We start from the raw sequence: 225,396 nt of genomic DNA, 5'->3' as shown, positions 1-225,396 counted from the left end.
AGATCTCCCTGCTCACCGGTATGGCCGCGGCACGGCTCATGATCGACGGCGGCAGCGGGATCCTGCGGACGATGCCGCCGGCCGAGCCCCGCGCGATCGAGCGCTTCCGCCTGCAGGGCGAGGCGCTCGGGGTGACCTGGCCGGAGGGGATGCCCTATGGCGAGTTCCTGCGCACCCTGGACTGGCGCGAGGGACGCCACCTGGCGCTGCTGAACCAGGCGTCCTCCCTGTTCCGCGGCGCCTCCTACGCGGCGTTCCGCAGCGCGGAGGAGCTGCCCGAGGATCCGGTGCAGTCCGCGATCGCCGCTCCCTACGCGCATGCGACGGCGCCGCTGCGCCGGCTGGTGGACCGCTTCGTGCTGCTGATGTGCCTGGCCCACTCGCGCGGCGAGGAGCCGGATGCGGCGCTGCTCGCCGCGCTCCCGCAGATCCCGGAGGCGATGCAGGCCACGGCGGCGCGCGCCGGGGCGCTGGAGCGTGCCGCGATCGATCTGGTCGAGGCGGAGGCCCTGCGCGCCCATGTCGGCGAGGAGCTCGAGGCGACCGTCATCGACCGGCGCGAGGCCGGGGAGTCCTCGCCGCTGCGCGTGGAGGTGCAGCTCTCGCAGCCGCCGGTGACGGGATGGGTCGAGGCCGATGCGCAGCTCGGCGAGGTGCTGCGCGTGCGTCCCGAGGCCGCCGACGCCTCTGCCGCGCCCCGCCTGGTGGCGGTGGGTCGCCCGTGAGCGAGGCCTTCCCCGACCTCTCCCCGCAGATCCCCCGCGACCTGGTCCCGCTGCCGCGGGCGGCGTCCCTGCTGCTGTGGGCCGGGGCGTACCTCCGCGGCGACGTCGGCCCGGACGACGCGGTCTCGATCGCCCACGGCGCCGGGCACCGCCAGCGCACTGCCGACGGCGAGGACCTGTTCGACTGGATGACGCAGCTGCGCCGTCTGCCCCTGGCCCAGGCCCGCCTGGTGCTGCCCCAGCCCGGCCGGATCGCCGGGCTCATCGGCCCTCCGGCCGCGATCACCCGCGCGGTGATGGCCGAGCAGGCGATCGTCGTCACCGCGGCGGGGCTGGGAGAGCACACCCTGGTGCCGGAGGTCGACGAGCTCGGCGCCGACGGCGCCCGCGGTGTCGAGGTGACCTGGAGCCGGATCCCCGGCACCGCCGCCCAGGTGGTGCCGCCGGCGAACTCCTCGGGGGCGCGGGAGGAGCTGCTGCGGGCGCTGCGCCGGGCGGCCGACGGCTCCGCCCACCTGGATCTCGTCCCGGAGGAGCCGATCCCCCAGGCCACCCTGCCCGCCGGATGGACGGCGGCGGGCCTGCCCCGCCACGTCCCCGGGCCCGCCCGGCATCTGCTGACCCTCGCGGCCCGGACCCTGCTTCTGACCCGCACCGAGCTCGCCGCGGAAACCGCCGCCCCGTCCCTGTCCGGGGCGAGCCGGCGCGAGCAGATCCTGCGCGAGCTGGCCGATGCCTCCCGGGAGGCCCTGGTGGACCAGGTCACCGCCGTGGTCGCCGCCGAGATGCCCTGACCCGGTCGCCGTGCCCGCGCACCACCCCGCCGGAGGTCATTCTGCGTCGCTTGAACGGGTGTTCAAGCGACGCAGAATGACCTCCGGCGGGCATCGTGACGCCTGACGGGCACCGCAGGCACCGAGCCCGCGGGAAGCGCCGTGACGTGCCGGGGCCCGGCGGTGCGGCGACCGCCGGGCCCCGGGACCACGGGACGCTCAGGCGTCGAGCACCGTGCGGTAGACCTCCAGGGTGCGCTGCGCGATCGAGGTCCAGGAGAAGTGGTCGGCCGCGCGGCGCCGCGAGGCCTCGCCCATCTCCCGGGCGCGCTCGGGGGCGGAGACGGCGCGGGTGAGCGCCGCGGCGAGGTCGGCCACGAAGATCTCCGGCTCGAGGGGGGTGCCGGTGCCGTCGTCGGCCTGGGCCAGGGGCACCAGGTACCCGGTCTCCCCGTCGACGACCACCTCGGGGATGCCGCCGGTCGCGGAGCCGACCACGGGGGTGCCGCAGGCCATGGCCTCGAGGTTCACGATGCCCAGGGGCTCGTAGATGCTCGGGCACACGAAGGTGGTGGCGTGGGTGAGGATCTGGGTGAGCTGGTCCCGCGGGAGCATGTCGGAGATGAGGTGGACGCCCTGGCGGCTGCGCTGCAGCTCCGCGACGAGCGTCTCGACCTCGTGCGCGATCTCCGGGGTGTCGGGTGCTCCGGCGCAGAGCACGACCTGCACGCCCTCGGGCAGATCGCGCACCGCGCGCAGGAAGTACGGGAGGCCCTTCTGGCGGGTGATCCGGCCGACGAACACGATGGTGGGGGCCTCGGGGTCGATGCCCCGGGAGGTGAGCACGTCGGTGGCGCGGTTGGGCGACCACTCCTCGATGTCGATGCCGTTGTGGACCACGTGCACCCGCGCCGGGTCCACCGCCGGGTAGGAGCGCAGGATGTCCTCGCGCATGCCTCCGGAGACGGCGATGATGCCGGCCGCCGCCTCGTAGGCGGTCCGCTCGGCGAAGGAGCTCAGCGCGTATCCGCCACCCAGCTGCTCGGCCTTCCAGGGGCGCAGCGGCTCGAGCGAGTGCGCCGAGAGCACGTGGGGGGCGCCGTGGAGGAGCTGCGCGAGGTGGCCGGCGAAGTTCGCGTACCAGGTGTGGGAGTGCACCAGGTCCGCGCCCGCGCAGTCCGAGGCCATCGGCAGGTCGGTCCCCAGGGTCACCAGGGCGGAGTTCGCCCCCGCGAGCTCGACGGGCGCCCGGTAGGCGGTGACGCCCTGCTCGTGGCGGTCCGCGCCGAAGCATCGGACCCTCACGTCGATCAGGGGGCGCAGCACCCGGGTGAGCTCGGCGACATGGACGCCGGCGCCTCCGTACACCTCGGGCGGGTACTCCTTCGTGAGCAGATCGACGCGCATGTTTCCTCCCAGGACGTGGTCGTATGCAGGCACGGACCGCTCCCCGGGACGGGGCCCGCGGTCCGGATGTGGGACCGTGACGTGATCCGGCCCACAGAGGCATTATCCTTCAGCCATGTCGAAAAAGGTCCTCGCCATCGTCCTCGCCGGCGGAGAGGGGAAGCGGCTCATGCCCCTGACCCTCGACCGGGCGAAGCCTGCCGTCCCGTTCGGCGGCATCTACCGCTTGATCGACTTCGCGCTGTCGAACATCGTGAACTCCGGGTTCCTCCGGATCGTGGTGCTCACCCAGTACAAGTCGCACTCCCTGGACAAGCACATCGCCCAGACGTGGCGCATGAGCTCGCTCCTGGGCAACTACGTCGCCCCGGTGCCCGCGCAGCAGCGCATGGGCAAGCACTGGTACCGCGGCAGCGCCGATGCCATCTACCAATCCCTCAACCTCATCCGCGACGAGAAGCCGGACTACGTCGTCGTGGTCGGTGCGGACAACATCTACCGCATGGACTTCTCGCAGATGGTCGATGCCCACGTCGAATCCGGCAAGTCCTGCACCGTCGCAGCGATCCGCCAGCCCATCGAGGAGTCCGACCAGTTCGGCGTCATCGAGACCGTCGAGAACGACCCCACCAGCATCGCCCGCTTCGTCGAGAAGCCCAAGGAGACGCAGGGCCTGGCCGATGACCCCAGCCAGATCCTCGCCTCGATGGGCAACTACGTCTTCGACGCGGACGCCCTCGTCGAGGCCGTCACGCGCGACGGCGCGAACGACGACTCGGCGCACGACATGGGCGGCGACATCGTCCCCTACTTCGTCGAGCGGGGCGACGCGGCGGTGTACGACTTCATCCGCAACGATGTCCCCGGCTCCACCGACCGCGACCGCGACTACTGGAGGGACGTCGGCACCATCGACGCCTTCTACGAGGCCCATATGGACCTCATCTCCATCCATCCGGTCTTCAACCTCTACAACGAGCAGTGGCCGACCTTCGCCGGGGTGCGCAACGTGCCGCCCGCGAAGTTCGTCCATGCCGGTCCCGGCCGTGTCGGCTCGGCGGTCGACTCGATCGTCTCGCCCGGCGTCGTCGTCTCCGGCGCGCAGGTGTCCAACTCCGTGCTCTCGCCGGGCACGCGCTGCCATTCGTGGTCGCACGTGTCCGACTCCGTGGTGATGGACAATGTGACGGTGGGACGACACAGCCAGATCCATCGCGCCATCATCGACAAGGACGTGGTGATCCCTCCGCGCACCCAGATCGGCCTGGACGCGGAGAAGGACCGCGCCCGGGGCTTCGTGGTGACGCCCTCGGGGATCACCGTGATCGGCAAGGGAACGGTCATCACCCCCGGATGAGCAGCGCACCCCTTCCCCGCATCGAATCCGATCACGGGACGGGAGCGGCCCCGGCGACCGCTCCCGTCACCGGGATCCTCGTCTCCGACGTCGACTCGACCTTCCTCACCCAGGAGGTCATCGAGCTCGTCGCCGACCATGCCGGCACCCGCGAGCAGGTCGAGGAGGTCACCACCCGTGCCATGCGCGGGGAGCTGGACTTCGCGGACTCTCTGCATGCGCGCGTGGCGACCCTGGCCGGCCTGTCCGAGGAGGCCCTGGCGCAGGTCCGCTCCTCCCTCGTCCCGACCCCGGGGGCTGTCGAGCTCTTCGCGGCGGCGCGGTCGCGGGGCTGGGTGACGGCGCTGGTCTCCGGCGGCTTCCACGAGGCGATCGACGAGCTCGCCGCCGCGGCGGGCGTCGACGTGGTCGTCGCCAACCGCTTCGAGGTCGCCGACGGCCGCCTGACCGGCCGGGTGTCCGGCCCGGTGGTGACCGCCGAGCGCAAGGAGCAGGTCCTGCGGGAGCTCGCCGCGCGCCACGGGGTCCCGCTCTCCCGGACGGTCGCCATCGGCGACGGCGCCAACGACGCGCTGATGGTCCGCGCGGCCGGGACCGGCATCGCCTTCTGCGGCAAGCCGGCCCTGCGGGAGGTGGCCGATGTCGAGCTCGAGGGGCCCAGCCTGCTCGATGCCCTGCCCTACCTGGAGGAGGCGGCCGCGCGCGGCTGATCCTCCCTGCACAGCAGTCGGCGCCCGCCCCGGATCCGGGGCGGGCGCCGACTGCAGGAGGCGCGCGGTGCGTCGTGCGGCGGGGCCGCGGGCGATGCCCGCCGGCGGCGGTCAGCTGCGCACGATGGTGTGCAGCGTCATCGAGGCCTCCCGGACCTCGGACCAGTCGTCCTGCCGGCCCGTCAGCACGCTCATCGCGCCGGTGGGCAGGCCGATCCGGGCCTGCGCGACCGAGGACGGATCCGAGGAGTCGTCATCGGCCAGGAAGCTGCTGAGCGTGGACATGGTGGGCTCGTGACCGATCACCATCACCACGTGGTGCTTGGGCTTGCGACCGCCGATGAGGGCGAGGACCTCCGCCGGGCCGCCATGGTAGATGTCCTCGTGGAAGGTGACGCGGCCGTCGAAGCCGGGCATCGTCTCCAGGACGCTCTGCCAGGTCTCCCGGGTGCGCAGCGCATCGGAGACCAGCACCCGGGAGGGGCGCACGCCCTGCGACTCGAGGTACTCCCCGATCATGCGCGCCTGGGCGCGGCCCTTGTCGTGGAGCGGGCGATCATGATCGCTGTCCGCGGCGGCGTCGGCCTTCCCGTGGCGCATGAGCAGCAGGAGGCGACTGTCAGGGTCGGAGGATGCCATGCGGCGAGATCACACCTTCATCGTGGTCCGGGACACGGGGGCGGTCCGGGACCGGTTCGCGCGGGGCGCCGCCGGGATCGGCGGCGCGGAGTCGGGCATCAGTGTCCCATGCCGAGGCCGCCGTCGACGGGGATCACGGCGCCCGAGATGTAGGACGCATCGTCCCCGGCGAGGAAGGCCACGACGCGGGCCACCTCGGAGGGATCGGCGAAGCGCGCGGCGGGGATCGCCTTGAGGTACTGGGACTTCAGCTCCTCGGGCAGGCCGTCGGTCATCTCCGTGGCGATGTAGCCGGGGGCCACGACGTTCGCCGTGATGCCGCGGCTGCCCAGCTCCCGGGTCAGCGAGCGGGCGATGCCGACCAGGCCGGACTTCGAGGCGGCGTAGTTGACCTGCCCGGGCGAGCCGTACAGGCCCACCACCGAGCTGATCAGGATGATGCGCCCCTTCTTCTTGCGCATCATGCCCTTGATGGAGCGCTTGACGGTCCGGAAGGAGCCGGTGAGGTTCGTGTCGACGACGGACTCGAAGGAGGCGTCGTCCATGCGCAGCAGCAGCTGGTCGTCGGTGATGCCGGCGTTGGCGACGAGCACCTCGACCGGTCCGTGCGCCGCCTCGATCTCCGCGAAGGCGGCGTCCAGCGAGGCGCCGTCGGTGATGTCCGCGGCCACGGTGAGCGCGCCCTCGGGGCCTCCCTGGCCCGAGCGGCTGGTGACGGCGACCTTGTCTCCGCGACGGACGAACTCCTCCGCGATCGCGCGTCCGATGCCGCGATTGCCGCCGGTGATCAGCACGCTGCGGGGCTCGGGGGCGGTCGTGTCCATGAAGGGCTCCTCGGGGTCGGATGGCGGGTCCCGCGCGGGCGACGGGACGTGTGCTCTACGATACGGGGCGAGTGCTGTGCCGCTGGGTCGCCTCCTGGGCGACCGCGGCGCCGCCCCGTTCAGACGATGGAAGGTAGCAGGCACATGGCCTACCGCTTCAACCCGCCGCCCAACTGGCCGATCGACGATCCGGCCTGGACGCCGCCGCCGGGATGGCAGCCCGATCCGTCGTGGGGACCCGCGCCGCAGGGATGGAACTTCTGGGTGGAGGGTTCCGAGGCCCCGGCCGTCGACGACGACGCGACCCGGCTCTCCACCACGGAGCCGACCGGTGCGACCCCGGAGCCGACCGCCGCGGCGCCGCAGCAGACGGCACCGGCGGAGCATGCTCCGGACGCCGCCGCTCCCGCAGGGTCCGCGGCGGACGCCTCCGCGCAGCAGGATGGCTCGGTGCAGCACGATGCCTTCGCGCAGCACGATGGCTCGGTGCAGCACGATGGCTCGGCGCAGCACGATGCGGACGCGACGCACGTCGCCGATGCCCCCGCTCCCCAGGACCCCGACGCGACCCATGTGGCCGGCGCTCCGGCCGCGGCGTCGGCCGCCGCCCCCGCGGTCGCAGCCGAGGCCGCGACGGAGGCTCCGGTCGTCGCCGGGACCCCTGGCGCTCCGGGCTCCGACCCCCTCGCCGCCGGCACCGAGGCCGACGCGCCCGCCGCGGACCAGGGCCTCCCCGCCGCTGCCGAGGCGGCGCCCGCGACCGGCGCTCCTGCCGCCCACGGCGCGCAGGCGCCGGCGGCATCCTTCGGAGCGGACGCCCCCGAGGCTCCCGCGAGCACCGAGGAGCCGTTCGGGGACGATGCCCCGGCCGCCTCCAGCGACGCCGAGCAGATCCTCGAGGGCCAGGGCGGCTCCGCCGAGGCCGCCCAGGCGGCCCCGGCGCAGGACGCCGCTGCCGCCCCCTCCGAGGCGCCGGCCTCCGCTCCGGCGCCGGCACCGGGACAGGACTCCTCGGCGGGCGCCGGCCCGTCGGCCGGGGCGGACCACGAGCTCCCTCCGACGGCTCCCCATGACCCGCAGGCCGACTCGGCGGAGACCGCCGAGTACGACGGCCCGAACCTCGAGGCGGACCTCCAGCAGGCCACGCCCTACGAGGACGCGGAGCCCGCAGCCGATCAGGCCGCCGGATCCGACTCCTCGGGCGCTCCGGTCGCCGGCGCAGCGGCCATCGGCGGGGTCGGCGCGGCGGCCGCCTATGGAGCCACCAGCTCGGAGCAGGCCCCCTCGGCCCCGCAGTACGGCCAGGATCAGCAGTACGGCCAGGACGCCCAGCAGCCGTCCGCAGAGCCTGCGGCTGCGGCCGCGTCGGGCCAGGCCGCCTACGGAGAGGCCTCCTCGGCCGCCGCCCCCGGACAGGATCCGTCGGCGGCCGGCTACGGGCAGGACCCCGCGGCGGCGTACGGGCAGGCCTCCCCCGCCTCCGGCTACGGCCAGGGCTCCTCGGCCGCCGGCTACGGCCAGGCATCCCCCTCGGCGGGATATGGGCAGGGCTCCCCCGCCGCCGGCTACGGCCAGGCATCCCCCTCGGCCGGCTACGGCCAGGCATCTCCGGCCGCCGGCTACGGCTCCCCCGCGGCCTTCGGCTCGGCCTCGGATCCCGCCACGGGCGGTTCCGGTGCGCAGTGGGCCACCGCCGAGGGCGCGGGCCAGGGCCCGAAGAAGGGGCTGTTCGCCCGCTTCTGGTGGGTCGGATGCATCGTCCTGGTGCTCGTCTTCGGGCTGATCGCGCTGCTCATCGGCGGCATCGTCCTGTTCAACCGCAGCGGCGGCGGCGACCCGACCTCCGCCCCCACCACCTCCCAGAGCACGGAGGAGACGACCGAGGCCACCGAGCCCAGCGAGGATCCGACGGAGGAGGAGACCTTCGAGGAGCCCACCGCGGTCACCCCCTCGGTGCTGCCCACCGTGGATCCCGCCGCCACCCCGGTCGACGTCATCTCCTCCGACGGCAAGGGACAGGTCACCGTGTCCATGGAGTGGCTGCCGGCGGACAAGCTCCCCAGCACCTACGGCGGCACCGTCACGCCCGGGCAGTTCCCCGAGTTCCTCGTGGTCACGGCCAAGGTGACGGTCACCGACGGCACGATGGACTTCCGCGGCTACATGTTCTCCGTGGTGACGCCCTACGGCGGCACGGTGAACGAGGCGCTCAGCACCTACGAGCTGGCCGATGCGGGAACCGACATCGACGCCCCGGACACGTTCTCCGCCGGGGACGAGTACACCATCAAGACGATCTTCGACGTCTCCCGCAGCGGCGGCCTGAAGCTCGTCTACGACAACTACAGCGACCAGTACACCTGGGACGTGCCTGCGTGACGAAGGTCTTCAATCCGCCGCCCGCCTGGCCGGAGCCCCCGCATGACGGATGGGCTCCGCCGGCCGGGTGGCGGCCTGAGCTGCAGTGGGGTCCCGTCCCTGCCGGGTGGCGGACCTGGGTGCCCGCCGAGCAGGTCCACGACGTCGGCGGGCCGCTGCTGGAGTCCGAGGACGTCCCCGCCAGCGGCGCCCGACCGCGGCCCAGGGTCCAGGACTACCCTGTCACGGTGCTCAACCCAGGAATGTGGTCCCAGAACCATCTCGAGGCCGAGGACTTCGGCTTCGGACCGGAGAAGGAGCGCCGCGAGCGCCCGCGGCTGCGGCTGGCGGTGACGATCACCGTGACCGCCCTCGGATTCCTGCTGGCCGCCGCGACGGCGGTCCTGTTCGTCCGCCTGGCGGACTTCGCGGTCCATGACCTGCCCAGCCGCTCCAGCGCCGATGCGGCCTTCAGCGCACCGGCAGCGCCCGTCCCGGCGATCGACGCCGTGCACGGAGCATGACGCCCCGGGACGACTCCCCGCGCAGTCCGCTCCGTGATGCGATCCTCGCGGTCACCGCGATCCTCGTGGCTGTCGCGCTGTGCATCGGCCTCGGGGTGTGGCAGTGGCATCGCTTCGAGAGCAAGCGCGAGGTCGCCGCGACGATCCGCGCCAACTACGACGCCCCGCCGGCTCAGCTGCGCGATCTGCTCCCCGCGCCCGACTCCCAGCTCACCGCGGCCCAGGACTGGACCCCCGTCGAGCTGACCGGCCATTACTGCACCGAACCGGGCTGCGTGCTCTACGTCCGCAACCGCCCTCTGGGCGCCGCCGTGGGCTTCTGGCAGCTGGTGCCCTTCGAGACGGCCGACGGCACGGTGCTGATCGTGCGCGGGTGGGTGGACTCCGACGAGGTCGAGTCGGCCCCGGCCGAGGAGCCCGAGATTCCCGAGGGCGAGATCACCGTGGTCGCCCACCTGCGCCCCGAGGAGCCCGTGCTGGGCGATCGCACCAACCCGGCCGGTCAGGTGCAGTCCGTCAACCCCGCCCAGTTCGCCGACCAGCTGCCCGTGGACGGCCCCGTCCACACCGGGGCCTACGGCGATCTCGTCTCGGAGTCACCCACCGACATCGCCCGGCCCCGGCCTCTGGAGAAGCCCGAGACGAGCCTGGGCCCGCACCTGTCCTATGCATTCCAGTGGTGGATCTTCGCGCTGTTCTTCCCGGCGGCCCTCGTCGTCCGGGCCCGTCGGGCGCGACGGGACCGCCTCGAGGCGGAGGCCGCGGAGCGTGCGGCGACCGCGACCGTCGCAGCCGATGGGGAGGATCCGGCCGACGTGCCGCCGCACGGCCCCCGGGATCCCGGCGCACCCGGCGCGGCGCCGGCCGGCAGCCGCATCCCGAGGTCGCGCGGGGGCCGGCCGGCCCCGGCGCGCCGGTCCCGCGCCCGCACCCGAGACGAGGAGGAAGAGGATGCGCTCCTGGACGAGCACGACCGCTGACCCGCCGGCGCGCGCCGGCGCACCGGGGACCGCCTCGCGGTTCCTGCCGGGCGCGAGGCCGCGCCTGATCGCCCATCGGGGCCTGGCCCGGGACGGGGCCGAGAACACGATGCGCGCCTTCCATGACGCGATCGCCGCCGGCGCCACCATGCTGGAGACCGACACCCGCGCCACGGCCGACGGCGTCGCCCTCGCGGTCCACGACGCGACGCTCGAGCGCGTCGCCGGGGACCATCGGCACGTGGACACCCTGCGCATCACCGACCTGCCGGGGATCCGGGTGGCCGGGATCGAGCCGATCGCCCTGCTGGAGGACGTCCTGGGGTCCTTCGGCGACGTGCCCGTGAACATCGACGTCAAGGACCGTCGCGGCATCGTCCCCGCGGTCGGCGCCGTCGCCCGCACCCGCTCCGCGGACCGGATCTGCGTGACCAGCTTCGACGCCTCGATCGCGCGCCGCACCGTCGCAGGGATCCGGGCGACCACCGGGCGCACCCCGGCCCGCAGCCCCTCCCGCTCGGGCATCGCGGCCTTCCTCGCCGCCAGCGCCCTGGAGGCGCCGCGCGGAGCGGTGCGCCGGGTCCTGTCGCCCTACGGGGCGATCCAGGTCCCGCCGACCTACCGGGGAGTGCCCGTCGTCACCGCGCGCACCGTCGCCGCCGCCCACGGGGCCGGCTGCGAGGTGCACGTGTGGACCATCGACGACCGCCGGACGATGCGCGACCTGCTGCGCCTCGGCGTGGATGGTATTATCACCAATCGCGTCGATGTGCTCGCCGAGCTCCTGGAATCCGCGCCCCCGCCCCGCTCATGATCCGTCCCGGATCCGGTGGTGCATGCCGTCGGCACGACCGGCGGACGAGGGCCGCGCCACCCCCGGGAACAGGGCTGGAGCACAGGGCGTTGTGAAGGAGCGTGCGCTCCCCCGCTGCTCGGCGGGGTGCGGTGCACGGATCCTACCGTCGGGAGGAAGCGAGAGAGCATGAACAGCCGAAGCCTGCGAGGTACCCGCCTGGGGTCGCTCAGCATGGAGACCGATGACGGCGTGCTGGCCGCGCCCCGTCAGGAGGCCAACTACGACTGCCCGAACGGGCACACCATCGTGCTGCCGTTCTCCGTCGAGGCGGACGTGCCGCCGGTGTGGGAGTGCCGCTGCGGCGCGACCGCCGTGCTGCGCGACCACGAGAAGCCCGAGGAGAAGCCGGGCAAGCCGCAGCGCACGCACTGGGACATGCTCCTGGAGCGTCGCAGCGAGGAGGAGCTGCAGGTGCTCCTGGACCAGCGTCTGGCGCTGCTGCGCTCGGGCAAGCTCCACCAGAGCTCCAGCCGCACGCTCTGACGCCCCGGGCCCTGCCCTGGACGACGAAGCGCCCCGACCGATCCGGTCGGGGCGCTTCGTCGTCCGGGGCGTCCTCACCCCTGGGTGATGGTGGGCGGTGCGTCCTCGCCGGGCCGGGACGGGGACTGCGGCGAGGAGTCCTGGGCGTCGATGATGATCTCGCCCTGGATGACGCCGCTGCTGGTGCGCCGGTACAGGACCTTGCGGGCCGCATCGGATCCGCTGCCCAGGCCCACGGCGCGCACGGCCCGCCGCTGCACGGGGGTCAGCAGCAGCACCAGGGCGATCAGGTCCGTGATCAGGCCCGGGAAGAAGAACAGCATCGCCGCCAGCAGCGTGAAGGCGGGCCGGCTGAGATGGTCCTTGACGTCCCCGCTGCCGCGGACGGCGCGCACCAGCGACCTCAGGCGGACGAAGGACTGCTGGCCTGCGGCGACGAGCAGGGCGACGCCGATCACCCAGCCGACCACGATCACGAGCACCGACCACCACAGGGAGGTGTTCACGCCGATCGCCACGAGGATCGCGATCTCGGCCAGGCCCAGCACCAGGATGGCGATCGGCACGAGGATGCCGCGCACGGAACGGCGCGCACGGGGGTCCTGCGAGGTTCCGTTCTGCTGCGAGGTCATGGGCTCACTCTCCTGCCGGTGCCGCGGCGCCGACGCCGCGGCGGGTGTCACCGTCCACGGTAGCCGAGCACCCTGGAGAGCTGCCGTGCCCGGCGCTGCACGCCCCACTGGGTGACCCGCAGCAGCGCCTCGCCCACGATCGAGGAGTCCATCTTGCTGGTCCCCTCGCGCCGTTCGTCGAAGTCGATGGGCACCTCCCGGATCACCGCTCCCGCCTCGCGGCTGCGGCGTGTCATGTCGACCTGGAAGCAGTAGCCGTGGCTGGCCACATCGGCCTCCAGCAGCTCCCGCAGGAGATCGGCGCGGTAGGCCCGGAAGCCGGCGGTGGCGTCGTGCACGCCCAGGCCCAGCAGCACCCGCGCATACATGTTGGCGCCCCGCGAGAGGACCTCGCGGTGGCGGGCCCAGTCGTGCACGGCGCCGCCGCGCACCCAGCGGGACCCGATCGCGAGATCGGCGCCGCGGCGCACCGCCTCCAGCAGCCCGGGCAGCTGCTCGGGCCGATGGGAGGCATCGGCGTCCATCTCCACGAGGACGTCGTAGCCGTGCTCGAAGCCCCAGCGGAACCCGGCGATGTAGGCGGGGCCCAGGCCTTCCTTGCCGGCACGGTGCAGCACGTGCACGTGCGGGTCCTGCGCGGCGAGGGCGTCGGCCAGCTCGCCGGTGCCGTCCGGGGAGGCGTCGTCGGCGATGAGGACGTGCGCCTCGGGGACGGCGGCTCGCAGCCGTGCGAGGGTCCCCGGCAGGGCCTCGATCTCGTTGTAGGTGGGGATGATGACGAGCGTGCTCAGGGGTCTCTCCTCGGATGCGGCCGATGGGCTCGGCGCAGGGCGGGCGGGATCAGCGACGCCCGGGCGGGGCGATCGCGCGGTCCTTCCGGGTCAGGGCGGCCGCGACGCCGGCCAGGCCCAGGGCGCTGATGATCAGCGGGGTCCACCAGCCGGCGGCGACGGCGGGGGTGATTCCGGTGCGCAGGGGGACGTCCGCGACCACGGCGCCCTGCTCCCAGTGGCCGGTGCGGGCGAGCTCGCGGCCCTCGGGACCGTAGATCGCCGACTCCCCCACCGTGGAGACGTGGACGACGCTGCGCCCGCTGACGACGGCCAGCACCTTGGCCTCGGCGACCTGCTGGACCGCCTCGTGGGACTCGCCGAACAGGGCGTTGTTGGACTGGACGACGATCATCTGGGCGCCGTCGTCGACGACGTCGCGCACGAGGTTGTCGTAGGCGATCTCGAAGCAGATCAGCACGCCGATCGGCGGGCCGACGACGTCGGTCACCCCGACCTCCTCGCCGGCGATCATGTCCGAGGAGACCATGTCGACCTTGTCGGTGATCGCCCGGAAGAAGCTCCGCGCGGGGATGTACTCGCCGAAGGGCACCGGGTGGCGCTTGGCGTACTGGTAGACGACCTGGCCGTCGGGGGCGTACACCAGCGAGTAGTTGTAGCGGCGGCCGTCCTCGGTGGGGGTCTGGGTGCCGATCATGACGGGGGCGTCGGCCTGCCCGGAGAGGTCCACGATGGCCTGCTCGCGGTAGGGGTCGTCGCGCGGGTCCCAGCTGGTGGAGTCCTCGGGCCAGACGACGAGGTCGAGGTCCGTCCCCTCGCTCCGCAGGACCTCGTGGCTCATCGCGAGGTGGTTCTCGAACACGCCCTCGGGCATGGTCAGGGCCACCGGATCGATGGGGTCCATGTTCCCCTGGATGCCGGCCACGCGCAGGGTGCTCTGCTGCGCCGGGGCCGGGTTCGGCGGGTACGGGACCAGCAGGCAGGCGGCGACGACCGTGATCGAGACGGCGATCGGCAGCAGGCCCGCGATCCCGCCGAGCCCGCGGCGGCTGCGGCCGGTCAGGGCGAGCACTCCCCGCAGGACCCCGAGGCCCAGCAGGGCGCACAGCAGGGCCAGGCCCGCGGTACCGATCCACGGGCCGAGGTTCAGCAGCGGCGAGTCGGCCAGGGCGAAGGCGGAGGCGCCCCAGGGCAGCCCTCCCCAGGGGGCGTGGGACCGCAGCGTCTCCACGGCCACCCACAGCGCCGCGACGACCAGCGCGCTGCCCGGGCCGAGGCCCCGGCGCACGAGCACCGCCCGCGCCGGCACGGCGAACAGGACGGCGAACAGCGCCTGGAAGACGCCGAGGGCCAGCCACGGCATCGCGCCCGCATAGGTCGCCGCCCAGTGGGTCAGCGGCACGAAGAACCCCAGCCCCCAGGCGAAGGAGGCGAGCACGGTCGCGGTCGCGGTGCGGGTCAGGGCCGTCGCGCTCAGGGCCCCGATCGCCAGCGGCAGCAGGAACCAGAGGTCGTACGGCGGGAAGGCGGCGACGGCGGCGAGCCCGCCGGCCGCGCCGACCAGCACGGCCACGGCCCCGGGGACGGGGCGCAGCGCCTCCTCCCGGTGGGGCGGGCGGGATCCGCGCGCCCCCGCGGCCGAGCGGCCCCGCGAGCGGTCAGCGGCGCCGGAGCCGCGCGAGCGGGTGCTCGTCGCGCCGGACCGCCCGGTGCCGCCGCTGCTCATGCGGGCTCCGGCAGGCGGTCGTGGACGACGCGGCCGGAGACCACGGTGCGCAGGGCCTGCGGGGAGCCGTCGGTGAGGTCCGGGAGCATGGGGGTGCGGGAGCGCGGGTCCGTGGACCAGGTCTGGATGCGCTCGTCCTGCCCGCGCACGGTGAGGTCCCACGGCTCCCAGACCACGAAGGTCGCCTCCGTGCCGGGGTTCAGGGACCCGGGGTGGGGGGCGCCGGCCAGGCGCCGGCCGCCGCGGGTCGCGGCGAGGAAGGCGGCGCGGTCGCTGATGCGCTGCTCGAGCGGCCCCTCATGGGCGAGGGCGCGCACCCAGGTCCAGGGGTCGGCGGCGTCGGCACGGCCCCCTGAGCCGAGGGCGAGGGCGGTCCCCTCTCGGGTCAGGTCGAGGTAGGGGGCGCTCTGCACCGCGGGGGCCAGCACCGTGACGCCGTCGCGGGGGCCCAGGGGGCCGGGGACCGCCGCGGTGATGCCGCGTGCGAGCGCCTGCTCGAGCCAGCCGGCCTCGGGCTCGGAGCCATCGGCCGTGGGGGCGGCGTCGACGAAGGACGGGGTCACCAGGCAGCCCTCGGCGCGGATGCGCCGGGCCTGCGGGTGCAGCACGAGGGCGGAGTCCTCCGGACCGATCCACGCGACGGTGCCGTCCGCGACCAGCATCGCCGAGGCCTCCGGGTCCTGCGTGCTGTACAGCACGATCCCGGTGTAGAGGACGGGGAGGGAGGCGGTCTCGGTCATGATGCGGGGGTGTCCTTCACGAGGTGGGGCGGTGCTCATCTGTCGAACTCCTGGGCGACCAGGCCGCGGCGCACCGCCCGCACCGACTCGCGGGCCGTCGCCGCGACGCCGTCGACGGCGGCGAGCTGCTCGAGCATGTCGACGACCTGACGGCAGTGCCGCACGAAGTCCCCGGCGGTCATCCCGGAGTCGGCGATGGCGGCCGCGAAGTGCCGGCCCTGCGCCCAGCGGTGCACGATCGCGCTGGCTGCGGCATCGGGCGGAGTGGTGAGGTCGACGTCGTGGCGGGCCTGGGCCGCCCGCAACCGGTCGCCGATCGCCTCGGTCCGGGCCAGGACGTGCGCGAAACGGCTCGAGGCCGGCAGCTCCGGGGACCCGGCGTCGTCGCGCCGGGAGTCGTGGACCGCGGCGGAGACGATCGCGGCCAGCTCCGCGGGATCGAGATCCGCCCAGGCGCCCTGGTCGAGGCATTCGGCGATGAGCAGGTCGCGGTCGCTGAACAGGTGGCGCAGCCGCAGCCCTCGCGGCGTCGGCACCGGCGAGGCCTGCCGGTCCGCGGCGCCCGCCGGGTCCGGCTCCGGGTCCTCGATCAGCTCGAGATAGCCGAGCTCGAGGAGGAGATCCACGAGGTGGTCGAACTGCCGGGCGAGGGACGAGGTGCGCCCCTGGATGCGGCGCTCGTCCCGCTCGAGCTGGGCGGAGGCCTTGCGCCAGCGACCGGCCCAGCGCAGATGCGCCTCGATCTCCGGGCAGTCATGGCAGGGATGCTCGCGCAGCTGCTCGCGCAGCCGCAGCAGGGCATCGTCCTGGGCGGCGGTCGACGGGGTGCGCGGGGCGCGGGAGCGGACCTCGCGGCGGGGGTCGGGATCGTGCCCGGACAGCAGCTGGCGCAGGGCGCTGGCGGTGTCACGGCGCACCTTGGCGCTGCCCAGCCGCTCGGGCCGCGGCAGCTTCAGGGAGTCGATGACGGCCGGGGCCGAGGGCAGGTCGCCGGGATGCACGGCCCGCACCCGGGCGTCGGGGGTCAGCACCTCGACGCGGATGCCCTCGAGCACCTGCCGGTCCACGTCCAGCACCACGCCGTACCCGTTGCGCTTCCCGCCGGGCATGGCGACCACGTCCCCGCGCCGCAGGGAGCGCAGGGTGGAGCGGGTGCGGTCGCGGTCGGCGGCGGAGCGCTGCTGGGCGAGAGCCTTCTCGCGGGCGGCGATCTGCTCGGTCAGCTGCACGTACTCCAGCACGTCCCCGCGCTCGCAGTGCAGGGCCTCGCGGTAGGAGCGGACGGTGTCCTCGGTCTCGCGGGCCTTGCGGGCCAGCCCCACCACGGAGCGGTCCGCCTGGAACTGGGCGAAGCTCATCTCGAGCGTCTCCCGTGCCCGCTGCAGGTCGAAGCGGTCCAGCAGGTTCACCGCCATGTTGGGGGTGGGCCGGAACGCGGAGCGCAGCGGGTAGGTGCGGCGCGAGGCGAGGGAGGCGACCGCGTCCGCGTCGAAGCGCGGTCCGGCCACGACCACGGCATGGCCCTCGGTGTCGATGCCGCGGCGGCCCGCACGGCCGGTCAGCTGCGTGTACTCCCCCGGGGTCAGGTCGGCGTGCTCGGTGCCGTTGAACTTCACGAGCTTCTCGAGGACCACCGAGCGGGCCGGCATGTTGATGCCCAGCGCCAGGGTCTCGGTGGCGAACACGGCCTTGATCAGCCCCTGGGAGAACAGCTCCTCGACGAGGACCTTGAGCAGCGGGAGCATCCCCGCGTGGTGGGAGGCGACGCCGTTGATCGCGGCGCGTCGGAAGGCCGGCAGGTCCAGGATCTGCTCGTCCTCGTGGCCGATGACCGCGAGGCGCTCGGCGAGCACCGCGCGGATGCGGCGCTGCTCCTCCGGGGTCGTGAGCGTCAGGTGCGCCTGGGCGCACTGCCGGACGGCGGCGTCGCAGCCGGCGCGCGAGAAGATGAAGAAGATGCCGGGGAGCAGGGCGTGCTGGTCCAGGAGGGCGACGACGTCGGGGCGGCGCATCGGCCGCGAGCCCAGGCGAGGACCGCGACCGGCCCCGTGCTCGCCCGGGTCGGGCCGGCGATCGGAGCCGCCCCGGTGATCGGGCGGGCCGCTGCGGGAGCCGCGCAGCCGGTGGCGCCCCTGGGTGCCGTGACCGCGCCCTCGGCCGCGCCCGCCGTGCCGGCCGCGTCCGCCGCGACCGCCCCGGCCCTCGTCCTCGTCGCGGATCCGGGAGGTGCTCGTGCTTCCGGTCTGCGCAAGCGCCGGGTTGACGGTGCGCTCCCGGGCGGCGCCCGGACCGTGCGAGACCACGGGGCTGCCGGAGTCGTCGACGAAGAGGTCCAGCAGATCGTCCCCGGCGATGACGTGCTGCCACAGCGGCACGGGACGGGTCTCGGAGACGATCACGCGCACGGTCCCGCGGACCTCGTCGATCCAGGCGCCGAACTCCTCCGCGTTGGAGACGGTCGCGGACAGCGCGACCAGGCGCACGCTCTCGTCGAGGTGGATGATCACCTCCTCCCAGACCGGGCCGCGCAGGCGGTCGGCGAGGTAGTGCACCTCGTCCATCACGACGAAGCCCAGCCCGTCCAGGAGGGACGAGCCGGCGTACAGCATGTTGCGCAGGACCTCGGTGGTCATGACGACCACATCGGCATCGGGCCGCACGGAGGTATCCCCGGTGAGCAGTCCCACCCGGTCGTGGCCCAGCCACGCCGAGAGCTCCTCGTGCTTCTGGTTGGACAGGGCCTTGATGGGGGCGGTGTAGAAGACCTTGCGCCCCGTCTCCAGGGCCAGGTGCACCGCGAACTCGCCCACGACCGTCTTGCCGGCGCCGGTGGGCGCGGCCACCAGCACGGACTCGCCCTCCTGCAGGGCCTCGCAGCCGCGGATCTGGAAGGGGTCCAGGTCGAAGGGATAGCGCGCCTGGAAGCTGCCCAGAGGGGTGCGGCTGCGGCGGCGCTCCGCATCGAACTGGGCATAGCGCTCGGAGGGGGAGCTCACGCCGGTTCTCCTCGCAGTCGGTCGAGATCGGCCAGGATCCGCACGGCCCCCGGAGCGATGCGGACGGTCACCGGCAGCAGGCCGCGCGCCTCGCCGTCGGCGTAGGCGCGCACGTCGCGCCCGTGGCGCAGGCCGACGGTCACCTCCCGCACCCGCCGGGTGGAGAAGGCGGGATGGCAGACGTGGGTGCCCCGGTGCAGGCGCGGCATCATGCGCAGCAGGTCGCGGCGACCGGCGCCGGCCACGGTCGCCAGCTCCAGCAGGCCGTCGTCGACGATGCTGTCCGGGACGAAGCGGATGCCCCCGCCGAAGACTCCGGTGTTGGCGACCGTCAGCAGCGTGGCGTCGACCTCGTAGCGCTCCTCGCCGTCGACCTCCACCCAGTACGGCAGCGGGGAGAAGGCGGGCAGCTCGCGCAGCAGGGCGACGGAGTACCGCGACCCGAGGCCCCGCCCGGCGCTGTTGGCGCGGGCGTTGACCAGGGCGTCGAAGCCGAGGGAGACGTTCCCGAGCGCCAGGGAGCGGTGCGAGGGCAGGTTCTGGCTGCTGCTGACCTCCATCGCGTCGATCGCGGTGACGGGCCGGGACAGCGCATGCAGCAGCAGGCGCACGGACTCCTCCGGGGAGCCGACGGGCAGCTCCAGGGCGCGGGCGAAGTCGTTGCCGCTGCCGGCGGGGACGACGCCCAGGCGCACCGGGGTGTGGGCCACCAGGGAGGCGCCCAGGGATACCGTGCCGTCACCGCCGACGACGACGAGGGCGGTGAGGGTGTCGATGACCTCCTCGGCACGGGCCCGTGCGACGCGGGCGCTGGGGCCGGAGACGTCCACCACGGACAGACCGGCCAGGCGCAGCAGGTGCGCGACCTGGCGCCCCGTCCGGTGCGCCGCCCCCCGGGCCGCCGTCGGGTTCGACAGCAGCCCCACGCGTAGTCGGCTCACGAACGCCTCGTGCGGCGCGGTGCGTCCTCGTCGTCGTCGAGCGACGAGGGACCGTCGACGTCCTCGGGGGCGTCGTCGATGACGCTCGCCTCGTCGTCGGCGAGGCCGTCGTCCTCGGTCTCCTTCCTCCGCTTGTCGCGGATGATGCCGATGAGCACCGCGGCGAAGTACAGGCCGACCATCGGCAGCGCCATGAAGATCATGGTGAAGGGATCCGGGGTGGGGACCATGACGGCGGTGAAGCAGAAGCACAGGAAGGTGACCCAGCGCCATGCCTTGAGCATGGTCTTGCCCGGCAGAATGCCCAGGAAGTTGAGCAGAACGAGCACGACGGGCATCAGGAAGGCGATGCCGAAGGCCAGCATCGTCTTGATCCACAGTCGCAGATAATCGGCGAAATCGATGACGTTCGAGGCCTCTGCCGGAGTGAACGACAGAAGAATGGGGACGGCCTTGAGCATCACCCAGTAGCCGGCAGCGGTTCCGACGAAGAACAGGGGGATGGCGGCTCCGAAGAAGCCCAGCGCGTACCGACGCTCGTTCTTGTGGAGCCCGGGCATGACGAACGACCACACCTGGTAGAGGAACATGGGAGCGGACAGGATGAGCCCGATGTATGCCGAGATCTGGAGCTTGACGTTCAGCGGCGCCCCGGCAGACTTGAAGTTGACCGAGAGGTTCTCGAGGCCGTACTCCTCTTTCGCGAGCTGGATCGGCGCCTGGAGGTGACCGAGAACCCACTCATAGAGGAACCAGCCGACGATGGACATGACGAGCACGGTGCCCGCGCACCACATCAGCCGGTTGCGGAGCTCAGCCAGATGCTCCCCGAGCGCCATGCGGCCCTCGGGGTCCCTCTTCCGGCGCTTGGTCTTCGCCGAGTCCTTCGGTTGCGATGAGCTCGCCACGTGCGGTCTTCCTTCGTCCGCGAGAGGTCCGGGCGACTGCACCCGGACCTCTCAAGGTCAGATGATGTGCCCGGAGGGCTCAGTCGCGACGGTAGTCGTCGTCGCGCCGGGGATCGACGGGCTGGCCCTCGGCGCGGGGCTCCTCGCGGGGATCGAACTCGCGCGCCGGGCGGGTGTCGCGGTCCTCGACGCGGCGACGGGGACGATCGTCCTCATCGTCCTCGTCCGGCTTGTCGTCCCCTCGCAGCTCCTCGACCTCCGTCTTGAAGATGCGCATGGACTTGCCCAGGTTGCGCGCGAGGCTCGGGAGCTTGCCCGCGCCGAACAGCAGCAGCACGAGAAGCACGAGAACGACGATGTGCCAGGGCTTGAGTGCACCCATGGAGATGGTCCTTTCGACAGGGCCGGGAAGTCACGGCCTCAGCATGGTCCCACAGCGACCTGGAAGGCGGCCGACGGCACGCGATGCGGACACCGGTGCCGCGCCCGCCCGGGCGCGGGAGGCGGGGATCAGCCTATCGCCTCGACGCCGGTGTGACGCGCACCGGCCTGCTCGGCTGTGGTCACGATCAGGTCTCTCAGCGATGCCGGGGCGAGCACCTCGGCGGCGCCGGCCGCCTCCATCACCGCGTCCACGAGAGCGCCCAGCACCGGCGTCGCGAGACGGGCGAGGGTCCCGCCGCCCGGGGCATCGCGCAGCTCGGCGGCCGCGAACGCCTCGGCGATCCACATGGCCGGTCCCTCCAGCCGCACCCAGGCGTCCTCCTCGAGGCGCCCGCCGCTGCCCCGGGCCTCGGATCCGGGCCGGCTCCCGGGGCCGGGATCCGCGTCGGCGGCGGCGCCGTCGTCCCGATGCTGGGGCGTCCCCTCCGGCAGGATCTCGGCGATCCGGTCCAGGCGGAACAGCCGCTCGTCCTGCGCGAGGGCGCAGTCCGCCCTGAGGTACGAGCGCCCGGCGGAGGACTCCACCTGCCGCGGCGCGACGCTGCGGACGGAGGTTCCCGAACGATCCGGCGGCGAGTAGCGGATGACGACCGGGCGGTCCTCCCGGATCGCCCGGTGCAGCGCGTCGAGGATCTGCTCGCTGCGGGAGAGCTCGACCTTCGGGGCGCCGTCGGAGGCGCCGTCGGCCGCCGGATCCGTGACGGGGGACGCGGCGGCATCGGTCGGCGGCTCCGCCTCGTCCTCCCCCGGGGCCGCGGTGCCCAGTCGCGCGAGGAGCTTGGCGCGGGCCGAGGCGACCAGCTCCGCCTCCTCCCCGGCGACCGGTTCGAGGGCCGCGAGCCCGGCCAGCAGGGCCGTGGCCTCCGCGGCGGTGAGGCTGAGCGCGCGACGCAGGGCGTCGGCGTTGCGGACCCGCACGAAGCCGTCCTCCCAGGTGACCTCGATGAGGTCCTGCTCCCAGCCGGTCGCGAAGTCTCCGCAGACGAACAGGATCTGCAGGTCGGCGATGAGCTCCTTCTGCGAGATGCCGAAATCCTCCGCGAGCTGGGAGACCTCGACCTCCCCGCGCGAGAGCACGTAGGAGGCGAGGCTGACCAGGCGCGAGAGGTGGTCGGCGCCGCTGGTGGAGCGACGGATCGCGGCGGGCCTGCGCACGGGCGCGTCCTCGATCCTCGCGAGGTCGGCCTGCCCGGTGTGCAGCCGGGCGATCTCCGCATAGGCGGAGGCCAGCGCGTCCCGCCAGGCAGGAGGGTCGACCAGGGTGATCCAGCGGGCGTTGGCGCGCACCTGCCGCAGCGCCGCGGAGCGCGGCATGGCCGGCAGCTCGACCTCGCGGGCCCGCAGCGAGGCGCCGGCGGCATCGCGCAGGGCCAGCGCCTTGTACGGCTCGATCCGCAGGCGGGCTCGAGCCCGGTCCTCGTGCGCGGTCATGCCGGCCAGCGCCGTCTCCAGGGTCATCCCCTCCTCGCGGGGATGGCTGATCGGCCCGCCGATCCGCGGGAACGACTCGATGCGCGAGGCCTTGAACACGCGGGTCCCCTCGCGGGCCAGGTCGTGGCCCAGCACGTACCAGTGCCCCTCGTGCACGCCGACGACCCACGGCTCGACCGTGCGATCGGTGCGCTCCCCGCGGGCGGAGCGGTACGCGAAGGAGACGCGGCTGCCGGTGCTGACCGCCTCCAGCAGCGGGGTGAGCACGGGCAGGGACTCGACGGAGCCGCGGGGCGTGCGCCGCAGCAGGTCCGTGTCGGCGTCCAGGCCCTGGCTCAGGAGCTTCGAGCGCACCCGGCGGGCCGCTCCCCCGGCGGCCGCATCGTCCCAGGCGCGGCTGGCGGCGAGCAGCACCGTGTACTCGCCCTCGCTGAGGTGCAGGTCGTCGCCGCCGGCATCCGTGTCCAGCCGGTAGTGGACGATGTTCTCGTCCCACAGATCGTGCCGCTCGGTGCGCAGCGGCAGCCCGAGCTCGCGGATCGCGGTCTTGTCGCGCTCGAACATCTTCTCCGCGGCGTCCTGGGTCGCGGCGGCCGCGTACTCCGGGATCGCCTCGAAGAGGGTCGCGCGGTCGATCCCGCGCCGGGGGCGCGAGCCGATGGTCATGATGACGTTGAGCAGTCGTTCGACATTGCGAGAGGCCACCGCCTCAGCTTAGCCACGCGGAGGGCCGCCGGGCGTCGCGACCTGCAGACCGGGCCTCAGGGAGGTGGCCTACTCTGACGGCATGCTGCGCTGGGAGAGTGGACGTGTGATCGCCCATCGGAGGGGCTGGCCCGGAGTGGCCTCCCTCCAGGTCGAGGTGACGGGGGCCGATGGCGCCCCGGAGACCCTGCGCGCCCTGGCGTACACCGAGCTGGTGGGGACCCCGCAGGTCGGCGAGACGGTCGACCTGAACACCAACGCGCTGCGGCGCGGGCTGGGCACCGGCGGCGACGCGATCGTCGTCTCCCGCCGGGACGACTCCCCCGACGCCGCGGAGATCGCCGGCCACATGATGAAGCTGCGCTACACGCCGATGCAGACGATGGTCGACGCCCTGGACGATCCGGCGAGCCCGCACTATGCCCGGATCTCCCATGCCCGCGACGTCGAGGGCATGCCGGTGGTGGTCGCGGATCTGCACTCCTCGCTCGCCCCGATCGTCGCGGGGATCCGTGCGGAGGCGCCCTCGGCCCGGATCGTCTACGTGATGACCGACGGCGCGGCGCTGCCGGCGGCCTACTCGCGCACCCTCGCCGCACTGCGCGAGCGCGGCCTGGTCACGGCTTCCGTCACCGCCGGGCAGGCCTTCGGCGGGGATCTCGAGGCGGTGACCGTGCACTCGGCGCTGCTGGGGGCCCGGCATGTGCTCGAGGCCGATGTCGCCGTGGTCATCCAGGGCCCGGGCAACCTGGGCACCGGCACCGGCTGGGGCTTCTCCGGCGTCCAGGCCGGGGACGTGCTCAACGCCGCCGGCGTCCTGGGCGGGGCGCCGATCGGCGCCCTGCGGGTCTCCGAGGCCGACGAGCGGGCCCGGCACCGCGGCCTGTCCCACCACAGCGCGACGGCCTACGGGCGGATGACCCTGGTCCCCGCGCGGTTCCCCGTGCTCGCGCCGCGCCGTGCCGGGGACTGGGTCTTCCACGCCCAGGTGACGGCGCAGGTCGAGCAGCTCATCATCGAGCAGGCCGCGCGCCGGGGCCTCGTCCACGAGCTGGTGGAGGTCCCCGACGACGGGCTGCTGGCGGCGCTGCAGGCCCTGCCGGTGCGCCTGTCCACGATGGGGCGCGGGCTCGAGGAGGATCCGGCCTCGTTCGTGTACGGCGCGCTGGCCGGTCGAGCGGCGGCATCGCTCATCGTCTGAGGAGTCCCGCTCCCGGGCCCCGCGCAACCTCGGCGCCCGACGAGCCCCCGGCGGCCTGCGGCCTGCCGAGGCCCATCGGCCTCAGAGCGCCGGCGGCTCCTGCGAGGGGTGGGCCTCGCCGCGCTCGCGCACCAGCCGGGCCAGCAGCCGGGCATCGGCCAGGGCGCGCTCCCCGTCCGAGCGCTGGATCGCCATCGTCGCCAGGGTGTCGCCGTCGGCGAGGTCGAGATGCGCCCAGGGGTCGCCGGCCGGGAAGCTGACGCCGATCACCTCGGCCCATTCCAGGGTGCGCACGCTGAGCAGGTTCCGCACCACCAGCCGGTCGGGCTCGGCGACGACCTTCACGATCGCCTCGCGCCAGCAGAACCAGAACACCGCCAGCCCGAAGGCGACGAACATGATCCGGTTGGGCAGGTCGAAGCTCCCCACCAGCAGCGCGCTGCCGACGCTGACGGCGAGCACCAGGCCGCCGATCGCGAAGCCGGCGATGCGGGCCAGCCGGGGGCGCAGCACGATCGTGCCCTCGGGTCCGACCTCCGGCGCGGCCTGCGTCATCGGCTCAGACCCGGCAGGCCTGGATGGCCGTGACGAGGATGGCGCGCGCCCCGGCGTCGTAGAGGTCGTCCAGCACGCGGTTGACCTGCTTGCGCTCGACCATGGAGCGCACGGCGGACCAGGATCCGTTGTGCAGCGGGGAGACCGTCGGCGCCTGGAAGCCGGGGGTGATCGCGACGGCGGCCTCCAGCTTCTCCTGCGGGATGTCGTAGTCGATGAGCACGTACTCGCGGGCCACCAGCACGCTGCGCACGCGGCGGATCAGCACGTCCAGGGTGCGGCGGGCGTCGTCCTCGAGCTCCATGCCGGGGCGGGAGAACAGCACCGCCTGGCTGGTCATGATCGGGTCCCCGAAGGTCTCCAGCCCGGCCTGGCGCAGGGTGGTGCCGGTCTCCACGACGTCGGCGATGACCTCGGCCACGCCGAGGCGGATGCTCGACTCGACGGCGCCGTCCAGGTGCACGACCTCGGCGTCGATGCCCTTCTGGGCGAGGTGGTCCTCGACGAGATTCTCGTAGCTGGTGGCGATGCGGGCGCCGGCCAGGGAGGCCAGGTCGCGCTGCTGGCCGGAGGGGGCGGCGAAGCGGAAGGTCGAGCGGGCGAAGCCCAGCTCGAGCAGCTCGTCGGCCGGGGTGCGGGAGTCCAGCAGCATGTCCTGGCCGGTGATGCCGACGTCCACGGTGCCCGAGCCGACGTACACGGCGATGTCGCGCGGGCGCAGGAAGAACAGCTCGACGCCGTTGTCCTCGTCCACCAGCACGAGCTCCTTGAGATGGCCGCGGCGACGGTACCCGGCCTCGTACAGGAGGTCCGATGCGGGCTCGGAGAGGGCGCCCTTGTTGGGCACGGCGATACGCAGCACAGCTGCTCCTTCGGGAGTTGCCGGACGGTCAGGTCGCGGGCGGGGGTCCGATGCTGAGGGGGCCGGGTCGGGGCCGATGCGGAGGAGTCCGGGACGGGAGGGCGGACGCGGTGGCGGTTCGCGGGCGGCGCTCAGAGCTTGCGGTAGACGTCCTCGAGGGAGATGCCCTTGGCGACCATCATCACCTGCGTGTGGTACAGCAGCTGGGAGATCTCCAGCGCGGCGTCGTCATGGGTCTCGTGCTCGCAGGCCATCCAGACCTCGGCAGCCTCCTCGACGATCTTCTTGCCGATGCCGTGCACCCCGGAGTCCAGCTCGGCGACCGTCCCGGATCCCTCCGGTCGGGTGCGGGCCTTCTCGGTGAGCTCGGCGTACAGCGTCTCGAAATCCTTCACCCGGTCAGCCTAGCGGTCCGCGAGGGGCCGTGCCGCATCGGACCGGCCCGTGAGCGGCGCATCCCTCTCCCGGCGCGCGAGCCCGTGATCGCGGCGGGCGGTCAGTCCCGCCGGACGGTGGGGTCCAGGTGCGCCGTCTCGACGCGCACCCTCTCGCCCTCCTGCCGGGCCCGCACCCGCCACCACACGAAGAAGCCCGTCAGGGTGAAGATCCCGTAGAACACGTACATGAACGCGCTCGCGTAGTAGCCGGCGCTCAGCAGCAGCGGCACCCCGACGATGTCCACGGCCACCCAGATCAGCCAGAACTCGACCCAGCCCTTGGCCATGCCGAAGGTCGCCAGCAGCGAGCCCATGAAGATCCAGGCGTCCGACCACACCGGCTCGTAGGAGCCCAGCGCCCGGAAGATCGGGGTCAGCAGCGCGGTGCCGCCGACCAGCGCCACCAGCAGCAGCACGCGCGTGCTCCAGGACGCCCAGTGCGGCTCGACCGCCGTCCCGCCCTCGGTCCTCGCCTGGCGCCAGCGCACCCACCCGTACACGGAGGTGGCGATGAACATGATCTGGCGGCCGGCCTGGCCGTACAGGTCGATGGCGTTGGGGGTGCCGAAGACCGTGCCCAGGAACACCGTCAGCAGCAGCACGTTCCCCACGATGCCGATGGGCCACGCCCACACCTTGCGCCGCATCCCGCCCAGGGCGCTGAGCAGCCCGAAGACGTTGCCCAGCACCTCGCGCCAGAGGATGAACTGGCCGCCGGAGAACTCCAGACGGGCATCGAAGAGCCACTGCAGGGCGTCCAGGATCACGAGGGTGCCCTCAGTGACGGTGCGCGGCGGCGAGATCGCGCAGCACCGCGATCTCCTCGACGCTGTCGGGGGCCTTGTAGATCGCCGAGCCGGCCACGAACACGTTCGCGCCGGCATCGGCCGCCCGCTCGATCGTCTCGCGGCTGACCCCGCCGTCGACCTGGATCGAGACCTCGAGGTTCGCCTCGCTGATCGCGGCGCGGGCGCGGCGGATCTTGGGCAGCATGCCCTCGAGGAAGCTCTGCCCGCCGAAGCCGGGCTCCACGGTCATGATCAGCAGCATGTCGAACTCGCCGATCACGTCCAGCAGCGGCTCGATCGGGGTGGCGGGGCGCAGCGCGACGCCCACGGCGACGTTCTTGCGCCGCAGCTCCCGGGCCAGGCGCACGGGGGCCTTGGCCGCCTCGAGGTGGAAGGTCACCGAATCGGCCCCGGCCTCCGCGAAGACGGGGGCATGACGGTCGGCCTCCTCGATCATGAGGTGCGCGTCCACCGGGATCGGGCTGCGCGAGACGATCTGCTCGACCATGTCGGCGCCGAAGGTGAGGTTGGGGACGAAATGGTTGTCCATGACGTCGACATGGGCGGCATCGGCCGTGCCGATGCGGTCCAGCTCCTCGCCGATGCGCATGAAGTCGGCGTTGAGGATGCTGGGGTGGATGAAGTCACGGTCCGTCGAGTACGGCATGGCGGGGGATCCTCCGGTTCTCAGGGGGCGGGGGTGCGGCGCAGGAGCGCGATGAACATGGCGTCGGTGCCGTGGACGTGCGGCCACAGCTGGACGCCGGGGCCGGCGCCGAGCTCGACGTCCTGGGCCGCGGGCAGCAGCCCGGCGCGCACCGCGGGACGGGCGTCGAGCTGCTCGACGTCGTCACGGCGTCGCACCACGTCCTGGACGATGAGGAGGGTCTCGGCCAGGTGGGGCGAGCAGGTGACGTAGGCGACCACTCCCCCGGGCGCGGTGGCGTCCAGGGCGCTGCGCAGCAGGTCCCGCTGGATCCCGCCGAGCTGGCCCACATCGGCCGCGGTGCGCCGCCAGCGGGACTCGGGGCGCCGGCGCAGCGCTCCCAGGCCCGAGCAGGGGACGTCGGCGAGGACGCGTGAGAACGTCGCCGGCATCTCGGCTCCGATGTCGCGGCCGTCGGCGGTGCGCGTGGTGACCTCGGCGCCGGCCTCGACGAGCGTCGCCACGGCCCGGTCGACCAGGCGGGCGCGGTGCTCCTGCAGCTCGACGGCCAGCAGCTCGGCGTCATGGTCGACGGTCAGCCCCGCCAGCAGGGCGGTCTTCCCGCCCGGGCCGGCGCACAGGTCCAGCCAGCGGCCGTTCTCCTCGAGCACGAGGTCGTCCGCCCCGAGGGCGAGGGCCAGGGCCATCAGCTGGCTGCCCTCGTCCTGCACGGCGGCGCGGCCCTCGCGCACCGGGTCGGTGCCGCCGGGATCCCCGGACGGCCACGACGCCGCGAACAGGGACAGGCGGCCGGCGCTCGCCCCGTTGTCGATGAGCTCGTCCAGGTCCGTCAGCCCGGGCCGCATCACCAGGGACACGGCCGGGGCCGCGTTCTGGGCGGCCAGCAGCGCGTCGATCTCGGAGCGGTCCCGGCCGTGGGCGGCCAGCGCGTCCGAGAGCGCCCGCACGATCCACTCGGGATGCGAGTGGGCGATGGCCAGGTGCCCGACCTCGTCCTCCTCGCGGGCCGGGGCGACCTCCTGGATCCAGGAGTCGAGGTCGCGCTCGCCGACCCGGCGCAGCACCGCGTTGACGAAGCCTCCCGCCCCGTGCCCGGCGACCTCGCGGGCCAGCGCCACCGTCTCCGAGGTCGCCGCATGCGGGGCGACGCTCATGTCCAGCAGCTGGTAGGCGCCCAGGCGCAGCACGTCGAGCACGTCGCCCTCGATGTCGTCGAGCCCGCGGTCCACGCAGGCCGCGATGATCGCGTCCAGGCGGCCCTGGGCGCGCAGCGAGCCGTAGAACAGCTCGGTGGCGAAGGCGGCGTCCCGACCGGAGACGCGCGAGCGGCGCAGCAGACCGGGCAGGACCAGGTTGGCGTAGGCGTCGTCCTCCCGCACCGTGCGCAGCGCCTCGAAGGCGACGCTGCGCGAGGAGGTCGATCGGCGGGAGCGCTCCGAGGGACGGCTCTCGGACCAGCCGCGTCGCGGCCCGCCCTGGCCGCGGGAGCCGGAGCGCTCGCGTCCCTTGGCGTCGCGGCCGCCCCGACGTTCGCCGGTGCCGCGGCGCTCGTCCCGGTCGTCCCTCCGCGGGCCGCGGTCCTCTCCGCGGGTGCCCCGGTCGTCGCGACGGGGGCGATCGCCGTCGCCGCGACGGGGTCCGCGTCGGTCCTCGCGCCCGGCGCGATCATCCCGGCGGGGTCCGCGCCGGTCCTCGCGTCCGCGGTCGTCGCGTCCGCGGTCGTCGCGTCCGCGGTCGTCGCGCCCGCGGCCGTCGCCGCTGCGGTGTCCCTCGCTCATCGTGCCTCCTCGGCATCCTGGATCCGGGCCGCGTCGAAGGCGGTCCCCTCGGTCAGAGCGGCGCCGCGCGCCCAGTCCGCGGCGCGCATCGCCTTCTTCCCCGCCGCGGCGACGGTGCCCAGGGCGAGGGGCCGGGTGGCCGTGCCGGCGAAGACGCTGCGGCGGGTGGCGTGCAGCTGCCCGGGCGCGAGCACGAGATCCTCCGGGGCCTGCGCCGCCTCGACGCCGAGGACCTTGAAGCGCTCCCCCCGCAGCTGCGTCCAGGCGCCCGGGTCGGGGCTCATGCCGCGGATGTGGGCGCTCACCGCCTCCGCCGGGGCGTTCCAGTCGATCTGCGCCTCCTGAGAGGTGAGCTTCGCGGCGTGCGTCGCCTCGCCCTCCTGCGGCGTGGCCACGGCGGTGCCGGCGGCCAGCTCGTCCAGGGTCTGCACCAGCAGCTGCGCACCCTCGACCGCGAGACGATCCAACAGCTCCCCGGAGGTCTCCAGCGGGCCGATCCGGGCGCCGCGCATCCCGAGCACGTCCCCGGTGTCCAGCCCGGCGTCGATGCGGAAGGTCGACATGCCGGTCTCGGTCTCGCCCGCGAGCACGGCCCGCTGCACCGGGGCGGCGCCCCGCCAGGCCGGCAGCAGGGAGAAATGCAGGTTGATCCACCCGTGGCGCGGGATGTCCAGCGCCGCCGGGGGGATGAGGTTCCCGTAGGCGACCACGGGTGCGGCCTCGGGCGCGAGCTCCCGCAGCTGCGCCTGCACCTCGGCGTCGCGCAGGGTGCGCGGGGTCAGGACCGGCACGCCCGCCTCGTCGGCGACGGCGCGCACGGGAGAGGGCCGCAGCGTGCGGCCGCGCCCGGTGGGGGCGTCGGGCCGGGTGAGGACGGCGACCACCTCGTGGTCGCTGCCGAGCAGGGCCTGCAGGGAAGGGACGGCGGCGGCGGGTGTGCCCGCGAAGAGGACTCGCATGATGTGCGCCATTGTAGGGCGGCAGGGGCGCCCGCACCCGGCCCGCCGTGCCTGCGCCGTGACCCCTCTCGCGCTCCTGCGTGCGGACGGCCTCATGCGGGTCGTCCGGGGCGGGGCCGGTGACAGGTCCCCCGGTCGCGGTGATCGCTCCGGCACCCGGGGCCGGCGCCGGGGGCGTCCGCCGATCAGAAGACGTCGGGCGGGTCCAGGCGCACGCGCAGGCTGCCGGGGCGCTTGCGGGCGCTGCGGGCGGCGACGCCGGCGCGCAGCGCCTCGGTGAGCTCGCGGGAGCGCTGCGGCTCCAGGCGCAGCACGGCGCGGGCGCCGCGGGCATCGGCCCCCTCCTCGAGATCGACGGGGCCGAACACGCTGGTGCCGTCGGGCAGGTCGGTCTCCTCGAGGAAGGTACGCACGGCCGCGCGGTCCCCGGTGACCTCGGCGATCCTGCGGAACGGCGGCAGGTCCAGCTGGCGGCGGTCCTCGAGCACCCGGTCCAGGAACACGCGGGAGCGGTGGGCCACCAGGTCGCGGATCGCCGGGAGGGTCGCCGTGCCGACCACGAGGACCTCTCCCCCGTCCCGGGCCGTGCGCACCAGGGCGATGGCGTTGGTCCAGCGGCGCACGGCCTCGACATCGGCGTCGAAGGAGGCGCGCGCCAGCATGGCGTCGCAGTCCAGCAGCACGGCGGCGGCGTAGTCGCCCTCGGGGGCGGGCTCCGCCCCCGGGGTCGCCACCACGATGGCGCCCTCGGGCACGGCATCGTCGGGGACGGGGCCGTGCGCCCCGCCGGCGACCACCAGCGGAGCCTCGGGGAAGGCGCGGCGCAGCTCCTCGGCGGTGCGGGTGGAGCCGATCACGACGGCGCGCACGCCGGTGCGGTGGCATTCCGGGCAGCGGTAGCCGTCCTCGACCCGGCCGCAGACCGTGCACTGGAGGCCGTGGTCGCGGCTGCGCAGGGTCAGCGGGGCGGAGCAGGTGGGGCACAGGCAGCGGGTGCCGCAGAAGGTGCAGGCGATCGCGGGGACGTAGCCGCTGCGGGGCACCTGCACCAGCACGCTCCCCCGGCCCAGGCCCTCCCGGATCACGCGCATGGCGGCCTGCGGCAGGCGGGAGCGGCCGCTGGGGCCCTCCCGCTCGCGCAGGTGATCGTCCATGGCGACGATCCGGGGCCGCACGGCGTTCAGAGGCGCCCCGGCGGGCTCGAGCAGGCGCAGGTACCCCTGTCCGGCGAGCATCGCCTCGGTGGTGGAGCACGAGGTCGACAGCAGCAGCAGGGCGGCGCGCTCCTCGTGGGAGCGGCACTGGAGGACGGTGCGGGTGTGCGGGTAGGGGGCGCGGGGTTCGACGAGCAGGTCGTCGGCCGCGTCCCAGCAGACGATGAGCGCGAGGTCGCGCACGGGGGCGAAGGCGGCGGACCGGGAGCCGATCACGATCCGGCTGGCCCCGCGCAGGATCCGCCGGAAGGCGCGGTAGCGCTTCTCGGGCCCGTCGGCGCTGCCGAGGACCTCGTGGGGGATGCCGCGGGCCTCCAGGACCCGGTGCAGCCGGTCCACGTCGCGCATGTCGGGGGCGACGACGAGGGCTCCCCGGCCCGGGGCCAGGCGGGAGATCGCGGCGGCGGTGACCTGGGTCCAGGCATCCGCGGGCTCCAGCACGATGCCCGCGCGCGGGACGGGGCCCTCCGCGGAGCCGGCGCGATCGACCAGGGCCTGCAGGCCGATGTACCGGCCGATGATCCGGGCATCGTCCTCTCCGGCCTCGCCGGCGCCCTCGACCCCCTCGGCCGTCCCGCCCTCGTCGGACTCCTCGGGCCCGTCGGCCTCATCGGCTGCGGGGACGTCCTCCTGCTCGGCCTGCTCCGCGGTCCGGTCGGCCTTCTCGGCGCGGGCGTGGCGCGGCGGGATCGCCAGGCGCAGCACGTCGCCGAGGGTGCCGGCGCAGCGTTCGGCGACCTCGGCGCACACGCGCAGCATCGTCGGGGAGATCACCACGTCCTCGGAGACGAGGCGGGCGATGGGCCCCAGCGGGCGGTCGGTCGCGGGGGTGTCCGTGCGCTCCAGGACGATGCCGTCCATCTCGCGCCCGGCCAGGCGCACCTTGACGCGCATTCCGGGGCCCGCGGCGGCGGCATCGGCCGGGACGGCGTAGTCGAAGGGCCGGTCCAGGTGCGGCAGGGCACCGATCAGCTGGACGCGGGCGACGGGCTCGTGCTCGGCGAGGTCGAAACCGGCGGTGGTGCGCAGGCGGCCGGGCCGGGTCGCGGCGCGGTCCGGCTCCGGAACGGGAGCGGCGGGGGCAGGGGGCTCGAAGAGCCCGTCCTGCGTCCCCGCCGCGATCGGCTCGGGCATGCTCAGCGCTGGTGGACGGCCACCAGGTCGCACACGAACACGAGGGCCTCGTTCGGGGCGATCACGGGCGGAGCGCCGCGGTCGCCGTAGGCGAGGCGGGAGGGGATCTCGAGGCGGCGGCGGCCGCCGACCTTCATGCCCTGGACGCCCTGGTCCCAGCCGCTGATGACCTGGCCGACGCCGAGCTGGAAGCGCAGCGGCTCGCCGCGGTTCCAGGAGGCGTCGAACTCCTCGCCGGTGGAGTGGGACACGCCCACGTAGTGCACGTCGACGACGTCGCCGCGGCCGGCCTCGGGGCCCTCGCCCTCGAGCTCGTCGATGATGACGAGGTCGGTGGGGGCGTCGCCCTCGGGACGGTCGATCTCGGGCTTGCTGCTCATGGTGCTCCTCGGGGTGGGGTGTTGCGGATGGATGGTTCTCAGGCGCTGCGGGGGCCGCGGGCGAGGACGTCCACGACGAAGATGAGGGTCTTCCCGGCGAGCTCGTGCTGGGACTCGCCCTCCTGGCCGTAGGCCTCGGCCGGCGGGATGACCAGCATGACCTGGCTCCCCACCGGCAGGCCCAGCAGGTTCTCGTCCCAGCCGGTGATGACCCGGCCCTCGCCCTGGACGAAGCCGAAGGGGGCGCCGCGCTCCCAGGACGAGTCGAACTGGGAGCCGTCCTCCCAGTTCCAGCCGGTGTACTGCATGACGAGGTAGTCGCCCTCGGCGGTCGCCTCGCCGGTGCCGGTGATGAGCACCTCGCGGACGGTCGCGCTGGGCGGCTCCCCCTCGCCCGGGCCGGAGATGGCGGGGGCGCCGTCGTCCCCGAGGGTGACGGCCGGGTAGGTGCCCGAGGGCGCCTCGGCGGTGCCCTCGGCGCGCAGGGGGCTGACCACGGAGTCGATGTCGGCGACCTGGACCAGGGAGACCATCTGTCCGTTGGAGTCCTTCTGCCAGCCGGACATGGCCACGCGGCTGCCGACGGTGACGGTGGTGAGGAACTGCGCGGCCGCCTCGCCGATGCCGTCGCTGCTCACGGTGACGCCCCCGGCGGGAGCGCCCTGCCACCAGGACTGCAGCGTCTCCCCGCTGGCCCCGGCGACGTACAGGGAGCGCCACAGCAGGGTGTCGCCCTCGGCGATCGCGGCGCCGTCCCCGGGGACGACGACGATCGAGTCGGCCCGGTCCACCGACAGCGGCGGGGTGAACTCGACGACGGGCTCGGCCGCGAGGTCCTCGCTGATGCTCACCGCGGAGAGCACCTCGCCGCCTCCGTCCGAGGCACCGCCGGTGGCCTCCGGGTCCCCGGAGTCGTCGGTGCAGGCTGCCAGGCCGATGGCGGCGGTGGCGGCGATGGCGGAGCCCAGGAGGGCGCGGCGTCGGATCACGAGGTGACCTTTCACGTTCGGGTGCTGCGGGCGGGGTGCGGCCCGGTCGGAGCCAGGGTACGGGCTCCGCCTGGGGGACGGCGGGGCGATGGGGACGGCGCCGGCGACGGGGGTCTCAGACGGGGTCGGGCCGCGCGGTCCCGGCGGCGCGGATCTGCGCGAGCAGGGCGTCGACCTCGTCGGACTGCGTGGCGAAGGGGTCCAGGACGGTGACGGGCATCGCCCCGGGACGCACCAGGCGCATCGTGGTCCAGTCCACGACGTGGTCGACGCCGTGGGCGATGGCCTCGGTGACGACCTGTCCGCGCAGGTGGGCGCGGGTGGTGGTGGGAGCCGTGGTGCGCGCCGCCTCGATCCGCGCATCCTCGAGCACGCGCGGGGCGCGCCCGGCCTGCTGGAGGCGGGAGAACAGACCGCGCTCGGGGTCGATGTCGTGGTAGGCGAGGTCCAGCCGCTCGATCTGGGGACTGTCCAGGCCGATGCCGCGCCGGGCGCCGACCTCCTCGAACAGGGCCTCCTTGATGGCCCAGTCCAGGCGGGTGCGCGCCCAGGAGCGGTCCCCGGTGCGCACGGCGTCCAGGGACCGCTGCCAGGTCTCCAGGACGATCTGCTCGCTCTCGTCGGCCAGCGGGGCCACCAGGTCGAGGTAGCGCTGCTGGATCTCCAGGGAGCTCATCGCCGCCCCGGACTCGAGCTCGACGGGCTGGGATCCGCGCAGGTCGCGGGCCACGGCGCGGATCGCGGCGATGTCGTCGGCCAGCTTCAGCTCCGGCAGCACCTGCCCGCTCTCGATGAGGCGCAGCACCAGGTCGGTGGTGGCGAAGCGCAGCCAGGTCGAGGTCTCCGACATGGTCGAGTCGCCGACGATCACGTGCAGGCGCCGGTAGCGGGTGGCGTCCCCGTGGGGCTCGTCGCGGGTGTTGATGATGGGCCGGGTGCGGGTGGTCGCGGAGGACACCGACTCCCACATGTGGTCGCTGCGGCGGGAGAAGACGAAGCGGGCGCCGCCGTCGGCCTCGCGCACCACGCCGCCGGCACCGGTCATGATCTGGCGGGTGACCAGGAACGGCAGCAGCGCACCGGGCAGGCGGGTGAACTCGCCGCGTCGGTCCACGAGGAAGTTCTCGTGGCTGCCGAAGGCGTTGCCGGCGGAGTCGACGTTGTTCTTGAGCAGGTGGATGCGGGCGTCCTCGCCCTGCTCGGCCAGGCGCGCGTTCGCGGTGGAGACGAGGTCCGCGAGGATCCTCTCCCCCGCCCGGTCCTGGGCGACCAGGTCCCACCAGTCGTCGCATTCGGCGGTGGCGATCTCCGGGTGGGAGCCCACGTCGAGGTAGAGCCGTGCGGCGTTGCCGAGGAACACGTTCGAGGAGCGGCCGAGCGCGACGACGGGCCGGAACAGCTCGCGGGCGGCGGCCTCCGGCTCGAGGGCGCGGGTGCCGTCGGCGCGCACGCACACCAGCCCGTACTCGGTCTCGAGACCTCCGACGCGGCGCTTCATCGGTGCGCCCGATCGCGCGTCGGCACGGCGGTCACTGGCCGCCCTTCTGCACGAAGGAGCGCACGAAGGTCTCGGCGTTGGACTCGAGGACCTCGTCGATCTCGTCGAGCAGCGAGTCGGCGGCCTGGGCGGAGGCGAAGGTCTGGCCGCCGACGGCGGTCTCCTCGCCCTGCTCGTCGTCGCCGGCGCCGCCGCTGCTGCTGAAGGTCTGCTGGCTCATGGCGTGGTTCCTCCGGTGTGCTGGGCCCCGGTCCGGGGCGGGGGTGTGTCGGTCAGCGCGCGCAGGGCGGCGAGGATCTCGTCGATGTCGGCCGTGGGGTCGATGCCGTGCGCGTCCTGCCATGATCGCGCACCGAGGCGCGGATCGGCGCAGCGCAGGGTCAGCCCGCCGTCCGCGTCGCCGGCCAGGGTGATCACGTCCCAGCCGGCGCTCGTGACGTGGCGCGGATGCTCGCGGATCAGGCGCCCGCGCAGATGGGCGCGGGTCGAGGCAGGAGGCTCGACCGCGGCGCGGGCCGCCTCCTCCTCGGTGACCAGCGTCCGCACCCTCCCGGCGGCGCGCAGCTTCCCGTACAGGCTGCGGGCGGGACGCAGGTCCGCGAACTGCAGGTCGATCATGCGCAGGCGCGGATCGCCCCAGGCGAGCCCGTGCCGAGCCCGGTAGCCCTCGAGCAGCTGCAGCTTGGCGACCCACTCGATGCGGTCGGCGGCGGCCTCGCGGTCCTCCGCCAGCAGCGTGAGCAGCTCGCCCCACTGGGCATGGACGTCCGCGCTCTCGGCATCGGACGCATCCAGCACGGAGCCGACGGCGGACCAGCAGGCGCGCTGGATCTCGAGCGCCGTGGTGGTCCCGCCGTCCGCCAGCGGCAGCGGCGCGGTGAGGGACAGGTCGTGGCTGATGGTGCGGACCGCGGCGACCGGGTCCGCGAGGGAGATCCGCGGCAGGATCCGCTCCCCCGTGGCATGCTCGCGCTCGAGCGCGGCGAGCACCAGCGAGGTCATGCCGAGCTTGAGGTAGGTCGGTGTCTCCAGCAGGTTCGCGTCCCCGATGATCACGTGCAGGCGCCGGAAGCGCGAGGCATCGGCGTGGGGCTCGTCGCGGGTGTTGACGATGGGACGGTTCAGCGTCGTCTCCAGGCCGACCTCCGCCTCGAAGAAGTCCGCGCGCGAGGAGATCTGGAAGCCCTCGTCCTGGCCGCGGGTGCCGATGCCCACGCGGCCCGCGCCCACCACGATCGCCCGGCTGGCCAGGAACGGCACCAGCGCGGCGACGACCCGGTCGAAGGGCACCGCCCGGTCCAGCAGGAAGTTCTCGTGGGTGCCGTAGGACGCGCCCTTGCCGTCGGTGTTGTTCTTGTACAGGGCGACGTCCGGGACGCCCTCGGCGGCGGCGAGGATCTCCATGGTGCGCTGGGCGACGACCTCCCCGGCGCGATCCACGAGCACCCCCTCCCGGGCCCGCAGGACCTCGGGCGAGGAGTACTCGGGGTGGGCGTGGTCGACGTACCAGCGGGCGCCGCCGGTGAGGACGGCGTTGCTGATCGAGCGGCGCAGGGCCCAGTCCAGGATCTCGGCGTCCTCGCCCTCGGGGGCGACCTCGGCGGCGGCCAGGGGGACGTCCATGTCGATGCTCGGCACGTGCGCGTCGCGCACGGCGTCGGTGAGCTGGGTGGGGTGGGCGGCGGCGCGCTGGATCTCGAAGCCGCGCGCGTCCCGCAGCGGGGACTCGTCGCCGTAGTCCCAGCGCACCCGGTGGCCGCGCGGGCCCTGCTCGGGGGCCAGCAGCGCATAGGCCCCGACCACGAGATGGGAGAGCATGATCGAGCTGGAGGCGCCGACGTCCCCGCGCTCGGCGGGGTCGGCGTGGGCGATCCCGAACTCGGTCTCGATGCCCATCGGCCGCTCGGTGGTGATCCCGGGGGCGGTCTCAGGCATCATCGGCCTCCTCCAGGACGATGTCGCGGCGCAGCGGGACCACCCGGTCGACCCGGCGGCCGCGGCGGCCGGAGATGCGGGCCCAGTCCTCGGCGTGCGCGCCGGCGGGCAGGTCCTCGTTCTCGGAGAACTCGGCGTCCACGGCGAGCTCGATGTGCTCGAGCGACAGCCCGGCCGCGCCGAAGGCCATGTGGTCCTTGACGGCGTACTTCTTGGCGCGGTCGACGATGTTGCGCAGCACCGCGCCGGAGACGAAGTCCCGCAGGTGCAGGGTCTCCTCGCCGCCGTCGGAGTAGACCAGGCGCACGAACTCGGTGGCCGGCCCCTCGGCGTAGATCAGCTCGACGGCCCGCTCCAGCAGGTGCTCGCGCACGGCGCGCACCGGGACGGAGGAGTCGAGGTAGATGCCGAGGATCTCGCGAGCGGCCTCGGCGTCGGGACGGCGCACCCGGATCTTCACGTCCAGGCGGCCGGGGCGCAGGATGGCCGGGTCGATCATGTCCTCGCGGTTGGAGGCGCCGATGACGATCACGTTCTCGAGGGACTCGACGCCGTCGATCTCCGCCAGCAGCTGCGGCACGATGGTGGTCTCCACGTCGCTGGACACGCCGGTGCCGCGGGTGCGGAACAGCGACTCCATCTCGTCGAAGAAGACCACCACGGGGTGGCCGGAGCTGGCGCGCTCCCGGGCCCGCTCGAAGACCAGGCGGATCGACCGCTCCGTCTCGCCGACGTACTTGTTCAGCAGCTCGGGGCCCTTGACGTTGAGGAAGGAGGACTGCGCGAGCGCCTCCTCGATGCTCACCCCGGCGGCCTCCGCGGAGCGCAGCGCCAGCTCGTGGGCGACGGCCCGGGCGATCATCGTCTTGCCGCAGCCGGGGGGCCCGTACAGCAGCACGCCCTTGGGCGGGCGCAGGCCGTACTCGCGGAACAGGTCCTGCTGGAGGAAGGGCAGCTCGACGGCGTCGCGGATCGTCTCGATCTGGTCGCGCAGCCCGCCGATCTGCTCGAAGGAGGTGTCCGGGACCTGCTCCAGCACGAGGTCGGTGATCTCGGCGCGGTCGATCCGTTCGCGCACCAGCGCCGCCTTCAGGTCGACCAGCACGTGGTCGCCGGGGTGGAGGATCTCCTCCTCCAGCCCGCCGGCGCGCCCCAGGACCCGGGAGTCGTCCTGGGTGACCTGGACGATCACGCGGCCGTCGGCCAGGGCCTCCTGGACCACCACGAGGCTGCCGCTGTCCTCGGCGTCCGCGACGTGCTCGACCGCGGCCAGCGCCTCGTTCAGCCGCAGCAGCGCCCCGGGGCGCAGGGCCTCGAGATCCAGGCTCGCGCTCGTGGCCACGCGCAGCCGCCGCCCGTTGTGCAGCACGTCGACGGTGGTGCCCTCGGTGCGGCGCAGGAAGGTGGCATAGGCGTTGGGCGGGTCCCCGACGCGCTCGAGGTCCGTCTTGAGCTGGACGATCTGCGCGCGGGCGGCCCGCAGGCCGGCCTCGAGCCGGTCGTTGCGGGTGGCGAGCTGCTCGAGCTCGGTGCTCATCTCCTGGTACGTCTTCATCCCCACCGGGGTGTCCTCCTCACGGATGGCGCACGGGGCGCCGGGTCAGCGGTCGCGGCCCTGACGGATGTCCCGCAGCGCCCGCTTGATCTTGCGCGGGGCGACGCCGCGCTCCCCGAGGTCCTGGGCGGACCAGTCGGCATCGCTGCCGCCGAATCCCTCGTTGTCGGGGTGGGTGAGCTCCTCGATGTCCTGCGAGCCGGGAGCGGGGCGACGCGCACGGCTCAGCGCCTGCGTGCCGTGGGCGGTGCGCCGCGCGGTGAGCAGGAACCCCGTGTGGGCGTTCATGCGGTGCTCCGGGCGCACGGCCAGGCCCTCGAGGTGCCAGGGCCGCACGAAGCTCTCCCAGGCGTAGGGCTCGGTGAACTCGCCGTGGGCGCGCAGCGCCTCCGCGGTGCGGGAGAGCTGGGTGACCGTCGCGACGTAGGCGAGGAACACGCCCCCGGAGACCAGCGCACCGGCCGCGGCCTCGATGCACTCCCAGGGGGCGAGCATGTCCAGCACCACGCGGTCCACCACGGGCCCCTCGGAGGACAGCTGCACGGCGACGTCCTGGAAATCGCCGACGGTGAGCTGCCAGGCGGGGTGCGGGCCGCCGAAATAGGTCTCCACGTTCTCGGTGGCGACCTCCGCGAAGTCCTCGCGGCGCTCGATCGAGTGGACCGAGCCCTCCGGGCCGACGGCGCGCAGCAGCGCGGTGGTCAGCCCGCCGGAGCCGACGCCCGCCTCGAGCACCCGCGCCCCGGGGAAGATGTCGCCCCACATGAGGATCTGCGCGGAGTCCTTGGGATAGATGATCGCGGCGCCGCGGGGCATGGAGAGCATGTAGTCGGCATACAGCGGGCGCAGCGCCTGGTAGGCGGTGCCGTTCGAGTCCTGCACGACCACGCCGTCCTCCGCGCCGATCAGCGTGTCGTGACGCAGCACGCCGCGGTGGCTGTGGAACTCGCCGCCCTCCTTGAGGGTGATCGTGTTCATGCGGTTCTTGGCGTCGGCGAGCTGGACCTTGTCGCCCGCCTCGAAGGGGCCGGTGCGGTCCAGGCGCCGGCGCGGGGCGCGCGGCGCCGGGGCGGCGGCGGTCCGGGCGGTCTCGGGCGATTCATCCATGCTCGTCAGTCTAGGTGCGCCCGGCCCGCACGGGACCCGGCGTCCGCCCGCAGGCGGGCCGCTCCGGCCGATGTCACAGCGCCGGGCGGCCCCCGGGCTCAGGCCGCCGGCGCCGATCGGCCGCGCAGATGGGCGTTGACGTCCCTCGAGGCGACGGTCCCGATCGGCTCGCCGGCGGCCGAGCGCACCAGGTACACCGGGTAGGGGCGCGCGAGCATCGCGGTGATCAGCGCGGAGCCCTCCAGGGGCAGGCGCAGCTCCGCCTGCGGCGGCAGCGGGGTCGACACCGCCCGCACCGGGGTGCTCCCCTGGGCGCCGACGGGCACGGCGGCCAGGGCCCGCGGGTCGATCAGGGCGAATCCGATCGTCTCGTCCCCCACCAGCAGGGTCGAGGGGTCGAGCCCGGCCAGCCCGGACACCGGGGCGTCGGCGTCGATCCGGCGGGCGGGGCGCACGAAGCGGGCGAGGTCGGCCCGGGCGACGGCCTCGTCCAGGCGCGCGGTGCGCAGCGCGGAGCTCGCGCCCTGCCACAGCATGGAGGCGATGAGCACGGCCCACAGCATGACCAGCAGCCCCGATCCGTCCATCGACCCGACCGTGCGCCACAGCGCGTAGGCCACCACCAGCACGGCGATGCCGCGGCCGATCCAGGCGGTGATCTGCGTGGCCAGCGCCTGGCGCCGGGTGAGCACGGCGAGCAGGCCCTCGAGGGCGCGGCCGCCGTCCATCGGCAGTCCGGGCAGCAGGTTGAAGACCGCCAGGGCGTAGTTGAGCGTCGAGGCGAAGAAGAGGAAGGCCGCGGCGGCGGAGCCGTCGGGCACGAGCGGATCGGCCAGCGCCGCGCCCGCCCCGAGGACCGCGTTGCTCAGCGGACCCACCACGGAGATGACGATCGAGTGCCAGGAGCGCAGGCGCCCGCCGCTGTACTGGGTGTGGCCGCCCCACAGGGTCAGCGCGATGTGATCGACCTTCGCCCCGAAGGCGAGGGCGGCGACGGTGTGCGCGAGCTCGTGGACGGCGACCGAGAGGATCATGAACAGGCCGATGCCGACGGCGACCGCCAGCGCCGTCCCGGGCGAGATCCCCTCGACCCGGGCCACCGCGGGGTGCACCAGCAGCGCCAGCACGGCGACGGTGACGAGCGTCCCCAGCGAGATCCGGATGGGCGGCAGCGCTCCCAGGCGCAGTTCGGGCTGCTTCACTCTCGTGGTCTCCTCCGTCGTCCGGGCCCCGGCACCCGCGGTCCGCCCACCGAGCATATCGGCGCGCCCCCGAGGGGCTCCTGGAGACCTATGATCGGACGATGACCCGCATCGCTGTGACCGCCTTCGGCGGCTGGAACGATGCCGGGGAGGCCGCGACCGGCGTGATCGAGCACCTGCTCTCCGTGTGGCCCTCCCGGCGGCTCGCGCTCATCGACGCGGAGGACTACACCGACTTCCAGGTCAGCCGGCCCTCGATCCGCACCTCCGAGGAGGGGCTGCGGGAGATCGAGTGGCCGGACACGGCCGTCGACCTCGTCACCCCGCAGCGCGGCGGCGAGCTGGTGCTCGTCCACGGTCCGGAGCCGTCGCTGCGCTGGAAGTCCTACTGCGCCGAGGTGCTCGCGCAGATCGACGCCGCCGGCGCGACCGCCCTCGTCTCCCTGGGGGCGCTGCTGGCCGATGCCCCGCACACCCGGCCGCTGCCGGTGAGCTCCCGGGTCGAGCCCGGCACCCACGAGCGCGCCGCGGAGGACGCCTACGAGGGACCGATCGGGATCCCCGGCGTGCTGGGCCGCCTGGCGGTGGCCCGCGGTCTGCGCACCACCTCGCTGTGGGTGCAGGTGCCGCACTACGTGGCCCAGAATCCGGCCCCGAAGGCCGTGCTGAGCCTCATCTCGGAGCTCCAGTCCGTGGTCACCGCCCCGATCCCGCTGGGCGACCTCGAGGAGGACGCCGCCGCCTGGGTGCGCGGCGTCGACGAGCTGTGCCGCACCGACCCGGAGGTCGCCGACTACGTGCAGCGCCTGGAGCGGGCGCAGGACGCCACGGACCTGCCCGAGGCCAGCGGCGATGCGATCGCCCGCGAGTTCGAGCAGTTCCTGCGCCGCCGCGAGGAGGAGTAGCGGGCGGCGCAGCGCCCGCCCCGTCTCACAGGGCGATGCCGAGCAGGGCGTCCAGGGCGGCCGGAACATCCGCGGGGCGCTGCGCGCCGGGGACCGCCGCCGGCGCCGCGTCGCGGCCCGGGGAGGCGCCGCCGGCCCACCGGTCCAGCACGCGCAGGGCGCGCTCGGTGTCGAGGTCCTCGCGCAGCGCGTCGCGCAGGGCGGCGACCACGTCGGAGTCGTCGGCCCCCTCGCGGGCGGCGGCGCGGTAGGCGGCCAGACGCTGCTGCGCCCGGGCGAGCTCGGCGTCGGTCCACTCCCAGTCGCTGCGGTAGTGGTGGGCCATGAGGACCAGGCGGATCGCCGCCGGGTCCACGCCCTGGCGCACCAGCTCGGAGACGAACACGAGGTTGCCCAGGGACTTGCTCATCTTCTCGCCCTGGTAGGCGACCATCCCCACGTGCGGGTACACGGACGCGAAGCCCTCGCCCAGCGCCGCCGCGTGGGAGGCGCTCATGTCGTGGTGGGGGAAGATGAGGTCCCTTCCGCCGGTCTGCACGTCGAAGGGCAGGCCCAGGCCGCCCTCCGCGATCGCGACGCACTCCACGTGCCAGCCGGGGCGGCCCCGGCCCAGGCTCCCGGCGTCCCAGGCGGGCTCGCCGGGGCGCTCGGCGCGCCACAGCAGAGGATCGAAGGTCCCCCGCTTGCCCGCGCGGTCCGGGTCCCCGCCGCGCTCGGCGAAGACCTCGAGCATCTGGGCGGCGTCCCAGCCGCTGACGCCGCCGAGGGCGCCGTCCTGCGCGAGGTCCAGGTACCAGTCCTCGCCGTCGGAGTCGGGGGTGGGCACCTGATAGGCGCGGCCGGCCGCGACCAGCCGCTGGACCAGGGCGATGATCTCGTCCATCGCCTCGCTCACGGAGAGGTAGGTCTGCGGGGGGATGATCCGCAGGGCCTCCATGTCGCCGGAGAAGCGGTCGGTCTCGCGCTGGGCCAGCTCGCGCCAGTCCATGCCGTCGCGGTCGGCGCGCTCCAGGAGCGGGTCGTCGACGTCGGTGACGTTCTGGGCGACCTCGACCTCGAAGCCGGCGTCGAGCAGGGCGCGGCGCATGAGGTCGGCGGCGTGGTACGTCGCGGCATGGCCGAGGTGGGTCGAGTCGTACGGGGTGATCCCGCAGACGTACAGCCGGGCCCTGCCGGGCTGGGCGGGCCGGACCTCCTGGATCAGACCGCTGCGCGTGTCATGCAGCCGCGGTGCCTCACCGCTCGCGGGAAGGGGCGTGATCTGCGGTGTTCTCCAGGCTCGCACCCGTCGATCATACGCACGCGGGCCTGGGCGACGGCTCCGGGATCAGGCCCCGCCGGCCAGGGGATGGATCACACCGGTGCCCAGCAGGAGCAGCAGGACGACGCCCGCGCCGACGCGGTAGAGGACGAAGGGCAGGTAGCTGCGGTTCTCGATGAGCCGCATGAACCACACGATCACCACGTACCCGACGGCGAAGGAGACGACGGTCGCGATGAGGATCGCCAGCAGGCTGGGCTCCCCCGCGGCCATGGCCGCCGCCCGCCCGTCGGCGCTCAGCAGCGGGGGGACCTCCTTGGCGGCCTTGTACAGGCCGGAGGCGAACACCGCGGGGACGGCCAGGAGGAAGGCGTAGCGCGCGGCGGCCTGGCGGGTGTAGCCCATCAGCAGGCCCGCCGTGATGGTTCCGCCGGAGCGCGAGACCCCGGGGATCAGCGCCAGCGCCTGGGCGCCGCCGTAGATCAGGCCGTCCTTGATGGTGAGGTCCTTGAGCTCCTTGCGCTGCGGGGCGATGCGGTCCGCGACGCCGAGGAAGAGGCCGAAGCCGATGAGCATCGCGGCGGTGATGTAGAGGTTCCGCAGGGAGTGGTCGATCTGGTCCTCGAACAGCAGGCCCAGCACGCCGATCGGGATCGAGCCGATGATCACCAGCCAGCCCATGCGCACGTCCGGATCGGACTGGGGCACCTTCCCGGCGAGGGCGCGGAACCAGCGGCCGATGATCCGCGTGATGTCCTTCCAGAAGTAGAGCAGCACGGCCGTCTCGGTGCCCAGCTGGATGATCGCGGTGAAGGCGGCGCCGGGCTCGCGGCCGGGCATGAGGAACTCGCCGACGACACGGAGATGGGCGCTCGAGGACACGGGGAGGAACTCGGTCAGCCCCTGCACGATGCCCAGGATGATCGCATCGATGAAGCTCACGGACTCTCCTGGAGGGAACGGGGGCGCGCAGGAAGCGGCCCGATGACGGTGAGGAGGGCACGGCCGCCTCCGCGGCATCCGGCCGCGGGGCGGCGCCGGCGGACTGCGCCCGCCGGGGCCCCGTGACACAGTACGCGGCGCCCGGTGCAGGACCGGGCGCCGCGCAGCGGATCAGCGGTGAAGATTCCGTGCAGGAGCGGAAGGAGGCGCTCAGCGCTCCTGGTCGTCCTCGCCGTCCTCCTCGTAGTCGTCATCCTCGTCCTCGTCGTCGTCCTCGTCGTCGTCGAGGTCGTCGAAGTCATCGAAGTCGTCGTCATCGTCCTCGTCGTCGCCGTCGAAGACGATCAGCGGGGTGGCGATGTCGTAAGCCTCGAAGAGGGCGTCGTCGTAGGCGTCGAAGGCGGTGGTCAGACCGTCGGTGGCGGCATCCAGGGCGGGGTCGTCGTCGCCGTGCGAGGCTGCCGCCGCCTCGTAGTGGCGCTCCAGGGCTGCGATGAGAGCGGCGAGTGCTGCACGCGGATCCGTGTTCATGGTTGGACCGTACCGTGTTCAGCGGCACAATGGACAGTCCTGTTCCCCACCTCGTCCCGACCGCTCCCCGTCCTCTCCCCTCGGGTCCGGAGCCCGGACCCGCCCCGCGTGAAACGGAGGTCCCTGTGGCCCGCAGAACGGCGCGCAGCACGCATCCCTCGATCCGCATCCAGCCCACCGGCTCGGCCGGCGACCTGCCCCTGGAACCGGGACGGAGACCCGAGGACTACGAGTTCCAGATCGTCACCATCCCGCGCGGGGTGTCGATCTCGGCGGCGCGCTCCTCGGTCACCGAGGAGGCGGAGTACGGCCGCTGGGAGCTCGCCCGCACCCGGATGTACATCGGCGGGGCGCAGAAGGTGTGGATGCGCCGGCGCATCCTCAGGGTGCGCTCGACCCTGCAGCGCTGAGGGCGGCTCCGGCCCCCGCACGGCAGCGCTCGGCGCCGTCGTCCACAGCCCCGCCCGGGCCCGGCCGGGTTCTGCTGGAATAGGCCCATGCCCTCCCCCGAGCTCCCTGCGCTGTGCGTGCTGCTGCTGGTGTTCTGTCCGCAGGCGGTCGCGCTCGCCTGGATCGACGGGCGCGAGCATCGCCTGCCCAACCGGCGGGTGGCCCTCCTCACCGGCTCCACGGCGGCGGCGCTCGGCCTGCTCGCCGTGCTCCGGCCGGACCTGAGGTCACCGCTGGGCACCGCCGCCGTGCTCGCGCTGGTCTGCGCCGTCGCCGGCATCGGCGTGGCGCTGCTGGCCCCGCAGCTGATCGGGATGGGCGACGCCAAGACCGCGCCGGTCGTCGTGCTCATGTCCGCGACCCTCGGCCCGTACGTGCTGGTCGCGGCCGTGCTGGGGGTCCTCCTGCTGGCGGGAGCGGCCGGCGCCGCGGCCTGGGCGGTGACCCGCAGGGCCGATGCCCGCTTCGCCGTCGGCCCGGTGCTGCTGGCGGGCCCGTTCCTGGGTCTGCTCGCGAGCCCGCTGGTGGCGGTCGCCCTGGGCTCCTCCGCGGCATGACCCGCACGCCCGCCCCCTGACCTCGGATCCGCCCTCCGACGAGAGGACCCCGCCCATGCGCATCACCACCCTGACCGATCCCGCCGCCCCGGATCGCACCAATGAGGACGCGGTCGCGCTGGGGCCCGATCTCGCGGTCGTCGTGGACGGCGCCGGCCTGGACAAGGCGATGCGCCGCGGCTGCTCGCACTCGGTCTCCTGGTACTCCCGCACCCTCGCCCACGAGTTCGCGCTGCGCCTCGCGGAAGGGCCGGAGGAGCACGATGAGGACGCGCCCGCGGCCTCCCCGGGCGCGGTGCCGGCGGCCGGAGGGGGCGCGGTGCCGGCGGCCGTCGAGGTCGGGGTCCCGGCGGCTGCCGAGGGCGGGGGCCCGGAGGCTGCCGGTCGTCGGCTGGGCATGCGGGAGGCCCTGGGCGGGGCGATCGCGGCCGTGCGGGATCGGCACGCGAGGACCTGCGACCTCGCCGCCGGTAGCCCGAGCGGCACGGTGGCCGCCTGGCGGGTGCGCGATAGGACCCTCGAGACCCTCGTGCTCTGCGACGCGGCCATCATCGTGGCGCGCACCGACGCCGAGGGGTCGGTGGCCCGCGCCGATCTCACCACCGATCTGCGCGTCCACGATGCCGTCGCGGCGAAGCGCCGCGAGCTCGCGGCCCGGGAGGAGGCGGCGCCGGTGGGCTCTGCGGCGCGCGAGGAGATCCCTCTGCGCTTCCGTGCGCTGGACGCGGCACGCAACGTGGAGGACGGGTTCTGGTGCGCGCACCACGATCCCGCGGCGGCCGAGCACGCGATCGTCCAGCAGCTCCCGTGGTCCGACGAGCTGTGCGTCATCGCCGCGAGCGACGGCGCGGTCCGCGCGATCCTGGAGCTCGGCACGCATACCGTCGAAGAATTCGCCGATGCCTGCGCGCACGGCGGCGAGGACGTGCTCGCCTCGGACATCCGCGCGGAGGAAGACCGTCAGCTCGACCGGTACCGAGCCCGGGGCGCGAAGGTCCACGACGATCTGACCCTGGCGATCGGGCGTCCTTGACCAGCACCGATGATCCTGGAAGCGCGATCGGCCGTGGCGCCACGGGAACAATGGATCCGCCGTGATCGTCCTGTGATAGCACTTCGCCTCACGAAGGAAGCGGCTTACCGATTCACAAGAATTCCAGAAGCCATGATCACGAACAGATGACGACGAAATCCCCCTGTGTCTTGCGCCACATGTCGGCGTGTGCTTAGGGTCGAGCCCGGGCACGAGCTCGACGGCAGAGATCCATCACGACCAGAGGACCTGATCACCATAACCGAGACCAACGGCAGCGGACAGTTCGGCAGCGACGACGAGACGCAGGGCCGGTTCCAGGGCTCCTCCGACGAGCACGGCTACGGCAACGACGAGAGCTCGGAGCAGGACGGCTACGGCCAGTCGGAGGGACAGTCCTCCCAGGGCGGCTACGGCCAGTCGGAGGGACAGTCCTCCCAGGGCGGCTACGGCCAGTCGGAGGGACAGTCCTCCGCGGGCGGCTACAGCAGCGGCGGGGAGTCCTCCGAGGGCGGCTACAGCAGCGGCGGGGAGTCCTCCGAGGGCGACGGCTACGGCCGGTCTTCCGAAGACTCGTTCTCCCAGGGCGGCTACGGCGGCGGCGACTCCGCCGTGGTCGGCGATGACGACCAGCTCTCCGGAGGCGGCTCCTCCCAGGGCGGCTACGACGGCGGCGACACCTCGGAGGGCGGCGGCCTCGGCCGGTCCTCCCAGGGCGAGACGTCCGAGAGCGGGTACGGCGGCGGCTCCTCCGAGGGCGGCTACAGCGGCGGGGAGACCTCCGAAGGAGACTCCTCCGAGGGCGGCTTCGGCGAGGACCGCTGAGCCACGATCCGGAGCCCCCGCCCAGGGCGGCGGGCTCGCACCGGTCCGGACGGCAGGACGCCGAGGTCGCCTGAGACGCCGACGCCCCCCGGATACGCGAAGGGCCCCGACGCATCTGCGTCGGGGCCCTTCCGATGTCCTGCGACATCGTCGGTGTCCGAGGGGGGACTTGAACCCCCACGCCCTAATACGGGCACTAGCACCTCAAGCTAGCGCGTCTGCCAATTCCGCCACCCGGACAGGTGATCTTCCGCGGCTCCCACCGCGAAGGCAACGAGTAAACAGTAGCACGAGCCGAGGGGCGTCCATGACGCTGTGACCACCACAGACGCTGTTCGTGAAGACAATCACGCTCGGGCGGCGCCCGTGCCCGTGCCTTCTGCCGGCCGGAGGCGACGTGGGAGGATCCCGGCATGGTCCACGTCATCTTCCACGAGCCCCGCATCGCCGGGAACACCGGCAATGCGATCCGCCTGGCCGCCGTCACCGGAGCGCGCCTGCATCTCGTCGAGCCGCTCGGCTTCGACTTCGAGGACGCCAAGCTGCGCCGCGCGGGACTGGACTACCACGATCTCGCCGAGGTGCGGATCCACCCCGACATCGACACGGCGCTCGCGACGCTGCCCGGATCGCGGGTCTTCGCGTTCACTGCACGGACCGAGACGTCCTTCGCGGACGTCGAGTACCGCCGGGACGACGTCCTGCTGTTCGGCGCCGAGCCGACGGGCCTGCCCGAGCACGTGCTCGCGCACCCGCGGGTGACGGCGCATCTGCGGATCCCGATGCTCCCGGCGCGCCGCAGCCTCAATCTCGCCAACTCGGCATCGATCGCGGTGTACGAGGCGTGGCGGCAACTCGGGTACGAGGGATCCGCCGCTCCGGGCGAGAGCGCCTGAGAGCTCCCCCGAGCGGCACGGCCCGGCTCCGATCCGGCAGGACGCGGTGCCTCAGGCCTCGTCGGCGCGGCGGGCCAGCTCCTCGAGAGCCGCCTGCATCATCGGCGCGACGGGCCCCTCGTCCACGCCGAGCATGGACTCGACCTGCCGGGCGGCCTGGTGCACGAGCATCTCGAGACCGCTGGCGACCGCTCCCCCGCGCTCGGCGAGGAGCTCGGTGAGCGGACTGGGCCACGGATCGTAGAGGACGTCGAGGAAGACCGCCGGGACGGGGAGGCTCCCGGCGGACTCCCATGCGGTGCGCAGCGGCGGGGAGCCGGGGGCCGCGATCGCGCTGACCACGGCGTCGGCGGAGAGCACGGTGCGGCTCTCGGACCAGTCCACCACGCGACCGGCGGCACCGCGCTCGGCGGCGTGGGCGAGCAGCGGCGCGAGCTTCTCGGGCGCGCGGGCGCTGAACAGGATCTCCTGCGCACCCATCTCGGCCAGCGCATCGGTCGCGGACAGGGCCGTCGCGCCGGAGCCCAGCACCCCGCCCCGGGTGATCCCCCGCAGCCCGTGGTCGGCGAAGGTGGCGACGATCCCGTGGACGTCGTGGTTCTCGGCCCGCCAGCTGCCATCGTCCGCGCGCACGAGCGTGTTCGAGATGCGCAGGCGCGCGCTCACCGCATCGTGGTGCGCCGCGAGCGCGAACGCCTCGGGCTTGCCGGGCATCGTCACGCTCAGCCCGCGCAGGTCGCGCCCCGGCCCGTCGGCGAGGAACTGCCGCAGCCGGCCGGCCGGCACCTCGAAGGCGTCGTACGTGGGGCCGTCCAGCCCCAGCGCCCGGTAGGCGGCGCGGTGCAGCACCGGGGACAGGGAATGGCCGATGGGGCTGCCGACCACGGCGAAGCGTCCGTTCGACGTCGCGTGCCCGGGCTCAGCCATCCTTGGCCGCCGCCCATTCCTGCCATTCGCGGACGTTGGCGTCATGCTCCGCCTTGGTGGTCGCGAACTTGGTCTCGCCCGTGTCGGTGTTGACGGTCACCCAGTACAGCCAGTCGCCCTCCGGCGGGTCGAGCACGGCGTCGATGGTCGCCGCGCCGGGGTTGGCGATCGGGCCGACGGGGAGGCCGGCGCGCATATAGGTGTTGTACGGGCTGTCCACGGCCCGCTCCTCCGGGGTGGTGGAGACGGCCTTGCGGCCCGAGACGTAGGCGACGGTGGAGTCCAGCTGCAGCTTCATCGGCCGGCCGCCGGCCTCGCCGACTCCCGCCAGGCGGTTGTCGATGGTCCGGGCCACCTTGCCGTAGTCCTCGGGGGTGCGCGCCTCCTTCTCGGCGATCGAGGCGATGGTGAGCGTGGAGTGCCACTGGTCCGGCGGGATCTCGCGCGCCTCGAGCTCGGACTTCATGCGCTCCCACATCATCGTGAGCACCTGCTGGGCGGTGGCGTCCTCGGGGATGTCGTAGCGGCCGGGCCACAGGTACCCCTCGATGCTCCCGGCGGGGTTCTCCGGGACCCCGATGGCGGCCGGATCGCCGGTGAGCGCCTCGAAGTCCTCGACGGGGATGCCCGTCGCCTCCGAGAGCCGCGGGTAGATGTCGCTCAGGCGCAGTCCCTCCGGGATCGTCACCCGGAATCCGGCCAGGCTCGCCGGGTCCAGCAGCATCGTGAGCGCCGCGGAGGAGGACATCTGCGTCCTGAGCCGGTAGGTGCCCGGCGTGATCGAGGCGGCCTCCGGCGTGTTGGCGAACAGGGAGATGAACGGGCCGGTGGAGAGGATGACGTCGTTCTCGACGAGCGTCTTGGCGATGTCGGTTCCGGTGTCGCCCTGCTTGACCTCGATCACGACCTCGCCGGTGCCGGGCCCCTCGTAGTCGGTCGGCTCGGCCTGGCCGATGTTCACCGCGCCGGTGAGCCACTGGTACCCGTACACGCCGCCGACGCCGAGGCCGCCGATCGCGAGGAGGACGACGAGCACGGGCAGCACTCGGCGCAGCGGGCTGCGGCGCGGAGCACGTCGACGGCCGGTGAGCGGCTTCTTGACCACGGCGCCGCCCTCCGCCTCGGACGAGGGCTCGCCGCTCTGGGAGTCGGCGATCTCGTCGAAGGAGCTGCGCTTGTTCATCAGGGTTCCTTCCGCGCCGGTGAGGAGGGCGGGACCTCGCCGTCGGGCGGGGTCCCGTCGGGGAGGGCGGGCTCGACCAGCTCGCCGGCCCGCGCTCCCGTGCTGCGCTCCGTCTCCAGGGCGCTCTGCAGGATCATCACGGCCGCGACCTGGTCCACCACGGTGCGGTGCTTGCGTCCCTTGCGGCCCGCGGAGTGCAGGGCCTTGTGGGCATCGACCGTGGTGAGCCGTTCGTCGACCAGTCTGACCTCGACGTCCTGGCCCGCCGCGAGGAGGGCGGCCGTGAGCTCCGCGCAGAAGTCGCGGGCCTTCCGGGCCGCCGGGCCCTCGCTGCCGTCCAGTCGTCGGGGCAGCCCGACCATGATGGCACGCGGCTCCATCTCCCGGACATGATCCAGCACCGTCGCGGCGGCGGTGTCGCGGGCCAGCGTGTCGATCGGGGTCGCGATCAGGCCGTCCAGGTCGCTGCGGGCCAGTCCGACGCGGACGTCGCCGACGTCCACGCCGAACCGGATGCCGCGCGGAACGCCGCCGCCCTGCCCGGTCATGCGGACGCGGCGACCGTGACCGCGGCGGCGACCGCGTCCAGCGCCTGGGCGGTCCGGGCGCTGTCGCCGCCGCCTCCCTGCGCAAGGTCGTCCTTGCCGCCTCCGCGCCCGCCCATGGCCTCCGCCCCGGCGCGCAGCAGCGCCCCGGCCCGGAGCCCCTTCTCCCGGGCGCTCGCATTGGTCGCGACGACCAGGGCGGCCTTCCCGTCGACCGAGCCGGTGACCGCGACGACGCTCGGAGCGTCCTCGCCGAGGCGGGAGCGGAGGTCCGTGACCAGCGTGCGCAGGTCTCCCGCGGCGACGCCCTCCCCCGCATCGTGCACGAGCAGGCGCACCCCACCCGCGTCGCGGGCGCTGCCGGCGAGCTCCCCGGCCTGGGCCTGCAGCTGGGCGCCGCGCAGGGCGGCGAGCTGCTTCTCCATGTCCTTCACCCGCTGGGCGAGGCCGCGGACCCGCTCCGGGAGATCCTCGGCGGAGCCGACCTTCAGCAGCTCGGTGAGCTGGGAGACGAGCGCGTGCTCCTTGGCCTGGAAGCGGTATGCCGACAGGCCCACCAGCGCGTCGACGCGGCGCACCCCGGACCCGATCGAGGACTCGCCCATGAGCTGGACGGTGCCGATCGCTCCGGTGGTGGCGACGTGCGTCCCGGCGCACAGCTCCTTGGACCAGTCCCCGCCGATGGAGACGACCCGGACGATCTCCGGGTACTTCTCGCCGAACAGGGCCATCGCGCCGGCGGCGCGGGCCTCCTCCAGGGGCATCTGCTGGTCGGTGACCAGCAGCTCCTGCTGCAGCTGCGTGTTGACCCGCCCCTCGATCTGCTCCAGGGAGCTCCTGGGCACCCCCTGGCCGTACCGGAAGTCGAAGCGCATGCGGCCCGGGGAGTTCTCCGAGCCCGCCTGGGTGGCGCCGTCGCCGAGCTCCTCGCGCAGCGCCTGGTGGACCATGTGGGTCGCGGTGTGGGCGCGCGCGATCGCGCCGCGGCGCTCGAGGTCGATCTCGGCGATCGCGCCGACGCCGGCCGCCGCCGTGCCCTCGACCAGGCGTCCGCGATGCACGATGAGGCCCTTCACCGGGGACTGCACGTCGTCGACCTCGACGATGCCGCCGTTGTTCAGCGCGATGCGGCCCTGATCGGCCAGCTGACCGCCCATCTCCGCGTAGAACGGGGTGGCGGCGAGGACGATCTCGACCTCGGCCGGGGCGTCGACCGCGTCGACGAGGGCGCCGTCCACGAGCACGGACTCGACGGTGGTGGAGACGGTGTGGTCGGTGTAGCCGAGGAACGGCACGGCCTCGCCGCGCTCGCCCAGGAGGCGGTTGTAGACGGCCGTGTCCGCATGGCCGCCCTTCTTCGCGGCCGCATCCGCCCGCGCCCGCTCGCGTTGCTCCTGCATGGCGGAGCGGAAGCCGCCCTCGTCCACGGACAGCCCGACCTCCTGGGCCATCTCCAGGGTCAGGTCGATCGGGAAGCCGTAGGTGTCATGCAGCCGGAACGCGTCGGCGCCGGAGACGCTGCGGCCGCCCGAGGCCCGCACCTCCTCGGCGACCTGGTCGAAGATCGCGCTCCCGGTGACCAGGGTGCGGCGGAAGGCGTCCTCCTCCGCGTAGATGACCTCGCGGATGCGCTCGGCGTCGGCCTCGAGGGAGGGGTAGGCCTCCTGCATCGCTGTCAGCGACACGGGAAGCAGCTCCGGCATCGCGGGCCGGTCGTAGCCGAGCAGGCGCACGGAGCGTACCGCACGGCGGATCAGGCGCCGCATGACGTAGCCGCGGCCCTCGTTGCCGGGGCGCACGCCGTCCGAGGCGAGCATCATCGCGCTGCGGACGTGGTCGGCGACCACGCGCATGCGCACGTCGTCCTCCGCATCGGCGCCGTAGGTGCGGCCCGTGAGCTGCTGGGTGCGCTCGATGACGGGGAAGACCTGGTCGGTCTCGTACATGTTCTGCTTGTCCTGCAGCAGGTAGGCCAGGCGCTCGACGCCGAGCCCGGTGTCGATGGCCTTGTCGTCCAGCTCGCCGAGCAGCTCGTAGTCCTTGCCCGCGCCGGGACCGCGCAGGAACTGGTCGAACACGAGGTTCCAGATCTCGAGGTAGCGGTCCTCGGCGCGCTCGTCGCCGGGCCACTGCGCCTGCCGGCCCGAGGGGGCGTCGGGCCCGTAGTCGGGGCCGCGGTCGTAGTACCACTCGCCGGTGGAGCCGGCGGGGCCGGGCTGGCCGGTGTCCCAGCAGCTCTCCTCCCAGGGCAGCTGCACGATGCGGGCGGGATCCAGGCCGATCACCTCGGTGAGATGGGTGTAGGACTCCTGGTCCTCCTCCCACAGGGTGATCCACAGCCGCTGCGGGTCCAGGCCGAACCCGCCCTCGTCCTGCGAGGAGGTGAGGAGCTCCCAGGAGAAGTCGATCGCCCCGGCCTTGAAGTAGTCGCCGAAGGAGAAGTTCCCGGCCATCTGGAAGAAGGTGCCGTGCCGCGTGGTGCGCCCGACGTTCTCGATGTCGTTGGTGCGGATGCACTTCTGCACGCTCGCGGCGCGCGGCCAGGGCGCCTTCTCGGTCCCCACGATGTACGGGATGAACGGCACCATGCCGGCGATCGTGAAGAGGATCGACGGATCCGAGGAGACGAGCGAGGCGCTGGGCACTGCGGCGTGCCCCTTCTTCTCGAAGAAGTCGAGGAATCGTCTCTGGATCTCGGCGGTGCGCATGGGGGTGGGTGTCCTTCCTGGACGGGTCGTACGGAGGGGAAAGCGAAAGCCCCGGTCAGCGTACCGGAGTACGGCTGCCGGGGCTGTTCGGCTGAGCGGGTGCGGTCAGCGGGCGTAGTACTCCACGACCAGGGCGACGTCGACGGTCACGGGGACCTCGGCGCGCTTGGGGCGGGAGACCAGCTTGGCCTTGAGCTCGGGAAGCTCCACCGACAGGTAGGCCGGCGTGGACGCCAGCACGTCGGCGTTGCCGCCCTCGGCAGCGATCTGGAAGGGCTCCATGGCCTGGGACTTCGGCTTGATCTGGATGGTCTGGCCCGGCTTCACGCGGAAGGAGGGACGGTCCACCAGCTTGCCGTCGACCAGCACGTGACGGTGCACGACGGCCTGGCGGGCCTGCAGGGTGGTGCGGGCGAAGCCGGCGCGCAGCACCAGCGCGTCCAGGCGGCTCTCCAGCAGCTCCACCATCGACTCACCGGTCAGGCCCGGCTGCTTCTTGGCATCGAGGTAGGCGCGGTGCATCTGCTTCTCGCGCAGGGCGTACTGCGCGCGCAGACGCTGCTTCTCGCGGAGACGGACCGCGTAGTCCGACTCGGTGCGACGACGGGCGCGGCCGTGCTCGCCCGGGGGGTAGGGGCGCTTCTCGAAGTACTTCACGGACTTCGGGGTCAGCGGGAGCCCGAGGGCTCGAGAGAGGCGCGCCTGGCGGCGCGCACGGGTGACGTTGGTCACGAGGTATACCTCTTGTTCGCGTGGTGTGAATCCAGAAAGGCAGCCGCGGATTCAGGCTACGACTCTAATCGAGGCGGTCGCCCTGCTCAACCGGGCACGGCGTGATCCGCGTCGTGTCCCCCTGTGCCGTCCATCACCCGCGCCCTCATCCCTGGCCGCGGATGATCCGCCGCAGCGCCGGCACCCGGCGGGCGAGGTCGGCCTCCGCGCCGTGGGAGGTCGGCTCGTAGTAGTCCGTGCCGACCAGGTCGTCCGGCGGGTACTGCTGGGTCGCCACGCCGTGCGGGGCGTCGTGGGCGTACTGGTATCCCTCGCCGTGGCCGAGCTTCTTCGCCCCCGCGTAGTGCGCGTCGCGCAGCCCCGCGGGCACGGTCGTCCCGCGCCCGGCCCGGACATCGGCGATCGCGGCATCCAGCGCCGTGTAGGCGGCGTTGGACTTGGGAGCGGTGGCGATGTGGACGACCGCCTGCGCCAGCGGGATGCGCCCCTCGGGCATGCCGAGCATCTGCACGGCCTGCATGGCGGCCACGGCGACCTGCAGCGCCGTCGGATCCGCCATGCCGACCTCCTCGCTGGCGGCGATCACCACGCGCCGGGCGATGAACCGGGGGTCCTCCCCCGCCTCGATCATCCGGGCGAGGTAGTGCAGCGCGGCGTCCACGTCCGAGCCGCGCATGGACTTGATGAACGCGCTGGTGACGTCGTAGTGCTGGTCGCCGGCGCGGTCGTAGCGCAGGGCGGCGCGGTTGACGGCCTGCGAGAGCGTCGCCGCATCGATCTCCCGGGCCTCCGTCTGGAGCGCCGCCGCGGCGGCGGCCTCGAGGGACGTGAGGATCTTGCGGGCGTCCCCGCCGCCCAGGCGCAGCAGCGCCTCGCGCGCCTCCTCGGTGAGGGTGACCGCGCCGCCCAGACCGCGCTCGTCGGCCAGGGCCCGGTCCACCAGGGTGTCCAGGTCGCTGCGCTCGAGGGATTCGAGGGTGAGCACGATCGACCGGGACAGCAGCGGGGAGATCACCGAGAAGTACGGGTTCTCGGTGGTGGCGGCGATGAGGGTCACCCACCGGTTCTCGACGCTGGGCAGCAGGGCGTCCTGCTGGGACTTGGAGAAGCGGTGCACCTCGTCGACGAACAGGACCGTCTCGCGGCCCACGGTGCGCAGCCGGGAGCGGGCCTGGTCCACCACGTCACGGATGTCCTTGACCCCTGCGAGAACCGCGCTGACCTCGACGAACTCTCGGTCGCCGGACTGTGCGACGACGTAGGCGAGGGTGGTCTTGCCGGTGCCGGGCGGGCCCCAGAGGATCACGGAGCTGGGCGCGGTGCGGGAGTCGTCGGCCGCGACCAGGCGTCGCAGTGGGCTGCCGGGCTCGAGCGCGGCGCGCTGGCCGACGATCTCCTCGAGGCTGCGCGGGCGCATCCGCACCGCGAGCGGCGCGCGGTGGTCGCGGTTGCGGTCCGAGAGCGTGCGGGGCGCCGGGGCGTCGCCGGACAGCGAGAACAGGTCCTCCTCCATCCCTCCAGCCTAGGCGCCCGCGGGGACCCTCAGAGACCTCGCGCGATCCGCCCCGGCCAGCCGGGCCCCTCGTAGATGAGCGCGGTGTACCCCTGGACGAGATCGGCGCCGGCATCGAGGCGCTCGCGGACATCGGCCGCGGTAACCACGCCTCCGCAGCTGATGACGACCGCCTCGGCCGGCAGCGCCCCGCGCAGCAGGCGCAGCACGGCGAGGGAGCGCTCGGCCAGGACGGGGCCGGACAGGCCGCCGGCCCCGATCTCCTCGATGCGCGCGCGGTCCTCGCGCAGGGACTCGGGCCGGGTGATGGTGGTGTTCGTCGCGATCACCCCGGCGATGCCGACCTCCTGGCTCAGCCGGGCCACGTCGAGGATGTCCGCATCGTGCAGGTCGGGGGCGATCTTCACGAGCACCGGGATCTCGCGGCCCAGGTCCCGGCCGGCCTTCCCGGCCTCCTCGAGCACGGCCTCGAGGATCGGGCGCAGGGAGTCGGCGGACTGCAGGTCCCGCAGACCGGGCGTGTTGGGGCTGGAGACGTTGATCGCGAGGTAGCTCGCGTAGGGGGCGAGCAGCTGGGCGGAGAAGCGGTAGTCCTCGGCGGCGTCCTCGAGGGCGGTGACCTTGGACTTGCCGATGTTCACGCCGATCACGGCGCGCTGGCCGCGCTCGCTCGCGCGGGCCCGGGCGAGGTTCCGCGCCACCGCGGCGGCCCCGGGGTTGTTGAAGCCCATCCGGTTGATCAGCGCGCGGTCCTCGATCAGCCGGAAGGAGCGCGGGCGCGGGTTGCCCGGCTGCGGCTTCGCGGTGACGGTGCCGATCTCCACGTGCCCGAACCCGAGGTCCAGCAGCGCGAGCGGCGCCTCGCCCTGCTTGTCGAAGCCCGCGGCCAGGCCGAAGGGGCTGCGGTGCGGGGCTCCGAGGACGGTGCGCGCCGGGCGCCGGTCGCGCCCCGGGGCCGGGGTGCGGAAGAGGGCGCGCAGCACGGCGGGTCCGCCGGGGAGGCTGTGCGCGCGGTGCAGGGCGGTCATGGTCAGCCGATGCGCCTGCTCGGCATCCAGGCGGCGCAGGAGGTGGCGGAAGACCAGGGGATAGATCGAGGAGGACACGCTCAGACCGTACCGTCCCCGGCGCGGCGGCGAGCGGCCGTCCGGCGCCGGGCGAGGTAGGCGATCGCCACCACCGGCAGCAGCAGCGGGATGAAGGCGTAGCCGATCCCGTAGTAGGACCACACGCTCGCCTCGGGGAACAGCTGCGGGTCCAGCACGGTCAGGGTGCCGACGCAGAGCACCCCGACCAGCTCGGCGACCACGACGACCAGGGCGGCGCGGGAGTCCCCGCCGCGCCGCGCCAGCAGCACGGTCGCGACGATGTAGGTGAGCGCGGACAGCAGCGAGAACGCGTACGCGACCGGGGCCCTCTCGAAGCCGGTGAGCACCTGGTAGCCGGCGCGGGCCGAGGCCGAGAGCGCGAAGACGGCGTAGACGATCACGAGCAGGGTCGCGAAGCCGCGTCGCCGCGAGGCGGGGACGGCCGCGGGGCGGGGCTCTCCGGCGGCCGCGCCGGCATCGGCGGAGCTCCCCTCGACCGGGCGGGCGGTCCTGCTCATGCGAATCCTCCTGGCCACAGCTGCTCCACCCGGACCTGCAGCACGATCGAGGTCAGCGCCACCACGAGGATCGCCGCGCTGCCGTACCGGCTGCGCTCCCACACGCCGAGCCACAGGCCGCCCAGCGGCAGCAGCACGGCGGTCAGCAGGTATCCGTACAGCAGCACCGGGTCCCCCACCTCGCCGCCGGCGAGATCGCGGGCCCCCAGGGCGACGGATTCGCCCAGCCACACGAGCAGCAGCAGGGCGCAGGCCCCCAGCAGCACGAGATCCGCGGCGAGATCCTTGACCACGTAGTACAGCGCGAGGAGGGCGGCGACGGCGCTGATCACGTGCAGCGCGATGACCACGATCGCCATGTCCTTCTCTCCGAGCTCTCCGAGCTGCGCGCAGGTCCCGGACCTGGGATGCCGGTCTCCGGGCGGGCCCGGCAGGAGCGCCGGGCGACTCCCCTACGATAGAGGAATGCCGACAATCTCCGTCACCTCCCAGCCCGTGGGGGACGTCACTGCCGATGTGCTCGTCCTCCCCGTCCTCACCGGCGCCGAGGGCGCCGACGCCTCCGTCCCCGGCTCCGCCGAGCTGAGCGCCGCCGCCGTCAGCGTGGGGGCCACCGGAGCCCGCGAGCAGCTGCACCGCCTGCCGGCCCTCAGCGGCTTCGCCGCCGGCAGCATCCTGCTGGTGGGCATCGGTGCCGGCTCCTTCGACGATGCCTCCGCGGAGGAGCTGCGCCGCGCATACGGCGCCGCCACCCGCAGCCTCGCCGGGGTCGCCACCGCGGCGATCGCCGCCCCGGGCGCCGATGCGGCCGCTCTGGCCGCGGCGATCGAGGGCGCGGCGCTGGGCGCCTACGCCTTCGTCGCCCACAAGTCCGAGTCCTCCTCCCCCAAGCCCGCCCTGTCGGCGATCGAGGTCGTCGCCGGCGATGCCGCGCCCGAGGACGTCGAGGCGGCGATCTCCCGGGCCGATGTCCTCGCCCATGCCGTGGAGATCACCCGCGACCTGGTGAACACGCCCCCGAACCTGCTCTACCCGGAGAGCTTCGCCGCCCGGACCGCCGAGCTCGTGGCCGATCTGCCCATCGAGATCACGGTGCTGGACGAGACCCAGCTGGCCGAGGGCGGCTACGGCGGCATCGTGGGCGTCGGCCAGGGCTCCGCCCGCCCGCCGCGCCTGGTGCGGCTGGACTACGCCCCCGCCGGCGCCGCCCAGCACGTGGCGCTCGTGGGCAAGGGCATCACCTTCGACACCGGCGGCATCTCCATCAAGCCCGCCGCCGGGATGGACGAGATGACCTCGGACATGACCGGCGCCGCCACCGTGCTCTCGGCGACGGTCGCCGCCGCGCGCCTGGAGCTGCCGGTGCGCGTCACCACCTTCCTCGCGATCGCGGAGAACATGCCCGGCGGCGGCGCCCAGCGCCCCGGCGACGTGGTGACCATGCGCAACGGCATGACCGTGGAGGTGCTCAACACCGACGCCGAGGGCCGGATGGTCATGGCCGACGCGCTCGTGGACGCCGTGGCCGAGCAGCCCGACCTCGTGATGGACGTCGCCACCCTCACCGGAGCGGCCATGGTCGCCCTCGGCAAGCGCACCGCCGGGGTCCTCGGCACCGAGGGCGCCCGCGCGGCGGTCGTCGAGGCCGCCCGGCGCACGGGCGAGCCGTTCTGGCCGCTGCCCTTCCCCGAGGAGCTGCGGGCGGACCTCACCGGCCGGGTCGCGGATCTGCGCAACATCGGCGAGCGGTGGGGCGGCGCCCTCACCGCCGGGATCTTCCTGCAGGAGTTCGTGGGCGAGGCCGAGTGGGCCCATCTGGACATCGCCGGGCCCGCCTTCTCCTCCTCGCCCGCCGGGTACACCGGCAAGGGCGCCACGGGGATGAGCGTGCGCACCGTCCTGCAGGTGATCGAGGACCGCGCCGCCTGAGCCGCGCTCCCGGCTGCGACCTGCACAGGTCCCCTGAGCCCCGACCCCGCCGCCGCGCGGGGTCGGGGCTCTCACATTCCCGGCGTCGGCCCCGCGGACCTGCCCTCGCCGGGGCTCGCGGTGGCCTAGCATGGAGCGCGTAGCGTGCGCGAAGACGGCTCCACAGAGCGTCCCGCGCCTTCACCGATATTCCGAGGGAGCTCACAAGGTGGCGGATACATCCACTGACCAGTCGTACGACGTCGTGATCCTGGGAGGTGGCAGCGGTGGCTACGCCGCAGCGCTGCGCGGCGCCCAGCTCGGCCTGAAGATCGCCCTCGTGGAGAAGGACAAGCTCGGCGGCACCTGCCTGCACCGCGGCTGCGTGCCCACCAAGGCCCTGCTGCACGTCGGCGAGGTCGCCGACTCCGCCGCCGAGGGCGCGGAGATGGGCGTGAAGATGTCCCTCGAGGGCATCGACATCGCCACCACGCTCGAGTTCAAGGACAAGATCATCGGGCGGCTCTACAAGGGCCTCCAGGGCCTGGTGAAGTCCCGCAAGGTCGAGTACGTCGAGGGCTTCGGCCGCCTGACCGGCAAGAACACGGTCAGCGTCGAGACCTCCGAGGGCGTGCGCGAGCTGACCGGCAAGAACGTCGTGCTCGCCTCCGGCTCCTACTCCAAGACGCTCCCCGGCCTCGAGCTGGGCGGGCGCATCCTCGACTCCGAGGCCGCGCTGCAGCTGCCCGAGGTCCCCAAGAACCCGATCATCCTGGGCGGCGGCGTGATCGGCGTCGAGTTCGCCTCGGTGTGGAAGTCCTTCGGCGCGGAGTCCGTGACCATCGTCGAGGGCCTGCCCCACCTGGCCGCCAACGAGGACGAGTCCCTCTCCAAGGCCCTCGAGCGCTCCTTCAAGAAGCGCGGCATCAAGTTCTCCCTGGGCACCTTCTTCGAGAAGGCCGTGCAGACCGACACCGGCGTCACCGTGACCCTGGTGGACGGCACCACCTTCGAGGGCGACTACCTGCTGGTGGCCGTGGGCCGCGGCCCGGCGACGGCGGGCCTGGGCTACGAGGAGCAGGGCATCACGATGGACCGCGGCTTCGTGCTCGCGGACAAGAACACCCTCGAGACGAACGTCCCCGGCATCTACGCCGTCGGCGACATCGTCCCGGGCCTGCAGCTCGCCCACCGCGGCTTCCAGCAGGGCATCCTCGTCGCCGAGCGGATCGCCGGGCAGGACCCCGCCCCGATCGTCGAGTCCGGCATCCCGCGCGTGACCTACTGCGACCCGCAGCTCGGCTCCGTCGGCATCACCGAGAAGCAGGCCAAGGAGCAGTTCGGGGAGGACGGCGTCGAGACCTACGAGTACAACCTCGGCGGCAACGGCAAGTCCCAGATCCTCGGCACCACCGGCTTCATCAAGCTGGTCCGCGAGAAGAACGGCCCGATCGTCGGCGTGCACATGATCGGCCGCAACCTCGCCGAGCAGATCGGCGAGGCGCAGCTCATCGTGAACTGGGAGGCCTACCCCGAGGACGTCGCCTCCCTCGTCCACGCCCACCCGACGCAGAACGAGGCCATCGGCGAGGCCGCCCTCGCCCTCGCCGGCAAGCCGCTGCACGCCCACGCCTGAGACGCCCCCACAAAGGAGAACACCATGTCCGAAACCGTGAAGATGCCGGCTCTCGGCGAGTCCGTCACCGAGGGCACCGTCACGCGCTGGCTGAAGTCCGTGGGCGACACCATCGAGGTCGACGAGCCCCTGCTCGAGGTCTCCACCGACAAGGTCGACACCGAGATCCCCTCCCCGGTGGCGGGCGTCATCGAGAAGATCCTGGTCGAGGAGGACGAGGACGCCGAGGTCGGCGCCGACCTCGTCGTCATCGGCGACGGCTCGGGCTCCGACTCCGAGGGCTCCGCGGCCCCTGCCGCCGAGGCCGAGGCCGAGGAGCCCACCCCGGCGCAGGCCGCCGAGGAGACCGGCTCGGAGGAGACCGAGGAGGTCGCTCCCTCCGCCGCCTCCGACGAGGCTCCCGCTCCCGCCCCGGAGTCCGCTCCCGCCTCCGGCGGTTCGGGCACCGATGTGACCATGCCGGCTCTCGGCGAGTCCGTCACCGAGGGCACCGTCACCCGCTGGCTCAAGGCCGTCGGCGAGAGCGTCGAGGTCGACGAGCCCCTGCTCGAGGTCTCCACCGACAAGGTCGACACCGAGATCCCCTCCCCGGTCGCCGGCACCCTGCTGGAGATCAAGGTCCAGGAGGACGAGGACGCCGAGGTCGGCGCCGTCGTGGCCGTGATCGGCGACTCCTCGGGCGCGGCCGCTGAGGCCCCGGCCGATGCCCCCGCCCCCGAGAAGGAGGCTCCGGCCGAGGAGAAGGCCCCCGCCGCGGAGGAGAAGGCCCCCGCCGCCGAGGCCCCCGCCGAGGAGAAGGCTCCGGCCCCGGAGAAGGCCCCGGCCGAGGAGAAGGCCGCACCGGCCCCTGCTCCTGCCGCGCAGGCCTCCGAGGCGGTCTCGGGATCCGATTCCGGGTCGGGCTACGTGACGCCGCTGGTGCGCAAGCTCGCCGCGGACAACGGCATCGACCTGTCCTCCGTGAAGGGGACCGGACTGGGCAACCGGATCCGCAAGCAGGACGTGCAGGCCGCGATCGACGCCAAGAAGGCCGCCGAGGCGGCTCCGGCTCCTGCCGCGGCCCCTGCGGCGGCCTCCGCCGCCCCGACGAAGGTCGAGGTCTCCCCGCTGCGGGGCACCGAGGAGAAGATGTCCCGCCTGCGCAAGATCGTCGCCAGCCGCATGATCGAGTCGCTGCACACGCAGGCGCAGCTCACCACGGCCGTCGAGGTCGACATGACCGCGATCGCCAAGCTGCGCAGCAAGGCCAAGGACTCCTTCGCCCAGCGCGAGGGTGCCAAGCTGACGTTCCTGCCGTTCATCATGCAGGCGGCCGTCGAGGCGCTGAAGACCTTCCCGAAGCTCAACGCCGAGATCGCCGGCGACGTGGTCAAGTACCACGGCTCCGAGAACATCGGCATGGCGGCGGACACCGAGCGCGGCCTGGTCGTGCCGGTGATCAAGAACGCCGGCGACCTGAACCTCGCGGGACTGGCCCGTCAGATCGGCGAGCTGGGCGCCAAGGCCAAGGGCAACAAGCTGGGCCCGGACGATCTGCAGGGCGCGACGTTCACCATCACGAACACCGGCTCGGGCGGGGCCCTGTTCGACACGCCGATCGTGCCCAACCCCCAGGTGGGCATCCTCGGCTGCGGCACCATCGTCAAGCGCCCGGCGGTCATCACGACCCCGGACGGGGACGAGGTCATCGCGATCCGGTCGATGATGTACCTGTTCCTCTCCTACGACCACCGCCTGGTCGACGGCGGCGACGCCGCCCGCTTCCTCACCTTCATGAAGAAGCGTCTGGAGGAGGGCAGCTTCCAAGCCGACCTCGGTCTGTGATCTGCTCCGCCGCGGCTCGGCGTCCCTGAGCCGGGAGCATCGCAGGGCCCGCACCCCCGTCCGGGGTGCGGGCCCTGCGTCCTGCCCGGCGCGTCAGAGCGGGGTGACCTCACGGATGCGCCACGCGCCGTGCACGGGCTGGAGCTCGACCCGCACGGGCACGATCCCGCTGCCGGGGACGTCCCGCCGGGCGCCGTCCGCGCCGAGCACGGTGTGGGCGCTCTCCTCGATCGTGGCCTCCAGCACGACGGTCCCGGTGTCCGGGTCCTCGCTCCGGACGCTCGCCCCGTGGATCACCGTCCTCCAGCCCTGGACGCTGGAGCCGCGATAGCCCTCGCGGACCTCCTCGTCCTCCGCTTCCGCCGGGCTCCCGGGGGCCGCCGCGGAGTCGTCCTCGACGCCCAGCACATAGTCGTGCCGCTGCTGCGCCAGCCCGGTCAGCACGCTGCGCGGGTCCTCGAGGGAGGGGACGGGGACGGCGGCCTCGGACGGCGCTGCGGCGGCCGAGGGCCCGTCGGCCTCGGACGGTGCCGCGTCCGGTGCCGGCACGTCGACCGAGGCGGCCGGCGGCTGCCCCTGCGTCCCCGGGTCCGTGCCTCCCGGCGGAGCGCCGAGCAGGACCAGCGCCGGCACGAGGAAGGCGACGAGCGCGCCCGCCCCGGCGAGGATCGCCGCGACACGACGCCGCCCGCCGCGACCCCGCCCGCCGCGGCGGCGCACGCCGTTACGAGCGCCCCGGCGCCGCCCGTCGGGCAGCGCGCTCCGCCCGTCCGCTCGCCCGCCGGGGACCGCAGCCGACGCCGGCGCCTCCGCAGCCCGCGGCCGCGCTGCGGATCGGGCCTCCTGCAGCCAGGGCGAGCTGTCCGCGGCGGGACCGCCCGGCGACTCGGGGGCGACGGCAGGGGCCGCCTCGTCGATGCGCCGTCGCAGCGTGCGTCCCTGGTCATCGAGCACGGAATCCAGCCAGCGCTGGTCGGCCAGCCGATCCGCGATCGCCGCGCTCCGGCGCAGCCCGCGGAGATCGTCCACGAGCACGCTCCCGTCGCCGCGGGCCGCGAGCCCGGCGGCTCCCTCCAGGCCCAGCACGTGACCGACCTCGTGGAGCGCCTCGAGCAGCGCGTCCATGTCCTCCCGCGCCCGTGCCCGGGCGGCGCGCTCCTCCGGCGCCGGGGCGCCGTCACGGTCGATCCTGCGGCCCGAGCCGCCGCACAGCGGCCGACCGGTCTCGCGCAGGTACCCGTCGGCCTGCACGTCGATCAGCCGCGGCGCGGCCCGCACCCGCCGCTCCGCCAGCAGGGCGAGCACCTCCGCCTCCTGCCGCAGGGTCTCGCGACCGGCCGCGCTGCGGGCGCTGACCTCGAGGCAGATCCCTGCCCCGCCGCCCGCCCGCAGCAGGGACTCGCACCGGTCCCCGTCCTCGTACCGGATGCGACGGCCGCGGGCCATCGCCGCCGCGAGCGGATCCACCACCCGCAGGCGCGCGCCCTCCGCCGCGTCCTCACCCGCGTCTCGGTCCCTGGCCTCGCCCATGCCCTCGTCCATGGGGCCAGTGAACATCACAGGCTCCGGCGTGGACTCGGTTCATCCACAACGTGCAGGTGGGAGTATCCTCGGCGGGATGTTGGACGTGATTCGGCTCGGCTTCGGCGAACCCCTCCCCGGGGGCGACGCGCATGAGGACTTCGGCCTGCCCCCCGGTCCCGTCGAGTACCGGCGCGCCTGGGAGATCCAGCGCGAGATCCATGCGGAGGTCGTCGCCGGGACCCGGCCTCCCACGCTGCTCCTCCTGGAGCACCAGCCCGTCTACACGGCGGGCAAGCTCACCGCGGAGCGGGAGCGCCCGCGCGACGGCGCCCCGGTGGTGGACATCGACCGCGGCGGGAAGATCACCTGGCACGGCCCCCAGCAGCTGGTGGGGTACCCCATCGTCCCCCTGCCCGTGCCGATCGACGTGGTGGGCTTCGTGCGCGCTCTCGAGCACGCCCTGATCGCGGTGTGCGCGAGCGCGGGCGTGCGGACCGAGCCCGTCGAGGGACGCAGCGGAGTGTGGGTCGTGCGCGAGGGGATGCCGGACCGGAAGGTCGCGGCCATCGGCATGCGCGTCTCCAAGCGCGCCACGATGCACGGCTTCGCGCTGAACTGCGACAACGATCTGTCCTGGGCCCGCAACGTGATCCCGTGCGGTATCGAGGACGCCGAGGTCACCACCCTGACCGAGCAGGCGGGCCATCGGGTGGCCGTGGCCGACGTGATCGACGCGGCGGAGGAGCACCTGCGCGAGCTCGTGGCCAACCGCACGCGGCCCCGCCCGCTGTGACACACCGGCCCTGCCGCAGGGCCGATAGACTGGCCGGCATACCCGACCGCGAGGAGGCACGAGCGTGACCATCGCTCCCGAGGGACGCCGCATGCTCCGGGTGGAGGCGCGCAACGCGCAGACCCCCATCGAACGCAAGCCCGAGTGGATCAAGACCCGCGCCGTGATGGGCCCGGAATACTCCGCGATGAAGCAGCGGGTGCACGGCCAGGGCCTGCACACGGTGTGCGAGGAGGCCGGCTGTCCGAACATCTTCGAATGCTGGGAGGACCGCGAGGCCACCTTCCTCATCGGCGGGGACACCTGCACCCGGCGCTGCGACTTCTGCGACATCGCCACCGGCAAGCCGCTGGCCATCGATCCGATGGAGCCGTTCAAGGTGGCCAGGTCCGTCCAGGAGATGGGCCTGCGCTACTCGACGATCACGGGCGTGGCCCGCGACGACCTCCCCGACGGCGCGGCGGGTCTGTTCGCGCAGACGTGCCAGCAGATCCACGCCATGAACCCCGGCACCGGCGTCGAGCTGCTGATCGATGACATCAAGGGCAGCGCCGAGGCCCTCGAGCAGGTCTTCGCCTCGCAGCCGGAGGTGTTCGCCCACAACCTCGAGACCGTCCCGCGGATCTTCAAGCAGATCCGGCCGGCGTTCCGCTACGACCGCAGCCTCGACGTGATCCGCCTCGGCAAGGACGCCGGCATGATCACCAAGTCGAACCTCATCCTGGGGATGGGCGAGACCAGCGAGGAGATCCTCGACTCGCTGCAGGCCCTGCGGGACGCGGGCTGCGACATCATCACCATCACCCAGTACCTGCGGCCCTCGAAGCTGCACCACCCGATCGACCGCTGGGTCAAGCCCCAGGAGTTCCTGGACCTGTCCACGGCCGCCGAGGAGATGGGCTTCCTGGCCGTCATGGCCGGCCCCATGGTCCGCTCCTCGTACCGCGCGGGCCGCCTGTGGGCCCAGGCGATGAAGAAGCTGGGGCGCGAGATCCCGGAGAACCTGCGCCACCTCGACCAGAACACCCCCGCCCGACAGGAGGCCGCGAGCGTCGTCGCCCGTCACGCGGCCCGTGTCGGCTGACGCCCCGAAAGCAGACGATGGCACGAAAGAAGAACGACTCGCCCGCGGCCGACGCGAAGAAGCCCAAGCAGCCCGGCCGCTTCAAGCAGATGCTCCAGGTCTTCGACATGACCCGGAAGGTCGACCGCACGCTGGTGCCGTACATGGTGCTCGCCCTGGTGGCCTCCCTCGTGGTGGCGATCCTGCTGAGCTGGTTGATCCTGAACAGCCCCTGGTACGGCATCTTCCTGGGCCTGGCGTTCGGTCTGCTCGCGGCGATGTTCATCCTCGCCCGCAAGGCGGAGGCCGCGGCCTTCAACCGCATCCGCGGCCAGCAGGGCGCCTCGCTCGCGGCCCTGCAGTCGATCCGCCGCGGCTGGAACGTGGAGGACGAGCCGGTGCAGCTGGACCCCCGCACCCAGACGATGATCTTCCGCGCCTCCGGCCGCGCCGGCATCGCCCTGATCGCGGAGAACGGCTCGAACGTCTCGCTCAAGCTCCTGGAGAAGGAGCGTCGCAGCGTGCGGCGCGTCCTCAACCACGAGAACGTGCCGGTGCACCAGATCATCGTCGGCGACGGAGAGGGAGAGGTCCCGCTGCACAAGCTGCCCTCCCACATGACGCGGATGAAGAAGGTCCTCACCCGCGACGAGTCCGCCGAGGTCTCCCGTCGCCTGGCCGCGCTCAAGCGCTCGCTGCGCCAGTCCGTGCCCAAGGGCGTGGACCCGATGCGAGCGCGCCCCAACCACAAGGCGCTGCGCGGCCGCTGACCCGGCCCACCCCCCCCTACGGGCACGCCCCGCATCGCGGACGCCCCCGGACCCGCCGATCCTTCGGCCGGTCCGGGGGCGTTCCTCTGTCCGGGGTCGCGCCCGGGGCCCTCCAGTCCACACCCGAGAACCCTGCGATCACGGCATCGTGACCTCACCGTTACATTCGTAACCTGATCGTGACATTCCGTCCCAGCGTGATCAGGACCGCACGACGGCGGTCCCGGCGATGACGTCATGCAGGGGCTGGCGGTCGCGGTTCCAGATCGCGGCCGGCAGGACGAGGAGCATCACGGCGGTGCGCAGGACCGCCCGCAGGAGCATCGGGGTGCGGCGCGCGACGGGCTGGGTGCGCAGGCCCATCAGGAGCTGTCCCGGGGTCGCGCCCCAGAGCGTCAGCATCACCAGGTTCATGGCTGCGAACAGGGACAACGTCGCCAGAGGGTCGTAGGAGAACACCAGCGCACTGACCCCCGAGCTCACAGCCCAGTCGATCAGCAGCGTCACGACGCGGCAGCCGAACGGCGCCACCGATCCGGGGCCGTCGGGCGGGAGGCCGAGGGCCGATCCGCGGACGTAGTCGGCGTCCTGCGGCGCGCCCTCCAGCCAGGAGGCGAGATCCTTGCGTTCCATCACCGGCACAGCGTAGGGCCGCGCGCTGGGAGCCGCGGCGTCCGTCCTGGCGATGTGCGCGGCGCGGCGGCCCCACCGCACCTAGACTGTCCGGCATCGAGCCCCGTCCCGACGGGCGCCCGGCGGTGCTCCGCTCGGGCTGCCGGGGGCTCGGCCCGGCCGACGGGTACACCCGACAGAGCGCCGCATCCGGCGGCGCCCAGATGGAGGATACGTGTTCAGCAATCCCAGTGAGCTCGTGAAGTACGTGCAGGAGGAGGACGTCGAGTTCGTCGACATCCGCTTCTGCGACCTTCCCGGAGTGATGCAGCACTTCAACGTCCCCGCCGCCAGCTTCGACGAGGAGGCCATCGCCACCGGTCAGCTGTTCGACGGCTCCTCGATCCGTGGATTCCAGGCGATCCACGAGTCGGACATGAAGCTGATCCCGGACCTCGAGACCGCGTACCTCGATCCCTTCCGCGAGCGGAAGACCCTGGTCATCAACTTCTCGATCGTCGATCCGTTCACCGACGAGCCGTACTCCCGCGACCCGCGCACCGTGGCCGCCAAGGCCGAGGAGTACCTGCGCTCCACCGGCATCGCCGACACCGCGAACTTCGCCGCCGAGGCCGAGTTCTACATCTTCGACGACATCCGCTACAAGACGGACATCAACGGCTCCTTCTTCCAGATCGACTCCGACGAGGCGATCTGGAACTCGGGCCGCGACGAGTCCGAGTTCGGCGGGAACCAGGGCTACAAGACGCGCGTCAAGGGCGGCTACTTCCCGACCTCCCCCAACGACCAGATGGCGGATCTGCGCGACGACATCTGCGCCGTGCTGTCCGAGGTCGGCCTCGAGGTCGAGCGTGCGCACCACGAGGTGGGCACCGCCGGCCAGCAGGAGATCAACTACCGCTTCAACACGCTGCTGCAGGCGGCGGACGACGTCATGAAGTTCAAGTACGTCGTGAAGAACGCGGTGTGGAACGCCGGCAAGACCGTGACGTTCATGCCCAAGCCCCTCTTCGGCGACAACGGCTCGGGCATGCACACCCACCAGTCCCTGTGGAAGGACGGCGAGCCGCTCTTCTACGACGAGCGCGGCTACGGCGGTCTCTCGGACATCGCCCGCTGGTACATCGGCGGCATCATCGAGCACGCCTCGGCCCTGGTGGCGTTCACCAACCCGACGGTGAACTCCTTCAAGCGCCTGGTGCCCGGCTTCGAGGCCCCCGTGAACATGGTGTACTCGGCGCGCAACCGCTCCGCCTGCATCCGCATCCCCGTCACGGGCACCTCGGCCAAGGCCAAGCGCATCGAGTTCCGCGCTCCCGACCCGTCGGCGAACCCGTACCTGTCCTTCGCCGCGCAGCTCATGGCCGGCATCGACGGCATCCGCAACCGCATCGAGCCGCCGGAGCCGATCGACAAGGACCTCTACGAGCTGCCCCCGGAGGAGCACGCGCAGATCAAGCAGCTGCCCTCCTCCCTCGAGGAGGCGCTGGACGCGCTCGAGGCGGATCACGAGTTCCTCACCGAGGGCGATGTCTTCCCCGAGGACCTGATCAGCACGTGGATCGACTACAAGCGCACCCACGAGGTGGACCCGTTCCGGTTCCGCCCGCACCCCTACGAGTTCGAGCTCTACTACGACCTGTGAGCTGACTCCCCCGGGATCCCCTGCCGCCCGATCCGTCGCAGCATCGCTGCGCACGGGTCGGGCGGTTCGGCGTCAGGGCCCGGGTCCGTCGCGGGGTCAGCGCTCCTGCCGGCGCGCCGCATCGATCCCGCCTCCGGATCGCGGACGCGGGAGCCGATGCGGGCCGTCAGAAGCGCGGCTGGAGCGCTGAGGTGTCCCGGGGTGCCGGATCGGCAGCGCGGGAGAGATCAGGGCCGGGGGCTGTCGCGGCGCCCTCGGCCGCCGGGGCCGCGCCATCGGGCGCCGCCGCGGGCTGCGCGGCGCCGGCCGGGATCTCCTGCGGCGAGAGCGGCGCCGGGCCGGAGGCGGGCTGGTCGCCGAGCGGCGCGACCTCCTCGAGCGGCGCTGCGGTCCGGTCGGGCGAGGCCGATCGTCCGCTCGGCGCTGCGAGGGATCCCAGGGCGTCCAGGCCGCCCTTGGCACGCAGCAGGCTCAGCAGCAGCTGCTGCGGGGTGGTGCTGGGGGCGCTGATGCACTCCTCGGCCTCGAACAGCCAGGCCTGCTTCAGGGCGCGGAAGACGGCGAACTCCGCGTCGCCGGTGCGCAGGGGGACGACGCTGTAGCCGCCGGCCTCGGGCAGGTGGATCACGCACGCCCCCACCAGGTCCGGCATGGGGCGCACGGTGCCGTCGTCGTCCAGCAGCTGCTCGGCGTTGACCACGGCGACGCCCTGCAGCGCGTAGTCCCCGCGGACCTTCTTGGAGGTCTTGATGTCGGCGCTGAGCAGGGAGTTGCCGATCTTCACGATCGCGTCGGTGGTGCCGGCGTAGCCGACCTCGTGGTTGACCACGGTCTGCTCGACCTCGACGAACTCCGGCTGGAAGTCCTCGAGGAAGGAGCCGAAGCCGTCCAGGCGCTGGTCGGCGCGGGCCAGCAGGTCCTCCAGGCTGCGCTCCTGGGCGAGGGCGCCGGCATCGGCGCGGAGCTGGGCGGCCTTGTCGGACATGTCCTGGCGGGAGGGCCGGGAGCCGCTGCGCTCCCAGTCCTCGCAGAGGGCATGGACGTAGGTGCCGAAGTCGGAGGCGCGGCGGGTGTAGTCCTCCGCGGCGGCGGCGATCTTCTTCTGCGTGCCCCACTTGGAGGAAGTCACGCGACGGATCTCCTCGCTCGCCCGATCGGGGTTGCGCCGCAGGTAGTCGAACATCTCCAGCGCACGCTTCGACGCCATGGTGGCGTACCAGCCCTGCAGGTGGTCCTTGGCCCGCATCCCGGCGACGGTGGTGATGGAGGGGTACAGCGGTGCACCGCCCGGCTCGAGCGCGTACATGCGGCCGCGCGGGGTGTCGATGCTCAGTCTCGGAGAGGTCATGGTGATCCCAGCCTACGCAGTGCCCGGGCCGATGCACGGCAGGGACGCGGGGGTGGGTGGCGTCTCACGGATGGGTCTCCCCGGGCAGCCGATGCATCACCTCGCCGAAGATCTCCCGTTCCGCGATCGCGCGGGCTCGGCGGGTGACGCGCAGATAGTGCTCCTCGAGGGAGCGGGCGCTGGCATCGGACCCCTCGACCAGCAGGGCCAGGGCGCGGCGGTCGGTGCGGTCGGCCGGCAGCGCATCGGTCTCGCGCCCCTTCCACAGGAACAGCGCCCGGCGCAGCCGCCAGGCCAGCAGCCAGGCCTCGGCCAGCTCCTCCGCCTCGTCGGCGGGCAGGATCCCCGCCGCCGCGAGGGCGTCCAGGGCCGGCAGCGTGCCGACGATCCGCAGGGACGGATCCGCGCCGGCGTGCGCGAGCTGGAGCTTCTGGACGACCCACTCGACATCGGTCATCGCGCCGCGCCCCAGCTTGAGGTGCCGTTCGGGGGTGACCCCGCGGGGAAGGCGCTCGGACTCGATCCGTGCCTTCATCCGGGACAGGTCCCGTTCCCGCGCCGGGGTGAGGCCCTCGGCCGGGTAGCGCAGGGCGTCCAGGCTCTCCTCGAGGCGCGCGGCGAGGTCCGCGTCGCCGGCGCAGACCCGGGCCCGCAGCAGCGCCTGCAGCTCCCAGTGCTCGGCGTGGCGGCGGTAGTACCCCTCCCAGGAGTCGGCGGACCGCGCCAGCGCCCCGGCCCGCCCCTCGGGCCGCAGATCCGCGCTGACCTTCATGTCCATCCCCGCGCTGGGGGCGTTGAGGATCTTCTGGACGGCGGTGGCGACACGGATCCCCTGGGACACGGCGTCCTCGCCGGCGCCCGCGTCCTCGACGACGAACTGCACGTCCGCATCGGAGGCGTAGCCCATCTCCCGGGCGCCGAAGCTGCCCAGGGCGATCACCGCCATGCGGATCCCCCGGGCGTTCTCCTCGGTCATGGCCAGGTCCAGGGCGGCGGCGAGCTCGGCGTCGGCGAGATCGCTCAGCGCCCCGCCCACCTCGATCGGGCCGATGCGCTCGGACAGGCGCGACAGCGCGATGCGCGTGATCTCGCGACGGCGCACGTCGCGCACGACGGTGACCGCATCGGCGACGCTGGAGGCCCGGCGCATGGAGGCGGTGAGCTCCTCCCCCAGCTCGGCGGCGCGCAGCGGCCGCAGCTCCTCGTCGCGGCTGAGCCAGCGCGTCGCGTACGGCATCGCCACCAGCTGGTCCCCGACGTACCGGGAGGAGCTGAGCACCCGGGTCAGGCGCTTGGCCGCCACGCCGCTGTCGCGCAGCATGCCGAGGAACCAGTGCGTGGACCCGGCCTCCTCGCTGAGGCGGCGGAAGGCCAGCAGCCCCATGTCCGGGTCGATGCCGTCGGCGAACCATTCCAGCAGCGCCGGCAGCAGCTGCCGCTGGATCGCCGCGGAGCGGGAGACGCCGCCGGTGAGGGCGGCGATGTGCCGGGTCGCCCTGACGGGGTCGCGGTAGCCGATGGCCGCGAGCCGCGCCTGGGCGGAGGCCGGGGTGAGGCGGACCTCCCCGTCGCTGAGCCCGGCCGCGGTCTGCAGCAGGGGGCGGTAGAAGATCTCCTCGTGCAGCGGGCGGCCCCGGCGGCGCACCGAGCCGATGCGGCGGGCGAAGTCCTCCGTGCCCAGGCCGACGGTCCGTGCCAGGCGGCGTAGGTCCGCCGGCGCGTCGGGGATGACCTGGCTGCGGCGCAGACGATGCAGCTGGATGCGGTGCTCGACCACGCGCAGGAAGCGGTACGCCTCGTCCATCTCGTCGGCCTGCGCGCGCGAGACGTAGCCGCCGTCGCGCAGCAGGGAGAGCGCCTCGAGGGTGCCGCGGGTGCGCAGGGTCTCGTCGCCGCGGCCGTGGACCATCTGCAGCAGCTGGACCGTGAACTCGACGTCGCGCAGGCCGCCGGGGCCCAGCTTGACGTTGCGCTCGGTCTCCGCATGCGGGATGAGGTCCACCACCCGCCGGCGCATGGCGCGGGTGTCGTCCACGAAGCCCTCGCGGGTGGAGGCCTGCCACACCATCGGCTGGACGAGGTCCACGAACGCGGCGCCGAGGCCGGGGTCGCCGGCGACGGGGCGGGCCTTCAGCAGCGCCTGGAACTCCCATGAGTCCGCCCAGCGCTCGTAGTAGCGGCGGTAGGAGTCGATGGTCCGCACCAGCTCGCCGTCCTTGCCCTCGGGCCGGAGGTTGGCGTCGACCTGCCACAGCGAGCCCTCGGCGGTCCGCTCGGAGCACACCCGGGCCACATGCCGGGCCAGGGCCCCGCCCACGGCGGTGAGCGTCTCCCCCGAGACCTCCGCGCCCCCGGCCGGGGCGACGACGTACAGCACGTCGACGTCGGAGATGTAGTTGAGCTCCCGGGCGCCCGTCTTGCCCATCGCCAGGATGGACAGCAGCACCTGCTCATGGTCCTCGGTGAGGGCGCGGGCCAGGGCCAGGGCGCCCTCGAGGGCGGCCGCCGCGAGATCCGCGAGGGCCTGGGAGACGCGCACCTGCAGCGCGACGGGATCCGCGGCGGTGAGATCGGCCAGGGCGATCCCGGCGAGGCTCGTGAAGTAGGCGATGCGCAGCTCGTCCCCGGTGCCGGAGGCCACCGGGATCGCCGAACCGGGATCGGCGCCGACCGCCTCGAGGATCCGGGTCCGATAGGCCTCCGCGGAGGCCAGCGGCTCGTCCTGCCCGCCCAGCAGCGCGGACAGCGTCTCGGGGTGGCGGGTGAGGTGGTCGCCGAGGGCGACGCTGGCCCCGAGCACCCGCACGAGGTCCCGGCCAGACTCCCCGGCGAGGATCGCGCGGCCCTGCTCCCGCAGGCCGGCCCGATCCATCGACTCCATCAGTCGCAGCAGGCCGATGGTCGCCTCGTCCGGGTCGGCGGAGGCGGCGATGGCCTCGATCAGCTCGCGGGACATCGGCGAGAGCAGCGGATCGGCGAGGAAGCGCTCGGCCCGATCGGCGCGGGCGAAGCCGAGCCGGACGAGCTCGGCGCGGGAGGGGACGGGCACGGCTCAGATCCTGCCGAAGGTGGTCTCGAGCTCCACTCCCGTGACCTGGGAGCGGTAGGTGTGCCACTCGTCGTGCTTGTTGCGCAGGATGTGCTCGAAGACCTGCTCCCCGAGGATCTCGGCCATCAGCTCGGACTCCTCGAAGGCCTCCAGGGCGCGGTACAGGTCGGTGGGCAGCGGGTCGATGCCCAGCGCGCGGCGCTCGCGGTCGGTGAGCTGCCAGACGGTGTCCTCCGCCCCCTCGGGCAGCTCGTACTCCTCCTCGATGCCCTTCATGCCCGCGCCGAGCAGAGCGGCGAAGGCCAGGTACGGGTTGGCGGCGGAGTCCAGGCCCCGGAACTCGACGCGGGAGCTGGTGCCCTTGGTGGGCTTGTGGAAGGGCACGCGCACGAGCGCGGAGCGGTTGTTGTGGCCCCAGCAGATGAAGCTCGGCGCCTCCTGCGCGCCCCACAGCCGCTTGTACGAGTTCACGAACTGGTTGGTGAGCACCGCGTACTCGCTCGCATGGCGCAGCAGCCCGGCGATGAACTGGCGGGCGGTGCGGGAGAGCCCGAACTCCGCGCCCGGTTCATGGAAGACGTTCTTGCCGTTGCTGAACAGCGACAGGTGGGTGTGCATGCCGTTGCCGGGGCGGTCGAACATCGGCTTGGGCATGAAGGAGGCCACCTGCCCCATGGACAGGGCGACCTCCTTGACCACGGTCCGGAAGGTGAGGATGTTGTCGGCGGTGGTCAGCGCGTCCGCATAGCGCAGATCGATCTCGTTCTGCCCGGGGCCGTTCTCGTGGTGGGAGTACTCCACCTGGATGTTCATGGCCTCGAGGTAGGAGATGACCGTGCGGCGGAAGTCCTGCCCGCCGGCGTGGTGGACGTGGTCGAAGTAGCCGGCGTTGTCGATGGGCCGCAGCGGCTGCCCGTCCCGCCACTGCTCCTGGAACAGGTAGAACTCGATCTCCGGGTGCGTGAAGTACTCCAGGCCCTTCGCCTCGGCGCGGTCCATCACGTCCTTGAGCACCCGCCGCGGGTCCGAGGCGGCCGCCTCACCGTCCGGGGTGAGCACGTCGCACATCATGCGGGCGGTGCCGGAGACCTCGCCGCGCCACGGCAGCGTCTGGAAGGTGCCGGGGTCGGGCCGCAGCAGCATGTCGGACTCGTAGGCGCGGGTCAGGCCCTCGATCGTGGACCCGTCGATCCCGATGCCCTCGGTGAACGCGGTCTCGAGGTCCGCCGGGGAGATCGCCACGGATTTGAGCGTCCCGACCACGTCGCAGAACCAGAGGCGGATGAAGCGGACGTCGCGGTCCTGCACGGTGCGGATGACATCGTCGTGGTGGCGTTCCATGGGCACAGTCTGCCTCACCGCCACCTCCCGAGCCCAGGACGCAGAGCCTCCGGACACCGATGACGTGCCATGGCGTTCTCTCGCAGCCCCTGCAGGACATGCACCCCGGATCCGGCCCGAGCGTGGACCGCTCCAGCACGATGCTGAGGGACGGGACCTGTCGGGAGCGCGGGAGGTCCCCCGCCCGCTGGCCGGACCCCTCGGTGGAGATCAGATTCCGTCGTACTGGAGGAGGATCTGCACGGCGAAGATCCTCCTGTCGCCCTCGAGATCCTTCCCTCGTCCGTCGAGGACGAACCGCTCCCACTGCGCACCGTCTCCACCGAAGATCGTCCCCCAGTGCTCAGCTTCAGCACGGGAATCGAACTCCATGTACACCCCGAGATCGGTGGACCACGCTTCGACGCACCCGATCTCCGCGGCGCAGTAGGTGTCCGTGACCTCGAGGGGCGTTCCGAGATTGGGATTGTCGGAGACGAGATCGGCAAGCCGCGGCGAAGAGGTCAGACTTCCACCGGACAGCCATATCCATGCACCGAGCAGACACACCAGGGCCCCCACCGCACCCGCGATCACGAGGTGCGTCCCCCGCCTGGGGCCGATGCTGCTGTCTGCCATGCCGCCTCCTCGTGCTGCGGTGACTGCACCGCGCCGCATCCATGCGCCACGATACCGATGGGAAGAACCCTCCGAACAGAGCGACGGATGGCAGCTCATCGCTGCCATCCGTCGCGCGCGTATTCGGCTGACCCTGAGGTCAGACGGTGAAGTACCACTTGCCGTCGGAGGCCTTCGCCATGTTCACCTTCGAGCCCGACATGTCCAGGGTGATGGTCCCGTCAGGATTCCCGGTGGCGTTGATCATGTCCGTGGTGATCATGCTCGCGACCTCGGGAGTGAAGGTGTCCATCATCCCCGTGCTCTCGAGCTGCGACGTGCAGGTCTCGAGGTTCGCATCGCTCACGGGCTCACCGGTGGACGGGTCCAGCATGAACCCACAGGCCTTCGCCGCGTCCTGCTCGCCCAGGGCTCCGACGAACGCGACGAACTGCTCCTTGGCGGCAGTGAGATCCTCGTCGGTGACCTCGCCCCCGGCGGCCGGGTCCTCGGCGCCCTCCTCGGTGGTCTCCTCGGTCGCCTCCTCCGCAGCCTCCTCGGTGGTCTCCTCGGCAGCGGTGTCCTCGGTGGTCTCCTCGGCAGCGGTCTCCTCGGCGGTGGGCTCGGCCGGGTCCTCGGACCCGCCGCCGCAGGCGGCGAGCGAGAAGGCGAGGGCGACGGAGCCGACGAGCAGCGTCGAGCCGCGACCGGCCCTGCGAACGATGGAATTCATGATGATGGTCCCTTCACGATGTCTCCGGCGGAGCTGACGGTCCGACAATGCTCACATGGCACCGACGGCGGGCGCGATGGGGAGAACTCCCCATCGGGCACGGCCCCGGAACGGGACGTGCGGGTGGGCCGATGGGGCGACTGCTCGCGCCCTCGCCGGAGAGGATACGCTGGTCACCCCATCCCCGTCCTCTCGGCGCGCCCCGCGCGGAGGATCCGGGGAACGGTCCGAGAACCCTCAGGAGCACATCGTGAACAGCAGCGCCGGCGCCTCCGGCCCCGCGAAGATCCGGATCCGCCACCTCCAGGACGCCATGCGCGCAGGACGCCCGTTCTCGATGCTGACCTCCTACGACCAGTACTCCGCGCAGGCCTTCGAGCGCGCGGGCATCGAGGTCCTCCTGGTCGGCGACTCCGCAGGCACCACGGTTCTGGGCCACGACTCCACCGTGCACACCACCCACGAGGACATCCGCGTGTTCACCGCGGCCGTCGCCCGGTCCGTGACGCGCCCGCTGATCGTCGCCGACCTCGCCTTCGGCACCTATCAGGCCGGCCCCTCCGACGCGATCCGGCACGGCGTGGACCTCGTGCGCGCGGGCGCGGAGGCGGTCAAGCTCGAGGGCGGCCACGAGATCGTCCCGCAGGTCACCGCCCTGGTGCAGGCGGGGATCCCGGTGATGGGGCACCTGGGATTCACCCCGCAGTCCGTCAACGCGCTCTCGGGCCATCGGGTCCAGGGCCGCGACCACCAGGCCGCGGACCGCCTCGCCGACGATGCCCTCGCCCTGCAGGAGGCGGGCGCCTTCGCCCTCGTCCTCGAGCTGGTGCCGAGCTCGCTCGCGCAGCGCATCACCGAGGTGCTGTCGATCCCCACCATCGGCATCGGCGCCGGCCCGCACTGCGACGGCCAGGTGCTGGTGTGGCAGGACATGGCCGGGCTCTCCGGCTTCGAGGGGAAGTTCGTGCGCCGCTTCGCGCACCTGCGCGAGGAGCTCGAGCGCGCCGCCCGCGAGTACCGCGGCGCCGTCGAGGGCCGCGAGTACCCCGGGCCGGAGCACTCCTTCGACTGATCAGGAGGGCGAGTCCTCGCCCTCCCAGTCGGCGTCCTCCTCGTCCCAGGCCTTGTTGCGCTCGGCGGCGGTCTCAAGCGCCTTCCGGGCCGCCTCCGCTGTGGGGTACGGACCCATCAGCTCGGTGCCCGGGGACTGGCGCCCCTCCTCGACCTGGCCGGTGGAGACATTGTAGTAGAACTCGGACATGCTGGCCCTCCGTCGTCGCGGTGAGAGACTGGACATCATGACTGTAGAGCAGAAGCCGTGGCTGCGGCCCGAAGGCCGCGCCCCGCTGACCCCCGGAGAGATCGGCCCGGCCCGCAGCGTCCCCGACCGCATCGAGCGGCCCGAGTACGTCGGCAAGGACGAGGCGGTCTCCGACTCCGGTCCCCGCGTCCAGACCCCCGAGATCATCGACCGGGTGCGGGAGGCCTCCCGCATCGCGGCCCTGGGCCTCGCCGCCGCCGGGGAGGCGGCCCGCCCCGGCGTGACCACCGATCAGATCGACGCCGTCGTGCACGAGGTGCTGGTCTCCCACGGCGCCTATCCCTCCACGCTGGGATACCTGGGCTTCCCCAAGTCGTGCTGCACGAGCCTGAACGAGGTGGTCTGCCACGGCATCCCCGATTCCACGGTGATGCAGGAGGGCGACATCCTCAACGTGGACGTCACGGCGTTCCTCGGCGGCGTCCACGGGGACTGCAACGCCACCTTCCGCATCGGCGAGGTCGACCCGCGGGTGGACGCGCTGATCGAGCGCACCGAGGAGGCGATGATGCGCGGGATCCGCGCCGGGAAGCCGGGGCGGCAGGTCAACGTCATCGGCCGCGTGATCGAGAAGTTCGTGGGCCGCTTCGGCTACGAGTCGGTGCGGGACTTCACCGGGCACGGCGTGGCCGAGGGCTTCCACAACGGACTGGTCATCCCCCACTACGACTCCGCGCCGATGTTCGACGACGTGATCGAGCCCGGCATGACCTACACCGTCGAGCCGATGATCACCCTCGGCAGCCAGGCCTGGGAGATGTGGGACGACGGCTGGACGGTCGTCACCCGGGACCGCTCGTTCACCGCCCAGTTCGAGCACACGCTGCTCGTCACGGCCGACGGATACGAGCTCCTCACCGTGGCGTGATCTGAGAGACTGTCCCCCGTCCCCGTCCCGGCGCTCTGCCGGGCCCCTCGCCGGCGCGGGCCGGTCCCTAGGAGCGATCGATGAGCAAGACAGCATTCGGTATCGACATCGGCGGCAGCGGCATCAAGGGCGCCCCCGTGAACCTCTCCCGGGGCGAGCTCGCCGGGGACCGCCTGCGCATCCCCACCCCCCAGCCCTCGCTGCCCGAGGCCGTGGCCGACACGGTCGCGGAGCTGCTGTCGACCTTCGAGATCGAGGACGACATGCCGGTGGGCGTCACCTTCCCGGCGGTCATCCAGCACGGCGTCGCCAAGACCGCCGCCAACGTCCACGACTCGTGGATCGGCACGGACGTGGACGCGCTGCTGACCGAGCGCACCGGCCACGACGTCTTCGTGGTCAACGACGCGGACGCGGCCGGCATCGCCGAGGTCGAGTTCGGCGCGGGGCGCGACGTCCCGGGCGTCGTCCTCGTGACGACCCTGGGCACCGGCGTGGGGACCGCCATGTTCATCGACGGCGAGCTGGTGCCCAACACCGAGCTGGGCCATCTCCTCCTGCACGGGACGGACGCGGAGAAGTACATGGCCGAGTCCGTGCGCGAGCGCGAGGGCCTGGACTGGGAGACCTGGGCGGGACGCCTCCAGGAGTACTACGCGCACCTGGAGTTCCTGTTCTCCCCCGACCTGTTCATCGTCGGCGGCGGCGTGTCCAAGAAGCACAAGCAGTTCCTGCCGCTGCTGGACCTGGAGACCCCGATCGTCCCGGCGGGGCTGCGCAACGAGGCCGGGATCATCGGCGCCGCGGCCCTGGCGCGGGCGGCCGGCAAGAAGAGCGCCAAGGCCCGCAAGAAGGCGAAGAAGGCCGAGCGCGCCGCACAGGAGGCACAGCGCTGAGCCCGTCCCCGGCGGGCCCGGCCCGTGACATGCCGACGGCGGCGCAGGAGATCTCCTGCGCCGCCGTCGTGCGGGGCCAGCCGGCCTGTAAGCCGGGTTCTGTGATCGGCAGTCATCCCTCTCGGATCGCCGTTGCCGACGACCTCCAGCGGTCCACCCGGGAACTCGGGCCGGCACCCTCGGCGTTCCCTGTCTGACCTTGCTCCCGGTGGGGTTTACCATGCCGGTCCCGTCACCGGGACCGCGGTGGTCTCTTACACCACCCTTTCACCCTTACCGGCCCTCGCGGGCCGGCGGTCTGCTCTCTGTGGCACTGTCCCGCGGATCGCTCCGGGTGGGCGTTACCCACCACCGTGCCGGATGGAGCCCGGACTTTCCTCGGCGCCGCCCGAAGGCGACGACGCGACTGCCCGGCCGACTGGCCTGATAGATCCTACCCCTCTGCACCCCTGAGAAAGACCTGCCTGCATGATCATCGTCCTGCCCCCGTCCGAGACCAAGACCCGCCCCGCTGCCGGCCCCGCCCTGGATCTGGACGCGCTGTCCTCCCCGGCCCTGCACCCGCACCGGCGGACCATGGTGCGCGCGGCCCAGCGCACCGCCGCCGGGCGCGAGGGCGCCACGGCCCTGGGCGTCCCGGCCGGCTCCCCCGAGCTCGTGGATCGGATGGCGCGCCTGGTCGAGGAGCCGGCCGCCCCGGCGCTCGAGGTGTACTCCGGCGTCCTCTACGACGCGCTGGGCCCCGCCCGGCCCCGCCGCGCGGGACAGGTGCTCATCACCTCGGCGCTGCTGGGCGTGGTCGACGCGGCGACCGACCGGATCCCCGCCTACCGCCTCTCCGCCTCCTCGGCGCTGTCGCGCCTGGGCCGGGCCGGATCCTGGTGGCGCAAGCACCTCGCCTCCCACGGCGCGGCGCTGGCCGCGCAGGACGAGCTGGTGATCGACTGCCGATCCGGGGCCTACCGCACGATGATGCCGGTGCCCGGCGCGGTGCAGGTCTCCGCGGTGCGCGAGGCGGGCGGCCGGCGCACCGTCATCTCCCACGACGCGAAGCGCTACCGCGGCCTGCTGGCCGGGCTGATGCTGGAGGACGGGGCACGGGCCCGCAGCATCGAGGAGGTCGCCGGTCTGGCCCGGGAGGGGCTGCCGGGCGGGCTCGGCATCGAGATCCAGGGCGACACGCTCGTGGTCGTCGACCGCGCCTGATCCCGCGCTCCTTGTCGGCGGCGGCCGCGACGCGCCGCCGCCGTCTCCGTGCCGCCGCCGTCTCCGTCTCTGCGGGGAGCTCAGCCCGGGACGACGCCCGTCCACGGGTCGGTGCGGCGGGCGGAGATCTCCACCTGGAGCGACCATCCGTTCTCGGCGGCGATCCTCAGCAGCTCCTCGCGCAGCATCGGCAGCCACAGGGACTCGGCCGCCCAGTGCGGGATGTCGATCAGGGCCGGGACCTGCGCCGGGTCGGCGCCGGCCTCGAGATGCTCCAGAGCGGTGTGATGGCGCAGGTCGGAGGTCACGTAGACATCGGCCGGGGTGCTCCGCACCCGTTCGAGCAGCGAGTCCCCGGCGCCCGGGCACAGGGCGACGGTGCGCACCGTGCGCTCCGCATCGCCCGTGAAGCGTGCGCCCTGCACCGTCGCCGGGAGGGCACCGGCGAGGGTCCGGGCGAGCTGCGCCACGGTGGTGGGCTCGGCCAGGGAGCCGAGCAGGCCCAGGCCGATCAGCCCCTCCTCCGGCCCGGCGGGGGCGACCAGCGGCTCCGGGTCCGTCAGGTCGAGGGCGGCCGCGAGGGCCGTCGCGGTCCCGGTCGCGGAGCGGTCGACGTTGGTGTGCCCGCTCCACAGGGCGGTGCCCGAGCGCAGCAGCGTCGTGACCACGGCGCCCTTGCCGGTGCCGGCCGGCAGCAGGCTCGCCCCGCGCAGCAGCAGCGGATGGTGCGTGATCAGCAGGTCGTGCGCGGCGGCCTCCTGCGCGACGGCGACGGTCGGGTCCACGGCCAGCAGCACGCGGGAGACCTTCTCCTCCGCGACGCCGAGCACGAGACCCACCCGGTCCCAGTCCTCGGCGCGGTGCAGGGGGTAGAGGTCCTGCAGGGCCCGCACCAGCGCGCCCAGGCTCGGGGAGGCGGCGGCATCGGCCGCGCGGGAGGAGCGGCGGCGGCCGGCCCCGGCGGCGCCCGCGCGGCTCATCCGGCGCTCCCGTCGAGCGCATCGGCCTCGACGAGCGCGGCCCGATAGGCCTTCCATGCCATGAGCACGCACTTCACACGGCCCGGGAACTTCGCGGCGCCCAGCAGCGCGACCGCGTCGCCGAGGACCTCCGGGTCCCCGGCATCGCGGCCGCGGGAGGACATCGCGGCCTCGAAGGCGACGGTGATCTCCTCGGCCTCGGCGAGGCTGCGGCCGATGAGCAGCTCGCTCATCATCGAGGCGGAGGCCCGCGACATGGCGCAGCCCAACGCCTCGTAGCTGATGTCCTCGACGGCGCCGCCGGGCTGCCGCCGCAGGCGCAGGGTGATCTCGTCGCCGCAGGTCGGGTTCACGTGGTGGACCTCGGCGTGGAACGGCTCGCGCAGCCCGGCGTTCTGGGGGCGCTTGTCGTGCTCGAAGATGATGTCGGTGTAGAGGACATCCAGACCGCTGCTCACGCGAACCTCCCGAAGTAGTCGAGGGCGTAGGAGACGGAGTCGACGAGGGCGTCGACCTCCTCCGCGGTGGTATGGACGGAGAACGTGGCCCGGGTGGTGCCGGGGATCCCGTACCGGCGGTGCAGGGGCCAGGCGCAGTGGTGGCCCACCCGCACCGCGATCCCGCGGGAGTCGAGCACCTGGCCGATGTCATGCGGATGGCGGCCCTCGACGGCGAAGGACACCGCCCCGGTGCGGTCCGGTCCGGGGGCAGGCCCGATGATCCGCACCCCGGGCAGCTCGCGCAGACCCCGCAGCGCGCGGTCGGTGAGGGCGCCGCCGTGCTCGGCCACCGCCTCCATCCCCAGGGCGGAGAGATAGTCGGCGGCCGCGGCGAGGCCGATGGCCTGCGAGATCATCGGGGTGCCGGCCTCGAAGCGGGCCGGCGGCTCGGCATAGGTGGTGCGGTCCATGTGCACGACCTCGATCATCGACCCGCCGGTGAGGAACGGCGGCATCGCCGCGAGGTGCTCGTAGCGGCCCCACAGCACGCCGATCCCCGTCGGTCCGAGCATCTTGTGCCCGGACAGGGCCACGAAGTCCGCGCCGAGCTCGCGCACGTCCAGCGGCATGTGCGGGGCGGACTGGCAGGCGTCCAGCACGGTCAGCGCGCCGACCGCCCGCGCGGCCTCGACGAGCGTCCCGATCGGGTTCACGGTGCCCAGAACGTTGGACTGGTGGGCGAGCGCGAGCACGCGGGTGCGCTCGGTGAGCAGGGAGCCCAGGTCCGTGAGGTCGAGGGTGAAGTCGTCCGTGAGCGGGATCCACCGCAGTCGCGCGCCGGTGCGGCGGGCGAGCTCCTGCCAGGGCACGAGGTTGGCGTGGTGCTCCATCTCGGTCACGAGGATCTCGTCGCCCTCGCGGACCCGCAGATGATCGGGCGTGCTCGCATCGCCGTCGCCCAGGGAGCGGGCCACGAGGTTCAGCGCCTCGGTGGCGTTGCGGGTGAAGACGATCTCCTCCGGGCGCGGGGCGCCGAGGAACTCCCCCATCCGGGCACGGGCACCCTCGTAGGCGTCGGTGGCCTCCTCGGCGAGCTGGTGGGCGCCGCGCTTGACCGCGGCGTTGCTGCGCGTGAGGAAGGCGACCTCCGCGTCGATCACCGGCTGGGGCCGCTGGCTGGTCGCGCCGGCGTCGAGGTACACCAGCGGCTCGCCGCCGGCGAGGGTGCGCTGCAGGATCGGGAAGTCTGCCCGGACGCGCTGGACGTCGAACGAGGTCATGCGGGTGGGCCTCCGTCTGGCGGACGATCGGTCGCCGGCCTCGGGGCCGGCCGGACATCCCAGTATAGGAACGCCGGCCTCTCCTGCGGCTCCCAGGAGGACTGCGGACGGCGTGGGTACAGTGTCGCCGTCGAGCACGAGGAGGAAGGACACCGGAATGGACACGCTGATCCTCTCCCTGTTCGGCCTCTCCGCCGCCGTGGTGCTCGGGGTCTCCGTCGCCCGGATGCTGCGTGCGCGGGCGCAGCGCAGCGACCGCAGCGCCGCCGCGCACGGCACCGGCACCGGCCTGGATCCGCAGCCGCAGCCGCGGTCGGAGCGCGAGATCGAGCGGGACCGCCAGACGGCCCTGGTCTGGCTGTGCGCCCTCGCGGTCGTGGTCGGGATGCTCGTGCTGGCCTACCTGCTCACCCGATGAGACGGGGCTCACCGAGGGTGCTGGACCGTCTTTGCGCTCCCCGCGCCGATCTGTGACCATGTAGCGCCGGAGCGCCTCCCGGACTGTCCGGGACGCCGCGATCGGGGTCGTTAGCTCAGCTGGTAGAGCATCACGTTTACACCGTGCCGGTCGGGGGTTCGAGTCCCTCACGACCCACTGCGCGCCGCGCATGGCGAAGGCCGCCGCATCCCCTCCGGGGTGCGGCGGCCTTCTGCGTGCGCGGGCGGCCCCGCTGCGGGGACGCGCGGGCGCTCAGGCGGTGCGGGTGGCCAGCCGGGTGCCGAGCCAGTCGGTGGCGAGCGACACGGTGCTCATCACGCGCAGGCCCGCGGTGCTCGCGGCCTCGAGCACATCGGCCGGGTCGACGGCGCCGTCGCGGCCGGGCTTGGGGGTGAGCAGCCAGATGGGGCCGCCGGCGACGAGGGTGGTGAGCGCGTCGACGAGGGCGTCGGTGAGATCGCCGTCGTCCTTGCGCCACCACACGATGACGGCGTCGACGATCTCCTGGCAGTCCTCGTACTCGAGCTCGCCGTCGACGAGATCCTCGATGGCGTCGCGGAGCTCGAGGTCCACGTCGTCGTCGTACCCGAACTCCTGCACCAGCTGTCCGGTCGTGAAACCGAGCACCTCCGCAGGTGTGCGGGACGATGTGGCGTCTGCGGACGGTGACAAGAAGAGCTCCTCGAGGTGAGACGACGATGGGTGCGGGCGGGGCCTGAGGTGCTCTGCGAGCACGGACGGGATCCGGCGCGTAGGAATCGTACGACACCGGGGTTCGCTGGGTCACGTCCGGGGCGCGCGGGCTCTGCGCCGACGGTAGTCTTGACCGGGATCGACGCCCGGAGCGCACTGGTGCGACCTCGAATCGCGCTCGTGATGAGATGGCCCACGGCTCCGCTCAAGCACAGAGAGAAGGACAGCGTGACTGCACACGAGACCCCGAGTCCGATCGGCATCAATCTGCCCAGCCATGCGCAGGATCCCGATCCCGAGGAGACCCGGGAATGGCTCGACTCCCTCGACCAGCTCGTCGATGAGCGGGGCGATGAGCGGGCCACGGCGATCGTGCAGAACGTCATCCAGCGCGCGCGCGACAAGAAGCTGCACCTGCCGGACTCGCTGACCACGGACTACGTCAACACGATCGACGTCGAGTCCCAGCCCGAGTACCCCGGGGACCTCGAGCTCGAGAAGGAGATCCGCAACGCCCTGCGATGGAATGCGGCGATGGTCGTGCACCGCGCGCAGCGTCCCGGCGTGGGCGTCGGCGGCCACCTGTCCTCCTACGCCTCGATCTCCACCATGTACGAGGTGGGCTTCAACCACTTCTTCCGCGGCCGCGAGCACCCCGGCGGCGGCGACCACGTCTTCTTCCAGGGCCACGCCTCCCCCGGCATCTATGCCCGGGCCTTCATGCAGGGCCGCCTCTCCCAGGAGGACCTCGACGGCTTCCGCCAGGAGTTCTCCTCGGAGCACGGGATGCCGTCCTACCCGCACCCCCGCGCCATGCCGGACTTCTGGGAGTTCCCGACGGTGTCGATGGGCATCGGCCCGGTCAACGCCATCGAGCAGGCGTCCTTCGACAAGTACCTCCACAACCGCGGCATCAAGGACACCTCCGACCAGCACACCTGGGCGTTCCTCGGCGACGGCGAGATGGACGAGGTCGAGTCCCGCGGCGCGCTGCACATCGCGGCCAAGGAGCACCTGGACAACCTCACCTTCGTCGTCAACTGCAACCTGCAGCGCCTGGACGGGCCCGTCCGCGGCAACGGCAAGATCGTCCAGGAGCTGGAGAGCCAGTTCCGCGGCGCCGGCTGGAACGTCATCAAGGTGATCTGGGGCAGCGGCTGGGATCCGCTGTTCGCGGCCGATTCCGACGGCGCGCTCATCGATCTCATGAACGCCACCCCCGACGGCGACTTCCAGACCTACCGCACCGAGAACGGCGGGTTCATCCGCGACAACTTCTTCGGCCGCGACCCGCGCACCAAGGCCCTCGTCGAGGACATGTCCGACGACGACATCTGGTGGAAGCTCAACCGCGGCGGCCACGACACGAAGAAGATCTACGCCGCCTTCAAGGCCGCGATGGAGCACAAGGGCCAGCCCACCGTGATCCTCGCGCACACCATCAAGGGCTACCGCCTGGGCAAGAACTTCGCGGGCCGCAACGCGACCCACCAGATGAAGAAGTTCACCCCGGAGGACCTCAAGGCCCTCCGCGACACCCTGCAGATCCCGATCTCCGACGAGGTCCTCGAGTCCAGCAGCGTGTACGACGCCCCGTTCTACGTGCCGGACGCCGACTCCCCCGCGATGCGCTACTTCCATGAGCGCCGCAGCGAGCTCGGCGGCCAGGTGCCCTCGCGCTCGCGGGAGCACAAGCCCCTCAACCTCCCCGGCGAGGAGGCCTACAAGGTCGTCAAGAAGGGCTCGGGCAAGCAGGAGATCGCCACCACCATGGCGCTCGTCCGGCTGCTCAAGGACCTCATGCGCGACAAGGAGACCGGCAAGCTCTGGGTGCCGATCATCCCCGACGAGGCGCGGACCTTCGGCATGGACTCGCTGTTCCCGACGGCGAAGATCTACAACCCCGACGGCCAGAACTACATCTCCGTGGACCGCGACCTGCTGCTGGCCTACAAGGAGTCGACCTCCGGCCAGATCAAGCACATGGGCATCAACGAGATCAGCTCGACCTCGGCGTTCACCGCCGCGGGCACCTCGTACGCCACCCACGGCCAGCCGATGATCCCGCTGTACATCTTCTACTCGATGTTCGGCTTCCAGCGCACCGGCGACTTCTTCTGGGCCGCCGGGGACCAGCTGGCCAAGGGCTTCGTCATCGGCGCCACCGCCGGCAAGACGACCCTGGCCGGCGAGGGCCTCCAGCACATGGACGGCCACTCCCCGATCCTCGCGTACACCAACCCCGGGGCCGTGATCTACGACCCGGCGTACGGCTACGAGATCGGCCACATCATGCGCGACGGCCTCCAGCGCATGTACGGCGCGGACGAGAAGCGCCTGCAGGAGGTCTTCTACTACATCACGGTCTACAACGAGCCGATGGTGCAGCCGGCCGAGCCCGAGAACCTGGACGTCGAGGGCCTGCTCAAGGGCATGTACCTCCTCGCCCCCGCCCCCGAGGGCGAGGGCCCCGAGGTGCAGCTGATGGCCTCCGGCGTCGGCGTGCCGTGGGCGCTGCACGCCCAGAAGCTCCTCGCGGAGGACTGGGGCGTGCGCGGCGCGGTGTGGTCGGTGACCTCCTGGACCGAGATGCGCAAGGACGCCCTCGAGGCGGAGAAGGACGCCTTCCTGCACCCCGAGCAGGAGGCCCGCGTCCCCTTCATCTCCGAGCGCCTGCAGGGCGTGGAGGGTCCGTTCATCGCGACCAGCGACTACGACTTCCTGGTCCCGGACCTCATCCGTCCCTGGATCCCCGGGCCCTACGGCGTCCTCGGCGCGGACGGCTGGGGCTTCTCGGACACCCGCCCCGCGGCCCGTCGCCACCTGCACATCGACGCCCACTCGATGGCCGTCAAGGCGCTGCAGATGCTCGCCCGGGACGGACGCGTGGACGCCTCGCTGCCGGCCCAGGCGGTGAAGAAGTACGACCTCCTGAACCCCAACGCGGGCCAGTCCGGCTCCTTCGGAGGGGACTCCTGAGCGCCCTGCCCGTGAGCGAGCAGACCGCCCCGGCCACCGTGACGACCGCCCTGGACGGGCTCGTCGCGGTGGATCGGGGCGTCGCCTCGCCCCCCGTGCGCCAGATCCAGGTGTGCCTGTCCCGCGCCATCCAGGCCGGGACGCTGCCGCCCGGGACCCGGCTGCCCACGGTCCGCGCGCTGGCCGCGGACCTCGGCGTCGCCGTGAACACCGTCGCCAAGGCCTTCCGCCGCCTCGAGGAGGCGGGCCTGGTGATGACCCGCGGCCGCGCCGGCACGGTCGTCTCCCCGCTGGACGACGTGTCCGGCCGCATCGAGTCCGCCGCGCGCGAGTACGCTGTGCTCGCGACCGAGCTGGGCCTCTCGCACGAGGACGCCCTGGCCCAGGTCCACGCCGAGCTGCGCACGCTCTCCGCCGTCGGCGGCTGAGCCTGCACCCCCGGGCGCGGCCCCCGCCGCGCCCTCCCCCGTCCCCCATCACCCGAACCGTGGGAGGTTCCCGTGCTCGCCATCGTCTGTCCCGGCCAGGGCGCCCAGAAGCCCGGCTTCCTCGCTCCGTGGCTGGAGCTCCCGGGCGTCCGGGAATCCCTCGCCGCCTACTCCGAGGCCGCCGGCATCGACCTGATCGCCCACGGCACGCAGTCCGATGCCGACACGATCCGGGACACCGCCGTGGCCCAGCCGCTGCTGGTCGCCGCCGGCGTGATCGCCGCCGATGCCCTCGGCACGCAGTACCGGGCCGGCTCCTTCGCGAGCTCGAGCGCCCCGGCGCTGCTGGCCGGGCACAGCGTCGGCGAGGTCACCGCCAGCGCGCTGGCGGGGGTGCTCTCCCCCGAGGACGCGCTGCGCCTGGTCGCGGTGCGCTCGCGTGCCATGGCCGAGGCCGCGGCCGCGGAGCCCACCTCCATGGCCGCCGTCGTCGGCGGGGTGCGCGAGGAGGTCCTCGCCGCGATCGAGGCGCAGGGGCTGGCCCCGGCGAACCTCAACTCCTCCGGCCAGGTCGTCGCCGCCGGCGCCGCCGCAGCGATCTCCGCCCTGGCCGAGAACGCCCCGGCGCGCGCCCGCGTGATCCCGCTGCAGGTCGCCGGCGCCTTCCACACCCGGTACATGGAGCCGGCCCGCTCGACCCTCGCGGAGTTCGCCCCCTCCCTGTCCCCGGCCGACGCCCGCGAGGACCGCCCGCTGGTCTCCAACGCCGGCGGCGAGGTCCTCACCGACGGCTCCCGCTACCTCGACCTGATCGTCCAGCAGGTCGCCGCCCCCGTGGACTGGGAGGCGTGCATGCGCGTCTTCGCCGAGCGCGGCGTGACGGCGATCCTCGAGGTGAACCCCGCCGGCACGCTCACCGGTCTGGCCAAGCGCGAGCTGAAGGGCACGGCGCTGGCGAACCTCAGCACCCCGGACGACCTCGAGGCCGCCCGGGCGCTCGTCGCCGAGCATGCCGCCGCCGAGGCGTCCTCCGCATCGGACGAGGAGGCCTGAGCATGGCCCCGAGCCTGCGCCCCCGCGCCACCGTCCCCGGCTCCCGCGTCCTCGCCTACGGCGCAGCCCGCGGCGACCTCAGCGTCCCCAACGACGACCTCGTCGGCCCCATCGACTCCTCCGACGAGTGGATCCGCCAGCGCACCGGCATCGTCACCCGCACCCGGGCGAGCGCCGAGGTGGGCGTGAAGGACCTCGCCGAGCAGGCCGGCCGCGAGGCGATCGAGAAGTCCGGGATCGACATCGAGCAGCTCGATGCGATCATCGTCTCCACGATCAGCTTCCCGTACGCGACGCCGTCGCTGGCGACCCTGCTGGCCGGGAAGCTGGGCCGGCCCGACCTCATCGCCTACGACATCTCCGCCGCCTGCGCGGGGTTCTGCTACGGCATCGGCCAGGCCGATGCCCTGATCCGCTCGGGCAGCGCGCGCCACGTCCTCGTCATCGGCGCGGAGAAGCTCTCCGACTTCGTCTCCCCCACCGACCGGTCGATCTCCTTCCTGCTGGGCGACGGCGCCGGCGCCGCGGTGGTGGGCGCAAGTGACGAGCCCCTCATCGGGCCCACCGTCTGGGGCAGCGGCAGCGAGAACTGGGACACGATCCGGATGACGGGGTCCCTCATCGACTACCGCGACGGGAAGACCCCCTGGCCCACCCTCGAGCAGGACGGCCGCACCGTCTTCCGGTGGGCCGTCTGGCACACCGCCCAGAAGATCCGCGAGGCGCTCGAGCAGTCCGGCCTCACCACCGAGGACATCGACGTGTTCGTCCCCCACCAGGCGAACATGCGCATCATCGACGAGCTGGTCAAACAGCTGAAGCTGCCGGACTCGGTCGTCGTCGGCCGGGACATCGCCGAGACGGGGAACACCTCCGCGGCGTCGATCCCGCTGGCCACCCATCGCCTGCTCGAGGAGGGCTCCGCCAGAAGCGGCGACGTCCTCGTGCAGTTCGGCTTCGGAGCCGGCCTGGCCTACGCGGGCCAGGTGGTGATCCTGCCCTGACCGACAGGGCGCAGATCACCTCCCGTTCCCACGACGCGCGGCGCGGAGCCCTTCCCCGCCCGCCGTCGCGGGTACTCTTTCCTTGCCAACACAGTCCACAGAAATAAGGAGACCCCATGGCACACACGGAAGACGAGATCCTCGCCGGACTCGCTGAGATCGTCAACGAGGAGACCGGTGTCGCCACGGAGGACGTCCTCCTGGAGAAGTCCTTCACCGATGACCTCGACATCGACTCCATCTCCATGATGACCATCGTCGTCAACGCGGAGGAGAAGTTCGAGGTGCGCATCCCCGACGAAGAGGTCAAGAACCTCGCCACCGTCGGCGACGCCGTCAAGTACATCGCGGGCGCGCAGGCCTGAACCCGGCAGCGCCCGGGGCACCCCAGCGGGTGCATCCCGGGCGCTCCCTGCATTCCCCCGCTGTTCCTGCGCAGCGACCGCCCGCCCATCCCGCCACACCGTCGACCCGGAGGTCCTCGATGTCCGCTTCCACCACCCGTGTCGCCGTCACCGGCCTCGGGACCGTCAATCCGCTCGGCGCCGATGTGGCGTCGACCTGGGACGCCGCCCTCGCCGGCACGTCGACGGCCCGCACGCTCGACAACGACTGGAAGGAGCGGTACGGCCTCTCCGTCGACTTCGCCTGCTCCGTCTCCCTGGACCCCTTCGACGTGCTCTCCCGCCCCGAGGCGAAGAAGCTCGACCCCAGCGGCCAGTTCGCCATGATCGCGGCCCGGGAGGCCTGGGCCGACGCCGGCACCCCGGAGATGGACCCGACCCGCCTCGGTGTGGTCGTGGGCACCGGGATCGGCGGGGTCTGGACGATCCTGGACCAGTGGGACGTGGTCAAGGAGCGCGGCGCACGCCGCGTGAACCCCTTCACCGTGCCCATGCTGATGGCCAACTCCTCGGCCGCGCACATCGAGCTGGACCTGGGCGCGCAGGCGGGCGCGCACACCCCCGTCTCGGCCTGCGCCTCGGGCGCCGAGGCCGTCGCGGGCGCGCTGGACATGATCCGCAGCGGCCGCGCCGACGTCGTGGTCGCCGGCGGCACCGAGTCCTGCATCCATCCGCTGCCGCTGGCCGGCTTCGCGAACATCCGCGCGCTGTCCACCCGCACGGACGATCCGGAGCACGCCTCCCGGCCCTACGACAAGGACCGCGACGGCTTCGTCCTCGGCGAGGGCGCGGCGATCCTGGTCCTCGAGTCGGAGGAGCACGCCAAGGCCCGCGGTGCGCGCATCTACGGGTACGTCGCCGGCCGCGGCATGGCCTCGGACGCCCACCACATCTCCGCCCCCTCGGTGGACGGCCAGTCTCGCGCGATCCGCGAGGCGGTGCAGGACGCGGGCGTCTCCGCGATCGACGTCGCGCACGTCAACGCCCACGGCACCTCGACCCCGCTGGGGGACATCGGCGAGCTGAACGCCGTGGTCAAGGCCCTCGACGGGACGACGGACCAGGCCGTGGTGTCCTCGACCAAGTCGATGACCGGCCATCTGCTCGGCGGCGCCGGCGCGCTCGAGACCGTGTTCTCGGTGCTCGCCGCCCACCACCGGGTGGCCCCGCCCAGCATCAACATCGAGAACCTGGACCCCGATGTGCCGATGCGCATCGCGGCCAATGCGCCGCAGAACCTGCCCGCCGGGGACTTCGCCGTGCTCAACAACGCCTTCGGCTTCGGCGGCCATGACGTGGCCGTGGTGGTCACGACCGCCTGAGCGGCCCGGCCGCAGCGCCGTGCAGGACGGGGCGCCCACCGCATCGGTGGGCGCCCCGTCCTCGTCTGCTCCCGGAGACGGCCGGCATCGCCGCGGTCGTGGGCGGACCGGTCAGCTCACGCGGGTCAGCCAGCGCATCGGCACGCCCTCGCCGGCGTGGCGGTAGATCTCGAGGTCCTCGTCCCACGGCTCGCCGAGCGCGATGCCGAGCTCGCGCACCAGGGCGCGCGGATCCCCCTCGGCGCGGTCGATGCAGCCGCGCACGCGATCCTCGGTGAGCACGGTGTTGCCCGCGCGGTCGGTCGCTGCGTGATGGATGCCCAGCTCCGGGGTGCAGCTCCAGCGGGCGCCGTCGGAGACGGGGGTGGCCTCCTGGACCACCTCGAAGCGGACCTCGTCCATGCCGCGCAGGGCGCTCACCAGGCGCGCGCCGGTGTCGCCGCCGCCGCGCCAGCCGAGCTCGGCGCGCACCAGGCTGCGGCCCACCGGCTGATCCTCCCAGCGGATCTTCGCGGGCACGCCGAGAACTCCGCTGGCGGCCCATTCGATATGCGGTGCCAGGGCGCGCGGCGCGGAGTGGATGAACAGCACACCGTGAGTCATCGCGTTCCTTCCGGTTTCCGATCACGTCTTCCCCAACGGAACGGTTCCCTCGGAACGAGGCGAGCACGGTGCGTGCCCGCCCAGACTAGAGCTTCTCGCGGATATCTCGCAACGCGCGCTTGCGCACCGTGCGCTCGAGCCCGTCGATGTAGAGCTCTCCGTCCAGGTGGCCGACCTCGTGCTCGATGAGCCGGGCGACGATCCCCTCGCCCGCGATCTCGACCTCGCGGCCCTCCAGATCGGTGCCGACGCAGCGGGCGAAGGCGGCCCGGGTGCGCGGGTACCACAGCCCCGGCACGGACAGGCAGCCCTCCTCGCCGTCCTGCGTCTCCTCGGAGACCTCGACGATGCGGGGGTTGAGGATGTACCCCAGGCCGATCTCCTCGATGTTGTAGGAGAACGCCCGCAGCGACACGCCGATCTGGTTCGCGGCGAGACCGGCCCGGCCGTCCTCGTCCACGGTCTCGAGGAGGTCCGCCACGAGGGTGCGCACGCCGTCGGTGATGCGGGTGATCGGGTCGCACGCGGTGCGCAGGACGGGATCGCCGACGACTCGGATGTCGCGGTAGGTCATGCCGGGGTCTCCTCGGACGGATCGGTCTCGGTGACGGGTGCGGGCGGGGCGGGCTCCGCGCCCAGGACGGTGTGGTGGACGGCGACCCCGGGCTCCACGGTGCGCTGCACGGTGCAGCCCGCGTCGATGGCGCGGCCGATCACCGTCACCAGGCGCGCCAGGCCCGCGTCGTCCAGGCCCTCCAGGTCCAGCTGGATCTGCTCGCCGATCTCGGCGTAGCGATCCGTCTCCGGGTCCGCCACCCCGTGGGCCCACAGCCGGGCGGCGAAGTCGGGGCCCAGGCGGCGGCCGATGGCGAAGTCGGCGCTCATCCCGGCGCAGCCGATCAGGGCGAGCTTGAGCAGCTCCCCCGGGTTGATCTGGCCCTCGCCGGAGCCGATGGGGATCTCGACGCCGCGGCGATTGCGGCCGACGTAGCTGCGCTCGGCCACGCGGTCGGCCCAGACGGACCCGTCGCCGAAGGCCTCGGGCAGCTCGAACCGGTCATCCGGCATGGTGGTCACGCGGGGATCCTCCTGCGGCAGGGATCGGACGGAGCGGAGCGACGGTGGGAGCAAACAGGTCAGCCCCGGACGGATCCGGGGCTGACCTGGGGGCAATGGCTCCCGCGACTGGACTTGAACCAGTAACCGTTCGATTAACAGTCGAATGCTCTGCCGATTGAGCTACGCGGGATCAACGAGAAGAACTCTACCAGGGGCGGGGCGCCCGGCGCACATCCACAGCGCCCTGACCGGGGGTTTATGACCGATGCCACGTCGGCACCGATCAGACGATCAGCGCCCCGGCCTCGCGCAGCTCCTGGATGGTCGACTGGCCGCGGCCGGGGTCGACCGCGGCCACCTGGTCGGACAGCAGCCGCACCGAGAACCCGGCGGAGACGGCGTCCAGGGCCGTGGCCCGCACGCAGTGGTCCGTGGCGATCCCGCACACGTCCACCGCCGTGATGCCCCGCCCGTGCAGCAGCTCGGCCAGCGGGGTCCCGGAGGCGTCGTGCCCCTCGAAGCCGGAATAGGCGGCCTCGTGCTCGCCCTTGGTGATGCGCACCAGCCTCTCCGGGGGGACGGTGCGCAGGGCCGCGGAGATGATCGGGTTCAGCTCCGCCCCGGGAGATCCGGCGCGGCAGTGCACCGGCCAGGAGGCGAGGTAGTCGGGGTGCTCGGACCAGTGCGAGCCCGGATCGACGTGCCAGTCCTGCGTCGTGACGATCAGGGGGTACTCCTGGAGCAGGCGGCCCTCGCCCTGGGCCTGCGCGAGCATCTCTGCGGTGCGCCGGAATGCCGCGGTGGCCCCGTCGACGCCGAGCGCACCCCCTTCGGTGAAGTCGAGCTGCGCATCGACGATCAGAAGGGCGGTGACCATGGTTCGCTCCGTTGTCGAGGTTCCGGGGGTCGTCCCATGGTAGTCGCGCGGGCGCGGCAGGGGTGTTCTCGTGGATCGCGCACGCGTCTCCCAGCCGCGGCCCGTACCGTAGGAGGAGTTGGGGAGCCCCTCGGCGAACCCGGCGCGGTCCACGCGTCACCTCGACCCGAGGAGTCCCATGACCGCTACCGTCCTTCCCGCTCCCGCGTCCGGCGCTCCCGCGCACGCCCCCGTGGACGCGGGATCGTTCCCTCCCCAGCTGCGTGCCTTCATGGAGGTCTCGAACCTCGTGAAGGCCGAGGGCCTCCTGCGCCGTGCGCGCTGGTACTACATCCTGCTCGGGGCGGTCCTCGCGCTGGTCAGCGCCGCCTGCGTCGCGGCCTTCGTGCTGCTCGGCGACAGCTGGCTCCAGCTCATCGTGGCCGGGGTCTCCGGCCTGGTCCTCACCCAGGTCGCCTTCGTCGCCCATGAGGCCGGCCACCGCCAGGTCCTGGCCGGCGGGAAGTCCAACACGCTGCTGGCGCGGGTGCTGGCGGGGATGATCGGCCTCAGCTACAGCTGGTGGGAGACCAAGCACACCCGCCACCACGGCAACCCCAACCGCGTCGACAAGGACCCCGACATCGCCGTGGACGTGATCGCGTTCACGGCCGATGACGCCGCCGCCTCCCGCGGGCTCAGCCGGTGGATCACCAAGCGGCAGGGCTGGCTGTTCTTCCCCCTGCTGCTCCTCGAGGGCCTGAACCTCTACCTGCACAGCTTCAAGCACCTCTTCGGGGCCAGGCAGACCACCCATCGCGCCCTCGAGCTCGCCCTCGTGCTCGGGCGCTTCGCGCTGATCGCCGTCCCGGTCTTCCTCATGCTGCCGCTCGGCATGGCCTTCGCGTTCCTCGGCGTGCAGATCGCCGTGTTCGGCTTCTCGATGGGCGCCTCGTTCGCGCCGAACCACACGGGCATGCCCCTCGTCGCGCGGGACGCCCGCCTGGACTTCTTCTCCAAGCAGGTGCGCACCTCGCGCAACATCCGCGGCGGCTGGTGGGCGACCGCCATCTTCGGCGGCCTCAACTACCAGATCGAGCACCACCTGTTCCCCTCGATGCCGCGCCCCCACCTCGCGCGCGCCCGGGAGATCGTCCGCGAGCAGTGCGAGCGTCTGCACGTGCCCTACACCGAGGAGTCCGTCTACGGCTCGTACGTCTCGGTGATCCGCTACCTGAACACGGTCGGGATCGCCGCCCGCGATCCCTTCGAGTGTCCGCTGATGGCGCAGTACCGCAACCGGGCCTGACCCGCGGGCGGCACGACCGACGACGGGGCGGCCTCCGTCCCGTCGTCCCTCGTCGCCGGGCCCCCGTCGTCTTTCGGCTCCGGGCCCCCGTCGTCTTTCGGCTCCGGGGCCCGTCGTCTTTCGGCGCCGGGTCCCGTCGTCCCTCGTTCCCCGCCCCGTTGTCCGTCGTCCGTCGCCGCCGGGATCGCCGGCGCCCCGGACGCAGGAACGCCCGCCGAGCGATCGGCGGGCGTTCCTGGTGCGTACGGGGGCAGCCCCGGACGCGGGAACGCCCGCCGGAGATCCGGCGGGCGTTCCTGGGTGCTCCGAGGCTCAGATGGCCTGGATGTTCACCGCGGCCATGCCGCGGTCGGTGCGCTCGACCTCGAAGGAGACCTTCTGGTTCTCCTCCAGGTTGCGGAAACCGGAGCCGGCGATGTTGCTGAAGTGAGCGAAGACGTCGGGGGTGCCGTCATCGGGAGCGATGAAGCCGAAGCCCTTGTCGGAGTTGAACCACTTCACGGTGCCAGTAGTCATGGGGTGCTTCTTTCTACTATGTGTTCGGCCGAGGGCTCGGCCAGAGAGTGCGGTCGCGCGGGCCTCGACGAGGCATGCTTCGCAGAGGCGAAGCGTGTCGTGGTGGAGGAGTCGCGTTTCCGCTGGGGACTCTCGAGGATGGCGCGGGCTCCCGCGAGGGAATCCGCGCTTCCGTGGTTCTCGCCCATCGACCCGAAGACACAGAAGATCCCGCTGTCCGAAACGATGTGGCCAGCATATTCGCCCGAGGTCGTCGCGACGAGCACGTCATCCGCGGCGTGACGCCAGTGGAGAGGACGCGAGGGGTCGCGATGAGTGAGGGAAGCTGCCGGTGATGCCAGTGCTGAGATGAAAACCAAATCCTAGAGACGCGCACGGGAGCATGGACGCCCCGTGCATGTGCGAAGCGGCATCTCTGCCGCCAGCCGATGGCTGCCACCCAGGAGTGCTTCGCACGGACGCCCGCAGCCTGCGCCGCGGACATGTCCTACGCTACACGACTCCGGCCCCCGCGTCGCGCACACAGTGACCGGAGGCACCGCGCGTTGCCGAACCGTTGCACAGCGGATGTCCGCCGTGGTCTCCGGCGCGTCGCCGGGCAGGCGTCCGCCCGGGCCGGCGCCGCCGCCTGCGCCGGGGCGGCGCCCGAGCGCAGGTCACGGCATCGCAGGTAGGCCTGGTGGGGCTTGAACCCACGACCGACGGATTATGAGTCCGGTGCTCTGACCGACTGAGCTACAGGCCCGCGCACCCGGCGGGGCCGGGAGACCGGCCCATTCTTCCAGCTCCGCGGGCATGCCGCGAATCCGCGGCGGCCCCCGGGGTCAGTCGGCGCCGCGGATCGCCCGACGCTTCTCCTGCACGGCGCTGAGCTGGGTGAGGATCTGCTGGTAGCGCTCGGGGTCGCGACCGGGGTCCACGCGCTGCAGTCGCTGCTTGAGCACCGAGTACTCGCGCGTGACCGACAGCTCGACGAGCCGGTCCAGCAGGGAGGTCGCCAGCCGCCCCAGCGCCGCCTCGTCCCGGGCCGGCAGCGGATGGTTCGCGATCTCGACGACCAGGGGGCGGGTGGTCTCCCCCGCGATCTCGAGCACCTGGTCGATGTAGCGGCCGGGGCTCAGCGTCCCCTCGACGGCGTCCAGCAGCGTTCCGGCCGCGAGCATCACGTCCCAGACCCCCTGCAGCGCCGGGACGTGGAAGGAGTCGTCGGGCAGGGAGGCGACCTTCTCGGCGTCCAGGTGGTTCGGCGCCTGCAGCATGACGGCGAGGGACTGCAGCTCGACCTGGCCCACCGGATCGCGAGGGCTGACCACGTCGGCGATCCGCGGCGCGGCGACGATCGGCGCGGCGGCATCGGCCGCAGGCTCGGAGCCCTGCGGGGCCGTCGCGGGCGCGGCGTGGCGCCCCGGGCGCGGGGCGCTGCGCGAGGCGTCGTGCACCGCGCGCAGCACGGTGCGCTCGTCCATGCCGAGCCATCCGGACAGACGGCGCGCGTACTCCGGCCGCATGGCGTGGTCGCGGATCTGCGCGACCACGGGGGCCGCCATCCGCAGCCCGCTGACCTGGCCTTCGACGGTGTTCAGGTCCACCTGGTCGAGCACCGAGCGGATCGCGAACTCGAACATCGGCATGCGGGAGTCGATGAGGTCGCGCACGGCCTCGTCCCCCTTGGCGATCCGAAGCTCGCAGGGGTCCATGCCGCTGGGCTCGACGGCCACGAAGGTCTGCGCGACGAAGCGCTGGTCCTCCTCGAAGGCGCGCAGGGCCGCCTTCTGGCCGGCCGCGTCGCCGTCGAAGGTGAAGATGACCTCGCCTCGCATGCCGCGGCTCTCCCCGCCGAGGTTCAGCGCCGCCGTCGCCGCGGTATCCCCCATCACCCGGCGGACCATCTTCACGTGCTCGGCGCCGAAGGCGGTCCCGCAGCTGGCCACGGCGGTCGTGACCCCGGCCAGGTGGGCGGCCATCACATCGGTGTACCCCTCGACGACGACCACGCGGTGCTGGGCGGCGATCTCCTTGCGGGCGAGGTCGAGCCCGTAGAGGACCTTCGCCTTGTGGTACAGCGGCGACTCGGGGGTGTTGAGGTACTTGGGTCCCTTGTCGCTCTCCAGCAGGCGCCGGGCCCCGAAGCCGATGGTCTTCCCCGTGACGTCGCGGATCGGCCACGTCAGCCGGCCGCGGAACCGGTCGTACACGCCGCGCTGCCCCTGCGAGACGAGTCCGCTGGACTGCAGCTCGGGCTCGGTGAAGCCGCGACCGCGCAGGTGCCCCAGCAGGGAGTCCCAGCCCTCGGGGGCGAATCCCACGCCGAAGCGCTCCGCGGCCGCGCGGTCGAAGCCGCGCTCGGCGAGGAAGCGGCGGCCCACCTCGGCGGCCGGCGTCGCGAGCTGCTCGCGGAAGTACTCCTCGGCGATGGCGTGGGCGTCCAGCAGGCGCTGACGGGTCCCGAAGTCGGTGCGCTCGCCGCGACCGCCCCCGCCCGGCCCGGACTCCTCGTACCGGAGCTGGACCTGGTAGCGGCCGGCGAGCATCTCCACGGCCTCGACGAAGCTGAGGTGGTTGATCTTCTGCACGAAGGCGAACACGTCCCCGCCCTCGCCGCAGCCGAAGCAGTGCCAATGGCCCAGCTGGGGGCGGATATGGAAGGACGGCGTCTTCTCGTCGTGGAAGGGGCACAGGCCCTTCATGGAGCCGATGCCGGCGGTGCGCAGCGTGACGTGCTCGCTGACGACCTCCTCCAGGCGTGCGCGATCGCGGACCTGGTCGATGTCCTCGCGTCGGATCCTGCCCGAGCTCACCGTGTCCTCAGAGCTCCGATCCCAGACCGGGCAGCGGGGTGTCCGCCGCCGTGACGTGCGTGGTGCTCCGATCGTAGAGCGCATCGTGCAGCCGCCGCGCCGTGACATCGGTGTACGAGGCGATCTGGTCGACCACGACGCGGCGCCGCGCGTCGTCGTCGGGGGCGCTCTCCCACAGCTCGGCGAAGATCGGGCTGAGATGGGTGGTGCCGGTGTTCCACAGCAGCGCATACAGCTCGCGGATGATCTGCTCCTGCTGCGCATACACGGGCTGCTGGGTCGCGGAGGACATCACGTACGCGGCGGCCAGCCCCTTGAGGACCGCGATCTCCCGGCGCACGCTCGCGGGCACGACGAGCTCGCCGCGATAGCGGGCCAGCGGCACGTCCCCGTGCACCTCCCGCGAGGCGGCCACGACGGCGTGGGTGAAGCGCCCGATCAGCTGGCTGGTGAGGTCCTTCAGGGCCGCGGCGGCACGCAGCGAGCCGTCGAAGCCGCGCACCCAGGAGGCCTCGGCCTCGAGCCGCGACAGGGCCTCGTCGAGCTCCTCCAGGGAGTCCTCGGGGGTGTACCAGTCCTGGACGACGTACAGCGCGGCCGCCCGCTCCTGCGGGTCCGCCAGCGCTTCGAGCTCGAGAGAGCCCCCGGTGATGGCGTCCTCGACGTCGTGCACCGAATAGGCGATGTCGTCGGAGACGTCCATGACCTGCGCCTCGAAGCACTTCCGCCCCGGCACGGCGCCCTCGCGGGCCCAGGAGTAGACGTCGACGTCGTCGGCATAGGCGCCGAACTTCGGGGAGCGCGGATCCGGGCCCTGGCGGCGCGTCCACGGGTACTTGATGGCCGCGTCGACCACCGCGCGGGTGAGGTTCAGCCCGTACGGGCGGTCCTCCCCGATGACCTTCGGCTCGAGCCGCGTGAGCAGACGCAGCGTCTGGGCGTTGCCCTCGAAGCCGCCGAAGTCCGCGGCGATGTCGTCCAGGACCTTCTCGCCGTTGTGGCCGAAGGGCGGGTGGCCGAGGTCGTGGGAGAGGCAGGCGGCATCGACGACGTCCGGGTCGCAGCCCAGCTCGATGGCGAGGTCCCGCCCCACCTGGGCGACCTCGAGGGAGTGCGTGAGCCGGGTCCGGGAGAAGTCGTTCGAGCCGGCGCCGAGGACCTGCGTCTTCGCTCCCAGGCGGCGCAGCGCCGAGGAGTGCAGCACGCGCGCGCGATCGCGCTGGAAGGGGGTGCGCGTGCGGGACTTCGGCGGCTCCGGCGCCCAGCGCTCGAGATCCGCCGGATCGTAGCCCGCCGGGGCCGATGCCGGAGAGGTCATCGGCTCACCCACCGGACACGCTGAGCTCGGCCTCGTGCAGGCGCGCGGCGATGTCGGCGGTGATCTCGCGGGAGTCCATCCACCCCTGCGGGCAGACGGCCCGCTTGGGCGTGCCCGCGCGCCCGCGGGGTCCTTCGACCGCCTCTCCGGGGTAGGGCGAGTCCGCGTCGAGCTCGGCGAGCTTCGCGTCGAGGTCCTCGAGCGATTCCATGGTCGCCAGCCGGTGGCGCATCTCCCCGCCCACCGGGTACCCCTTGAAGTACCAGGCCACGTGCTTGCGCAGGTCGCGGATGCCGCGCCCCTCGTCCTCGAAGAACTCCACGAGCAGCTCCGCATGGCGGCGCAGGATCCGGGCGACCTCGCCGAGCGTGGGACGCACCCGGGCATCGCTCCCGGCGAAGCCGGCCGCGAGATCGGCGAACAGCCAGGGCCGGCCCTGGCAGCCGCGGCCGACCACGACCCCGTCGCAGCCGGTCTGCTCGACCATGCGCAGCGCGTCCTCGGCCGACCAGATGTCGCCGTTGCCCAGCACGGGGATGCCGGTGACCAGGGACTTCAGGTCCGCGATCGCGTCCCAGTTCGCCTGTCCGGAGTAGTGCTGGGTGACGGTGCGCCCGTGCAGGGCGATCGCGGCCGCCCCGACCTCCTGGGCGATGAGCCCGGCGTCGCGGTAGGTCACATGGTCCTCGTCGATCCCGATGCGGGTCTTGACCGTCACGGGGACGTCCCCGGCGGCCTCGACGGCGCCGCGCACGATCCGGGTGAACAGCTCCGTCTTCCACGGCAGGATCCCGCCGCCGCCGCGCCGGGTCACCTTCGGCACCGGGCACCCGAAGTTGAGGTCGATGTGGTCGGCGAGGTCCCGCTCCCGGATCATCTCCACGGCGCGGCGCACGGTCGCGGGGTCGACCCCGTACAGCTGCACCGAGCGGGGACGCTCCCGCTCCCCCATCGTCACCAGGCGCCAGGACTCCGCGTGGTCCTCGACCAGCGCCCGGGTGGTCACCATCTCCGAGACGAACAGGCCGCCGTCGTCCTCGCTGTGGAGCGCGCCGAACTCACGGCACAGCAGCCGGAAGGCCATGTTCGTGATCCCGGCCATCGGGGCGAGCACCACGGGGGTGTCCACCGTGTGCGGGCCGATGGTCAGGGTGCGCCGCGCGGGCGTCCCGGAGGACCGCTGCGGGGCGCTGGGGGGCGAGGTCGGGGCGTCGAGGGTGGTCATCGTGCTCGATTGTTCCACCTCGACGCACCGGTCGGGAGTGCGGGCGAGGGTGATGTGCATCGGCGGGTCATGGGGAGGACAGGCGCAGGCGCGCGGCGAGGTCCCCGATGATCAGCCGCGGATCCAGAGCGGTGCAGGTGCGGTGGTGCGAGAGGCCGTCATCCTCCGAGAACCGCACGGCGCCGTGGTGCAGCGCGGTCAGGGCCAGCGGAGCGCTGTCACCCAGCGGCCACACCGGGTCGACCTCGACACCCTCGGGCAGCGGCAGGTCCCGGTACCGCTGCCAGAGCCAGCGGCCGATGGGACCGCCCTCGGTGAGCATCAGCTCGAGCTCCGCCACGGAGACCGCCAGCAGCCGGTAGGTCTCCCGGGGGAAGCGGTCGATGCGCAGCTGCGGGTGCTCGAGGACGAACCGGGCGGCGACCGGGTCGGTGTCGCGGTTGTACTCGGCGGCCCCGTCCTCCTGCGTGCCGCCGACCCAGAGCAGGCGGATCCGCGCGGTGATGCCGGGTTCGCGGATCAGCGCGTCGGCGACGTTGGTGAGCGGGCCCCCGCACACCAGCACGCACTCCTCCTGCGCCGCCGCGACGATGGCGCGGGCGGCCTCGCTCTGCCGGGGCCGGCCGGCGAAGGCGGAATCGGCCCCGGCGTGCACGGGGACGCCCCCATGGCCGCCCACCAGATCCATGAGCTCTCGCGCCATCGCCGCCCCGCGCGCGGCGGTCCCGGTGGGATCGCCGAACAGCGGGCTCGTGAAGCTGCCGGTGACGGTGACGACGGCATCGGTCGGCGAGAGCAGGTGGTGCGCCAGGGCGACGAGCCCGTCCGGGTCCCCGGCCCAGTCGTTGTCGACGACGACCCGGGTGCGCGGCCCGATCCTCCAGGTCATGCGCCCTCCCCCGCATCCGGGTCCTGGCGGTCCGGGGCCGAGGGGAGGGGCTCGACGAGGAACTCGTCGATGACCCGGCGGATGTCCTCGGCCATGTCGACCTCGTGCCCCATCAGCCAGAGGTGCTCGAGCCCTTCGGTCATGGCGAGGGTGCGCTGGGCCGCCTGAGCCGGGTCGACGCCCTCCCGCAGGCCGCCCTCCGCGGCGACCTCGCAGAAGGCCCCCTCGACAGCAGCGGCGATCCGGCGCAGGCGGTCGCGGAAATACCGGTGGGCGGGATGCTCGGGGTCCACCGCCTCGGCGGAGAGGTGGCGGTACATCTGGACCACGCCGCGCTGGGAGGCCTGGGCCCGGGAGATCTCGACCAGGCCGGCGAGGAAGGCACGCCCGGTGCGCCGCTCCAGCACCCCTTCGGCGCGGGCGTCGCGCTGCTCGAGGACGGCCTGCAGAAGAGCCTTCTTCCCGCCGGCGAAGTGGTGCAGCACGCCGGTCTGCGTGATCCCGACCTGCCGGGCGATCTCGTTGACGGAGCTCGCGGTGTACCCGGAGCGGGAGAACACCTCGAAGGCGGCGTCGAGGATCTGCGCACGCCGCTGCGCGCTCTTGCGGTACTCGCCGCGGGGTCCAGGCATGACCGGCACGCTATCACCGAGAACGCCAAAACATTGCACCTTGCATGTTTTTGGTCTAGCGTGCTCGCCACACCCGCCGCGGACGGCCGGCCCTCAGGGACGAGGACCCCTCGCGCGGCCCGATGGCAAGGAAGCCCTCCATGACCCCTCGCACCGAGACCCCCAGCTCGCGGACGTCGGCGGCCCCGCCGGCGCCCGCCCCCACGGCCGCCGCAGCGCCTCCCGCCGCGGGCACCGGCCCGACCCTGCCCCGGCCCGGCTCCCCCGCCGCTCCCCGCCGAGGCCTGGTCGCCCTGCTGGCCTTCGCGATCATCGGCGCGGGCGCCGCGCAGATGTCGGCCGCCCTGCTCACCCTGACCCTCAAGGCGACGGCCCTGGATGCCGCATCGGCCGCCACCACGATCTCGATCTCGAGCGCGATCGCGGGCGCGCTCACCCTGGTGGCGCTGCCGACGGTGGGCGCGTTGAGCGACCGATCCCGATCGCGGCTGGGCCGCAGGCGACCGTTCCTCCTGTTCGGCGCGCTCGCCTTCGCGGCCGGGGGCACCGCCCTGGTGCTGGCCCCCGGCGTGCCCGCCCTCGTCCTGGCCCACCTGCTGCTGACCCTGGGCTTCGTCACCGCGCACGTCACCGTCACCGCGCTGATGACCGATCAGCTGCCTGCCCGTCGCCGGGGGGTCGCCACCGCCCTGATCAGCATGAGCACCGCCCTCGGTGCCCTGCTGGGCATGGCCGTGTCCGTGCCCTTCGGCGATGCGCTGGTCCCGCTGGTGGGGATCCCGACCCTGTTCGCCGTGGCGGGGATGACCACGCTCGCCCTCGCCGTGCGTGATCCGCAGCGCACGCAGGTGCCGCCCCGGCTCGATCTGCGTCGCACCCTCGGCCTGTTCTGGGTGGACCCGCGCCGGCACGCGAGCTTCACCTGGGTCTTCACCAGCCGCATGCTCGTCTTCTCCGGCGTCGCGGCGCTGAACGCCTACCAGGCGATCTTCCTGCTGCAGCGGCTGGGCATGGAGCCCGCCCGGCTGGGCGGGGCGATCCTGCTGACCGTCATCGTCAACGCCGGCATCACGCTGCTGGTCGCTCCGCTCGTGGGGCGTCTGAGCGACCGGCTGGACGTGCGAAAGCCCTTCGTCCTGGCCGCGGCGCTGATCCTCGCCCTCGGACTGGTGCTCGCCGCGAGCGCACCCAGCTTCGGGTTCTACCTCGTGGCCTGCACCGTGGTGGGCCTGGGACAGGGCGTCTACTTCTCCGTCGAACTGTCCCTGGCCACCCAGGTGCTGCCCGATCCCGAGAATCCCGGCAAGGACCTCGGCATCCTCAAGATCGCCGACAACCTGCCGGTCACCATCGTCGCCGCGGTCGCGCCCGCGCTGCTGGCCATCGGCGGCGGCCAGAACTTCGCCGCGCTGTTCCTGGCGGGAGCCCTCGCGGCCGTCGCCGGAGGCCTCGCCATCACCCTCGTGCGCGGCGCCCGCTGAGCCGGTCGCGCGCTCGCCCCTGCCCCTTCCGATCCGAACCGAGAGACTCCTGATGACCATCGACCCGACCCCCGCCTCCTTCCCCTCCGACTTCCTGTGGGGCGTGGCGACCGCCGGGCACCAGAGCGAGGGCGAGAACACCGCCTCCGACATCTGGACCCTGGAGCGCACCCGTCCCTCCCTCTTCCGGGAGCGCTCGGGCCCCGCCTGCGGCAGCTACCACCGCTTCGAGGAGGATCTCGACCTCGTCGCGGGAATGGGCCTGAACGCCTACCGCTTCTCCGTGGAGTGGGCGCGCATCGAGCCCCACCGCGGCGAGGTCGTCGTGGCCGAGCTGGACCACTACGAGCAGGTCGTCGACGCCGCTCTGGCCCGAGGTCTCGCCCCGATCGTCACGCTGAACCACTTCGCTTCCCCGCACTGGTTCGCGGCGGCGGGATCCTGGCTCGCCGCCGATGCCGCGGAGCTGTTCGCCCGGCAGTGCGACCGGGTGATGGCCCGCCTCGGCGACCGCATCGCCGCGGCGGTCACCCTGAACGAGCCGAACCTGGAGCAGCTGCTGCAGGCGGGGAGCAAGCTGCCTCCGGAGGCAGAGCAGCTCAAGGAGGACATGCTCGCTGCGGCGGCCCGCGATGCCGGCACCGCGCAGTACTTCGCCTCCAACGTCATCCCCGCCCGCGCACAGGCCGCGTTCCAGGAGGGCTTCACCCGGGCGCACCGCGCCGCCCGGGACGCCGTGAAGGATCGCCGCGGCGATCTGCCCGTGGGCGTCTCCATCGCGATCGCCGACGACGTCGCCCTGCCCGGCGGCGAGGCCCACCGCGACGCCCGGCGGGCGGCGGTCTACGACCACTGGCTCGACGTCGCTCGCGAGGACGACTTCATCGGCGTGCAGAACTACGAGCGGTTCCACTTCGACGCCGGGGGCGAGGTCTCGCCCGGAGCGGACGACGAGGTCAACGGCATGGGTTCGGTCGCGGCCGCCGGGTCGCTCGCCGGGGCGGTGCGCTACGCCCACCAGCGCTCCGGCGTCCCGGTGCTGGTCACCGAGCATGGCATGCAGACCGAGGACGACTCCCGGCGCGCCGCGTTCATCCCCGATGCCCTCGCCGAGCTCGGGCAGGAGATCGCCGCCGGCACCCCGGTGCTCGGGTACTGCCATTGGACCCTGCTGGACAACTTCGAGTGGATCTCCGGCTACGGCTCGAAGCTGGGCCTGGTCGCGGTGGACCGCGCGAGTCTGGAGCGCAGCCCCAAGCCCAGCTGCGCGGCGTACGCCGCCGCAGTGCGCGCGGCGCGGGAGGCCGCGGCCGCGCCGGCGGAGGCCGCCCTGCTCAGCCGATGAGCCGTCGCCGGGCCGCGGGGTCCACGAGGAGCGAGACGCTGTCGCTCATCTGCTCCGCGGTCCCGGCCCGCGAGCCCAGCGCCCGCAGCTCCGGATCCTCGATCGCGGCGACCAGCGCCTCGGGGATCTCCCGCACTCCCACATGGGGCCGGTCGAAGAAGGGCTCCGTCGCCGGCAGCAGCACGGGAAGGCCGGCGCCGGCCTGGGCCGCGGCCAGCAGCTCCGCGGCCTCGGCGAGAGCACCCTGGCGCTCCTGCCATCCGCGAGCCCGCAGCACCTGCATCCAGCATCCGCGCAGCTCCTGCCCGCTGGGCAGGGCCGCCGCGGAGCGGGCGAGCCACTTCCCGTAGGGCGCCCAGCGTCTGTGGATCAGGTGGGCCATATGCATCATGGTGCGCACGTGCCGGGCGGCCAGCACGGCGGAGCCGTCCTCGTCGCCGCGCAGGCCGGCGCGGCCCACGTCGGGGAACTCCTGGCGCAGCCGGTCCCATCCGGAGGCCAGGGCATGCAGGCGCACGTCGCGCGGGTACCCGGACAGCAGCTCCCGGATCGCGGTGATCTCCCCGGTCCCGTCGTGGAAGACGGGGCCGGCCACCACCTCGAGCACGGCCTGGCCCGTGAGGGTGCGCCAGTCGGAGGCGGTCATCGGCCCGGTCGGGTCCAGGCCGAGCCGGGAGACGGCGAAGTCCCGCGCGGAGGCCACCTCGCAGCGGTGGCGGACCTGCGGATCCCAGGTCGTCGCGAAGCGGACGGGCAGCCCCTGCCAGGCCTCGGGCAGGCGCGCCGCCAGCAGGTCGTCGACCTCTGCGGCCCGCCCGTCCTCGACCAGCAGGGTCAGGCGCAGACCGAAGTCGTGGTCCCGGGACTGGGCGTCGTCGAACCCCAGCACGTCGGATCCGCTGCCCAGGCGCCCGGCGGCATGCGCGAGACCGGGCAGGGCGTCCTCCAGCAGCGGGCGGACGACCTCGCCGTAGTAGGCGCGGGCGATCCCGCGACCGCTGCGATCCGGGGCGATGTCCGTCGACGTCTGCACGGCCCCAGCGTGCCATGCCCCGCCGCGAGCGGGCGCGCGGCGCCGCTCCCGGTACGCCGATGGCCCGCCCGGGCGATCGCCGAGAAGTCATTCCTCGGTGCTTGAACGGGCGTTCACGCGACGCAGAATGACTTCTGGCGCGAGAGGTCCGCCGCAGCCCGCCGGCGCGAGCCCATGGACCCCCGTCGGGGCGGACCGCCATGGCGCGGCGCCGGAACGGGGCGGGTCAGGCGCCGGGACGCGGCGGGTCAGGCGCCGGCGAGCCGCTCGGCGAGGTAGCCGCGCACCTGGCTGAGGGCCACGCGCTCCTGGGCCATCGAGTCGCGCTCGCGGATGGTGACCGCCTGGTCCTCGGCCGTGTCGAAGTCGACCGTGATGCAGAACGGCGTGCCGATCTCGTCCTGGCGGCGGTAGCGGCGGCCGATGGCCTGCGAGACATCGGTCTCCACGTTCCAGAACCCGCGCAGCTCGCGGGCGAGCTCCTCCGAGCGCGGGACCAGGTCGCCGCTCTTGGACAGCGGCAGCACGGCGGCCTTGACGGGGGCCAGGCGCGGGTCCAGCCGCAGGACGGTGCGCACGTCGACGCCGCCCTTGGCGTTGGGCGCCTCGTCCTCGCTGTACGCCTCGACGAGGAAGGCCATCATCGAGCGGGTCAGGCCGAAGGACGGCTCGATCACGTACGGCGTGTAGCGCTCGTTCGCGGCCTGGTCGAAGTACTGCATCTTCGTGCCGGAGGCCTCGGTGTGGCTGGAGAGGTCGAAGTCGGTGCGGTTGGCGATGCCCATCAGCTCGCCCCACTCGCTGCCCTGGAAGCCGAAGCGGTACTCCAGGTCGATGGTCCCGGCGCTGTAGTGGGCGCGCTCGTCCTCGGGGACGTCGAAGCGGCGCAGGTTGTCCTCGGAGATCCCGAGGTCCACGAACCAGTTCCAGCAGTCCTCGACCCAGGTGCGGAAGTGCTCCTCGGCCTCCGCCGGCGGCGTGAAGTACTCGATCTCCATCTGCTCGAACTCGCGGGTGCGGAAGATGAAGTTGCCCGGCGTGATCTCGTTGCGGAACGCCTTGCCGACCTGGCCGATGCCGAAGGGCGGCTTCTGGCGCGCGGCGGTGACCACGTTGAGGAAGTTGACGAAGATGCCCTGCGCCGTCTCCGGGCGCAGGTAGGCCAGACCGCTCTCGTTGTCGACGGCGCCCAGGTACGTCTTCATGAGGCCGGAGAACTGCTGGGGCTCGGTGAACTCGCCGCGCGTGCCGCAGTTCGGGCAGGGCACCTCGGCGAGGCCGCCCTCGGGGGCGCGGCCCTTCTTCTCCTCGAAGGCTTCCAGCAGGTGGTCCTCGCGGAACCGGCTGTGGCACTTGCGGCACTCGACCAGCGGATCGGTGAAGGTGGCGACGTGGCCGGAGGCCTCCCAGACGGCCTTGGGGAGGATGATCGAGGAGTCCAGGCCGACCATGTCGGCGCGGGACTGCACGAAGGTCCGCCACCACTGGCGCTTGATGTTCTCCTTGAGCTCCACGCCCAGGGGCCCGTAGTCCCATGCGGAACGGGTACCGCCGTAGATGTCACCTGCCGGGAAGACGAATCCGCGCTTCTTGGCGAGCGCGATGACGTTGTCCAGGGTGCTGGCGGGGGCCTTGGCCACGAGGGTCTCCTGCGGTCGACGGATGGAGGGGGAATCAGCATATCGGCGGCTCCGCGCAGGCAGGAAGCGCAGATCCTCCCGCACCCGCGCACGAGGCCGGAGGTGTGTCGAGACAGACACCGCACCGGGCCCGGTTCGGCTTGACCCGGCCCCACCGGCTCCTGAGAATGATTGTCATGTCTTCGTCCTCGCGCCCGACCGCCTCGTCCCCCCGCCCCCTGGACCTCTCCCGCCTGCTGCGGGCGCCGATGGGGCGCCGCGCGGCCCTCGGCGGCGGCGCCGCGCTCGCCGCGGCCGCCCTGGCGGCCTGCTCGGGATCCGGCGGGGCGAGCGGCGACGGCACCCGCGTGATGACGACCGCCTACGCCCTGTCCTACCTGGTCAAGACCGTGGCCGGGGACTCGGCGGAGGTGATCGACCTGGCCAAGCCCGGGGTCGACGCCCACGGCCTCGAGCTGTCCGTCTCCGAGGTCTCCCAGCTCGCCGGCGCGGATCTGGTCGTGATGATCCCCGGCTTCCAGACCGCGGTCGACGACGCCCTGGCCTCCCACGGCAGCGAGAACGCCCTGGCCGTGGACTCCGTCATCGAGATGCTCCCCTCCGACGCGGCCGCGGCCGGTCACGACGAGCACGCCGGCGAGAGCGCGGAGGAGCACGCCGAGCACGCCGAGGAGGGATCGGACGCCGGCGGCGAGGAGGAGCACGACCACGGCGACACCGACCCGCACTTCTGGCACGACCCCTCGCTGATGGCGCAGGTCGCCGTCGCGATCGGCGACCGCCTCGCGGAGATCGACCCGGACAGCGCGAGCACCTACCGCGACAACGCGCAGGCTCTGAGCGCGGAGCTCGAGGCGCTGGACAAGGAGCTCGAGGAGCTGTTCGGCGCGATCGACGGCCCCAAGCCCTTCGTCACCAGCCACACCGCCTTCGCCTACCTCGCCCACCGCTACGGGCTCGAGCAGATCGGCATCACCGGGGTGGACCCGGAGGTCGAGCCCAGCCCGCAGCGGCTGCTCGAGCTCGAGTCCGTGATCCGGGAGGAGGGCGTGACCACCGTGTTCTTCGAGACCACCGCCTCCCCCAAGGTCGCCCAGACCCTCGCGGACAAGCTCGGCATCACGGCCGCCGAGCTCGACAACCTCGAGACCCAGCTCGACGAATCGGTGGACTATCCTGCGGTGATGCGCAGCAACGCAGAAGCCCTGGCCGCGAGCTGGCGATGAGCCGGCCCGACGACTCCGCCCCGCAGAACCCCGTCGTCGACGTCCGCAAGGCGGTCGTCACGCTGGGCTCGCAGCGCGTCCTGCACTCGGTGGACCTCGAGGTGAGGCCCGGCGAGCTCGTCGCCCTGCTCGGCGCCAACGGCTCGGGCAAGTCGACCCTGCTGCGCACCGTCGTCGGCGCGCTGGGACTGGACTCGGGCAGCGCCCGCCTGTTCGGCCACGACGTGTCCCGCCACCGCGCCCACCAGCAGCTCGGCTACGTCCCCCAGCACGCGGCCGAGTCCGGCAACATCCCCGCCACCGCCCGGGAGACCGTCGCGACCGGCCTGCTGGGCCCGCGCGCCTGGTTCCCCCGGGCCCGCGACCTGCGGGTGGACGCCCTGCTGTCCGATGTGGGCCTCTCCGGGCTCGCCGACCGGCCCGTCACCGCGATGTCGGGCGGCCAGCGCCAGCGGGTGATGATCGCCCGCGCCCTGGTGCGCGGACCGTCCTTCCTGGTGCTGGACGAACCGTTCAGCGGCGTCGACATCGCCAGCCGCGAGCTGATCGCCGGCATCTTCCGCCGCCTGCACAGCCGCGGCACCACCATCCTCGTCGTGCTCCACGACCTCGGCGAGCTGGAGGACGACATCACCCGGGCGGTGGTGCTGGACGAGGGGCGCGTGATCCACGACGGTCCCCCCTCCCAGCGCCCGCGCCTGGACCCCGGCCACGACCACGAGCTGCGCCCCGTGCCCGCGCTCGGACAGGAGCTCGATTCCTGATGCTGACCCCGTGGGATCTCCTGACCTCGGACATCATGCGCTACCCGCTGATCATCGCGGTGCTCATCGGGCTCACCGCCCCGATCGTGGGGACGTACCTGGTCCAGCGCCGGCTGTCGCTGCTGGGCGACGGCCTCGGCCACGTCGCCCTCACCGGTGTCGCCATGGGCTGGCTGGTGGGCGCCTGGGTCTCCACCACCCCGCACGACGCCCTGGCCATCCCCGGGGCGCTCACCGCCTCGGTGCTCGGCGCCCTCGCCATCGAGTACGTGCGCGAGATCGGGCACACCAGCCGCGACGTCGCCCTGGCGATCCTCTTCTACGGCGGCATCGCCGGCGGTGTGGTCATCATCCAGCTGGCCGGCGGCACCTCGCAGAACCTCATGGCCTATCTCTTCGGCTCCATCTCGACGGTGACCTCCTCCGATCTGGGGATCACCGTGGTGCTCGCCGCGATCGTGCTGGCCGTCGGCATCGGCCTGCGCGGACTGCTGTTCGCCGTCACCGGCGACGAGGAGTTCGCGCGCGCCTCGGGGCTGCCCGTGCGGGCGACGAACCTGCTCATCGTCGTCATCGCGGCCCTCACCGTCACCCTCGCCATGCGGATCGTCGGCGCGCTGATGGTCAGCGCGCTGATGATCGTGCCCGTCGCCACGGCCCAGACCCTCGTGATCGGCTTCAACCGGACCATGCGATGGGCGATGATGGTGGGACTGGTGTGCAGCCTGGGCGGGCTGGTCCTCACCGCGTACGTCAACCTGCCGCCCGGCGGCGTGATCGTGCTGCTGGCCATCGGGATGTACGCGGTCGGGGTCGCCGTCCGGGCCGTCCGGGAACGGGTCCGGGCACACCGCGCACAGGAGGTCGAGGCACCGGCATGACGACGAAGCAGCGCACCACGAAGCAGCGCACGGCGATCCTCGAGGCGCTCGCCGAGCAGGAGGACTTCCGCAGCGCCCAGCAGCTCCACGACGACCTGCGCTCCGCCGGACAGGCCGTGGGCCTGGCGACCGTCTACCGCAATCTGCAGGCCCTCGCCGCGGGCGGCCAGGTCGACGTGCTCGTCACCGATGACGGCGAGTCCATCTACCGCCAGTGCGCCGAGGAGGCGCACCACCATCACCTGGTGTGCCGCGAATGCGGCAGCACCGTGGAGTTCCAGGCGCCGGAGCTGGAGGAGTGGACCCGCGCGATCGCCGCCGCCCACGGCTTCACGGACGTCCACCACACCATGGAGGTCTTCGGCCTGTGCCCCGAGCACGAGGCCGGGGAGGCTCCGTCCCGATGATGGACTGGATCCAGTCGCTGCCGCTGCTGCCGGCGGTGGGGATCCTGTACTGCGTCATCCTGCTGCGCGCCGGCGGCACCTATGCCCTGGGGCGCGGGGCGCACCGCCTGGCCGACCGCGGCCGCGTCGCCGAGGCGCTGCGCGGCCCCCGCGTCGCCCGGGCGATCGCCGTGGTCAACCGCTGGGGCGCCCCCGTCGTCGCGCTGAGCTTCCTCACCATCGGCTTCCAGACCGCCGCCAACGCCGCCGCCGGGCTGACCCGGATGCCGCTGCGACGCTATCTCCCCGCCCTCGCGATCGGCGGCCTGGCCTGGGCGGTCGTCTACGCCACGGTCGGGCTCGCGGCGATCGTGCTGTGGGCCGAGCTGTTCCTCGCGAGCCCCTGGGCCGCGGTGGCGCTGCTCCTGCTCGTCGTGGCCGTCGTGACCGGCCTCGTGCTGCGCCGCCGCGACCGCAGGGTGCTCCCCGAGCGCTCCTGATCCGGCCATGGCCGGGCGGGCGACGGCGCGCGAGCACGCCCTCGCCCCGGACCGGCTGGGACGCAGGGAGAGGCGGCGGCGGATCAGCCCTGCGCGCCGGGGGCGTCGATCGCGCCGCCGAAGCGCCGGTCCCGCCGCGCGTACTCGACGACGGCGCGCCACAGGACGATCCGGTCCACGTCGGGCCAGAGCTCGGGGACGAACACGAGCTCGGCGTAGGCGGCCTGCCACAGCAGGAAGTTCGAGGTGCGCTGCTCGCCGCTGGTGCGCAGGAACAGGTCCACGTCCGGCATGTCGGGATCGATGAGATGGCGGGCGAAGCTCGCCTCGGTGATGCCGCGACCGCTGATGCGCCCGGCGCGGGCCTCGGCCGCGACCTGGCGCACGGCGTCGACGATCTCGGCGCGGCCGCCGTAGTTCACGCACATGTACAGCGTCATGCGCGTGTTCTGCGCCGTGAGCTCCTCCGCCTCCTTGAGCTCCTTGATCACGCTGCCCCACAGCCGCTGCTCGCGACCGATCCACACGATGCGCACGCCCCAGGAGTTGAGGGTGTCGCGCTGGCGCCGCAGCACGGAGCGCGAGAATCCCATGAGGAAGCGGACCTCCTCTGGGGAGCGCTTCCAGTTCTCGGTGGAGAAGGCGTAGGCGGACAGATGCGTCACGCCGATCTGCAGGGCCCCGGCGACGACGTCGAGCAGGGCGGCCTCTCCCGCCTCGTGCCCGGCGGTGCGCGGCAGGCCGCGGGCGTTGGCCCAGCGCCCGTTGCCGTCCATCACCACGGCGATGTGGCGCGGCACGACCTGCGACGGGAGCTGCGGAGGCTGCTGCCCGCTGGGATGGGGGTACGGCGGGACGTCCTCGCGTCGCCCTGCGCTCATGGGTGCCTCCTCGAGGTGGTCCGGATGCGTCCGATGGGGCCTGTGGGGGCCGGCCGATGCCCCGCGCCGCGGGGAGCCGCCTCAGCGTTCCACATAGCCCAGGGAGCGGACGGACCGCTCCAGGTTCCAGGTCACGGCGTCCGAGACGATGCGGCTGGCCTCCAGCGCGGTCGTCTCGTCGCTGAGGACGACATTCTCCCAGTCCCCGGCCAGCAGCAGGATGAGGTGCTCGACGGCGGAGCGGCGCACGGCGACCGCCCCGGCCTTCCGGCAGGCGCTGCAGACGAGCCCTCCGGCGCTCACGTCGAAGGCGTGGTGCGGCCCGTCGGCGCCGCAGGCCGCGCAGTCGCTGAGCGAGGGGGCCCATCCCGACAGGGCCAGGCTGCGCAGCAGGAAGGAGTCCAGCACGAGCGCCGGGGGGATGCTGCCGCCGGCCATCGCGCGCATCGCGCCGACCAGGAGCAGGAACCCGCGCGCGGAGGGGTCCACGACGTCGTCGGTGAGGCGATCCACGGTCTCGAGCATGGCGCTCGCGGCGGTGTAGCGCGGGTAGTCCGCGGTGATCGCCTGGGCGAAGGTCTCGATCGTGACGACCTGCGTCACGGTGTGCAGGGTGCGGCCGCTGTGCAGCTGCACGTCCACGAGCCCGAAGGGCTCCAGCCGAGCCCCGAAGCGGCTGCCGGTGCGTCGCACGCCCTTGGCCACGGCGCGGACCTTCCCGTGATGCCGGGTCAGGAGCGTGATGATGCGATCGGCCTCGCCCAGCGGGTGGGTGCGCAGGACGATCCCGTGGTCCCGGTAGAGCTTCTGCATGGTCCCCCGAATCTACCGCGCGGGCTGGACGGACGGGCGCTGCGCCGCTCCCGCGCCCGGCCCGGGACGGCGCGCATCACAGCGCGAGCCCGCGCCGATGCGCGTCAGCGGCGTCGGGCCACGGCGAAGACGCGCCGGAAGGGCAGGACGACGCCGCGGCCATGATCGGGATAGGCCTCGCGCAGGAGCAGGCGGTACTCCTCCCGGAAGGCCTCGCGCAGGTCCGGGGGCAGCGCCTGCAGCGTGGGCCGGGCCCCGGTGCCGCTCACCCACTCCAGGACCGGGTCCTCTCCGTGCAGCACGTGCAGATAGGTGGTCTCCCAGGCGTCGACCTCGCAGTCGAGGTCCTGGAGGGCGCGCAGGTAGGTCGCCGCGTCGTGCGCGCCGGGGACGGCGACGCCCTCCAGGTGCGCGGCGTAGGGGGCGCGCCCGGCGAGCTGCCGGCGCAGGGCGTGGCTGGGCTCCTCGAAGTTCCCGGGCACCTGCAGGGCGAGCCAGCCGCCGCGGCGCAGCGCCGCGAGGAGCTCGGGCAGCAGGTCGAGGTGGCCGGGGACCCACTGCAGGGAGGCGTTCGCGACGATCACGTCCACCGGCTCCGCCGGCCGCCACGTGCGCAGGTCGGCGAGCTCGGCGCGGAGCCCGGGCACCGTGCGGGCCCGCGCGATCATCTCGGGGCTCGCGTCGACCGCGGTCACCTGCGCCCGGGGCCACCGCTGGCGCAGGAGCTGCGTGAGGGTGCCCGGGCCCGCCCCGAGGTCGACGACCTCGGCGGGATCCTCCGCGCGGATGCGAACGGTCAGCTCGAGGAAGGGGCGGGATCTCTCGTCGGCGAAGACGAGGTACTGATCGGGGTCCCAGCGATGGTCCATGCGGCGCGGCTCCTTCATTTATCTTGATGTCAAGATACCTCGAGGGGCACCTCGACCGCCACCCGGACGCGCGGCTGCACCACGGAGATCTCCGGTCCCGGGTCGCTCCACCCCGCCGCCTCCGAGGGATCATCGCTCTGGTCCAGCACGGTGAGCCCGTCCAGCGCGGAGACGTCCGCCTCGATCTCGACCGTGCGCCCCGGGCTGATCCCCGTCACGACGAGGGTCCGCGCGCCGTCGGGATCCTCGATCTCCGCCCCCTCCACCCGCACCGCACGCAGCATCCCGCCCTCGGCCCGCAGCTCGAGCGTCCGGGCCTCGCGACGGGAGGTGACCGCCAGGCGCACGCGCCCCTCCCCCGCATCCTGGACCTGCACCTCGGGACCCGCGAGCCCGCTGGTGCCGGTCCGCGACGCCAGCCGCTGCCCCCACGGCGTCACGCCGCGCACCGTCCAGCGCGTCGATCCGTCCTGCGCGGACACCTCGGCGCTCACCCGCTCCTGAACCGGATGCGGCGCATCGAGGGAGCGGGCGATCCCGGCACCCGTCAGCGCGAGGGCGGCGATCAGTGGCACGCCCACCAGCAGCGCGGGACGGGATCGGCCCGAGCCCCGGCGCGCGCCCGGCGACACCGCAGCGGGGACCCTCGGCGGCGAGGACGTCGCCGGGGAGGTCGGGTCCGGCGTCCCGGCAGGCTGCGTCGGGAGCACCGCGCCCGCGGCGAGCAGGACCAGGACGGCGGACCCGGCCAGGGCCCCCGCGGAGCTCGCGATGCCGAAGTCGGCCAGGGTGGACAGCTGCGTGCCGAGCATCCAGCCCAGTCCGGCCAGGGCCACGACCCGCATCCCGAGCGCCACGGCCCGCCGCGCGCCGGCGGCGGCGGGCGCCCTCGCCCCCTGGTCCTCCGCCCGGTGGGCCAGCGTCGACAGGATCACCGCGAGGGACATCGGCAGCACCAGCCAGCCCAGCAGCGAGGGCAGCATCAGCCCGGGGACGCCGACGAGCAGCCCGAGCAGCACGGCGGCTCCCGTCGCCGCCTCCGCCCCGGAGCCGCGGCGGCGCGCCAGCAGCCAGGCGCCCGAGACCGCCGCGGCGGCGAGGGCGATCTCGGCCGCCAGCAGGCCCCCGGGCCGGACGGGCTCCCCGACCGTGGCCGAGGTCATCGGCGCGAGCACGGACGCGATGAGCATCCAGGAGCCGATCGCCGCGGCCGATGCCGCGCAGAGGGCCAGCAGTCCGAGCAGGGCGGCCAGGGCGATGCGCCCGGTGCGCGCCGCCTCGCGGCGACGGGCGCGGACCACGGCCGCGACCGACCCGAGGATCAGCAGCGCGGCGGCGATCCGGATGACCATCTCCGGCACGGAGAGGATCCCCCAGGGCATCGTGGTCATCACGGGGCTCTGCGACGCCGCCGCCGAGAGCTCGCCCAGGTCCCGGTCGAGCAGGTCCTGCGAGAGGGCGAGGGACATGTCGCCGTAGTGCTGGAGCGCGGAGGGGTCGAGGTTCTCCGCCGTGTCCTGGGGGCTGTGGTATGCCCACGACCCGCCGATCAGCGCCATGTCCGCTCCCCACCAGCCGCCGTCGCGGTACTCGGTGAAGTCGGTGTCGTTCGGGACGATCTCGAACAGCGCGTCGGACAGCGACTCCGCCTCCGGTCGCGGCATCGCCGGCAGGACCTCGTGCAGGGGCCCGGCGGTGCGGGTGACGATGGGCCGCCCCGAGGTGCCGCGGGCCTCGTGGTTGAGGACCACGACCGGGGCCCTCAGCTCCTGCGACCCGTCGTCCATGAACGCCGCCGCCCCCAGCAGACCGTCCTCCTCGCCGTCGACCAGCAGCACGACCAGGTCGTTGCGCCGCCCCTCGTCGCCGAGGGCCCGCACCGATTCGAGGATCACCGCCAGGCCGACGCCGGCATCGGCCGCACCCGGTGCGCCCACGACGGAGTCGATATGGGTGGCGAGCACCACCGTCCCGGTCGGGTCCGTGCCGGGGCGGGTGGCCACGAGGGAGTGCGTGTACCCCGCCACGGCCCAGTCGTCCACGGCCCGGGTGCCGAGCCCCTCGTGCTCCTCCACCGTGAATCCCCGGGCCTCGAGCCGCTCGGCCAGCACCGCGCGCGCCTCGGCGTTCGCGGCGCTGCCGACGGGACGCGGGACGGCGACCACGGGAGCGACGGCCTCGGCGGCGCGCTCGGCGCTGAAGACCGTGCTCGGCGCGGAGGCGTCGCGGGGCGCCGCGGTCCCCCGCGAGAGCAGGCCGCCGGCGCTCGCGAGCACGAGCACCAGCATGAGCAGGGACGGGACGATTCCGGGGCGGATGCGCATGCTCCCCTTCTACCGGGCCCGGGAGCAGCAGGTCATCCGTCGAACGGAGGAGATCCGCCGCCCGATGCCCGCCGGGCCGCGCTCATGCGCCCAGCTGGGCGAGGTCCTCCAGCCCCTCGACCAGCCCGGCGGCCTCGAGCAGCGCCTCGCGGAACGCCCGCAGCGCGGGGTGGTCCCCGGCGCCGGCCCGGGCCGCCGTGTACAGGCGCCGCTCCGGGGAGCCGGGAAGGCGCATCACGCGCGTGCCGCCGAGGTGCTCGGCGGCGATCAGCCCGGGGACGAAGGCGGCGGCGTGCCCGGAGCGCACCAGGTGGACCTGGAGCAGCGGGTCGGGCGTGTCGAAGCGGACCCAGGGCTCGACGCCGTGGGCTCGCAGGAAGCTGCGCTCCCACGCCCCGGTGCGGGTCGGCTCGGGATCCAGCGCCCAGGGGACCTCGGCGAGATCGGCGAGGGTGCGGGGATGGGACCACGGGGCATCGGCCGGGAGCACGAGGAGCAGCGGGTCGGTCAGCAGGCCCTCGCGGTCGGTGCCGCGGCGCACCACCTGGGCGCCGCCGGGGTAGTCCTCGCCCAGGATCACCGCGAACTGGTGGGCGAGCAGCCCGTCGTAGGCGTCGTCGACCTCGCGCTGGCCGATCTCGATGCGCAGCCGGGGGTGGCGCTGCTCGAGGACGCTCACCGCCACCGGGGCGAGCACGATGAGCGGGGTCTGGAAGGAGGCCACCCGCAGGGTGCCGGCGACCTCGCCGCCGGGGGCGGCGAGCTCGGCCTGGGCCGTCTCCAGCAGGCCCAGCACCTCCTCGGAGCGTCGGGCCAGGCGCTCGCCCGCATCGGTGAGGACGACGCCCCGCCCGGCGCTCTCCAGCAGCGTGGCGCGCGTCTCCCGTTCGAGCAGGGCGAGCTGCTGGGACACGGCCGAGGGCGACATGGAATGCGTGCGGGCGACCGCGGCCATGGTGCCCAGGCGCTGCAGCTCGTGCAGGAGGAACAGGCGGTGGAGGTTCAGCATCGGCAGCTCCCGTCGACTGTGAAGTCCTGCTTCACACTATAGGATGGAAAGTCCCGCTGGACTGGATGTTCGTGGGTGCGGCACGCTGGATCCGTGACCACCTCCCTCCGCTCCACGAGCACCCCCGTCCTGATGATCCTCGGGTCCTGCACCTCGCTCCAGTTCGGGGCGGCGCTGGCGACCCTCCTCTTCGAGGACCTGGGCTCCTGGGGCACGACGGTGCTGCGGCTGGGCATCGCGGGGCTGCTCCTGCTGGCGCTGTCCCGTCCGGCCGCGCATCGCCTCGACCGGCGGCAATGGCTCGCGGTGATCGCCCTGGGCCTGGTCATGGGGGCCATGAACGGCACCTTCTACGCCGCGATCGCCCGGATCCCGCTGGGGACGGCGGTGGCGCTGGAGTTCCTGGGCCCTCTGGCCGTGGCCGCGATCCTGTCCACCCGCCGCAGCGACCTGCTGTGGGTGCTGCTCGCCCTGGTCGGCGTGAGCATGTTCGGCCTCGAATCGCTTCAGGGCACCCCGCTGGATGCGATCGGGGTGGCCTTCGCGCTGGTCGCCGCCGTCTTCTGGGGGCTCTACGTGATCGCCAGCGCGAAGGTCGGGAGCCTGGTCCCGGGCCAGGGCGGGCTGGCCCTGTCGATCCTCGTCGGCGCGCTGGTCGTGCTGCCGCTGGGAGCGCCCGGCGCCCTGCACGGGCTGACGGCCCCGGGGCTCCTGCTCATCGCGACCGGCACCGCCGTGCTCGCCACGCTGCTGCCGTACACCCTCGAGCTCTCCGCGCTGCGCCGCCTGCCGCGCCACGTCTTCGGGATCCTGCTGAGCCTGGAGCCGGTGGTCGCCCTGCTGGCCGGGATGATCCTGCTGGGCCAGGGCTCCAGCCCGCTGCGCGTCCTCGCCGCGGTGCTGGTGGTCGGGGCGAGCATCGGCGTGACGGCCTCGGCGCGCCGGGCGCCCGATGCCGGCGCCGCGCCCGCCGAGGAGGAGGTGCTGGTCCCGGCGCACACCACCGTCACCGGCGAGATGCCCGTGCTGGACCTCGGGACGGCGGCCCCGAGGACGGACGCTCTCAGCTCCCAGGCGGCGCCGTCGTGAACAGGCCCCGGTGGAGGACCGCCCGCACCGCCTGCTCGGTCGCGGCCCCCTCGTCCTGAGGCCGCGGGGTCCGCTCGGCGGCCGCCGAGGCCGCCATCGCCATCGGCAGCACCAGGAGCATCTCCCGCGCGCCGACGCCGGGGTGGGTGAGCCCGTGCTGCTGCGCCTCGGCGGCCAGCGGCTCCAGCGCGGCGAGGACGCGCTCGGACATCCCCGCCGCCTCGGCGTCGCCGACCACCGCGGCCAGCCAGGGGGCGCGGACCAGGTCGTCGAGCATCTCGTGGACCAGAACGACCGCGCCGAGCGGGTCCTCGTCCAGCTCCGCGGCGCGGGCCTCGATCCGCCGGACGTTCTCCTCGAGCACGCTCGCCACGAGTGCGGAGCGATCGGCGAAGTGCCGGTGCAGGGTGGTCCGACTGACCCCGGCGGCGCGGGCGACGACCTCGAGCGGGGCGTCGGCGCCGCGGTCGGAGAAGACCTCCCGCGCGGCGTCGATGAGGAGCTCGCGGTTGCGTGCGGCGTCCTTGCGGGGAGCGGCCATCATCGCAGCGTACCGCCCCCGACGCCGGGACGCCGGTGACCCGGGAGGGTCACTGCACCGACCAGCCGCCGTCCGAGGGGAGGATCACGCCCGAGACGTTCGCGCTGTCGTCGCTGAGCAGCCAGGTGATGGACGCGGCCATCGTCTCCGCGGTCGCGACCGGCGGGATCATCCGCAGGAACGGCCCCAGCCGCTGCGCCCCCATCTCCGAGCGCATCGATCCCTCGATCCCGGTGGCCGTGGGGCCGGGGGCGACGGCGTTGACCCGGATCCCGTCGGGCCCGTACAGGAACGCGGCGCTGCGGGTCAGCCCGACCACGGCGTGCTTGGAGACCGTGTACGCGGTGCCGGCCGCGTTCCCGCGCAGCGACGCCTCCGAGGCGACGTTGACGATCGCCCCGGCCCCCGCCGCGCGCATCAGCGGGATCACCGCGCGGGTCAGGCGGAACACGGCATCGAGGTTGACGCCGAGGACCCGGTCCCACAGCGCGTCCTCGGTCTCGTGCAGCGGCACCATCCCGTCCATGATCCCCGCGATGTTCGCGAGCGCATCGATCCGGCCGTCCGCGGCCTCGAGCACACGGTCCCGATCCTCGGAGCGGGTGAGGTCCCCCGCCACTGGGACGATCGGGCCGCTCTGCTCGCCGTGCTCGGCGGCCAGGGCGTCCAGGCCCTCGGCGGCGAGGTCGACCGCGATCACGCGCCCGCCCTCCCGCGCGACGCGCACGGCGGTGGCGCGGCCGATGCCGGAGGCCGCGCCGGTGACGATCACGGTGCGCCCGGCGAAGCGGGCGGAGCCCGGCGCGGCCGCCGGCGTCTCCTCCTGGACGAGCACGCCGTCGTTCGCCGCGCGCACCAGGTCGTCGACCGCCCCCTGCGGCATGCGCCCTGCGCTGAGGGCGACCAGCTGGCCCAGCGGCAGGTGCGCGACCGGGGCGAGGGCCTGCGGGGTCTGGCCCGATCCGGCGAGGAGCTCGCGCAGCAGCGGCCCTCCGGTCGGGCTGTCCAGCCACCGGTCGATGGTGCTGGCGGCGGTGAGCGGGGCGTCGTGCATGGGGATCCCTCCGGTCGGGCGACCGCGAGGGCCGCGAGGTAAACGTACATCCATGTACGTTTCGCTCCCATCATGCGCCCGGAGCCTGGGGACTCCATGGGGCACGGCCCCGACCCCGGGGACGACCCGCACCGTCTCTCCGGTCCGCAGGCCCGCGCACAGGAACGGCCCCGGAGCGCTCCGGGGCCGTTCCTCCTCGCCGTGCCGGCGCCGCGGCGCCTCAGCGCTGCTGCGCGCGCTCGGCCCGGTTCAGCGCGGAGACGATCGCCGCGAGCGAGGCGCGGGTGATCGAGCCGTCGATGCCGACGCCCCAGAAGATCCGGTCCCCGATCTCGCACTCGACGTACGCCGCGGCCAGGGAGTCGTCGCCCTCGGTGAGGGCGTGCTCGGCGTAGTCGAGGATGCGCAGGGACACGTGCTTGCTGGCCAGGGCCTTCACGAAGCCGTCGATCGGGCCGTTGCCGATGCCCGTGATCTGCTGCTCCTCGCCGTCGACGAGGAGGTCCACGGTGATCTGGTCGGCGCCCTCTCCGGCGGACTCCTGGCGCACGCCCCGGAAGCCGAAGCGGCCCCAGCGGCGGCCGTGGTCGTCCGCAGGCAGGTACTCGTCCACGAACGCCTCCCACAGCGAGGTCGGCGAGATCTCCCCGCCCTCGGAGTCGGTGATCCGCTGGACGATCGAGGAGAACTCGATCTGCAGGCGGCGCGGCAGGTCCAGGCCGTGCTCGGTGCGCAGCAGGTAGGCCATGCCGCCCTTGCCGGACTGCGAGTTCACGCGGATCACGGCCTCGTAGGAGCGGCCCAGGTCCTTGGGGTCCACCGGCAGGTAGGGGACGCGCCAGACGAGGTCGTCCACGGTGCTCCCCGCGGCCTCGGCGTCCTTCTCCATCCGCTCCAGCCCCTTCTTGATGGCGTCCTGGTGCGAGCCGGAGAAGGCCGTGAACACGAGATCGCCGCCGTACGGGGAGCGCTCGGGCACGCGCATCTGGTTGCAGTGCTCGACGGTGCGGCGCACGTCGTCGAGGTCGGAGAAGTCGATCTGGGGATCGATGCCCTGGCTGAACAGGTTCAGCCCCAGCGTCACCAGGTCGACGTTGCCGGTGCGCTCGCCGTTGCCGAACAGGCAGCCCTCGATGCGGTCCGCCCCGGCGAGGTAGCCGAGCTCCGCCGCGGCCACGCCGGTGCCGCGGTCGTTGTGGGGGTGCAGGGACAGCACCACGGAATCCCGGCGGTCCAGGTGGCGGTCCATCCACTCGATGGAGTCGGCGTACACGTTCGGGGTGGCCATCTCCACCGTCGCCGGCAGGTTGATGATCATCTTGTCCTCGGGCGTGGGCTTGACGACGTCGATGACGGCGTTGCACACGCGCACGGCGTACTCGAGCTCGGTGCCGGTGTAGGACTCCGGGGAGTACTGGTAGGTGATCGCCGTCTCCGGGATCGTCTCCTCGTACTTCTTGCACAGCAGGGCGCCCTGCACGGCGATGTCCAGCACCGCGTCCTCATCGGCCCGGAAGACGACGTCGCGCTGCAGCACGGAGGTCGAGTTGTACAGGTGGACCACGGCGCGGTGCGCCCCGGCGACGGCCTGGAAGGTGCGCTCGATCAGGTGCTCGCGGGACTGGGTGAGGACCTGGATCATCACGTCCTCGGGGATGCGGTCCTCCTCGATGAGGGTCCGCACGAAGTCGAAGTCGGTCTGGCTGGCCGCCGGGAAGCCGACCTCGATCTCCTTGTAGCCCATGCGCACCAGCAGGTCGAACATGCGCAGCTTGCGCTCGGTGTTCATGGGGTCGATGAGCGCCTGGTTGCCGTCGCGCAGGTCGACCGCGCACCAGCGGGGGGCGCGGGTGATCCGGCGCGCCGGCCAGGTGCGGTCCGGGAGGTCGACGGTGATCTGCTCGTGGAAGGGCAGGTACTTGTGGATCGGCATGCCGGAGGCGAGCTGGGGGGCGTCTCCGCGGGGGCCGACGACGGGGACCGAGGGATCCTCGGTCGCGGGGACGCGGTCGGCGGCGGCCGATGCCGCAGCGGTGGGGTTCGCAGTCACGGGAAGTCCTTCATGGATCGGTGGGGTCGCCGGGGGCATGGGGCATCGGCCGCGGCGAGGTCCCAGCGATCAGGCCTCGACGCGGCGGATAAGCAGAAGGAGCGAACCACGCATGGCGTCACCGTAGCACTGCCGGCGCCGGCCGCGCGCGGAGGGTCAGAACCCGAGCCGGCCCAGCTGCTTGGGGTCGCGCTGCCAGTCCTTGGCGACCTTGACCCGCAGGTCCAGGTGGACCTTGCGCCCCAGCAGGCGGTTGATCTCGGCGCGGGCGGCGCTGCCGACCTCCTTCAGCCGGGAGCCGCCACGGCCGATGATGATGCCCTTCTGGCTGTCGCGCTCGACGAACAGGCTGGCCCGCACGACCAGCCGGCCCTCGCCCGGGGCGACCTCGGCGAAGGGATCCTCCGGGTCGGTCTCCACGACCTCCTCCACGACCACGGCGATGGAGTGCGGCAGCTCGTCCCGCACTCCCTCGAGGGCCGCCTCGCGGATCAGCTCGGCGATGCGGTCGTCGCGCGACTCCTCGGTGAGCTGGTCGTCGGGGTACAGCTGCGGGCTGACGGGCAGCTGCTCGGCGATGACCTGCATCAGCACGTCGACCTGCTCGCCGGTCACGGCGCTGATCGGGACGATCGCGTCGACGGACAGGAGCTGGTCCACGGCGATCAGGTGCTCGGTGAGCCGTTCGCGGTCCACCAGGTCCACCTTGGTGACCACGGCGACCACGCGCGGCCGCGACCGGCTGCCGCGCAGCTCGGCGAGGTCCTCGGCGATGAACCGGTCGCCGGGGCCGATGCGCTGGTCCGCGGGCAGGCAGAAGCCGACCACGTCGACCTCGGCGAGGGTCTCGCGGACCAGGTCGTTCAGCCGCTCCCCCAGCAGGGTGCGGGGGCGGTGCACGCCGGGGGTGTCCACGAGGATGATCTGGGCGTCCTCGCGGGTCACGATGCCGCGGATCGCGCGGCGGGTGGTCTGCGGCTTGGAGGAGGTGATCGCGACCTTCTCGCCCACCAGCGCGTTGGTGAGGGTGGACTTGCCGACGTTGGGCCGGCCCACGAGGGCGACGAAGCCGGCGCGATGCTCGCGCTCCGGCATGGGGGCGGGGTCAGTCATCGTGCTCCTCGGAGGCGTGGTCTGCGGGGGCCTCGACGGAGTCGGGCTCCTCCTCGCGCGCGGCGCGCGAGACGATCAGGGTGGACAGGCGCTTTCGGCGCCCGCTGGTGCGCTCGGCCTCCAGGTGCAGGCCCAGCACATCGGCATGGGAGCCGATGATCGGCACCCGGCCCAGGGCCTTGCCGAGCAGTCCGCCGATGGAGTCGACGTCGTCGTCATCGATCTCGAGGCCGAACAGCTCTCCGGTCCCGGAGACGCTCTCGCGGGCGGGGACGCGGAAGCGCCCCTCGCCGAGCTCCTCGATCTCCGGCTCGCGCCGGTCGTGCTCGTCGGCGATGTCGCCGACGATCTCCTCGAGGACGTCCTCGATGGTGACGATCCCGGACACGCCGCCGTACTCGTCGACCACGATGGCCACGTGCACGCTGCTGGCCTGCATCTGGCGCAGCAGGTCATCGGCCGCGACGAACTCGGGGATGAACTGGGCCGGGCGCATGAGCTCGCGCACCGGACGGTCGGCCCGGGGATCCCACGGCGAGTGGACGGCGCGGATCACGTCCTTGATGTACAGCACGCCCAGCAGGTCGTCGACGTTCTCCCCGATCACCGGGACGCGGGAGAAGCCGGAGCGCACGAAGAGCCGCACCGCCTTCTCGGCGCTGGTGTCGTCGGTGATGACGACCATGTCGGTGCGCGGCACCATGATCTCGCGGACGGTCGTGCCGCCCAGGTCGAACACGCCCTGGATCATGTCGCGCTCGTCGTGCTCGAGCTGCTCGTTCTCCAGCGCCCGGTCCACGCTGTGGCGCAGCTCCGCCTCGGTGGCGTACGGACCCCCGGAGACGGCGCCGCCGGGGGTGAAGGCCGAGCCGATGTGGATCAGCAGCCGCGCCGGCGGGCCCAGCACGGTGCGGGTGATGGAGATCAGCAGCGAGAGCCCGATGGCGACCGCCTCGGGGCGCCGGCGCCCCAGGGTGCGCGGCGAGACCGACACGGCGAGGAAGGAGCCGACGCCCGCGATGAGGATCGACAGCAGGGTGGGCAGCACCCAGCCGTCGAGGGTCTCGAAGACGATCGCGGTGATGGCCACGGCCATCACCGCATCGGCCATCACGCGGCCCAGGCCGATCGCCGCCAGCGTGGGCGGGGCGTCGTCGTGCTGGTGCAGGACTCGCCGGCGCAGGCGCTCGGGCTTGTCCTCGAGGGCGCGCTCGAGGGCGACGCGGGAGATGGCGAGCAGCGCGGCATCGGCCGCGGTGAGCGAGGCGCCCACCACGACGCCGAGGACGGCCAGGGGGATGAGGACGAGGAGCAGAGCAGTCATGGGGCGGGAGCCGTCACGACTCCTGGTCGCGCGTGGCGAGGAAGGTCAGCAGCAGCTTGCGCTGCAGGTCGAACATGACCCGCCGCTCCTCCGCCTCGGCGTGGTCGTAGCCCAGCAGGTGGAGGATGCCGTGGGTGGTCAGCAGCAGCATCTCCTCCGCGGCGCTGTGCCCGGACTCCGCCGCCTGGCGCGCGGCCACGCTCGGGCACACCACGATGTCCCCCAGCAGGCCCTCGGGGGACGGGTCGAGCTCGGTGCCGGGGGTCAGCTCGTCCATCGGGAAGCTGAGCACATCGGTGGGGCCGGGCTCGTCCATCCAGCGGATGTGCAGCTGCTCCATCTCCGTCTCGTCGATGAACCGCAGCGACAGCTCGGTGGCGGGGTGCAGGTGCATCGCCTCGAAGACGAAGCGGGCCAGCGCCACGAACTCGAGCTCGTCGATGCGGACGGTGGTCTCGTTGCGCACTTCGATCATGGGGTCATGCTCCTCGGGGTCCGGACGGGGACGGGCCGCCGCGGCGGCGGGACTCGCGGTTGCCGCCCGGCCCGACCTCCCAGCGGCCGTAGGCCTCGACGATGTCGCTGACCAGGCGGTGGCGCACGACGTCGCGCGAGGACAGGCGGCAGAAGGCGATGTCCTCGACGCCGGAGAGGACCTGCTCGACCACCCGCAGGCCGCTGCGCTGGCCGCCGGGGAGGTCGACCTGCGTGACATCGCCGGTGACGACCATGGTCGAGTTGAAGCCCAGGCGGGTCAGGAACATCTTCATCTGCTCGGGCGTGGTGTTCTGCGCCTCGTCCAGGATGATGAACGCATCGTTCAGGGTGCGCCCGCGCATGTACGCCAGCGGCGCGACCTCGATGGTGCCGGCGCCCATCAGCCGCGGGATCGACTCCGGGTCGAGCATGTCGTGCAGCGCGTCGTACAGCGGCCGCAGGTACGGGTCGATCTTCTCGTTGAGGGTGCCGGGCAGGAAGCCCAGCCGCTCCCCCGCCTCGACGGCGGGCCGGGTGAGGATGATCCGGTTGATGCGCTTGGCCAGCAGGTGCTGGACGGCCACGGCCACGGCGAGGTACGTCTTGCCGGTGCCGGCAGGGCCGATCCCGAACGTGATCGTGTTCTCCTCGATCGCGTCGATGTAGGTCTTCTGGCCCAGCGTCTTGGGGCGGATGGTGCGCCCGCGCGAGGACAGCACGGCCTGCGAGAGCACCTTCTCGATGCGCTCGCCGCCCAGCCGGTCGTCGCCGTAGAGCGCGGCGGCGCGCTGCACCGCCTCCGCCGTGACGCCCTGCCCCTTGGCGGCCATCTCGATCAGCGAGCGGATGATGTGCTCGCTGCGCCGCAGGGCCTCCTCGGTGCCGCGCAGGGTGACCTGGTGGCCGCGCACGTGCACGTCCGTGTCGGGGACCACGTCCTCGAGCGCGGCCAGCGCCTGGTCGTTCTCGCCCAGCACCTGGAAGGGGCTGAGGTGGTCCGGGATCGCCAGCCGGCGCTCGCGTACCTCGGGTGCGCGGCCGGGGACGGATTCGAGATCGGTCACATCTCTCCTTCTGCGAGCTCTCCGCTCGCCAGGACGTGGGCGTGCACGTGGAAGACGGTCTGCCCGGCGCTCGCGCCGGTGTTGAAGATCAGGCGGAACTCCCCGTCGGCCAGCTCCGCGGCGACGTCTCGGGCGACCTCGACGACGTGGGCGAGCAGCTCGGGCCGGGAGGTGAGGTCGCGGACGTCCCGGTGGTGCTCGCGCGGGACGACGAGGACGTGGACCGGGGCCTTGGGGGCGAGATCGCGGAAGGCGATGACGGCATCGTCCTCGTGCACCCGATCCGAGGGGATCTCCCCCGCGACGATCCGGCAGAAGACGCACGCGTCGTCGCGCAGGGCGGGAGCGGCGGATTCCATGGGGGGAAGTCTACGCGTGCGCGCGCCGCGCCCCGGAGCTCCCGCGTCGTGGCCGTCCGGGCCCGGCCCCTCCGGCAGCGGCGGGCGCCCTCCGGGATCGTTGAATGTTGAAGGGATCACAGCGGAATCGGGAAGATCCGCTGGCCCGCGAGGGTTGGACCCGTCATGGCTACCCTTGGAATCATCGTCTCCAGCACCCGCCCGAACCGCATCGGCGGGCACGTCGCCCAGTGGATCACCGAGCACGTGGACGGCTGGGACACGGACCTGATCGACCTGCGCGAGGTGCAGCTGCCCTCCTTCGACGAGCACAGCGCTCCGAAGGCCGGCCTGGAGCGCGCGACCGACCATGCGAAGGCCTGGGCCGAGCGCATCGGCGCCCTGGACGCCGCGATCATCGTCACCCCGCAGTACAACGGCAGCTACCCCGGTGCGCTGAAGAACGCGATCGACTACCTCTACGAGGAGTGGAACGGCCTGCCCACGCTGCTGGTCGGCTACGGCTGGGGCGACGGCGCCGAGGTGCTCGAGCTGCTGGAGCGCCTCATGCGGCGCTTCGAGACCGACCTCGTCGGCGAGCTGGGCCTGGGCTTCGGCGCGGACCTGTCCCCCGAGGGCGCGATGGGCGTGCGCCCCGAGAAGCAGCAGGCCCTGGTCGAGGCGCTCGCGGCCCTGCGCGAGAAGGCCGACCAGCGCTCCGGCGCCGTCGTCGCCTGACCCTCCCCTCCTCCTCCCTCTCCCCCGATCACGACAGGGCGGGCGCCGCACGGCGCCCGCCCTGTCCGCATCTCCGCAGCCCGGCGGCGGGCCGCATCGGCCTCGATGCGCCTGCTCCGCGCGTCCGGCCCCGGCGAGAGGGCCCGGCGAGAGGGCCCGGCGACAGGCTCAGCCCCAGCGGCCGATGAGGGCGCTGATCGCGGCGATCGCCGCCGGTCCCGCCGTCGAGGAGCGCAGCACCTCCGGCCCCAGCAGCACGCTGCGGGCCCCGGCCTCGCGCAGCGCCGCGATCTCCTCCTCGGCGATACCGCCCTCCGGGCCCACCACCAGCACCACGGCAGCCCCCTCGCGGCCCTGCAGCGCGCGCAGCGGCGCGGCGAGATCGACCAGCGCCGCGCTCTCCTGCTCGTGCAGCACGAGCACCATCGAGCCCTGCTCGGCCCATTCCCGGGTGCGGCGCACGAGCACGGCGGTGTCCACCGCCTCCTCGACGACGGGCACGCTCGGGCGCCGGGACTGCTTGACCGCGGCGCGCACGGTCGCCTCCCACTTGGCGCGGCCCTTGCGCAGCTTCTCGCCGCGCCACACCGACACGCTGCGCCGCGCGATCCACGGGACGAGGACATCGGCCCCGAGCTCGGTGGCCGCCTCGACCGCCTGCTCGTCCCGACCCCCGGTGGCGAGGGCCTGGACCAGCACGAGGGCGGGGCGGCGCGGGACCGCCGGGACCGGGTCCTCCAGCAGGCGCAGCTCCAGGGACTCCTTGGCCGCCGCCACCACCTCGGCGACCGCCTGGGCACCCGCCGGGTCGGTGAGCAGGACCCGCTCCCCGGGGCCGATGCGCGCGACCTTCGCCGCGTGGCGCCCCTCCTCCCCGGTCAGCGCCAGCCCCTCCCCGCGGCGCGCCGGCGACAGCGCGCCGTGCGGCACGAGGAACGCCGCGGGAGTGGCCGGCATGTCAGAGATCCCGGAAGCGATCGCGGATCTTGTCGAAGACTCCGCCGTGGCGTCGCCCGCCGGTGCGCGGGGTCTCCTCCCCGCGCAGGGCGGAGAACTGCTCGAGGAGATCCTTCTGCTCGTCGGTCAGCCCCGTGGGGACCTCCACGTCGATCTCGACGCGGATGTCCCCGCGACGCTCCCGCCGCAGCGGCGTCACGCCGAGGCCCTTGAGGGTGATCTCCTCGCCGGGCTGGCTGCCGGGACGGATCTGCAGCTCCTGGACGCCGTCGAAGGTCTCCAGGGGGACCGTCGCGCCGAGGGCCGCGGAGGTCATGGGCACCGAGACGTGGGCGACGAGGTCCTCCCCGTCGCGGGTGTAGATCTCGTGCTCCTGGACCGCGAGCTCGACGAAGAGGTCGCCGGCCGGGCCGCCCGCCTCGCCGATCTCGCCCTCGCCGCGCAGCTGGATGCGGGTGCCGTTCTCGACGCCGGAGGGGATCTTCACGGTGAGCGTCTTCTCGCTCTGCACGCGCCCGTGGCCGGCGCAGCTGGGGCACTTCGACTCGATGATGTCGCCATGGCCCTCGCAGGCGGTGCAGGGCGCCATGGTGACCATCTGGCCCAGCAGGGACTGCACCACGCGCTGGACGTGGCCGGTGCCGTTGCAGGCGCTGCACCGGGTGGGCGAGGTGCCCTCCGCGCAGCAGGAGCCGTGGCAGGCCTCGCACAGCACGGCCGTGCGGAAGGTGACCTTCTGCTCGGTGCCGAAGACGACGTCGCGCAGATCGATGGTGGTGCGGCGCAGGATGTCCCCGCCGCGGCGCTGGCGCGGCACCGGCCCCTGCCCGCGGCCGCGCATGCCCGAGGCGCCCGCGAACATGTCGAAGATGTCGGAGAAGTCGAATCCGGCGCCCCCGCCCCCGGGGAAGCCGCCGCCCATGCCAGGCCCGCCGCCCATGTCGTACTGGCGGCGCTTGTCGGGGTTCTTGAGCGTCTCGTAGGCCTGGGAGACCTTCTTGTACTTCTCCGCCGCGTCCGGATCGGGGTTCACGTCCGGATGCAGGGTGCGGGCCGCCTTCTGATAGGCCTTCTTGATCTGGTCCGTGGTGGCGTCGCGCGGCACGCCGAGCAGGTCGTAGTAGTCCTCGTTCACGAAGCGGTGTCCTTGGTCGATGGGTGGTGTGCGGAGGGGCGGCGGGCGCGGCCGCTCACTCCAGGAAGCGATGGATGTAGCGGGCCAGGGCCTGCACGGTGGAGATGCCGGTGACGTAGTCCATGCGGGTGGGGCCCAGGATCGCCAGATGCGACCCGGCACGGTACCCCGCCCCGACGAGAGACGCCTGGGTGAGGGATCGGTTGCGGTTCTCCTCGCCGATGCGCACCTGCACCGTCCCCGGCTCGGCGCCCATCTCCGAGAGCAGGCGCAGCAGCACCAGCTGCTCCTCCAGGAGGTCCAGCAGCGGCTCCATGTCGCGGGCGAAATCAGCGGCGGAGCGCGCCAGGTTCCCCGTGCCGGCCATGACGATCCGATCCTCGGTGCGGGAGGCGGCGAGGGCGGCGACCACGTCGGTGACCTCGCGCACGGCGTCCTGATCGGCGGGCGCCGTGGCGGCGACCAGCCGGGCCAGGCCCCGCTCGACGTCGTTGACCTCGCGTCCGCTGACGGCCCGCAGCAGTCCATCGCGCAGGCCCTCGTAGAACTCGGCGTCCCGCGGCTGGGCCAGGGCGATCGTGCGCTGGTCCACGCGGCCCGCCTCGGTGATCAGCACCACCAGCAGGAGCGAGTCGGCGACCTTGACCAGCTCGACGTGGCGCACCCGCGCCTGCTGCGGCGCGGGGTACTGCACCATCGCGACCTGGTGGGTGAGCTGCGAGAGCAGGCGCACCGTGCGGAAGAGGAGCTCGTCCACGTCCCCGGCGTCCTCGAGGAACGTGCTGATGGCGCGCCGCTCCCCGGTGGAGAGCGGCTTGATCGTCGCCACGTGGTCGACGAAGGCGCGGTAGCCCTTGTCGGTGGGGACGCGGCCCGCGGAGGTGTGGGGCTGGGTGATCAGCCCTTCCTCCTCGAGGACGGACATGTCGTTGCGGACGGTGGCGGCGGACACCCCGAGGTCGTGCCGATCCAGCAGCGACTTCGAGCCGACCGGTTCGCGGGTCGAGACGAAGTCCTCGACGATCGCACCGAGGATCTGGAGCTTGCGCGGGTCCATGCCGTCCGCCTCCCGTCTGCGTGGCTGGGGCCGGGTCCGATCGTCACAGTTGGCACCCGGCGGTTCCGAGTGCCAATGCTACGCGCTCCGGGCGGGTCTCCGCGGGAGGCGTTCGCCACCGGGGTACCGTGACGGCGTGTCACCGAACGCCTTCCCCGATCGCTATGGCTCCGATGTGCTGAGCTCCCCCGCGGCCCACCATCGGCGCCGCCCCGTCGCCCGCGACGTCCCCGTCTCCCGGGGTCTCGTCGTCGAGGAGGCCTCGACCGGCTTCACCGGCGCGGTCACCCGGCTCGAGAAGATCGCCGGCGAGATCGTGGTCGAGCTCGAGGACGGCCGCGGCGTGCTGCGCTCCTTCCCGCTGGGCCCCGGGTTCATGATCGACGGCAGCCCGGTGCGCCTGGTGCGCCCCGTGCGCTCGGGCCCGGCGGCCCCGAAGCGCTCCGCGAGCGGCTCCGTCTACGTCGAGGGCGCCAAGGCCCGCACCGCCCGCGCCTCCCGCATCTGGGTCGAGGGCAAGCACGACGCCGAGCTCGTGCAGAAGGTGTGGGGCCACGACCTGCGGATCGAGGGCATCGTCGTGGAGATGCTCGACGGCGCGGACAACCTCGCCGAGCGCGTCGAGGACTTCGCCCCGAACCCGCAGCGGCGCCTGGGCATCCTCGTGGACCACCTCGTGCCGGGCTCGAAGGAGACCCGCATCGCCCAGCAGGTGATGAGGATGCGCGGCGCCCAGGGCAACGTGCTGATCCTCGGCCACCCGTACGTCGACGTGTGGCAGGCCGTGCGCCCGGCCCGCGTGGGGCTGACGGCATGGCCGCACATCCCCAAGGGCACCGACATCAAGCACGGCACCCTCGCCGCGCTCGGCTGGCCGCACGAGGACCAGGCCGATGTGGCCCGGGGGTGGCAGCGCATCCTGTCCACCGTGCGCTCCTACGCCGATGTGGAGCCGACGCTCTCGGGCCGCATCGAGGAGCTCATCGACTGGGTGACCGTCCCGCAGGAGTGACCCTCGCGCATGGGTGACCGTCCCGCAGGAGTGACCCTCGCGCATGGGTGAGCCGTCCTGCAGGACGCGCAGGCTCGCCGTCGGGTCCAGGGCGCCGTCGGGTCCAGGGCGCCGTCGGGTCCAGGGCGCCGTCGGGTCCAGGGCGCCGTCTGGTCCAGGGCGCCGTCTGGTCCGGGGCGTCGCCGCGCCCGGCCAGTGGCCCCGGCTCCGCGGAGTGCGCGGTCCGCCCCCGCCCCGTTCCGGCGCTCCCCCAGGATCCTGGGGGTTCTCCCCCATGACCGGGCCGGGCGGCACCCGATACGCTCAAGGGGACCAACGACCACCTCGTCAGGGAGACGCCATGAGCACCCCGAGTCATGACCACGGCCAGGACACCTCCGGGACGCCCTGGGGCACCCCGCCCGCGCAGTCGGGCGCCGAGCAGCCCGCCGCCGAGCAGGCAGGGGCCGAGAACGCGGCGCCCGCCCCGGCGCAGGACCCCTACGCCACCCCGGCGGCGCCCGTCGCCGGCGGGGATCCCTACGGCGCCTCGCACGGCTCGGCCGACGGCGCCGCCGCCCCGGCCGCGCAGCCCGACTGGACCCAGCCCGGGGAGCCGGCTGCGGCCGCGCCGCCGGTCGGCGGCACCCCGGGCGGGACCCAGCCCGGGGAGCCGGCTGCCGCCGCGCCGGCGGTCGGCGGCACCCCGGGCGGGACCCTCCCCGGCGCCTCCCAGCCGGACCCCTACGCCGCATCGGCCGCCTATGCGGCGCAGCAGCAGGGCCAGAGCGCGGGACAGGATCCCTCCGGGGCTCCGCAGAGCCCCTACGGCGCGCAGCAGAGCCCGTACGGTGCACCGCAGCAGAGCCCGTACGGAGCCCAGGAGAGCCCGTACGGCGCTCCCGGCGCGCCGTCGGCCCAGGCCGGACAGCAGGGCTATCCCGGCGTCGGCCAGCCGGGAGCCGGCCCGAACCCGGCCGGCCAGGGCCAGCCCTTCGCTGGCCAGGCCCAGGGCCAGCCGGGCGGGACCCAGTTCTCCGAGACCCCGCCGCCCGGGACCAAGGGCGCCTACGCCGGCGCGCTCAGCGGCCAGCCCACCTCCCCGGCCGATGCCCGCACCTGGGCGATGCTCGCGCAGCTGTCCGTCGTGATCGGGCACGTGGTGAGCATCGGCTTCCTGGGCTGGGTGGGGCCGCTCATCGTGTTCCTCATGTACAAGGACCGCAGCCGCTTCGTGCGGTTCCACGCCGCGGAAGCGCTCAACGGAGCCATCGCCGTGCTCATCAGCTCCGTGGTGCTGTCCATCGCGATCGGGATCTTCGCGATCGTCACGCTGGGCATCGGAAGCATCGCATTCCCCCTGATCGGCCTGCCCGCGCTCATCCAGCTGATCTTCGCGATCATCGGCGCGGTCAAGGCGAACCAGGGCGAGTGGTGGAACTACCCGGCGAACATCCGCCTGTTCTCCTGATCCGGGGCTCGATCCGCGAGCACCGGCGTCCCCTCCGCAGCGCCGTCGCCCCCTCGGGGCGGCGGCGCTGCCGTGCTCAGGGCCGCCCATCCCGCCGCGGGAGGTCATTCTCCGTCGCTTGAACGAGCGTTCAAGCGACGGAGAATGACATCCCGAGGGACGCGGCGGAACCGGGCTCGGCGAGGCGGAGCTCGGCGGGGGTAGGACGCGGTGCAGTGCAGAGGTATCGGGGGCCGGCGCCGGGTCAGTCGGTGAGGTCGCGGATCACCGCGTCGGCCAGCAGCCGGCCGGGACGGGTGAGGACCAGGCGGCCGCGGGCGGCCGCATCGGCCTCGAGGTGGCCGCGGCGCACATGCACGTCGATCATGTCGCGCCGATGCGGGGCGATCTGGTCGGCATCGAGACCGTCACGGATGCGCAGCTCGAGCATGATCCGCTCGAGCGCCCTCTCCTCCGGGGAGGTCCGTTCGGACTCCTGGCGCGGCAGGACGCCCTCGCCGAGCATCCGGGCGTAGCGGCTGGGATGCTTGACGTTCCAGGCCCGCAGCCCGTCGCGGTGCCGGTGCGCCCCGGGGCCGATGCCCCACCAGTCGCGGCCGCGCCAGTAGGCGAGGTTGTGCTGGGAGCGGTGCGCGGGAGTGCGCGAGAAGTTGGAGACCTCGTACCAGCTGAGCCCCGCCGCCTCGAGCAGGTCGTCGATCGCCTCGTACTTGTCGGCCATGTCGTCGCCGTCGGGCTCGGGCAGCTCGCCGCGGCGCACCTGCCGGGCCATGGCCGTGTTCCCCTCGATGATCAGCGAGTAGGCCGAGATGTGGTCGACCTCGCAGGCCAGAGCGGACCGGACGGAGGTGACGACGTCCTCGAGCCGCTCCCCCGGCGTGCCGTAGATGAGGTCGAGGCTGACGTCGAGACCGGCCTCCTTCGCCCACTGCACCGCCAGCGGCACCCGTTCCGGGTCGTGGGTGCGCCCCAGGGTCGCGAGCACCGCCGGCACCGCCGACTGCATCCCGAAGGACACCCGGGTGATGCCGCCCTCGGCCAGGCGCCGCAGGGACTGCGGAGTGACCGAGTCGGGGTTCGCCTCGGTGGTGACCTCCGCGCCGGGTGCCAGGGGGATCAGGGACCGCAGGTGGGCGAGCAGGGCGACGAGATCGTCCGCGGGCAGCAGCGTGGGCGTGCCCCCGCCGAAGAACACAGTCCCGACCTGCTCGTAGACGTGCCCTGCCGCGGCGTCGTCGGCCAGGGTCAGGTCCATCTCCCGCATCGCATGAGAGGCATACTCGGCCTGGCTGCCGCCCCCGCCCAGCTCGGTGGCGGTGTACGTGTTGAAGTCGCAGTACCCGCAGCGCACCGCACAGAACGGCACATGGATGTAGACCGACAGATCCCGGGGTCCGGGCACGTGCACCGCGGGAGCATCGGCCGACGGGGTCGGCGCGCTCACAGGCCCATCCCGAGGCCCAGGCCGCGCCCCGTCGAGCGCAGGCGCTGCGGGAACTGCCGCGGGGATCCGGCGCGATCCAGAGCGACCAGCGCGGAGCGGACCAGGGATTCGTACAGCACCGTGCCCGTCGCCTCGGCCCAGTCCAGCAGCCGTGCCGCCGGCTCCGGCGCGAGCCCGCGGTAGACCTGGCCGATGCTCACCTCGTGCTCGGGCCGGGCGAGGACCTCGATCCGGTCCCCGGCGCGGACCTCGCCCTCGGTGAGCACGCGGAAGTAGGCGCCGCAGCGACCGGCGTCCCGGAAGCGGCGCGGCCAGGAGCGGTCCTGCATGCGCGCGGCGAAGGTCTTGCAGGGCTCGCGGGGGCAGGTCGCCTCGATCACGGCCTCGCCGATCTGCCAACGCTCGCCGACGAGCGCCTCGTCGGTGTCCTGGCCGGTGGTCACGAGGTTCTCGCCGAAGAAGCCGTCGGGCAGGTCCTCGCCGCGCTCGCGGGCGAAGGCCTCGCGCATCTCCCGGGAGACGGCGTAGACGGCCTTGAAGATGCCTCCGTGATGCTCGCGGTCGCCCTGGACGTCGCCCAGCACGCCGTGCGCGAGCAGCCGCACGGGACCGTCCACGGGGCGCTTGTCGATGCCGCTCATGAGCCGCCGTTCGGGGACGGCGAACAGCTCGGCGACGGTGCAGACCGCGGCGATCCGCCCGCCGGCGGCGGGATCGATGCTCACCTCCAGCGCACCGGCGGGGGCGGTCACTTCTTCTTGCCCTCCTTGGCGGCGCCCTCGCCGTCGGAGGACAGGGCTGCGATGAACGCCTCCTGCGGCACCTCGACGGAGCCGATGTTCTTCATGCGCTTCTTGCCCTCCTTCTGCTTCTCCAGCAGCTTCCGCTTGCGCGAGATGTCGCCGCCGTAGCACTTGGACAGCACGTCCTTGCGCAGGGCACGGATGTTCTCGCGGGCGATGATCCGCGAGCCGATCGCCGCCTGGATGGGCACCTCGAACTGCTGGCGCGGGATGAGGTTCTTGAGCTTGCCGGCCATCTCGACGCCGTAGTGGTACGCCTTGTCGCGGTGGACGATGGCGCTGAAGGCGTCGACCGGCTCGCCCTGCAGCAGCATGTCGACCTTGACCAGATCGGCCGCCTGCTCGCCGCTGACGTCGTAGTCCAGGGAGGCGTAGCCCTTGGTGCGGGACTTCAGCTGGTCGAAGAAGTCGAAGACGATCTCCGCCAGGGGAAGCTGGTAGCGCAGCTCGACCCGCTCCTCGGAGAGGTAGTCCATGCCCTGCAGGCTGCCGCGCTTGGTCTGGCACAGCTCCATCACGGTGCCCACGAACTCGCTGGGGACGATGATGGTGCCGCGCGAGACGGGCTCGCGGATCTCGCGCACCTTGCCGGTCGGGAAGTCCGAGGGGTTCATGACCTCGACCTCGGTGCCGTCCTCCATGGTGACCTGGTAGACCACCGACGGCGCCGTGGAGATGAGGTCGAGGTTGAACTCGCGCTCCAGGCGCTCGCGGACGATCTCCAGGTGCAGCAGGCCCAGGAAGCCGACGCGGAAGCCGAAGCCGAGGGCCGTGGACGTCTCCGGCTCGTAGTTCAGGGCGGCGTCGTTGAGCTTGAGCTTGTCCAGCGCGTCGCGCAGGATCGGGTAGTCCGAGCCGTCGATCGGGAACAGCCCCGAGTAGACCATCGGCTTGGGATCGGCGTAGCCGGCCAGCGCCTCGGTGGCCCCGCGGACCGCTGCGGTGACGGTGTCGCCGACCTTGGACTGGCGCACGTCCTTCACGCCGGTGATGAGGTAGCCGACCTCGCCCGGGCCCAGGCCCTTGGTGGGGATCGGCTCCGGGGAGATCACGCCGATCTCCAGCAGCTCGTGCTGGGCGCCGGTGGACATCATCACGATCTTCTCGCGCGGGGTCATCCGGCCGTCGATCACGCGGACGTAGGTGACCACGCCGCGGTAGGTGTCGTAGACCGAGTCGAAGATCATCGCGCGGCAGGGGGCGTCGATCTCGCCGACCGGCTCGGGCAGGGTGCGCACCACGTGGTCCAGCAGCTCCTCGACGCCGGCGCCCGTCTTGCCGGAGACGCGCAGCACCTCGGAGGGATCCACGCCCACCAGCTGGGCGAGCTCGGCCGCGTACTTCTCCGGGTCCGCGGCCGGGAGGTCGATCTTGTTGAGGACCGGGATGATGGGGAGGTCGTTCTCCATCGCCAGGTACAGGTTCGCGAGGGTCTGCGCCTCGATGCCCTGGGCGGCGTCGACCAGCAGGATCGCGCCCTCGCAGGCGGCCAGCGAGCGGGAGACCTCATAGGTGAAGTCCACGTGGCCGGGGGTGTCGATCATGTTCAGCGCGTAGTTCACGCCGTCGACCTGCCAGGGCATGCGCACGGCCTGGCTCTTCACGGTGATGCCGCGCTCGCGCTCGATGTCCATCCGGTCGAGGTACTGGGCGCGCATGGCCCGGGCGTCCACGACGCCGGTCAGCTGCAGCATGCGATCCGCGAGCGTCGACTTGCCGTGGTCGATGTGCGCGATGATGCAGAAGTTGCGGATCCGCTCCATCGGCGTGGAGGCGGGCACGATGTCCCGGGCGTCCTCGGTGGCGATCCTCGGGGTCACCGGCATCCGTCCTCTCGTCCAGCGTTCGTCATGCGGGTGCGCCGGAGCCTGCCCGGCGGCCGGGACATCGTCTCACGATGCGCCGGGTCCGGTCGCGCTGCGCCGGCCCGCATGTGGCGGGCGGCGCATCGGCCGCGCCGGCGGGGCCGATGCCCGGCCCGGAGCTCAGGCCATCGGGCGGAAATATGCCGTGTCCAGCGCCCGGGTGAGGGCGCCGGTGACCATCTGGATGTGCTCCATCTCCTCGTCGAAGTCCGCGGTGATGTCCTCGAGGGTCCGGTAGCGCAGGCTCGCCAGGGCCCGCCCGGCCAGGCGCCGCGCCGGGTCCTGCGTCCCGAAGCGGTCGAAGGCGTGCCCGTGGACCTTCGCCAGCGCGTCCAGGGCCTGGTCGAGCTGGGCCAGGCAGTGCGCGATGGAGCGCGGGAAGAAGGTGTCCAGCAGCAGGAAGCTGATGGCATCGGCCGCATCGACCTGGCCCCGGTAGGAGCGGATGTACGCCTCGTGGGCGCTGCAGGTGCGCAGCAGCATCACGGTGTTGGCGTCGGAGGTGTCCTCGAGGTCGTGGGACTGCAGGATGCGGGAGATCATGTCGATCCGCTCGATGGTGCTGCCCAGCTGCCAGAACAGCCACGCCTCGTCGCGGGTCATGGAGGCGTCCACGAGGCCGTTGACCACCGCGCAGCGGTCCTTGGCCCATTGGAAGTAGCCGTGCATGCGCGAGGGGCGCAGGGCCCGCGGCACGCCGTGGCTGGTCGTGTTCAGCGACTCCCACACCTCGGTGGAGAGCACCTCGCGGGCGCCGCGGGCGTTCTCGCGGGCCGTCTGCAGGGCGCCGGCGACGGCGGAGGGGTTGCCGCGGTCCACGGCCAGCAGGTCCAGCAGGCGCTGCACGCCCGGCTCCTCCCCCTCCTCCGCCTCGATGCCGAAGATCCCCAGCACCTGCCGGCAGCGACCGGTGACCAGGGACGCCGGCTCCTGCGTGACGGCCTGCAGGTTGACGTCGAGGATGCGGGCGGTCTGATCGGCCCGCTCGACGTAGCGGCCGATCCAGAACATGGCGTCGGCGATCCTACTGAGCATCGCGCTCCTCCTCGGCGGGGTCCTCGGCGCCCAGCAGCTGCTCCTGGGTCTGCAGCTCCTCCGCGTCGATGATCGGGATGGCGGTGGTGACGGGATCGGGTTCGACCGGGGGCGCATCGGCCGGCACGGAGAGGTCCTCGAGCGGCTCGTCCTCTCCGGAGGCCTCGACCACGCGGATGTAGCCGGTCGAGGTCGGCACCTCCACCCGGGTCGGGGTCGAGGAGGCCATCACCCAGGTGTCCTTGGAGCCGCCGCCGCGGGAGGAGTTCACGATGATCTCGCCCTCCGGCAGGGCGACGCGGGTCAGGCCGCCGGGAAGCACCCACACGTCCTCGCCCGTGTTCAGGGCGAAGGGGCGCAGGTCCACGTGCCGGGGCCGGGGCCCGTCGGCCACCAGGGTGGGGATGGTGGACAGCTGGACCATCGGCTGGGCGATCCAGCCGCGCGGATCCTCCAGCAGCCGCGAGCGCAGCGCGTCGAGCTCGTCCCGGCTCGCCGTCGGGCCGACCACGATGCCCTTGCCGCCGGAGCCGTCCACGGGCTTGACCACGAGCTCGTCGATGCGGTCCAGGACCTCCTCGCGGGAGGACGGGTCCTCCAGGCGCCAGGTGTCCACGTTGCGCAGGATCGGCTCCTCCTGCAGGTAGTACCGGATGAGATCGGGGATGTAGGTGTACGTGAGCTTGTCGTCGCCGATGCCGTTGCCGATGGCGTTGGCGACCACCACGTGCCCGGCGAGGATCGCGCGCACCAGGCCCGGCACGCCGAGCACCGAGTCGGGACGGAACACCTCCGGGTCCAGGAAGGCGTCGTCGGTGCGCTTGTAGATGACGTCCACGCGGCGCAGCCCGGCGGTGGTCTTCATGTAGACGCGGTCGGAGGAGACGACCAGGTCGCTGCCCTCGACGAGCTCGACGCCCATGGTGCGCGCCAGCAGCGAGTGCTCGAAGTACGCGCTGTTGTAGCGGCCGGGGGTGAGCACCACGACGGTGGGCTGCTCGCCGGCGGTGTCCGGGGCGGCGGCCTCGAGGGCGCGCAGCAGGCGCCCGGGGTACTCGTCGACGCTGCGCACCGGCGCGGAGGCGAACAGCTCCGGGAAGGTGTGCGCCATGGCGCGACGGTTGGAGAGCACGTAGGACACGCCGCTGGGCGTGCGCACGTTGTCCTCCAGCACGCGGAATCCGCCCTCGCCGTCGCGCACCAGGTCGATCCCGGAGATGTGGATGCGCACGCCGTTGGGGGGCCGGTAGCCGCGCATCGCCTCGACCACGGCGTCGGAGGAGGCGATCAGGCTCTCCGGGATCACCCCGTCGGCCACCGCGGCGCGGTCGGAGTACAGGTCATCGAGGAACGCCTCGATGGCATGGACCCGCTGGGCGATGCCGATGGAGACCTCCGCCCATTCCTCGGCGGCGATGATCCGGGGGATCGCGTCGATGGGGAATGGCCGCTCCTCCCCCGCGTAGTCGAAGGTGACGCCCTGGTCGAGATAGGTGCGGGCGAGCGACTCGGATCGGGAGCGGAACTCCTCCTCCCCGAGGCTGGACAGGGCGTCGTGGAGGAGCTCGTAGGTGGGGCGGACCGCGCCGTCCGCAGCGAACATCTCGTCGCCGGCGGGTTCGGCTCCGTATCCCTCGAAGAGTGATGCGCCTGACATGCCTCCATCTAACACCGTCCGCGGCCCGGCCTTTCACCGTTCCGTCCACCGCGACCTCGCCGTGACCGACTCCGCGCGGATGGGTACGCTCGCTGTCATGTCGCTCGCCTCCCGGTTCTCCTCCGTCCTGCGCTCCGTCCTGCGCTCCCCGGCAGCCCGCCGCGCCGCCCGCGACATCGGCAGGTCCGTGGTCGATGCGGTGCAGGATCGTCGCGACGGGACCTCCGGCGGGACGGCGGGCCGGTCCGGCGCCGACCTCGCGCAGGAGGCCCGCTCCCGGCAGGGCGCACCGGGCTCCGGGCCCGAGGCGGCCGACGGCGCCCTGGCCGACCGCCCGAGCAGCCCGCCGCTGGCGCTGGACTACTCCCCGCGCGATGACGAGGACGCCGACCCGGGCGAGATCGCCTGGGCGTGGGTGCCCTTCGAGGAGGACATCACCCGGGGCAAGGACCGGCCGGTCCTCGTGCTGGCCCGCGAGAGGGACGAGCACGGCGAGGTGCTGGTGGCCCTGATGCTCACCTCCCGTGACCGCGGCGACGCGGTCCATGTCGACGAGCACGGGGCCACCTGGGTCGACATCGGCACCGGCGCCTGGGACTCCCGCGGCCGCGACTCCGAGGTCCGCGCCGACCGCCTGCTGCGGCTGCGCCCCGCCTCCGTGCGCCGGGAGGGCGCGAAGCTGTCCCGGGAGCGCTACGACCAGGTCGCGCGCGTGGTGCGCGAGGTGCACGGCTGGAGCCTCTGACCGGTCGCGCGCCCTCTGAGGTGCACGAATGGGATGCGTGACACGCTGCGCAGGTGCTGAACGGCGGACACCGTTCTGGTAACCTCGACCCTTGTATGTGTGACATACCGTCCGGTGCGCGCACGCCGTGGTCCCTCCCGTGTCTCGGGTGAAGCGGCCGTGCGATCCGGATGTGTGACCGCGACAGCGACTCGGTCCCGACGTCTCCAGGCGATCCCCACCGCCCGTCCCCGTCAGGACCGCACCTCAGCTGGTGCGGGCGTTCCACCACCCACAGCACAAGAGAGAAGTCCTCGTGGCAAACATCAAGTCCCAGAAGAAGCGGATCCTCACCAACGAGAAGTCGCGTCTGCGCAACAAGGCCGTCAAGAGCGAGCTGAAGACGCACGTCCGCAAGGTCCGCACCGCCGTGGCCGCCGGCGACGCCGCTGCTGCCGGCACCGCGCTGCAGACCGCCGCGCGCAAGCTGGACAAGGCCGTCTCCAAGGGCGTCATCCACAAGAACCAGGCCGCGAACCGCAAGTCCGGTCTCGCCAAGCTGGTCGCCGGCGTCGCCAAGTGACCTCGCAGCTCAGCTGCTGCCCCGTCTGACGGGGTGGACGACGGGCCCGGTGCGGAACACTCCGCACCGGGCCCGTCGTCATGTCCGGACGTCTATCGAACCTCCGCGCCCCCGCGCGGCAGCGTCCGCGGCTCGCCGGCATCGCGGCGTCCACCGCATCGGCGGAACGCCCGTCCCCAGCGCACGCGCGGCACCGGCCGCGCGGCGTCCGGCCACGGGGCGTCGGCCGCGGGACCTCAGCGCTGGCGGCGCGCCCCGCAGATGCGGATGATCAGGTGCTGCACCGACCAGGCGGGGTCGCGCCCGGCGCCCTTGACCTCGTGATCGGCCTGGGCGACGGCCTCGATCGCCAGGGCCAGGGACCGGTCGTTCCAGGCGCGCACCTCGCGGGAGAGGTTGCGGATCATCCAGTCCGGCATCCCGAGGGTGCGGGCGGAGGCGCCCGGTGCGGAGACCTTCGCCAGGGAGCGGATCTTCGAGGCGATCGCGGCGACCATGGGCACGGGCTCGGCGCCCACGAGCTGCGCCTGGGCCAGCAGCTGCAGGGCCTCCGCCTCGCGACCGGCGATCGCGGCATCGGCGACGGCGAAGGCCGTGGTCTCCACGCGCCCCGCGGTGAGGGCATGGACGTCCTCGACGGCGATGGTCGGGGCAGGAGCGCCGGGCTCCGGCGTGGTGTCCTCGATGATCTGCCGGCAGATCGCGGCGAGCTCGGACAGATCGGCGCCGAAGGCGTCCACCAGCGCGCCGACGGCCTCGGGCTGGATGCGGCGGCCCGCCCGGCTGAACTCGGAGGCGGCGAAGGTCTGCTTGTCCGCCGCGCGCTTGATCGGATCGGCGGCCACCCGCGGCACCCCGGCCTTCTTCACGGCGTCCAGGAGCTTCTTGCCCCGGTTGCCGCCGCGGTGGACGAGGACGAGGGTGACGTCCTGCTCGGGCGCCGCGAGGTACGACTGGACGTCGGCGATCATCTGCTCCGAGGCGGACTGCAGCTCGGGGATCACCACGAAGCGCGCCTCGCCGAAGAGGGACGGGCTGGTGACCTGGCTGAGGGCGCCGGCGCCGGAGTCCCCGCCCAGGTCGTGGAAGGCGACGTCGGGGTCGTGCTCGCGGGCCTGGGTCCGCAGCCGCTCCAGGGCGCGGGAGGCGATCAGCGGCTCGGTGCCGTGGATCAGGATCACCGGCGCGAGGTCCACGCTGTGCCAGGCCACATCGCTCACGTGCGGGTCCTTCCTGCTGAGGCGGCCGTGGTCGGTCCGACGGCGCCGGTCGATCCTATCGGGCCGCACCGACGGCCCGCAGAGCGGTGATGTCCCCGGGAGGGACGAGGACGGTCCCGTGGACGTCGGTGCGGCCCACATGCGGCGTCTGCCCTCGGGCGATCTCGAGCGCTCTGCGCGTGGGATGCCCGAAGGAGTTCTCCTGCCCTGCGGTGACCAGCACCACCTGTGGCGAGAGCTGCTCGTACAGCGGGGCGTGCTGGCGGGCGGAGCCGTGGTGGGCGATCTTGACGATGTCGGCCCGGGCCGGCGCGAGCGCCGCGAACATCCGCTGCGCGACCGGTTCGAGGTCCCCCAGGCCGAGGTACCGCGTGCCGTCGGCCCATGTCGCGGCGATCACGACCGAGCAGTCGTTGGCCGCGTCCCCCTCGCCGCCGCCGTCCTCCCGCGCCGCGGCGGAGCGGGCGGTGGCGGCGTCCGGCGGCCACAGGACCTCGACGTCCAGGCCCGGCCCCGACCATGCGGCGCCGATGGTCACGGGCTCGGCCGCGACGGCGTCCGTGATACCGATGCTCGCCTCCTCCAGCGGGCAGGTCCATTGGCGCGCCGGGGTGCGGGTCCCGGTCAGCGCCGCGGTGCCGCCCACGTGGTCGGCATGCGGATGCGTCAGCACCAGCAGGTCGATGCGTCGCACCCCCAGCAGGTCCAGGCAGGCGGCGAGGGCGCGGGGGTCCGGGCCGGTGTCGATGAGGATCGTCGTGGCCGCGTCGGCGGGCCGCAGCAGCACGGCGTCCCCCTGCCCCACGGCGCAGGCGGCGACGATCCAGACCTGGTCGCGGCCGCCGGGGAGCCGCGTCGCGAGGGGCGGGGCGAGGGCGGCGACCAGCACGGCCACGAGCGCGAAACGGACCAGCCGGCGGCGGCGCGCGGCCAGGGCCGCCGCCCCCAGGGTCATCAGGACGACCGCGCCGAGGGCTCCGGCCGCGCCCTCCGGGACGGGGATCCGCGCGCCGGGCAGCGCGTCCGCGGTCAGGGCCGTGAGCAGCACCAGATGCGCGCCTCCGGCGGCGATGTCGTAGACGGGCGCCGCCAGCGCCGGGGAGATCACGGCGAGCAGCAGGGCCACCATGCCCAGGACCGTGCTGGGCGCGACGATCGGCGCGACGGCCATGTTCACCGCCACCGCCCAGACGGAGACCTCCGGGGTCAGCAGCACCAGCACCGGGGTGCAGGCCGCCTGGGCCACCAGCGGCACGGCGAGGACCAGTGCGGCCCTCTCCCCCACCCGGCCCCGGCTCATCGATGCCAGGGCCCGGGCCAGCGGCGGTGCGAGGATCAGGATCGCGGCGGTGGCCAGGGCCGAGAGCACGAAGCCGGCCGAGGACGCCGTCACCGGGTCCAGGCTCGCCCACAGCGCCACGGTCAGGGCGAGCGCGGCGACCGGTGACGCTCGCACCCCGACGAAACGGGCCAGCAGCAGCGGGGCGGCCATGGTCGCCGCGCGCAGCACGCTCGGCTCCGGCCCGACCAGCAGGACGTACCCTCCGCAGACCGCGGCCGCCAGCACGATCCGCACCCGCCGCCCGATCCCGAGCAGGAGCAGCGGCACCAGCACGGCGGCCAGGACGAGCGCGATGTTGGCGCCGGACACGGCGACCAGATGGGAGATCCCGGCGCGGCGCATGGCGTCCTCGGCGCGCGGGCTGAGCCCCTGCGTGTCCCCGGTCGTCATCCCGCGGATCAGGGCCGCCTCGTCCACGGGCAGGTGCGCCGTCGCCTCCCGGGCGCGATCGCGCGGCACGATCCGCCAGTCCTGGTCGGTCTCTGCTGCCGTCAGCCGCGACGGGAGGAGGACCACGAGGTCTCCGGCGGCGCGCACGGTCCCCCGCAGCCGCACCCGGTCGCCGATCCGCAGCCCGGCGACCTCCTCCGCGACGGGGCCCTCGGCCCGGATCAGCACGCGGAGCTCTCCCACGGACGCTGCCGTCCGGCCGATCCGTGCCGGACCGGGCACGGTGCGCCCCAGCACCTGGCTGCCGCCGCGCGCCCAGGCGGGACCGGAATCGGGCACCTCGGGGTCGCCGAGGATCTCGACGTCGACCTCGAGGACGAGGCCCTGCGCCGCGGCGTCCTGGAGGGTGGTCACAGCCGTCTCGTGGCGGAGCGCCGCGGGCACCAGCAGCACGCTTCCGATCAGCACCAGGCCGAGATGGGCGCCGAGCGTCCGCGCCATCCCGCCTCCTCCGGTGAGGATGCCGACCAGCAGCACGATCGAGACGGCGGCCGCGAGGACGGCGAGCAGCATCGGCCCGCCGCCGTGGACCCCGACGCCCGCGAGGGCCCACAGCGCCGCGGCCGCCGGCGCCAGGCGCAGGTCGGAGCGGGCGAGCATCTCAGACCGTCGCCATCGGGGCGATCTTCGCGAGGGTGGCGGGGCCGATCCCCGGGACCTCCTCGAGCTGGGCGACGTCGGCGAAGGGACCGTTGGCCTCGCGGTGCTGGATGATCCGCTCGGCCAGGGCGGGGCCGACCCCGGGCAGCTCCTGCAGCGCGGCGGCGTCGGCCGTGTTGAGATCGATCAGGGCACCGCCGGCCGGGTCGGCCGCGCCGCCCGGTGCGGGGGCCGGCGGCGCATCGGCCGGCGCGGCGGAGGCGGGCGGGGCCTCCCCCGGCGCGGGGACGTGGATCTGCTCGCCGTCGACGAGGGGCCGGGCCAGGTTCACCGCCGCGAGGTCGGCGTCCTCCCCGGGCCCTCCCGCCGCCTCGATCGCGTCGTCGATCCGGGACCCGGCGGGCAGCTCCACCACCCCGGGGCGGACCACCTGCCCCGAGACGTGCACGACCACCGTCCCCTGGCTCGAGGAGCCGGAGCCCTCCTCCGCGCCGGCGGTCTCCCGCGTGCCGTCGGCCTCCCCCGCGCCCGCCGTCCTCGCCGGACCGGTGGGCTCCGCGGCGACGCCCGTGCCGGAGGGGGCCTCCTGCGCGGCCGCGGAATCCTGGCCGTCCGTGCCGTGGCCGTCCGCCGGGATCGCCGCACCGCGCGTGGAGAGATGGATGGCGCCGGCCGCGATGAGGACGAGCACCAGCAGCCCCAGCAGGGCGGTGGCGCTGGGCCGCGGCAGATCGGCCAGGCGCACCTTCGGGCCCGCGCGGTTCTCGCGCACGGCGACGAGCTGCTCGCCGCGGCGGCGGTGCCGCCCGGGCCGGGCTTCCGGGACGGGATCGTGGTCCATGCCCCGACGCTAGGCACCCGGCGACGGTCCCGCCTCCGATGCCGCAGGGCTGTGGACAGGCGCGCCCTGGGGAGGAGAAGCGGCCCCGGCGATCGCCGGTTCCCGAGCCGGGAGGTGGGCTTTCCCGGCTCGTCAGCCGGCACTCGCCGTCGGGAGGCCGCTGCCCCTGGGCCGCGGCCCACCCCGGTCAGCCCGGCCCCACCCCGGTCAGCCCCGGCCCACCCCGGTCAGCCGGGCCCACCCCGGTCAGCCCGGCCCCACCCCGGTCAGCCCCGGCTCACGGGGGTTCAGCCCAGGCCCACCATGTACAGCCACTGCCGCCAGAACCCGGCGAGGATCGCGAGGACCACCAGGGCGTACCAGGCGATCGACAGCACCACCCAGTGCCGCAGCACCGCCGCGAGGGGCGCCGGCGCCCGCCAGGTGCCGGACTCGATCGTGCGGGCGAGGACGGCGAAGAACATCGGCGCGGTCATCAGCCACACGAGCATGCACCAGGGGCACAGGGCCTTGATCACGAAGATCGCGGAGATCGCCAGGAACTGGATGAAGCCGAAGGCGAAGGTCATCCCGCCCAGGGTCGCCCAGGAGAACCACCGCGGCAGCTGCGCCCCGCTCAGCAGCAGGGAGCCGATGCACGCCATGATCGCGTATCCGGCCAGGCCGATGGCCATGTTGGGGATCCCGAACGTCGCCGCCTGCCAGGTCGACATGACGTCCCCGCAGGAGATGAAGGGGTTGATGTCGCAGCCCAGCTGCGCCCCGGGGTTCTCCAGCAGGAACAGCTTGTCGATCATCAGCACCAGGGCCGCCACCCAGGAGACGGCGCCGCCCAGCAGCAGCACGGCGCCAGTGACGCGCTCGGGGGCGCGCCGCCGGACGGCGGCCTCCGCGGCGAGCTCCGCGTCGATCTCGGCGAGCAGCTCCTCGTCGGTGGGCTCGGGGTCGTGGGACCGGTCGGTGGTCATCGCGGGACTCCCAGGGGTGCGAGGGCGAGGAGGGGACGGGTCAGCGGGCGGGGACGGGGTTCTGCGCGAACCAGTCGGCGAGGCGGGCGAACCCCTCGTCGAGGCTCACCCGCGGGCTCCATCCGAGGCGCTCGCGGGTGCGGCGCTGGTCGAACCAGTGGGCGGTGGAGAGCTGCTCGGCGAGGAACTCGGTCATCGGCGGCTCGTCGTGGCCGGGGCGGTGCTCCCAGATCCGCTCGACGACGCGGCCGGCGAAGCGTCCCACGGCGCCGGGCACCTGCCGGTGCGGGCGGGCCACGCCCGCGGCGTCGCAGAAGCCGCCCAGCACGTCGCGCACGGTGCGGGGCTCGCCGTTGGTGACCACGAAGCTCTCGCCGTGGACGTCCTCGATGCGGTCCAGCGCCGCCACGATCGCATCGGAGGCGTTGGTGATGTACGTGGTGTCGATCAGCGCCATGCCCTCGTCCAGCAGGGGCAGCCGGCCGCGGGAGGCGCGGTCGACGATGCGCCCCACCAGCTGGGTGTCCCCCGGTCCCCACACGATGTGGGGGCGCACGGAGGTGACCATCAGCTGCCCGGCGGCGTCGGCGGCCATGGCCAGCTGCTCGGCGGCGGCCTTGGTGCGGGCGTAGGGGCCGCGGGCGCGACGCGGATCCGCCGGGGTCGCGTCCAGGCCGACGATGGACGTGCCCAGATGGGCGACCGACGGGGAGGAGATGTTCACCAGCCGCGCGACGCCCTCCCCGCGCATGGCGTCCAGCACGGCCTGGGTGCCGCCGACGTTGACCTCGCGGAACTCGGACTCGGGGCCGGAGATGGACACCTTCGCGGCGACGTGGACGACGGCGTCCATCCCCGCCACCGCGCGGCGCACGTCCTCCGCGGCGGTGAGGGACCCCAGGGTCTCCTCCACGCCGTCGATTCCGGCGCTGCGGCGCTGGAGCACGCGCACGCTGTCCCCGCGGTCGCGCAGGGTCGTCGCCACATGCCGCCCGAGCATCCCGGAGGCGCCGGTGACCAGGACCTTCTGCGCGCTCACAGGGGACGCCCCGGCTCTCCGCGCAGGGTCGCATCGGCCCATGCGGACAGTCTCGCCCGGTCGATCTTGGAGTTGTGGCGGATGTCGGTGGGCAGGCACCGGGTGGTGAACACGGCGGTCACGGGGACGCCGGCGCGCTGCTGGACGGCGCGGCGCACCGCCTCCTGCAGCGCCGGGTCCGCGGGGCGGGGCCGGGTGGCCCTGCCGGGCCGGTGGTCCGCCTCCGTCTCGAGGATCACGACGACCTGCTGCGTCCCGGCGGGGCCGACGGCGGCGGCCCCGGCGCGGCGCACAGTGGGGACCGACTCGGCCGCCTCCTCGATGCGCACGGGCGTGACCAGCCCTTCGGCGGTCGCCAGGACGTGCGCGGCGCGGCCCTCCACCCACAGGCGGCCCGCCGCGTCCAGCTGGCCGACGTCCCCGGTGGCGTGCCAGCCCTCGAAGCGGCTGGCCGTGTCGGTGGTGCCCCAGAGCATCAGGTAGCGGTCGCGCACGTGGGGGGCGCGGACGAGGATCTCTCCGGTGATCCCGGCCTCGGTGGTGATCTCCCCGGTGGTCTCCCCCAGCGCGTCCATCGCGGCGATCGCGATCTCGACCCGCGGCACGGGCGTGCCCACGCACACCCCGGCGCCGGGCCCGGCGGCCTCGATGCCCTCGAGGTCGATCGCCGTGATGGCCAGGCACTCGGTCATGCCGTAGGGGGTCAGGGCGCGCGCGGCGGGCATGAGGACGCGCAGCTCCTGCAGGAGCGGCGCGGGGATCGGGGCGCCGGCGCTGAAGAAGCTGGGCACGCGCGCGAGCGCGGCCCGTTCGGCGCCGTCCAGCACGCCGGAGGTGTCCAGGATGTTGCGCAGGGCGGCGGGGGCGGTGAACACGGCGGGGGCGCCGAGCGCGTCGACCGCGTGGGCGAGCGCCTGCGCCGTGAGCTCGCCCGGCCGGGTGACGTCCATGTCGGGGACGACGGACGGGGCGCCGAGGGCGGGGCCCAGCAGGGCGAAGGGCGCGAACCCGGCGACCAGGCCGCGCTGCGGGTCCAGCTGCAGGGTGTCCCCGACGGCCGTGAACATCGCGCTCATCTGCCGGTGCGTGTAGACCGCGCCCTTGGCGGGACCGGTCGAGCCGGAGGTGAACAGCACCGCCGCATCGGCCTCGGGATCGGGCCAGGGGGCGTCCAGCGGGGCGCCGAGCTCCTGCATCTGCCGGCCGGCGTCGGCCAGCTCGGAGACGGAGGTGTCGATGCCCAGCGCCGCCCGGTCCAGGGTCGGCTTCCGGGCCACGGAGATGCGCCGTCCCGGCCAGCCCAGGGCGCGCGCCCCGGCCAGGGCCTTGTCGATGCCGATGATCCAGTCCGGGTGGGATCCGACCACCGCGCGGGTGAGGCCGTCCACGCCCAGGCCGGCGTCCGCGATCACGGCGACGGCGCCGATGCGCAGGCAGGCGTACAGCACCGCGGTGAGGTCCGCGCCGGGGGTGATGAGCACGCACACCCGGTCCCCCGGGGCGATGCCGTGGGCGAGCATGCCGGCGGCGATGTCCTCGACCCGGGAATGCAGCAGCTGCCAGCTGATCCGGCGGGGCTCCCTGCCGTCCTCGCCCATCTCGACGACGGCGTCCGCATGGCGGTGGGCGGGATCGGCGGCCAGGCGCGCGATCGGCGCGCCGACGTGCCCCTCCGGGGCCTGCTGCGCGAAGGTCGACACGGCGCGCGCGGGCCGGGACGATGCGCCGAAGGTGCGCTCGAGCCAGCGGGCCACGAGGCCCGCCACATCGGCGTCCTCCCACACGAGGTGGCTGGCGCCCTCGAAGCGGTGCACGTCCGCATGCGGGACCCGGGCGACGAGGTCGCGCAGGTAGCGGTCCGAGAAGGTGACGTCCTTGGGTCCCCACGCCATGAGCGTCGGGACCTCCACCTCGCAGATGCCCTCGGCCAGGCGCTCGAGGGTGGGCCTGCTGGGGTGGTCGGCGTGCGCGGGGATGTCCGCGACGAAGGCCTCGATGCCGCGGCGGCGGGCGCGGCCGCGGTACGGGGCGAGGTAGGCGCGGGCGACATCGGCCGGCAGCGGCGGATTCGAGATCGCGATGGTGGTGCGGATGAAGGCGTCGGTGATCGAGGTGGTCGCCGGCAGCACCGCCGGGGTCGTGGCGAGCTGCAGCGCCCGCGGCAGCGACTCCCCGAGCTCCTGGTGGATGCCGGTGTTGGTGAGGATCATCCCGGCCAGGTCGTGGCGGTTGTCCAGCGCCCAGCCGACCGAGACGATGCCGCCCCAGTCGTGGCCGACGGTCACCACGGGGCCCCGGAGGGACAGGGCGTCCGTCAGCAGGGACAGGTCGGTGATGCGGTCCTGCAGGTGCCGGGTGACGCCGGTGCGCTCGGACCAGCCCATCTCCAGCTGGTCCACGGCGATCACGCGCCAGGGGATGTCCTCCCGGATCAGGGAGCGGAACAGGAAGGAGTAGGTGGGGTTGCCGTGGACGGCCAGCAGGGTGCCGCGCGGGGTGATGCCGCGCTCGGCGAGGAACGGCGCGGAGTCCAGCAGGTGCCAGCGGCGCAGCTCTCCGGTGTGGTCGCGGACCTCGAGGGTGCGGGAGTGGACCGGGTCCACGCCCGGCAGGACGGGGATGCCGGGGCCCGGCGCCGGCTCGGCGCGGCGACGTCCTGCGGTGCGGGTGCTCACCAGGTGACCTCCATGAATGCGGTGTTCAGACCGGAGCCGACGCCGAGCATGAGCACGCGCTCGCCCCGGGCGATGTTCTCCTGGTGATGGGCGAGGGTCATCGGCACGGCCTCGGCGGCGACGTTGCCCCAGTCGGGGAAGGTCACGGGGATCCGCTCCATGCCCACGCCGGTGATCTTCGAGAAGTTGCGGGTGTAGACCATGGAGACCTGGTGCGGGATGACGTGCTCGATGCTCTTGAAGTCGAGTCCCCGGGAGCTCGCGTCCTTCCAGGTGTCCACGATCAGCTCGACGCCGTTCTCCAGCAGGCCGGTCGAGTCGGTGCGCATGTCGTCCATGTCCCCGATGCACAGCTCGTGATGCTCGGTGCCGGCGCGCCCCTCGGTGAGGTTGATGCGGTGGCCCTCGGGGTGGGCGTCGGCCCGTCCGAGGACCGCCGCGGCCGCGCCCGAGCCCAGCGTCAGCGCCGCGAACTGGTTGTTGAAGTCGGCGCGGGTGGCGTGCTTGGAGTTCAGGCGGTCGATGGTGCCGCGCTGGACCTCCTCGACGTCCTCCGCGCCGACGATCAGCGCGTACTCGATCTGGCCGGAGTCGATCATGCCGGCGGCCATCGTCATCGAGTTCACGAATCCCAGGCAGGCGTTGGTGATGTCGAAGTTCATGCAGCTGCGCGGCATGCCGAGCGCATGGTGCACGGTCGCGGAGACGGCGGGCTCGAGGTGCTGGCGGCACACGGAGGCGTTGATGAGCAGCCCCACCTGGTCGCGGGTGATGCCGGCCTTGGCCATGGCACGCTCGGCGGCGAGCACGATGCCCTGCTTCCAGCCGTTCTCCCGGTCACGCCACCAGCGTCGCTCGTACACCCCGGCGACGCGCTGCAGGACGCCCTTGGGAAGCCGCAGGCGGCGCCGCGCCGGCGCGAGCATGTCGTCGATCTCGTCCGAGGTGACGGGCACCTGGGCGACGCTCGCCTCCACCGAGAGCAGTGCCACGTTGCGGTGGACGAATGACGTGTTCCCCATGTGCCGTTTCAACCTCAGTCCTCGTGCGTCCGGGCGCCCCGATCACAGGAGCGCACCGGACGCATTCTTCCACCCGGCGCCTGCGAGTGCGCTCCGCGTGTCCGATGCCACGCCGGACGGCGCGGCGCCGGCTACGAGTCCAGCCCGTGGCCCAGGTGGTGGCGGGCGAAGGCCAGGGACTGGCGCAGGACGCGCTCGCGATGCTCGGGCCCGCCGCCGCTGGTGCTCACCTCCAGCAGCACCGAGCCGCGCCAGCCGCGGTTGGACAGCCGCCGCAGCACCTCGGCGCAGGGCTGGTTGCCCTCCCCTGGCGGGAGGTGCTCGTCCTTGGTGGTGCGCCCCGTGCCGTCGGCCAGGTGCAGGTGGGCGAGGCGGTCGCCCAGGCGGTCGATCATGGCCAGCGCGTCGTCCCCCGCGGTCGCCGCATGGGAGAGGTCCACGGTGACGTGCTGGTAGTCCTCGTCGGTGGGGTCGTGGTCGGGCAGGTAGATCATGGCCTCGCGCACCCCCAGGCGCCACGGGTACATGTTCTCCACCGCGATCTCCACGCCGTACTTCTCCTGCAGGCGGGCGACGCCCTCCACGAAGCCGCGCGCATAGGAGCCCTGCCAGCGGAACGGCGGGTGGGCCACGATGGTGGGCACGTCGAGGTCGACCGCCATCTGCGCGGTCCTCTCGATCTTCACCCACGGGTCCAGCCCCCACACGTGCTGGAGCAGGAACAGCGTCGGGGCGTGCAGGGAGAGGATCGGCTGGCGGTAGGCGCGCGAGAGCGCGGCGAGCTCCTGCACGGACCGGGTGACCTTCGAGGTCGAGACCATCACCTCGACGCCGTCGTAGCCGATCTCGGCGGCCAGCCGGAAGCACTCCTCGACGCTCGCGGGGAACACCGAGGAGGTGCTCACGCCCACCGGGATGCGCCGTGCGGGGCTCTGCGCGCTCAGCGGGTCGCCGGCGCTGAGACGCCGGGACAGGGCCTCCCGTCCCGTGACGTGCGCCTGGCTGCGCCGCGTGATGGGCGGGCGGGGCCGGGCGGGCCCGCGGTCCTGCGCTGATCCGTTCCTGGGCACCATGTCCTCCTCGTGGCACGGCCGATGCACCGGTTGGCGGCCCCGACAGTATCTCCCACCCGATGCCCGTGCCGAGCCGGGACGCGGACCGCGCCCCCACTAGACTCCGATCATGCGCGTGCGCGATCTCGGCCCCGACGACCTCGTCCCCTTCCAGCAGCTGTGCTCCCTCGCCTTCGGCGGGAGCGTGAGCGCCACCGGCCCGGCGCCCTTCCGTCCCGGGCAGTCGCCGCTGGGCATCGACGCCCCGGGCGGGGAGGGCCTCGCCGCCGCCCTCACGGTGCGCCACGACCGCATCGCCGTCGGCGGGGGCATCGCCCCCTGCGGCGGCATCGGCGGGGTGTCGGTGCATCCGGCCCACCGCGGCGGCGGCATGTTCGCGCGCCTGATGACGGCAGCGATCGCCCGCAGCACGCAGCTCGGGCACGCCTTCTCGATGCTCTACCCCTCCAATCCGGGCATCTACCGCGCCCTCGGCTACCAGAAGGTCTCGCAGGTCGACCGCCTGGTCGTGCCGCTCGCGGACCTGCGCGGCATCCCCGCGCCCGCGGGGCTGCACCTGTCCCCCGTGACCGCCGCCGCGATGCCCGAGGTGCGCGCCCTGTACCGCGAGGTCGTCGACGCCGGGAACGGACTGCTGCTGCGCGAGGGCCCGCTGTTCGGGGAGGAGATGCCCGCCGCGCCCTGGACGGCCGTGCTGGTGCGCGACGCGGAGGGGACGGCGCAGGGCTACCTCTCCTTCGCCCGCACCCCCGACGGTCCCGCGGGCACCGGGCTGGAGGTCTTCGACCTGCTGGGGCGGCGCCGCGAGCACGTGGCCGCGCTGCTGCGCTCGCTGGCCTCGTGGTCCACGGTCACCGATGCCGCTCTGGTGCGCACCCGGCAGGACGACCCGCTGCTCGACGTGATCCCCGGCGGGCGGGTGCGCCCCGATCCGGAGGTGATCCCCCTGGTGATGATGCGGGTGATCGACACCGCGGCCGCGCTGGAGGCCCGCCCCGCACCCCACGGGCTGCACGGCAGCATCCGGCTCCGGGTCACCGATGCGACAGGTCCGGGGCCCGTCGCCGCGGCGGCCGGGGATTTCCTGGTCGGCGCGTCGGAGGGGACGGTGCACGTGCATCGCCTCGCCGATCGGGCCGAGGACGCCCCGGGCTCCCACGAGGATCCGACCCCGCCGGACGTGCGCCGCGACGAGGATCCGGGCGCCGGCGCGCCGGGCGCCCGGCTGGACATCCACGCCGCCTCGCTCCTGCTGGCGGGCGGGCGCAGCCTGGCCGATGCCCGCCGCCTGGGGCTGGCCGCGGACGCGGACCCCGCCGCGGAGGCGTTCCTCGATACCCTGCTGGCCGGCCCGCGACCCAGCGTGCTCGACTTCTTCTGACATCCCTCCCGAGACGCCCACGGAGCTCCCCCGCGCATGGCCAAGCTGCACTTCAAGTACGGAGCGATGAACTCCGGGAAGTCCGACACCCTGATCAAGACCGCCTTCAACTACGAGGAGCGGGGCCTGGCGACCCTCACCGTGAAGGCGGCGGTGGACACCAAGGGCGAGGACTGGGTGGTCGCCCGCGGCGGGGCCCGGCGCCGGGTGGACGTGCTCGTCGAGCACGGCGAGGACCTCCGCGCCCGCATCCGCGCCACCGCCGATGCGCAGGGGCTGCGCCCGCTGCACTGCGTCCTCGTGGACGAGTCGCAGTTCCTGGACCGGGAGCAGATCGACCAGCTCTACCTGGTCGCCAAGCGCGACGGGATCTCGGTGATCTGCTACGGGCTGCGCACGGACTTCCTCACCGCCGTGTTCCCGGGCTCGCAGCGCCTCTTCGAGCTCGCGGACAACTTCGAGAAGCTGCCGACGATGTGCCGCTGCGGGGCGCAGGCCGAGTTCAACTGCCGCCTGGTCGACGGCGTGCACGTCTTCCACGGCGACCAGGTCGCCATCGACGGCGCCGACGTCTCCTACGAGTCGCTGTGCGGCACGTGCTTCATGCAGGAGCAGGAACGGGCCGGGCAGCACGTGATCGGCGGCGCCTGACCGGCGGCGTGTCCGGGAGGCCCGACAGCGGGGGCGGCCCCTGCCCGGCGGCGCGACGCGGCCCCCTGCCAGGCGGCGCGACGCGGCCCCTGTCCGTGCTGGACAGGGGCCGCGTCCTGCGGGGCGCTCAGGAGCTGAGCGGCTTGTCGTCCCCGACCTCGGCGTCGCCGCCTGCCACGCCCTCGGCGTCGGCGCCGGGGGCGGCGGCCTCGCCCGACCCGAGATCGGCGGATTCCAGCCCGACGGCGGCTGCCGAGTCGTCCGGCTCCGGGGACTCGGCATCGGATGCCTCGTCGGGATCCGCGGGGCTCGCGGCGCGGCGTCCGCTGGCCTCGGAGACCTTCTCGCTGACCTTCTCCCGGACCGCAGCGGCGGCCTCGGGCGCCTTCTTCTTCGCGGTCTCGGCCGTGTCGTGCGCGGCCCGCACGACGGTCTCGCGGGCGCGCTCGGCGCTCTCGCGCACGTGCGGGTCCTCGGCCACGCGCCGCGCCCCGCGCTCGAGGGACTCGTAGGGTCCGCGTCCGAGACGGGATCCGATCACGACGCCGATGGCGATGCCGAGGATGAAGATGACCTTCTTCATGGCTGCTCCTGGGGTGCTGGGGTGGTGCTGGCCTGGCTTCTGGTTCCGACGATGCCATCGTGGCACAGGCCACAGGGAGCGGCCAGCCGCGCCTGACCGGATGGTCAGCGGAGCCCAGGATGCGGACATACGATGACGGGACCGCCTCGTCGGTGTAATCGACCCCGTCGCCCTCAGGAGCTGCCCCGTGACCGGCATCCGCCCCGACCGCCCCCGTGCCGACGTCTCCGCCGAGGCGGTGACCGAGCAGGTCCGCGCCTGGGTGCGCGCGGCTGCGCAGCATGATGTCCCTGCCCCCGCGCGGCTGCTCGCGCAGCTGCTCAAGGACCCCCGCGGGCTGGAGTTCACGGTGGCCTTCGTGGACCGGGTGATCCGGCCCGAGGATCCGCGGGCCGCGGCCCAGGAGCTCGAGCGCCTGGCCGCGGAGCCGCCGGCCTTCCTGCCCGCCCCGCTGCGCCGCATCCTCTCGCTCGGCGGGGGCGCCGCTCCGCTGCTGCCGCAGGTGGTGGTGCCCGTCGCGCAGCGCGTCTTCCGCCAGATGGTCTCCCACCTGATCCTCGACGCCCGCGATGCCCCGCTGGGCCGCTCCATCGCCCGGATGCGCGCGGACGGCACCCGGCTGAACATCAACCTCCTCGGGGAGGCCGTCCTCGGAGCCCGCGAGGCGGGGCGCCGCCTGGCCGGAGTGCGCGATCTCGTGGCGCGGCCCGACGTCGACTACGTCTCCATCAAGGTCTCCTCCATCGTCGACCACCTGTCGCTGTGGGGCGCGCAGGACACCGTCCGCCACATCGTGGAGACCCTCCTGCCGCTGTACCTGGACGCGGCCCGCGCCGAGGAGCCCACCTTCCTGAACATGGACATGGAGGAGTTCCGGGATCTCGAGCTGACCCTCCAGGTCTTCGAGCGTCTGCTGGACCGGCCCGAGCTGCTGCATCTGCGCGCCGGCATCGTCCTGCAGGCCTACCTGCCCGATGCCCTCGGGGCGATGGAGCGCCTGCGCGCCTTCGCCCGCCGGCGGGTCGCCCAGGGCGGCGCGCCGATCAAGGTGCGGGTCGTCAAGGGCGCGAACCTGGCGCTGGAGAAGGTGGACGCGTCCCTCCACGGATTCGAGCAGGCGCCGTTCCACACCAAGGAGGAGACGGACGCGCAGTACAAGCGCGTGCTGCTGGACTCCCTGCGCCCCGAGCACCTGGAGGCCGTGCACCTGGGCGTCGCGGGCCACAACCTCTTCGACGCCGCCTTCGCGCACCTGCTCATGCAGCGCCGCGGCATCGCCTCCGGGGTCGAGGGCGGGGTCGAGTTCGAGATGCTCGCCGGCATGGCGCCGGGCCAGCAGGCCGCGGTGCGCGAGAGCGTCGGCTCGATGCGCCTGTACGTCCCCATCGTCGCCCCGCAGCAGTTCGACGTCGCCGTGTCCTACCTGGTGCGCCGCCTCGAGGAGAACGCCTCCTCGGACAACTTCATGTCCGCCGTCTTCGAGCTGGACCGCTCCGAGGAGCTCTTCGCCCGCGAGGAGGAGCGCTTCCGCCGGTCCCTGGACCGTGCCCTGCGCGAGGACCCGCGTCCCACCCACCGCGACCAGGACCGGGCCCGGGAGGCGATCTCGGATCCGCCCGAGCTGGGCGGCAGCGTGCTCCCGGCCCGCCCCGGCGCCTTCGTCAACACGCCGGACACCGACATGTCCACCCCGGTGAACCAGGAGTGGGCCGAGACCATCACCCATCGGATCCGCGGCTCGCGGCTCGGGGTGGCGGAGGCCGAGGCCGCCCGCATCGGCTCCCTCGAGGACGTCGACCGGATCTGCCGCGAGGCGCTGGAGGCCCAGACCGCCTGGGCGGCACGTCCCGCCGCGGAGCGCGCCGCCGTGCTGCGGCGCGCCGCCCAGGTGCTGTCGCAGCATCGGGCGGAGCTGCTCGAGGTGGCCGCCTCCGAGACCGGCAAGACCCTCGAGCAGGGCGATCCGGAGGTCAGCGAGGCCATCGACTTCGCCCTGTACTACGCCGACCAGGCGGAGGCCCTCGCCGCGCAGTCGGAGATCGTCGCGATCCCCCGCCGCCTGACCCTGGTCACGCCTCCCTGGAACTTCCCGCTGGCGATCCCCACCGGCTCGGTGCTGGCGCCGCTGGTGACGGGCAGCGCCGTCGTCATGAAGCCGGCCCCGCAGGCCCGGCGCTGCGGCGCGGTGATCGGCCGCCTGCTGCGGGAGGCCGGGGTGCCCGAGGGCGTGCTGACCATCGTCGACGCCCCCGAGAACGAGGTGGGCCGGGCGCTGGTCTCGGACCCGCGGGTGGACCAGCTGATCCTCACCGGCGCCTACGACACCGCCGCCCTGTTCGCCTCCTGGCGTCCCGAGCTGCGGATCAAGGCGGAGACCTCCGGCAAGAACTCCATCATCGTGACCCCGCACGCCGACCTCGACCTCGCGGCGAAGGACGTGGCCGCCAGCGCCTTCGGGCACGCCGGCCAGAAGTGCTCCGCGGCGAGCCTGGTGATCACCGTCGGCTCGGTCTCCCGGTCCCGCCGCTTCGACGCCCAGCTGGCCGATGCGGTGCTCAGCCTCCACGTGGGCCTGCCCTCGGACCCGACGGCCCAGGTGGGCCCCGTCATCGAGCCCCCGGGCGAGAAGCTCGCCAAGGGCCTCGGCGAGCTCGGCCCGGGCGAGCGGTGGATCGCCGAGCCCGAGCAGCTGGACGCCGAGGGGCTGCTGTGGACGCCCGGCGTGCGCGACGGCGTGCGAGAGGGCTCGGAGTTCCACCTCACCGAGTACTTCGGCCCGGTGCTCGGCATCATCCACGCCGACACCCTCGAGGACGCCGTGCGCATCCAGAACGGCACCGCCTACGGCCTCACGGCCGGGCTGCACTCCCTGGACCCGGACGAGGTCGCCTGGTGGACCGATCACGTCGAGGCCGGGAACCTGTACATCAACCGCGGCATCACCGGGGCGATCGTGGAGCGCCAGGCCTTCGGCGGCTGGAAGCGCTCGGCCATCGGCCAGACCACCAAGGCCGGCGGCCCGAACTACCTGCTGCAGCTGGTCGACGTGGCCGATGCGCATCCGCGCCCGGACCGGGAGGCCTGGCTCGAGGAGGCCCGCGCCTCGGACCGCCGCCATCTCGCCGGCACCTTCCTGCCCCGGGACCGCCAGGACCTGCACGGCGAGGTCAACATCCTGCGCTACGTACCGGTGCCGACGGTGATCCGCGCGGCCGACGGCGCCGAGGCGACGGGGCTCGCCCGCGTGCTGCATGCCGCCGCGGCCGCCGGTGCCGATGTCGAGGTGTCCCTGGCCGATGCGGCGCTGCGCGAGACGGTCGCGTCCTCCGACCTGGCCGGGGTCGAGGTCCGGGTGGAGACCGCCGAGGAGTTCGCCGCCCGGGTGCCGCAGCTGCGGCGGATGCGGATCCGGCTGCTCGGCGAGGCCGATGCCGCACTCCACGCCGCGATCGCCGACCGGGTGGAGGTCGCCCTGTACCCCGCACCGCCCACCGTGAGCGGTCGCCTGGAGCTGCTGGCCTTCCTGCATGAGCAGGCGATCAGCGCCACAGATCACCGCTACGGCAACCCGCTGCTGCAGGAATACGACCTCACGGGCGGCGTCGGGTACTCCCGCGGACGGGCTTGAGCGCTTAAGGTGGTTCGGGCCGCACCGACGCGGCCCGAACCGCTCTCTCCCGAGGAGATCGCATGCCCCACCCGTCCCGTCCCCGTCCCCTGTCCCGCCGCGCAGCCCTGGGAGGACTCGGCGCCGCCGGGGCCCTCGCCGCCGGCGCCGGCCTGACCCCCGCTGCGGCCGCCCCGGAGCCGGAGGCCCCGGGCCTCCAGGAGGCCCGTGACCGCGCCCTGGCGGCGGTCGCCGCGCTCGAGTCCCGCTTCGCCGCGGGCGACGGCACCGACCTGCTGCACGAACACCACCCGGTGCGGGAGAACGACCCGCCCTACTCCTACGAATGGCCGCTCTCGCAGGCCCGCGCCGCGAGCAGCGAGCTCGCCCATGCCCCGGGCGCCCCGGCCTCGCTCGCGGAGCAGCTCGCCTCCCGCGACCGGGCGCAGGAGCGCTACTGGCACGCCGCCGGCGGCGACACCGGCCTGCCCGGCTACGCCTCGGCGACGGATCCCGAGCAGGGCGCGCACGGCGACTACTTCTACGACGACAACGCCTGGGTCGGGATGCTCGAGGTCGAGGAGCACCTGATCACCGACGGGGCGCGCGGCGACGTCGAGCGCGCCCTCGAGGTGTACGCCCTGCTGCGCTCGGGATGGGACGACGATCCCAGCCATCCCGCGCCCGGCGGCGTGTGGTGGGCCCAGACCGACTGGAACGACGACCGCAACACGGTCTCGAACATGCCGACCGCGAAGCTGGGGATCCGGCTGTTCCAGATCACGGGCGAGCAGGAGCACCTCGACTTCGCCCTGCGCTGCGTGGACTGGACGCGCGAGCACCTGCTCGCCCCCAACGGGCTGTTCTGGGACAACGTCAAGCTCGACGGCTCCATCGACCGCACCCAGTGGACCTACAACCAGGGCGTCCCGCTGGGCGTGGAGGCGCTGCTGTTCGAGGTCACCGGCGATGCTGCGCACCGCGACCGCTGCCTGGAGATCGTCGACGCCGTGATCGACCACTATCGGGTCTGGGAGGCCGGCGGTCCGCTGGATGCGCAGCCGGTCGCCTTCAACGCGATCCTCTGCGCGAACCTGCTGATGGCCGAGGCGATCCTCGGGTCCGACGTGCCCGGCCGGAAGATCACCGCCGCCTGCGCCGACCGCCAGTGGACCCGCCTGCGGGATCCGGAGACCGATCTGTTCCGCCGCGATCCCTCCCAGGACGGGCTGGAGCTGCTGGACCAGGCCGGTTTCGCCCGCACGCAGGCCCTCGCGGCCCTCCCCCGCCCGGTCTGGCGCCACCTGACCTGACCGGCCGCGCCGGCGCGGGCCGGCTCCTGCCGTACGGGCCGGCTGCTGCCGTGCGGGAACGCGCCGCCCGCGCGGGCCGGCCCGGGGACGGCCCGCGCGGCGGGGTCAGCCGCCGATCACGGTCCCGGCGGGGATCTCCGCCGGGTCGTCGGCGGTGACGCGCGCATCGCCCGTGGCGACGACGCCCGCGCCGAAGCGGTGATCGCCCTCGACGGTGAGGGACGCGGCCTCGCGCAGCGAGGGGACGCCCTCGGCGAAGCGCTCCTCGAAGTCGCCCACCAGCTTGTAGTGCTCGGCGTCGAGGGAGACTCCCGGGACCGTCTCGACCTGCTGGACCAGCGCCATCCGCTCGTCGAGCTCGTAGGCGTCCGAGCGCACCAGCAGCAGGTCGCTGGTGGCCTTGACCGGGAGGAAGCGCGAGCGGTCCACGACGATCGCGGTGGCGCCGTCGAAGACCTCGATCGCCGCGCCCATGGCGGATTCGATCTGGTAGACCTTCGTGCTGGTCTTGTCGGCCGGGTCGACGGTCTTCTCGTTGCGGATCAGCGGCAGGCCCATCACCCCGTCGCGCTCGGCGAGGATCGCCGCGACCTGCTCGAGGTCGAACCACAGGTTGTTGGTGTGGAAGAACGGGTGGCGGTGCTCGTCGGTGAAGAAGTGCATCTGGTCCTCGGGCGTCTGCGCGGTGTCGCGCAGGATCAGCCGGCCGTCGGACTTCCGGACCGCCAGGTGGCCGCCCTTGCGGTCCGCGGCGGTGCGGCGGCACAGCTCTGCCGCATAGGGCGCGCCGGTGCCCGCGAACCATGCGGCGATCACGGGGTTGGGGACGGTGCCGAGGTTGTCGGAGTTGGAGACCGAGGCGTAGCGGAATCCGGCGTCCAGCAGCTGCTGCAGCAGTCCCGAGGTCTGCAGGGCCGTGTAGATGTCGCCGTGGCCGGGCGGGCACCACTCGAGGTCGGGATCGGCGGGGTGCTCGACGGGCGTGAGGTCGTCGGCGCGGAGCTTGGGCTCCTTGTTCTGCAGGAAGTCCAGCGGCAGGTCGCCCACGGGCAGGTCCGGGTACCGCGAGAGGACCTCGAGGGTGTCCTCCCGGGTGCGGAAGGAGTTCATGAACACCAGCGGCAGGCGCGCACCGGTCGCGCGACGCGCGGCGAGCACCTGCTCGACGATGATCTCCAGGAAGCTCTTCCCGTCGCGGACAGGGAGCAGCGACTTGGCCCGGTCCATGCCCATGGAGGTGCCTAGGCCTCCGTTGAGGTTGATGATCGCGAGCTTGTCGAACACCTCCTTGGCGGCGAAGGGATCGATGGTCACGTCGTCGAGCTTCGGCGGGTCGAGGTAGGGCTCGATGGTCTCCTCGGGGATCGAGCCGGTGGTGCCGTCCTCGAGCTGGGCGTAGTAGTGGGAGAAGACGTCGATGGCGGTCTGCGGAACGCCGGCGTCGGTCATCTTCTGCTGTGCTGCGGCGAGGCCTTCGGTGCTCATGGGGCCAGGGTATCGGGGCTGTCGGGGGCGCGCGTCGTCGTCCCTCCCGTGCCCGGGATGCGGACCGCCCTCGCGCGCCCGCACCGCCGCCCCTCGCGCCCGCACCGCCGCCCCTCGCGCGCCTGCGCCGCGCCGCGACGGCTCACAGGCGGTCCCAGGCCGAGCCCTGCGGCGGATCGGTGACGGCGATCAGCGTCGCGTCCCCGTACGGTGCGGCGGGGTCCAGCGGCGCCTCCGCCGGCAGGACCAGGGCCCAGGCTCCGGCCTCGAGGCCGGCCCCGCGCGCCAGGTAGCCGCCGGCCGCCTGCGGTCCGAACAGCTCGGCCGATGTCAGCACCGAGCGGGCCACCTCGCCCGGCCCGGCCTCGAAGGCGCGATGGGCCCCCTCGGCCCTCGCGTAGGACGCCAGCGCCTGGCGGATGCGGGCGGCGCGCTGCGGGTCCAGGTCCGTCTCCAGGAGGATCTGCGGGCCCTCGAACCCGGAGCCCGCCGGGCGGGACGCCCCGGGATCCAGCACCTCGCACAGCACCCCGTCGCGCAGCGCCCGCTCGCTCGCGGCGCGCAGACGGGACTCGAACAGGGCCCGTCCCACCAGCCAGCACACCGGCGCGGCGAGCACCAGGCCGAGGCACAGGACCCAGGCCGCGACCGCCGTCGGCCCCTGGGCCATGAGCGCGTCCATCCGCCCGGGCCGGACCACGAGCACCAGTCCGAGGACGAGGCCGGGCAGCAGGAGCACGAGGGCGCGCAGGTGGTATCCGGTGATCCGGGGGCTCAGGTGCGCCGCGACCTCCTCGAGGGTGTCCAGGCGCGGAGGGCACGGCCGGGCGGCGCGCCCCGCCGTGAGCTCGGGGCCGTCCGCGACGGCGGCGGCCGCCCAGGCCGCCGCGGGATCGCCGGGCCAGCTGCGGGGAGTGCGCGGTGCGCGATGCGCTCCGCCGTGGGGTGCCCGGGCGGGTTCGACCACGGCCGGCACCGGAGCGCGGTGGCGCCGGCGCGCCGGGGCGGCGTCGTGGTCGACGGCGCCCTCCTCGACCTCCGCCCCGCCGCGCACGGCCGCCTGGGCATCGGAGGTCCGAGGATCGGGCGCCTGAGCATCGGAAGACCGAGCACCGGAGGCCTGAGCATCGGAGGCCCGAGCATCTGAGGCCTGGGATTCGGGCGTCCGACCATCGAACTCCCGGGCATCGGGCGCGAGGGGGCCGATGCCCGGGATCTCGGGCGTGCGGGGATCGGCCGCCGGCTGATCGGACACCGGCTGATCGCCCCTCGGGCGCGCGGCGGCCCGAGGGGCGGCCGGGGTCGGGTCGGCGCGGTCGGCAGCGGCCTCGGCGATGAGATCCCGCGGCCGCGAGGTCCGGTAGCGGGCGGTCACCGCCGGCTGCCGCCGCGCGGCCCGCCGGCCGCGCCCGGCGCTGCGACCGTGCTCGTCCATCGGCGATCACCCCTGATCGGATCGGTGCCTTCGTGCCGACCAGTATGGTCCGCGCGCGGCCCCGCCGCCGGGGAATCGGGGCTCAGTCCCCGAAGGCCTCCGGCCAGTCGAGCTGCCCGGCCTCGACCCATTCGACGATCCCGCTGGGTCGTTCGGGATCGGAGGCGAAGTCCTCGACCACCCGGAACGCCTTGTGCCCGGGGATGCAGGTGCCCAGCGGCACGTGCGCCTGGTTCTCCTTCTGCTGGAAGACCTGCAGCATCTCCTGGCGGCCGACGCTCAGCAGGAGGGGGCGGGCCACGCCGTCCTTCTCCGGTCGCTGCCAGGACAGAGAGAAGCCGCGCCGCGGGATGTGCTCGTAGCTCAGGCTCGCCCCGTGCGGGCGCAGCGGGAGCGGACGGATCACGTCGCTGTCCTTGGGCGTGGCCGACATGAGCACGCTGTCGTCCTCGAGCGCGTCCTCGCCGCCGAAGAAGGCGCGCAGCTCGGCGACGTCGTACTCGTGGCGGCCGGGCGCCGAGGCGGCTCCCGGGAGGTAGATCTGGCTGGTGTGCACGCGGGGCATGGATTTCCTCGGGGATCGGGCGGGGACGGCGCGGGACGGACGTCGGTGGCGGAAGTCTGTCATCCGCGCGGCCCGGGAGGGCTGCTCGTCTGCCCGAGTTCCCCTTCTGTGACCTGGCGGCGCGGCCACGTGGACAGGACCTCCAGCAGATGCCGATCGTGCGTGGCGAGCACCACCGCGGCGGGGTGGTCGGCGAGGGCCGCGACCAGGTCGTCGACGCCGGCCGGCCCCAGGTGGTTGGTGGGCTCGTCCAGCAGCAGCACGTCGGGGCGCTCGGCGAACAGGCGGGCGAGCTCCCGGCGCCGCCGCTCCCCCGGGCTGCCCGGCGCGTCCTGCGCCGCCGCCTCCGGGCCGCGGTGCGCCGCCGCCTCCGGGCCGCGGTGCGCCGCCGCCTCCGGGCCGTGCTCCTGCCGCAGCTCGCCGATGCGGGCACCGCCGAGCACGCGCACCTCCCCCTCGTCCGGGGCGATGCGGCCCGAGAGCAGGCCGAGGGCGGTCGACTTCCCGGCCCCGTTGGGGCCGACCAGCAGGAGCCGGTCCCCGCCCGCCAGGCGCAGGTCCAGCCCCTGCAGCCGCGGCCGCGGTCCGTCTCCCCGCACGCCCGCTCCGTCCGCGCGCAGCAGCGGGGCCCCTGCCCGCGTCCCCGAGGGCGCGAGGACCAGCCGGGCCGGCGGCGGAGGGACGTCGAGCCGATGCTCCTCGAGGCGGGCGATGCGCTCGTTCATCGCCCGCACGACCCCGGGGGCGCGGGAGGCGCGCTGATGCCGGCCGGTGCCCTTCTCGGGCCTCCACCCGGTGGTCAGCCGGTCCCGGGCACGCTGCGCCTGCTCGGCAAGGCGCCGCTGCTCGTCCTGCTGACGGGCGTAGGCGTCCTCCCAGGCGGCCCGGGCTCGGCGGCGCTCGGCACGCCACGTCCCGATGCCGCCGCCCACCTGCAGCGGGATGCCGCCGGCGGTGGGGTCCAGGTCCAGGAACGCGGTGGCGACCTCGGCCAGCAGGGTGCGGTCGTGGGAGACGAGGACGGCCGCCCCCTCGTGCTCGTGCAGGGCCCGGGCCAGGTGATCGAGGCCGCGGTCGTCCAGATGGTTGCCGGGCTCGTCCAGCAGCAGCAGATCCTCGCGGGCCGCGAGCACCCCGGCCAGGCGGATGCGGTACCGCTGGCCCACGGAGAGCTCGCCGAGCCGTCGCTGCGGCGGGTGGACGGCCCCGAGCTCCTCGAGGGCGACCTCCAGGCGCCGCGGCGCGTCCCAGGCATCGAGCCGGGTCGCCTCGGCGAGGGCGTCGTCGTACCGGGCGGCGGCCGCGGCCGAGGCGTCCTCGACGAGGGCGAGGGCCGCGGCGTCGAGCTCGTCGAGGGCGGCTCGGGGCCGGGACAGCAGCTGCGCCGTGAGATCGCCGACGGTGCGCCGGCGCGCATCGGCCGTGAGGGCCGGGAGCGTCTGGCGCACCAGGGCGAGGCTCCCGTGGCGCTCGATGGTGCCCGCGTCGGGATCGCGCAGCCCGGCGAGGGTCTCGAGCAGGGTCGTCTTGCCGCGGCCGTTCTCGCCGACGACGGCGAGGCGCCGTCCCGCGGGGACCGTGCAGGTCAGCCCCTCGAGCAGGACGCGGCCGTCGCGGACGAGCCGCAGGTCATCGGCCCGAAGGTGGGCGGAGCGGTGCGAGGGCAGAGAGGAACGGAGGGTGGTGGACATGGGGGTGCCTTCCCGGGCGCCGGAGCGATGGACGGAGCGGGAGGCGGCAGGACGATCTGGGGGTGCGGCCGCCTCAGCGGCGCACGCGGGGCCGCGCGAGGGCGGAGATCACGGATCTGGTCGTCATGGCCGCGACGCTATCCGGCCGCCGCGCCCGGGTGCATCCGATTTTCCTCGGCGGCGCGGCCGGAGCCGTGCGCGAGGCCCCGCCGCGAGTCCGTAGACTGGTCCACCATGAGCACAGTCCTGTCCGCGGTCGCCTGGCCGTACGCCAACGGTCCCCGCCACATCGGCCATGTCGCCGGGTTCGGCGTCCCCTCCGACGTCTTCTCGCGGTACATGCGCATGGCGGGCCACGACGTGCTCATGGTCTCGGGCACCGACGAGCACGGGACCCCGATCCTCGTCGCCGCGGACTCCGAGGGCATCTCGGCCCGCGAGCTGGCCGATCGCAACAACCGCGTGATCGTCGAGGACCTCGTCCAGCTGGGACTGTCCTACGACCTGTTCACCCGCACCACCACCCGCAACCACTACGCCGTGGTGCAGGAGATGTTCGTGGCGGTGCACGAGAACGGCTACATGATCGAGAGGACGACCAAGGGCGCGATCTCGCCGTCCACGGGCCGCACCCTTCCGGACCGCTACATCGAGGGCACCTGCCCGATCTGCGGGGCCGGCGGCGCCCGCGGCGACCAGTGCGACACCTGCGGCAACCAGCTCGACCCCACCGACCTCATCGATCCCGTCTCCCGCATCAACGGGGAGACGCCGGAGTTCGTCGAGACGACGCACTACTTCCTGGACCTGCCGGCGCTGGCCGGCGAGCTGGGCCGCTGGCTCGACGAGCGCGAGGCCACCGGCCTGTGGCGCCCCAACGTGATCCGCTTCAGCCAGAACATCCTCGAGGACATCCGCCCCCGCGCGATGACCCGGGACATCGACTGGGGCATCCCGGTGCCGGGCTGGGAGGACCAGCCCACCAAGCGCCTGTACGTGTGGTTCGACGCGGTGATCGGCTACCTCTCCGCCTCGGTGGAGTGGGCGCGCCGCCAGGGCGATCCGGACCTGTGGCGCAAGTGGTGGAACGACCCGGAGGCCCTGTCCTACTACTTCATGGGCAAGGACAACATCGTCTTCCACTCGCAGATCTGGCCGGCGGAGATGCTCGCCCAGAACGGCAAGGGCGACAAGGGCGGGGAGCCGGGCGCCTTCGGCGAGCTGAACCTGCCCACCGAGGTGGTCTCCAGCGAGTTCCTCACCATGGAGGGCAAGAAGTTCTCCAGCTCCAAGGGCGTGGTCATCTACGTCCGCGACGTCCTGTCGCGCTACCAGCCCGATGCGCTGCGCTATTTCATCTGCGCCGCCGGCCCCGAGAACCAGGACGCGGACTTCACCTGGGAGGACTTCGTCTCCCGCACCAACAACGAGCTCGTCGCCGGCTGGGGCAACCTCGTCAACCGCACGGCCGCGATGATCGCCAAGAACGTCGGGGAGATCCCGGCGGCCGGCGAGCTGACCGATCGCGACCGCGAGCTGCTGGGGACCATCGGCCAGGGCTTCTCCACCGTCGGCGAGCTGATCCGCACCCACCGCCAGCGCGCGGCGATCGCCGAGGCGATGCGCCTGGTGAGCGAGGCCAACCGCTACGTCTCGGAGACCGAGCCGTTCAAGATGAAGTCCGAGGAGCAGCGTCCGCGCCTGCTCACGGTGCTGCACGTCCTGGCCCAGGCCGTCACGGACCTCAACACGATGCTCGCCCCCTTCCTGCCGCATTCGGCCAACCAGGTCGAGAAGGCCCTCGGCGGCGACCGCGTGATCGCGCCGCTGCCGCGCATGGAGGAGGTCGAGGACCTCGACGGCGGTCCTGCGTACCCGATCATCACCGGGGACTACTCCGGGACCCCGGCCTGGGGCCACCGCCCCGTCACCGTGGGCGCTCCCGTCGCGAAGCCCACGCCGATCTTCACCAAGCTGGATCCGAAGATCGTCTCCGAGGAGCTGGAGCGCCTGGGCATCGGCGAGGGGGACGCGGACGGCGAGGACGCCGCCCGCTGACCCTGCGCACGCCCGCCCGCGCTGCGGGCACGCGCCGCGCGCCGGGCTCCGGGCTCCCCCGCACCCCGGGCGCCCCTCGCTCCGGTGTCCCTCGCACCCCAGGCGCTCGCACTCCTTCGCGAGATGTCATTCTGCGTCGCGTGAACCACCGTTCACGCGACGCAGAATGACATCTCGCGGGCGCCGACGATGGGGCCGGACGGTGGGACCCCGAGCGCGCCGGATGGAGAGACCCCGAGCGCGCCCCGGAAAGCCGGGCCCCGAGCACGCGCCGCGCGAGGGACGCCGCGCCAGCAGCCCGGAGGGCGCAGGACGACGCACCGCGCACCGGAAGCGTGACTCGCCGCCCCCACTGATCACACTTTCGCAAAAAGTGTTACTAGACTGGGGCGCATGGTCACGCTTCCTCCGCCGGCCGTCCTGCCGCTGCCCGTCCCCGCCGTGGGGCGGCGCCCCGGCACGTGGCGGGTGCCCGAGGACGGCCTGACCTCACGGGCCGCCCGCGCCCGCGGCACCGGGGCCTACGAGGCGACCGTCCCCGCGCCCCTGGCAGATCTCGCCCTGGCGCTGCCCTCGGACCTCGCCGCGGACGTCGCCGATGCGGAGGCGGCCCTGGTCGCCTTCGACGCCCACAGCGCGGCGGTGCTGGGCCCGGACAGCCAGGCCATCGGCCCGATGAGCTCGGTGCTGCTGCGCACCGAATCCGCCTCCTCCTCGCAGATCGAGGACCTCACCGTCGGGGCCCGCCAGCTGGCGCTGGCCGAGCTCGAGGAGTCCTCCAGCGCCAACGCCCTCACCGTCGTCGCCAACGTGCGCACCATGGAGGCGGCGCTGCGCCTGGCGGACCGGCTCGACCTCGATGCGATCCTGCAGATGCACGCGGAGCTGATGGCCTCCCCGCAGGCGCCTGACGGCGGGCGGCTGCGGGAGCAGCTGGTGTGGGTGGGACGCAGCGGAGCCAGCCCCCGCGGCGCCGCGCACATCGCCCCCGAGGCCGAGGACGTCCCGGCGGCTCTCGCGGATCTCGTCGCCTTCATCGGCCGCGAGGATCTGCCGGTGCTGGTCCATGCCGCGATCGCGCACGCCCAGTTCGAGACGATCCACCCCTTCACCGACGGGAACGGCCGCACCGGGCGGGCCCTCGTGCACGCCATGATCCACGGGAAGAGCCTGGTCACCCGGACCACCGCGCCGGTCTCCGCGGGACTTCTCACCGACCTCGAGGGCTACGTCGCCTCCCTGGAGGCGTTCCGCGCGGGGGATGCCCGCCCGGTGGTCGAGGAGTTCGCCGGCGCCGCCCGCTACGCCGCTGCGACCGGCGGGACCCTGGTCGACGACCTCGCCGAGCAGCTCGAGGTCTCGCGGGAGCGGCTGGGCGGCCTGCGGCGGCACGCCTTCGCCTTCCGCCTGCTGCCGCTGCTGGTGGGGCAGCCGATCGTGAACGCCGCCTTCGTCCGCGAGGCGCTGGGCACCAGCGCCATGACGGCGCAGCGCGCCCTCGCGCAGCTGACCGAGGCGGGCGTCCTCACCGAGCGCACCGGTCGCAGCCGCGGCCGCGTGTGGCAGCACACCGGGATCCTCGCGGTGCTGGACGAGTACGCGGAGGCGGTGCGGCGGGCAGGCTGAGCCGCAGCAGCCGGCCCTCCGGTCCGGCGGGGCCGCCCTCCCGGACACCCCTCCGAGGACGGCGCCGGCGTGCGACGATGCGGCCATGATCCGAACCTCCCTCGACGGGGTGCCGGTCCTCATCACCGAGGCACCGGGACTGCTGCGCGCATCCCTCGTCTTCCGCGCCGGAGCGTCCATGGCGACCTTCCGCGACCAGCAGGTGCCGCACCTCGTGGAGCATCTGGTGCTGTCGGAGGTGACGCGCGGTGCCCACGAGATCAACGGCAGCGTCACCGGACAGACGCTGCGCTTCGACGTGGCCGGCACGCCCTCCGAGGTGGCCCGCTTCCTCCAGGAGGTCTGCGCCCGGATCCGGGACCTGCCCGCACATCGCCTGGAGCACGAGGCCAGGATCGTCACCATCGAGGCGTCCTCCTGCGTGCACCCCGCGCTGGGGTCGATGGCGGTGACCCGGTACGGCATGCGAGGACCGGGGCTCGTCGGCGTCGGAGGCGTGCCCGCCTCCGAGACCTCGTTCGCCCGGATCGAGACGTTCGTGCGCCGCTTCCTTGTCCGCGGCAATGCGGCGCTGTCCCTGACCGGGCCCCTGCCCGAGGGGCTGCGCCTGGACCTGCCCGAAGGGCCGCCGGCCGACGATCCGCGCCCGGCCGCACCCATCTGGGAGCTGCCGATGCTGCTGCGCGAGGAGTCCCCCGCGGTCTGCTTCTCGATCGAGGTGCCCGATGACGAGTCCGGCCTCGTGCTGCAGGAGGTTCTCCTGGCGCGCCTGCGCGAGACGCTCCGGCACGACCGAGGCCTCGCCTACGGGGTCGAGTGCGATCTGACCTGGGCGCCGGAGGGGAAGGTGCTGGTGGGCATCGTCGTCGACGGGGATGCCCAGCGCACCGACGAGATCGCCCAGCACTCCTATCGCGTCCTGCAGGACCTCGCCGCGACAGGCCCCTGCGCCGAGGAGCTCGAGCTGGTGCAGGAGAGGATCGCCCGCATCTTGCGGGAACCGGCATCGGCCCCGGACTTCCTGCTCGACCAGGCCGTCGGCCTGCTGCGCGGCAGTGAGCCCCGCACGGCGGACGAGGTCGAGAGCGCGGTGCGGGCGGTGAGCGCGCCCCAGCTGCAGGAGATGACGGACCGCGGGCTCCGCACCCTGGTCATGGTCGTCCCCGGCGACCCGGAGGAGGATCCGGACCATCCGCTGCTGCCGGGGATCCCCGACCGCTCCTGCGAGGTCTTCGACGACGAGGAGGAGGTGTCCGGCCGCACGTTCTCCCGCCGTCTCCTCACCGGCGCGCCGTGGGACCTGCGGGTCCGGGCCGGCGAGCAGGGCATCAGCGTGCGGGTGGCCGGTGCGGTGCGCGCGGTCGCCTGGGACGACCTCGTGGGCATCGCGGCCCGCGGGGACGCGCGCGACCTGATCCCCGAGCACGGCGGCGAGTTCACGATCTGGACCGGGGACCTGCGCCACGGTCGTGCGCTGCGCGAGCTGATCGACTCCCGCCGCCCGGACCTCCTGTTCACCCCGGAGGACGTCGACGAGGAGTGATCCTCACGTGCTTCCGCCGAGGCCGCCCAGGTCGTGCACGCGGAAGGTCACGGCATGCTCGGTCCCCGCGGCCTCCCCGCCGGCGCGCAGGATCGGGGGGATGAGGTCCTCGGGCGCGGGATGGCCGGAGACGTGCTCGAGATAGGCGGCGTGGCAGTGCAGGGACGCCACGGCGGTGTCGACGTCGGCCGCGGAGACCGGCTTGGCGTGGGTGGGCCGTTCGTGCCCGACGATGAGCAGGGCGCGGGCGCTCCACGGCGCGAGCCCGGCGGTGCCGAGCTCGCGGAACACCCACGGGTTCGCGGCGTCGCGCACGCCGTCGACCGCGGCGAGGCCGGTGGCCCGATGGTCGGCCTGGTTCAGCCCGCCGTAGGCCTCGAGGTCGAAGTTCGCCGTGAGCACGAGGTCGGGGCGCAGGTCGCGGACGGTGCGCGCGACGTCTCGGCGCAGGTCGAGGCCCGGTTCGAGCATCCCGTCGGGATGGCCGAGGATCCGCAGCTCGCCCACGCCCACCGTGTCGCAGGCGGCGCGCTGCTCCCGGGCCCGCAGCGGGGCGATGACCTCGGGGGCCTCCGCCATGCCGGCCTCCCCCGCGGTCATGAGCAGGTACGACACGCGCACCCCGGCCTGCGTCCAGGCGTGGACCGCGGCGGAGGCGCCGTACTCCATGTCGTCGGGGTGGGCGACGATGCACAGCACCGACCGGATGTCGTCCTCGGGCAGGGGCGGAAGGTGATCGGACATTCTCGGGCTCCTCCGGCGTCGGCGGCTGCTGCCGCTCCGACGCTACTCCGCCGGACGCGCCGACGGGAGGGTTCAGGCGCCGACGGTCGAGACCTCCGGGCTCGGCGCGGGCTCGGACACCGCGACCGCGGCCGCTGCCGAGAGCGCCTGCTCGAGATCGGCGAGGAGGTCGGCCGGGTCCTCGAGGCCGATGGACAGCCGCACCGTCCCCTCCGTGACGCCGCACGCCGCGAGCTGGGCCGGGGTCAGGTGGCAGTGGGTGGTGCTGCCGGGGTGGACGGCGAGGGAGCGGGAGTCGCCGATGTTCACGGCGAGGGTGATCAGCTCGAGGGCGTCCAGGAAGGCCTCTGCGGCCTTCTCCCCGCCGGCGAGGTCGATGGCGAAGACGCCGGAGGTGCCGCGCGGGAAGTCGCGCCGGGCGATATGGGCATCGGGCCGGCCCGGAGAGGAGGGGTGGTGCACCCGCGTGACCAGGGGGTGCTCGCGCAGCGCGGCGGCGAGGTGCGCGGTGCTCGCGCAGATGCGATCCATGCGCAGGTCGAGGGTCTCGATGCCGGTCAGCAGCAGGGACGCGCTGGCGGCCGGCAGGGAGGCGCCGAAGTCGGTGAGGTACTTGGCGCGGGCGTAGGCGAGGTAGCCCGAGCCGCCGCGCTCGTACTCGTCGGCGAAGGTCACGCCGAAGCGCTCGTTGTGTCCGGTGATGCGGGGGAACAGCTGCGGACATCGGCGCGGGTCGAAGCGCCCGGTGTCCACGACGATCCCGGCCAGGGCCGCGCCGTGCCCGCCGAGGTACTTGGTGGCGGAGTGGATGACGACGTCGGCGCCCAGGGCGCCGGGGCGCAGCAGGGCGGGGCTCGCGACGGTGTTGTCGACCACGAGCACGGCGTCGCGGGCGTGGGCGATCTCCGCCAGGGCGGCGATGTCGGCCAGCTGGGCGCCCGGGTTCGCGATGGACTCGACGAACAGCACGCGGGTGCGGTCGGTGAAGGCGGCGGCGACGGCCTCGAGGTCCCAGGGGTCCGCACCGGTCCAGGTGGCGCCGAAGTCGGCCAGGGAGTCGTCGAAGAACTCGACCGTTCCCCCGTACAGGCGGGTGGCGGCGACGAGGTGGTCCCCGGGGGTGAGGAGCCCCAGCACGCCCACGGCGACGGCGGCCTGCCCGGAGGCGACGGCGATCGCGCCGATGCCGCCCTCGAGCTCGGCGACGCGACGCTCGAGCACGCAGGTGGTGGGGTTGCCCGAGCGGGAGTAGGCGTAGCCGTCGCGCTTGCGGGCGAAGAGGTCCTTCAGCTGCTGGAAGGACTCCGCCGCGTAGGCGGTGGTGGAGTGGACGGGCACGGCGATGGACCGGTGCGGGCCCTCCGGCTCGTATCCGGCATGGGTCTGCGCGGTGCTCGAGTACCCGTTGCTGACCGACGTGCTCATGGGGACCTCCCGCGGCGAGTGCTGATGGACGATTCATCGTGCGTCGCCCGGGCGCCGCAGCCCAAGGAATGTGTCCTCGTGTGGCTCCCGACCGGCACCTGGGGCCGATGCTCCTGCTCAGCGCGCCGATGCCCCCTCGCGGGAGCGAAGGCGGAGCGCGGCGCTCTCGGCGAGGCCCACGAGGCCTTCGAGGGGGCCGCGGGCGGTGGTGGCCCGCGCCGCGAACCGCCGCCACAGCGCGACCAGGAGGGCCCCGGCCAGCAGGAGGCCCAGGAGCATCGGCCAGGAGTCGTCCCGCCGTCCGTCGGCGAGGACCGAGTACGCGTGGAGCACCACGACCTGCCCCGTGTACAGGCTCAGCGACATGGTCCCCGGCAGCGCGAGCAGGCCGAGAGCGCGCGGCGCGAGATCGGCCGCGCCCCAGCACAGCAGCAGCACGCCCGCGGCCCCGGCGAGATCGCCGGTGATCTCGGCGGGGGTGCCGCCGTAGGCGTGGACCGCGAAGATCCCCAGCAGGTTCGGGGCGATCACGAGGGCGGCGAACGCGCCGAGCGCTCCGGCGCCCGCGAGGAGGACGGGCCCGGCTCCGCGCGGCCGGGAGGTCAGGAGGCGGATCAGCAGGATGCCCGTGAGCGCGCAGGCGGCCATCGCGGCGAGACGGTACGGGCCCTCCCCGCCGGCGAGCGCGAGGGCGCGGACCGGCAGCGCGCCGATCGGGGTGTCGGCCCCGGCCCCGGCGAGGGCGGCGCGGTGCAGCATCGGCAGCAGGCATGCCGCGGCGAGCACGAGCGGCAGCAGCCCGGCCAGGGTGCGGGTGCGGCCGCGGACCAGGGGGATGCACAGCGCCGTCAGCACCCCGAGGTGCACCAGCACGATCACCACCTGCGCCGAGGACCGGGCGAGCACGGCCCCCACGACGATCAGGCACAGCGCCCGCACCAGGGATCGCAGCGCCCGGTGCGGGCGCGCCCCGTCCTCCCCCAGCTGGGCGCCCGCGCCCACGAGCAGGGCGAACAGCGGCGCGGTGAGGAACTCCGAGACGAGCAGGATGCGGCCGGGCCCGTCGCCCGGCGCGACGTGGGCGATCACCATCAGCACGAGCGCCGCGGTGCGGGCCAGGTCCACGCCGATCCGCCGGGCGGGAGCCGCCGCCCGGGCGCTGCTCACTCCCACACGCCGGAGCTGCCGCGCCGGTGGGAGCCGACCAGATGGGTGTCGACGATGCCCAGCGCCTCCATCAGGGCGAACATCGTGGTGGGGCCGACGAAGCGGAATCCCCGGCGGCGCAGCTCCTTCGCCAGCGCCGCGGACTCGGGGCTCGTGGTCGGCACCTCGGCGGCGCGGACCGGTCGCGGGGTCCGGGCGGGCCGGTAGGACCACACGAGGTCGGCGAGGGTCGAGCCGGCGGGCAGGTCGCCGGCGGCGCCGAGACCCTCCTGGGTGCGCAGCGCGATGGCGGCGCGGGCGTTGGAGATGGTCGCCTCGATCTTGCCGCGGTGGCGGATGATCCCGGCATCGGCCAGCAGGCGCTCGACGTCCTGCGCGCCGAAGGCGGCGACGGCGTCGACGTCGAAGCCGGCGAAGGCGCGCCGGAACCCCTCGCGGCGTCGCAGGATCGTCGCCCAGGAGAGGCCGGACTGGAAGCCCTCGAGGCTCAGCCTCTCGAACACGCCCTGCTCGGTGCGCACGGGCATGCCCCACTCGGTGTCGTAGTACTCCCGCAGGTCGTCGTGGCGGCAGGCCCACAGGGGGCGGGACAGCCCGTCCTCGCCGACGACCAGGTCCGGGCTGGGAGGCTCCACCCTCAGTCGTCGATCTGGCCGACGGGCTCGCGCTTCTCGGCCTGGAACTGGTCCTCGACGCGTCCCAGGGCCCAGTAGGCGCTGATGGAGATGCTCTCGCGGGGGATGCCGAGCTCCTTGAGCTCGCGGCGGATCTGCTTGATGACGCCGCGCTCGCCGTGGGCGAAGACCTGGATGCCCGCCGGGTCGGGCAGCTCGAGCAGACGCAGCTGCGCCAGCAGCAGCTCCCGCTCGCCGATCAGCCAGTGCACCTCGAAGCCCTCCGGGGCGGAGATCTGCTGGCAGTCGCTGTCGTGGTCGAGGTGGATCAGGGCGAAGCCCTGCGCGTCCGCCGGCATCGCCTCGATCGCGCGGACCATGGCCGGCAGGGCGCTGTGGTCGCCGAGCAGCAGGTGGAAGGCGGAGTCGGGCTGCGGGGAGTACCCGCCGCCGGCGCCCATCATCGCGATGCGGTCCCCGGGCAGGGCCTCGTCGGCCCAGCGGGCGGCGATGCCGGCGTCCTCCCCGGTGCCGTGCAGCACGAAGTCGATCTCGACGAAGCCGGCCTCCAGGTCCCACCGGCGCACGGTGTAGGTGCGGCGGGCGGGCAGCAGCTCGGGGCTGTGCTCGCGCAGGCCCTCGAGGTCGTAGGGCGGGAGCAGGCCGCTGCCGGGGGCGGCGATGAGCAGCTTCACGTAGCTGTCGGTGGCGTCGTTGTAGCGCAGGTCCGCCAGGCCGTCCCCGCCCAGGCGCACCCGCACCATCTGCGGGCTCACCCGTTCCTTGCTGATCACCTCGAGGACCGCCTGGGGCCTGCTGGGGCGCTCGCGACCGGCGGGCTTCTCGGGCGCCGGGGCGGCGACGGGTGCTGTGGTGCTGCTGGCGTCGAACATGTCATCGACCCTACGGGAATGAGCTGTGGATCTCTATGGAGAGCCTTACCTCATGGACACGCGGGGGCCGATGTGCCTCGGTGCGTCCCCGAGGCGGCGCGCGAGGGCCGCGGCGGCCGCCCGCCCGGCCCGGTTCGCGCCGATGGTCGAGGAGCTGGGGCCGTACCCGACCAGGTGGATGCGCGGCTCGCCGGCCACCTGCGTGCCCTCCATGCGGATGCCGCCGCCCGCACCGCGCAGGCGCAGCGGGGCCAGGTGGCCGAGGTCCGCGCGGAAGCCGGTGGCCCAGAGGATCACGTCCGTCGGGACGAGGGTCCCGTCGGCCTCGATCACGCCCTCGGGCACGATGCGCGAGAACATCGGCCGCCGCCGGAGGGCGCCGCGGGACTGCGCGGCACGCAGGGCGGGGGTCCAGGGCAGCCCCGTCACGGAGACGACGCTGCGCGGGGGCAGTCCCTGGCGCACCCGCTCCTCGACGGCGGCGACGGCGGCGCGCCCCTGCACCTCGGGGGTGAAGGGGCCCTCCCGGAAGTCCGGCTCGCGCCGGGTGTACCAGCGCGGCTGCGGCGCGCCGACCTCAGCGGCCGCCGCGCTGATCTCCGCGAGGAACCCGGTGGCGCTGATCCCTCCGCCGACGACGGCGACCCGGGCACCGACCAGCTCCTGCGCCCCGGGATAGTCGACGGTGCGCAGCTGCCGGCCGGCGAAGGTCGCCGCCCCGGGCAGGTGGGGGACGAAGGGTCGGCGCCAGGTGCCGGTGGCGTTGATGATCGCGCGGGCGCGGATCGGGGCGAGCTCCTCCCCCGCCGCCGGGCCCGATCCGCCGCGCCGGGTGCGCAGCACCAGCGTCCCCTCCGGCCCCGCCCCCGGGTCCTCCTCCTGGACGGAGACGACCTTGACGGGACGCTCGATCGGCAGCTCGCGGCGGCGTTCGAAGGCGGCGAAGTAGGCGGGCACGGCGAGGGCGGCGGGCGCCTCGGGATCCACGGGGTCCAGCACCTGGTCCGGCAGCTCGGTGATGCCGTTGACGGTGCGGAGGGTCAGGCTGTCCCAGCGGTGGCGCCAGGCGCCGCCGGGCCCGTCCTCGGCGTCGAGCATGATCAGCGTGCGCGCGGCGCCCTGCTCCTGCGGGGCCCGTCCCGACGGGACCTGCCCGGCGGGGGCGAATCCGCGGCGCAGCAGATGGTGCCCGGCGGTGATGCCGGCCTGGCCCGCGCCGATCACCACGACATCCGCCTCGCGCATGGGTGCGCCGCCTCCTCTCCGTGCTCGGGGCGGCGCGCCGCGCGCCGCATCCCCTGCAACCCGGGCGCCCCGCGGCCCTGTTCCCGGCTGACGCACGGGTCACGTCCGGGGCGGCGCGCCTAGGCTGGGGCCATGGTCCCCGCCGCCGTCCCCTCGCCCGCCGCCGCCCGCCGGTCCGATGCCGTCGACGCGGTGGTGGTGGGATCGGGCCCCAACGGCCTGGCCGCGGCGGTGACGCTGGCCCGCGCCGGGCTGGAGGTCGAGCTGATCGAGGGGCAGGACACCCTCGGCGGCGGGTCCCGGACCCTCGAGCTGGGCCTGGCCGCGGGCATCTCCCACGACGTGTGCTCCGCCGTGCACCCGATGGCCCTGGCCAGCCCCTTCCTGCGGGCGTTCGATCTCCCGGCGCGGGGCGTGGAGCTGCTGGCCCCCGAGGCCTCCTACGCGCAGCCGCTGGACGACGAGCCGGCCGCGATCGCCTGGCGCGACCTGGAGAGGACGGCGCAGGGGCTGGGCGCCGATGCCCGGACGTGGCACGCCCTGTTCTCCCCGCTGGTCGCGCAGGAGGACGCGATCGTGGACCTGTCCCTCGGGGACAAGCGCTCCCTCCCGCGGGAGCTGCTGGCGCCGGGGCCGATGGCCGCCGCCGCACGCTTCGCCGCGGCGCTCGCGGTGCACGGCACGCCGGCCTGGAGCCTGCCCTGGCGCACGGAACGGGCGCGGGCCCTGCTGACCGGGGTCGGCGCGCACGCCATCGGCCCCCTGCCCTCGCTCGCGACCTCCGGCGTGGCGCTGATGCTGGCGACCCTCGCCCACGGCGGCGGCTGGCCGATCCCCCGCGGCGGCTCCCAGGCGATCGCCGATGCGCTGATCGCGGACCTGCGCGCCCACGGCGGGCGGATCCGCACCGGGACGACCGTGACCTCGCGGGAGCAGCTGCCGCCGGCCCGGGCGATCCTCCTGGACACCACGGCGCAGGCGGCCGCCCAGATCCTCGGGACGGCCGTGCCGTCGTCGCTGCGGCGGGCGCTCGCCCGCTTCCCCCGGGGGGACGCGGCCGCGAAGGTGGACTTCGTGCTGTCCGGCCCGGTCCCCTGGCGGGACCCGGAGGTCGCGCTCGCCGGGACGCAGCACCTGGGCGGCACCCGCGCCCAGATGGCGCAGGCCGAGGCGGAGGTCGCCCGCGGCCGGATGCCGCAGCGGCCGATGGTCCTGGCCAGCGACCCGGCGACCGTGGATCCGGGCCGGCAGCGGGAGGGGCTGCGCCCCCTGTGGGCCTACGCCCATGTGCCCTACGGCAGCACCCAGGACCCGACGGAGGCGGTCACCGCGCAGATCGAGCGGTTCGCCCCCGGGTTCCGGGACGTGGTCGTGGCCGCCCGCGGCATCCCTGCCGCGCAGATGTCCCGGCATGATGCGAACCTCGTCGGCGGGGACATCTCCCTGGGCCGGATCAGCCTGCCCCGGCTCGTCGCCCGCCCCACGGCGTCGCCGGATCCGTACCGCCTCGGCGACAGCGGGGCGTACCTGTGCTCCTCCGCCGTGCCCCCGGCCCCCGGCGTGCACGGCATGAACGGCTGGCACGCCGCCCGCAGGGTGCTGCGCCAGCGCTTCGGGATCCGGCGCGCCCCCCGGCTGGGGCCGGGGGCCTGACGGCGGACCGCTCCGACGGAACGGCCTGCGGACCGGACCGGGGAGCTGTCAGGAGGGCCGGACCCCGCGCGGCGCCTGCTCGTCGGGGCTGCGGTCTCCGGTGCGGACCAGCTCGTCCTCCCAGGACGCGATGACCTCGGGGAACGTGGTCGCGAGGCGGTCCGGGGGGATGGGGCCCGGGCTGCGGGTGGCGGCGACCGCCTGCAGGGAGGCGGCGAGGACGCCGGCACGGGAGGCGGGGAGCCCGGCGGCGAGCAGCGCCCCGGCGGAGCCGGCGAGCACGTCGCCGGAGCCCGCCTGCGCGGTCCAGGCCGGGCCGCGCACCGCGAGCACGACCCGTCCGTCCGGATCTGCGGCCGCCTGGACCGTCCCCTTGAGCAGGACGCTCGCCCCGGTGCGGGCGGCGGCCTCGCGGGCCGCCCCGAGCGGATCGGCCTCGACGTCCTCGCGCTCGCGGCCCAGCAGGCGGGCGAGCTCCCCGGCGTGCGGGGTGAGCAGGCACCCCTCGGGCAGCGGCGGGACCTCCGCGATCAGGTCGAGGGCGCCGGCGTCCAGGACCATCGGCCGCCCCTCGCCGATGAGCTCCGCGAGGCGGTCGAGGTGCGCGGCCCGGGCCGCCGGGTCCTCGACGTCCCATCCGGAGCCGCACGTCCAGGCCTGGACGCGACCGCCCGCGGCGACCACGCTCGGGAAGCGGGAGACCACGGCGGCCCCGGCCTCCCCCGGGTGGCGGACCATCCCGGTCCCGGTGAACAGGGCTCCCGCCGCGCCGAGCACGGCCGCGCCCGGGTATCGCGCCGAGCCCGTCTCCAGCCCGATCAATCCGCGGGTGTACTTCTGGGAGCTCGCCTGCGGCATCGGGTACCAGGCCGGCAGGTCCGACGCGGCGGCCTGGTGGGTGGTGGTCTCCCCCGGGTCGACGTCGAGGGTCGCCCGGCGCACGTCCCCGCACAGCAGGGCGGCCGGCGCCGCGACGTGGCAGAGCTTCGGGGCGATGAACGTGACGGTGCGCTCCGCGCGGAAGGCGTCCTCGGGGGCATCGGCCGCATCGGCCCGCAGCCCGCTGGGCAGGTCCACGCTGAGCACCCGGACGCGCTGCGCGTGGGCGGCACGGGCCAGCCGGGCCGCCTCCCCGTCCAGGGGGCGGCTGCCCAGCCCGGCGATCCCGTCGACCAGGAGGTCGGTGCGGGCCAGCAGCTCGGCGGCCTCCTCGAATCCGATCACCTGCGCGCCGGCGGCGAGCGCGGCGTCCAGGCCCTCCCGATGGGTGCGGCCGCGCACGGGCCAGATGCGCACCACGGCGCCGAGCTGCGGGGGCAGCAGGGCCATGGCGTGCAGCGCATCCCCGGCGTTGCTGCCCGGCCCGGCGGCGACCAGCACCACCGGGCGGGGACCATCGCCGAGCATCTCGGTCGCGTGGCGCGCCACCTCGGCGGCGGCGCGGCCCATCAGGTCGTCACCGGGATGCTCGTCCCAGTGCGCCTGCTCGGCGGTACGGAGGGCGTCTGCGGTCAGCACGGGAAGCATGGCTCCAGAGTAGGACGGGCACCCCCGCCGGGATGCACAGCGCCCGCACAGCTCCGCGACAGCGCCGGGCTACGTGCCGTTCCTAGCGTGTTCTCCACGCCCACCGACGAGAGGACATGCCATGACCCCCATCTTCCCGCTGCGCCGTACGCGCCGTGCCTTCCCCGCCGCCTCCGAGCACGGCGAGGCGACCACCCCGGTCGATCGTTCCGCTGCGCCGACCTGGGAGGGCCGCCCCCTGGCCCGCCCGGAGGAGGACGTCGAGGACCAGGGGCTCTCCTTCGACATCGGCACGCTGGTCAGCCGCCGCGGCGCCATCGGCGTGATCGGCGCCGGCTCGGCCGCCGCGGTCCTGGCGGCCTGCTCCTCCGGCACGGGGGCGACCGACGGCACCACCGGCGCCTCCGCGTCCGATGCGGGAGGCGCCGAGGCGACCGCGAGCAGCTCGGCCCTGGGAGAGGAGATGCCCACGGAGACGGCGGGCCCCTACCCGGGCGACGGCTCCAACGGCGCCGATGTGCTCGAGATCAGCGGCGTCGAGCGCAGCGACATCACCACCTCGATCGACACGGGCACCGTCGCGGCGGGTGCCCCGCTGACGCTCACCATGAACATCATCGACATGGTCCAGGACGACGGCCCGATGACCGGCGCCGCGGTCTACGTCTGGCACTGCGACGCCCACGGCGAGTACTCCATGTACTCGGAGGCGATCGCGGACGAGACGTACCTGCGCGGCGTGCAGGTGGTCGGCGAGGACGGCACCGTCACCTTCACGACGATCTTCCCGGCCTGCTACTCCGGGCGCTGGCCGCACATCCACTTCGAGGTCTTCCCCGACATCGCCTCGATTACCGACGCGGGCAACGCGATCCTCACCTCGCAGATCGCCCTGCCGGAGGACGTCGCCGAGACGGTGTACTCCGATGCCGAGTACGACGGCTCCGCGGACAACCTGTCCCAGGTCTCCCTGGAGAGCGACAACGTCTTCTCCGACGGCTGGGACCTGCAGCTCGCGGAGGTCACCGGCGACATGTCCACCGGGTTCGCGCTGAGCATCGACCTGCCCATCGACACCTCGACCGCGCAGCAGGCCGCGGCCGCTCCGGCGGGCGGCGGCGGGGACATGCCGCCCGCCGGGGCGATGCCGAGCGACGGCGGCGGCGAGCCTCCCGCCGGCGGCCCGGGGTCGGCGGCCTCCGGCGACGGCTCCTGAGCACCGCCCCTGCGGGAGGGCCGCCGGGCCCGCCCCCTCACACGCGGGCGAGGATCTCCCCGTGCGGCACGAGGAACCAGCCGTCGGGGTCCTCGGCCCAGGCGGTCCAGGACCGGGCCATCTCCTCGAGCTCGGGGCGGGTCGCCCACCCGGCGGCGAGGATCTGCTCGGCCAGGGGGCCGGTGGAGATGCGACCGGCCCACGAGGCCGCCCACCAGGCGCGGTCCTCCGCAGTCGCGTAGCACCAGACGGAGGCCCCGGCGGTGACGTCCTCGAGCCCGGCGGCGTGGGCCCAGCCCAGCAGGCGACGCCCCGCGTCGGGCGCTCCCCCGTTGGCGCGGGCCGCGCGGACGGCCAGCTCCAGCCACCGGTCCAGCGCGGGGGCGTCCGGGTACCAGCGGAAACCCGGGTAGTCGGCGTCGCGGGCGCCGATCACGCCGCCGGGGCGCACGACGCGGCGCATCTGGGCGAGGGCCTCGGAGGGGCGCGCCACGTGCTGGAGCACCTGATGGGCGTGGGCGGCGTCGAAGGAGTCCTCGGCGAAGGGGAGGTCGTGCGCATCGGCGACGAGCACCTCGACGCCTTCGATGCCCTGGCCCTGCAGCTCGGTGCGGGTGAGCTCCGCGGCGGTCTCGGAGACCTCGACCGCGGTGACGTTCCCCGGGCCGAGCAGGCGGGCGAGGTCGGCGGTGATGGTCCCGGCGCCGCTGCCCACGTCCAGCAGGCGCATCCCGGGCCGCAGATGCGGCAGGAGGTATGCGGCGGAGTTCTCCGCGGTGCGGCGGCGGTGCCCCAGCAGCACCGAGCTGCCGTAGCCGTGGGTGTAGCGGTGGTCGCTGCGCGGGTCGTGGTCGCTGCCGATCTCGGGGGTCATGTCCGGACGCTACGCCGCCCGGGCCGGCGGCATCACCCCTGGTCCGAGCCTCGGACGGGACGTTCCGGCGCTGCGGGCGGCCCGGCGGGGGCCTCCGCGAGGGCTCGCATCGCACCCCTCACGGAGGTCGTCGTGAGCCGGCCGCACAAAAATGACCACCGGCAGGCGAACACCGTTTGACGTGCTCGCGGCGAGCGGCCTACCGTCACGGAGCGTGACACGCATCACCGAGCGCGTCCCTCCGGTGCACCTCGAACGAAGGAGTTCTCCATGCGCACCTCTCTGCCCCGCCGCACCCTTCTCGCCTCCACGGCGGCCGTCGGAGCCTCCGCCGCGCTCCTGCCCGCGATCGCCCGGGCCGAGAGCAGCGGCCGCGGCCAGGAGGCCAGCTTCACTCTGACCGCCGAGGTCCTCGACGGCGGCGAGCAGGTCACCTCCCTGACGCTCTCCTCCCCCGCGCTGCGCCCGGTGCGCAGGGACTCCCTGGACGCGGGGACCTTCTCGGTGCACGTGCGCGCCACCAACCCGCTCACCGGCGAGGTCGCCTACGAGCAGGACCGCACCGTGACCGACGCGAGCTGGACCCGGCGCGGCGACGTCCTGCTCGAGCTCGAGCACGGCGAGGGCGTCCCCGGCGGTGCGACCCTCGGCTACATGGTGGACGCGCGCCGCAACGTCGTGCTGGACCTCGAGTACACGATCGTGCAGGACGCGCCGCTCAGCGGCCCCCGCGGCGACGTCGTGCTGACGTCCTTCTCCCAGGGCGCCCTGGAGGACCCGGAGGTCGACGCCTTCAGCTCCCACGTCTCCTCCGCCGGCCTGAACTACCGCCTGTTCTCCCCCAAGGGCGGCCGCGGGCCCGGCGGGAAGGGCCGGGCGCTGGTGGTCTGGCTGCACGGCGGCGGCGAGGGCGGCATGGCCGGGGGTGCCTACGACTACTACGACAACGAGACGCAGCTGCGGGCCAACCGCGGCGCCCTCGGCTTCGCGACGCCGGAGGCGCAGGAGGCCTTCGGCGGCGCCTACGTGCTGGCCCCGCAGTCCCCCTCCGCCTGGATGGAGGACGGGGACGGCTTCGCGCCGATGATCCGCGAGACCATCGCGGAGGTCGTCGAGGGCGCCGCGATCGACGTCGACCGGATCCACGTCGTCGGCTGCTCCAACGGCGGCTACATGTCGCTGAAGATGGTCGCCGAGCATCCCGAGCTCTTCGCCTCCTCCGTCCCGATCTGCTGCGGGATCGGCGCCCGGGACGGCTCGGATCCGTACTACATCTCCGACGAGGAGCTCGCGGCGATGACCACCCCGACCTGGCTGGTCCACTCCGCCGACGACACGACCCTCGACGCGCAGGACAACACCGTCCACGCGCACGAGCTGATCCCCGGCTCGATCATGAGCCTGTACGACGAGGTCGTCTGGGACGGCGTGAGCTTCCCGGGCCACTGGTCGTGGATCTACGTCGCCCGCAACGACCCGCAGCACGAGGGCGTGCGCATCTGGGACTGGATGGGCGAGCAGACCCTCTGACCGGCCGCATCGGCCCTCCCCGGCGCCCCGTCCCCGGCGCCCCGCCTCCGGGACCCCGGACGCACCACGGCCCCGCATCGGCGAGATGCGGGGCCGTGGTGCCCGGTGCGGCGGGGGTCCGGGGTCTCAGACCGCGACGGTCTCCGCCTCCGCCGCACGACGCTGCTGACGGCGTCCCATGATCGCGCTGGCGCCGAACAGGGCGAGGACCGCGGCCACGATCCCCGCGACGATCAGCAGCTGCCCGCCGGCCATGCCCAGCCAGCCCAGGTACAGGCCGATCACGCCGTAGTCGGAGTCGCCGAAGGTGGAGTTCGCCGTCCCGATCTCGCCGAGCACCGGCAGGAGCAGCAGCGGGACGACGGTGATCAGCAGGCCGTTGGCGAAGGAGCCCAGCACGGCGCCGCGCCGCCCGCCCACGGCGTTGCCGATGACGCCGGAGGCGCCGCCGGTCATGAAGTGGGCGACGATGCCGGGGATGATCACGGCGCTGCCGGCGAAGCCCATCACGGCCATGCCGAGGATGCCCGCGACCAGCGAGGAGAAGAACCCGACCATCACGGCGTTGGGGGCGAAGGTGAAGGTGATCGGCACGTCCAGGGCGGGCTTCGCGTTCGGGACGACCTTCTCGGAGATCCCCTTGAAGGCGGGGACGATCTCGGCGAGGATCACGCGCACGCCGGCGAGGATGATGAACACGCCCGCCGCGAACTGGCCGGCGGACATGACCGCCCACAGCAGGTAGTTCTGCCCGTCGGAGATCTCCGCCTGCACGTACGCCGGACCGGCGACCAGGGCGACGACCACGAAGATCAGGCCCATGGAGAGCGCGACGACGATGGTCGAGTCGCGCACGAAGCCCAGGGACCGGGGCACGCTCAGCTTCTCGGTGGACTTCTCCGGGTCGCCGCCGGTGGCCTTGGCGACCAGACCGGACAGGGCGATGCCGAAGCCGCCGGTGTGCCCCAGGGCGACCTTGTCGTTGCCGGTCACCCTGCGCATGAACGGCTGGACGACGGCCGGCGAGACGGTCGTGATCACGGCCTCGGCGATCGAGCCCCAGATCACCGCCGCGACGGGGCTGAACCCGGCGACCATGAGGATCACGGCGATCATCGCGGACTGGTACAGGGCGACGTGCCCGGAGAGGTAGATGTACTTGAACCGCGTCAGGCGGGCCAGGACGACGTTCAGGATCATGCCGAAGAAGAAGATCAGCGCCGCGACGGTCCCGTACTCCTGGAGCACGGGGCCGACGATCGCCTCGTTGTTCGGCACGACCCCCTGGACCCCGAACACCTCGGAGAACATGCGGCCGAAGGGGTCCAGGGAGGCGACGACGACGCCGGCGCCCGCGGAGAGCACGAGGAAGCCCACGAAGGTCTTCACGGTGCCCTTCATGAGATCCGCGGCGGCCTTGCGCTGCAGGAGCAGGCCGACCAGGGCGATGAGCGCGACGAGGATCGAGGGCTGGGACAGGATCTGGACGAGGACGTCCAGGAAGGCATTCATCAGGGAGGTTTCGCTTTCGACGGTGAAAGGGGGCGGAGGGCGGCGCTCAGGCGCTGGTGGGGATCCCGTGGCGCTGGCAGGCCTCTCGGACCTTCGCCACCAGCTCGTCCTGGTCGATGATCGACTCGAGGATCACGACGTCGCCGAACTCGCCCACGGAGTTCTCGAGGTCCTTGCCCACGAAGAAGACGTCGGCGTCGGCCGGGGCGGCGGAGCCGAGGTCGGCGTGGTCGACCTCGACGCCGGTGGCGCCGATGCTGGACAGTGCGCTGTCGATGTTCATGTGGACCATGAAGGAGCTGCCGAGGCCGGAGCTGCACATCGCCATGAATTTCATCGTTCTCTCCTGGTTCGTCGGGGTGTGGTGAGGGAAGGTCCTGGTCAGGCCGCGTGCGCGATGGCGCCGCGGACGTCCTGGTAGGTGCGGGCCGCGGCGAGCTCCGCGCGGGCGGTCGCGTTCACGAGCAGCCGAGCCAGCTGCGCCATGACCGCGCGATGCTCCTCGCCGTCGGTGGCGGCGAGGACGAAGACGAGCGAGACGGGGTGGGCCGGGTCGTCGGCGAGCGCGACCGGCTCCGGCAGCACCAGCAGGCTCAGGCCGGTGGCGTGCACCCCGGCCTCGGGGCGGGCATGCGCCAGGGCGATGCCGAAGCCGAGGTCCATGTACGTCCCGCCCGGGGCGGCGATGTTCGTCAGGACCTGCTCGAGGTAGCCGGGGGTGATCGATCCGTCCTCGAGCAGGGGCGCGGCGGCGGCCTCGACGGCCGTGCGCCAGGAGTCGTGGGAGGCGAAGAGGACCCGGTCCTCGCGGAGGGTGTCGTCGAGCATGAGGGGGCTGCTTTCCGTTCTGTCAGGTGGCGGAGACGACCGAGAACCGCGCCAGCGCCGTCTCGCTCGCGTAGAGGGTGGTGCCGTGCAGGCGCGGGCGGCCGCCGGGGTCGTAGGTGGTCGAGGTCGTGCACAGACGCAGCGCGTCGGGGGCGATGCCGAGGCGCTCGGCCTCGTCCCCGCTGGGCCGGCGCAGGCCGACCGTCACGTCGCTGCGCCGCATGGAGATCCCGTGGCACACCTCGAGGTACTCGTACAGGGACTGGTCGGAGAAGTCCTGGTCGACGAGATCGGCGAACCGTTCGGCATCGAGCCATGCGCAGGTCAGGTGGTCGAGGGTTCCGTCCACCGAGCGCAGGCGGTCGATCCTCACCAGCTGCGATCCGGGCTCGAGCCCCAGCGCGGCGGCGATCCCGGGCGGGGCGAGCACGAGTCCCTGGGCGATGACGCGCGAGGTGACGCGGTGCCCCTCGGCGGTCATCTGGCGGTGGAAGCCGCGCAGGTCCATCTGCTCCCCGCCGCGCGGGGCGGCTGTGGTCGCCGGCCCGGGGGCCTCCGCGACGACCGTCCCGCGACCGTGCAGCCGGGTGAGGAGCCCGTCCCGGATCAGGTCGTCGATGGCGCGGCGCACGGTGATGCGGCTGACGCCGTGGATCGCGCAGAGCTCGTGCTCCGAGGGGATCAGGGTGCCGGCCGCGGCCCGGGAGATGTCCGCGCGCAGCGCCTCGCGCACCCGCTGGTACTTGGGGACGATGACGCCCCGCAGCGATGTCGGCTCTGACATGGGCGCCTCCTTCGTCGGCCGCGCGATGCCCCCGGGTAGGACAACTTGTTATGTCGAGTGATCATACGCGGGACGGGCCGGCGCCCGGGAGCCGCGAGGTGTGATCCGGGTCTCTCCGGGCGCTCGGGTCGGCGGGCGCCCCTACCCGACCTGCAGCCGCGGGTCCTGGGTCGGGTCCCGGTACGGCGCGGGGCAGCCGTCGCGGGAGGCCCCGAGCCGCAGCTCGTAGTGCCAGGTCTCGTTCTCGTAGGTCTGGCACAGGTCGTAGCGCTCGCCGTGGTCCATCAGCCACTGCGCGGCGTCGTAGGAGCCGATGTCGATCGCCTCGCCGCTGACGTGCGAGGACGTCTCCGGCGTCGCGACCCAGCGCGCCGCCTCCTCGCGGGAGCCGTGCTCGGCGATCGCGTCCTCGAGCAGCTGCTCCTGGTACCGCGGGGAGCGCCAGCCGCTGTTCACGACGAAGACGATCCCGTCCTCCTCGGCGTCCCGGGCCGCCTCCTGCACCGCCGCGCGGAGATCCGGGTCGAGCTTCGCGACGGCGGGGACGTCCTCGTCGAACACCGAGACCTCGCCTCGGATCGCGCCGTCCTCGACCCCTGCGCGCCCGCCGTCCCCCGGCAGGAGCCCGCTCCGGGACGGCCCGCCGGGCGCGAGCGCCAGCAGGCAGGTGAGGGCGAAGGTCGCGGCGCCCAGCAGGGCGATGGCGAGCAGCACCGCGGACACGATCCGGGGGCGCAGCGTCCGGCGGGCGGAGCTGCCGGTGCGGGCGAAGCGGCCGGTGCGGGCGGAGCGGGCGGTGCGCGCGGGAGCGGCCGCGGCGGTGCGCGCGCCGGGGGTCGGGACGGGGGTCGCGGCGGGGCCGGTTCTCGTGGTCATGGCCTCCATGGCACGCCGCGGCGTGTTGCCGGGGCGTATGCCGCCGGCGATACGCGCACGATATGCGACAGGTCGTAGGCTCGGCCCATGCGCGTGCTGATCCTGGAGGACGAGCCGGACCTGGCCGAGGCGGTCCGGGACGGGCTGCGCCTGGAGGCGATCGCGGCCGATGTCGCCGGGGACGGGGACAGCGCCCTGGAGCTGCTGGACCTCCATGACTACGACGTGGCGATCCTGGATCGCGACGTCCCCGGGCCCTCCGGCGACGAGGTCGCCCGGCGCATCGTCGCCGGGGGCACGGGGCCGCTCGTGCTGATGCTCACCGCGGCGGACCATCTCGACGACAAGGCATCGGGCTTCGAGCTCGGGGCCGATGACTATCTCACCAAGCCCTTCGCGATGCGGGAGCTGGTGCTGCGGCTGCGGGCGCTGGCGCGGCGGGCAGAGCGGCATCGGCCGCCGGTGGTGGAGATCGCGGGACTGCGCCTGGACCCGTTCCGCCGGGAGGTGTTCCGGGAGGGCCGGTACGTGGCGCTGACCCGCAAGCAGTTCGCGGTGCTGGAGGTGCTGGTCGCCGCCGAGGGCGGCGTGGTCAGCGCGGAGGAGCTGCTGGCCCGGGCCTGGGACGAGAACGCCGACCCCTTCACCAACGCCGTGCGGATCACGGTCTCGGCCCTGCGCAAGCGGCTGGGCGAGCCGTGGGTGATCGCGACGGTCCCCGGCGTCGGCTATCGGATCGACGGATGAGCGCACCGGCGTCCCGGCCGCGGCGACGGCGCGGGCTCAGCGTCCGCTGGCGCCTGACCCTCAGCTATGCGGGATTCCTCGTGGTGGCCGGCAGCCTGCTGCTGGCGGTGGTGGGCCTGTTCCTGCTGCGGTACGTCCCCCGGGGTCCGATCCCGATGCGCAGCGGCTTCGTCCCCGACCGCGGCGACCTGCAGGACGCCTTCCTCCCCGCTGCGGCGTGGGCGATGGCGTTCCTGCTGGTGGTGGGCCTCGCCGGAGGCTGGCTGCTGGCCGGGCGGATGCTGGCTCCGCTGGACCGCATCACCGAGGCGACGCGCCGGGCGGGCGCCGGATCGCTGTCGCATCGGATCGCGCTGCCCGGGCGCCAGGACGAGTTCCGCGAGCTCGCCGATTCCTTCGACGCCATGCTCGCGCGGATCCAGAGCCAGGTGGAGGAGCAGCGGCGCTTCGCCGCGAATGCCTCGCACGAGCTGCGCACGCCGCTGGCCGCCTCCCGGGCGCTGATCGAGGTCGCCCGCTCCGACCCGGAGGCCGATCTCCGTCAGGTCCTGGAGCGGCTGGCGGCAGTGACCACGCGGGCCGTCGACCTCACCGAGGCGCTGCTGCTGCTCAGCCGCGCGGAGGGCGGGGTCTTCGCGCAGACCGCGGTGGACCTCTCCCTGTGCGCGGAGGAGGCGGCCGAGACGCTGCTGCCGATGGCGGAGGCCCGGGGCGTGGAGCTGCGCATCCTCGGCGGCGTCGCCCCGGCGCAGGGCTCCGAGGCGCTACTGGGCCAGCTGGTGGCGAACCTCGTCCACAACGGCATCGTCCACAACCTGCCCGCCGGAGGATGGGTCGAGGTCCGCACCGCCGCCCAGGGCTCCGACGCGCTGCTGCGGGTCGCGAACTCCGGGGCGCCGGTGGATCCGGACACCGCCGATCAGCTGCTCGAGCCGTTCCATCGCGGCTCCGGGCGCACCCGATCCCCGGACGGCGCCGGCGGCGTCGGGCTGGGCCTCGCCATCGTCCGCGCGATCGTGGACGCCCACCACGGGCAGCTCGCCCTGCATCCGCGGGGCGAGGGCGGGCTCGAGGTCGAGATCCGCCTCCCCGGCGCCCGCTGACAGGGCGCGGCCCGCCCGGGGCGAGCTGTCGTCGCCTGCGGGTACCGTCGTGCCCATGGACGGCGATGCGGTGGTGCGCAGGGCGGTGGCTCGGGCGCAGGAGCTCCCGAGCTCCCAGTTGGACAACCCCTTCGGCGCGGACTGGGACGTGCACAAGGTCCGCGGGAAGGTCTTCCTCCTGACCACCGCCGTGACCGGGGAGCCGATCGCGACGCTCAAGGCGCGGCCGGAGGACTCCGTGGCGCTGCGTCGAGCCTTCGCTTCGATCACTCCGGGCTATCACATGAACAAGCGGCACTGGATCACGCTGCGCGGCGGCGAGGACCTGGACCCGGAGCTCGTGGACGACCTCGTCACCGAGTCCTACCTGCTGGTGGTGGAGAAGCTCCCCCGGCACGAGCGACCGGTGGACCCGCGGGAGTTCGCACGGATCGTCGCCGATCGGCTCGCCGCCGAGCGCGAGGCCTGACGCCCGATGCGGCGCCCCGGGGCGCGGAGTCTCCGGGCGCAGCTGACGTGACCGGGCCCTGATGGCGCGTCATTCCGGCGGCGCCTCCTGCAGCGCGCGGACCTCGATCCGTGCGCTCATCGCCGAGGCGATCTGCTCGGCCCAGGTCAGGGCCTTCTCCTCGTCCTCGGCCTCGATGATCCAGAAGCCGCCGACGTACTCGGCCGCCTGGACGAAGGGGCCGGGCACGCGTCGGGGCGTCTCCCCCGTGCCGTCGACGGTGACCGCGGTCGAGGGCGGATGCAGCCCGCCGGCGGTGACGAAGGCACCGGCCTTCACCAGGGCGTCGTTGAAGGCGCCGACGGCGGCGAAGACAGCTTCCATCTCGGCGGGGTCCATCTCCTGCATGGACTCCATCGTCGGCTCCTCGGCCGCGTCGTGCGGAAGGGTCAGGAAGTACTGGGTCATGGCTCTGCTCTCCTGGGACGGGTGGGACGGTGCGGGCGGGATCGGTGGGGCGTCGGGCGGCGGGCGGCGGTTCAGGACTCCTCGGCGTACTCCTGGATCATCACCGGCGAGGCGTGGATGCACACCATCCGCAGCACGCCGGGCCCGGTGCAGGTGAAGCGATGCCACGTCTGCGGCGGGACCACGGCGGTGTCGCCGGGGCGGGCGGTGAGGGTCCGGTCCCCGATGACGATGCTCGCCTCGCCCTCGAGGACGTGGAAGGTCTCGTCGTAGGGGTGGCGGTGCAGCGCGGGCCCCTTCCCCGGAGGCGTGGCCACCAGGAAGAAGGAGACGCCGGATCCGTGACCGGCGCCCTCGAAGCGCAGCACCTCGGAGCCGGGGATGCGGATCTCCTCGGCGGGGATCGGGCCGGTGGGCGTGGGGGCGACGGTGTTCATGGCGGCGGGTCCTTCCTCGGTGCTGCCTCCTGCGACGTGCCTCCACCTTCGCCCCGTCCGGGCCGGCGCCGCTACGATTTCGACGTGGATCGAAAGGTCGTGGAGTTCCACCTGGCCCCCGGCGACGTCTCCGCCGTCCGCTTCGGGATCTCTCCCGGGCACGAGCTCGTGCACGCGGTGCGCGTCCTGCTGCGCCCGCAGACGGTGCCGCTGCAGTGGGGATGGTTCCGCAGCCTCGAGGAGCACCGACCGCAGGAGGCTCTGCGCCTCATCGCCGTGATCAGCGGCATCGACGGCTACATGCCCGACTTCCTCACCTCGACCCCCTCCGGGGACATGACCCCGGACGACGAGCTCGCCCGGCTTCGCGAGGTGCCCGACGAGCTGCTGCGGATCGACCTGGCGAAGATGCTGGACCGCTCCACGGGCGTGCGCCATGAGGAGATCCGGGCGCTGCGCGAGGACCCGCCGCGGGCCCGCGCGCGGATCGCGGCAGCCTGGGAGGAGGCGTGGGAGGCGCTGCTGGCCCCGGTGTGGCCGCAGATGCTGCGCCTGCTGCGCGCCGACATCGGCGTGCGGGTGCGGCGCATCGGCGAGCGCGGCCTCGGCGAGATGGCCAGCACCCTCCACTCGAGCGTGACCTGGGCCGACGGCACGGTGAGCGTGCGCATGCGCCTGCACGAGGAGGTCGTGGACTGCGGCGGCACCGGACTGGTGCTGGTGCCCTCGGTGATGCACTCGGGCCGCGGCTGCTCGGTGCTCACCCAGCGCCCCGCCCAGCCGACGATCTTCTATCCGGCACACGGGTTCACCGAGACCTGGTACCGCGACGACGGGGCCGCCCTCGAGGCGCTGAGCGCCCTGCTGGGCCGAGCCCGAGCGCAGCTGATCCTCGAGCTGCAGCAGCCCCTGACGACGACGGAGTGCGCGGCGCTGGCCGATCTGGCGATCTCCACCGCCTCCCATCATCTCCACGTGCTGCGGGAGGCCGGGCTGGTGGACAGCCGTCGCAGCGGGCAGAGCGTGCTGCACGCCCGCACCCCGCTCGGCGAGGCGCTCGCGAACGGCCGGTGACGGCGCCGCCTGCCGCGCGTCGCAGCGACCCGGTCGCCCGGGGCCCGCATAGGCTGAGCACACCATCAGACGGAAGGACGTGTCCCCATGGCGCGACGCACGACAGTGGAGGTCCAGGACGACCTCGATGGCAGCCCCGCTGCGGAGACGGTCACCTTCTCCCTCGACGGAGCGGCCTTCGAGATCGATCTGAGCTCCGACAACGCGGCCCAGCTGCGTGCCGCCTTCGCCCCGTGGGTCACGGGAGCACGTCGTGTCTCCGCGCAGCGCCTGCGCGCCCGGGGCGAGGATCCGGGTCCCCTGGACCCCTCGCGCACGCCGCGCCGGGACGCCGAGCAGGTCGGGGCGATCCGCCGCTGGGCCCGCGAGCAGGGGCACGAGATCGGCGATCGCGGCCGCATCCCGCAGAAGATCGAGGACGCGTACCACGCCGCGCACTGACGACACGGCCGGGCGTCGCGATCCCGGATCGGTGAGGCCTCAGAGCCCGTGCTGGGCGAGCAGCTCTCGCACGAGGGCGGTGAACTGCGCCGGCCGCTCCAGGTTGGGGTAGTGCGCGGCGGCGGGGATCGTCCGAAGCACCCCCTGAGGCGCCTCCTCCGCGAGCCTCGCGGCCATGGCGAGGTGGTCCCGGCTGTCCAGCTCCCCGCACACCGCGAGGAGGGGGACGCCGATCCCGGGCACCCTCTCCCAGGTCCGCGTCACAGGGGTGGGGCGCACAGGAGGGATCGGCGTGCCGTCCTCGGTCAGGCGGATGTGGCCGCGCACGGTGTCCCGCGCCATCTGCGAGACCTGCTGGATCACCTGGGGATCGACCTCGTCGGCTCCGCGGTGGGGCCCGATGGTGAAGCGGTCCCAGACTGCGGACCATGCGTCCAGGTCCCCGGTCCGCTCGGCGGCGTCGAGATCGGCGAAGGCCTGCACCACCCACGGGTCGGTGAACTCCGGTTCGCTGGTCCCCGCCCCGCCGCAGACCACGGCGGCGACGCGCTCGGGATGCTCGAGGGCGACGTCGACGGCGGTCGCCCCGCCCATGGAGATCCCCACCAGCACGGCGCGCTCGATGTCGAGGGCGTCGAGAAGGTCGACCACATCATCGGCCAGCCGATGCGGAGCATCGGCGTCGGAGGATCCCCCGTGCCCCCGGGCGTCCGGGGCCACCACCCGCCGCTCGGGGAAGGCCGGCAGCTGCGGCTCCCACATCCGCGCATCGAGCACTCCCCCGTGCAGCAGCACGAGGGGGACGGCGCGCGGGTCCGCGCCCGGGACGTCCCGGAAGGCGACGGTCAGGTCGGGACGGTGCAGTCGGCGCATCGAGATCGCATTCATGACAACCAAGGTGTCATAGCGAGGGCACTATGACAACCCCGGTGTCATACTGGGGCGATGGCTCCTCCTCCCTCCGACGCCGATCGCCCGCTGCCTCCCGACGAGCTCGCCGCCCAGCTCGCCCAGGTCTACGTCGCACTGGGACCGGTGTACCGCCGGGTCGCCCGGATCGTCGAGCACAGCGAGCCGATCATGGGCATGTCCACCGGCGTGCGCGCCGTGCTCGAGCAGCTGCGCCGCGAGGGAGATCGGACGGTCCCCCAGATGGCCCGCACGCAGGACCTCAGCCGCCAGTTCGTCCAGCGCATGGTGCACGACGCGCGCTCGGCCGGGTTCGTGGAGCTGGTCGAGAACCCGTCGCACCGTCGATCGTCGCTGGTCCGCATCACCTCTGCAGGCACCGCAGCGATCGATGCCGTCGCCGCGCGCGAGCACGCGCTGATGGGCCGGGTGGGCGGTGACCTCACCGCTGCGGAGCTCGCCGCGACTCTGCGCGTGCTCCACCAGATGGATCTCGCCCTCCAGGACCTCGAGCCGGGCCGCTGACCTCGACCCCGGGACTGCGGATGCCCCCGCAGGAGGTCCGACCCGGCGCGGAGCGCCTCAGGGGGCCGGGTCGGCGGCGGCCGCGGTGCTCGCCGCGGCGTCCCGCGGCTCCGCCCCGAACCGCAGCAGCTCCGGGACCCGCGCCATGATCAGCAGCAGGCAGCCCACCATGAGCAGGGCCGCCCCGAAGGTCGTCGCACCCACGCCGACGTGCTCGGCGATCTGCCCCAGGACCAGCGAGGCCACCGGCATGATGCCGATCGCCAGCTCCTGCAGCCCCAGCGCGCGCCCGTGGACCGCCGGCTCGGTGGACATCAGCAGCAGGGTCGTCTGCAGCACGCCGAAGGCCGCGCTGAACACGCCGATCATCCCCATCAGCACGAACGCCCAGCCGACGGTCCCGGCGAGGGCGAAGCCCGCCCAGCACAGCGCCCAGGCCATCGTGCCGAGCACGAACAGCGCGCCCTTGCCCCGGAAGTCCCCGAGCGCGGCGATCACCACCGAGCCCACCAGACCCCCGACCCCGGCGCAGGTGAGCAGCGCGCCTTGGCCGGCGGCATCCAGCCCGAGGGACTGATCGGCGAACACGGGCATGAAGCTCTGGAACACCGGCCACAGCAGGGTGTTGGCCGCGAGCGTCACCAGCAGCACCGAGACCGCCACCCAGTGCCCCGCGATGCTGCGCAGGCCGCTGGTGATCATCCGCAGCACGGAGGCCCCCTGGACCGGCGCGGCCGCGCGCCGGGAGGCCCGGCGCAACGGGAGCAGCAGCGCGAAGGAGACGAGGTACCACAGCGTCGAGATCCAGATCGCCGCGGGGGCGCCGAGCGCGGCGATCATCGAGCCGCCCAGGGCTGGCCCGATCACCTGGGTCATGGTCACCGCGATCGAGTTCAGGGCGTTCGCGTTGGACAGGTTCCGCCGCCCCACCAGCTCGAGCACGAGCGCCGCGCGGGCCGGCTGCGACGGGGACTGTGCCAGGCCGATGGCCAGGCCGCCCACGACCAGGGCGCCGTAGGACAGCGTCCCGGTGCTCGCCAGCAGGGCCACGATCGCGACGGCGGTGGTCGCCCACCCGCAGGCCAGCAGGAGCAGGCGCACCCGGTCCATCGCGTCGGCGAGCACGCCGGCGAGCGGGCCCAGCAGCAGCGGGGCCAGGCGGACGGCGGTGTAGACCGCAACGAGGAACTCGGACCGGGTCATCTCGTAGGCGAGCCAGCCCAGGACCAGCGTCTGGGTCCAGACCCCGCCGAAGAAGAAGAGGTTCGAGACCCACAGCAGCTGGAAGGGACGGTTGCCGCGCAGCGAGGCCAGCGCCGCGAGGGGGCCCGGGCGCGGGATCCCCCGGCGCCGCCGCCCCGCGCTCACGCCGTGGTCCGTGCGGGCACGGCCGGAGGCATCGGCATCAGAGGAGGACCTCCCCGTCCCGGGCGACGAGACGCCCACCGGCGACCACGAGCGCGCGGCGCGGCGCGCGGACGATCGCATCGGGCACGTTCTGGGCGTCCAGGAGCACCAGGTCTGCGCGGGCACCGGGGACGATGTCATGGACCTCCCGATGCACATAGCGGGCGGCCGAGCTGGTGGCCAGGCGCGCCACCTCGACGAAGTCCTCGTCGTACCGCACGCCGTGCAGGCGCGCGAAGTCCAGCGCCACGCGCATCAGGTCGCCGTCGCCGTAGGGCGACCACAGGTCTCGCACGCCGTCGGTGCCCAGCCCGATGCCGATCCCGAGCTCCCGCATCGCCACCCAGGGCAGCGGGGCGGAGCGGATCGGGGCGACGGTGCTCCAGGAGATCCCCAGCTCGGAGAACTCCTGGAGGAGCTGCTCCTGCCGGCCGCCGGCGAGCTGGCCCAGCGCGAAGCCGTGGGCGATGTTGACCTTCCCCATGAGCCCGGTGCGGCGCACCCGGTCGATGATGAGGTCGTACTCGAAAGCGCCCAGGTCTCCCCCGGCATGCAGATGGATGTCGATGCCGCAGCCGTGCCGTTCGGCCACGGAGAACAGTCCGTCGAGCTGGGCGACGGGATCGCGGTCGATCAGGCACGGGTCGAGGCCGCCGATGCTCGCGGCCCCCTCGGCGGCGGCGCGGTCCAGCAGGTCCAGCACGCCGTCACGGCGGATCACGCCGTCCTGCGGGAAGGCGACGACCTCGACCTCGACGGCTCCGTCCAGGCGGGCGGCGGCCTCGTGCAGAGCGGCGATCCCCTCGAGGCCGACGCCGAGGTCCACGTCGACATGGCTGCGGATCGCGGTGGTGCCGTGGCGGAGGAACTCCCGCAGCACCCGCTCGGTCGCGTCGACGCTGGGGATGCCCAGCCGGCCGCGCACGGCCCGCTCGTGGGCGATGCGCCCCTGGGTGGTGGCCTCCCCGCCGTAGGAGACCCAGTCCATCCCCCACCACGACTTGTCGGCGTGGGCGTGCGCGTTGACGAACCCCGGCAGGGCGAGCCGCCCGCCGCCGTCGACGACCTCGACCCCCTCGGCGGCGGGGGCCGTCGTCGCGGGGACCAGCGCGGCGATGCCCTCCCCCTCCACGACGACGTCGACGGGATCGGCGCCCCACGGCCGGACATTGCGGATGATCATCTGCTCCATGGGCGAAACGGTATACCAAACCGTCCCGGGCGTCGACGGCCGGGCGAGGCCCGTTCCCCGTCGCCCCTCGGTCCCGCGCCCCGAGCTGCGGAGGGCGGCGCGGGCTATGCGCCGGGCTCGCCCCGCTCCGCCGCGGCGTGCGCCCGCAGATGCTCGACGCTGGAGCGCAGGTGCTCGGCCACGCGCAGCTCCAGCTGCGCGAGATCCTGCTGCGCGATCGCCTCCCACAGCCCCTCGTGCTGGCGCGCCATGGCGTCCAGGTCGTCGTGCTGCGACATGAACCAGCGCATGCGGCTGCCGGTCAGCTGGCCGATCTCGATCAGCATGGCGTTCCCGGACAGCTCGATGACCCGCTCGTGGAAGTCCGCGGCGGCGCGGCGCGCGCGGACGCCGTCCCCGGCGCGCGCCGCCGCCAGCTCGGCGTCGACGTCCCCGCGCAGCAGGGCGAGCCCCTCCTCGGTGCGCCGCTGCGCCGCCAGACGGAAGGCCAGGGCCTCGAGCGCCTCGCGCACCTCGCCGAAGTCCGATTCGTCCCCCGCGGTGAACTCGCGGACCACGGCCCACGTCCGCGGCCGCAGCGTCACGAGCCCCTCGGCCGCGAGCGCCTTGAGCGCATCGCGCACCGGGACCCTGCTGGTCCCCAGCTCCTCGGCGAGCTCCCTCTCGACGAGCCGGCTGCCCGGCTCGCGCACCCCGTCGAGGATGTCGTCGCGCAGCCGGGCGATGACGCGATCGGCCTCCGGCGCGGAATCTGCAGTGTTCCCCATGCGCCTATCTTCGCAAGCGCGCCCGGGTACCCTGACCCATCGGCACCGACGAACGGGGGGACCGTCCGATGCACAGCCCGCGCCCCAGCCGCGCCGAGCAGATCCACGCCGCGACGCCCTCGTCGCGGAACCGGGTGGTGGACCTGCTGCGTGCCGTCGCGATCACCGTCGTCGTGCTGGGCCACTGGACGATCATCGCCGTCAGCGCCGATGGCGGCATCCAGCCCCACGGCGTGCTGGACGCCGCCCGCTGGACCCACCCGTTGACCTGGATCTTCCAGGTGATGCCGATCTTCTTCCTGGTCGGCGGCTATTCCAATGCGCTCTCGTGGCGCTCCGCGCGCCGTCGCGGCCTGGGCTACGCGCCATGGCTGCGGTCCCGGCTGCGCCGCCTGGGCATCCCCGTGATCCCCCTGCTGCTGGTGTGGCTCGCCGTCTGCGGGATCGGCCTGGCCGCCGGAGCGGCCCCTGCCACCCTCCAGCTCGCCTCGCAGATGGCGCTCGTGCCCACCTGGTTCCTGGCCGCATACCTGCTCGTCATCGTCGTCGCCCCCGCCTGCCTGGTCCTCTGGGAGCGCTTCGGCTGGTGGTCGGTGGCCGGCGGGGTCCTGCTGGCCGGGATCGTCGACGCCGGAAGCATCCTCGCGGACCGGCCCCTGCTCGGCTACCCCAACTATCTGCTGGTCTGGGCGAGCTTCCACCAGGTCGGCTTCGCCTGGCTGGACGGCCGCCTCGCCGGATCGGCGCGCCGCCTCGCGCTGGCGGGGATCGGCGCCGCCGGCCTGGCGCTGCTGGTGGGCCTCGGGCCCTACCCCGTCTCCATGATCACCGCGGCCACCGACGAGATCTCCAACTCGAGCCCTACCCGCGTGACCATGGCGTTCCTCGGCATGGCGCAGGCCGGCCTGATCCTGCTGGCCGAGCGCCCGCTGGCGGCGCTGCTGGAGCGTCCGCGCGTGTGGTTCCTGACGGTGCTGGTGAACCAGCGGATCATGACGTGGTTCCTCTGGCACCTCACCGCCCTGGTCGCCCTGGCGCACCTGCTGATCGCGCTCGACGCACGGCCCCTGCTGCCGGCGCCCCTCAGCGGGGTCTGGTGGCTGACCCGCCCGCTGTGGTGCCTGGCCCTGCTGGGTCTGACGGCCCTGCTGGTGCTCGCGTTCGGCCGCTTCGAGTCGCCGCGGGCGGACGACCGCCCCGCGCCTGCCCTGTGGCGACCGGTGCTCGCCGCGGCCATGGTCTGCGCCGGCCTCGCGGTCATGGCCGATGCCGGGATGGTCGGAGCCGGCGGGCTGCAGCCCCTGTGGCCCCTGCTGCCGCCGGCCGGGATGCTCATCGGCGGGATCGTGGCCCTGCCCGGCCGCCGTGCCAGGACCCCGCAGCCGTAGACTCACCCCGCCGGCCACGCATGCCCACGGGGGTGATCGGCGGCTACGCTGGAGGACGAGCCGCTCGCCCGGCGGCCGCCCTGCGCAGGAGGGGGAGGATCCCCGATGCTCGAGCACCGCACCACCCTGCGGGTGGTCACGTTCAACATCCACCACGGCGCCGATGCCGCCGGCGTCCTCGACCTCGAGCGCATCGCCCACGTGCTGGAGCAGCTGCGGCCGGATCTCGCCCTGCTGCAGGAGGTGGACCGGTTCTGGCCCCGCAGCGGAGGCGTGGACCAGCCCGCCGTGCTCGCCGACGCCCTGGGCCTCCACGCGGAGTTCGCCCCGGCGATGACCCTTCCCTCGGACCCGCCGGGCGGTCCGGACCGCGAGTACGGGCACATGATCCTCTCCCGGTGGCCGCTGGAGCAGGTGCATCGCATCCCGCTGCCGTGCGCTCCCGGAGAGGAGCCGCGCATGCTGTTGCACGCCCGCGCGGCCGTCCCCGGCGGCCCCGTCACCGTCGCGGGCACGCACCTGGATCCCGCCAGCGCCGAGGCGCGTCTGGCGCAGGTGCGGGCGATCATCGTCGAGCTTCCCGCGCAGGACGGCCCGGTGATCCTCGCCGGCGATCTCAACGAGGCGCCCGGCGCCGACTCCCTGGCGCTGCTGCAGCGGCGGATGTCCGACGCCTGGGAGCAGGGAGGCGACGGGGGCGAGGGGCTGACCTTCGTCGGCGACGGCACCGATCCGCACGCGGCGCGCATCGACCACATCCTGACGTCGGGGCTCACGTGCACCTCGGCGTGCGTGGCGGAGGCGGGCCGCGGCGCCTCCGACCACCTGCCGCTGCTGGCCGAGCTGCGGATGCCCTGATCCACGGCTCCCGCGACCGCCCCGGAGCGCGAGGAACCGTGCGCGCACCCGGACCGCTCCTCCTCCCCATAGCAGCGTTCTCCACGATCTCGCGACGCATCGTCCGGAAACCTGGCATCGAACGTATGATCGATATATACTGATCGCACGGCTCGGGGGAAAGTCGACCGCCACGACGGAACGCATCGGAATTCCTCGGAAGGGGAGCCGGATCACGTCGGCATCCCCTCCCTCTGCGGGTCGGAGGAAATGCCGAGAGAGGACGGATGGTGTCGATGACGCATCATGGCCACCCCGAGCTCGACCTGGGGCCGGGCTCCTCGAGCCCGGGCGAGCGCCGGGCGCCGGATCTCGCCTCTGGCGAGCATCTCGCCGTCGGCGGCATCGTCCCCGGCTCCCGGATCTCGCAGCGCGTGCGCGAGCTGCTGGCCGGGATCGCCGCCGAGGCCGCGGCCCATGCGGCCCGCCAGCGCGAGCTGTACCGCTTCCACATCGATCCCGCCGGCCGGGACCCGCAGCAGGCCGCCTCTGCGCAGGCCGCCGCGGATGCGGCCTGCGCGGTCGCCCTGCGCTGCGACGCCGCCGGCGCCCGCCGGCTCATCCGCGAGGCGGTGCTCGCCGTGGAGGCCTTCCCGCTCACCCTGGAGCGCCTCGCCTCCGCGGACCTGCCGGCTCCGTGGTTCACCCGCATCCTCCGGGCGTCCCGCGATCTCCCGGACGAGGACCTCGCCACCCTCGACGAGACCATCTCCGACTGGCCCCTGCGCACGCTCACGTTCCCGGGCTTCCGCCGGCGGCTGCGCCGGCTGGTCATGCACGTGGCCGAGCGGTCCCGCACCACCCGCTCCCCCGCTGATCAGCGCACGATCACCTGGCAGGAGCCGAATCTCGTCGAAGGCACCAGCACCCTCGAGATCATCGGCCCGACGGCGGAGATCACCGATCTCGTCGAACGCCTCAACGCCGCCGCCCGCGCGGTGCAGGACGCACAGCGCCTCGCCCTGCGCGACGGCCTGGACGAGATCCCCTTCGACCTCGACGGCGACGTGCAGCGCACGGCCATGGTGATGTCGCTGGGCCAGATCCGCTATGCCGTCATGACCCGCAGCGTCCTGGACACCGGCGGCGTGGCCGTCCCGCACACGCGGCGCCGCGTGAACATCACGGTCCCGGCGCTCACGGCGCTCGGCGCCTCGAACGAGCCCGGTCTGCTCGAGGGCGAGACTCCGGTGCCCGGTCCGGTCGCCCGCGCCATCGCCGGCGCCGCCGAGGACTGGTGGCTCGTGCTCACCGACCCCGCCACCGGAGCCTTCCTCGGCGAACCGGCGGTCCGGTACCGTCCCGGCGCGGCCGTGCTCGAGCTCACCCACCTGAAGACGCCGCTGTGCGCGCACCCGGGGTGCACCAGGCCCAGCCGCGGCCGCATCGAGGTCGACCACATCGAGGAGTTCGACCACGAGGATCCCCAGCACGGCGGAAAGACGATTCCGGAGAATCTCCACCATCTCTGCCTCATGCATCATCGCATCAAGACCGAGGGGCTCACCGACCCCCACCGGATTCCCGGCGGCGCCACCCGCTGGAGCATCGGGAGCGACGTCGTCGTCGACATTCTCGACAATCAGGATCTGGGCGCTCCCGAGAACAATCCGGAATTCCGATCCGCATTCCTCGGCGAGCGTCGCTCGGGGCCCCCGACCGCCCGCAGCAGGCTGGTCACCGCCCATGAGGACGCCCCGCCCTACTGAAGCCCGGTCACCGGCAACGGCCTCCCCGCGGTCGCCTCCGTTCGGCCCTCTCCCCCACCCGGCATCGGGTGGGGTGGGGCCGACGCGCGCCCAGCTCCCGGACCGCGGGTGATCAGTCCGCGGCGTCGCCGATCTGCTCGTCGTACCAGGCGATCTTCTCCGTCAGCCGGGCACGGCGACGGGTGAGCAGGGCGATCTGGGCATCGACATCGGCCGCGTGCTCACGCAGGAGAGCGGCGCGATCCGTCATCGTCGCGGGATCCTGGCACATCTCCCCATAGCGGCGCAGCCGTTCGATCGGCATGCCGGTGTCCCGCAGGCACTGCAGGAAGTCGAGGGTCGACAGATCCGCGTCAGAGTAGACCCGGTGCCCGCCGGCGCTGCGCGCGACCCGCGGCAGGATGCCCTCGCGCTCGTAGTAGCGCAGGGTGTCGATCGTGAACCCGCTGCGCTGCGCGGCCTCGGCCGGGGTATAGGTCGCCATGACGGCAGGCTACCGCTTGACCTGGAGCGCGCTCCAGGGCTCAGGCTCATGCCATGACCGCACAGAACAGCACCCCGGCCCGTCCCGACCCGACCACCCCGCCGCCCGACTCCTCGCTGGTGCTCGGCGCGATGACCTTCGGCACCCGCATCGACGAGGAGACGTCCTTCGCCCTCCTGGACCGCTTCGTCGAGCGCGGCGGCACCTGGATCGACACCGCCGACTGCTACGCCTTCTGGCTGGATCCCGCCGGCCGGGGCGGAGCCAGCGAACGGGTCATCGGCCGCTGGCTCGCCGCCCGCCCCGGGATGCGCGACCGGGTGCGCATCGCCACCAAGGTCGGTGCGGAGCCGCTGTGGGCGGGGTCCTGGCCCGAGCACCGGTCCGGCCTGTCCCGACGGGCGATCCACGACGCCTTCGCCGGAAGCCTCGCACGGCTCGGGATCGAGAGCGTGGATCTGCTGTGGCTGCACCAGGAGGACCGCACCGTCCCCATCGAGGAGAGCGTGGACGCGATGGCCGAGCTCGCGGCCGATGGCCGGGTGCGCCGCGTCGGCGCCTCGAACCATCCGGCCTGGCGGGTGGAGCGGGCCCGGGCGCATGCCCTGGCCACGGGCGCGATGCCGATCGACGCCCTGCAGCTCAGCGCGACCGCCCTGCGGCCCCGGCCCGGCACGCAGCCGGAGGGGAACGTGCATCCCTTCGGCGTCCTGGGTGCCGAGCAGGTGGATCTGGCCCGTGAGGAGAGGCTGGAGGTGTGGGCCTATTCGCCGCTGCTGGGCGGTGCCTACGACGACCCCGCCAAGCCCATCGACCCGGTCTTCGACCATCCCGGCACGGAGCGACGCCTCGCGGCGCTGGACGAGGTGGCCCGGCGCACCGGCGCCCGCCGCGGGCAGGTCGTGCTCGCCCACCTGGTCTCGCAGGGCATCCGGCCGATCCTCGGCGGCAGCAGGCCGTACCAGCTCGAGGAGGCGCTGGACGGCGTCTCCCTCGTGCTCGACGAGGAGGCACGGGAGATCCTGGACGCGGCGCTCTAGGGCCGGCTCCCGGAGGGCGAACGGCCCCGCCGGGCGAACGGCCCCGCCGGGCGAACGGCTCCAGGCGGACGGCTCCAGGCGGACGGCCGGCCCCAGGCGGGCGGCCGGCGCGAGCTCAGCGGCCCAGCCCGTACTCCCGCGCGTAGCCGGTGGTCAGATCCGCGATGCGCACGGAGACGATGCCGGCGGCGTCGATCGTGTAGGTCTCCTCCACGAGCGGCCCGCCGGCGCGGCGCTCCACGGGCACCGCGGCCAGGCGCTCGGTCTCCTCCGCACCGTCGGAGCCCTGCAGCGCCGGGTCGAAGGGGAAGATCACCTCCGCGTAGGGCACCAGGTCGCCGCGGGGCTCGCCGACGGCGTCGACGCTCGTGTGCTCGACGTAGCGGAACCAGCCGAGGTTGTGCGCGGCGACGTAGCGGCGGGTCACCACGATCTCCCCGTGCTCGGGGATCGGGTGCTCGCGGGTGAGGATCGGATCGAAGGCGACGCCGGCGCCGGCATCGCGCTCGCGGAACACGCCGAAGCCGCGGGAGAGCCGGTCCGAGACGGTGAACCCGGAGTCGGGATCGGCGGCGATGGCCAGGCCGATGGCCGTGGAGGCCGCCGGGTACGGGGAGCGGTGCACGCGGCGGCCGAAGCGCTCGCGGATCATCCGCGGCACCAGCGGGAGGCCGGAACCGCCGCCGACGAGGTAGATGCCGGCGACGGTCGAGTCCTTGTCCAGCGATCCGACCAGCGGCTCCATGGCCGAGACCGAGCGGGCCACGAGATCGGAGGCGGCGGAGTAGAAGGCGTCGACCGCGACGACGACGGGCTCGCCCGCGCCATCGGCCGTGGGCAGCTCGACGACCATGCGGCGGGTCTGCGGGGTGAGGCGCTCCTTGGCCTCGCGGCAGTCGTCGAGCAGCCGGTCGCGCTGGGGGCCGGTCAGCTGCGCGCGGGTGCGGCCGGCCGCCTCGAGCACCACGTCGGCCAGCACCTCGTCGAAGTCGTCCCCGCCCAGACGGTTCACCCCGACGCTGCCGAGGACGGCGTGGCTGGTGCCGTCGGCCTGGACGAGCGAGGTGTCGAAGGTGCCGCCGCCGAGGTCGTAGACGACCACCCGGGTGCGGCGGGCCGAGAGGCTACGGGGCTGGCGGTGGGTGAACTCGAATCCCGCGGCGGAGGGCTCGTTGAGCATCGCCACGACCTCGAAGCCGGCGCGGCGGAACGCCTCCAGCGTCATGAAGCGCTGCGCGCCGTGGGCGTGGGCGGGGACGGACACGGCGGCGGGCCCGGCCCCCTCCGGCAGGGCCTCCCGCAGCGCGCCGAGATACCCGGTGAGCACATCGGCCAGCAGCAGCTCCTGCTCGCCGATCCGCACCGTGGTGCCCGGATGGGTGGTGGGCTCGCCCAGCAGGCGCTTGATGGAGCGCAGGTGCGGCGCCCCGGCGCGAGCGGCCGCGAGGGCCTCGAACCCGTGCACCAGGCGCCCGTCCTCCCACGCGACCACCGAGGGGAAGTGCTCGTGCGCGTCCCCGTCGGTGTCCAGGAAGGTGAGCACCGGATAGTTCCCGCGGTCCACGCCCGCGACGATGGTGCGCGTCGTCCCGAAATCGATCCCGATCAGCATGGCGTCACCGTACCCGCCGCGGCGCCGGGCGGGACCCCGCATCCCAGGCACGAGACGGCCCTAGATGTGAAGGCGCTTGCCCAGCTCATGCAGCACATCGGAGACCCGGTCGCGCTCCTGCATCACCAGCACGATGACGGCGAGCGCGCCGCAGCAGACCGAGGGGATCGGGTCCGCGACCCAGCCCAGCGCCGTGAACACGATGGGCACCAATCCCAGCAGAACCATCGTCCCGCTGTAGAGCACATGGTCCCCCGCCTCGATCCGCAGGGCGGGGACGGCGATCACCAGCGCGAGGATCGAGCAGCCGCACACGATCGGCACCGCGTAGGTCAGCGACCATCCGTCCCAGCCCACCAGGTAGTCCCAGTAGGCGCAGATCCCGCAGATCAGCACGACGACGGTGGCGGTGCCCTTGGCGATGTCGCGACGGGCGCGCACCGCCATCAGCACCACCAGCCACATGGCGCTCAGCCCCAGCCACACCGAGCGCACCAGGCCGATCCCCGCGTGGCCGCGGTCGAACAGCATCTGCGCCCCGAACGACGCGAGGATCACCACCAGCGAGGCCAGCAGCAGGATCCGGTAGATCCGGCGGCGGGAGAACCGCAGCGGGACGGCCGGGAAGGGATCGGGCCGCATCGGGCCCATCACCGTCCGCCCGCACAACGGGCAGCGCGACCAGGCGCCCTCGACGGCGACCCCGCAGTCCGGACAGCGCCTCATGCGGCTCCCTCCGCCAGCTCCGCCTCGGTCACCCGGGTCGCCGCGACGCTCACGGCGATGCCCTGGGCGGTGAGCAGCCGGGCGAACTCGCGCACGTGGCCGGTCTCCAGGAACGGGGAGGTGAAGGTGATGCTCAGCCATCCGCCGTAGGAGATGGCGCAGATCTGCGGCCGCACGGCCGAGACCTGGAAGGAGACCCGGCGCACCTGGTCGGCGATGTCCTCCGGCAGGCGCACCGGGCCCATGTTGGAGACCGCCACGGTCAGCGCGCGGTTGTTGACCCGGTTGACCAGGCCGAGGACGAGGTCCTTGAGGGGGCGCGGGATGATCCGCAGCACGGGCATGCGCTCGAGCCCCATCAGCCGGCGCAGCCGCTCCTCGAGGGCTCCGATCTCGATCTGGGGGCGGAAGTCGGCCTCGAGCTGCCGGCCGATGGCTCCCAGGTCGTCCAGGCCCTCGCCGTAGGTGTGCTCGACCCGCAGGGCGGTGAAGAAGTTGCGGGAGGAGGTGGAGGGGAAGAACTGCCGCAGGTTCACCGGGACGCTCGCGGCCAGGGTGCGGGCCCGGCCGAGGTCCCCCGCGCTGCGGCGCACCGCCTCGAACAGGAGCGCGGTGAGGTACATGGTCGTGCCCACGCCTTCGGGTCGGGTGGCGAGCAGCTCGGCCACCGGAACCGTCAGCTCCACCGCGCGGGTGCGGCCGTCGGGGGTGCGGGTGCCGGGGACGCGGTGCACGTGCGTCTCGTGGCGGCGCGGTCCCCGGCCGACCATGCGGCGCCGCGGGCTCGCCGCGGGCTCCTGCGCGGGCATCCCCTCGGGCAGGCCCGCCGGGGTCGCGGCCCGGACGAAGGCCGATGCCTCGGCGGCGCTCGCCGCGGGCGCGGGCCGGCGCTCGCGCCGGAAGTAGCGGGCGAAGGGATCCACGAACAGGCCGCGGCCGTGACGGGAGGTGGGGTCGACGGCGGGAGGGGGCGACGCGGCCGAGGCCGGGTCGGCGCCGCCGGCCGGGGCGGGCCCTGCCGCGGTGCGGGCGCGGGCGTAGGCGATGACGAGCTCGCGCAGGAAGGCCAGGGCGCCGGTCCCGTCGGAGAGGGCATGGAAGACCTCCAGGACGATGCGGCGGCGGTGGCGCATCACGCGGAACAGCAGCTCCCGCCGGTTCTCGCGGTAGATCGCGGCGCAGGTGGGCCGGACCTCGGCCTGCACCTGCGGGCGCAGGTCGCTGTCCTGCAGGTAGTACCAGAACAGTCCCTTGCGCAGCACGGCGTGGTACAGCGGGTAGCGGTCGAAGGTCGCGTCCAGGGCCTGCTGGAGCAGCTCGCCGTCGACCTCGTGGTCCATCTCCGCGCTCATGCGGAACACCTTGGGATCGACGTCGCTGCGCGCGGCCAGGAAGATGTTCGAGGCGTTGTCCAGCCGCACCCAGGCCCGGCGCGTCACGGGGTGCCTCCGTCCGGCAGCGGCGCGTCGAGGAACTCGTCGATCACCTCGTAGGCCTCGCGCAGGGACCTCGCGAAGCGCGGCAGGGTGATGAACCCGTGCAGCGCCCCCTCGACGCGGTGGATCCGCACCTCGGTGCCGGCATCCCGCAGCGCCCGGCCGTACGCCTCGCCCTCGTCGCACAGCAGGTCGAGCTCGGCGGTGATCAGGAGGGTGCGCGGCTGCCCGTCGAGGTCGGAGGCCATCAGCGGGGAGACCAGCGGGTCCCGGCGCAGCGCCGGGTCGGGGACGTACAGCTCGAGGTAGTCCTCGACCTCGGTCGAGGTCAGCCGGTAGTCCGCACCGTGCCGGCGCGCCGAGAGGAACGGCGTGGTGCGCGGGTCGTGGTCCCAGTGCGTCACCGGGTACAGCAGGATCTGCCGCTGCGGCATGGGGAGCCCGCGCTCGTGCAGCAGGAGGCAGGAGGCGGCGGCGAGGTTCCCGCCCGCCGAGTCGCCCACCAGCACGATCCGTGCCGCGGACTCCGCCCCCAGGCGCCAGGGAGCCTCCAGGATCGCCCGGATGATCCGCCAGCAGTCCTCGAGACCGGCCGGGAAGGGGTGCTCGGGGGCCAGGCGGTAGTCGACGGAGGCCACCACGCAGCCGGTGAGGTCGGCCATGGTCGCGCAGGCCGGGGTGTAGCTCTCGATGTCCCCCGTCACCCAGCCGCCGCCGTGGAGGAACAGCAGCACCTCCTCGCGGCGCTGCTCGCGGGGGCTGAACACCCGCACCGGCACCTCGCGCTCGCCGTCGCCGGTGTCGATGCGCAGGTCCACCGCCCGGTACCGCGGGACGGGCCGGGCGGCCAGCTGCCGCTGCAGGCGCCGCACCCGGGCGTAGTCCTCGCGCATGTTCAGCCGCGGGGCCGCGAACAGGCGCATCACGGACCGCAGGAGGGGGTTCACGGGCGCCCCGTGCCGACGATGCCGCGACGTGTCATGCCACCAGAGTAGGGCCCCGGCCGCCCGGGTCCCTCCGCCAGGCGGACCCGGGAGGGCAGATGGCGCGGCGACGCCTACCCTGGTCGGATGATCTCCGCACCCGCCGGCCGCGCGGCCGCGCTCCTCGAGGCCGTCCGTTCCCGTGTCGTCGTCGCCGACGGCGCCATGGGCACCATGATCCAGGCCGAGGAGCCGACCCTCGAGGACTACCAGCAGCACGAGGGCTGCAACGAGATCCTCAACGTGACCCGCCCGGACATCATCCGCGGGGTCCACGACGCCTATCTCGCCGCGGGCGTGGACGCGATCGAGTCGAACACCTTCGGCGCGAACTGGTCGAACCTGTCCGACTACGGGATCGAGGACCGGATCCGCGAGCTGGCCCGCGCCGGGGCGGCGCTGGCCCGCGAGCGGGCCGATGCCTTCGCCACCGCCGAGCAGCCCCGCTGGGTGCTGGGCTCGATGGGCCCGGGCACGAAGCTGCCCTCGCTGCAGCACACCACCTACGCGCATCTGCGCGACACCTTCGCCGAGCAGGCCGCGGGCCTCATCGAGGGCGGGGCCGACGCCCTGCTGATCGAGACCAGCCAGGACCTCCTGCAGACGAAGGCGGCGGTCACCGGCTGCCGCCGGGCCGTCGAGGAGACGGGTGTCGCGCTGCCGATCATCACCTCGATCACCGTGGAGACCACCGGCACCATGCTGATGGGATCGGAGATCGGGGCGGCCCTGACCGCTCTGCAGTCCCTGGACGTGGACGTGATCGGCCTGAACTGCGCGACCGGTCCCGACCTCATGAGCGAGCATCTGCGCATCCTCGCCCGGCACAGCGAGGCGCCGCTGGTGTGCATGCCCAACGCCGGCCTGCCGGAGCTCGGCCCGCACGGCGCCGTCTACCCCCTCACGCCCGAGGAGCTCGCCGCCGCCCACGCCCAGTTCGTCAAGGAGTTCGGGCTGGGGCTGGTGGGCGGGTGCTGCGGCACGACGCCCGAGCACATGCGCCAGGTCGTCGAGGCGGTGCGGGGCCATGCGCTGCCGGAGCGCTCCGTCCAGCGCCAGAACGGCGTCTCCTCCCTCTACACCCACACCGACCTGTCGCAGGACGCCTCCTACCTCGCCATCGGCGAGCGCACCAACTCCAACGGATCCAAGGCCTTCCGGGAGGCGCTGCTGGAGGGCCGCTTCGACGACATCGTCGACATCGCCCGGGCGCAGACCCGCGACGGCGCCCACCTGCTGGACGTGTGCGTGGACTACGTGGGCCGCGACGGCGTCGAGGACATCCGCGCCGTCGTCTCGCGGCTGGCCAGCGCCTCCACCCTGCCGCTGGTGATCGACTCCACCGAGCCCGACGTCATCCGGGCCGGCCTCGAGCTGGTCGGCGGCCGGGCCGTGGTGAACTCGGTGAACTTCGAGGACGGCGACGCGCCGGGCTCGCGCTTCCGTCGGATCATGCCGGCGGTGAAGGAGCACGGTGCGGCGGTCATCGCCCTCACCATCGACGAGCAGGGGCAGGCCCGCACGGCGGAGCACAAGGTCGCCATCGCCTCGCGCCTCATCGACACCCTGGTGGCCGACTGGGACATGCGGGTCGACGACATCATCGTCGACGCCCTCACCTTCCCCATCGCCACCGGCCAGGAGGAGACCCGCCGGGACGCCATCGAGACGATCGCCGCGATCCGCGAGATCACCGCGAAGTACCCGGGCGTGCACACCACCCTGGGCGTGTCCAACGTGTCCTTCGGCCTCTCCCCCGCGGCCCGCACCGTGCTGAACTCGGTGTTCCTGCACGAGGCGACGCAGGCGGGGCTCGACTCCGCGATCGTCCACGCGGCGAAGATCCTGCCGCGCGCGGCGATCCCCGACGAGCAGTGGCAGGCCGCCGAGGACCTGGTGTGGGACCGCCGCCGCTATGACGACGCCGGGAACCTGGTCCATGACCCGCTGGCCCACCTGCTGGAGACGTTCTCCGGGGTCGACTCCGCGGCGCTGCGCGACCAGCGCGCGGCGGAGCTCGCCGCGCTGCCCACCGGCGAGCGGCTCGAGCGGCGCATCATCGACGGGGCCCGCAAGGGGCTCGAGGAGGACATCGACCTCGCCCTCGGCGAGGGCATGGCCGCGCTCGACATCGTGAACACGCACCTGCTGGGCGGGATGAAGGTCGTCGGCGAGCTGTTCGGCTCCGGGCAGATGCAGCTGCCCTTCGTGCTGCAGTCGGCCGAGGTGATGAAGGCGGCCGTCGCCCTGCTCGAGCCGCACATGGAGAAGGTCGAGGGCGGGGCCTCGGCCTCCAAGGGGACGATCGTGCTGGCGACCGTGCGCGGGGACGTGCACGACATCGGCAAGAACCTCGTGGACATCATCCTCACCAACAACGGGTACACCGTCGTGAACATCGGCATCAAGCAGCCGATCTCGGCCATGATCGACGCGGCGATCGAGCACGACGCCGACGTCATCGGCATGTCGGGGCTGCTCGTGAAGTCGACCGTGGTGATGAAGGAGAACCTCGAGGAGCTCGTCTCCCGCAGGCTGGCCGACCGCTGGCCGATCCTGCTGGGCGGCGCGGCGCTGACCCGCCCCTACGTGGAGGACGATCTCGCCTCGCAGTTCCCGGGCGTGGTCCGCTACGCCCGGGACGCCTTCGAGGGGCTGCGCCTGATGGAGCCGCTGGTCGCCGTCGCGCGGGGGGCGGATCCCGATGCCGTGGGCCTGCCGCCGCTGCGCACGCGGCGCCACCACGTCGCCACCCTGGAGCGGACCGCCGTCGAGGACCTGCCCGCGCGCTCGGACGTCGCCGCCGACAACCCGGTGCCGGATCCGCCGTTCTGGGGGACCCGCATCGTCAAGGGCATCCAGCTCTCCGACTACGCCTCGCTGCTGGACGAGCGGGCCACGTTCATGGGCCAGTGGGGCTTGAAGGCCGGCCGCGGCGAGGACGGCGCGAGCTACGAGGAGCTCGTGGCGACGGAGGGCCGCCCGCGCCTGGCCGCCTGGATGGAGCGCATCGCCCGCGAGCACATCATGGATCCGACGGTCATCTACGGCTACTTCCCCGTCTGGTCGGAGGGGAACGATCTGGTCGTCGCCCACCACGGCGGGCAGCTGGCCGGCATCGGCTCGACCGACGGCGGCTCCGACGGGGAGCCGGGCACGGAGCGTCTGCGCTTCACCTTCCCGCGGCAGACCCGGGACCGCCACCTGTGCATCGCCGACTACTTCCGCCCGCGCTCCTGGGTGGAGGAGACGGGCCGTTTCGACGTGCTGCCCGTCCAGCTGGTGACGGTGGGCGACACCGTCTCCACGGTCACCGCGCAGCTGTTCGCCGAGAACCGCTACCGCGAGTACATGGAGCTCCACGGGCTGTCCGTCCAGCTCACGGAGTCCCTCGCGGAGTTCTGGCACTCCCGGGTCCGCGAGGAGCTGGGCTTCGCCGACGAGGATCCGGCGGAGGTGCAGGGCATGCTCGACCTCGAGTACCGCGGGGCGCGCCTGTCCCTGGGCTACCCGGCATGCCCCGACATGGAGGACCGCCGCAAGGTCGTCGCCCTGCTGCGTCCCGAGCGGGTCGGCATCACCCTCAGCGATGAGCTGCAGCTGCACCCCGAGCAGTCCACGGACGCCTTCGTGGTCCACCACCCGGAGGCCACGTACTTCTCGATGTGACCTCCGGGGGTCTCCGTCCCGGGGGATCAGCCGGCGTCGCGCACGGCGCCTCCCTCGGGCCGGACCATGGTCGCGTACTCCTCGATCCGGTCGATGAGACCGTCCCGGAACCGGAAGTACATCGCCACCGGGAGCTCGGCGCCGGACCCGTCGGGCAGGGTGATGTGCAGGACGTGCTGCTGGAGGACCTCGTCCGGCTTCTGGAACTGCCGGGTGATGTCGTATCGCAGCGCGACCGCTCCCCCGCCGCCGGACATCCGCTCGAGCTGCTCGAGGTTCTCGTCGATCGTCTGCTCGCCCGTGCCGTCGTTGTGCCAGACGGTGGCGGTGTGCGTGCACATCGCGCGCATGCCGGGGAAGTCGAAGGACTCCACGCGCCGCAGGTACCGGACCGCCTTCTCCATCAGCTCGGTCGTCATGGTTCCGTCCTGTCCTGTCGTGTCGGTCTCTGTCACCGTGCTCCGCCATTCGGGTCGAGGACGGGTGCACGCTCTCCGGCGTCGACGACGACCGGAAGGTGGTTCTCCCGCAGCGGGACCGGGCACGGGAACGCCGCGGAGAAGACATGGTGGGGAAGGATCACCTGGTTGAGGTCGATCCGGAGGGTGCCGTCCTCGCCCGGGGGCAGGATGAGCCACCGACCGATCTCGGGGGTGTCGGTGCCGCTTCCGGGATCGGTGAAGACCACCAGGCGCAGGCCGGGGACGGTCTCCAGCACCACCAGGGTGTGCTCCCGGCCGCCGATCCCGACGACCAGGTCCCCGGGAGCGGGGACCCTCTCGGTGCTCCGAGGGCTGGTCAGCCGCTCGACCTCGACGGCACGGCCGGGCGTCGCCCGGTACTCGGCGTCGAGGACCCAGCTCGGGTCGTAGGGATAGTGCGCGATGTCGCGCAGCCGCGTGAGCATCGGGGCGGACGAATCCCGGACGACGATGCCGAAGGTCCCCTCCCGCCCCCGGACGAGGACCTCCCTACCGTCTGCGAGATCCACCCGGCTGCCCGATTCCACGTCCACGGCGCCGGCCACCGGCCGCCCGTCGAGGGATACGCCGTCCGCCGCGGTGGCCGTGAGGGTCAGGGCCCCCGACGTGCTCACCTCCCATCGCCCCGGCAGGCCCGGCACCCCCGGTTCGGGATGCGGGATCATCGCCAGCTGGACGGTGCCGGCCGTGCCGCGCGGGCCGGCCACCTCCTCCCACCGCCTCGTCCGCCAGCTCGTGTGCTCCGCCGGCGCACCGGGGCGGTCCGGGTCCTGTGCAGCCATGGATCCTCCTGTTCCTGGTGGCGCCCGGTGCGGGCGCCCTGCAGGTGCCACGGTGCATCAGAGGCGCTCTCGGCAGCAAACCTCGTTGCCGCTCCAGCAACCCCGCGGTGGGGCGGCCGTGCGGGCGATCACGAGAAGCACGACGGCGCCTCCCCGCAGCGTTCGCTGCCCGGGAGGCGCCGTTCTCGGTGCTGAGGGAGGGGCTCAGGCCCGATGCGCGCTCCGCGCCGGGTCCGGGCCGAGGCCGAGGGCGTGGCTGCGCTCGAAGCGCTCCACGAGGGCCACGATCCCGGCGGCGGCCGGGACCAGCACGAGGTTGCCCAGCAGCATCGTGCGCAGGAACGGGATCCCGGCGACGTAGCTGGCCAGCAGCCCGTCGAGGCCTGCCGGGTAATAGGTGCCGCGGCCCAGCAGCCACACCCCGAAGTTGGTCCACAGGTAGAAGGCCAGCGAGCTGCCGGCGCCGAAGGCGACCGCCGCGACCAGGCGGTGGGAGGTGCTGCGGGTGCGCAGCGCGCCCAGGCCGATCAGCAGCCAGGCCGACCAGGTGAACAGCAGGATCCACGAGGTGGTCAGCCCCAGGTCGCTGATCAGCACGATGGCCACGGGCACGAGCACCGCGATGCGGTGGCGCAGCAGCGCGGCGGCGGCGAAGGCGGCCATGGTGGACAGCTCGAGGTTGGGCGGGGCGCCGAGGTCGGTCTTCACGAGCCGCCACACGACGGCGGCGACCACGAGCACCGCGACGACGGCGGGGCGCCACCAGCGGCGGGCGAGGTCCTCGAGTCCCAGGTCCGTGCTGCGGTCCTCGATCATGAGAAGGTCTCCAGCTTCCAGACGATCTGCTGACCGTCCTCGGTGATCAGGGAGCCGGCGCCCACCGGGGCGAGCTCGCCGTCGACGTACAGGGCCCAGAACTCCTTCGCGCCCTCGTCGGCGACGCGCCCGTCGATGCCGGTGACGAAGGCGTTCTCGCCCTCGCCCTGGACCTGGGCGCTCGGGTCCTTCTCGAGCAGCAGCTCGAGGGCGGTGCGGCCCTGCTCGCCCTCGTAGGCGAACTCGGCCGTCTCGGCGCCGCCGTCGTCCGAGGCCCCGCCGGCGTCGGAGGCCCCGCCGGCGTCGGAGGCCCCGCCGGCGTCGGAGGCGGCCGGCTCGGAGGCGGCCGGCTCGGAGGCGGCGGGGGCGGACGCGCTCGAGGGCGTCTGCGCGGGATCCTCGGCGCCGCCGCAGCCGGCCAGCAGGGCGGCGCTCAGGAGCAGGGCGGAGGCGAGGGGAAGGGACCGCCGCAGGGCGGCGGAGCGGGAAGCAGTCATGGGCGTATCCTCCCGTACGGCCCCGCCCCGCACAATCCGATGCGAACGGCGATGAACACGGCCGGACCGGCGCTGCGCGCCGCCTGCGCTCTCAGCGGGCGCAGGTCCACACGGCCAGCACGCTCGCGGAGATCGCGGGCGCGGCCTGCGCCGCCTCGAGCCGCCCCGCGGCGACCTCCACCGCGGCGCCCTGCATGAGCTGGTGCAGCACGCTCACCAGCCAGGCGGCGGGGAGGTCCTCGCGGAACACGCCCAGCTCCCGGCCGCGCGCGAGGAGGGCCTCCACCCGGGCCGCCGGGGCGGCATGCAGCCGGCGGACCTCCTCGGCCTCCAGCACGCCCGCCGCCGCGGCCGCGACGGCGCCGATCCGGGCGATCTGCTCCCAGCTCGCGAGGATCAGGCGCTCGAGGGCCGCGCGCGGGTCGCCGGAGAGGTCGACCTGCGCGAGCACGACGTCCCCCTCGGTGATCGCCCGGGCGACCACGGCACGCAGCAGGTCCGCGCGGGAGGAGAAGTGGGCGTACACGGTCACGCGGCCCACGCCGGCGGCCGCGGCGATGTCCGCCATGCTGGCATCCGGCCGCACGGCCAACACGTGGATCCCGGCGTCGAGGATCGCCGCGATGCTGCGCCGGGCGTCGGCGCGGAGCGGACGGGACCCGGCCGGGGACGGCGGCGGGGACGACGACGGCGACGGCGACGGCGACGGCATGGTCCGCTCCTCTTGTCGTGCCGCCGGGGGCGGGCTACGGTGACCTCTAACTCGAACACCACTGTACGAGAAGAGGCGATGTCCCGTGACGGCACCCGCGCCGACCGCGTCCCGGCCCGCCCTCGGGCTCCGCTCCGGCCTCGCCGTCCTCGCCGGGGTGGTCGTCGCCGTCGCGACGGGATTCCAGTCCGACCTCGCCCCGCTGATCATGGTGTGCTCGGCGATCTATCTCTGTGCGGCGGCGGTCGGTCGTCGCGGCGCCGCATGGCTGGGCTTCGCCGCCTCCTTCGTCGTGCTGACGCCCGGCTTCGTCCTGGACTCCCCCTGGGTGCCAATCCTCGCCCTGCTGGCCATCCAGCTGGTCCTCGTCGTCGTGGGCGTCGTGCGGGGCGCCTGGACGACCGGGCCGGCGCGGCTCCAGCTGTACGGCGCGGCGGGGTTCGGGGCGCTCGCCGTCCTCGCCGTCGCGGTCGAGGGGGCCGGGCCCGCGGCTGGGGTGCTCACCGTCCTCGGGCTGCTGGGCCATGGCGCCTGGGACATCGGACACCATCGGGCCGATGCCGTGGTCACCCGCCCCTATGCGCTGTTCTGCGCGGTGCTCGACATGGTCCTCGCAGTCCTGGTGGCCGTCGGCCTCGTCACCGGCGCCTGAGGCACCCTCGCCCCACGGCGCCGCGGGCTCACGCCGCGGCCTCGCGCGCGAGCCGGGCCAGCGCCGCCGCGCCCGGCGCCGTCTGCGCCGCTACCCGGGCCAGCACGTCCTCGAGCGCCGGGGACCGGGCGCCGGCCGGCACCCGGGCCGGGTTCAGCGCCACGGTCCGCGCCCAGGCGGCGATGTCCGGATGGGCGCCGAAGGTCGCTGCGGAGCGGGTCCCCTGCGCCGTCATGCCGACCCAGTCCGCCGGCGTGCTCGGGTACGGGGTGGGCAGGCAGATCCGGTTCTTGAGCTCGTCGTCGTCGCGGGTCGCCTCGACATAGCCGATGAGCGCCGCACCGAAGCAGGGGAAGCCGGCCCGGACCGGCTGGATCCGGATCGCCTCGCGGCCCCAGATCGGCACACCGGGCTCGCGCCGCAGGCCGCGCGCCGCGCAGTGCACGACCAGCGCATCCGCGCGGATCCGCACCTCGCCCCCGTCCAGCAGCAGACGCCCTCGCTCGACGCGGCGCAGGTGCCCGCGGCGCACCACGTCCTCCACGCTGCGCAACAGGTCCAGCTCCCATCGGCCCAGGGTCGGCGCCCGCGCCATCGTCGGGGTCCGGGAGCGGTCGATGCGGAGCATGACGCCGGCGTCCTCGAGACGCAGGAACAGGTCGTCGACGCCGGCCGCGTGCTGGGCGGCCTCGAGGATGTCGGCCGCCATGCCCAGGAACACGGCCGGATCGGGCTGGACGACGGCGCGGTCGAGCATCCAGGGCTCCCGCGGCCGCACCCAGCAGATCGCCTCCGGGCGGACCCCGCGGCCCAGCAGCCACACCACGGTGTCGCTGGCCGTCTTCCCCGATCCCACGACGACGTACTGGCTCGGAGCGTCCTCGATGCGGGGCAGTGCATGGGCGGGCAGGACGCGGGCGTCCGCGGCGACCCCGAACGGCGGCGGCGTGCTCGCGGGGATCTGCGGCGAGAGGTACCGGGCATCCACGATCCGGCAGCGCTCGGGGACGGCGTACTCGATCCCGCCGTGGCGGAGGGTGCGGCGGTCGGCGTCGTAGTCCGCGCCGCCGAGGAACTCGACCCGCCCCGTCGGCAGCAGGCGATCGTGCAGCACCTGCGCGTAGTAGGCGCAGATCTCCTCGCGGTCGGCCCGTTCGTGGAGCCCCGCCTCGGGTCCGCTGGTCTGGAGACGCCCTGCGCCCAGCGGCGTCGACGCCACGCCGTAGAACCGGGACGCCTGGTGCAGGCGCACATAGGGGTAGGCGTCGAGCCAGTGGCCGCCCGGCGCCGTCCGCCGATCCGCCAGCACCACCCTCGCGCGGCCGTGGTCGACCAGCGCATCGGTGAACGCCATGCCGGCGGCGCCGGCGCCGACGACCAGGTGGTCGGCGTCGAGGATGCGGCGAGTCCGCGGGCCGGTCTCGTCCATGGGGCACCTCCTGGCGTCGGTGGCGACCGGGCACGAGAGCGGGGCCGGATGTGGCCGACAGCCTAGTGCGTCCGGAGCGCGGTGACGAGGTGCGCGAGAATGCAAAGATCCCTTTGCAAACACTTCTTTGCACTGTAGGGTCGCGCCATGCCCACGACCCGCTTCGTCGTCGAGGACGTCGACACCCTCAAGGCCATCAGCCATCCCCTGCGCCTGCGCCTGCTCGGCCTGCTGCGCTCGGACGGTCCCGCCACCGCCTCCGAGCTCGCCCGCGCCGTCGGCGAGTCCAGCGGCTCGACCTCGTACCATCTGCGTCAGCTCGCGCGGTACGGGTTCGTCGCCGACGAGCTCGAACGGCGGACGGGTCGCGAGCGGCGCTGGCGCGCCGTGCACGACATGACCGTCCTGCCCGACTCCCTGTCCGCGCTCCCCGGAGGCCGCGCGGCCCTGGACCGGGTGCGCGAGCGCCAGCTCCAGCTGCTGCGCGACGGGCTCGAGGCCTGGCACGAGGACCCCGGGGCCCCGGGGCTCGGCCACAGCGACTACCTGCTCTCCCTGGACCCGGAGGACCTCCGCGAGCTCCAGGACGAGATCTCCGCGCTCATCGAGCGCTATCGGGACCGGGACGGATCGCAGGCGGTGACGATGCACGTGCTCTCCCTCCCGCGGACATGACGCTCGCCGCCCGCTTCCGGCTGCTGACCGCCCTGCGCTGGCTGCCCACCGGCCTGGTGATCCCGGTGATGGCCCTCCTCCCCCTGCAGCGGGGCATGAGCGTGGCCGAGATGGGCGCGGCCCTCGCCGTCCAGGGCATCGTCGTGCTCTGCCTCGAGCTGCCGATGGGCGCCCTGGCCGACACCTGGGGGCGACGGCCGCTCTTCGTGGCCTCGGCGGTCCTCGCGCTCGCCTCGTACGGGGTGTTCGCCGTGGCCGCCACGCCCCTCCTGCTCGCGCTCGCCGCCGCCCTCTCCGGCGTGTTCCGCGCCCTGGACAGCGGCGCCCTGAACGCCTGGTTCGTGGACGAGATCCATTCGACCCTCCCCCCGGAGCGGCGCGCCGACGCCGTGACGCGGGGGCTCGGCGGGGCCAGCGGAGCGGTCGGGGTGTCGATCGCGGGAGGCTCGCTGCTGTCCGCCGGCCTCGTCGCCTGGTCCCCGGGAGGCCCCGGGACCGCGCTGGTGTTCCCCTTCCTGGCCGCATCGGGCCTGGTGATCGCGCAGATCGTGGCGACCGCCCTGCTCATGCACGAGCCGCGCCGGAGGGCGGCCGGCGCCGTGCACGCCGCGCAGGCGGTGCGCGACGGCGTCCGGCTGCTCGCCGGCTCCCGGGTGCTGCGCGCCCTGATCGCGGTGGAGATCTTCTGGGGCTTCGGGATGGTCGCCTTCGAGACCTACATGCCCGTGCGCCTGGCGGAGCTGCTCGGGGACCGCGACCTCGCCGCCGCGATCCTCGGCCCGGTGGTCGCCGCGGCGTGGGGCGTCGCGGCCCTCGGCGCCGCCGCCGTCCCGGCCGCGGTGCGCCGATGGGGTCTGGTGCGGATCTCCGTGGCCCTGCGCCTGGCCCAGGGCGCCTTCGTGATCGCGATGGGACTGGCGTGGGGCCCGGTCGGGCTCCTCGCAGGCTTCCTCGCCACCTACGCCGTGCACATGGCGGCCGGTGTGGCCTACGAGGCCCTCCTGCACCAGGAGGTCGACTCCGCCCACCGCGCGACCGTGCTGTCCCTGGCCTCGATGGCGATGCAGCCGGCGGGCTCGATCGGCACCGTGGTGCTGGGGCTCATCGCCGCCGGCGCGTCCACCGGTGCCGCGCTCGTGGTCGGAGGGATCGTGATCGCGCTCGCCGCGCCGCTGTTCCTGGTCCGCGCGCGGCCCGGGACAGCAGAAGGGCCCCGCCGTCCGGCGGGGCCCTTCTGACGAGTCACTGTCTCACGGTTTCTCGAGTGGAGCTAAGGGGATTCGAACCCCTGACCTCTTCCATGCCATGGAAGCGCGCTACCAACTGCGCCATAGCCCCGTAGTGGGTGTCTCCTCGGCTTCGCGACTCTTCCGAGCCCCTCGCCGTGGCGACTCATCTAGATTACAACGCCCCTGGCCTCAGGTGAAATCGGGAGGCAGGTTGTGTGACAGCAACCTCATCGCCCCGGCCTCCCCCGCCTGGACACGGACCTCGAGGGTGCTGCGGTGGCAGTTCTCGAGCCCGCCGATGCCGCGGAACCCTTCGGGGTCCAGACCCAGCAGTCCGGTGATCCCCAGGGTGATGGCGGCGCCGTGGGCGACCACGAGCACCGTGGAGCCGGCGTGCTCGACCGCGAGGCGGCGGCAGGCGTCGGCGACGCGCTGCGCGACGGCCGTGCGCGCCTCCACATCGGCGCCCAGCACGGGGCGCTGGGAGATCCACTCGACGTAGAGCTCGGGCCACTCGGCCTGGATCTCCTCCCGGGTGAGCCCCTCCCACTGCCCGAAGCTGCGCTCGAGGAACGCCGCGTCGGTGCGGACGGTGCGGCCGGTGCGGTCCGCCACCGCCTGGGCCGTGGCGAGGGCCCGGCTCAGCGGCGAGGCGATGATGACGTCCGGGGCGACGGGCTCGAGGGCGCGCCCGAGCGCCTGCGCTTGGCTGCGCCCCAGGGCGTTCAGGGGGATGTCGACCTGGCCCTGGAGCTTCAGGGCCTTGTTGTGGTCCGTCTGCCCGTGGCGGGCCAGGATGAGCCGGGTCGCCTCGGCCGCCGCGGAGGGACGGGTCACGCGGAGGCCTCGCCGGTGCCCTCGGAGCCCGGCTCCCGGGAGTCGATCTGGAGGTCCACGACGGGGGCGTCGCGCCACAGCCGCTCGAGCGCGTAGAAGGCGCGGTCCTCGGCGTGCTGGACGTGCACGACGATGTCCCCGTAGTCCAGCAGGACCCAGCGGGCGTCGCGCTCGCCCTCGCGGCGCAGCGGCTTGCGGCGACGCTGCTTGAGCAGCTCCTCCTCGATGCCGTCCACGATGCCGGACACCTGGCGCTCGGAGGTGCCCGAGGCCACCAGGAAGATGTCGGTGATCGCGAGCTGCTCGGAGACGTCGAGACCGATCACCTCCTCGGCGAGCTTGTCGGCGGCGGCCTGTGCGGCGACGCGGGCCAGGTCGATCGATTCCTCGTAAGCGCTCACGCGGGCGTACCCCTCCAGGGTGCGTAGTCGGTTCCGGAGCCGGCAAGGAGTGCCGCCACCGTGTCCTCGACACCGGCCAGGGCGCCGGTGTCACCGCCGATCACGCCGGTGACCAGGAGGATCACCAGGGTGAGGACGGCAAGGGCGATCAGGGCCCAGACGATCCACAGCACGCGGCTGGATCCCTTGCGCTCGGGACGGTGCAGCACCCGCCCGTCGAAGCGCGGGGCGGGACGCGGGTCCGGGGCCTCGCTGACGGTCATCTCCCCGAGCTCCACGCCGTCGGCGTCGCGCGCGGGCATCCGCGTCACGGTCGCGGTGGCGGTGCCGCGGGAGGCGGCGGCCGGGGCCGCCGCAGCCGCCGGCGCGGTCGCCGTGCCGGCTCCCGCCCCGGAGCCCGCCATGCCGGCGCCCGCCGCGGCGGGGGCCTGCGTCGTGGTCAGCACGGCGCCGGCGACGACCGGTCGCTCGGTGGCCCGCGGACCGGGCGCGTCCTCGTCGGGGACCGCCGTCAGCACATCGGTGGGCGGCTCGACCCAGAGGCTCGTCGGGGCCTCGCCGACGCCCGGGGCGGCCCCGGGGGCGGGGCGCTCGGCGGTGTCGCCGTCGGCATCGGGAGCCGGCTCCGACCCGTCGGGGACGGGCGCGAGCGCGACGGTGTCCTCCGCCGGGGCGGCAGGAGCGTCCTCGACGGCCTGGCTCTCCCCCGTGACCTCGACCTCGTCGGGGGCATCGGTGATCTCCACGACGCGGGCGCGGCGTCCGAACTTGCGCAGCTTGGGCGCGGGAGCATCGGCCGGAGGGCTCGGCACGGCGCCGCGCAGCGGCGGGATGGGGCCGGTCTGGTCCACCGACTCCTGCGCCGCGCGCGCCGCGAGCTCCGCCGCCTCCTCGGGAGACAGCCGGCGAGCTCGCCGACCGTGCGGGCGCGACGTGGGCGCATCAGTGCTCTCGGTCAACGCCGTCACCTCCTGTGTAGAGGGCGTACTTGTTGATGTATTGGACCACGCCGTCGGGAACCAGGTACCACACCGGCGCGCCGCCGGCGACGCGGGAGCGCAGGTCCGTCGAGCTGATCGCCATGGCGGGGACCTCGATCAGGGTGACCCGATCCGCGGGCAGGCCGTCGGTCTCCAGCTCGTGCTCGGGGCGCGTGACCCCGACGAAGTGCGCCAGCTCGAAGATCTCCTGGGTGTCCTTCCAGGTGAGGATGGACTGGAGGGCATCGGCCCCGGTGATGAAGAACAGGTCCGCGTCGGGGTGGAGCTGGGACAGGTCGCGCAGGGTGTCGATCGTGTAGGTCGCCCCGGGACGGTCCACGTCCACGCGGGAGACCGTGAACACGGGGTTCGCGGCCGTGGCGACGACGGTCATGAGGTAGCGGTGCTCGGGATCGGAGATGCGGCGGTCCGACTTCTGCCAGGGCCGGCCGGTCGGGACGAAGATGACCTCGTCCAGCCCGAAGACGCTCTGCACCTCGCTGGCTGCGACGAGATGGCCGTGGTGGATGGGATCGAAGGTCCCGCCCATCACGCCGATGCGTCGCCGCCGAGCCTCCATCGGGTTCAGCGGGTGCGGCGCTCGGTCGACGAGGCCCCGTGGTGCTCGGCGCCGTGCTCCGCGGCGTCCTCCCGGCGGCGCGGCTGGTTCAGCCCGCTGAAGAGGAACGTGATTCCGAGCAGGCACATGAGGACGATGAAGAAACCGCCCCCGACCAGGTACGGCGGAATGCCCTCCGTGGAGTGCGAGCCGTTCTCGGCGAGGATCAGGAGCTGATCGATCATGGGGTGGGGCCTTTCGACGATGGACCACACCATCATCCCATAGCCGCAGCGCAGGCGATGCCTGCCACGCGCAGGCCGTGCGGGGCGTCTCAGTGCCGCACGGCCTGCGCGCCCGTCCCGCTCAGGGGCGCACGTGCCCCTGTCCGACCACGATCCACTTGGTGGTGGTCATCTCGGGAAGGCCCATCGGGCCGCGGGCATGGAGCTTCTGGGTCGAGATGCCGATCTCCGCGCCGAAGCCGAACTCGCCGCCGTCGCTGAACCGGGTGGAGGCGTTGGCCATCACCACCGCCGAGTCGACCTCGGCGAGGAAGCGGCGCTGGCTCTCCAGGTCGCGGGTGAGGATCGACTCGGTGTGCCCGGTGGAGTGGGCGCGGATGTGCGCCAGCGCCTCGTCGAAATCCTCGACGACCTTCACGGCGAGGTCGAGGGAGAGGTACTCCGTCTCCCAGTCCTGCGAGGTCGCCGGGACCACGCGCGCGGCCGTGCCCGCCGCGGCGAGGATCTCCTGGGCGGTGTCGTCGGCGTGGAGGGTGACGTCCTTCGCGGCGAGGCGCTCGGCCAGCAGCGGGAGCGCGCGCTCGGCGACGCCGCGATGCACCAGCAGGGTCTCCAGCGCGTTGCACACGCCGATGCGATGGGTCTTGGCGTTGACCACGATGTCCGCGGCGGCCTCGAGGTCGGCGCTCGCGTCGACGAGGATGTGCGTGTTGCCGGTCCCCGTCTCGATCACGGGCACGGTCGAGTTCTCGACGACCCGGGCGATCAGCCCGGCGCCGCCGCGCGGGATCAGCACGTCGACCAGACCGCGGGCGGTCATGAGCACGCCCACGCCGTCCCGGCCGTGCTCGTCGATGCCGATCACGAGGTCCTCGGGCAGGCCCTGCTCGGCCAGCACGGAGCGCAGCACGGCGATGAGGGCCGTGTTCGAGTGCAGGGCGGCCGAGCCGCCCCGCAGCACCACGGCGTTGCCGGACTTCAGGGCGAGACCGGCGGCATCGACCGTGACGTTCGGGCGGGCCTCGTAGACCATGCCGATCACGCCGAGCGGGACGCGCATCTGCCGCAGCTCGAGGCCGTTGCGCAGGATCGAGCCGCGGACCACCTCGCCGACCGGGTCGGGCAGGGCCGCCGCGTCCCGCAGCTGCTGGGCGATGCTCCCCACGCGCTCGGGCGTCAGCAGCAGCCGGTCGCGCAGCCCCGCCTCGATGCCGGCGGCATCGGCCGCCTCGATGTCACGGGCGTTCGCGGTGACGATCTCGTCGGCCCGGGCGACGAGCGCCTCGGCCATCGCCAGCAGGACGGCGTCCTTGCGGTCGCGGGTCAGCCGGGCGAGGGCCGGCTGGGCGTCCCGCGCGGCGGATGCCGCGGCGAGCACCGCCTCGCGCACCCCCTGCGGGGCGGTGGGTTCCGGGGCGGTCGCGGTATCGGTCTGAGGATCGGTCACCGGGGTCTGCTCCTGGATGCTCATCCCTCGAGTGTAGGAGCTGCGGCGCTCGGCGTCGTGGGCATCTCGCGCTGCATGTCCCCTCACAGCAGCACGAGGTCGTCGCGGTGGATCACCGGGCGGGCGTACCGCTCCCCCAGGGTGCGCCGCACGGATCCCGTGGTCAGACCCATCATCGGGGTGATCTCCTCGCTCGAGAAGGCCACCAGTCCGCGCACGATGACCTCCCCGTCCGGACCGGCGACATCCACCGGCACCCCGGCCGGGAAGGTCCCGTCGACGCCGACGATGCCGACGGCGAGCAGGGAGCGGCGGCGGGTGCGCAGCGCGGCGGCGGCGCCCTCGTCGACCTGGATGGTGCCGGCCCCGCGGGTGGCGAAGCGCAGCCACACCAGGCGGGAGCGCCGGCGGCCGCGATGGGCCGGGAAGAAGGTGCCCTGGTCCGCTCCGTCGAGCACGGACCGCGCGTTCGCGGCCGAGGTCAGGATCGTGGCCGTCCCCGTGGTGGCGGCGTGCTGGGCCGCGGCGAGCTTCGTGACCATCCCGCCGGTGCCGACCCGGGAGCCGACCGAGCCGACCGAGACGCCCTCGAGCGAGGAGGCGTCGGCGACCACGTCGATGCGCTGGGCGCCCGGCTCCTTGGGCGGAGCGGTGTACAGCGCGTCGACGTCGGTGAGCAGGACGAGCAGGTCCGCGCCGATCAGCTGGGAGACGAGCGCGGCGAGGCGGTCGTTGTCGCCGAAGCGGATCTCATGGGTGGCGGTGGCGTCGTTCTCGTTGACCACGGGGATCACCCCGAGATCCATCAGCGCCTCGAGGGAGCTGCGCACGTTGCGGTAGGTCTCCGAGCGGATCACGTCCGATTCGGTGAGCAGGACCTGGCCGGTGATGCGGCCGTGCCGCTCGAAGGCGCGCGACCAGGCCCGCGCCAGGATCGCCTGGCCCACGCTCGCGGCGGCCTGCTGCACGGCGGTGTCGGTGGGACGGCCGGGCAGCCGCAGCACGCCGAGCGCCGCAGCGATCGCTCCCGAGCTGACCAGCACGACGTCGCATCCGCGCCGGGTGAGCGTGACGACGTCATCGGCCAGGGAGTGGACCCGCTCGACGTCCAGGCGGCCCGAGGGCTCGGTCAGGGACGAGGAGCCGATCTTGATGACGATGCGCCGGGCGCTGGTGATGCTCTCACGGGTGGTCAGTCGGGCAGGCAGACGGGTGGTGAAGTCGGATTCGGTCACTGAGGGGGCGTCCTCTCCGCTGTCGCTGGACGGAGCCGGATGGGGAGCCGGCACCGTGGCGCCGCAGGGTCACGGCTGGTCAGCCATCCTCGCGCTGTTCCGCGTTCTGGTCCTCCGAGATCTCACCACGTGGGAATTCCCCTGCCGGATCGGAGACGGAGGTCACAGCCGGATCGGCGGCCGCAGGGTCGGTCCAGTGGCCGGAACGGCGCTCCTCCTCCATGGCGGCGATGCGCCCGAGCCGGGCCGCGGTGCGGGCCTTCTGGTCCTCGCGCTTCTGCTCGCGGGTGGGCCGATGGTGGTCCTCCATGCGCCGGTCCGTGCCGCGACGGCCCAGCAGCTCGGCGCCGCCCATCATGGTCGGCTCCCAGTCGAAGACCACGGCGTCCTGGCCCGGCCCGATGAGGACGGTGTCCCCGGCGACGGCCCCGGCGCGGTAGAGCTCCTCCTCCACGCCCAGGCGGGCCAGGCGGTCGGCGAGGTAGCCGACGGCCTCGTCGTTGGAGAACTGGGTCTGGCGCACCCAGCGCTCGGGCTTGTCGCCGATCACGCGGTACGCGGTCGCGCCGTCGTACTGCTCGGTGACCACCCGGAAGCCGGCGGAGTCCTGCGCCTCGGGGGTCAGCACGATGGGGGCGAGGGTCGGCTCGGGCAGGGCGGCGCGCGCCTGCTCCACCAGACGACCCAGCTCGAAGGAGAGCTCGCGCAGGCCCTTGCGGGAGACGGCGCTGACCTCGAGCACGGGCACGCCGCGCTCGCCCAGGGAGTCCCGCACCAGCTCGGCCATGTCCGAGCCGTCGGGCAGGTCCGTCTTGTTCAGCACGATCACCGTCGGGCGCTCGAGCAGCGGGACGCGGGCCCCGGCGTCGGCGTCCAGCCCGTCGGCGTAGGCCGCGAGCTCCGCCTCGATGGTGCGCAGATCCCCGAGCGGGTCGCGATCGGACTCCAGGGTCGCCGCGTCCAGCACGTGCACGATCACATGGCAGCGCTCGATGTGGCGCAGGAAGTCCAGGCCCAGGCCCTTGCCCTCG

General features: G+C 73.5%; 208 protein-coding genes, 5 tRNA genes and 1 other RNA gene (2 of these 214 cut by a window edge). 73 read left to right on the top strand and 141 right to left on the bottom strand.

Going from position 1 to position 225,396, the window contains the following annotated elements:
• Together BF93_RS01800 and BF93_RS01795 are read left to right on the top strand one after the other, a co-directional pair.
• A protein-coding gene (locus BF93_RS01800; protein ID WP_051486393.1) for a ribonuclease catalytic domain-containing protein crosses the window boundary here: on the top strand, positions 1-725 show its 3' end. Its footprint begins 748 nt before the window's first position; 725 of the gene's 1,473 nt are visible here — the last part of the coding sequence; the start codon falls outside the window, past its left edge; the stop codon is at positions 723-725.
• Positions 722-1,519 carry a hypothetical protein gene (locus tag BF93_RS01795; RefSeq protein WP_084148169.1) on the top strand — a complete coding sequence of 266 codons (798 nt, stop codon included), beginning with the start codon at positions 722-724 and terminating at the stop codon, positions 1,517-1,519. Before BF93_RS01800 ends, BF93_RS01795 begins: the two co-directional genes overlap by 4 nt.
• A gap of 198 nt (positions 1,520-1,717) precedes the next feature.
• Here the strand turns inward: BF93_RS01795 and glgA are convergent, their stop codons facing one another.
• Positions 1,718-2,905: a glycogen synthase gene (glgA, locus tag BF93_RS01790; RefSeq protein ID WP_038370208.1), complete on the bottom strand. Its 1,188-nt coding sequence runs from the start codon at positions 2,903-2,905 to the stop codon at positions 1,718-1,720.
• A gap of 115 nt (positions 2,906-3,020) precedes the next feature.
• Here glgA and glgC point away from each other — a divergent pair, with 115 nt between their 5' ends.
• Both glgC and serB read left to right on the top strand, forming a co-directional pair.
• Entirely contained in the window at positions 3,021-4,262 is a 1,242-nt protein-coding gene (glgC, locus tag BF93_RS01785; RefSeq protein ID WP_038370207.1) for a glucose-1-phosphate adenylyltransferase, read from the top strand.
• The gene (gene serB, locus BF93_RS01780) at positions 4,259-4,972 is read left to right on the top strand and encodes a phosphoserine phosphatase SerB (RefSeq protein WP_051486392.1); all 714 of its coding nucleotides are present in this window, start codon (positions 4,259-4,261) and stop codon (positions 4,970-4,972) included. The genes glgC and serB overlap by 4 nt, the downstream gene beginning before the upstream one ends.
• A 111-nt stretch (positions 4,973-5,083) precedes the next feature.
• On the opposite strand, the gene BF93_RS01775 is transcribed toward serB, so the two are convergent.
• Together BF93_RS01775 and fabG are read right to left on the bottom strand one after the other, a co-directional pair.
• Positions 5,084-5,611, bottom strand: a complete 528-nt coding sequence (locus tag BF93_RS01775; RefSeq protein WP_038370206.1) for a SixA phosphatase family protein — start codon at positions 5,609-5,611, stop codon at positions 5,084-5,086.
• Positions 5,612-5,709: 98 nt separating this feature from the next.
• Positions 5,710-6,435 carry a 3-oxoacyl-ACP reductase FabG gene (gene fabG / locus BF93_RS01770; RefSeq protein ID WP_038370205.1) on the bottom strand — a complete coding sequence of 242 codons (726 nt, stop codon included), beginning with the start codon at positions 6,433-6,435 and terminating at the stop codon, positions 5,710-5,712.
• 144 nt (positions 6,436-6,579) lie between these two features.
• Here fabG and BF93_RS01765 point away from each other — a divergent pair, with 144 nt between their 5' ends.
• From BF93_RS01765 to BF93_RS01745, 5 genes are all read left to right on the top strand, one after another.
• On the top strand, positions 6,580-8,814 hold the full coding sequence (locus BF93_RS01765; RefSeq protein ID WP_038370204.1) for a hypothetical protein: 2,235 nt from the start codon (positions 6,580-6,582) through the stop codon (positions 8,812-8,814).
• A 119-nt stretch (positions 8,815-8,933) separates the two neighbouring features.
• The gene (locus tag BF93_RS01760; protein ID WP_232226149.1) at positions 8,934-9,317 is read left to right on the top strand and encodes a hypothetical protein; all 384 of its coding nucleotides are present in this window, start codon (positions 8,934-8,936) and stop codon (positions 9,315-9,317) included.
• Positions 9,314-10,297, top strand: coding sequence for an SURF1 family cytochrome oxidase biogenesis protein (locus BF93_RS01755; protein ID WP_038370200.1), 984 nt, complete (start codon positions 9,314-9,316; stop codon positions 10,295-10,297). Before BF93_RS01760 ends, BF93_RS01755 begins: the two co-directional genes overlap by 4 nt.
• Positions 10,269-11,111 carry a glycerophosphodiester phosphodiesterase family protein gene (locus tag BF93_RS01750; RefSeq protein WP_038370199.1) on the top strand — a complete coding sequence of 281 codons (843 nt, stop codon included), beginning with the start codon at positions 10,269-10,271 and terminating at the stop codon, positions 11,109-11,111. Before BF93_RS01755 ends, BF93_RS01750 begins: the two co-directional genes overlap by 29 nt.
• A gap of 168 nt (positions 11,112-11,279) precedes the next feature.
• On the top strand, positions 11,280-11,636 hold the full coding sequence (locus tag BF93_RS01745) for an RNA polymerase-binding protein RbpA (protein WP_038370198.1): 357 nt from the start codon (positions 11,280-11,282) through the stop codon (positions 11,634-11,636).
• 74 nt (positions 11,637-11,710) lie between these two features.
• Here BF93_RS01745 and BF93_RS01740 read toward each other — a convergent pair whose 3' ends face one another.
• From BF93_RS01740 to BF93_RS01700, 9 genes are all read right to left on the bottom strand, one after another.
• Positions 11,711-12,268, bottom strand: a complete 558-nt coding sequence (locus BF93_RS01740) for an FxsA family protein (protein ID WP_038370197.1) — start codon at positions 12,266-12,268, stop codon at positions 11,711-11,713.
• 47 nt (positions 12,269-12,315) lie between these two features.
• Positions 12,316-13,059, bottom strand: a complete 744-nt coding sequence (locus BF93_RS01735; RefSeq protein WP_038370196.1) for a polyprenol monophosphomannose synthase — start codon at positions 13,057-13,059, stop codon at positions 12,316-12,318.
• Between the two features lie 49 nt (positions 13,060-13,108).
• Positions 13,109-14,785 (bottom strand): apolipoprotein N-acyltransferase, encoded by a 1,677-nt coding sequence (gene lnt, locus BF93_RS01730; protein ID WP_051486391.1) that lies wholly within the window; start codon positions 14,783-14,785, stop codon positions 13,109-13,111.
• Positions 14,782-15,525 (bottom strand): hypothetical protein, encoded by a 744-nt coding sequence (locus tag BF93_RS01725; RefSeq protein ID WP_038370195.1) that lies wholly within the window; start codon positions 15,523-15,525, stop codon positions 14,782-14,784. The genes lnt and BF93_RS01725 overlap by 4 nt, the downstream gene beginning before the upstream one ends.
• Before the next feature lie 35 nt (positions 15,526-15,560).
• Positions 15,561-18,521 carry a DEAD/DEAH box helicase gene (locus tag BF93_RS01720; RefSeq protein WP_038370193.1) on the bottom strand — a complete coding sequence of 987 codons (2,961 nt, stop codon included), beginning with the start codon at positions 18,519-18,521 and terminating at the stop codon, positions 15,561-15,563.
• Positions 18,518-19,462 carry a diacylglycerol/lipid kinase family protein gene (locus tag BF93_RS01715; RefSeq protein ID WP_038370192.1) on the bottom strand — a complete coding sequence of 315 codons (945 nt, stop codon included), beginning with the start codon at positions 19,460-19,462 and terminating at the stop codon, positions 18,518-18,520. The genes BF93_RS01720 and BF93_RS01715 overlap by 4 nt, the downstream gene beginning before the upstream one ends.
• Positions 19,459-20,370, bottom strand: coding sequence for a twin-arginine translocase subunit TatC (tatC, locus tag BF93_RS01710; RefSeq protein WP_232226148.1), 912 nt, complete (start codon positions 20,368-20,370; stop codon positions 19,459-19,461). Before tatC ends, BF93_RS01715 begins: the two co-directional genes overlap by 4 nt.
• Before the next feature lie 79 nt (positions 20,371-20,449).
• Positions 20,450-20,752, bottom strand: a complete 303-nt coding sequence (gene tatA, locus BF93_RS01705) for a Sec-independent protein translocase subunit TatA (protein WP_038370190.1) — start codon at positions 20,750-20,752, stop codon at positions 20,450-20,452.
• A 128-nt stretch (positions 20,753-20,880) separates the two neighbouring features.
• A complete protein-coding gene (locus BF93_RS01700; RefSeq protein ID WP_232226147.1) occupies positions 20,881-22,950 on the bottom strand; it encodes a helix-turn-helix transcriptional regulator in 2,070 nt (689 codons plus the stop codon).
• Positions 22,951-23,032: 82 nt separating this feature from the next.
• On the opposite strand from BF93_RS01700, the gene BF93_RS01695 reads away from it, so the two are divergent.
• Complete coding sequence (locus tag BF93_RS01695; RefSeq protein WP_156954007.1) at positions 23,033-24,151, top strand: DUF3866 family protein; 1,119 nt, start codon at positions 23,033-23,035, stop codon at positions 24,149-24,151.
• Positions 24,152-24,232: 81 nt separating this feature from the next.
• Here BF93_RS01695 and BF93_RS01690 read toward each other — a convergent pair whose 3' ends face one another.
• The 16 genes from BF93_RS01690 to BF93_RS01615 form a co-directional block, all read right to left on the bottom strand.
• Positions 24,233-24,706: a PH domain-containing protein gene (locus BF93_RS01690; RefSeq protein ID WP_038370187.1), complete on the bottom strand. Its 474-nt coding sequence runs from the start codon at positions 24,704-24,706 to the stop codon at positions 24,233-24,235.
• Positions 24,707-24,710: 4 nt separating this feature from the next.
• Positions 24,711-25,568, bottom strand: coding sequence for an ATP phosphoribosyltransferase (hisG, locus tag BF93_RS01685; protein WP_038370186.1), 858 nt, complete (start codon positions 25,566-25,568; stop codon positions 24,711-24,713).
• A 131-nt stretch (positions 25,569-25,699) separates the two neighbouring features.
• Positions 25,700-25,963: a phosphoribosyl-ATP diphosphatase gene (locus tag BF93_RS01680; protein WP_038370185.1), complete on the bottom strand. Its 264-nt coding sequence runs from the start codon at positions 25,961-25,963 to the stop codon at positions 25,700-25,702.
• Positions 25,964-26,064: 101 nt separating this feature from the next.
• Entirely contained in the window at positions 26,065-26,766 is a 702-nt protein-coding gene (pnuC, locus tag BF93_RS01675) for a nicotinamide riboside transporter PnuC (protein ID WP_038370514.1), read from the bottom strand.
• A 16-nt stretch (positions 26,767-26,782) separates the two neighbouring features.
• Positions 26,783-27,460: a ribulose-phosphate 3-epimerase gene (gene rpe, locus BF93_RS01670; RefSeq protein ID WP_038370184.1), complete on the bottom strand. Its 678-nt coding sequence runs from the start codon at positions 27,458-27,460 to the stop codon at positions 26,783-26,785.
• Between the two features lie 20 nt (positions 27,461-27,480).
• Positions 27,481-29,238, bottom strand: a complete 1,758-nt coding sequence (locus tag BF93_RS01665; RefSeq protein WP_038370183.1) for an RsmB/NOP family class I SAM-dependent RNA methyltransferase — start codon at positions 29,236-29,238, stop codon at positions 27,481-27,483.
• Positions 29,235-30,197, bottom strand: coding sequence for a methionyl-tRNA formyltransferase (gene fmt, locus BF93_RS01660; protein WP_038370513.1), 963 nt, complete (start codon positions 30,195-30,197; stop codon positions 29,235-29,237). The genes BF93_RS01665 and fmt overlap by 4 nt, the downstream gene beginning before the upstream one ends.
• A gap of 185 nt (positions 30,198-30,382) precedes the next feature.
• Positions 30,383-32,545 (bottom strand): primosomal protein N' family DNA-binding protein, encoded by a 2,163-nt coding sequence (locus tag BF93_RS01655; protein WP_198025319.1) that lies wholly within the window; start codon positions 32,543-32,545, stop codon positions 30,383-30,385.
• A 2-nt stretch (positions 32,546-32,547) separates the two neighbouring features.
• The gene (locus BF93_RS01650) at positions 32,548-32,925 is read right to left on the bottom strand and encodes an FKBP-type peptidyl-prolyl cis-trans isomerase (protein WP_038370182.1); all 378 of its coding nucleotides are present in this window, start codon (positions 32,923-32,925) and stop codon (positions 32,548-32,550) included.
• 38 nt (positions 32,926-32,963) lie between these two features.
• On the bottom strand, positions 32,964-33,914 hold the full coding sequence (locus BF93_RS01645; protein ID WP_038370181.1) for an FKBP-type peptidyl-prolyl cis-trans isomerase: 951 nt from the start codon (positions 33,912-33,914) through the stop codon (positions 32,964-32,966).
• A gap of 115 nt (positions 33,915-34,029) precedes the next feature.
• Positions 34,030-35,412, bottom strand: coding sequence for a Pup--protein ligase (gene pafA, locus BF93_RS01640; protein ID WP_038370180.1), 1,383 nt, complete (start codon positions 35,410-35,412; stop codon positions 34,030-34,032).
• A 31-nt stretch (positions 35,413-35,443) separates the two neighbouring features.
• Positions 35,444-35,632, bottom strand: a complete 189-nt coding sequence (locus tag BF93_RS01635) for a ubiquitin-like protein Pup (RefSeq protein ID WP_038370179.1) — start codon at positions 35,630-35,632, stop codon at positions 35,444-35,446.
• Positions 35,629-37,347 (bottom strand): depupylase/deamidase Dop, encoded by a 1,719-nt coding sequence (dop, locus tag BF93_RS01630; RefSeq protein ID WP_038370178.1) that lies wholly within the window; start codon positions 37,345-37,347, stop codon positions 35,629-35,631. The genes BF93_RS01635 and dop overlap by 4 nt, the downstream gene beginning before the upstream one ends.
• Positions 37,340-38,902, bottom strand: coding sequence for a proteasome ATPase (arc, locus tag BF93_RS01625; protein ID WP_038370177.1), 1,563 nt, complete (start codon positions 38,900-38,902; stop codon positions 37,340-37,342). The genes dop and arc overlap by 8 nt, the downstream gene beginning before the upstream one ends.
• Before the next feature lie 45 nt (positions 38,903-38,947).
• Positions 38,948-40,009 (bottom strand): tRNA (adenine-N1)-methyltransferase, encoded by a 1,062-nt coding sequence (locus BF93_RS01620; RefSeq protein ID WP_038370176.1) that lies wholly within the window; start codon positions 40,007-40,009, stop codon positions 38,948-38,950.
• A gap of 98 nt (positions 40,010-40,107) precedes the next feature.
• Positions 40,108-41,211, bottom strand: coding sequence for a M50 family metallopeptidase (locus BF93_RS01615; protein WP_038370175.1), 1,104 nt, complete (start codon positions 41,209-41,211; stop codon positions 40,108-40,110).
• Positions 41,212-41,312: 101 nt separating this feature from the next.
• Here BF93_RS01615 and BF93_RS01610 point away from each other — a divergent pair, with 101 nt between their 5' ends.
• Positions 41,313-42,116, top strand: a complete 804-nt coding sequence (locus tag BF93_RS01610) for a PAC2 family protein (RefSeq protein WP_038370173.1) — start codon at positions 41,313-41,315, stop codon at positions 42,114-42,116.
• A 25-nt stretch (positions 42,117-42,141) separates the two neighbouring features.
• On the opposite strand, the gene mshC is transcribed toward BF93_RS01610, so the two are convergent.
• From mshC to BF93_RS01595, 3 genes are all read right to left on the bottom strand, one after another.
• Positions 42,142-43,401 carry a cysteine--1-D-myo-inosityl 2-amino-2-deoxy-alpha-D-glucopyranoside ligase gene (gene mshC, locus BF93_RS01605; protein ID WP_038370171.1) on the bottom strand — a complete coding sequence of 420 codons (1,260 nt, stop codon included), beginning with the start codon at positions 43,399-43,401 and terminating at the stop codon, positions 42,142-42,144.
• A 42-nt stretch (positions 43,402-43,443) separates the two neighbouring features.
• Positions 43,444-44,319, bottom strand: a complete 876-nt coding sequence (locus tag BF93_RS01600; protein ID WP_038370169.1) for an undecaprenyl-diphosphate phosphatase — start codon at positions 44,317-44,319, stop codon at positions 43,444-43,446.
• 210 nt (positions 44,320-44,529) lie between these two features.
• On the bottom strand, positions 44,530-44,850 hold the full coding sequence (locus BF93_RS01595) for a hypothetical protein (RefSeq protein ID WP_038370167.1): 321 nt from the start codon (positions 44,848-44,850) through the stop codon (positions 44,530-44,532).
• Positions 44,851-44,975: 125 nt separating this feature from the next.
• Between BF93_RS01595 and BF93_RS01590 the strand changes: the two genes are divergently transcribed.
• The 4 genes from BF93_RS01590 (at position 44,976) to BF93_RS18755 (ending at position 47,715) form a co-directional block, all read left to right on the top strand.
• Positions 44,976-45,260, top strand: a complete 285-nt coding sequence (locus tag BF93_RS01590) for a DUF5703 family protein (RefSeq protein ID WP_415749458.1) — start codon at positions 44,976-44,978, stop codon at positions 45,258-45,260.
• Between the two features lie 87 nt (positions 45,261-45,347).
• Positions 45,348-45,857 (top strand): prepilin peptidase, encoded by a 510-nt coding sequence (locus BF93_RS01585; RefSeq protein WP_038370166.1) that lies wholly within the window; start codon positions 45,348-45,350, stop codon positions 45,855-45,857.
• A gap of 55 nt (positions 45,858-45,912) precedes the next feature.
• The gene (locus BF93_RS01580) at positions 45,913-46,890 is read left to right on the top strand and encodes a hypothetical protein (protein ID WP_038370165.1); all 978 of its coding nucleotides are present in this window, start codon (positions 45,913-45,915) and stop codon (positions 46,888-46,890) included.
• Between the two features lie 189 nt (positions 46,891-47,079).
• Positions 47,080-47,715, top strand: coding sequence for a hypothetical protein (locus tag BF93_RS18755; protein WP_051486389.1), 636 nt, complete (start codon positions 47,080-47,082; stop codon positions 47,713-47,715).
• Between the two features lie 154 nt (positions 47,716-47,869).
• Here the strand turns inward: BF93_RS18755 and BF93_RS01570 are convergent.
• Positions 47,870-47,955 (bottom strand) — tRNA-Leu (locus BF93_RS01570).
• A 173-nt stretch (positions 47,956-48,128) separates the two neighbouring features.
• Here BF93_RS01570 and BF93_RS01565 point away from each other — a divergent pair.
• On the top strand, positions 48,129-48,611 hold the full coding sequence (locus tag BF93_RS01565) for a tRNA (cytidine(34)-2'-O)-methyltransferase (RefSeq protein ID WP_038370164.1): 483 nt from the start codon (positions 48,129-48,131) through the stop codon (positions 48,609-48,611).
• Between the two features lie 51 nt (positions 48,612-48,662).
• Here BF93_RS01565 and BF93_RS01560 read toward each other — a convergent pair whose 3' ends face one another.
• From BF93_RS01560 to BF93_RS01520, 9 genes are all read right to left on the bottom strand, one after another.
• Positions 48,663-49,538: a shikimate dehydrogenase gene (locus tag BF93_RS01560; protein WP_038370162.1), complete on the bottom strand. Its 876-nt coding sequence runs from the start codon at positions 49,536-49,538 to the stop codon at positions 48,663-48,665.
• Complete coding sequence (gene mltG, locus BF93_RS01555; RefSeq protein ID WP_084148168.1) at positions 49,531-50,721, bottom strand: endolytic transglycosylase MltG; 1,191 nt, start codon at positions 50,719-50,721, stop codon at positions 49,531-49,533. The genes BF93_RS01560 and mltG overlap by 8 nt, the downstream gene beginning before the upstream one ends.
• Positions 50,721-51,269 (bottom strand): Holliday junction resolvase RuvX, encoded by a 549-nt coding sequence (gene ruvX, locus BF93_RS01550; RefSeq protein ID WP_038370161.1) that lies wholly within the window; start codon positions 51,267-51,269, stop codon positions 50,721-50,723. Before ruvX ends, mltG begins: the two co-directional genes overlap by 1 nt.
• The gene (gene alaS, locus BF93_RS01545; RefSeq protein ID WP_038370159.1) at positions 51,266-53,974 is read right to left on the bottom strand and encodes an alanine--tRNA ligase; all 2,709 of its coding nucleotides are present in this window, start codon (positions 53,972-53,974) and stop codon (positions 51,266-51,268) included. The genes ruvX and alaS overlap by 4 nt, the downstream gene beginning before the upstream one ends.
• Positions 53,975-54,079: 105 nt before the next feature.
• Complete coding sequence (gene rpsD, locus BF93_RS01540; RefSeq protein WP_038370157.1) at positions 54,080-54,706, bottom strand: 30S ribosomal protein S4; 627 nt, start codon at positions 54,704-54,706, stop codon at positions 54,080-54,082.
• A 145-nt stretch (positions 54,707-54,851) separates the two neighbouring features.
• A complete protein-coding gene (locus tag BF93_RS01535) occupies positions 54,852-56,219 on the bottom strand; it encodes a replication-associated recombination protein A (RefSeq protein ID WP_038370156.1) in 1,368 nt (455 codons plus the stop codon).
• Positions 56,220-56,248: 29 nt separating this feature from the next.
• The gene (locus tag BF93_RS01530; RefSeq protein ID WP_232226146.1) at positions 56,249-57,325 is read right to left on the bottom strand and encodes a quinone-dependent dihydroorotate dehydrogenase; all 1,077 of its coding nucleotides are present in this window, start codon (positions 57,323-57,325) and stop codon (positions 56,249-56,251) included.
• 2 nt (positions 57,326-57,327) lie between these two features.
• On the bottom strand, positions 57,328-57,825 hold the full coding sequence (locus BF93_RS01525) for a hypothetical protein (protein ID WP_232226145.1): 498 nt from the start codon (positions 57,823-57,825) through the stop codon (positions 57,328-57,330).
• Positions 57,822-58,184 (bottom strand): hypothetical protein, encoded by a 363-nt coding sequence (locus BF93_RS01520; protein WP_038370155.1) that lies wholly within the window; start codon positions 58,182-58,184, stop codon positions 57,822-57,824. The genes BF93_RS01525 and BF93_RS01520 overlap by 4 nt, the downstream gene beginning before the upstream one ends.
• A gap of 106 nt (positions 58,185-58,290) precedes the next feature.
• Between BF93_RS01520 and BF93_RS01515 the strand changes: the two genes are divergently transcribed.
• The 3 genes from BF93_RS01515 to sucB all read left to right on the top strand — a co-directional run bounded on the left by BF93_RS01515 (position 58,291) and on the right by sucB (position 63,193).
• Positions 58,291-59,754: a leucyl aminopeptidase gene (locus BF93_RS01515; protein ID WP_038370154.1), complete on the top strand. Its 1,464-nt coding sequence runs from the start codon at positions 58,291-58,293 to the stop codon at positions 59,752-59,754.
• A gap of 208 nt (positions 59,755-59,962) precedes the next feature.
• A complete protein-coding gene (gene lpdA / locus BF93_RS01510) occupies positions 59,963-61,369 on the top strand; it encodes a dihydrolipoyl dehydrogenase (RefSeq protein WP_038370153.1) in 1,407 nt (468 codons plus the stop codon).
• Between the two features lie 24 nt (positions 61,370-61,393).
• Positions 61,394-63,193: a 2-oxoglutarate dehydrogenase, E2 component, dihydrolipoamide succinyltransferase gene (sucB, locus tag BF93_RS01505; RefSeq protein WP_038370152.1), complete on the top strand. Its 1,800-nt coding sequence runs from the start codon at positions 61,394-61,396 to the stop codon at positions 63,191-63,193.
• Between the two features lie 93 nt (positions 63,194-63,286).
• Here sucB and BF93_RS01500 read toward each other — a convergent pair whose 3' ends face one another.
• Positions 63,287-64,750 carry a hypothetical protein gene (locus BF93_RS01500; protein ID WP_156954006.1) on the bottom strand — a complete coding sequence of 488 codons (1,464 nt, stop codon included), beginning with the start codon at positions 64,748-64,750 and terminating at the stop codon, positions 63,287-63,289.
• Between the two features lie 61 nt (positions 64,751-64,811).
• On the opposite strand from BF93_RS01500, the gene lipB reads away from it, so the two are divergent.
• From lipB to BF93_RS01485, 3 genes are all read left to right on the top strand, one after another.
• On the top strand, positions 64,812-65,510 hold the full coding sequence (gene lipB / locus BF93_RS01495) for a lipoyl(octanoyl) transferase LipB (RefSeq protein WP_038370150.1): 699 nt from the start codon (positions 64,812-64,814) through the stop codon (positions 65,508-65,510).
• A 64-nt stretch (positions 65,511-65,574) separates the two neighbouring features.
• On the top strand, positions 65,575-66,594 hold the full coding sequence (gene lipA / locus BF93_RS01490; RefSeq protein ID WP_038370149.1) for a lipoyl synthase: 1,020 nt from the start codon (positions 65,575-65,577) through the stop codon (positions 66,592-66,594).
• 17 nt (positions 66,595-66,611) lie between these two features.
• Complete coding sequence (locus tag BF93_RS01485) at positions 66,612-67,343, top strand: DUF4191 domain-containing protein (protein WP_038370148.1); 732 nt, start codon at positions 66,612-66,614, stop codon at positions 67,341-67,343.
• Between the two features lie 201 nt (positions 67,344-67,544).
• On the opposite strand, the gene BF93_RS01480 is transcribed toward BF93_RS01485, so the two are convergent.
• Complete coding sequence (locus BF93_RS01480; protein WP_232226169.1) at positions 67,545-67,976, bottom strand: RDD family protein; 432 nt, start codon at positions 67,974-67,976, stop codon at positions 67,545-67,547.
• A gap of 214 nt (positions 67,977-68,190) precedes the next feature.
• Here BF93_RS01480 and glnA point away from each other — a divergent pair, with 214 nt between their 5' ends.
• The gene (gene glnA, locus BF93_RS01475; RefSeq protein WP_038370146.1) at positions 68,191-69,621 is read left to right on the top strand and encodes a type I glutamate--ammonia ligase; all 1,431 of its coding nucleotides are present in this window, start codon (positions 68,191-68,193) and stop codon (positions 69,619-69,621) included.
• Positions 69,622-69,787: 166 nt separating this feature from the next.
• Here glnA and BF93_RS01470 read toward each other — a convergent pair whose 3' ends face one another.
• The 5 genes from BF93_RS01470 to BF93_RS19695 form a co-directional block, all read right to left on the bottom strand.
• Positions 69,788-70,969 (bottom strand): hypothetical protein, encoded by a 1,182-nt coding sequence (locus BF93_RS01470; protein ID WP_232226144.1) that lies wholly within the window; start codon positions 70,967-70,969, stop codon positions 69,788-69,790.
• Between the two features lie 64 nt (positions 70,970-71,033).
• Positions 71,034-74,018, bottom strand: a complete 2,985-nt coding sequence (locus BF93_RS01465; protein ID WP_051486388.1) for a bifunctional [glutamine synthetase] adenylyltransferase/[glutamine synthetase]-adenylyl-L-tyrosine phosphorylase — start codon at positions 74,016-74,018, stop codon at positions 71,034-71,036.
• 3 nt (positions 74,019-74,021) lie between these two features.
• Positions 74,022-75,359 (bottom strand): glutamine synthetase family protein, encoded by a 1,338-nt coding sequence (locus tag BF93_RS01460; protein ID WP_038370145.1) that lies wholly within the window; start codon positions 75,357-75,359, stop codon positions 74,022-74,024.
• 210 nt (positions 75,360-75,569) lie between these two features.
• Complete coding sequence (locus tag BF93_RS01455) at positions 75,570-75,977, bottom strand: hypothetical protein (protein ID WP_038370144.1); 408 nt, start codon at positions 75,975-75,977, stop codon at positions 75,570-75,572.
• Between the two features lie 139 nt (positions 75,978-76,116).
• Positions 76,117-76,689: a hypothetical protein gene (locus BF93_RS19695; RefSeq protein ID WP_038370143.1), complete on the bottom strand. Its 573-nt coding sequence runs from the start codon at positions 76,687-76,689 to the stop codon at positions 76,117-76,119.
• Positions 76,690-76,939: 250 nt separating this feature from the next.
• On the opposite strand from BF93_RS19695, the gene panB reads away from it, so the two are divergent.
• Complete coding sequence (gene panB, locus BF93_RS01445) at positions 76,940-77,761, top strand: 3-methyl-2-oxobutanoate hydroxymethyltransferase (RefSeq protein ID WP_269518480.1); 822 nt, start codon at positions 76,940-76,942, stop codon at positions 77,759-77,761.
• Here the strand turns inward: panB and BF93_RS01440 are convergent, their stop codons facing one another.
• On the bottom strand, positions 77,762-77,950 hold the full coding sequence (locus tag BF93_RS01440; RefSeq protein ID WP_038370142.1) for a hypothetical protein: 189 nt from the start codon (positions 77,948-77,950) through the stop codon (positions 77,762-77,764).
• Positions 77,951-77,987: 37 nt separating this feature from the next.
• Between BF93_RS01440 and map the strand changes: the two genes are divergently transcribed.
• Together map and ppgK are read left to right on the top strand one after the other, a co-directional pair.
• A complete protein-coding gene (gene map, locus BF93_RS01435; RefSeq protein WP_051486387.1) occupies positions 77,988-78,878 on the top strand; it encodes a type I methionyl aminopeptidase in 891 nt (296 codons plus the stop codon).
• An 80-nt stretch (positions 78,879-78,958) separates the two neighbouring features.
• Positions 78,959-79,774 carry a polyphosphate--glucose phosphotransferase gene (ppgK, locus tag BF93_RS01430; RefSeq protein WP_038370141.1) on the top strand — a complete coding sequence of 272 codons (816 nt, stop codon included), beginning with the start codon at positions 78,959-78,961 and terminating at the stop codon, positions 79,772-79,774.
• Between the two features lie 72 nt (positions 79,775-79,846).
• Here ppgK and rnpB read toward each other — a convergent pair.
• Positions 79,847-80,196, bottom strand: an RNA gene (gene rnpB / locus BF93_RS18795) — RNase P RNA component class A.
• A gap of 46 nt (positions 80,197-80,242) precedes the next feature.
• Between rnpB and BF93_RS01425 the strand changes: the two genes are divergently transcribed.
• Positions 80,243-80,980 (top strand): YaaA family protein, encoded by a 738-nt coding sequence (locus BF93_RS01425; protein ID WP_038370140.1) that lies wholly within the window; start codon positions 80,243-80,245, stop codon positions 80,978-80,980.
• 80 nt (positions 80,981-81,060) lie between these two features.
• On the opposite strand, the gene BF93_RS01420 is transcribed toward BF93_RS01425, so the two are convergent.
• The 3 genes from BF93_RS01420 to BF93_RS01410 are packed head-to-tail and all read right to left on the bottom strand — an operon-like array spanning position 81,061 to position 83,680.
• Positions 81,061-81,960 (bottom strand): Nif3-like dinuclear metal center hexameric protein, encoded by a 900-nt coding sequence (locus BF93_RS01420; protein ID WP_084148167.1) that lies wholly within the window; start codon positions 81,958-81,960, stop codon positions 81,061-81,063.
• Positions 81,957-82,418 (bottom strand): Fe-S cluster assembly sulfur transfer protein SufU, encoded by a 462-nt coding sequence (gene sufU / locus BF93_RS01415; protein ID WP_051486386.1) that lies wholly within the window; start codon positions 82,416-82,418, stop codon positions 81,957-81,959. Before sufU ends, BF93_RS01420 begins: the two co-directional genes overlap by 4 nt.
• Positions 82,415-83,680, bottom strand: coding sequence for an aminotransferase class V-fold PLP-dependent enzyme (locus BF93_RS01410; protein WP_038370139.1), 1,266 nt, complete (start codon positions 83,678-83,680; stop codon positions 82,415-82,417). Before BF93_RS01410 ends, sufU begins: the two co-directional genes overlap by 4 nt.
• A 157-nt stretch (positions 83,681-83,837) precedes the next feature.
• Here BF93_RS01410 and BF93_RS01405 point away from each other — a divergent pair, with 157 nt between their 5' ends.
• Both BF93_RS01405 and BF93_RS01400 read left to right on the top strand, forming a co-directional pair.
• Positions 83,838-84,098: a hypothetical protein gene (locus tag BF93_RS01405; RefSeq protein ID WP_038370138.1), complete on the top strand. Its 261-nt coding sequence runs from the start codon at positions 83,838-83,840 to the stop codon at positions 84,096-84,098.
• A 104-nt stretch (positions 84,099-84,202) separates the two neighbouring features.
• Positions 84,203-84,275: transfer RNA gene (locus tag BF93_RS01400), tRNA-Val, on the top strand.
• 96 nt (positions 84,276-84,371) lie between these two features.
• Here BF93_RS01400 and BF93_RS01395 read toward each other — a convergent pair.
• Complete coding sequence (locus BF93_RS01395; RefSeq protein ID WP_038370137.1) at positions 84,372-84,791, bottom strand: DUF3052 domain-containing protein; 420 nt, start codon at positions 84,789-84,791, stop codon at positions 84,372-84,374.
• A 249-nt stretch (positions 84,792-85,040) separates the two neighbouring features.
• On the opposite strand from BF93_RS01395, the gene aceE reads away from it, so the two are divergent.
• The 6 genes from aceE to BF93_RS01365 all read left to right on the top strand — a co-directional run bounded on the left by aceE (position 85,041) and on the right by BF93_RS01365 (position 92,002).
• Positions 85,041-87,791 carry a pyruvate dehydrogenase (acetyl-transferring), homodimeric type gene (gene aceE, locus BF93_RS01390; protein WP_038370136.1) on the top strand — a complete coding sequence of 917 codons (2,751 nt, stop codon included), beginning with the start codon at positions 85,041-85,043 and terminating at the stop codon, positions 87,789-87,791.
• A gap of 11 nt (positions 87,792-87,802) precedes the next feature.
• Entirely contained in the window at positions 87,803-88,219 is a 417-nt protein-coding gene (locus BF93_RS01385; RefSeq protein ID WP_232226143.1) for a GntR family transcriptional regulator, read from the top strand.
• A gap of 72 nt (positions 88,220-88,291) precedes the next feature.
• Positions 88,292-89,272, top strand: coding sequence for an ACP S-malonyltransferase (locus BF93_RS01380; RefSeq protein ID WP_038370135.1), 981 nt, complete (start codon positions 88,292-88,294; stop codon positions 89,270-89,272).
• 2 nt (positions 89,273-89,274) lie between these two features.
• Positions 89,275-90,276 carry a beta-ketoacyl-ACP synthase III gene (locus tag BF93_RS01375; protein WP_051486385.1) on the top strand — a complete coding sequence of 334 codons (1,002 nt, stop codon included), beginning with the start codon at positions 89,275-89,277 and terminating at the stop codon, positions 90,274-90,276.
• Between the two features lie 116 nt (positions 90,277-90,392).
• A complete protein-coding gene (locus tag BF93_RS01370; protein WP_038370134.1) occupies positions 90,393-90,641 on the top strand; it encodes an acyl carrier protein in 249 nt (82 codons plus the stop codon).
• 119 nt (positions 90,642-90,760) lie between these two features.
• A complete protein-coding gene (locus tag BF93_RS01365; protein WP_038370132.1) occupies positions 90,761-92,002 on the top strand; it encodes a beta-ketoacyl-[acyl-carrier-protein] synthase family protein in 1,242 nt (413 codons plus the stop codon).
• Between the two features lie 111 nt (positions 92,003-92,113).
• Here the strand turns inward: BF93_RS01365 and BF93_RS01360 are convergent, their stop codons facing one another.
• From BF93_RS01360 to BF93_RS01340, 5 genes are all read right to left on the bottom strand, one after another.
• Positions 92,114-92,605, bottom strand: coding sequence for a DUF3145 domain-containing protein (locus BF93_RS01360; RefSeq protein ID WP_038370131.1), 492 nt, complete (start codon positions 92,603-92,605; stop codon positions 92,114-92,116).
• Positions 92,606-92,690: 85 nt separating this feature from the next.
• Entirely contained in the window at positions 92,691-93,179 is a 489-nt protein-coding gene (locus tag BF93_RS01355) for a peptide deformylase (RefSeq protein ID WP_038370129.1), read from the bottom strand.
• The gene (locus BF93_RS01350; RefSeq protein WP_232226167.1) at positions 93,176-93,673 is read right to left on the bottom strand and encodes an OsmC family protein; all 498 of its coding nucleotides are present in this window, start codon (positions 93,671-93,673) and stop codon (positions 93,176-93,178) included. Before BF93_RS01350 ends, BF93_RS01355 begins: the two co-directional genes overlap by 4 nt.
• 105 nt (positions 93,674-93,778) lie before the next feature.
• Positions 93,779-93,854, bottom strand: a tRNA-Asn gene (locus BF93_RS01345).
• A gap of 93 nt (positions 93,855-93,947) precedes the next feature.
• Positions 93,948-94,541: an isochorismatase family protein gene (locus BF93_RS01340; RefSeq protein WP_038370127.1), complete on the bottom strand. Its 594-nt coding sequence runs from the start codon at positions 94,539-94,541 to the stop codon at positions 93,948-93,950.
• 178 nt (positions 94,542-94,719) lie between these two features.
• Here BF93_RS01340 and BF93_RS01335 point away from each other — a divergent pair, with 178 nt between their 5' ends.
• On the top strand, positions 94,720-95,829 hold the full coding sequence (locus BF93_RS01335; protein ID WP_051486383.1) for a fatty acid desaturase family protein: 1,110 nt from the start codon (positions 94,720-94,722) through the stop codon (positions 95,827-95,829).
• 312 nt (positions 95,830-96,141) lie between these two features.
• Here the strand turns inward: BF93_RS01335 and BF93_RS01330 are convergent, their stop codons facing one another.
• The 7 genes from BF93_RS01330 to BF93_RS01300 form a co-directional block, all read right to left on the bottom strand.
• A complete protein-coding gene (locus tag BF93_RS01330; RefSeq protein WP_038370126.1) occupies positions 96,142-96,345 on the bottom strand; it encodes a cold-shock protein in 204 nt (67 codons plus the stop codon).
• Between the two features lie 671 nt (positions 96,346-97,016).
• Positions 97,017-97,090 (bottom strand) — tRNA-Ile (locus tag BF93_RS01325).
• 79 nt (positions 97,091-97,169) lie between these two features.
• Positions 97,170-99,143 carry a DNA primase gene (dnaG, locus tag BF93_RS01320; RefSeq protein ID WP_038370124.1) on the bottom strand — a complete coding sequence of 658 codons (1,974 nt, stop codon included), beginning with the start codon at positions 99,141-99,143 and terminating at the stop codon, positions 97,170-97,172.
• A 7-nt stretch (positions 99,144-99,150) separates the two neighbouring features.
• A complete protein-coding gene (locus BF93_RS01315) occupies positions 99,151-100,461 on the bottom strand; it encodes a deoxyguanosinetriphosphate triphosphohydrolase (protein ID WP_038370123.1) in 1,311 nt (436 codons plus the stop codon).
• Positions 100,462-100,465: 4 nt separating this feature from the next.
• Positions 100,466-101,686 (bottom strand): tRNA dihydrouridine synthase DusB, encoded by a 1,221-nt coding sequence (gene dusB / locus BF93_RS01310; RefSeq protein WP_038370493.1) that lies wholly within the window; start codon positions 101,684-101,686, stop codon positions 100,466-100,468.
• A 67-nt stretch (positions 101,687-101,753) separates the two neighbouring features.
• Complete coding sequence (locus BF93_RS01305) at positions 101,754-102,575, bottom strand: nucleoside hydrolase (protein ID WP_038370121.1); 822 nt, start codon at positions 102,573-102,575, stop codon at positions 101,754-101,756.
• Positions 102,572-103,207, bottom strand: coding sequence for a TetR/AcrR family transcriptional regulator (locus BF93_RS01300; protein WP_038370492.1), 636 nt, complete (start codon positions 103,205-103,207; stop codon positions 102,572-102,574). Before BF93_RS01300 ends, BF93_RS01305 begins: the two co-directional genes overlap by 4 nt.
• Positions 103,208-103,347: 140 nt before the next feature.
• Here BF93_RS01300 and BF93_RS01295 point away from each other — a divergent pair, with 140 nt between their 5' ends.
• Together BF93_RS01295 and BF93_RS01290 are read left to right on the top strand one after the other, a co-directional pair.
• Entirely contained in the window at positions 103,348-104,688 is a 1,341-nt protein-coding gene (locus BF93_RS01295) for an MFS transporter (RefSeq protein WP_038370119.1), read from the top strand.
• A 52-nt stretch (positions 104,689-104,740) separates the two neighbouring features.
• A complete protein-coding gene (locus BF93_RS01290) occupies positions 104,741-106,033 on the top strand; it encodes a family 1 glycosylhydrolase (RefSeq protein WP_051486381.1) in 1,293 nt (430 codons plus the stop codon).
• On the opposite strand, the gene BF93_RS01285 is transcribed toward BF93_RS01290, so the two are convergent.
• Complete coding sequence (locus BF93_RS01285; protein WP_232226142.1) at positions 106,023-107,066, bottom strand: DUF4037 domain-containing protein; 1,044 nt, start codon at positions 107,064-107,066, stop codon at positions 106,023-106,025. The two genes, BF93_RS01290 and BF93_RS01285, sit on opposite strands and share 11 nt — an antisense overlap.
• A 248-nt stretch (positions 107,067-107,314) precedes the next feature.
• Positions 107,315-108,706 carry a glycine--tRNA ligase gene (locus BF93_RS01280; protein WP_038370117.1) on the bottom strand — a complete coding sequence of 464 codons (1,392 nt, stop codon included), beginning with the start codon at positions 108,704-108,706 and terminating at the stop codon, positions 107,315-107,317.
• A gap of 176 nt (positions 108,707-108,882) precedes the next feature.
• Between BF93_RS01280 and BF93_RS01275 the strand changes: the two genes are divergently transcribed.
• The 5 genes from BF93_RS01275 to BF93_RS01255 are packed head-to-tail and all read left to right on the top strand — an operon-like array spanning position 108,883 to position 112,463.
• Positions 108,883-109,932 carry a metal ABC transporter substrate-binding protein gene (locus BF93_RS01275; protein WP_232226141.1) on the top strand — a complete coding sequence of 350 codons (1,050 nt, stop codon included), beginning with the start codon at positions 108,883-108,885 and terminating at the stop codon, positions 109,930-109,932.
• Positions 109,929-110,696: a metal ABC transporter ATP-binding protein gene (locus BF93_RS01270; protein ID WP_038370115.1), complete on the top strand. Its 768-nt coding sequence runs from the start codon at positions 109,929-109,931 to the stop codon at positions 110,694-110,696. Before BF93_RS01275 ends, BF93_RS01270 begins: the two co-directional genes overlap by 4 nt.
• The gene (locus BF93_RS01265) at positions 110,696-111,577 is read left to right on the top strand and encodes a metal ABC transporter permease (protein ID WP_051486379.1); all 882 of its coding nucleotides are present in this window, start codon (positions 110,696-110,698) and stop codon (positions 111,575-111,577) included. Before BF93_RS01270 ends, BF93_RS01265 begins: the two co-directional genes overlap by 1 nt.
• Positions 111,574-111,984 (top strand): Fur family transcriptional regulator, encoded by a 411-nt coding sequence (locus tag BF93_RS01260; RefSeq protein ID WP_038370113.1) that lies wholly within the window; start codon positions 111,574-111,576, stop codon positions 111,982-111,984. The genes BF93_RS01265 and BF93_RS01260 overlap by 4 nt, the downstream gene beginning before the upstream one ends.
• Entirely contained in the window at positions 111,981-112,463 is a 483-nt protein-coding gene (locus BF93_RS01255) for a DedA family protein (protein WP_084148166.1), read from the top strand. The genes BF93_RS01260 and BF93_RS01255 overlap by 4 nt, the downstream gene beginning before the upstream one ends.
• 83 nt (positions 112,464-112,546) lie before the next feature.
• Here the strand turns inward: BF93_RS01255 and BF93_RS01250 are convergent, their stop codons facing one another.
• From BF93_RS01250 to BF93_RS01230, 5 genes are all read right to left on the bottom strand, one after another.
• Positions 112,547-113,344, bottom strand: a complete 798-nt coding sequence (locus tag BF93_RS01250) for an isoprenyl transferase (protein ID WP_038370111.1) — start codon at positions 113,342-113,344, stop codon at positions 112,547-112,549.
• 81 nt (positions 113,345-113,425) lie between these two features.
• Positions 113,426-114,157 carry a DNA repair protein RecO gene (recO, locus tag BF93_RS01245; RefSeq protein WP_038370109.1) on the bottom strand — a complete coding sequence of 244 codons (732 nt, stop codon included), beginning with the start codon at positions 114,155-114,157 and terminating at the stop codon, positions 113,426-113,428.
• 104 nt (positions 114,158-114,261) lie between these two features.
• A complete protein-coding gene (locus BF93_RS01240) occupies positions 114,262-115,026 on the bottom strand; it encodes a trans-aconitate 2-methyltransferase (RefSeq protein WP_038370107.1) in 765 nt (254 codons plus the stop codon).
• Positions 115,027-115,055: 29 nt separating this feature from the next.
• Positions 115,056-117,350 (bottom strand): M28 family peptidase, encoded by a 2,295-nt coding sequence (locus BF93_RS01235; protein ID WP_051486378.1) that lies wholly within the window; start codon positions 117,348-117,350, stop codon positions 115,056-115,058.
• Positions 117,351-117,432: 82 nt separating this feature from the next.
• Positions 117,433-118,359 carry a LysR family transcriptional regulator gene (locus tag BF93_RS01230; RefSeq protein WP_038370106.1) on the bottom strand — a complete coding sequence of 309 codons (927 nt, stop codon included), beginning with the start codon at positions 118,357-118,359 and terminating at the stop codon, positions 117,433-117,435.
• 93 nt (positions 118,360-118,452) lie between these two features.
• On the opposite strand from BF93_RS01230, the gene BF93_RS01225 reads away from it, so the two are divergent.
• Complete coding sequence (locus tag BF93_RS01225; protein WP_232226140.1) at positions 118,453-119,448, top strand: EamA family transporter; 996 nt, start codon at positions 118,453-118,455, stop codon at positions 119,446-119,448.
• On the opposite strand, the gene BF93_RS19690 is transcribed toward BF93_RS01225, so the two are convergent.
• The 8 genes from BF93_RS19690 to BF93_RS01185 all read right to left on the bottom strand — a co-directional run bounded on the left by BF93_RS19690 (position 119,423) and on the right by BF93_RS01185 (position 127,430).
• Complete coding sequence (locus tag BF93_RS19690) at positions 119,423-119,989, bottom strand: TetR/AcrR family transcriptional regulator (RefSeq protein ID WP_198025318.1); 567 nt, start codon at positions 119,987-119,989, stop codon at positions 119,423-119,425. The genes BF93_RS01225 and BF93_RS19690 overlap by 26 nt on opposite strands.
• Before the next feature lie 49 nt (positions 119,990-120,038).
• Entirely contained in the window at positions 120,039-121,043 is a 1,005-nt protein-coding gene (locus BF93_RS01215) for an SDR family NAD(P)-dependent oxidoreductase (RefSeq protein ID WP_038370105.1), read from the bottom strand.
• Between the two features lie 220 nt (positions 121,044-121,263).
• On the bottom strand, positions 121,264-122,976 hold the full coding sequence (leuA, locus tag BF93_RS01210; protein ID WP_232226165.1) for a 2-isopropylmalate synthase: 1,713 nt from the start codon (positions 122,974-122,976) through the stop codon (positions 121,264-121,266).
• 273 nt (positions 122,977-123,249) lie between these two features.
• Complete coding sequence (gene era, locus BF93_RS01205) at positions 123,250-124,206, bottom strand: GTPase Era (protein WP_038370102.1); 957 nt, start codon at positions 124,204-124,206, stop codon at positions 123,250-123,252.
• Positions 124,199-125,530, bottom strand: coding sequence for a hemolysin family protein (locus tag BF93_RS01200; RefSeq protein WP_038370101.1), 1,332 nt, complete (start codon positions 125,528-125,530; stop codon positions 124,199-124,201). The genes era and BF93_RS01200 overlap by 8 nt, the downstream gene beginning before the upstream one ends.
• A gap of 13 nt (positions 125,531-125,543) precedes the next feature.
• Positions 125,544-126,005 (bottom strand): rRNA maturation RNase YbeY, encoded by a 462-nt coding sequence (ybeY, locus tag BF93_RS01195; protein WP_038370100.1) that lies wholly within the window; start codon positions 126,003-126,005, stop codon positions 125,544-125,546.
• Between the two features lie 4 nt (positions 126,006-126,009).
• Positions 126,010-127,071 carry a PhoH family protein gene (locus tag BF93_RS01190; protein ID WP_038370098.1) on the bottom strand — a complete coding sequence of 354 codons (1,062 nt, stop codon included), beginning with the start codon at positions 127,069-127,071 and terminating at the stop codon, positions 126,010-126,012.
• A complete protein-coding gene (locus tag BF93_RS01185) occupies positions 127,068-127,430 on the bottom strand; it encodes a histidine triad nucleotide-binding protein (RefSeq protein WP_038370097.1) in 363 nt (120 codons plus the stop codon). Before BF93_RS01185 ends, BF93_RS01190 begins: the two co-directional genes overlap by 4 nt.
• Before the next feature lie 165 nt (positions 127,431-127,595).
• Between BF93_RS01185 and BF93_RS01180 the strand changes: the two genes are divergently transcribed.
• Positions 127,596-128,147 carry an NADPH-dependent FMN reductase gene (locus BF93_RS01180; protein WP_038370096.1) on the top strand — a complete coding sequence of 184 codons (552 nt, stop codon included), beginning with the start codon at positions 127,596-127,598 and terminating at the stop codon, positions 128,145-128,147.
• A gap of 168 nt (positions 128,148-128,315) precedes the next feature.
• Here BF93_RS01180 and BF93_RS01175 read toward each other — a convergent pair whose 3' ends face one another.
• From BF93_RS01175 to hrcA, 3 genes are read right to left on the bottom strand one after another with little or no spacing between them, the layout of a single operon-like run.
• Positions 128,316-129,104: a 16S rRNA (uracil(1498)-N(3))-methyltransferase gene (locus BF93_RS01175; RefSeq protein WP_038370095.1), complete on the bottom strand. Its 789-nt coding sequence runs from the start codon at positions 129,102-129,104 to the stop codon at positions 128,316-128,318.
• A 1-nt stretch (position 129,105) separates the two neighbouring features.
• Complete coding sequence (gene dnaJ, locus BF93_RS01170) at positions 129,106-130,239, bottom strand: molecular chaperone DnaJ (protein ID WP_038370094.1); 1,134 nt, start codon at positions 130,237-130,239, stop codon at positions 129,106-129,108.
• Positions 130,240-130,294: 55 nt separating this feature from the next.
• On the bottom strand, positions 130,295-131,296 hold the full coding sequence (gene hrcA, locus BF93_RS01165; protein ID WP_038370093.1) for a heat-inducible transcriptional repressor HrcA: 1,002 nt from the start codon (positions 131,294-131,296) through the stop codon (positions 130,295-130,297).
• Positions 131,297-131,432: 136 nt separating this feature from the next.
• On the opposite strand from hrcA, the gene BF93_RS01160 reads away from it, so the two are divergent.
• Both BF93_RS01160 and BF93_RS19465 read left to right on the top strand, forming a co-directional pair.
• Entirely contained in the window at positions 131,433-132,308 is an 876-nt protein-coding gene (locus tag BF93_RS01160; protein ID WP_038370092.1) for a DUF3097 domain-containing protein, read from the top strand.
• 340 nt (positions 132,309-132,648) lie between these two features.
• Positions 132,649-133,758 (top strand): DUF4870 domain-containing protein, encoded by a 1,110-nt coding sequence (locus BF93_RS19465; protein WP_051486375.1) that lies wholly within the window; start codon positions 132,649-132,651, stop codon positions 133,756-133,758.
• 244 nt (positions 133,759-134,002) lie between these two features.
• Here the strand turns inward: BF93_RS19465 and hemW are convergent, their stop codons facing one another.
• The 5 genes from hemW to BF93_RS01130 all read right to left on the bottom strand — a co-directional run bounded on the left by hemW (position 134,003) and on the right by BF93_RS01130 (position 140,562).
• Positions 134,003-135,202 carry a radical SAM family heme chaperone HemW gene (gene hemW, locus BF93_RS01150; RefSeq protein ID WP_084148163.1) on the bottom strand — a complete coding sequence of 400 codons (1,200 nt, stop codon included), beginning with the start codon at positions 135,200-135,202 and terminating at the stop codon, positions 134,003-134,005.
• A complete protein-coding gene (locus BF93_RS01145) occupies positions 135,199-135,954 on the bottom strand; it encodes an MOSC domain-containing protein (RefSeq protein WP_051486374.1) in 756 nt (251 codons plus the stop codon). Before BF93_RS01145 ends, hemW begins: the two co-directional genes overlap by 4 nt.
• Positions 135,951-137,831 (bottom strand): translation elongation factor 4, encoded by a 1,881-nt coding sequence (gene lepA / locus BF93_RS01140; protein WP_038370091.1) that lies wholly within the window; start codon positions 137,829-137,831, stop codon positions 135,951-135,953. The genes BF93_RS01145 and lepA overlap by 4 nt, the downstream gene beginning before the upstream one ends.
• Positions 137,832-137,990: 159 nt before the next feature.
• Positions 137,991-138,905, bottom strand: a complete 915-nt coding sequence (locus BF93_RS01135; RefSeq protein ID WP_038370090.1) for an alpha-E domain-containing protein — start codon at positions 138,903-138,905, stop codon at positions 137,991-137,993.
• Positions 138,895-140,562 (bottom strand): circularly permuted type 2 ATP-grasp protein, encoded by a 1,668-nt coding sequence (locus tag BF93_RS01130; RefSeq protein WP_051486373.1) that lies wholly within the window; start codon positions 140,560-140,562, stop codon positions 138,895-138,897. Before BF93_RS01130 ends, BF93_RS01135 begins: the two co-directional genes overlap by 11 nt.
• Before the next feature lie 97 nt (positions 140,563-140,659).
• Between BF93_RS01130 and BF93_RS01125 the strand changes: the two genes are divergently transcribed.
• Positions 140,660-141,307 (top strand): type II toxin-antitoxin system PemK/MazF family toxin, encoded by a 648-nt coding sequence (locus tag BF93_RS01125; RefSeq protein ID WP_038370089.1) that lies wholly within the window; start codon positions 140,660-140,662, stop codon positions 141,305-141,307.
• Between the two features lie 295 nt (positions 141,308-141,602).
• On the top strand, positions 141,603-141,869 hold the full coding sequence (gene rpsT, locus BF93_RS01120; protein ID WP_038370088.1) for a 30S ribosomal protein S20: 267 nt from the start codon (positions 141,603-141,605) through the stop codon (positions 141,867-141,869).
• 236 nt (positions 141,870-142,105) lie between these two features.
• On the opposite strand, the gene holA is transcribed toward rpsT, so the two are convergent.
• The 8 genes from holA to BF93_RS01080 all read right to left on the bottom strand — a co-directional run bounded on the left by holA (position 142,106) and on the right by BF93_RS01080 (position 153,099).
• Positions 142,106-143,089 carry a DNA polymerase III subunit delta gene (gene holA / locus BF93_RS01115; protein WP_038370087.1) on the bottom strand — a complete coding sequence of 328 codons (984 nt, stop codon included), beginning with the start codon at positions 143,087-143,089 and terminating at the stop codon, positions 142,106-142,108.
• 55 nt (positions 143,090-143,144) lie between these two features.
• A complete protein-coding gene (locus BF93_RS01110) occupies positions 143,145-145,481 on the bottom strand; it encodes a ComEC/Rec2 family competence protein (protein ID WP_038370085.1) in 2,337 nt (778 codons plus the stop codon).
• Between the two features lies 1 nt (position 145,482).
• Positions 145,483-146,322 carry a ComEA family DNA-binding protein gene (locus BF93_RS01105; protein ID WP_084148162.1) on the bottom strand — a complete coding sequence of 280 codons (840 nt, stop codon included), beginning with the start codon at positions 146,320-146,322 and terminating at the stop codon, positions 145,483-145,485.
• A gap of 287 nt (positions 146,323-146,609) precedes the next feature.
• Complete coding sequence (locus tag BF93_RS01100) at positions 146,610-147,290, bottom strand: vitamin K epoxide reductase family protein (RefSeq protein WP_051486372.1); 681 nt, start codon at positions 147,288-147,290, stop codon at positions 146,610-146,612.
• A gap of 40 nt (positions 147,291-147,330) precedes the next feature.
• The gene (locus BF93_RS01095; RefSeq protein WP_038370084.1) at positions 147,331-148,329 is read right to left on the bottom strand and encodes an NAD-dependent epimerase/dehydratase family protein; all 999 of its coding nucleotides are present in this window, start codon (positions 148,327-148,329) and stop codon (positions 147,331-147,333) included.
• Positions 148,326-151,007 carry an alpha/beta fold hydrolase gene (locus BF93_RS01090; RefSeq protein ID WP_038370475.1) on the bottom strand — a complete coding sequence of 894 codons (2,682 nt, stop codon included), beginning with the start codon at positions 151,005-151,007 and terminating at the stop codon, positions 148,326-148,328. Before BF93_RS01090 ends, BF93_RS01095 begins: the two co-directional genes overlap by 4 nt.
• Positions 151,001-152,026, bottom strand: a complete 1,026-nt coding sequence (locus tag BF93_RS01085; RefSeq protein ID WP_038370083.1) for a 3-oxoacyl-ACP synthase III — start codon at positions 152,024-152,026, stop codon at positions 151,001-151,003. The genes BF93_RS01090 and BF93_RS01085 overlap by 7 nt, the downstream gene beginning before the upstream one ends.
• Positions 152,027-152,157: 131 nt before the next feature.
• Complete coding sequence (locus tag BF93_RS01080) at positions 152,158-153,099, bottom strand: sugar phosphate isomerase/epimerase family protein (RefSeq protein WP_051486371.1); 942 nt, start codon at positions 153,097-153,099, stop codon at positions 152,158-152,160.
• Between the two features lie 109 nt (positions 153,100-153,208).
• On the opposite strand from BF93_RS01080, the gene BF93_RS01075 reads away from it, so the two are divergent.
• Complete coding sequence (locus BF93_RS01075; protein ID WP_038370082.1) at positions 153,209-154,480, top strand: GNAT family N-acetyltransferase; 1,272 nt, start codon at positions 153,209-153,211, stop codon at positions 154,478-154,480.
• 36 nt (positions 154,481-154,516) lie between these two features.
• Entirely contained in the window at positions 154,517-155,131 is a 615-nt protein-coding gene (locus BF93_RS01070) for a thymidine kinase (protein ID WP_038370081.1), read from the top strand.
• Between the two features lie 127 nt (positions 155,132-155,258).
• Here the strand turns inward: BF93_RS01070 and BF93_RS01065 are convergent, their stop codons facing one another.
• On the bottom strand, positions 155,259-155,714 hold the full coding sequence (locus BF93_RS01065; protein ID WP_038370079.1) for a prolipoprotein diacylglyceryl transferase: 456 nt from the start codon (positions 155,712-155,714) through the stop codon (positions 155,259-155,261).
• Positions 155,715-155,901: 187 nt separating this feature from the next.
• Between BF93_RS01065 and BF93_RS01060 the strand changes: the two genes are divergently transcribed.
• Positions 155,902-159,342, top strand: coding sequence for a bifunctional proline dehydrogenase/L-glutamate gamma-semialdehyde dehydrogenase (locus tag BF93_RS01060; RefSeq protein ID WP_051486370.1), 3,441 nt, complete (start codon positions 155,902-155,904; stop codon positions 159,340-159,342).
• A 62-nt stretch (positions 159,343-159,404) separates the two neighbouring features.
• Positions 159,405-160,634, top strand: a complete 1,230-nt coding sequence (locus tag BF93_RS01055) for a glycoside hydrolase family 76 protein (RefSeq protein ID WP_038370078.1) — start codon at positions 159,405-159,407, stop codon at positions 160,632-160,634.
• Positions 160,635-160,739: 105 nt separating this feature from the next.
• On the opposite strand, the gene BF93_RS01050 is transcribed toward BF93_RS01055, so the two are convergent.
• From BF93_RS01050 to BF93_RS01035, 4 genes are all read right to left on the bottom strand, one after another.
• Positions 160,740-162,119: a UTP--glucose-1-phosphate uridylyltransferase gene (locus tag BF93_RS01050; RefSeq protein ID WP_038370077.1), complete on the bottom strand. Its 1,380-nt coding sequence runs from the start codon at positions 162,117-162,119 to the stop codon at positions 160,740-160,742.
• A 142-nt stretch (positions 162,120-162,261) separates the two neighbouring features.
• On the bottom strand, positions 162,262-163,374 hold the full coding sequence (locus BF93_RS01045; RefSeq protein WP_156954005.1) for a hypothetical protein: 1,113 nt from the start codon (positions 163,372-163,374) through the stop codon (positions 162,262-162,264).
• Positions 163,375-163,636: 262 nt separating this feature from the next.
• Positions 163,637-164,119: a hypothetical protein gene (locus tag BF93_RS01040; protein ID WP_038370074.1), complete on the bottom strand. Its 483-nt coding sequence runs from the start codon at positions 164,117-164,119 to the stop codon at positions 163,637-163,639.
• Between the two features lie 59 nt (positions 164,120-164,178).
• Positions 164,179-165,810: an ATP-binding cassette domain-containing protein gene (locus tag BF93_RS01035; RefSeq protein ID WP_051486369.1), complete on the bottom strand. Its 1,632-nt coding sequence runs from the start codon at positions 165,808-165,810 to the stop codon at positions 164,179-164,181.
• Between the two features lie 234 nt (positions 165,811-166,044).
• Here BF93_RS01035 and metG point away from each other — a divergent pair, with 234 nt between their 5' ends.
• From metG to BF93_RS01020, 3 genes are all read left to right on the top strand, one after another.
• Positions 166,045-167,868: a methionine--tRNA ligase gene (gene metG / locus BF93_RS01030; RefSeq protein ID WP_038370073.1), complete on the top strand. Its 1,824-nt coding sequence runs from the start codon at positions 166,045-166,047 to the stop codon at positions 167,866-167,868.
• A 393-nt stretch (positions 167,869-168,261) separates the two neighbouring features.
• Entirely contained in the window at positions 168,262-169,494 is a 1,233-nt protein-coding gene (locus BF93_RS01025; RefSeq protein WP_038370072.1) for a Fic family protein, read from the top strand.
• An 85-nt stretch (positions 169,495-169,579) separates the two neighbouring features.
• Positions 169,580-171,037 (top strand): insulinase family protein, encoded by a 1,458-nt coding sequence (locus BF93_RS01020; RefSeq protein ID WP_038370071.1) that lies wholly within the window; start codon positions 169,580-169,582, stop codon positions 171,035-171,037.
• A 3-nt stretch (positions 171,038-171,040) separates the two neighbouring features.
• On the opposite strand, the gene BF93_RS01015 is transcribed toward BF93_RS01020, so the two are convergent.
• The 6 genes from BF93_RS01015 to BF93_RS00990 form a co-directional block, all read right to left on the bottom strand.
• Entirely contained in the window at positions 171,041-171,781 is a 741-nt protein-coding gene (locus BF93_RS01015) for a PIG-L deacetylase family protein (RefSeq protein ID WP_038370069.1), read from the bottom strand.
• A 72-nt stretch (positions 171,782-171,853) separates the two neighbouring features.
• The gene (locus BF93_RS01010) at positions 171,854-173,206 is read right to left on the bottom strand and encodes an O-acetylhomoserine aminocarboxypropyltransferase/cysteine synthase family protein (RefSeq protein ID WP_038370068.1); all 1,353 of its coding nucleotides are present in this window, start codon (positions 173,204-173,206) and stop codon (positions 171,854-171,856) included.
• 117 nt (positions 173,207-173,323) lie between these two features.
• Positions 173,324-174,373 carry a DUF418 domain-containing protein gene (locus BF93_RS18740; protein WP_156954004.1) on the bottom strand — a complete coding sequence of 350 codons (1,050 nt, stop codon included), beginning with the start codon at positions 174,371-174,373 and terminating at the stop codon, positions 173,324-173,326.
• Positions 174,370-175,008 (bottom strand): DNA-3-methyladenine glycosylase I, encoded by a 639-nt coding sequence (locus BF93_RS01000; RefSeq protein ID WP_038370066.1) that lies wholly within the window; start codon positions 175,006-175,008, stop codon positions 174,370-174,372. The genes BF93_RS18740 and BF93_RS01000 overlap by 4 nt, the downstream gene beginning before the upstream one ends.
• 2 nt (positions 175,009-175,010) lie before the next feature.
• The gene (locus BF93_RS00995; protein ID WP_038370065.1) at positions 175,011-175,880 is read right to left on the bottom strand and encodes a siderophore-interacting protein; all 870 of its coding nucleotides are present in this window, start codon (positions 175,878-175,880) and stop codon (positions 175,011-175,013) included.
• Positions 175,881-175,925: 45 nt separating this feature from the next.
• Positions 175,926-177,125 (bottom strand): NAD(P)/FAD-dependent oxidoreductase, encoded by a 1,200-nt coding sequence (locus tag BF93_RS00990; RefSeq protein ID WP_051486367.1) that lies wholly within the window; start codon positions 177,123-177,125, stop codon positions 175,926-175,928.
• A 132-nt stretch (positions 177,126-177,257) separates the two neighbouring features.
• Here BF93_RS00990 and BF93_RS00985 point away from each other — a divergent pair, with 132 nt between their 5' ends.
• The gene (locus BF93_RS00985; protein ID WP_051486366.1) at positions 177,258-178,778 is read left to right on the top strand and encodes a phytoene desaturase family protein; all 1,521 of its coding nucleotides are present in this window, start codon (positions 177,258-177,260) and stop codon (positions 178,776-178,778) included.
• 48 nt (positions 178,779-178,826) lie between these two features.
• Here BF93_RS00985 and BF93_RS00980 read toward each other — a convergent pair whose 3' ends face one another.
• Complete coding sequence (locus tag BF93_RS00980) at positions 178,827-180,305, bottom strand: bifunctional ADP-dependent NAD(P)H-hydrate dehydratase/NAD(P)H-hydrate epimerase (RefSeq protein WP_051486365.1); 1,479 nt, start codon at positions 180,303-180,305, stop codon at positions 178,827-178,829.
• A gap of 121 nt (positions 180,306-180,426) precedes the next feature.
• Here BF93_RS00980 and BF93_RS00975 point away from each other — a divergent pair, with 121 nt between their 5' ends.
• A complete protein-coding gene (locus tag BF93_RS00975) occupies positions 180,427-181,521 on the top strand; it encodes a dioxygenase family protein (RefSeq protein ID WP_038370064.1) in 1,095 nt (364 codons plus the stop codon).
• 37 nt (positions 181,522-181,558) lie between these two features.
• On the opposite strand, the gene BF93_RS00970 is transcribed toward BF93_RS00975, so the two are convergent.
• Positions 181,559-182,395, bottom strand: a complete 837-nt coding sequence (locus tag BF93_RS00970) for a methyltransferase domain-containing protein (protein WP_051486364.1) — start codon at positions 182,393-182,395, stop codon at positions 181,559-181,561.
• Positions 182,396-182,665: 270 nt separating this feature from the next.
• Here BF93_RS00970 and BF93_RS00965 point away from each other — a divergent pair, with 270 nt between their 5' ends.
• Complete coding sequence (locus tag BF93_RS00965; RefSeq protein WP_038370063.1) at positions 182,666-183,925, top strand: prolyl oligopeptidase family serine peptidase; 1,260 nt, start codon at positions 182,666-182,668, stop codon at positions 183,923-183,925.
• Between the two features lie 126 nt (positions 183,926-184,051).
• Here BF93_RS00965 and BF93_RS00960 read toward each other — a convergent pair whose 3' ends face one another.
• The 5 genes from BF93_RS00960 to BF93_RS00940 all read right to left on the bottom strand — a co-directional run bounded on the left by BF93_RS00960 (position 184,052) and on the right by BF93_RS00940 (position 187,925).
• Positions 184,052-185,437, bottom strand: coding sequence for a PTS ascorbate transporter subunit IIC (locus BF93_RS00960; RefSeq protein ID WP_038370062.1), 1,386 nt, complete (start codon positions 185,435-185,437; stop codon positions 184,052-184,054).
• Positions 185,438-185,483: 46 nt separating this feature from the next.
• On the bottom strand, positions 185,484-185,774 hold the full coding sequence (locus BF93_RS00955) for a PTS sugar transporter subunit IIB (protein ID WP_038370061.1): 291 nt from the start codon (positions 185,772-185,774) through the stop codon (positions 185,484-185,486).
• A 44-nt stretch (positions 185,775-185,818) separates the two neighbouring features.
• Positions 185,819-186,265 (bottom strand): PTS sugar transporter subunit IIA, encoded by a 447-nt coding sequence (locus BF93_RS00950; protein WP_038370060.1) that lies wholly within the window; start codon positions 186,263-186,265, stop codon positions 185,819-185,821.
• A gap of 22 nt (positions 186,266-186,287) precedes the next feature.
• On the bottom strand, positions 186,288-187,049 hold the full coding sequence (locus BF93_RS00945; protein ID WP_051486363.1) for a GntR family transcriptional regulator: 762 nt from the start codon (positions 187,047-187,049) through the stop codon (positions 186,288-186,290).
• Positions 187,050-187,190: 141 nt separating this feature from the next.
• Complete coding sequence (locus BF93_RS00940) at positions 187,191-187,925, bottom strand: M15 family metallopeptidase (protein ID WP_084148161.1); 735 nt, start codon at positions 187,923-187,925, stop codon at positions 187,191-187,193.
• Positions 187,926-188,012: 87 nt separating this feature from the next.
• Here BF93_RS00940 and BF93_RS00935 point away from each other — a divergent pair, with 87 nt between their 5' ends.
• The 3 genes from BF93_RS00935 to BF93_RS00925 are packed head-to-tail and all read left to right on the top strand — an operon-like array spanning position 188,013 to position 190,244.
• Entirely contained in the window at positions 188,013-188,672 is a 660-nt protein-coding gene (locus tag BF93_RS00935) for a response regulator transcription factor (protein WP_038370059.1), read from the top strand.
• Positions 188,669-189,775 (top strand): sensor histidine kinase, encoded by a 1,107-nt coding sequence (locus BF93_RS00930; protein ID WP_038370058.1) that lies wholly within the window; start codon positions 188,669-188,671, stop codon positions 189,773-189,775. The genes BF93_RS00935 and BF93_RS00930 overlap by 4 nt, the downstream gene beginning before the upstream one ends.
• A gap of 55 nt (positions 189,776-189,830) precedes the next feature.
• A complete protein-coding gene (locus tag BF93_RS00925; protein ID WP_051486362.1) occupies positions 189,831-190,244 on the top strand; it encodes an MmcQ/YjbR family DNA-binding protein in 414 nt (137 codons plus the stop codon).
• Positions 190,245-190,313: 69 nt separating this feature from the next.
• Here the strand turns inward: BF93_RS00925 and BF93_RS00920 are convergent, their stop codons facing one another.
• Positions 190,314-190,691 carry a YciI family protein gene (locus BF93_RS00920; protein ID WP_038370057.1) on the bottom strand — a complete coding sequence of 126 codons (378 nt, stop codon included), beginning with the start codon at positions 190,689-190,691 and terminating at the stop codon, positions 190,314-190,316.
• 71 nt (positions 190,692-190,762) lie between these two features.
• Entirely contained in the window at positions 190,763-191,128 is a 366-nt protein-coding gene (locus BF93_RS00915) for a cupin domain-containing protein (protein ID WP_038370056.1), read from the bottom strand.
• An 84-nt stretch (positions 191,129-191,212) separates the two neighbouring features.
• Here BF93_RS00915 and BF93_RS00910 point away from each other — a divergent pair, with 84 nt between their 5' ends.
• Positions 191,213-192,202 carry an ArsR/SmtB family transcription factor gene (locus tag BF93_RS00910; RefSeq protein WP_051486361.1) on the top strand — a complete coding sequence of 330 codons (990 nt, stop codon included), beginning with the start codon at positions 191,213-191,215 and terminating at the stop codon, positions 192,200-192,202.
• Positions 192,203-192,289: 87 nt separating this feature from the next.
• Positions 192,290-192,643 (top strand): histone-like nucleoid-structuring protein Lsr2, encoded by a 354-nt coding sequence (locus BF93_RS00905; RefSeq protein WP_038370053.1) that lies wholly within the window; start codon positions 192,290-192,292, stop codon positions 192,641-192,643.
• Positions 192,644-192,682: 39 nt separating this feature from the next.
• Here the strand turns inward: BF93_RS00905 and BF93_RS00900 are convergent, their stop codons facing one another.
• Positions 192,683-193,531, bottom strand: a complete 849-nt coding sequence (locus BF93_RS00900) for an alpha/beta fold hydrolase (protein WP_084148160.1) — start codon at positions 193,529-193,531, stop codon at positions 192,683-192,685.
• A 57-nt stretch (positions 193,532-193,588) separates the two neighbouring features.
• On the opposite strand from BF93_RS00900, the gene BF93_RS00895 reads away from it, so the two are divergent.
• Entirely contained in the window at positions 193,589-194,077 is a 489-nt protein-coding gene (locus BF93_RS00895; RefSeq protein ID WP_038370052.1) for a MarR family winged helix-turn-helix transcriptional regulator, read from the top strand.
• A 57-nt stretch (positions 194,078-194,134) separates the two neighbouring features.
• Here BF93_RS00895 and BF93_RS00890 read toward each other — a convergent pair whose 3' ends face one another.
• From BF93_RS00890 to BF93_RS00880, 3 genes are all read right to left on the bottom strand, one after another.
• Positions 194,135-195,445 (bottom strand): MFS transporter, encoded by a 1,311-nt coding sequence (locus BF93_RS00890; protein ID WP_051486451.1) that lies wholly within the window; start codon positions 195,443-195,445, stop codon positions 194,135-194,137.
• A gap of 37 nt (positions 195,446-195,482) precedes the next feature.
• Positions 195,483-196,676 (bottom strand): amidohydrolase family protein, encoded by a 1,194-nt coding sequence (locus BF93_RS00885; protein ID WP_038370051.1) that lies wholly within the window; start codon positions 196,674-196,676, stop codon positions 195,483-195,485.
• Between the two features lie 104 nt (positions 196,677-196,780).
• A complete protein-coding gene (locus BF93_RS00880) occupies positions 196,781-197,443 on the bottom strand; it encodes a GntR family transcriptional regulator (protein WP_038370050.1) in 663 nt (220 codons plus the stop codon).
• 68 nt (positions 197,444-197,511) lie between these two features.
• Here BF93_RS00880 and BF93_RS00875 point away from each other — a divergent pair, with 68 nt between their 5' ends.
• The 3 genes from BF93_RS00875 (at position 197,512) to BF93_RS18735 (ending at position 201,437) form a co-directional block, all read left to right on the top strand.
• Positions 197,512-198,831 carry an acyltransferase family protein gene (locus BF93_RS00875; protein WP_038370049.1) on the top strand — a complete coding sequence of 440 codons (1,320 nt, stop codon included), beginning with the start codon at positions 197,512-197,514 and terminating at the stop codon, positions 198,829-198,831.
• Between the two features lie 105 nt (positions 198,832-198,936).
• Positions 198,937-199,689, top strand: a complete 753-nt coding sequence (locus BF93_RS00870; protein ID WP_051486360.1) for an endonuclease/exonuclease/phosphatase family protein — start codon at positions 198,937-198,939, stop codon at positions 199,687-199,689.
• Positions 199,690-199,964: 275 nt separating this feature from the next.
• Positions 199,965-201,437 carry an HNH endonuclease signature motif containing protein gene (locus tag BF93_RS18735; protein ID WP_156954003.1) on the top strand — a complete coding sequence of 491 codons (1,473 nt, stop codon included), beginning with the start codon at positions 199,965-199,967 and terminating at the stop codon, positions 201,435-201,437.
• A 112-nt stretch (positions 201,438-201,549) separates the two neighbouring features.
• Here the strand turns inward: BF93_RS18735 and BF93_RS00860 are convergent, their stop codons facing one another.
• Positions 201,550-201,921 (bottom strand): MerR family transcriptional regulator, encoded by a 372-nt coding sequence (locus tag BF93_RS00860; protein WP_038370048.1) that lies wholly within the window; start codon positions 201,919-201,921, stop codon positions 201,550-201,552.
• Positions 201,922-201,974: 53 nt separating this feature from the next.
• Here BF93_RS00860 and BF93_RS00855 point away from each other — a divergent pair, with 53 nt between their 5' ends.
• The gene (locus BF93_RS00855; protein ID WP_084148158.1) at positions 201,975-202,961 is read left to right on the top strand and encodes an aldo/keto reductase; all 987 of its coding nucleotides are present in this window, start codon (positions 201,975-201,977) and stop codon (positions 202,959-202,961) included.
• A gap of 115 nt (positions 202,962-203,076) precedes the next feature.
• Here the strand turns inward: BF93_RS00855 and BF93_RS00850 are convergent, their stop codons facing one another.
• From BF93_RS00850 to BF93_RS00835, 4 genes are read right to left on the bottom strand one after another with little or no spacing between them, the layout of a single operon-like run.
• Positions 203,077-204,573 carry an Hsp70 family protein gene (locus BF93_RS00850; protein WP_038370047.1) on the bottom strand — a complete coding sequence of 499 codons (1,497 nt, stop codon included), beginning with the start codon at positions 204,571-204,573 and terminating at the stop codon, positions 203,077-203,079.
• A 60-nt stretch (positions 204,574-204,633) separates the two neighbouring features.
• Complete coding sequence (locus BF93_RS00845) at positions 204,634-205,299, bottom strand: DUF6320 domain-containing protein (RefSeq protein ID WP_038370045.1); 666 nt, start codon at positions 205,297-205,299, stop codon at positions 204,634-204,636.
• The gene (locus BF93_RS00840) at positions 205,296-206,738 is read right to left on the bottom strand and encodes a hypothetical protein (RefSeq protein WP_038370044.1); all 1,443 of its coding nucleotides are present in this window, start codon (positions 206,736-206,738) and stop codon (positions 205,296-205,298) included. Before BF93_RS00840 ends, BF93_RS00845 begins: the two co-directional genes overlap by 4 nt.
• Positions 206,735-207,682: an alpha/beta hydrolase gene (locus tag BF93_RS00835; protein WP_038370042.1), complete on the bottom strand. Its 948-nt coding sequence runs from the start codon at positions 207,680-207,682 to the stop codon at positions 206,735-206,737. Before BF93_RS00835 ends, BF93_RS00840 begins: the two co-directional genes overlap by 4 nt.
• A gap of 123 nt (positions 207,683-207,805) precedes the next feature.
• On the opposite strand from BF93_RS00835, the gene metH reads away from it, so the two are divergent.
• A complete protein-coding gene (metH, locus tag BF93_RS00830; RefSeq protein WP_038370041.1) occupies positions 207,806-211,387 on the top strand; it encodes a methionine synthase in 3,582 nt (1,193 codons plus the stop codon).
• A 26-nt stretch (positions 211,388-211,413) separates the two neighbouring features.
• On the opposite strand, the gene BF93_RS00825 is transcribed toward metH, so the two are convergent.
• The 5 genes from BF93_RS00825 to BF93_RS00805 all read right to left on the bottom strand — a co-directional run bounded on the left by BF93_RS00825 (position 211,414) and on the right by BF93_RS00805 (position 214,676).
• Complete coding sequence (locus BF93_RS00825) at positions 211,414-211,806, bottom strand: nuclear transport factor 2 family protein (protein ID WP_038370040.1); 393 nt, start codon at positions 211,804-211,806, stop codon at positions 211,414-211,416.
• A 32-nt stretch (positions 211,807-211,838) separates the two neighbouring features.
• A complete protein-coding gene (locus tag BF93_RS00820) occupies positions 211,839-212,651 on the bottom strand; it encodes a DUF1684 domain-containing protein (RefSeq protein ID WP_038370039.1) in 813 nt (270 codons plus the stop codon).
• A gap of 204 nt (positions 212,652-212,855) precedes the next feature.
• On the bottom strand, positions 212,856-213,467 hold the full coding sequence (locus tag BF93_RS00815; RefSeq protein ID WP_038370037.1) for a DUF6580 family putative transport protein: 612 nt from the start codon (positions 213,465-213,467) through the stop codon (positions 212,856-212,858).
• Positions 213,464-213,964 carry a DUF4430 domain-containing protein gene (locus BF93_RS18730; protein ID WP_051486358.1) on the bottom strand — a complete coding sequence of 167 codons (501 nt, stop codon included), beginning with the start codon at positions 213,962-213,964 and terminating at the stop codon, positions 213,464-213,466. The genes BF93_RS00815 and BF93_RS18730 overlap by 4 nt, the downstream gene beginning before the upstream one ends.
• 91 nt (positions 213,965-214,055) lie before the next feature.
• Entirely contained in the window at positions 214,056-214,676 is a 621-nt protein-coding gene (locus BF93_RS00805) for a TetR/AcrR family transcriptional regulator (protein ID WP_051486357.1), read from the bottom strand.
• Between the two features lie 85 nt (positions 214,677-214,761).
• Between BF93_RS00805 and BF93_RS00800 the strand changes: the two genes are divergently transcribed.
• Positions 214,762-215,328, top strand: a complete 567-nt coding sequence (locus BF93_RS00800; protein WP_051486356.1) for a hypothetical protein — start codon at positions 214,762-214,764, stop codon at positions 215,326-215,328.
• Between the two features lie 28 nt (positions 215,329-215,356).
• Here the strand turns inward: BF93_RS00800 and BF93_RS00795 are convergent, their stop codons facing one another.
• Positions 215,357-216,757, bottom strand: coding sequence for an NAD(P)-binding protein (locus BF93_RS00795; protein WP_038370036.1), 1,401 nt, complete (start codon positions 216,755-216,757; stop codon positions 215,357-215,359).
• A gap of 147 nt (positions 216,758-216,904) precedes the next feature.
• On the opposite strand from BF93_RS00795, the gene BF93_RS00790 reads away from it, so the two are divergent.
• Both BF93_RS00790 and BF93_RS00785 read left to right on the top strand, forming a co-directional pair.
• Positions 216,905-217,432, top strand: coding sequence for a winged helix-turn-helix domain-containing protein (locus BF93_RS00790; protein ID WP_038370034.1), 528 nt, complete (start codon positions 216,905-216,907; stop codon positions 217,430-217,432).
• Complete coding sequence (locus BF93_RS00785; RefSeq protein ID WP_038370033.1) at positions 217,429-218,670, top strand: MFS transporter; 1,242 nt, start codon at positions 217,429-217,431, stop codon at positions 218,668-218,670. The genes BF93_RS00790 and BF93_RS00785 overlap by 4 nt, the downstream gene beginning before the upstream one ends.
• 27 nt (positions 218,671-218,697) lie before the next feature.
• Here the strand turns inward: BF93_RS00785 and BF93_RS00780 are convergent.
• The 9 genes from BF93_RS00780 to obgE form a co-directional block, all read right to left on the bottom strand.
• Positions 218,698-218,770, bottom strand: a tRNA-Ala gene (locus BF93_RS00780).
• Positions 218,771-218,850: 80 nt separating this feature from the next.
• On the bottom strand, positions 218,851-219,498 hold the full coding sequence (locus tag BF93_RS00775) for a histidine phosphatase family protein (protein WP_051486355.1): 648 nt from the start codon (positions 219,496-219,498) through the stop codon (positions 218,851-218,853).
• The gene (rsfS, locus tag BF93_RS00770; RefSeq protein WP_038370032.1) at positions 219,495-219,899 is read right to left on the bottom strand and encodes a ribosome silencing factor; all 405 of its coding nucleotides are present in this window, start codon (positions 219,897-219,899) and stop codon (positions 219,495-219,497) included. Before rsfS ends, BF93_RS00775 begins: the two co-directional genes overlap by 4 nt.
• Positions 219,896-220,858: a hypothetical protein gene (locus tag BF93_RS19685; RefSeq protein WP_198025317.1), complete on the bottom strand. Its 963-nt coding sequence runs from the start codon at positions 220,856-220,858 to the stop codon at positions 219,896-219,898. The genes rsfS and BF93_RS19685 overlap by 4 nt, the downstream gene beginning before the upstream one ends.
• Positions 220,842-221,459, bottom strand: a complete 618-nt coding sequence (gene nadD / locus BF93_RS00755; protein ID WP_084148156.1) for a nicotinate-nucleotide adenylyltransferase — start codon at positions 221,457-221,459, stop codon at positions 220,842-220,844. The genes BF93_RS19685 and nadD overlap by 17 nt, the downstream gene beginning before the upstream one ends.
• A 5-nt stretch (positions 221,460-221,464) precedes the next feature.
• Positions 221,465-221,683: a hypothetical protein gene (locus tag BF93_RS00750; RefSeq protein ID WP_051486354.1), complete on the bottom strand. Its 219-nt coding sequence runs from the start codon at positions 221,681-221,683 to the stop codon at positions 221,465-221,467.
• Positions 221,684-221,804: 121 nt separating this feature from the next.
• A complete protein-coding gene (locus BF93_RS00745; protein WP_084148155.1) occupies positions 221,805-223,154 on the bottom strand; it encodes a glutamate-5-semialdehyde dehydrogenase in 1,350 nt (449 codons plus the stop codon).
• Between the two features lie 59 nt (positions 223,155-223,213).
• Entirely contained in the window at positions 223,214-224,365 is a 1,152-nt protein-coding gene (gene proB, locus BF93_RS00740) for a glutamate 5-kinase (RefSeq protein WP_198025316.1), read from the bottom strand.
• Between the two features lie 79 nt (positions 224,366-224,444).
• On the bottom strand, positions 224,445-225,396 hold the 3' portion of the coding sequence (gene obgE / locus BF93_RS00735; protein ID WP_084148154.1) for a GTPase ObgE. It continues 662 nt past the right edge of the window; only the last 952 of its 1,614 coding nucleotides appear in the window; its start codon lies off the right edge, out of view; the stop codon is at positions 224,445-224,447.

This window comes from Brachybacterium phenoliresistens (assembly GCF_000576425.1).
Taxonomy (GTDB): domain Bacteria; phylum Actinomycetota; class Actinomycetes; order Actinomycetales; family Dermabacteraceae; genus Brachybacterium; species Brachybacterium phenoliresistens.
Note: the sequence above shows the minus strand (reverse complement) of the source record. Positions and strands in the feature narration are given on the sequence as shown.

Excerpts from the sequence above, each read along its gene's own strand:
- glgA (WP_038370208.1), bottom strand. The coding sequence starts at position 2,905 with ATGCGCGTCGATCTGCTCACGAAGGAGTACCCGCCCGAGGTGTACGGA.
- glgC (WP_038370207.1), top strand. The coding sequence starts at position 3,021 with ATGTCGAAAAAGGTCCTCGCCATCGTCCTCGCCGGCGGAGAGGGGAAG.
- serB (WP_051486392.1), top strand. The coding sequence starts at position 4,259 with ATGAGCAGCGCACCCCTTCCCCGCATCGAATCCGATCACGGGACGGGA.
- BF93_RS01775 (WP_038370206.1), bottom strand. The coding sequence starts at position 5,611 with ATGGCATCCTCCGACCCTGACAGTCGCCTCCTGCTGCTCATGCGCCAC.
- fabG (WP_038370205.1), bottom strand. The coding sequence starts at position 6,435 with ATGGACACGACCGCCCCCGAGCCCCGCAGCGTGCTGATCACCGGCGGC.
- BF93_RS01765 (WP_038370204.1), top strand. The coding sequence starts at position 6,580 with ATGGCCTACCGCTTCAACCCGCCGCCCAACTGGCCGATCGACGATCCG.
- BF93_RS01755 (WP_038370200.1), top strand. The coding sequence starts at position 9,314 with ATGACGCCCCGGGACGACTCCCCGCGCAGTCCGCTCCGTGATGCGATC.
- BF93_RS01750 (WP_038370199.1), top strand. The coding sequence starts at position 10,269 with ATGCGCTCCTGGACGAGCACGACCGCTGACCCGCCGGCGCGCGCCGGC.
- BF93_RS01745 (WP_038370198.1), top strand. The coding sequence starts at position 11,280 with ATGAACAGCCGAAGCCTGCGAGGTACCCGCCTGGGGTCGCTCAGCATG.
- BF93_RS01740 (WP_038370197.1), bottom strand. The coding sequence starts at position 12,268 with ATGACCTCGCAGCAGAACGGAACCTCGCAGGACCCCCGTGCGCGCCGT.
- lnt (WP_051486391.1), bottom strand. The coding sequence starts at position 14,785 with ATGAGCAGCGGCGGCACCGGGCGGTCCGGCGCGACGAGCACCCGCTCG.
- BF93_RS01725 (WP_038370195.1), bottom strand. The coding sequence starts at position 15,525 with ATGACCGAGACCGCCTCCCTCCCCGTCCTCTACACCGGGATCGTGCTG.
- tatA (WP_038370190.1), bottom strand. The coding sequence starts at position 20,752 with ATGGGTGCACTCAAGCCCTGGCACATCGTCGTTCTCGTGCTTCTCGTG.
- BF93_RS01695 (WP_156954007.1), top strand. The coding sequence starts at position 23,033 with ATGCTGCGCTGGGAGAGTGGACGTGTGATCGCCCATCGGAGGGGCTGG.
- BF93_RS01690 (WP_038370187.1), bottom strand. The coding sequence starts at position 24,706 with ATGACGCAGGCCGCGCCGGAGGTCGGACCCGAGGGCACGATCGTGCTG.
- rpe (WP_038370184.1), bottom strand. The coding sequence starts at position 27,460 with ATGCCGTACTCGACGGACCGTGACTTCATCCACCCCAGCATCCTCAAC.
- BF93_RS01665 (WP_038370183.1), bottom strand. The coding sequence starts at position 29,238 with ATGAGCGAGGGACACCGCAGCGGCGACGGCCGCGGGCGCGACGACCGC.
- fmt (WP_038370513.1), bottom strand. The coding sequence starts at position 30,197 with ATGCGAGTCCTCTTCGCGGGCACACCCGCCGCCGCCGTCCCTTCCCTG.
- BF93_RS01655 (WP_198025319.1), bottom strand. The coding sequence starts at position 32,545 with ATGCCCGAGCCGATCGCGGCGGGGACGCAGGACGGGCTCTTCGAGCCC.
- BF93_RS01650 (WP_038370182.1), bottom strand. The coding sequence starts at position 32,925 with ATGAGCAGCAAGCCCGAGATCGACCGTCCCGAGGGCGACGCCCCCACC.
- pafA (WP_038370180.1), bottom strand. The coding sequence starts at position 35,412 with ATGAAGCGCCGCGTCGGAGGTCTCGAGACCGAGTACGGGCTGGTGTGC.
- BF93_RS01635 (WP_038370179.1), bottom strand. The coding sequence starts at position 35,632 with ATGAGCCAGCAGACCTTCAGCAGCAGCGGCGGCGCCGGCGACGACGAG.
- dop (WP_038370178.1), bottom strand. The coding sequence starts at position 37,347 with ATGCCTGAGACCGCCCCCGGGATCACCACCGAGCGGCCGATGGGCATC.
- arc (WP_038370177.1), bottom strand. The coding sequence starts at position 38,902 with ATGAAGACGTACCAGGAGATGAGCACCGAGCTCGAGCAGCTCGCCACC.
- BF93_RS01620 (WP_038370176.1), bottom strand. The coding sequence starts at position 40,009 with ATGGATGAATCGCCCGAGACCGCCCGGACCGCCGCCGCCCCGGCGCCG.
- BF93_RS01610 (WP_038370173.1), top strand. The coding sequence starts at position 41,313 with ATGACCCGCATCGCTGTGACCGCCTTCGGCGGCTGGAACGATGCCGGG.
- BF93_RS01595 (WP_038370167.1), bottom strand. The coding sequence starts at position 44,850 with ATGAACACGGATCCGCGTGCAGCACTCGCCGCTCTCATCGCAGCCCTG.
- BF93_RS01585 (WP_038370166.1), top strand. The coding sequence starts at position 45,348 with ATGCCCTCCCCCGAGCTCCCTGCGCTGTGCGTGCTGCTGCTGGTGTTC.
- BF93_RS01580 (WP_038370165.1), top strand. The coding sequence starts at position 45,913 with ATGCGCATCACCACCCTGACCGATCCCGCCGCCCCGGATCGCACCAAT.
- BF93_RS01565 (WP_038370164.1), top strand. The coding sequence starts at position 48,129 with ATGGTCCACGTCATCTTCCACGAGCCCCGCATCGCCGGGAACACCGGC.
- BF93_RS01560 (WP_038370162.1), bottom strand. The coding sequence starts at position 49,538 with ATGGCTGAGCCCGGGCACGCGACGTCGAACGGACGCTTCGCCGTGGTC.
- mltG (WP_084148168.1), bottom strand. The coding sequence starts at position 50,721 with ATGAACAAGCGCAGCTCCTTCGACGAGATCGCCGACTCCCAGAGCGGC.
- ruvX (WP_038370161.1), bottom strand. The coding sequence starts at position 51,269 with ATGACCGGGCAGGGCGGCGGCGTTCCGCGCGGCATCCGGTTCGGCGTG.
- alaS (WP_038370159.1), bottom strand. The coding sequence starts at position 53,974 with ATGCGCACCGCCGAGATCCAGAGACGATTCCTCGACTTCTTCGAGAAG.
- BF93_RS01535 (WP_038370156.1), bottom strand. The coding sequence starts at position 56,219 with ATGGAGGAGGACCTGTTCTCGCTGTCCGGCGACGCCCCGGCGCCCCGC.
- BF93_RS01525 (WP_232226145.1), bottom strand. The coding sequence starts at position 57,825 with ATGAGCAGGACCGCCCGCCCGGTCGAGGGGAGCTCCGCCGATGCCGGC.
- BF93_RS01520 (WP_038370155.1), bottom strand. The coding sequence starts at position 58,184 with ATGGCGATCGTGGTCATCGCGCTGCACGTGATCAGCGCCGTCGCCGCC.
- BF93_RS01515 (WP_038370154.1), top strand. The coding sequence starts at position 58,291 with ATGCCGACAATCTCCGTCACCTCCCAGCCCGTGGGGGACGTCACTGCC.
- sucB (WP_038370152.1), top strand. The coding sequence starts at position 61,394 with ATGTCCGAAACCGTGAAGATGCCGGCTCTCGGCGAGTCCGTCACCGAG.
- BF93_RS01500 (WP_156954006.1), bottom strand. The coding sequence starts at position 64,750 with ATGTTCACTGGCCCCATGGACGAGGGCATGGGCGAGGCCAGGGACCGA.
- lipB (WP_038370150.1), top strand. The coding sequence starts at position 64,812 with ATGTTGGACGTGATTCGGCTCGGCTTCGGCGAACCCCTCCCCGGGGGC.
- BF93_RS01485 (WP_038370148.1), top strand. The coding sequence starts at position 66,612 with ATGGCACGAAAGAAGAACGACTCGCCCGCGGCCGACGCGAAGAAGCCC.
- BF93_RS01480 (WP_232226169.1), bottom strand. The coding sequence starts at position 67,976 with ATGGAACGCAAGGATCTCGCCTCCTGGCTGGAGGGCGCGCCGCAGGAC.
- BF93_RS01470 (WP_232226144.1), bottom strand. The coding sequence starts at position 70,969 with ATGACCTCTCCGAGACTGAGCATCGACACCCCGCGCGGCCGCATGTAC.
- BF93_RS01460 (WP_038370145.1), bottom strand. The coding sequence starts at position 75,359 with ATGGAACGCCACCACGACGATGTCATCCGCACCGTGCAGGACCGCGAC.
- BF93_RS01455 (WP_038370144.1), bottom strand. The coding sequence starts at position 75,977 with ATGGCAGACAGCAGCATCGGCCCCAGGCGGGGGACGCACCTCGTGATC.
- BF93_RS19695 (WP_038370143.1), bottom strand. The coding sequence starts at position 76,689 with ATGAATTCCATCGTTCGCAGGGCCGGTCGCGGCTCGACGCTGCTCGTC.
- BF93_RS01440 (WP_038370142.1), bottom strand. The coding sequence starts at position 77,950 with ATGTCCGAGTTCTACTACAATGTCTCCACCGGCCAGGTCGAGGAGGGG.
- map (WP_051486387.1), top strand. The coding sequence starts at position 77,988 with ATGACTGTAGAGCAGAAGCCGTGGCTGCGGCCCGAAGGCCGCGCCCCG.
- ppgK (WP_038370141.1), top strand. The coding sequence starts at position 78,959 with ATGAGCAAGACAGCATTCGGTATCGACATCGGCGGCAGCGGCATCAAG.
- BF93_RS01425 (WP_038370140.1), top strand. The coding sequence starts at position 80,243 with ATGATCATCGTCCTGCCCCCGTCCGAGACCAAGACCCGCCCCGCTGCC.
- BF93_RS01420 (WP_084148167.1), bottom strand. The coding sequence starts at position 81,960 with ATGAGCCGCGCGGGCGCCGCCGGGGCCGGCCGCCGCCGCTCCTCCCGC.
- BF93_RS01410 (WP_038370139.1), bottom strand. The coding sequence starts at position 83,680 with ATGACCTCGTTCGACGTCCAGCGCGTCCGGGCAGACTTCCCGATCCTG.
- BF93_RS01405 (WP_038370138.1), top strand. The coding sequence starts at position 83,838 with ATGGACACGCTGATCCTCTCCCTGTTCGGCCTCTCCGCCGCCGTGGTG.
- BF93_RS01375 (WP_051486385.1), top strand. The coding sequence starts at position 89,275 with ATGGCCCCGAGCCTGCGCCCCCGCGCCACCGTCCCCGGCTCCCGCGTC.
- BF93_RS01370 (WP_038370134.1), top strand. The coding sequence starts at position 90,393 with ATGGCACACACGGAAGACGAGATCCTCGCCGGACTCGCTGAGATCGTC.
- BF93_RS01365 (WP_038370132.1), top strand. The coding sequence starts at position 90,761 with ATGTCCGCTTCCACCACCCGTGTCGCCGTCACCGGCCTCGGGACCGTC.
- BF93_RS01360 (WP_038370131.1), bottom strand. The coding sequence starts at position 92,605 with ATGACTCACGGTGTGCTGTTCATCCACTCCGCGCCGCGCGCCCTGGCA.
- BF93_RS01355 (WP_038370129.1), bottom strand. The coding sequence starts at position 93,179 with ATGACCTACCGCGACATCCGAGTCGTCGGCGATCCCGTCCTGCGCACC.
- BF93_RS01350 (WP_232226167.1), bottom strand. The coding sequence starts at position 93,673 with ATGCCGGATGACCGGTTCGAGCTGCCCGAGGCCTTCGGCGACGGGTCC.
- BF93_RS01340 (WP_038370127.1), bottom strand. The coding sequence starts at position 94,541 with ATGGTCACCGCCCTTCTGATCGTCGATGCGCAGCTCGACTTCACCGAA.
- BF93_RS01335 (WP_051486383.1), top strand. The coding sequence starts at position 94,720 with ATGACCGCTACCGTCCTTCCCGCTCCCGCGTCCGGCGCTCCCGCGCAC.
- BF93_RS01330 (WP_038370126.1), bottom strand. The coding sequence starts at position 96,345 with ATGACTACTGGCACCGTGAAGTGGTTCAACTCCGACAAGGGCTTCGGC.
- BF93_RS01315 (WP_038370123.1), bottom strand. The coding sequence starts at position 100,461 with ATGACCTCTCCGGCATCGGCCCCGGCGGGCTACGATCCGGCGGATCTC.
- dusB (WP_038370493.1), bottom strand. The coding sequence starts at position 101,686 with ATGACCACCCTCGACGCCCCGACCTCGCCCCCCAGCGCCCCGCAGCGG.
- BF93_RS01305 (WP_038370121.1), bottom strand. The coding sequence starts at position 102,575 with ATGACCTGGAGGATCGGGCCGCGCACCCGGGTCGTCGTCGACAACGAC.
- BF93_RS01300 (WP_038370492.1), bottom strand. The coding sequence starts at position 103,207 with ATGCCTGGACCCCGCGGCGAGTACCGCAAGAGCGCGCAGCGGCGTGCG.
- BF93_RS01295 (WP_038370119.1), top strand. The coding sequence starts at position 103,348 with ATGACCCCTCGCACCGAGACCCCCAGCTCGCGGACGTCGGCGGCCCCG.
- BF93_RS01290 (WP_051486381.1), top strand. The coding sequence starts at position 104,741 with ATGACCATCGACCCGACCCCCGCCTCCTTCCCCTCCGACTTCCTGTGG.
- BF93_RS01275 (WP_232226141.1), top strand. The coding sequence starts at position 108,883 with ATGTCTTCGTCCTCGCGCCCGACCGCCTCGTCCCCCCGCCCCCTGGAC.
- BF93_RS01270 (WP_038370115.1), top strand. The coding sequence starts at position 109,929 with ATGAGCCGGCCCGACGACTCCGCCCCGCAGAACCCCGTCGTCGACGTC.
- BF93_RS01265 (WP_051486379.1), top strand. The coding sequence starts at position 110,696 with ATGCTGACCCCGTGGGATCTCCTGACCTCGGACATCATGCGCTACCCG.
- BF93_RS01260 (WP_038370113.1), top strand. The coding sequence starts at position 111,574 with ATGACGACGAAGCAGCGCACCACGAAGCAGCGCACGGCGATCCTCGAG.
- BF93_RS01255 (WP_084148166.1), top strand. The coding sequence starts at position 111,981 with ATGATGGACTGGATCCAGTCGCTGCCGCTGCTGCCGGCGGTGGGGATC.
- BF93_RS01250 (WP_038370111.1), bottom strand. The coding sequence starts at position 113,344 with ATGAGCGCAGGGCGACGCGAGGACGTCCCGCCGTACCCCCATCCCAGC.
- recO (WP_038370109.1), bottom strand. The coding sequence starts at position 114,157 with ATGCAGAAGCTCTACCGGGACCACGGGATCGTCCTGCGCACCCACCCG.
- BF93_RS01240 (WP_038370107.1), bottom strand. The coding sequence starts at position 115,026 with ATGGACCATCGCTGGGACCCCGATCAGTACCTCGTCTTCGCCGACGAG.
- BF93_RS01235 (WP_051486378.1), bottom strand. The coding sequence starts at position 117,350 with ATGCGCATCCGCCCCGGAATCGTCCCGTCCCTGCTCATGCTGGTGCTC.
- BF93_RS01230 (WP_038370106.1), bottom strand. The coding sequence starts at position 118,359 with ATGCTGAACCTCCACCGCCTGTTCCTCCTGCACGAGCTGCAGCGCCTG.
- BF93_RS19690 (WP_198025318.1), bottom strand. The coding sequence starts at position 119,989 with ATGGCCGCTCCCCGCAAGGACGCCGCACGCAACCGCGAGCTCCTCATC.
- BF93_RS01215 (WP_038370105.1), bottom strand. The coding sequence starts at position 121,043 with ATGCACGACGCCCCGCTCACCGCCGCCAGCACCATCGACCGGTGGCTG.
- leuA (WP_232226165.1), bottom strand. The coding sequence starts at position 122,976 with ATGCCGATCCACAAGTACCTGCCCTTCCACGAGCAGATCACCGTCGAC.
- era (WP_038370102.1), bottom strand. The coding sequence starts at position 124,206 with ATGACTGACCCCGCCCCCATGCCGGAGCGCGAGCATCGCGCCGGCTTC.
- BF93_RS01200 (WP_038370101.1), bottom strand. The coding sequence starts at position 125,530 with ATGACTGCTCTGCTCCTCGTCCTCATCCCCCTGGCCGTCCTCGGCGTC.
- ybeY (WP_038370100.1), bottom strand. The coding sequence starts at position 126,005 with ATGATCGAAGTGCGCAACGAGACCACCGTCCGCATCGACGAGCTCGAG.
- BF93_RS01185 (WP_038370097.1), bottom strand. The coding sequence starts at position 127,430 with ATGGAATCCGCCGCTCCCGCCCTGCGCGACGACGCGTGCGTCTTCTGC.
- BF93_RS01180 (WP_038370096.1), top strand. The coding sequence starts at position 127,596 with ATGGCTACCCTTGGAATCATCGTCTCCAGCACCCGCCCGAACCGCATC.
- BF93_RS01175 (WP_038370095.1), bottom strand. The coding sequence starts at position 129,104 with ATGCCGGCCACTCCCGCGGCGTTCCTCGTGCCGCACGGCGCGCTGTCG.
- hrcA (WP_038370093.1), bottom strand. The coding sequence starts at position 131,296 with ATGGACCCGCGCAAGCTCCAGATCCTCGGTGCGATCGTCGAGGACTTC.
- BF93_RS19465 (WP_051486375.1), top strand. The coding sequence starts at position 132,649 with ATGAGCACCCCGAGTCATGACCACGGCCAGGACACCTCCGGGACGCCC.
- lepA (WP_038370091.1), bottom strand. The coding sequence starts at position 137,831 with ATGCCGGTGACCCCGAGGATCGCCACCGAGGACGCCCGGGACATCGTG.
- BF93_RS01135 (WP_038370090.1), bottom strand. The coding sequence starts at position 138,905 with ATGCTCAGTAGGATCGCCGACGCCATGTTCTGGATCGGCCGCTACGTC.
- BF93_RS01130 (WP_051486373.1), bottom strand. The coding sequence starts at position 140,562 with ATGTCAGGCGCATCACTCTTCGAGGGATACGGAGCCGAACCCGCCGGC.
- BF93_RS01125 (WP_038370089.1), top strand. The coding sequence starts at position 140,660 with ATGTCGCTCGCCTCCCGGTTCTCCTCCGTCCTGCGCTCCGTCCTGCGC.
- BF93_RS01110 (WP_038370085.1), bottom strand. The coding sequence starts at position 145,481 with ATGCTCGCCCGCTCCGACCTGCGCCTGGCGCCGGCGGCCGCGGCGCTG.
- BF93_RS01105 (WP_084148162.1), bottom strand. The coding sequence starts at position 146,322 with ATGGACCACGATCCCGTCCCGGAAGCCCGGCCCGGGCGGCACCGCCGC.
- BF93_RS01100 (WP_051486372.1), bottom strand. The coding sequence starts at position 147,290 with ATGACCACCGACCGGTCCCACGACCCCGAGCCCACCGACGAGGAGCTG.
- BF93_RS01085 (WP_038370083.1), bottom strand. The coding sequence starts at position 152,026 with ATGGGGAACACGTCATTCGTCCACCGCAACGTGGCACTGCTCTCGGTG.
- BF93_RS01080 (WP_051486371.1), bottom strand. The coding sequence starts at position 153,099 with ATGGTGCCCAGGAACGGATCAGCGCAGGACCGCGGGCCCGCCCGGCCC.
- BF93_RS01075 (WP_038370082.1), top strand. The coding sequence starts at position 153,209 with ATGCGCGTGCGCGATCTCGGCCCCGACGACCTCGTCCCCTTCCAGCAG.
- BF93_RS01070 (WP_038370081.1), top strand. The coding sequence starts at position 154,517 with ATGGCCAAGCTGCACTTCAAGTACGGAGCGATGAACTCCGGGAAGTCC.
- BF93_RS01065 (WP_038370079.1), bottom strand. The coding sequence starts at position 155,714 with ATGAAGAAGGTCATCTTCATCCTCGGCATCGCCATCGGCGTCGTGATC.
- BF93_RS01055 (WP_038370078.1), top strand. The coding sequence starts at position 159,405 with ATGCCCCACCCGTCCCGTCCCCGTCCCCTGTCCCGCCGCGCAGCCCTG.
- BF93_RS01050 (WP_038370077.1), bottom strand. The coding sequence starts at position 162,119 with ATGAGCACCGAAGGCCTCGCCGCAGCACAGCAGAAGATGACCGACGCC.
- BF93_RS01040 (WP_038370074.1), bottom strand. The coding sequence starts at position 164,119 with ATGCCCCGCGTGCACACCAGCCAGATCTACCTCCCGGGAGCCGCCTCG.
- BF93_RS01035 (WP_051486369.1), bottom strand. The coding sequence starts at position 165,810 with ATGTCCACCACCCTCCGTTCCTCTCTGCCCTCGCACCGCTCCGCCCAC.
- metG (WP_038370073.1), top strand. The coding sequence starts at position 166,045 with ATGAGCACAGTCCTGTCCGCGGTCGCCTGGCCGTACGCCAACGGTCCC.
- BF93_RS01025 (WP_038370072.1), top strand. The coding sequence starts at position 168,262 with ATGGTCACGCTTCCTCCGCCGGCCGTCCTGCCGCTGCCCGTCCCCGCC.
- BF93_RS01020 (WP_038370071.1), top strand. The coding sequence starts at position 169,580 with ATGATCCGAACCTCCCTCGACGGGGTGCCGGTCCTCATCACCGAGGCA.
- BF93_RS01015 (WP_038370069.1), bottom strand. The coding sequence starts at position 171,781 with ATGTCCGATCACCTTCCGCCCCTGCCCGAGGACGACATCCGGTCGGTG.
- BF93_RS01010 (WP_038370068.1), bottom strand. The coding sequence starts at position 173,206 with ATGAGCACGTCGGTCAGCAACGGGTACTCGAGCACCGCGCAGACCCAT.
- BF93_RS00995 (WP_038370065.1), bottom strand. The coding sequence starts at position 175,880 with ATGTTCGACGCCAGCAGCACCACAGCACCCGTCGCCGCCCCGGCGCCC.
- BF93_RS00990 (WP_051486367.1), bottom strand. The coding sequence starts at position 177,125 with ATGCGCGAGGCGGATGTCGTGGTGATCGGCGCGGGCCAGGCCGGCATC.
- BF93_RS00985 (WP_051486366.1), top strand. The coding sequence starts at position 177,258 with ATGGTCCCCGCCGCCGTCCCCTCGCCCGCCGCCGCCCGCCGGTCCGAT.
- BF93_RS00980 (WP_051486365.1), bottom strand. The coding sequence starts at position 180,305 with ATGCTTCCCGTGCTGACCGCAGACGCCCTCCGTACCGCCGAGCAGGCG.
- BF93_RS00975 (WP_038370064.1), top strand. The coding sequence starts at position 180,427 with ATGACCCCCATCTTCCCGCTGCGCCGTACGCGCCGTGCCTTCCCCGCC.
- BF93_RS00970 (WP_051486364.1), bottom strand. The coding sequence starts at position 182,395 with ATGACCCCCGAGATCGGCAGCGACCACGACCCGCGCAGCGACCACCGC.
- BF93_RS00965 (WP_038370063.1), top strand. The coding sequence starts at position 182,666 with ATGCGCACCTCTCTGCCCCGCCGCACCCTTCTCGCCTCCACGGCGGCC.
- BF93_RS00960 (WP_038370062.1), bottom strand. The coding sequence starts at position 185,437 with ATGAATGCCTTCCTGGACGTCCTCGTCCAGATCCTGTCCCAGCCCTCG.
- BF93_RS00955 (WP_038370061.1), bottom strand. The coding sequence starts at position 185,774 with ATGAAATTCATGGCGATGTGCAGCTCCGGCCTCGGCAGCTCCTTCATG.
- BF93_RS00950 (WP_038370060.1), bottom strand. The coding sequence starts at position 186,265 with ATGCTCGACGACACCCTCCGCGAGGACCGGGTCCTCTTCGCCTCCCAC.
- BF93_RS00945 (WP_051486363.1), bottom strand. The coding sequence starts at position 187,049 with ATGTCAGAGCCGACATCGCTGCGGGGCGTCATCGTCCCCAAGTACCAG.
- BF93_RS00940 (WP_084148161.1), bottom strand. The coding sequence starts at position 187,925 with ATGACCACGAGAACCGGCCCCGCCGCGACCCCCGTCCCGACCCCCGGC.
- BF93_RS00935 (WP_038370059.1), top strand. The coding sequence starts at position 188,013 with ATGCGCGTGCTGATCCTGGAGGACGAGCCGGACCTGGCCGAGGCGGTC.
- BF93_RS00930 (WP_038370058.1), top strand. The coding sequence starts at position 188,669 with ATGAGCGCACCGGCGTCCCGGCCGCGGCGACGGCGCGGGCTCAGCGTC.
- BF93_RS00925 (WP_051486362.1), top strand. The coding sequence starts at position 189,831 with ATGGACGGCGATGCGGTGGTGCGCAGGGCGGTGGCTCGGGCGCAGGAG.
- BF93_RS00920 (WP_038370057.1), bottom strand. The coding sequence starts at position 190,691 with ATGACCCAGTACTTCCTGACCCTTCCGCACGACGCGGCCGAGGAGCCG.
- BF93_RS00915 (WP_038370056.1), bottom strand. The coding sequence starts at position 191,128 with ATGAACACCGTCGCCCCCACGCCCACCGGCCCGATCCCCGCCGAGGAG.
- BF93_RS00905 (WP_038370053.1), top strand. The coding sequence starts at position 192,290 with ATGGCGCGACGCACGACAGTGGAGGTCCAGGACGACCTCGATGGCAGC.
- BF93_RS00900 (WP_084148160.1), bottom strand. The coding sequence starts at position 193,531 with ATGAATGCGATCTCGATGCGCCGACTGCACCGTCCCGACCTGACCGTC.
- BF93_RS00895 (WP_038370052.1), top strand. The coding sequence starts at position 193,589 with ATGGCTCCTCCTCCCTCCGACGCCGATCGCCCGCTGCCTCCCGACGAG.
- BF93_RS00885 (WP_038370051.1), bottom strand. The coding sequence starts at position 196,676 with ATGGAGCAGATGATCATCCGCAATGTCCGGCCGTGGGGCGCCGATCCC.
- BF93_RS00880 (WP_038370050.1), bottom strand. The coding sequence starts at position 197,443 with ATGGGGAACACTGCAGATTCCGCGCCGGAGGCCGATCGCGTCATCGCC.
- BF93_RS00875 (WP_038370049.1), top strand. The coding sequence starts at position 197,512 with ATGCACAGCCCGCGCCCCAGCCGCGCCGAGCAGATCCACGCCGCGACG.
- BF93_RS00870 (WP_051486360.1), top strand. The coding sequence starts at position 198,937 with ATGCTCGAGCACCGCACCACCCTGCGGGTGGTCACGTTCAACATCCAC.
- BF93_RS18735 (WP_156954003.1), top strand. The coding sequence starts at position 199,965 with ATGACGCATCATGGCCACCCCGAGCTCGACCTGGGGCCGGGCTCCTCG.
- BF93_RS00860 (WP_038370048.1), bottom strand. The coding sequence starts at position 201,921 with ATGGCGACCTATACCCCGGCCGAGGCCGCGCAGCGCAGCGGGTTCACG.
- BF93_RS00855 (WP_084148158.1), top strand. The coding sequence starts at position 201,975 with ATGACCGCACAGAACAGCACCCCGGCCCGTCCCGACCCGACCACCCCG.
- BF93_RS00850 (WP_038370047.1), bottom strand. The coding sequence starts at position 204,573 with ATGCTGATCGGGATCGATTTCGGGACGACGCGCACCATCGTCGCGGGC.
- BF93_RS00845 (WP_038370045.1), bottom strand. The coding sequence starts at position 205,299 with ATGAGGCGCTGTCCGGACTGCGGGGTCGCCGTCGAGGGCGCCTGGTCG.
- metH (WP_038370041.1), top strand. The coding sequence starts at position 207,806 with ATGATCTCCGCACCCGCCGGCCGCGCGGCCGCGCTCCTCGAGGCCGTC.
- BF93_RS00825 (WP_038370040.1), bottom strand. The coding sequence starts at position 211,806 with ATGACGACCGAGCTGATGGAGAAGGCGGTCCGGTACCTGCGGCGCGTG.
- BF93_RS00820 (WP_038370039.1), bottom strand. The coding sequence starts at position 212,651 with ATGGCTGCACAGGACCCGGACCGCCCCGGTGCGCCGGCGGAGCACACG.
- BF93_RS00815 (WP_038370037.1), bottom strand. The coding sequence starts at position 213,467 with ATGATCGAGGACCGCAGCACGGACCTGGGACTCGAGGACCTCGCCCGC.
- BF93_RS18730 (WP_051486358.1), bottom strand. The coding sequence starts at position 213,964 with ATGACTGCTTCCCGCTCCGCCGCCCTGCGGCGGTCCCTTCCCCTCGCC.
- BF93_RS00805 (WP_051486357.1), bottom strand. The coding sequence starts at position 214,676 with ATGCCGTCGCCGTCGCCGTCGCCGTCGTCGTCCCCGCCGCCGTCCCCG.
- BF93_RS00795 (WP_038370036.1), bottom strand. The coding sequence starts at position 216,757 with ATGGACGAGACCGGCCCGCGGACTCGCCGCATCCTCGACGCCGACCAC.
- BF93_RS00790 (WP_038370034.1), top strand. The coding sequence starts at position 216,905 with ATGCCCACGACCCGCTTCGTCGTCGAGGACGTCGACACCCTCAAGGCC.
- BF93_RS00785 (WP_038370033.1), top strand. The coding sequence starts at position 217,429 with ATGACGCTCGCCGCCCGCTTCCGGCTGCTGACCGCCCTGCGCTGGCTG.
- nadD (WP_084148156.1), bottom strand. The coding sequence starts at position 221,459 with ATGGAGGCTCGGCGGCGACGCATCGGCGTGATGGGCGGGACCTTCGAT.
- BF93_RS00750 (WP_051486354.1), bottom strand. The coding sequence starts at position 221,683 with ATGATCGATCAGCTCCTGATCCTCGCCGAGAACGGCTCGCACTCCACG.
- BF93_RS00745 (WP_084148155.1), bottom strand. The coding sequence starts at position 223,154 with ATGAGCATCCAGGAGCAGACCCCGGTGACCGATCCTCAGACCGATACC.